Annotated in this window: 187 protein-coding genes and 1 pseudogene (2 of these 188 running past the window's edge); 96 read left to right on the top strand and 92 right to left on the bottom strand. The window is 56.3% G+C overall.

The genetic code is table 11. The annotated features are described in order from the left end of the window. Positions 1 to 291: the start of an alkaline phosphatase PafA gene (pafA, locus tag HMJ29_RS09115; RefSeq protein ID WP_171591184.1), read on the bottom strand. The gene continues 1,425 nt to the left of window position 1, outside the view; the window shows 291 of its 1,716 coding nt (coding positions 1-291); the start codon lies at positions 289 to 291; the stop codon falls past the left edge of the window. 179 nt (positions 292 to 470) lie between these two features. Here pafA and HMJ29_RS09110 point away from each other — a divergent pair, with 179 nt between their 5' ends. Next, positions 471 to 1,196: an HAD family hydrolase gene (locus HMJ29_RS09110; RefSeq protein ID WP_171591183.1), complete on the top strand. Its 726-nt coding sequence runs from the start codon at positions 471 to 473 to the stop codon at positions 1,194 to 1,196. Positions 1,197 to 1,377: 181 nt separating this feature from the next. Here HMJ29_RS09110 and atpG read toward each other — a convergent pair whose 3' ends face one another. The 8 genes and pseudogenes from atpG to HMJ29_RS09070 all read right to left on the bottom strand — a co-directional run bounded on the left by atpG (position 1,378) and on the right by HMJ29_RS09070 (position 7,322). Next, positions 1,378 to 2,268 (bottom strand): ATP synthase F1 subunit gamma, encoded by an 891-nt coding sequence (atpG, locus tag HMJ29_RS09105; RefSeq protein ID WP_171591182.1) that lies wholly within the window; start codon positions 2,266 to 2,268, stop codon positions 1,378 to 1,380. A gap of 96 nt (positions 2,269 to 2,364) precedes the next feature. Further along, positions 2,365 to 3,948, bottom strand: a complete 1,584-nt coding sequence (atpA, locus tag HMJ29_RS09100; RefSeq protein ID WP_171591181.1) for a F0F1 ATP synthase subunit alpha — start codon at positions 3,946 to 3,948, stop codon at positions 2,365 to 2,367. A gap of 5 nt (positions 3,949 to 3,953) precedes the next feature. Continuing rightward, positions 3,954 to 4,514, bottom strand: coding sequence for an ATP synthase F1 subunit delta (gene atpH, locus HMJ29_RS09095; RefSeq protein ID WP_171591180.1), 561 nt, complete (start codon positions 4,512 to 4,514; stop codon positions 3,954 to 3,956). A 149-nt stretch (positions 4,515 to 4,663) separates the two neighbouring features. After that, positions 4,664 to 5,098: pseudogene (gene atpF / locus HMJ29_RS09090) on the bottom strand (F0F1 ATP synthase subunit B); the annotation flags it as partial. A gap of 153 nt (positions 5,099 to 5,251) precedes the next feature. Next, positions 5,252 to 5,512, bottom strand: a complete 261-nt coding sequence (gene atpE, locus HMJ29_RS09085; protein WP_019946527.1) for an ATP synthase F0 subunit C — start codon at positions 5,510 to 5,512, stop codon at positions 5,252 to 5,254. 53 nt (positions 5,513 to 5,565) lie between these two features. After that, complete coding sequence (atpB, locus tag HMJ29_RS09080) at positions 5,566 to 6,621, bottom strand: F0F1 ATP synthase subunit A (protein WP_171591178.1); 1,056 nt, start codon at positions 6,619 to 6,621, stop codon at positions 5,566 to 5,568. A gap of 33 nt (positions 6,622 to 6,654) precedes the next feature. Beyond that, positions 6,655 to 7,062: a hypothetical protein gene (locus tag HMJ29_RS09075; protein ID WP_171591177.1), complete on the bottom strand. Its 408-nt coding sequence runs from the start codon at positions 7,060 to 7,062 to the stop codon at positions 6,655 to 6,657. Positions 7,063 to 7,070: 8 nt separating this feature from the next. After that, entirely contained in the window at positions 7,071 to 7,322 is a 252-nt protein-coding gene (locus HMJ29_RS09070; protein WP_171591176.1) for an AtpZ/AtpI family protein, read from the bottom strand. A gap of 242 nt (positions 7,323 to 7,564) precedes the next feature. Here HMJ29_RS09070 and porW point away from each other — a divergent pair, with 242 nt between their 5' ends. From porW to uvrC, 3 genes are all read left to right on the top strand, one after another. Next, a complete protein-coding gene (gene porW, locus HMJ29_RS20620; RefSeq protein WP_171591175.1) occupies positions 7,565 to 10,774 on the top strand; it encodes a type IX secretion system periplasmic lipoprotein PorW/SprE in 3,210 nt (1,069 codons plus the stop codon). 104 nt (positions 10,775 to 10,878) lie between these two features. Then, positions 10,879 to 13,221 carry a penicillin-binding protein 1A gene (locus HMJ29_RS09060; RefSeq protein ID WP_171591174.1) on the top strand — a complete coding sequence of 781 codons (2,343 nt, stop codon included), beginning with the start codon at positions 10,879 to 10,881 and terminating at the stop codon, positions 13,219 to 13,221. A gap of 151 nt (positions 13,222 to 13,372) precedes the next feature. Continuing rightward, positions 13,373 to 15,175 (top strand): excinuclease ABC subunit UvrC, encoded by a 1,803-nt coding sequence (gene uvrC / locus HMJ29_RS09055; RefSeq protein ID WP_171591173.1) that lies wholly within the window; start codon positions 13,373 to 13,375, stop codon positions 15,173 to 15,175. Between the two features lie 36 nt (positions 15,176 to 15,211). On the opposite strand, the gene HMJ29_RS09050 is transcribed toward uvrC, so the two are convergent. From HMJ29_RS09050 to lipB, 11 genes are all read right to left on the bottom strand, one after another. Further along, a protein-coding gene (locus HMJ29_RS09050; protein WP_244678896.1) for an IS3 family transposase occupies positions 15,212 to 16,524 on the bottom strand; the annotation gives its coding sequence in 2 pieces (ribosomal slippage) (positions 15,212 to 16,114 and positions 16,117 to 16,524; 1,311 coding nt in all). 102 nt (positions 16,525 to 16,626) lie between these two features. Next, positions 16,627 to 17,571 (bottom strand): type IX secretion system ring subunit PorN/GldN, encoded by a 945-nt coding sequence (gene porN, locus HMJ29_RS09045; RefSeq protein ID WP_171591172.1) that lies wholly within the window; start codon positions 17,569 to 17,571, stop codon positions 16,627 to 16,629. Positions 17,572 to 17,617: 46 nt separating this feature from the next. Then, the gene (gene porM, locus HMJ29_RS09040; protein ID WP_171591171.1) at positions 17,618 to 19,198 is read right to left on the bottom strand and encodes a type IX secretion system motor protein PorM/GldM; all 1,581 of its coding nucleotides are present in this window, start codon (positions 19,196 to 19,198) and stop codon (positions 17,618 to 17,620) included. Between the two features lie 59 nt (positions 19,199 to 19,257). Further along, positions 19,258 to 20,064 (bottom strand): type IX secretion system motor protein PorL/GldL, encoded by an 807-nt coding sequence (gene porL / locus HMJ29_RS09035; RefSeq protein WP_171591170.1) that lies wholly within the window; start codon positions 20,062 to 20,064, stop codon positions 19,258 to 19,260. A gap of 128 nt (positions 20,065 to 20,192) precedes the next feature. After that, positions 20,193 to 21,212: a T9SS ring complex lipoprotein PorK/GldK gene (gene porK, locus HMJ29_RS09030; protein WP_171591169.1), complete on the bottom strand. Its 1,020-nt coding sequence runs from the start codon at positions 21,210 to 21,212 to the stop codon at positions 20,193 to 20,195. Between the two features lie 239 nt (positions 21,213 to 21,451). Then, positions 21,452 to 22,444: a PorP/SprF family type IX secretion system membrane protein gene (locus HMJ29_RS09025; RefSeq protein ID WP_171591168.1), complete on the bottom strand. Its 993-nt coding sequence runs from the start codon at positions 22,442 to 22,444 to the stop codon at positions 21,452 to 21,454. Positions 22,445 to 22,582: 138 nt separating this feature from the next. Beyond that, positions 22,583 to 23,413 carry a uroporphyrinogen-III synthase gene (locus tag HMJ29_RS09020; RefSeq protein WP_171591167.1) on the bottom strand — a complete coding sequence of 277 codons (831 nt, stop codon included), beginning with the start codon at positions 23,411 to 23,413 and terminating at the stop codon, positions 22,583 to 22,585. Between the two features lie 78 nt (positions 23,414 to 23,491). After that, a complete protein-coding gene (locus tag HMJ29_RS09015) occupies positions 23,492 to 24,670 on the bottom strand; it encodes a DUF4271 domain-containing protein (RefSeq protein ID WP_171591166.1) in 1,179 nt (392 codons plus the stop codon). 23 nt (positions 24,671 to 24,693) lie between these two features. Further along, on the bottom strand, positions 24,694 to 25,761 hold the full coding sequence (locus HMJ29_RS09010) for an MraY family glycosyltransferase (protein ID WP_244678895.1): 1,068 nt from the start codon (positions 25,759 to 25,761) through the stop codon (positions 24,694 to 24,696). Positions 25,762 to 25,829: 68 nt separating this feature from the next. Further along, complete coding sequence (locus HMJ29_RS09005; protein WP_171591165.1) at positions 25,830 to 26,249, bottom strand: hypothetical protein; 420 nt, start codon at positions 26,247 to 26,249, stop codon at positions 25,830 to 25,832. Positions 26,250 to 26,258: 9 nt separating this feature from the next. Then, positions 26,259 to 27,053 (bottom strand): lipoyl(octanoyl) transferase LipB, encoded by a 795-nt coding sequence (gene lipB / locus HMJ29_RS09000; RefSeq protein WP_171591164.1) that lies wholly within the window; start codon positions 27,051 to 27,053, stop codon positions 26,259 to 26,261. Between the two features lie 391 nt (positions 27,054 to 27,444). On the opposite strand from lipB, the gene HMJ29_RS08995 reads away from it, so the two are divergent. Next, entirely contained in the window at positions 27,445 to 27,804 is a 360-nt protein-coding gene (locus HMJ29_RS08995; protein WP_171591163.1) for a YraN family protein, read from the top strand. A gap of 74 nt (positions 27,805 to 27,878) precedes the next feature. Here the strand turns inward: HMJ29_RS08995 and HMJ29_RS08990 are convergent, their stop codons facing one another. From HMJ29_RS08990 to HMJ29_RS08975, 4 genes are all read right to left on the bottom strand, one after another. Beyond that, positions 27,879 to 28,841 (bottom strand): toxin-antitoxin system YwqK family antitoxin, encoded by a 963-nt coding sequence (locus HMJ29_RS08990; protein WP_171591162.1) that lies wholly within the window; start codon positions 28,839 to 28,841, stop codon positions 27,879 to 27,881. An 82-nt stretch (positions 28,842 to 28,923) separates the two neighbouring features. Beyond that, positions 28,924 to 30,363, bottom strand: a complete 1,440-nt coding sequence (locus HMJ29_RS08985) for a hypothetical protein (protein WP_171591161.1) — start codon at positions 30,361 to 30,363, stop codon at positions 28,924 to 28,926. 141 nt (positions 30,364 to 30,504) lie between these two features. Then, positions 30,505 to 32,340, bottom strand: coding sequence for a molecular chaperone HtpG (gene htpG, locus HMJ29_RS08980; RefSeq protein ID WP_171591160.1), 1,836 nt, complete (start codon positions 32,338 to 32,340; stop codon positions 30,505 to 30,507). Between the two features lie 179 nt (positions 32,341 to 32,519). Further along, positions 32,520 to 32,846, bottom strand: a complete 327-nt coding sequence (locus tag HMJ29_RS08975) for a hypothetical protein (protein ID WP_171591159.1) — start codon at positions 32,844 to 32,846, stop codon at positions 32,520 to 32,522. 771 nt (positions 32,847 to 33,617) lie between these two features. On the opposite strand from HMJ29_RS08975, the gene HMJ29_RS08970 reads away from it, so the two are divergent. The 9 genes from HMJ29_RS08970 to HMJ29_RS08930 all read left to right on the top strand — a co-directional run bounded on the left by HMJ29_RS08970 (position 33,618) and on the right by HMJ29_RS08930 (position 43,684). Next, entirely contained in the window at positions 33,618 to 33,959 is a 342-nt protein-coding gene (locus HMJ29_RS08970; RefSeq protein ID WP_171591158.1) for a hypothetical protein, read from the top strand. A 149-nt stretch (positions 33,960 to 34,108) separates the two neighbouring features. Next, positions 34,109 to 36,517, top strand: coding sequence for a TonB-dependent receptor (locus tag HMJ29_RS08965; protein WP_171591157.1), 2,409 nt, complete (start codon positions 34,109 to 34,111; stop codon positions 36,515 to 36,517). A 45-nt stretch (positions 36,518 to 36,562) separates the two neighbouring features. Beyond that, positions 36,563 to 37,135 (top strand): hypothetical protein, encoded by a 573-nt coding sequence (locus tag HMJ29_RS08960; RefSeq protein ID WP_171591156.1) that lies wholly within the window; start codon positions 36,563 to 36,565, stop codon positions 37,133 to 37,135. Positions 37,136 to 37,325: 190 nt separating this feature from the next. After that, positions 37,326 to 39,773 carry a TonB-dependent receptor gene (locus HMJ29_RS08955; protein WP_171591155.1) on the top strand — a complete coding sequence of 816 codons (2,448 nt, stop codon included), beginning with the start codon at positions 37,326 to 37,328 and terminating at the stop codon, positions 39,771 to 39,773. Positions 39,774 to 39,967: 194 nt separating this feature from the next. After that, on the top strand, positions 39,968 to 40,921 hold the full coding sequence (locus HMJ29_RS08950; RefSeq protein ID WP_216634103.1) for a cation diffusion facilitator family transporter: 954 nt from the start codon (positions 39,968 to 39,970) through the stop codon (positions 40,919 to 40,921). 67 nt (positions 40,922 to 40,988) lie between these two features. Next, positions 40,989 to 42,254 (top strand): MFS transporter, encoded by a 1,266-nt coding sequence (locus HMJ29_RS08945; RefSeq protein WP_171591154.1) that lies wholly within the window; start codon positions 40,989 to 40,991, stop codon positions 42,252 to 42,254. A 68-nt stretch (positions 42,255 to 42,322) separates the two neighbouring features. Further along, the gene (locus HMJ29_RS08940; RefSeq protein ID WP_171591153.1) at positions 42,323 to 42,700 is read left to right on the top strand and encodes a hypothetical protein; all 378 of its coding nucleotides are present in this window, start codon (positions 42,323 to 42,325) and stop codon (positions 42,698 to 42,700) included. Between the two features lie 101 nt (positions 42,701 to 42,801). Next, positions 42,802 to 43,251: a DUF6526 family protein gene (locus tag HMJ29_RS08935; RefSeq protein ID WP_171591152.1), complete on the top strand. Its 450-nt coding sequence runs from the start codon at positions 42,802 to 42,804 to the stop codon at positions 43,249 to 43,251. A 130-nt stretch (positions 43,252 to 43,381) separates the two neighbouring features. Continuing rightward, entirely contained in the window at positions 43,382 to 43,684 is a 303-nt protein-coding gene (locus HMJ29_RS08930) for a DUF4286 family protein (protein ID WP_171591151.1), read from the top strand. Positions 43,685 to 43,925: 241 nt separating this feature from the next. On the opposite strand, the gene HMJ29_RS08925 is transcribed toward HMJ29_RS08930, so the two are convergent. The 11 genes from HMJ29_RS08925 to HMJ29_RS08875 form a co-directional block, all read right to left on the bottom strand. After that, positions 43,926 to 44,417 (bottom strand): GNAT family N-acetyltransferase, encoded by a 492-nt coding sequence (locus HMJ29_RS08925; RefSeq protein ID WP_171591150.1) that lies wholly within the window; start codon positions 44,415 to 44,417, stop codon positions 43,926 to 43,928. 124 nt (positions 44,418 to 44,541) lie between these two features. Next, a complete protein-coding gene (locus HMJ29_RS08920; RefSeq protein WP_171591149.1) occupies positions 44,542 to 44,775 on the bottom strand; it encodes a hypothetical protein in 234 nt (77 codons plus the stop codon). A gap of 138 nt (positions 44,776 to 44,913) precedes the next feature. Beyond that, on the bottom strand, positions 44,914 to 47,112 hold the full coding sequence (locus tag HMJ29_RS08915) for a prolyl oligopeptidase family serine peptidase (protein WP_171591148.1): 2,199 nt from the start codon (positions 47,110 to 47,112) through the stop codon (positions 44,914 to 44,916). A gap of 90 nt (positions 47,113 to 47,202) precedes the next feature. Further along, entirely contained in the window at positions 47,203 to 47,880 is a 678-nt protein-coding gene (locus HMJ29_RS08910; RefSeq protein WP_171591147.1) for a hypothetical protein, read from the bottom strand. Between the two features lie 241 nt (positions 47,881 to 48,121). After that, positions 48,122 to 49,582, bottom strand: a complete 1,461-nt coding sequence (locus tag HMJ29_RS08905) for a BAR domain-containing protein (RefSeq protein WP_171591146.1) — start codon at positions 49,580 to 49,582, stop codon at positions 48,122 to 48,124. Positions 49,583 to 49,816: 234 nt separating this feature from the next. Beyond that, positions 49,817 to 51,328, bottom strand: coding sequence for a hypothetical protein (locus tag HMJ29_RS08900; protein ID WP_171591145.1), 1,512 nt, complete (start codon positions 51,326 to 51,328; stop codon positions 49,817 to 49,819). A gap of 473 nt (positions 51,329 to 51,801) precedes the next feature. Beyond that, positions 51,802 to 55,269, bottom strand: coding sequence for an acetate and sugar kinases/Hsc70/actin family protein (locus tag HMJ29_RS08895; protein ID WP_171591144.1), 3,468 nt, complete (start codon positions 55,267 to 55,269; stop codon positions 51,802 to 51,804). 314 nt (positions 55,270 to 55,583) lie between these two features. Beyond that, on the bottom strand, positions 55,584 to 57,032 hold the full coding sequence (locus HMJ29_RS08890) for a hypothetical protein (RefSeq protein WP_171591143.1): 1,449 nt from the start codon (positions 57,030 to 57,032) through the stop codon (positions 55,584 to 55,586). Positions 57,033 to 57,213: 181 nt separating this feature from the next. Beyond that, a complete protein-coding gene (locus HMJ29_RS08885; RefSeq protein ID WP_171591142.1) occupies positions 57,214 to 57,606 on the bottom strand; it encodes a hypothetical protein in 393 nt (130 codons plus the stop codon). 177 nt (positions 57,607 to 57,783) lie between these two features. Continuing rightward, the gene (locus HMJ29_RS08880; RefSeq protein ID WP_171591141.1) at positions 57,784 to 59,139 is read right to left on the bottom strand and encodes a hypothetical protein; all 1,356 of its coding nucleotides are present in this window, start codon (positions 59,137 to 59,139) and stop codon (positions 57,784 to 57,786) included. A 244-nt stretch (positions 59,140 to 59,383) separates the two neighbouring features. Further along, positions 59,384 to 60,379, bottom strand: a complete 996-nt coding sequence (locus HMJ29_RS08875) for a sugar phosphate nucleotidyltransferase (RefSeq protein WP_171591140.1) — start codon at positions 60,377 to 60,379, stop codon at positions 59,384 to 59,386. Positions 60,380 to 60,587: 208 nt separating this feature from the next. Between HMJ29_RS08875 and HMJ29_RS08870 the strand changes: the two genes are divergently transcribed. The 3 genes from HMJ29_RS08870 to HMJ29_RS08860 all read left to right on the top strand — a co-directional run bounded on the left by HMJ29_RS08870 (position 60,588) and on the right by HMJ29_RS08860 (position 62,562). Continuing rightward, positions 60,588 to 61,166: a LemA family protein gene (locus HMJ29_RS08870; protein ID WP_171591139.1), complete on the top strand. Its 579-nt coding sequence runs from the start codon at positions 60,588 to 60,590 to the stop codon at positions 61,164 to 61,166. 98 nt (positions 61,167 to 61,264) lie between these two features. After that, entirely contained in the window at positions 61,265 to 61,720 is a 456-nt protein-coding gene (locus HMJ29_RS08865) for a TPM domain-containing protein (RefSeq protein WP_171591138.1), read from the top strand. Then, positions 61,717 to 62,562 carry a TPM domain-containing protein gene (locus HMJ29_RS08860; RefSeq protein ID WP_171591137.1) on the top strand — a complete coding sequence of 282 codons (846 nt, stop codon included), beginning with the start codon at positions 61,717 to 61,719 and terminating at the stop codon, positions 62,560 to 62,562. Before HMJ29_RS08865 ends, HMJ29_RS08860 begins: the two co-directional genes overlap by 4 nt. Before the next feature lie 140 nt (positions 62,563 to 62,702). On the opposite strand, the gene HMJ29_RS08855 is transcribed toward HMJ29_RS08860, so the two are convergent. Both HMJ29_RS08855 and HMJ29_RS08850 read right to left on the bottom strand, forming a co-directional pair. Next, the gene (locus HMJ29_RS08855) at positions 62,703 to 64,043 is read right to left on the bottom strand and encodes a sensor histidine kinase (protein ID WP_171591136.1); all 1,341 of its coding nucleotides are present in this window, start codon (positions 64,041 to 64,043) and stop codon (positions 62,703 to 62,705) included. Continuing rightward, the gene (locus tag HMJ29_RS08850; protein WP_171591135.1) at positions 64,033 to 65,412 is read right to left on the bottom strand and encodes a sigma-54-dependent transcriptional regulator; all 1,380 of its coding nucleotides are present in this window, start codon (positions 65,410 to 65,412) and stop codon (positions 64,033 to 64,035) included. Before HMJ29_RS08850 ends, HMJ29_RS08855 begins: the two co-directional genes overlap by 11 nt. A gap of 304 nt (positions 65,413 to 65,716) precedes the next feature. Between HMJ29_RS08850 and HMJ29_RS08845 the strand changes: the two genes are divergently transcribed. The 6 genes from HMJ29_RS08845 to HMJ29_RS08820 all read left to right on the top strand — a co-directional run bounded on the left by HMJ29_RS08845 (position 65,717) and on the right by HMJ29_RS08820 (position 75,287). After that, complete coding sequence (locus tag HMJ29_RS08845) at positions 65,717 to 66,976, top strand: efflux RND transporter periplasmic adaptor subunit (RefSeq protein WP_171591134.1); 1,260 nt, start codon at positions 65,717 to 65,719, stop codon at positions 66,974 to 66,976. A gap of 235 nt (positions 66,977 to 67,211) precedes the next feature. Beyond that, positions 67,212 to 67,889, top strand: coding sequence for an ABC transporter ATP-binding protein (locus tag HMJ29_RS08840; RefSeq protein ID WP_171591133.1), 678 nt, complete (start codon positions 67,212 to 67,214; stop codon positions 67,887 to 67,889). A 55-nt stretch (positions 67,890 to 67,944) separates the two neighbouring features. Beyond that, positions 67,945 to 70,302: an ABC transporter permease gene (locus tag HMJ29_RS08835; protein WP_171591132.1), complete on the top strand. Its 2,358-nt coding sequence runs from the start codon at positions 67,945 to 67,947 to the stop codon at positions 70,300 to 70,302. Positions 70,303 to 70,357: 55 nt separating this feature from the next. Then, positions 70,358 to 72,790 (top strand): ABC transporter permease, encoded by a 2,433-nt coding sequence (locus HMJ29_RS08830; protein ID WP_171591131.1) that lies wholly within the window; start codon positions 70,358 to 70,360, stop codon positions 72,788 to 72,790. Positions 72,791 to 73,973: 1,183 nt separating this feature from the next. Beyond that, positions 73,974 to 74,489, top strand: a complete 516-nt coding sequence (locus HMJ29_RS08825) for a hypothetical protein (RefSeq protein ID WP_171591130.1) — start codon at positions 73,974 to 73,976, stop codon at positions 74,487 to 74,489. A gap of 369 nt (positions 74,490 to 74,858) precedes the next feature. After that, positions 74,859 to 75,287 (top strand): hypothetical protein, encoded by a 429-nt coding sequence (locus HMJ29_RS08820; RefSeq protein ID WP_171591129.1) that lies wholly within the window; start codon positions 74,859 to 74,861, stop codon positions 75,285 to 75,287. 68 nt (positions 75,288 to 75,355) lie between these two features. Here HMJ29_RS08820 and HMJ29_RS08815 read toward each other — a convergent pair whose 3' ends face one another. Further along, positions 75,356 to 75,955, bottom strand: coding sequence for a 3'-5' exonuclease (locus HMJ29_RS08815; protein WP_171591128.1), 600 nt, complete (start codon positions 75,953 to 75,955; stop codon positions 75,356 to 75,358). 182 nt (positions 75,956 to 76,137) lie between these two features. Here HMJ29_RS08815 and polA point away from each other — a divergent pair, with 182 nt between their 5' ends. From polA to HMJ29_RS08800, 3 genes are all read left to right on the top strand, one after another. Then, on the top strand, positions 76,138 to 79,026 hold the full coding sequence (gene polA, locus HMJ29_RS08810) for a DNA polymerase I (protein WP_171591127.1): 2,889 nt from the start codon (positions 76,138 to 76,140) through the stop codon (positions 79,024 to 79,026). Between the two features lie 274 nt (positions 79,027 to 79,300). Next, on the top strand, positions 79,301 to 79,720 hold the full coding sequence (locus HMJ29_RS08805) for a DoxX family protein (protein ID WP_171591126.1): 420 nt from the start codon (positions 79,301 to 79,303) through the stop codon (positions 79,718 to 79,720). Positions 79,721 to 79,787: 67 nt separating this feature from the next. After that, complete coding sequence (locus HMJ29_RS08800) at positions 79,788 to 80,807, top strand: YpdA family putative bacillithiol disulfide reductase (protein WP_171591125.1); 1,020 nt, start codon at positions 79,788 to 79,790, stop codon at positions 80,805 to 80,807. Positions 80,808 to 80,887: 80 nt separating this feature from the next. On the opposite strand, the gene HMJ29_RS08795 is transcribed toward HMJ29_RS08800, so the two are convergent. From HMJ29_RS08795 to HMJ29_RS08785, 3 genes are all read right to left on the bottom strand, one after another. Continuing rightward, positions 80,888 to 82,342 (bottom strand): hypothetical protein, encoded by a 1,455-nt coding sequence (locus HMJ29_RS08795; protein ID WP_171591124.1) that lies wholly within the window; start codon positions 82,340 to 82,342, stop codon positions 80,888 to 80,890. Between the two features lie 21 nt (positions 82,343 to 82,363). Continuing rightward, positions 82,364 to 83,623 carry an OmpP1/FadL family transporter gene (locus HMJ29_RS08790; protein WP_171591123.1) on the bottom strand — a complete coding sequence of 420 codons (1,260 nt, stop codon included), beginning with the start codon at positions 83,621 to 83,623 and terminating at the stop codon, positions 82,364 to 82,366. A 275-nt stretch (positions 83,624 to 83,898) separates the two neighbouring features. Beyond that, positions 83,899 to 84,744, bottom strand: a complete 846-nt coding sequence (locus HMJ29_RS08785; protein WP_171591122.1) for a cyanophycinase — start codon at positions 84,742 to 84,744, stop codon at positions 83,899 to 83,901. Between the two features lie 304 nt (positions 84,745 to 85,048). Between HMJ29_RS08785 and mgtE the strand changes: the two genes are divergently transcribed. Continuing rightward, positions 85,049 to 86,434: a magnesium transporter gene (gene mgtE, locus HMJ29_RS08780; protein WP_171591121.1), complete on the top strand. Its 1,386-nt coding sequence runs from the start codon at positions 85,049 to 85,051 to the stop codon at positions 86,432 to 86,434. 524 nt (positions 86,435 to 86,958) lie between these two features. Next, positions 86,959 to 87,801, top strand: coding sequence for a beta-1,6-N-acetylglucosaminyltransferase (locus tag HMJ29_RS08775; protein ID WP_171591120.1), 843 nt, complete (start codon positions 86,959 to 86,961; stop codon positions 87,799 to 87,801). Between the two features lie 10 nt (positions 87,802 to 87,811). Here the strand turns inward: HMJ29_RS08775 and arfB are convergent, their stop codons facing one another. Both arfB and HMJ29_RS08765 read right to left on the bottom strand, forming a co-directional pair. Then, the gene (arfB, locus tag HMJ29_RS08770) at positions 87,812 to 88,219 is read right to left on the bottom strand and encodes an alternative ribosome rescue aminoacyl-tRNA hydrolase ArfB (protein WP_171591119.1); all 408 of its coding nucleotides are present in this window, start codon (positions 88,217 to 88,219) and stop codon (positions 87,812 to 87,814) included. Positions 88,220 to 88,275: 56 nt separating this feature from the next. Next, entirely contained in the window at positions 88,276 to 88,719 is a 444-nt protein-coding gene (locus tag HMJ29_RS08765) for a hypothetical protein (RefSeq protein ID WP_171591118.1), read from the bottom strand. Positions 88,720 to 88,946: 227 nt separating this feature from the next. Between HMJ29_RS08765 and HMJ29_RS08760 the strand changes: the two genes are divergently transcribed. Further along, a complete protein-coding gene (locus HMJ29_RS08760; RefSeq protein ID WP_171591117.1) occupies positions 88,947 to 91,004 on the top strand; it encodes a M13 family metallopeptidase in 2,058 nt (685 codons plus the stop codon). A gap of 267 nt (positions 91,005 to 91,271) precedes the next feature. Next, on the top strand, positions 91,272 to 91,988 hold the full coding sequence (locus HMJ29_RS08755; RefSeq protein WP_171591116.1) for a head GIN domain-containing protein: 717 nt from the start codon (positions 91,272 to 91,274) through the stop codon (positions 91,986 to 91,988). Between the two features lie 141 nt (positions 91,989 to 92,129). Here the strand turns inward: HMJ29_RS08755 and HMJ29_RS08750 are convergent, their stop codons facing one another. Continuing rightward, on the bottom strand, positions 92,130 to 92,702 hold the full coding sequence (locus HMJ29_RS08750) for a hypothetical protein (RefSeq protein WP_171591115.1): 573 nt from the start codon (positions 92,700 to 92,702) through the stop codon (positions 92,130 to 92,132). 159 nt (positions 92,703 to 92,861) lie between these two features. On the opposite strand from HMJ29_RS08750, the gene HMJ29_RS08745 reads away from it, so the two are divergent. Further along, positions 92,862 to 93,809: a 3-oxoacyl-ACP synthase III family protein gene (locus HMJ29_RS08745; RefSeq protein ID WP_171593291.1), complete on the top strand. Its 948-nt coding sequence runs from the start codon at positions 92,862 to 92,864 to the stop codon at positions 93,807 to 93,809. A gap of 159 nt (positions 93,810 to 93,968) precedes the next feature. Here HMJ29_RS08745 and HMJ29_RS08740 read toward each other — a convergent pair whose 3' ends face one another. Next, on the bottom strand, positions 93,969 to 96,086 hold the full coding sequence (locus HMJ29_RS08740) for a matrixin family metalloprotease (protein ID WP_171591114.1): 2,118 nt from the start codon (positions 96,084 to 96,086) through the stop codon (positions 93,969 to 93,971). Between the two features lie 198 nt (positions 96,087 to 96,284). Here HMJ29_RS08740 and HMJ29_RS08735 point away from each other — a divergent pair, with 198 nt between their 5' ends. After that, complete coding sequence (locus tag HMJ29_RS08735) at positions 96,285 to 96,962, top strand: DUF3575 domain-containing protein (protein ID WP_171591113.1); 678 nt, start codon at positions 96,285 to 96,287, stop codon at positions 96,960 to 96,962. A gap of 66 nt (positions 96,963 to 97,028) precedes the next feature. Here the strand turns inward: HMJ29_RS08735 and HMJ29_RS08730 are convergent, their stop codons facing one another. Next, complete coding sequence (locus tag HMJ29_RS08730) at positions 97,029 to 97,943, bottom strand: DUF72 domain-containing protein (protein ID WP_171591112.1); 915 nt, start codon at positions 97,941 to 97,943, stop codon at positions 97,029 to 97,031. A gap of 393 nt (positions 97,944 to 98,336) precedes the next feature. Here HMJ29_RS08730 and HMJ29_RS08725 point away from each other — a divergent pair, with 393 nt between their 5' ends. The 3 genes from HMJ29_RS08725 (at position 98,337) to HMJ29_RS08715 (ending at position 102,426) form a co-directional block, all read left to right on the top strand. Continuing rightward, a complete protein-coding gene (locus HMJ29_RS08725) occupies positions 98,337 to 99,158 on the top strand; it encodes a septal ring lytic transglycosylase RlpA family protein (RefSeq protein WP_171591111.1) in 822 nt (273 codons plus the stop codon). Positions 99,159 to 99,441: 283 nt separating this feature from the next. Further along, a complete protein-coding gene (locus HMJ29_RS08720) occupies positions 99,442 to 101,943 on the top strand; it encodes a penicillin acylase family protein (protein WP_171591110.1) in 2,502 nt (833 codons plus the stop codon). A gap of 105 nt (positions 101,944 to 102,048) precedes the next feature. Beyond that, the gene (locus HMJ29_RS08715; RefSeq protein WP_171591109.1) at positions 102,049 to 102,426 is read left to right on the top strand and encodes a hypothetical protein; all 378 of its coding nucleotides are present in this window, start codon (positions 102,049 to 102,051) and stop codon (positions 102,424 to 102,426) included. Positions 102,427 to 102,510: 84 nt separating this feature from the next. Here HMJ29_RS08715 and HMJ29_RS08710 read toward each other — a convergent pair whose 3' ends face one another. After that, positions 102,511 to 103,740 carry an alpha/beta hydrolase family protein gene (locus HMJ29_RS08710; protein WP_171591108.1) on the bottom strand — a complete coding sequence of 410 codons (1,230 nt, stop codon included), beginning with the start codon at positions 103,738 to 103,740 and terminating at the stop codon, positions 102,511 to 102,513. Positions 103,741 to 103,956: 216 nt separating this feature from the next. On the opposite strand from HMJ29_RS08710, the gene HMJ29_RS08705 reads away from it, so the two are divergent. The 5 genes from HMJ29_RS08705 (at position 103,957) to HMJ29_RS08685 (ending at position 111,544) form a co-directional block, all read left to right on the top strand. Next, a complete protein-coding gene (locus HMJ29_RS08705; RefSeq protein WP_171591107.1) occupies positions 103,957 to 104,388 on the top strand; it encodes a BlaI/MecI/CopY family transcriptional regulator in 432 nt (143 codons plus the stop codon). Beyond that, the gene (locus tag HMJ29_RS08700; RefSeq protein ID WP_171591106.1) at positions 104,345 to 105,772 is read left to right on the top strand and encodes a M56 family metallopeptidase; all 1,428 of its coding nucleotides are present in this window, start codon (positions 104,345 to 104,347) and stop codon (positions 105,770 to 105,772) included. Before HMJ29_RS08705 ends, HMJ29_RS08700 begins: the two co-directional genes overlap by 44 nt. A gap of 70 nt (positions 105,773 to 105,842) precedes the next feature. After that, entirely contained in the window at positions 105,843 to 106,475 is a 633-nt protein-coding gene (locus HMJ29_RS08695; RefSeq protein WP_171591105.1) for a DUF6624 domain-containing protein, read from the top strand. Between the two features lie 287 nt (positions 106,476 to 106,762). Next, a complete protein-coding gene (locus HMJ29_RS08690) occupies positions 106,763 to 107,800 on the top strand; it encodes a hypothetical protein (protein ID WP_171591104.1) in 1,038 nt (345 codons plus the stop codon). 279 nt (positions 107,801 to 108,079) lie between these two features. Next, positions 108,080 to 111,544, top strand: a complete 3,465-nt coding sequence (locus HMJ29_RS08685; RefSeq protein ID WP_171591103.1) for a PAS domain-containing protein — start codon at positions 108,080 to 108,082, stop codon at positions 111,542 to 111,544. Between the two features lie 61 nt (positions 111,545 to 111,605). Here HMJ29_RS08685 and HMJ29_RS08680 read toward each other — a convergent pair whose 3' ends face one another. Next, positions 111,606 to 113,177, bottom strand: a complete 1,572-nt coding sequence (locus HMJ29_RS08680; RefSeq protein WP_171591102.1) for a DHA2 family efflux MFS transporter permease subunit — start codon at positions 113,175 to 113,177, stop codon at positions 111,606 to 111,608. Between the two features lie 86 nt (positions 113,178 to 113,263). On the opposite strand from HMJ29_RS08680, the gene HMJ29_RS08675 reads away from it, so the two are divergent. Beyond that, positions 113,264 to 113,584: a four helix bundle protein gene (locus tag HMJ29_RS08675; RefSeq protein WP_244678889.1), complete on the top strand. Its 321-nt coding sequence runs from the start codon at positions 113,264 to 113,266 to the stop codon at positions 113,582 to 113,584. Positions 113,585 to 113,690: 106 nt separating this feature from the next. Here HMJ29_RS08675 and HMJ29_RS08670 read toward each other — a convergent pair whose 3' ends face one another. The 3 genes from HMJ29_RS08670 to HMJ29_RS08660 form a co-directional block, all read right to left on the bottom strand. Then, the gene (locus HMJ29_RS08670) at positions 113,691 to 114,797 is read right to left on the bottom strand and encodes an HlyD family secretion protein (protein WP_171591101.1); all 1,107 of its coding nucleotides are present in this window, start codon (positions 114,795 to 114,797) and stop codon (positions 113,691 to 113,693) included. A 73-nt stretch (positions 114,798 to 114,870) separates the two neighbouring features. Then, a complete protein-coding gene (locus tag HMJ29_RS08665) occupies positions 114,871 to 115,296 on the bottom strand; it encodes a universal stress protein (protein WP_171591100.1) in 426 nt (141 codons plus the stop codon). 111 nt (positions 115,297 to 115,407) lie between these two features. Then, a complete protein-coding gene (locus HMJ29_RS08660; RefSeq protein ID WP_171591099.1) occupies positions 115,408 to 116,733 on the bottom strand; it encodes a TolC family protein in 1,326 nt (441 codons plus the stop codon). A gap of 360 nt (positions 116,734 to 117,093) precedes the next feature. On the opposite strand from HMJ29_RS08660, the gene HMJ29_RS08655 reads away from it, so the two are divergent. The 10 genes from HMJ29_RS08655 to HMJ29_RS08615 all read left to right on the top strand — a co-directional run bounded on the left by HMJ29_RS08655 (position 117,094) and on the right by HMJ29_RS08615 (position 129,930). Then, a complete protein-coding gene (locus HMJ29_RS08655) occupies positions 117,094 to 119,196 on the top strand; it encodes a sigma-54-dependent Fis family transcriptional regulator (RefSeq protein ID WP_171591098.1) in 2,103 nt (700 codons plus the stop codon). A gap of 106 nt (positions 119,197 to 119,302) precedes the next feature. Further along, positions 119,303 to 119,425 carry a hypothetical protein gene (locus HMJ29_RS20615; protein ID WP_262490722.1) on the top strand — a complete coding sequence of 41 codons (123 nt, stop codon included), beginning with the start codon at positions 119,303 to 119,305 and terminating at the stop codon, positions 119,423 to 119,425. A 118-nt stretch (positions 119,426 to 119,543) separates the two neighbouring features. Further along, the gene (locus tag HMJ29_RS08650) at positions 119,544 to 120,854 is read left to right on the top strand and encodes an AAA family ATPase (RefSeq protein ID WP_171591097.1); all 1,311 of its coding nucleotides are present in this window, start codon (positions 119,544 to 119,546) and stop codon (positions 120,852 to 120,854) included. Between the two features lie 176 nt (positions 120,855 to 121,030). Next, positions 121,031 to 122,062 (top strand): 5-methylcytosine restriction system specificity protein McrC, encoded by a 1,032-nt coding sequence (locus tag HMJ29_RS08645; protein WP_171591096.1) that lies wholly within the window; start codon positions 121,031 to 121,033, stop codon positions 122,060 to 122,062. Positions 122,063 to 122,316: 254 nt separating this feature from the next. Then, positions 122,317 to 123,969 (top strand): TldD/PmbA family protein, encoded by a 1,653-nt coding sequence (locus tag HMJ29_RS08640; RefSeq protein ID WP_171591095.1) that lies wholly within the window; start codon positions 122,317 to 122,319, stop codon positions 123,967 to 123,969. Positions 123,970 to 124,108: 139 nt separating this feature from the next. Further along, complete coding sequence (locus HMJ29_RS08635) at positions 124,109 to 125,443, top strand: TldD/PmbA family protein (RefSeq protein ID WP_171591094.1); 1,335 nt, start codon at positions 124,109 to 124,111, stop codon at positions 125,441 to 125,443. A 135-nt stretch (positions 125,444 to 125,578) separates the two neighbouring features. After that, on the top strand, positions 125,579 to 125,851 hold the full coding sequence (locus tag HMJ29_RS08630; RefSeq protein WP_366671381.1) for a GIY-YIG nuclease family protein: 273 nt from the start codon (positions 125,579 to 125,581) through the stop codon (positions 125,849 to 125,851). A gap of 112 nt (positions 125,852 to 125,963) precedes the next feature. Beyond that, positions 125,964 to 127,616 (top strand): TldD/PmbA family protein, encoded by a 1,653-nt coding sequence (locus HMJ29_RS08625; RefSeq protein WP_171591092.1) that lies wholly within the window; start codon positions 125,964 to 125,966, stop codon positions 127,614 to 127,616. A 169-nt stretch (positions 127,617 to 127,785) separates the two neighbouring features. Further along, positions 127,786 to 129,111 carry a TldD/PmbA family protein gene (locus HMJ29_RS08620; RefSeq protein ID WP_171591091.1) on the top strand — a complete coding sequence of 442 codons (1,326 nt, stop codon included), beginning with the start codon at positions 127,786 to 127,788 and terminating at the stop codon, positions 129,109 to 129,111. 150 nt (positions 129,112 to 129,261) lie between these two features. Continuing rightward, positions 129,262 to 129,930: a hypothetical protein gene (locus tag HMJ29_RS08615; RefSeq protein ID WP_171591090.1), complete on the top strand. Its 669-nt coding sequence runs from the start codon at positions 129,262 to 129,264 to the stop codon at positions 129,928 to 129,930. A gap of 1 nt (position 129,931) precedes the next feature. On the opposite strand, the gene HMJ29_RS08610 is transcribed toward HMJ29_RS08615, so the two are convergent. After that, positions 129,932 to 130,528, bottom strand: a complete 597-nt coding sequence (locus HMJ29_RS08610) for a porin family protein (RefSeq protein ID WP_171591089.1) — start codon at positions 130,526 to 130,528, stop codon at positions 129,932 to 129,934. A 196-nt stretch (positions 130,529 to 130,724) separates the two neighbouring features. Between HMJ29_RS08610 and HMJ29_RS08605 the strand changes: the two genes are divergently transcribed. From HMJ29_RS08605 to HMJ29_RS08570, 8 genes are all read left to right on the top strand, one after another. Beyond that, positions 130,725 to 131,348: a DUF4159 domain-containing protein gene (locus HMJ29_RS08605; protein ID WP_135435741.1), complete on the top strand. Its 624-nt coding sequence runs from the start codon at positions 130,725 to 130,727 to the stop codon at positions 131,346 to 131,348. 40 nt (positions 131,349 to 131,388) lie between these two features. Then, the gene (locus HMJ29_RS08600) at positions 131,389 to 132,141 is read left to right on the top strand and encodes an outer membrane beta-barrel protein (RefSeq protein WP_171591088.1); all 753 of its coding nucleotides are present in this window, start codon (positions 131,389 to 131,391) and stop codon (positions 132,139 to 132,141) included. Between the two features lie 57 nt (positions 132,142 to 132,198). Beyond that, complete coding sequence (locus tag HMJ29_RS08595; RefSeq protein ID WP_171591087.1) at positions 132,199 to 133,176, top strand: AAA family ATPase; 978 nt, start codon at positions 132,199 to 132,201, stop codon at positions 133,174 to 133,176. 113 nt (positions 133,177 to 133,289) lie between these two features. Next, on the top strand, positions 133,290 to 134,168 hold the full coding sequence (locus tag HMJ29_RS08590) for a DUF58 domain-containing protein (RefSeq protein WP_171591086.1): 879 nt from the start codon (positions 133,290 to 133,292) through the stop codon (positions 134,166 to 134,168). Positions 134,169 to 134,234: 66 nt separating this feature from the next. Then, positions 134,235 to 135,362, top strand: coding sequence for a BatA domain-containing protein (locus HMJ29_RS08585; RefSeq protein WP_171591085.1), 1,128 nt, complete (start codon positions 134,235 to 134,237; stop codon positions 135,360 to 135,362). After that, positions 135,359 to 135,835: a hypothetical protein gene (locus tag HMJ29_RS08580; RefSeq protein WP_171591084.1), complete on the top strand. Its 477-nt coding sequence runs from the start codon at positions 135,359 to 135,361 to the stop codon at positions 135,833 to 135,835. The genes HMJ29_RS08585 and HMJ29_RS08580 overlap by 4 nt, the downstream gene beginning before the upstream one ends. Next, positions 135,832 to 138,129, top strand: a complete 2,298-nt coding sequence (locus tag HMJ29_RS08575; RefSeq protein WP_171591083.1) for a hypothetical protein — start codon at positions 135,832 to 135,834, stop codon at positions 138,127 to 138,129. Before HMJ29_RS08580 ends, HMJ29_RS08575 begins: the two co-directional genes overlap by 4 nt. A gap of 16 nt (positions 138,130 to 138,145) precedes the next feature. After that, positions 138,146 to 139,969 (top strand): hypothetical protein, encoded by a 1,824-nt coding sequence (locus HMJ29_RS08570; RefSeq protein WP_171591082.1) that lies wholly within the window; start codon positions 138,146 to 138,148, stop codon positions 139,967 to 139,969. A gap of 205 nt (positions 139,970 to 140,174) precedes the next feature. On the opposite strand, the gene HMJ29_RS08565 is transcribed toward HMJ29_RS08570, so the two are convergent. After that, a complete protein-coding gene (locus HMJ29_RS08565; RefSeq protein ID WP_171591081.1) occupies positions 140,175 to 140,423 on the bottom strand; it encodes a hypothetical protein in 249 nt (82 codons plus the stop codon). Positions 140,424 to 140,558: 135 nt separating this feature from the next. Between HMJ29_RS08565 and HMJ29_RS08560 the strand changes: the two genes are divergently transcribed. The 3 genes from HMJ29_RS08560 to HMJ29_RS08550 all read left to right on the top strand — a co-directional run bounded on the left by HMJ29_RS08560 (position 140,559) and on the right by HMJ29_RS08550 (position 142,949). Then, positions 140,559 to 141,143 (top strand): RNA polymerase sigma factor, encoded by a 585-nt coding sequence (locus HMJ29_RS08560; RefSeq protein ID WP_171591080.1) that lies wholly within the window; start codon positions 140,559 to 140,561, stop codon positions 141,141 to 141,143. Between the two features lie 118 nt (positions 141,144 to 141,261). Further along, entirely contained in the window at positions 141,262 to 142,437 is a 1,176-nt protein-coding gene (locus HMJ29_RS08555) for a S1 family peptidase (protein WP_171591079.1), read from the top strand. A gap of 242 nt (positions 142,438 to 142,679) precedes the next feature. Then, a complete protein-coding gene (locus tag HMJ29_RS08550; RefSeq protein WP_171591078.1) occupies positions 142,680 to 142,949 on the top strand; it encodes a hypothetical protein in 270 nt (89 codons plus the stop codon). Between the two features lie 88 nt (positions 142,950 to 143,037). On the opposite strand, the gene HMJ29_RS08545 is transcribed toward HMJ29_RS08550, so the two are convergent. The 4 genes from HMJ29_RS08545 to HMJ29_RS08530 all read right to left on the bottom strand — a co-directional run bounded on the left by HMJ29_RS08545 (position 143,038) and on the right by HMJ29_RS08530 (position 147,686). Further along, positions 143,038 to 143,703 (bottom strand): SOS response-associated peptidase, encoded by a 666-nt coding sequence (locus tag HMJ29_RS08545; protein WP_171591077.1) that lies wholly within the window; start codon positions 143,701 to 143,703, stop codon positions 143,038 to 143,040. Positions 143,704 to 143,845: 142 nt separating this feature from the next. Next, positions 143,846 to 145,420: an alpha,alpha-trehalase TreF gene (gene treF, locus HMJ29_RS08540; RefSeq protein ID WP_171591076.1), complete on the bottom strand. Its 1,575-nt coding sequence runs from the start codon at positions 145,418 to 145,420 to the stop codon at positions 143,846 to 143,848. A 163-nt stretch (positions 145,421 to 145,583) separates the two neighbouring features. Continuing rightward, a complete protein-coding gene (locus HMJ29_RS08535) occupies positions 145,584 to 146,681 on the bottom strand; it encodes a sensor histidine kinase (RefSeq protein ID WP_171591075.1) in 1,098 nt (365 codons plus the stop codon). A gap of 96 nt (positions 146,682 to 146,777) precedes the next feature. Continuing rightward, positions 146,778 to 147,686, bottom strand: coding sequence for a cation diffusion facilitator family transporter (locus HMJ29_RS08530; protein ID WP_171591074.1), 909 nt, complete (start codon positions 147,684 to 147,686; stop codon positions 146,778 to 146,780). Between the two features lie 388 nt (positions 147,687 to 148,074). Here HMJ29_RS08530 and HMJ29_RS08525 point away from each other — a divergent pair, with 388 nt between their 5' ends. After that, positions 148,075 to 149,016: an SMP-30/gluconolactonase/LRE family protein gene (locus tag HMJ29_RS08525; RefSeq protein ID WP_171591073.1), complete on the top strand. Its 942-nt coding sequence runs from the start codon at positions 148,075 to 148,077 to the stop codon at positions 149,014 to 149,016. A 6-nt stretch (positions 149,017 to 149,022) separates the two neighbouring features. Here HMJ29_RS08525 and HMJ29_RS08520 read toward each other — a convergent pair whose 3' ends face one another. Next, a complete protein-coding gene (locus tag HMJ29_RS08520; protein ID WP_171591072.1) occupies positions 149,023 to 149,430 on the bottom strand; it encodes a hypothetical protein in 408 nt (135 codons plus the stop codon). Positions 149,431 to 149,505: 75 nt separating this feature from the next. Then, a complete protein-coding gene (locus HMJ29_RS08515; protein ID WP_171591071.1) occupies positions 149,506 to 149,937 on the bottom strand; it encodes a hypothetical protein in 432 nt (143 codons plus the stop codon). Positions 149,938 to 150,135: 198 nt separating this feature from the next. Here HMJ29_RS08515 and HMJ29_RS08510 point away from each other — a divergent pair, with 198 nt between their 5' ends. Then, positions 150,136 to 150,768, top strand: coding sequence for a helix-turn-helix transcriptional regulator (locus tag HMJ29_RS08510; protein ID WP_171591070.1), 633 nt, complete (start codon positions 150,136 to 150,138; stop codon positions 150,766 to 150,768). A 323-nt stretch (positions 150,769 to 151,091) separates the two neighbouring features. Here the strand turns inward: HMJ29_RS08510 and HMJ29_RS08505 are convergent, their stop codons facing one another. Together HMJ29_RS08505 and HMJ29_RS08500 are read right to left on the bottom strand one after the other, a co-directional pair. Further along, positions 151,092 to 152,582 (bottom strand): M48 family metalloprotease, encoded by a 1,491-nt coding sequence (locus HMJ29_RS08505; protein WP_171591069.1) that lies wholly within the window; start codon positions 152,580 to 152,582, stop codon positions 151,092 to 151,094. A 180-nt stretch (positions 152,583 to 152,762) separates the two neighbouring features. Next, entirely contained in the window at positions 152,763 to 153,746 is a 984-nt protein-coding gene (locus HMJ29_RS08500; protein WP_171591068.1) for a GlxA family transcriptional regulator, read from the bottom strand. Between the two features lie 203 nt (positions 153,747 to 153,949). Here HMJ29_RS08500 and HMJ29_RS08495 point away from each other — a divergent pair, with 203 nt between their 5' ends. The 4 genes from HMJ29_RS08495 (at position 153,950) to HMJ29_RS08480 (ending at position 156,981) form a co-directional block, all read left to right on the top strand. Further along, positions 153,950 to 154,372, top strand: coding sequence for a VOC family protein (locus HMJ29_RS08495; RefSeq protein ID WP_171591067.1), 423 nt, complete (start codon positions 153,950 to 153,952; stop codon positions 154,370 to 154,372). 56 nt (positions 154,373 to 154,428) lie between these two features. Continuing rightward, entirely contained in the window at positions 154,429 to 154,830 is a 402-nt protein-coding gene (locus HMJ29_RS08490; RefSeq protein ID WP_171591066.1) for a DoxX family protein, read from the top strand. Positions 154,831 to 154,986: 156 nt separating this feature from the next. Then, complete coding sequence (locus tag HMJ29_RS08485; protein WP_171591065.1) at positions 154,987 to 155,205, top strand: hypothetical protein; 219 nt, start codon at positions 154,987 to 154,989, stop codon at positions 155,203 to 155,205. Positions 155,206 to 155,358: 153 nt separating this feature from the next. Beyond that, entirely contained in the window at positions 155,359 to 156,981 is a 1,623-nt protein-coding gene (locus tag HMJ29_RS08480; RefSeq protein ID WP_171591064.1) for a Na+/H+ antiporter, read from the top strand. Positions 156,982 to 156,994: 13 nt separating this feature from the next. Here the strand turns inward: HMJ29_RS08480 and HMJ29_RS08475 are convergent, their stop codons facing one another. Together HMJ29_RS08475 and ettA are read right to left on the bottom strand one after the other, a co-directional pair. Further along, positions 156,995 to 157,960, bottom strand: coding sequence for an HNH endonuclease (locus tag HMJ29_RS08475; RefSeq protein WP_171591063.1), 966 nt, complete (start codon positions 157,958 to 157,960; stop codon positions 156,995 to 156,997). A gap of 126 nt (positions 157,961 to 158,086) precedes the next feature. Continuing rightward, the gene (gene ettA, locus HMJ29_RS08470) at positions 158,087 to 159,754 is read right to left on the bottom strand and encodes an energy-dependent translational throttle protein EttA (RefSeq protein ID WP_171591062.1); all 1,668 of its coding nucleotides are present in this window, start codon (positions 159,752 to 159,754) and stop codon (positions 158,087 to 158,089) included. A gap of 420 nt (positions 159,755 to 160,174) precedes the next feature. On the opposite strand from ettA, the gene HMJ29_RS08465 reads away from it, so the two are divergent. From HMJ29_RS08465 to HMJ29_RS08455, 3 genes are all read left to right on the top strand, one after another. Further along, the gene (locus HMJ29_RS08465; RefSeq protein ID WP_171591061.1) at positions 160,175 to 161,479 is read left to right on the top strand and encodes a DUF349 domain-containing protein; all 1,305 of its coding nucleotides are present in this window, start codon (positions 160,175 to 160,177) and stop codon (positions 161,477 to 161,479) included. A gap of 140 nt (positions 161,480 to 161,619) precedes the next feature. After that, a complete protein-coding gene (locus HMJ29_RS08460; protein ID WP_019948259.1) occupies positions 161,620 to 161,841 on the top strand; it encodes a DUF2795 domain-containing protein in 222 nt (73 codons plus the stop codon). 77 nt (positions 161,842 to 161,918) lie between these two features. Beyond that, positions 161,919 to 162,668 carry an ABC transporter ATP-binding protein gene (locus HMJ29_RS08455; protein WP_171591060.1) on the top strand — a complete coding sequence of 250 codons (750 nt, stop codon included), beginning with the start codon at positions 161,919 to 161,921 and terminating at the stop codon, positions 162,666 to 162,668. Positions 162,669 to 162,902: 234 nt separating this feature from the next. Here HMJ29_RS08455 and HMJ29_RS08450 read toward each other — a convergent pair whose 3' ends face one another. The 3 genes from HMJ29_RS08450 to HMJ29_RS08440 all read right to left on the bottom strand — a co-directional run bounded on the left by HMJ29_RS08450 (position 162,903) and on the right by HMJ29_RS08440 (position 166,827). Beyond that, positions 162,903 to 164,078, bottom strand: coding sequence for a lycopene cyclase family protein (locus tag HMJ29_RS08450; RefSeq protein ID WP_171591059.1), 1,176 nt, complete (start codon positions 164,076 to 164,078; stop codon positions 162,903 to 162,905). Between the two features lie 330 nt (positions 164,079 to 164,408). Then, the gene (locus HMJ29_RS08445) at positions 164,409 to 165,272 is read right to left on the bottom strand and encodes an LOG family protein (protein ID WP_171591058.1); all 864 of its coding nucleotides are present in this window, start codon (positions 165,270 to 165,272) and stop codon (positions 164,409 to 164,411) included. 295 nt (positions 165,273 to 165,567) lie between these two features. Next, positions 165,568 to 166,827 carry an ABC transporter permease gene (locus HMJ29_RS08440; RefSeq protein ID WP_171591057.1) on the bottom strand — a complete coding sequence of 420 codons (1,260 nt, stop codon included), beginning with the start codon at positions 166,825 to 166,827 and terminating at the stop codon, positions 165,568 to 165,570. Positions 166,828 to 167,015: 188 nt separating this feature from the next. Here HMJ29_RS08440 and queA point away from each other — a divergent pair, with 188 nt between their 5' ends. Then, positions 167,016 to 168,065, top strand: coding sequence for a tRNA preQ1(34) S-adenosylmethionine ribosyltransferase-isomerase QueA (queA, locus tag HMJ29_RS08435; protein WP_135532359.1), 1,050 nt, complete (start codon positions 167,016 to 167,018; stop codon positions 168,063 to 168,065). Positions 168,066 to 168,156: 91 nt separating this feature from the next. Continuing rightward, complete coding sequence (locus tag HMJ29_RS08430; RefSeq protein ID WP_244678884.1) at positions 168,157 to 168,912, top strand: 2-C-methyl-D-erythritol 4-phosphate cytidylyltransferase; 756 nt, start codon at positions 168,157 to 168,159, stop codon at positions 168,910 to 168,912. Between the two features lie 119 nt (positions 168,913 to 169,031). Here HMJ29_RS08430 and HMJ29_RS08425 read toward each other — a convergent pair whose 3' ends face one another. Next, positions 169,032 to 169,880, bottom strand: a complete 849-nt coding sequence (locus HMJ29_RS08425) for a hypothetical protein (RefSeq protein WP_171591056.1) — start codon at positions 169,878 to 169,880, stop codon at positions 169,032 to 169,034. A gap of 179 nt (positions 169,881 to 170,059) precedes the next feature. On the opposite strand from HMJ29_RS08425, the gene HMJ29_RS08420 reads away from it, so the two are divergent. The 4 genes from HMJ29_RS08420 (at position 170,060) to HMJ29_RS08405 (ending at position 172,276) form a co-directional block, all read left to right on the top strand. Then, positions 170,060 to 170,635, top strand: coding sequence for a DUF4142 domain-containing protein (locus tag HMJ29_RS08420; RefSeq protein ID WP_171591055.1), 576 nt, complete (start codon positions 170,060 to 170,062; stop codon positions 170,633 to 170,635). Positions 170,636 to 170,670: 35 nt separating this feature from the next. Then, positions 170,671 to 170,895: a hypothetical protein gene (locus tag HMJ29_RS08415; RefSeq protein ID WP_171591054.1), complete on the top strand. Its 225-nt coding sequence runs from the start codon at positions 170,671 to 170,673 to the stop codon at positions 170,893 to 170,895. Positions 170,896 to 170,977: 82 nt separating this feature from the next. Next, the gene (locus tag HMJ29_RS08410; protein ID WP_171591053.1) at positions 170,978 to 171,580 is read left to right on the top strand and encodes a DUF4142 domain-containing protein; all 603 of its coding nucleotides are present in this window, start codon (positions 170,978 to 170,980) and stop codon (positions 171,578 to 171,580) included. A 48-nt stretch (positions 171,581 to 171,628) separates the two neighbouring features. Beyond that, on the top strand, positions 171,629 to 172,276 hold the full coding sequence (locus tag HMJ29_RS08405) for a DUF4142 domain-containing protein (RefSeq protein ID WP_171591052.1): 648 nt from the start codon (positions 171,629 to 171,631) through the stop codon (positions 172,274 to 172,276). 259 nt (positions 172,277 to 172,535) lie between these two features. On the opposite strand, the gene HMJ29_RS08400 is transcribed toward HMJ29_RS08405, so the two are convergent. Together HMJ29_RS08400 and uvrA are read right to left on the bottom strand one after the other, a co-directional pair. Then, entirely contained in the window at positions 172,536 to 172,940 is a 405-nt protein-coding gene (locus HMJ29_RS08400; RefSeq protein ID WP_171591051.1) for a hypothetical protein, read from the bottom strand. A 125-nt stretch (positions 172,941 to 173,065) separates the two neighbouring features. Beyond that, positions 173,066 to 175,930, bottom strand: coding sequence for an excinuclease ABC subunit UvrA (gene uvrA / locus HMJ29_RS08395; protein ID WP_171593289.1), 2,865 nt, complete (start codon positions 175,928 to 175,930; stop codon positions 173,066 to 173,068). Between the two features lie 590 nt (positions 175,931 to 176,520). Here uvrA and HMJ29_RS08390 point away from each other — a divergent pair. From HMJ29_RS08390 to HMJ29_RS08375, 4 genes are all read left to right on the top strand, one after another. Continuing rightward, positions 176,521 to 177,240 (top strand): hypothetical protein, encoded by a 720-nt coding sequence (locus HMJ29_RS08390; RefSeq protein WP_171591050.1) that lies wholly within the window; start codon positions 176,521 to 176,523, stop codon positions 177,238 to 177,240. Between the two features lie 171 nt (positions 177,241 to 177,411). Next, positions 177,412 to 178,584: an alginate O-acetyltransferase AlgX-related protein gene (locus HMJ29_RS08385; RefSeq protein WP_171591049.1), complete on the top strand. Its 1,173-nt coding sequence runs from the start codon at positions 177,412 to 177,414 to the stop codon at positions 178,582 to 178,584. A gap of 106 nt (positions 178,585 to 178,690) precedes the next feature. Next, positions 178,691 to 179,155, top strand: a complete 465-nt coding sequence (locus HMJ29_RS08380) for a hypothetical protein (protein ID WP_171591048.1) — start codon at positions 178,691 to 178,693, stop codon at positions 179,153 to 179,155. A 127-nt stretch (positions 179,156 to 179,282) separates the two neighbouring features. After that, a complete protein-coding gene (locus HMJ29_RS08375) occupies positions 179,283 to 180,704 on the top strand; it encodes an MBOAT family O-acyltransferase (protein ID WP_171591047.1) in 1,422 nt (473 codons plus the stop codon). Here the strand turns inward: HMJ29_RS08375 and HMJ29_RS08370 are convergent. Then, the gene (locus HMJ29_RS08370) at positions 180,701 to 182,335 is read right to left on the bottom strand and encodes an FAD-dependent oxidoreductase (RefSeq protein WP_171591046.1); all 1,635 of its coding nucleotides are present in this window, start codon (positions 182,333 to 182,335) and stop codon (positions 180,701 to 180,703) included. The genes HMJ29_RS08375 and HMJ29_RS08370 overlap by 4 nt on opposite strands. A gap of 117 nt (positions 182,336 to 182,452) precedes the next feature. Between HMJ29_RS08370 and HMJ29_RS08365 the strand changes: the two genes are divergently transcribed. Further along, complete coding sequence (locus HMJ29_RS08365) at positions 182,453 to 182,701, top strand: hypothetical protein (RefSeq protein ID WP_171591045.1); 249 nt, start codon at positions 182,453 to 182,455, stop codon at positions 182,699 to 182,701. Between the two features lie 58 nt (positions 182,702 to 182,759). Further along, positions 182,760 to 183,011, top strand: a complete 252-nt coding sequence (locus HMJ29_RS08360; RefSeq protein WP_135435790.1) for a hypothetical protein — start codon at positions 182,760 to 182,762, stop codon at positions 183,009 to 183,011. 224 nt (positions 183,012 to 183,235) lie between these two features. Here the strand turns inward: HMJ29_RS08360 and asnS are convergent, their stop codons facing one another. Further along, the gene (gene asnS / locus HMJ29_RS08355) at positions 183,236 to 184,642 is read right to left on the bottom strand and encodes an asparagine--tRNA ligase (protein WP_171591044.1); all 1,407 of its coding nucleotides are present in this window, start codon (positions 184,640 to 184,642) and stop codon (positions 183,236 to 183,238) included. Positions 184,643 to 184,945: 303 nt separating this feature from the next. Between asnS and rpoN the strand changes: the two genes are divergently transcribed. From rpoN to HMJ29_RS08340, 3 genes are all read left to right on the top strand, one after another. After that, entirely contained in the window at positions 184,946 to 186,529 is a 1,584-nt protein-coding gene (rpoN, locus tag HMJ29_RS08350) for an RNA polymerase factor sigma-54 (protein ID WP_171591043.1), read from the top strand. 187 nt (positions 186,530 to 186,716) lie between these two features. After that, a complete protein-coding gene (locus tag HMJ29_RS08345) occupies positions 186,717 to 187,346 on the top strand; it encodes a hypothetical protein (RefSeq protein ID WP_171591042.1) in 630 nt (209 codons plus the stop codon). 135 nt (positions 187,347 to 187,481) lie between these two features. Further along, positions 187,482 to 191,093 carry a PAS domain-containing hybrid sensor histidine kinase/response regulator gene (locus tag HMJ29_RS08340; RefSeq protein ID WP_171591041.1) on the top strand — a complete coding sequence of 1,204 codons (3,612 nt, stop codon included), beginning with the start codon at positions 187,482 to 187,484 and terminating at the stop codon, positions 191,091 to 191,093. 75 nt (positions 191,094 to 191,168) lie between these two features. Here HMJ29_RS08340 and HMJ29_RS08335 read toward each other — a convergent pair whose 3' ends face one another. Both HMJ29_RS08335 and HMJ29_RS08330 read right to left on the bottom strand, forming a co-directional pair. After that, on the bottom strand, positions 191,169 to 191,900 hold the full coding sequence (locus HMJ29_RS08335) for a LytR/AlgR family response regulator transcription factor (RefSeq protein WP_171591040.1): 732 nt from the start codon (positions 191,898 to 191,900) through the stop codon (positions 191,169 to 191,171). Between the two features lie 492 nt (positions 191,901 to 192,392). After that, positions 192,393 to 193,775: an FAD-dependent oxidoreductase gene (locus tag HMJ29_RS08330; protein ID WP_171591039.1), complete on the bottom strand. Its 1,383-nt coding sequence runs from the start codon at positions 193,773 to 193,775 to the stop codon at positions 192,393 to 192,395. Between the two features lie 787 nt (positions 193,776 to 194,562). Between HMJ29_RS08330 and HMJ29_RS08325 the strand changes: the two genes are divergently transcribed. Beyond that, positions 194,563 to 197,181 (top strand): TonB-dependent receptor, encoded by a 2,619-nt coding sequence (locus tag HMJ29_RS08325; RefSeq protein ID WP_171591038.1) that lies wholly within the window; start codon positions 194,563 to 194,565, stop codon positions 197,179 to 197,181. A gap of 101 nt (positions 197,182 to 197,282) precedes the next feature. On the opposite strand, the gene HMJ29_RS08320 is transcribed toward HMJ29_RS08325, so the two are convergent. The 5 genes from HMJ29_RS08320 to HMJ29_RS08300 form a co-directional block, all read right to left on the bottom strand. Beyond that, positions 197,283 to 197,879: an alpha-ketoglutarate-dependent dioxygenase AlkB family protein gene (locus tag HMJ29_RS08320; protein WP_171591037.1), complete on the bottom strand. Its 597-nt coding sequence runs from the start codon at positions 197,877 to 197,879 to the stop codon at positions 197,283 to 197,285. Between the two features lie 71 nt (positions 197,880 to 197,950). Continuing rightward, entirely contained in the window at positions 197,951 to 198,616 is a 666-nt protein-coding gene (locus HMJ29_RS08315; RefSeq protein WP_171591036.1) for a hypothetical protein, read from the bottom strand. A 223-nt stretch (positions 198,617 to 198,839) separates the two neighbouring features. Then, positions 198,840 to 200,135 (bottom strand): kynureninase, encoded by a 1,296-nt coding sequence (gene kynU / locus HMJ29_RS08310; protein WP_171591035.1) that lies wholly within the window; start codon positions 200,133 to 200,135, stop codon positions 198,840 to 198,842. A 35-nt stretch (positions 200,136 to 200,170) separates the two neighbouring features. After that, positions 200,171 to 201,202 carry an amidohydrolase family protein gene (locus tag HMJ29_RS08305; protein ID WP_244678880.1) on the bottom strand — a complete coding sequence of 344 codons (1,032 nt, stop codon included), beginning with the start codon at positions 201,200 to 201,202 and terminating at the stop codon, positions 200,171 to 200,173. A gap of 196 nt (positions 201,203 to 201,398) precedes the next feature. Next, the gene (locus HMJ29_RS08300) at positions 201,399 to 201,935 is read right to left on the bottom strand and encodes a 3-hydroxyanthranilate 3,4-dioxygenase (protein ID WP_171591034.1); all 537 of its coding nucleotides are present in this window, start codon (positions 201,933 to 201,935) and stop codon (positions 201,399 to 201,401) included. A gap of 156 nt (positions 201,936 to 202,091) precedes the next feature. Between HMJ29_RS08300 and HMJ29_RS08295 the strand changes: the two genes are divergently transcribed. Next, complete coding sequence (locus HMJ29_RS08295; protein ID WP_171591033.1) at positions 202,092 to 202,877, top strand: SDR family oxidoreductase; 786 nt, start codon at positions 202,092 to 202,094, stop codon at positions 202,875 to 202,877. 127 nt (positions 202,878 to 203,004) lie between these two features. Here the strand turns inward: HMJ29_RS08295 and HMJ29_RS08290 are convergent, their stop codons facing one another. The 4 genes from HMJ29_RS08290 to HMJ29_RS08275 are packed head-to-tail and all read right to left on the bottom strand — an operon-like array spanning position 203,005 to position 207,602. Further along, on the bottom strand, positions 203,005 to 203,547 hold the full coding sequence (locus tag HMJ29_RS08290) for a carbohydrate binding domain-containing protein (protein WP_171591032.1): 543 nt from the start codon (positions 203,545 to 203,547) through the stop codon (positions 203,005 to 203,007). A gap of 60 nt (positions 203,548 to 203,607) precedes the next feature. Further along, positions 203,608 to 205,008, bottom strand: a complete 1,401-nt coding sequence (locus HMJ29_RS08285) for a hypothetical protein (protein ID WP_171591031.1) — start codon at positions 205,006 to 205,008, stop codon at positions 203,608 to 203,610. 34 nt (positions 205,009 to 205,042) lie between these two features. Beyond that, positions 205,043 to 206,677, bottom strand: coding sequence for a hypothetical protein (locus tag HMJ29_RS08280; protein ID WP_171591030.1), 1,635 nt, complete (start codon positions 206,675 to 206,677; stop codon positions 205,043 to 205,045). Continuing rightward, positions 206,670 to 207,602, bottom strand: coding sequence for a glycosyltransferase family 2 protein (locus HMJ29_RS08275; RefSeq protein WP_171591029.1), 933 nt, complete (start codon positions 207,600 to 207,602; stop codon positions 206,670 to 206,672). The genes HMJ29_RS08280 and HMJ29_RS08275 overlap by 8 nt, the downstream gene beginning before the upstream one ends. Before the next feature lie 318 nt (positions 207,603 to 207,920). Between HMJ29_RS08275 and HMJ29_RS08270 the strand changes: the two genes are divergently transcribed. Both HMJ29_RS08270 and HMJ29_RS08265 read left to right on the top strand, forming a co-directional pair. Then, a complete protein-coding gene (locus HMJ29_RS08270; protein ID WP_171591028.1) occupies positions 207,921 to 208,877 on the top strand; it encodes a glycosyltransferase family 2 protein in 957 nt (318 codons plus the stop codon). Between the two features lie 49 nt (positions 208,878 to 208,926). Further along, positions 208,927 to 210,369 carry an aldehyde dehydrogenase gene (locus HMJ29_RS08265; protein ID WP_171591027.1) on the top strand — a complete coding sequence of 481 codons (1,443 nt, stop codon included), beginning with the start codon at positions 208,927 to 208,929 and terminating at the stop codon, positions 210,367 to 210,369. Positions 210,370 to 210,426: 57 nt separating this feature from the next. Here HMJ29_RS08265 and HMJ29_RS08260 read toward each other — a convergent pair whose 3' ends face one another. The 3 genes from HMJ29_RS08260 to HMJ29_RS08250 all read right to left on the bottom strand — a co-directional run bounded on the left by HMJ29_RS08260 (position 210,427) and on the right by HMJ29_RS08250 (position 215,208). Then, positions 210,427 to 212,313 carry a DUF6311 domain-containing protein gene (locus HMJ29_RS08260; RefSeq protein ID WP_171591026.1) on the bottom strand — a complete coding sequence of 629 codons (1,887 nt, stop codon included), beginning with the start codon at positions 212,311 to 212,313 and terminating at the stop codon, positions 210,427 to 210,429. Positions 212,314 to 212,323: 10 nt separating this feature from the next. Further along, positions 212,324 to 213,457 (bottom strand): PIG-L family deacetylase, encoded by a 1,134-nt coding sequence (locus HMJ29_RS08255; protein WP_171591025.1) that lies wholly within the window; start codon positions 213,455 to 213,457, stop codon positions 212,324 to 212,326. Positions 213,458 to 213,786: 329 nt separating this feature from the next. Continuing rightward, positions 213,787 to 215,208 (bottom strand): energy transducer TonB, encoded by a 1,422-nt coding sequence (locus tag HMJ29_RS08250; RefSeq protein WP_171591024.1) that lies wholly within the window; start codon positions 215,206 to 215,208, stop codon positions 213,787 to 213,789. Positions 215,209 to 215,637: 429 nt separating this feature from the next. Here HMJ29_RS08250 and HMJ29_RS08245 point away from each other — a divergent pair, with 429 nt between their 5' ends. Further along, a complete protein-coding gene (locus tag HMJ29_RS08245; protein ID WP_171591023.1) occupies positions 215,638 to 216,714 on the top strand; it encodes a hypothetical protein in 1,077 nt (358 codons plus the stop codon). 75 nt (positions 216,715 to 216,789) lie between these two features. Here HMJ29_RS08245 and HMJ29_RS08240 read toward each other — a convergent pair whose 3' ends face one another. Then, positions 216,790 to 218,304 carry a hypothetical protein gene (locus HMJ29_RS08240; protein ID WP_171591022.1) on the bottom strand — a complete coding sequence of 505 codons (1,515 nt, stop codon included), beginning with the start codon at positions 218,302 to 218,304 and terminating at the stop codon, positions 216,790 to 216,792. An 84-nt stretch (positions 218,305 to 218,388) separates the two neighbouring features. Further along, positions 218,389 to 219,651 (bottom strand): hypothetical protein, encoded by a 1,263-nt coding sequence (locus tag HMJ29_RS08235; RefSeq protein WP_171589548.1) that lies wholly within the window; start codon positions 219,649 to 219,651, stop codon positions 218,389 to 218,391. 186 nt (positions 219,652 to 219,837) lie between these two features. On the opposite strand from HMJ29_RS08235, the gene proS reads away from it, so the two are divergent. Further along, positions 219,838 to 221,313, top strand: coding sequence for a proline--tRNA ligase (gene proS, locus HMJ29_RS08230; RefSeq protein ID WP_171591021.1), 1,476 nt, complete (start codon positions 219,838 to 219,840; stop codon positions 221,311 to 221,313). Between the two features lie 71 nt (positions 221,314 to 221,384). Here the strand turns inward: proS and HMJ29_RS08225 are convergent, their stop codons facing one another. After that, the gene (locus HMJ29_RS08225; RefSeq protein WP_171591020.1) at positions 221,385 to 221,954 is read right to left on the bottom strand and encodes a DinB family protein; all 570 of its coding nucleotides are present in this window, start codon (positions 221,952 to 221,954) and stop codon (positions 221,385 to 221,387) included. A 74-nt stretch (positions 221,955 to 222,028) separates the two neighbouring features. After that, positions 222,029 to 222,619, bottom strand: coding sequence for a Crp/Fnr family transcriptional regulator (locus HMJ29_RS08220; RefSeq protein WP_171591019.1), 591 nt, complete (start codon positions 222,617 to 222,619; stop codon positions 222,029 to 222,031). 94 nt (positions 222,620 to 222,713) lie between these two features. Between HMJ29_RS08220 and HMJ29_RS08215 the strand changes: the two genes are divergently transcribed. Further along, on the top strand, positions 222,714 to 223,181 hold the full coding sequence (locus HMJ29_RS08215) for an NfeD family protein (RefSeq protein ID WP_171591018.1): 468 nt from the start codon (positions 222,714 to 222,716) through the stop codon (positions 223,179 to 223,181). A gap of 73 nt (positions 223,182 to 223,254) precedes the next feature. Continuing rightward, positions 223,255 to 224,256: a flotillin-like protein FloA gene (gene floA, locus HMJ29_RS08210; protein ID WP_171591017.1), complete on the top strand. Its 1,002-nt coding sequence runs from the start codon at positions 223,255 to 223,257 to the stop codon at positions 224,254 to 224,256. 121 nt (positions 224,257 to 224,377) lie between these two features. Here floA and HMJ29_RS08205 read toward each other — a convergent pair whose 3' ends face one another. Both HMJ29_RS08205 and HMJ29_RS08200 read right to left on the bottom strand, forming a co-directional pair. Beyond that, positions 224,378 to 226,420, bottom strand: a complete 2,043-nt coding sequence (locus HMJ29_RS08205; RefSeq protein WP_171591016.1) for an OmpA family protein — start codon at positions 226,418 to 226,420, stop codon at positions 224,378 to 224,380. Between the two features lie 423 nt (positions 226,421 to 226,843). After that, entirely contained in the window at positions 226,844 to 227,674 is an 831-nt protein-coding gene (locus HMJ29_RS08200; protein WP_171591015.1) for a hypothetical protein, read from the bottom strand. Between the two features lie 129 nt (positions 227,675 to 227,803). On the opposite strand from HMJ29_RS08200, the gene HMJ29_RS08195 reads away from it, so the two are divergent. Together HMJ29_RS08195 and chrA are read left to right on the top strand one after the other, a co-directional pair. Beyond that, a complete protein-coding gene (locus HMJ29_RS08195) occupies positions 227,804 to 228,781 on the top strand; it encodes an isopenicillin N synthase family dioxygenase (protein WP_171591014.1) in 978 nt (325 codons plus the stop codon). 172 nt (positions 228,782 to 228,953) lie between these two features. Then, positions 228,954 to 230,189: a chromate efflux transporter gene (gene chrA / locus HMJ29_RS08190; protein WP_171591013.1), complete on the top strand. Its 1,236-nt coding sequence runs from the start codon at positions 228,954 to 228,956 to the stop codon at positions 230,187 to 230,189. A 105-nt stretch (positions 230,190 to 230,294) separates the two neighbouring features. On the opposite strand, the gene rfbA is transcribed toward chrA, so the two are convergent. Then, positions 230,295 to 230,686, bottom strand: partial view of a glucose-1-phosphate thymidylyltransferase RfbA gene (rfbA, locus tag HMJ29_RS08185; RefSeq protein ID WP_171591012.1) — the 3' portion only. The gene runs 481 nt beyond the window's last position; 392 of the gene's 873 nt are visible here — the last part of the coding sequence; its start codon lies beyond the right edge, outside the window; it ends in the stop codon at positions 230,295 to 230,297.

Here is a 230,686-nt window from a genome sequence, read left to right as displayed (position 1 = left end):
AATGCCATGCACCGAGGGTGTTGTACCCGTGTAAATGCTGGCGTGCCCGGGCCCGGTATAGGTGGGCACGTAGTTATAATGGGCATTTTCATAGCTAAAGCCCTCACCAAGCAGGCGACGGAAGCCTCCATTGCCATACTTACTCCAGTAACGGTAGAGATAATCGTAGCGCATTTGGTCTACTACAATCCCTACTACCAATTTGGGGCGGTCGAGTGCTTTTGAGGCTTTCTGGGCGAAAGCGGGCAGAGCCAACGTGGCTGCCAGCAACAGGCTCAGGCGTTTTTTCAAAGGAAGGAAGAGTTAATCTCCGGAAGCAAACTGCCGGGTTAGAACAAGTGGCCGCAAAGATAGGCCCCATCAGCCGGACTAACCTCGTCTACAGCCGTATTCAACCCTGCCACGTACAGTAGCCATGTTGCTAGGCCACTTCTGGCTTCCCAAACTTTATACTTCGCCTCTACCCTGCTATGGCAGAATCTACTCCCTACGCCCTCATTTTCGACATGGACGGCGTCCTGATAAATAACACGTCCGTACAGGCCCGCGCCTTTCAACTCTTGTTCCGTGACCTAGGCCTCACTACCAATGCGCTGCAACTGCTGAAGCGTCTCAACGGCATGCCCGCCACCAAAATTCTGGAAACAGTATTTACCAATCCCGTTCCAAAGAAACAATTGGAAACCTACGCCAACCAGCGTGAATTTCTGTACCGCACTCTCTACTGGGAGAAGCGCCGGGCAATGCCCGGTCTCACGCAGTTCCTGCACGATGCCCGAGCCGCTGGCTTCAAAACAGGCCTAGGCACCGGTTCCGGCAACGACACCATCGGCTACATTATCGACCACCTTGACCTGCGCCGTTACTTTGATGTAGTGATAACCAAGGATGACGTAGACCACGGCAAACCGCACGCTGATACTTACACTGTCACGGCTCGTGAGCTAGGCATTCCGGCCGAGCGCTGCATCGTCTTTGAAGATGCTCTAATGGGTGAGCAAGCGGCCTACAAAGCCGGTATGCGCTGCATTGCTCTCAGCACCTCCATCAAGCCTGCCAAATTCCAGGCGCCTCTGAAGGTTATCAAAGACTTCACGCAAATTACTCCAGCGCAGGTCCTAAACCTGCTAGAGCAAAACCTACCCATTCCGAAACCCAGCAAACAACTAGCGAAGCGCGAGTACATGAAGATGTAACTCTAGCTAAAGCTGCTTCACAACCAGTGTACTCCGGACTCTCATCTCCTTTTTCATTCCGCGCATCAAGCGGCGTAGGGGGCCGGGGGTGAGGCGCCCACAAAATGACCTAGGCCATCTATCAGAAAACAGAAAGGCCCGATTCCAGACGGAATCGGGCCTTTCTGTTTTCAGGATATTCTTAGCGGCTGGCAGCCAGTGCTTCTGCGCCACCCACAATTTCGAGGATCTCGGTGGTGATGGCAGCCTGACGGGTACGGTTGTACGTCAGCTTGAGTTGCTTCAGCAGCTCACCAGCGTTTTCCGTGGCTTTCTCCATGGCCGTCATGCGGGCGCCGTGCTCCGAAGCGTTGCTTTCCAGCACAGCCTTGTACAGCTGCACCTTAATCGACTGCGGAATCAGGGTTTGCACGATTTCCTCTTTCGAGGGCTCGAAGATGTAGTCCACGTTTGAAGCAGCCGGTGCGTTGACGGGCAGCTCATTGGGCACCAGCGGCAGCAGCTGCTCGGCGCGTACGATCTGCGTAGCCACGTTCCGGAACTCATTGTAGACCATTACCACTTCATCGTACTGGCCTGTGCGGAAGCCTTCCATGGCCTGCTCGGCAGCTTCACGCACCGTATCAAACGACAGCTTGCCGAATACGTGCGTGTAGTTGCCTAGCAGCGGCAAACGCTTACCATAGTACTCATGTGCCTTGCGGCCAATAGCCAGCACCGTAACGTTTCCAGCCGCAGCCTGCGTAGCATAACGCTCCTGAATGGTAGCATTAACGCCTTTGAAGATGTTGCTGTTGAACGCACCGGCTAGGCCACGGTCTGAGGTAATGGCAATGATTAGAACGCGGTTTACGTCGCGGGCTACGCCGTATTCACTTACCACGTCATCGCCAGCCAGAGCCGTCAGGTTGCCCAGAATATTGTTGAGCCGTTGCGCGTAGGGGCGCAGGCGCAGGATGTTATCCTGAGCCCGACGCAGCTTGGCCGCGGCCACCATTTTCATGGCTTTCGTGATTTGCTGCGTGCTTTGCACCGACGTGATGCGGCTCCGGACTTCTTTTAAGCTTGCCATTTATCAAGTGTTGATTGTCAGTTGCTGATTGTTGATTGCTGGACGAGCTCTTCGAAAAGCTAAACATCCAACAATCAACAACCAACAATCAACCAGTTACTTAGAAGCGTATACTGCCGACAGGTCTTTGGCAACCTGACGGATGGCACCGGTAACGGTGTCGTCCAGCTTGCCAGCCTTCAGTGCCTGCAGCACCTCCGGGTGACGAGTATTCATTACCTGCACGAACTCCTTCTCGAACTCACGCACCTTATTTACAGGAACCTGGTCGAGCAGACCGTTGGTAGCAGCGTAGATTACGGCTACCTGATCCTCTACCTTCTGGGGCGAGAACTGGGGCTGCTTCAGGATTTCGAGGTTACGACGGCCGCGCTCAATGGTGAGCTTGGTCGAAGCGTCAAGGTCAGAGCCGAACTTGGCGAAGGCTTCCAGCTCACGGAACTGTGCCTGGTCAAGCTTCAGCGTACCCGATACCTTCTTCATTGACTTGATTTGCGCGTTACCACCTACGCGCGATACCGAGATACCTACGTTGATGGCGGGGCGGATACCCGAGTTGAAGAGGTTGGTCTCGAGGAAGATCTGGCCGTCCGTAATCGAAATTACGTTCGTAGGGATGTATGCCGAAACGTCACCCGCCTGGGTCTCGATGAGCGGCAGAGCCGTCAGCGAGCCACCACCTTTCACCAAGTGCTTGATGCTCTCGGGCAGGTCGTTCATGTCGCGAGCGATGGTGTCGGAAGCATTGATCTTCGCGGCACGCTCCAACAGGCGGCTGTGCAGGTAGAATACGTCGCCGGGGTACGCCTCACGTCCGGGAGGACGACGCAGCAACAGTGACACCTCACGGTAGGCCACTGCCTGCTTCGACAAGTCATCGTACACTACGAGGGCCGGACGACCGGTATCGCGGAAGAACTCACCAATGGCGGCACCCGTGAAGGGAGCAAAGAACTGCATCGGCGCAGGGTCAGAAGCCGAAGCCGACACTACTACTGTGTAGTCCATAGCACCGCCTTTAGTCAGGGCGTTTACTACCTGAGCAACGGTAGAAGCTTTCTGACCTACAGCTACGTAGATGCAGAAAACCGGCTCACCGCGGTCGAAGAACTCGCGCTGGTTCAGGATGGTGTCGATAGCTACCGTTGACTTACCCGTCTGACGGTCGCCGATGATCAGTTCGCGCTGGCCACGACCGATTGGAATCATGGCGTCGATAGCCTTGATACCCGTCTGCATGGGCTCGTTTACGGGCTGGCGGTAGATTACACCTGGGGCTTTACGCTCCAAGGGCATATCGTACAGCTCACCCTGGATTGGGCCACGACCATCGATGGGCTGGCCAAGTGTGTTTACCACGCGGCCCACAATGCCTTCACCAACTTTAATGGAAGCAATTTTATTGGTACGGCGTACCGTTGCGCCTTCCCGGATTTCAGAGTAGTCGCCGAGCATTACGGCACCTACGTTATCTTCTTCCAGGTTAAGCACGAGGGCCTGCAGACCATTTTCAAATTCGAGCAATTCCCCCGACTGGGCTTTGCCCAGACCGTAGATGCGGGCTACACCGTCACCTACCTGCAGAACCGTACCAACCTCTTCGAGTTCGGCTTCGGTTTTGAAGTTAGACAGCTGCTCCCGCAGAATGGCGGATACTTCATCCGGACGTACTTCTGCCATGACGCTTATAGTTGAGATTGGTAGGGGTTCTTCGAGAATTCGGTGCGCAGCTTGCGCAACCGGTAACTAACCGAGTCATCAATGAGCCGGTCGCCCACGCGCAGCACGAAGCCGCCGATAAGCGCTGGATCAATCTTCTCAGTTAGCGTGACTTGCTGTAGGCCAGTCTGCTGGCGAACCAGGTCAGACACCTGCAAGCGGGTAGTAGCGTTGAGCGGCGTAGCGGTAGTAACCTCGGCCAACTGCACGCCACGCAGCAGATTATATTGGGTCAGAAACTCAGCGCCGATATATTCCAGGGCGCTTTCGCGGTTTTTCTGCGTAATAATGGTGAAGAACTTCTCCGTGAGGTCCGACACCTTACCGCCGAACACGGCGCGCAGAATAGCCAGTTTCTTGTCGTGCTTGACGATGGGGTTACGCAACAGCAAGCGAAGGTCACGGTTCTCGCTCAACACCTGGTTGAACAGATCCATGTCCTGCTTTACTTGCTCCAGCGTACCCTGCTCCTCGGCCAAATCAAGCAACGATTTGGCATAGCGGGAGGCAACTCGTAGTTCAGACATTCTTGTAGGAGTTAGGAGCTAGGAGTTAGGAGCCAGAAGAAAAACCGCGTTGGGCTTACCTCTACTAGCTTCTAGCTCCCGACTTCTTAGTTCAGTTTTACTTCCTGCAGATACGAGTCCACGAGCTGCTGCTGAGCTGGCTGGTCGGCCAGTTCGCGGCGCAGGATGCGCTCAGCAATATCAATGGAGAGCTTGGCGGCGGTGCCTTTCACCTCAGCCAGCGCTGCGTTTTTCTCGTTCTGAATGGCTTCACGAGCTTGCTCAATCATGCGGGCACCTTCTTCGGTAGCCTTGGTTTTGGCTTGCTCGATGAGCTGAGTGGAAACGGCGGTGGCTTCTTTCAGAATCCGGTCGCGCTCCAAGCGAGCTTCGGCTAACAACTTCTCGTTGCCAGCTTTCAGTTCCTGCATTTCCAGCTTGGCTTGGTCAGCCATGCGCAGGGCGCCTTCGATGGAGCTTTCACGCTCTTTCAAAGAAGCTAAGATGGGTTTCCAGGCAAACGAGCGCAGCAAGAGCAGCACGATGCCGAAAATCACCACCTGCCAGAAAATCAGGCCTAATTCGGGATTTACTATAGGAGGCATGAGATAGATGTGAGTAGTGAGAACTATTACTCAAAGTGGTGGCTGAATACTATGGCCTAGGCCTATACTACTCAGTACCAGAAAGCCAAGGCAGCCCGCTGCGCCGTGCGCTGAAGCGACGCGCAGCGGGCTGCTCCTGTACTATCTCAATGCTTACAGATTGAACGAAATCAGCAAGCAAACTACTACTGCGAACAGAGCCAGACCTTCGATCAGAGCCGCTACGATTAGCATGGCAGTTTGGATTTTGCCTGAAGCTTCTGGCTGACGGCCAATGGCTTCCATAGCCTGACCACCGATACGACCGATGCCCAGACCGGCACCCAAAGCAACCAGACCAGCACCAATAGCAGCACCGAATACGGCCAGACCAGCGGAATTAGTAATGGCCTGCAACAACAGAGAAAGAAGCATAAAACAAAGGTTTGGGGAAGTGAAAAACGAAAAAATCAGGAGGGAAAAACTACTTAGTGAGCAGCGTGGGCATTATCAGCGCCTTCGCCACCACCCATCTGGTAATCAGCATCGTGGTGCTCTTCTACTGCGCCGCCGATGTACATGGCAGTCAGCAGCGTGAAGATGTAGGCCTGCAGGATGGCTACCAGCAGCTCCAGCATGTTGATGAACAGGCCGAAGGCAATAGATACTGGGCTAACTGCTACGCTCTTAAAGATGAAGATGAGCGAGATAAAGCTCAGGATTACAATGTGACCCGCCGTAATGTTGGCGAACAGACGAACCATCAGGGAGAATGGCTTTACAAAGATGCCGATGATCTCCACGGGAACCATGATCGGCAACAGGGCCTTCGGTACGCCAGGCGTGGCGAAGATGTGATGCCAGTAGTTTTTGTTGGAGCTAAACAGCGTTACCAGCAGCGTGATAACGGCCATTGTGAGCGTCACGGCAATGTTGCCAGTGAGGTTGGCAGCACCGGGCAGCAGGCCCATCAGGTTATTAAACCAGATGAAGAAGAACACCGTCAGCAGGTATGGCATGTAGCGCTCATACTTCGGGCCGATAGACTTTTTGGCTACCTCATCGCGGATGAACACGATAACAGGCTCAAAGAACGATTGGATACCGCGCGGAGCACCGGTACCACGCTTAGCATAACCACGGGCCACCGATGTGAATACCAACAGCAGAATGGCTGCGCTCAGCATCAGCGAGGCTACATTCTTAGTAATAGAGAAGTCGTACACCTTGCCGCCATCTTCGGCTTCCAGTTTTTCATGCTCCAGCTTTAGGCCATCGTATACCTTGCCTTCGGCTAGGTTGCGCGACGAGAATACGGACAGGCCTTTGCCAGGACGGAAGGCAATAACAGGCAGGTAAGTAGTGAAATGGTTGTTGTCGTTCGAGAACCAGTGCCACTCGTGCGAGTCACCAATGTGGTGCAGAATCATGTCGCCGGGACGGAACTCCTCCGTCTTGGCACCCTCCGCAGCAGCGGAGCCATGCTCTTGAGCAAAAACGGGAAGCGAAAGAATGCAAAAGAGAGCTATCAGTAAACGCTTCATTCAGTGGGATTTAGGGTTATCTTCACAAAAAACTCATTTTGTGGTTTCACCCGGTTTTGAAAACGGGCGCAAGTTACTCAGAACGCTCCAGACTTCAAACCCGGCAAAGAGAAAATACAAGACGAAGAAGCTCCCTAAGAATGCCCAACGGGCGTCGCCCTCCTTTCCACCTCCTTTAAAAAGGTACACTAATACCAATACCAGCGATAAAAGTAGTCGCACGACCATCGTGCCGAAGTAGGCTACTAAGAAATTATCGGGGTTAGCCTGCACGAGCTTTGCCGTCACTCGGTACGTTAAGAGGGTGAGTATAGCAAAGAAGGCAAACGTGTAGGGCGTAAACGGATGGATGATACGCGGGCCAAACTGGCTGTGCAGAGCATACAGCACGAAACCTATCAGCAGACAAAAAATCAGGTAAGAGCGGAAGAATGCTTTCACGGGCGAGGCTATTGATCTTTCGTGACTGAGCGTATCACATTATACAAGGCGGCAAACAGGCCTAACAGCATCAAGCCTACCGTAAACCAGGGTGTCTTGGTTTGGAAGTGCCCATCAAGCCAGTAGCCTGCCCAGGTGCTCAGGCCAATAGTGGCCAGCATTTGAATACCAATGCCAGAATACCGGGCAAAACTGCGAAGCCGGTCAGAAGAGGAATCTGCCTCAGTGGTTTTGCGGGAATTGGGAGGAGGTGTTGGCATGGTGGGGAGCTACCAAATGGGATGCAAAAGTACGAGGATGCGCGTAGGTAGTTGCCCATCCTTTATAAGCCACCTCCAGAACCAGAAAAAGCGGTAAATCTGCCGCTGGCAACGGTCAAGAATTAATGCCGTAATTTTACCCGTAGTGCCGCGTTACAGTAAAGAGTGCTTCTGTCCCGAACGATTCGGCGCAGCCAGCGCGTTTTCTGTCTGCTCTCCCTCCCGAGCCTTTAAGCTGCCTTGTGACTAACCCGACGACTTTTTCGCTTATCCGTCTTCTCTCGGCTCCGACTGCGGCCCTACTGCTGCTGGCGGGCGTGGTGAGCTGTTCCTCGGAGCGCCGCTCCTTGGTAGGCCACGCCTATGATAATGTAGTAGCTCGCGACAACGCCTATTTTCTGGCACGCGAAAAAATGCGTGCCTCTGAGGAGGCCTTATATAAGGCTCGGGTTAATGACTATAACCGAGTGCTGCCGCTTTTCCCTACCCTCGATGAGGCTACCGTGGGCCGTATTGCGGCAGATATGGAAGATATCATCAAGAAGTCGTCGTTGCCCATCCAGCACCGGCCGGGCTCCGACTGGACCGATGACAGCTATATATTAGTAGGCAAAGCGCGCTTCTATAAAGCCGAGTATGAAGACGCGGCCAAGACGTTTAAGTACGTAAACAGTACCAGCAACGACCCTAATGCCCGGCATGAGGCCCTGATATGGCTGATGCGCACTTTCCTGGCCACCAAAGAGCTAGAGAGTGCATCGGCCGTATCCGATATTCTGGATAAGGAACAAGGTACTCCTCTCAATGCGCGGGAGCTTTTTCTGACACGAGCCGAGTATTACCTGCTTACAGGAGACCAGCCCAAGGCTATTGCTCAACTGGAGCAAGCCATTCCGCTTATTACCCCCAAGAACGAGCAGTCGCGCACGCGCTATATTCTGGCGCAGCTTTACCAAGCCCAGGGTGACGACAAAAAGGCGTATGCTGAGCTAAACCAGATTCTGAAGAAAAACCCACCGTATGAGCTGGACTTTTTCAGTAAGCTCATGCTAGGCCAGGTATCTGACCTGAACCAGAACGACAAAGCCCGGCTAGATAAGTATTTCGCCAAGCTGCTCAAGGACACCAAGAACAAAGAGTACCAGGACAAGATCTATTACGAGATGGCGCGGCTGAACTACCGGCAGCAGCGCTACCCGGAGGCTCTGGCTCTACTGGAAAAATCGGCCCGCACTCCTACCCCTAGCCGTACGCAGAAGCCCTACACCTATTTGCTGGCGGGCCGCATCTACTACGAGAATCTACAGCGCTACCGCTTGGCAGCTGCGTATTATGACAGCACAGTACAAGCCTTGCCGAAAGAGGCGCCGGAGTACGCGGCCATCTCAGAGCGAGCCGCTACACTCAAGGGCTTTGCGCAGCAAATCAGCATTGTTGAAGCCCAGGATAGCTTACAAGCTTTAGCTCGGCTTGACACGGCCACGCTGCGTACCCGGTTAGTGGCCTACGCCCAGGCGGAGATTGACACGCGCCGCAAGGCCGAGGAAGCGCTGGCGGCACGGCAGGCCCGCGAAGCCCAGCGCGACCTGCAGACATCCACCGGCGTCAGCACTGCCCGCGATGGTCAGCCCAACATTGACCCCATGGCCTTTGCTGACATGAGTACGGGAGCCAAGTGGTACTTCGACAACCCCACGTCTCTGAGTACTGCCCGTGGCGAGTTTATCCGGAAGTGGGGCGACCGTCCGTTGCAGGATAACTGGCGTTTTGTATCGCAAGCCAGCAACTCACCCGTTACGCAGCGAGGAGGCAGCGTACCAGTATCTATTGCTGGGTTAGGCAATACCACTGTTAATGCCCCTGGTGTAGACCCGCAAACTACTTCTACTGAGGCGCCGGACCAGCTAACAGCTTTGTTAGCGGGCTACCGGCAAAACATCCCGCTCACCGAAGTTCAGATGCAGGCTTCTCAGGCGCAAGTGCAGGAGGCGCTTTATCAGTTGGGCGGTATCTATAATCAGCAGTTAAGAGAGCCCGTACCAGCCGTAGAGACATATGAGAAGCTGTTAACCCGTTTCCCGCAAGGGGCTCACACGGCCGAAACGCTGTACATTCTGTACCTGATTCATAAAGATCAGAACCAGACGGCTAAAGCTGAAGGATATGCCGAGCGTCTTCGCCAGAACTACCCTAACTCATCTTACGCCCGCTTGGTGGCAGATCCGGAATATCTGCGCCGCACTTCTATTGCCAATGCGCAGGTGGCCGTTCTAGTAGACTCTGCTTTCACCTTTTATAAGAAGCAAGAGTTTAAGAAGGCTTCAGCGGTACTGGTGCGTGCCAAAAAGCAATACCCTGAGAATGACCTGAACGATCGGGTAGCTTTCCTCAATACCTTGCTCGCCATCCGGACGCAGCCGCCGGCCACCGCCAAGGCCGCCGTGGAGCAATTTGCCAAGGACTATCCGGAAAGCTCCTTGGCGCCCCAAGCTGCTACACTCATCACAGTTTATAAAGATTACGAAGCAGGGAAAATTACAGGGGCGCTGGCCTCAATGGATAAACCTGTGGTTTCAGCTTTCAAGCCTGGCGAAGTAGAAAATCGCATGCGGATTTACTACGCCGAAAACGAGTCGCCGGCGCTGCCCATGGTGCCCAACTCGGCGGCTACTCCTTCTCCCGCGGTATCTACTCCATTAGCCACGCCTGGTAGTACACCAGCTAGCAGCCCTTCACGCCCTGGTGCCACCACACCCGGCAAAGCCGCTCCGGAAGTTCCAGCGGCTTCCGTACCTCCTACTCCGGAACCCATAATGCCGCCCGTAGAAGCTCCCGTTACCCCAGCCGCTCCGCCAGTTGACCCGGTTAAAGCGGCGCGCATGGCGGCAGCCCAAGCTCGGGCACGTGGTAAAAAAACGCCCGCCCCAGCTAAAACCCCGTACGCTTCTGGTTCTACTCCTCCGCTTCCGGCTCCAGTTGCCACTGATTCGGGTGCCACCTCTCCTCCTACCACCTCACCGGTTACTGCGCCCTCCTCTGCTACCCCGGTGCCGGCTCCTGCCGCTACCCCAGTCAAGCCCGCCACGCCTTACAAAGCAGATGTGGCGGCGGCGCACGTAGTTGCGTTAATTTTCCCGAAAGGAGCGGCTCCGCTGCAAGAATTACCTACTCAGCTGGGAGCTTACAATACCCGATACTTCAAGGCCAATAACCTGCAGGTAGCGCAACAGCCCTTGGGCGATGCTCAGGAAGTTGTGCTAGTACAAAGCCTGCCTGGTGCGAAAGTTGCTCAGAGTTATGCTACTAAGCTCAGAGGCCCCCAGTCGCCCTTGAGCAAATTGCGCGGCGCGGGTTACCAAACCCTTGTAATCAGTATTGATAACTTGCCGCTCCTCCTCCAAACCAAGGACCTGGAGGAGTACCAGCGTTTTTACCAACAGAATTACCGTTAGCCCTGATTTGAGGCGGTACCTGCCTGTGCTATAGTGGCCTAGAGCCCGACAGGCGGCTAGCACTCCGGGTCTGGGCCACGCATTCTTCACCACTTACTGCACCAATGGCTTACCCCGCCACTAAGAAAGCTAAACTAACTGCACGCAAGCCTAATTCTAGCGGCCGCTTCACGGGTATTACCCGCACCTTCTGGGTGTTATTTGGCGCCGGCATTGTAGGAGCAATTCTGTATGTACTGGCCGTTAGCGTCAACTTCCTGAATTTGTTTGGGCGCATGCCCAACCTCAAGACGCTGGAAAACCCCAAGAGCGAACTGGCGTCTGAAATATACTCGGCCGATGGGATACTGATGGGTAAGTACTTCCACGAAAATCGTACTCCCGCCGAATACGAGGAGCTCCCCCAGCACCTCATTGATGCCCTCATAGCCACTGAAGATGCCCGCTTTGAGGAACACTCCGGTATTGATTTGAAAGGACTAGGCCGCGCTGCCGTGGGTATTGCCACGTTCCGTAAAAGCGGTGGGGCATCTACTCTCACGCAGCAGGTTGCCAAAATGCTCTTCCGCACGCGGGAAGACCTGAACGACGGCGCCTTGAATGATGTGCCTGGCCTACGCATGATCATCATCAAAACGAAGGAATGGATCATGGCTGTGCGGCTGGAACGCAACTACACCAAGCGCGAGATTCTGCGGATGTACCTCAATACCGCTGAGTACGGCTCCAACGCCTTTGGTATCACAGTAGCCGCTAAAACCTTCTTTAATAAGAAACCTGCCAACTTAAAGCTGGAAGAAGCTGCGTTGCTGGTGGGCGTGGTAAACGGACCCTCCTGGTTCAACCCTGTGCGTAACCCCGAGCGCTCCAAGCGCCGGCGCGACTGGGTGCTGAGCCAGATGAACAAGTACCACTACATTGATGAGCCTACTTACCAAAAGGCCGTTGCTAGGCCTATTGCGCTAGACTATAAGGTAGAAAACCAGAACGAAGGTATTGCCCCCTATTTTCGGGTGGAGGTTAGCAAAGTGCTGAAAGCTTGGGCCAAGGAAACCGACCACGATCTGTATGCCGACGGCCTGAAAATTTACACCACCATCGACTCCCGCATGCAGAAGTATGCCGAAGGAGCTGTGGCCGAACACATGAAGCTTCAGCAGAAGTGGTTTGATCAACAATGGAAAGGCCAGCAGCCGTGGCGAGATGAAAACGGTAAAGTCATCCCAAACTTCCTCAATACCAGCATTCAGCGCACCGAGCGGTATAAGTCCTTGACTAACCGCTTCGAGGGCAACAAAGACTCCATCAAGTACTACCTGAACAAGAAGTACAAAATGAAGGTATTCACGTGGCAGGGTGGCGAGAAGGAAGTGCTTATGTCGCCGATGGACTCACTGGCCTACTACAAGCGGATTCTACACTCTGGCTTCATGGCCATGAACCCACTAAACGGACAGGTAAAAGCCTGGGTGGGCGGTATCAACTTTAAGTACATCAAGTACGACCACGTAAAGCAGGGCAAGCGCCAGCCGGGCTCTACGTTCAAGCCTTTCGTGTACGTGGCCGCTATCGACCAGGGCTACTCTCCCTGCTACCAACGCCCCGACGTAGCCACTACTTTTCCCGCGGAGCGAGGGCGCCCGGCTTACACTCCTAAAAATTTCGAGGGCAGCTATTCCGGTCGTTCCTTTACCCTGCGTCAGGCCTTGGCCCGCTCTATGAACTCTATCACGGCGTGGCTGGTCAAGAAGTTGGAGCCTGAAACTATTGTGAGCTATGCCAAGCGCCTAGGTATTACCTCTCCGATTGAAGCTGTACCAGCGGTAGGCTTTGGCTCTTCCGATGTGAGCATCTACGAGTTAGCGGGAGCTTATAGCACCTTCGTAAACAAAGGCGTTTGGACCTCCCCCATAATGGTCACCCGCATTGAGGACAAGAATGGTAACGTGTTGCGCGACTTCACGCCGCAAACACGGGAAGCCCTTAGTGAAGAAACTGCCTACCTGATGACGTATATGTTGCGGGGGGCTACCGAGGAGCAGGGGGGTACTTCCATCATTCTGAAGAATGGCTTCAAATTCCCGTATGAAATAGGAGCTAAAACCGGCACCACCAGTAACTACTCCGACGGCTGGTTTATGGGCCTGACTCCTGACCTAGTGTGTGGCATGTGGGTTGGTGGTGAAGACCGTAGTGTCCATTTCCGCACCGGGGCCTACGGCCAAGGCTCACGCCTAGCACTGCCCATCTACGGCTTATTTATGCGGAAGGTATACGCCGATAAAAGCATTGGCATTAACACTGGTCCGTTTCCTAAACCCGAAAAGCCCCTAAGCATAGAGATTGACTGCTCTCGCTACTACGGCGGCGCTCAGCGCGACACTATTCCGTACGACCAGAAGCTGAACCAAGTAGATTTAAACGATCTGCAGGACCAAGATATTTAATCTGTTTTTTGGGCGCTATTTGGAGGTGGCAGGTGTTTTTCACCTGCCACCTTTTTTATTATTATCTCTCATTTTTGCTTGCCTTACTGGCCTAGCCGAACAAAAGGCCCGCAACTGAGTACTCAGAAACAACCCTCCCGATTCAAGCATAATGGCTGCCAAAGACCATCTACAGGATCAAATCCGCCAGCTCCCCCACCGGCCCGGCGTGTACAAATACTTCGATGTCACCGATACCATCATTTACGTAGGTAAAGCCATTGACCTGCGCAAACGGGTGAGTAGCTATTTCACGAAGCAAGATCACAACAAGAAGACCCAACAGCTGGTCAAAAACATTCACCGGATTGAGTTCACCATTGTTGGCTCTGAGTCTGATGCTTTTTTACTGGAGAACAATCTAATCAAGCAGCATCAGCCGAAGTACAACATTCTGCTGAAGGACGGTAAAACCTATCCCTATCTGCTGCTGACAAACGAGCGTTTTCCTCGCCTCATCCCCACCCGAAACAAAAAGCCCGGCGACGGTCACTATTACGGTCCTTACGCCAACGTTACGGGCATGAATCTCCTGCTGGAGCTTATCAGGGCTCTTTATCCGTTGCGCACGTGTACGTATAACCTGTCACCGCAGAATGTGGAGGCGGGTAAGTTTAAGGTATGCCTAGAGTATCATCTGGGCAATTGTAAGGGCCCATGTGAAGGGCTGCAAGACGAGGAAACCTATAACCAGTACATTCAGCAGATTCGGCAGATCCTCAACGGCGACCTGCGCCTGCCCAAGCAATACTTCAAAGAGAAGATGATGCAGGCGGCACAGGAGCAGCAGTATGAGCAGGCTCACCAGTTCAAGCAAAAGCTTGATAAGCTTGACGAGTTTCAGGCCAAAAGCACCATCGTTAATGCCTCGCTCTCTAACATTGATGTGTTCAGTATCGCTTCAAATGAGAAGTCTGCTTTTATCAATTACCTCAAGGTAATGAACGGCAGCATTGTCCTTACCCAATCGGTGGAGGTACAAAAAAAGCTGGACGAACCGGATGAAGAGATTCTGACCTCCATGATCATGCAGATGCGGGAGGAGTTTGAGAGCCAGTCGAAGGAGATTTTGACCAACGTGGCTGTTCCAACGCTGCCATTGCCCTCCGTCACCGTGGCACAGCCTCAAATCGGCGACAAGCGCAAGCTCATGGAGCTTAGCCTTAAAAACGTGCTTTACCTGCGCAAGGAGAAGGAAAGCATGAACGACCGAAGCAAAGACCTGAATGAAGTTCGCATTATGGAAACCATCAAAAAGGATTTGCGTCTTACGGAGCTGCCTAAGCATATAGAGTGCTTTGACAACTCGAACTTCCAGGGCGACAATCCGGTGGCCGCTATGGTGTGTTTCCGCAATGCCAGGCCTAGCAAGAAGGACTACCGCCACTACCATATTAAAACGGTTATTGGCCCCAACGACTTCGACTCTATGTATGAAGTCGTTAGCCGGCGCTATCGGCGCTTAACGGATGAGGGCGCAAGCCTTCCCCAGCTGGTTATTGTAGATGGTGGCAAAGGCCAGTTAAGTATGGCCGTAAAGGCGTTGAAAGACTTAAACCTGTGGGGGCAGATTGCCGTGATTGGGATAGCTAAGCGTCTGGAAGAAATCTACGTGCCCAATGATCCATTACCGCTCTACATTGACAAAAAGAGCGAATCGCTCCGCTTGTTTCAGCGCATGCGTGATGAGGTGCACCGCTTTGGTATCACTTTTCACCGCAGCCGTCGTGATGCAGCTACCCTTAAAACTGAACTTACCGATGTAAAAGGCCTAGGCCCCATTACCGCTGATAAGTTGCTAACTAAGTTTAAGTCTGTGAAGAAGATTAGAGAGCTTACTGAGTCGGAATTGGTAGCAGAGGTGGGTAAAGCCAAGGCTCGCATCTTACTGGATTACTTCAGCCAGAGTGCGTAGATTTTGAAGCATAGGTTACTATGGTGTCCCGTCCGGCTAACTGTTGACAGGAATAAGGCAAGGGCCCCGCTCGGCTTTTCCGGCGGGGCTTTTCGCTTGCTGATGGACTTGATTAGGGGTTAAGTAGTTCAGAGCCAGGTGGGGTCTTTCCTCATTGTACAGGTGCACGGCCTGCCCGACCAGCAGGCGGGCCTGGGCCAGGTCGTCGGGCAGCACGAAGAGGAATTCGTCCTTGAGGATGCCGTTGACGCGTTCGGCCAGCGCGTTCTGGTAACAGTCGTAGCCGTCGGTCATCGAGCAGCGCAGCCCGGCGGCGCGCAGGGCATTCTGGTAGGCGTCGGAGCAGTACTGGCTGCCCCGGTCGGAGTGATGCAGACCGCCGCTGGCCGCCGGCCCGGCGGCGCGCACGGCCTGGGCCAGGGCGGCCAGACAGCCCGCCGTGTGCAGGCTGGCGTGCACGTGGTGGCCCACGATACGCCGCGAGAAGGCATCGGTGACCAGGCTCAAGTACACGGTGCCCTGCCGGGTGGGCAGGTAAGTGATGTCACTCACGTAGCGCTGGTTGGGCGCCGTAGGCGGGGGGGCGTCGTGGACCAGGTTGGGGTGGCAGCGGAAGCGGTGATGCGAGTCGGTGGTCTTGGTAAAGCTGCGTTTTTGGGGCACCAGCAGTTGATGCTGGCCGAGCAGGGTGAAGAGCGCATCGCGCCCGTAGCTCACGCCCTGCACGCGCAGTAGCGGAGCAATTTTATGGTAGAGCTTGCGCGTGCCCAACCGCGGCAGGCGGGTGCGTACGGCCCGCACCTGCGCCAGCACGGCGTTGGCTCGCTGAGCTTGCCGCGCTTGGCGCTGGCGGCGCTGATAGAGGCCCTGCCGGCTCACGCCATAGCACTGGCAGCTGCGCTGCACGCTTAGCTTTTTTTCGGCCCCCAGGCGGGAAACGGCCGCTGGAAAGACTTTTTTGGCAGGGCGATGCCATGGTCCTCCTCCACCACTTGCAGCATGGTGCGCAACAGCAGATTCAGGTCTGTGCTGTCCTTCAACTGCTTGTCAAACTGTTTTTTCTGCTCGCGCAGCTGCGTTTCCAGCTGTTTGATGCGCTGTTCGGGACTCAGTTCCACGGGGCGGGCAAGGCTGAGGAAGGTAGCGTCAGCCTGCTGAGAAGTTACGAAATGGCTGGCATAGCGCCGGCACCAGCTCAACACGGTGCTGCGGCCCTGGATACCATAGCGCCGCTGTGCCTGCTTGTAGCTCAGTTCGCCGCGGCCGACTTCGCCCACCACGGCCAACTTAAAGGGCAAACTGTAGTCGCGCTGACTACGCCGCACATGCGGCTCTTTCGGGTTTTGCATGACATTTCTGGGGAAAGTGTCAACACATACCCGGACGGGACATGGAAAACAAAAAGGCCCTCGCGGATAATCCGCGAGGGCCTTTTTAGTATCTCCTTAAGCTTAGAAGCTCCAGAGGTTGTACTCGTACTCAATTAGGTCTGCGGCAGCTTGCTGCGACGCCAGGATGCCTTCCCGTTCCCCACCGTAGATATCCGACAGACGGGCATCATTGGGGTTAGAAACCTTCACAATGTAAGAGTTGAACAACCACAGCTCGAAAGCATCTGCCAAGTTCTTGTGCTGAGCATCGTTCTGTGGATTAAACCAAATGGCTTTATCCGGATTGTTGCGGAACACCCTTACCAAGTCGCTGTACTTGAACGTACCGATAGGCTTCTCAATGCCCGATACGTTAGAGCTCAAAGTCGATGGAACCAGCAGCGTGATGCACTTGATATCATGATACATCCTCGACCGTTTCTTGTCGAAAATCATATCCTCCTTCAATTCCATCTGATAGATGTCCTTGGGGCGATACTCGTAGCTAGGGGCAGCAGCAGGTTTAGCTGGAGCAGCGGCCACAGTTTCATAAATGATCCGGCCTTTGCTATCCTTTAACGGCTTGCCATTAGCACCAAGCTTCGGGCGCTTGGTGGCGGCAGGCTTAGCACCCCAATCGTCGGCTCCAGTATCCTCTGTGAAACCAGCAGCCCTTTCCTCGTCGCTGAGGCCAGCGTTGGCTTCTGCATACGATACGTTAGAGGTAACTTCTTTAGAGGAGAAGGTCGACGTCAGTGAATCATTACGATAAGCCTGCAGCTCACCTCGCTTTACTGCGTCTAGGATTACCTTGCTAATTTCCCGGCCTTCAGAGAACATCGGTTTGTTCTGCTTCTCACGCAGGTCAATTGCACGCCAAATCGTTTTCCGGAACATGATATCCGAATTCGGAATTGGACGATACGAGCCATTGCTGCTCGCGGTGGTAGCTTGTTCCTGAGCCGAAGCTGCCACCGACAGCGCCAGGCTAGCCGTCAGAGCGGCGAAGGAGAGGAATTTATTCATACCAGGGTAATCAAAAAACGTAGCGGTTAGTTCAGATCAATAACGCTTAGAGCAGCGGAATATTGAACTGCTTAGAAACGTTTACTTGCTCCGTATTGCCTTGGAAGTTCATGCGCTGTACCTCTTTTACCTCGATGTACAGACGGTCACCTTCGCGGGCCGAGTTTACTACACTGCTCAGGTCAACGTTAGGACCGTTAACAGGGATAGTTGGAAGTGCAGGGCGACGACCACGCACCAGTGTCACTTCGTAACGCGTAACGCGGAAACGAGCATCATCTGGCAAGAAGGTAGAGAAGCCGGCATCAGCAACTGCGCGCAGCTGCATGTTGCGCACTGCGGTGATAGGAGTACCTTGCTTCTCGTTGGCCTCACGGCCACCTACGATGCACTTAATCTCAGGCTTAGGAATAGGACGAACTTCGAACGTCTGCGAACCGATGGGGTTACCACCGCTGCTAACGTTTAACGTTACCTGTTTGGCGTTAGGCACCAATGTAACCTCGCCTTTAGCTGAACCTTTGATGGTGCTAGCACCCGAAGCAGAGAAGCTAGGATCGTACTGAGCGCCGAGAGCAGGTACTTGTACGCTTAGCTTGTTACCGCACTTGAAATACAGAGCCTGCACAGATGCCGACTGAATCTGCATTACTGGCTTAGTAACCGTATAGTCTACTTTCTTGGTGAAGACGGTATCGCGTCCGTTCTGCTTGAAGCGGATAGTACCCGTCCAAGAGGCTTTGGCGTTGCCGCTAGCATCGAACGAACCAGGGCGAGCAGTGAATTCTACAATACCATGGCCGTTTTGATCAACACGCAGAGGAGAACCATTCAAAGTCATGCTTGGGTTGAGGCCCGAAGCAGAAGCCGTCAGAAACAATTCTGCTTTGTATTTCGTACCAGCAGCAACGGTGTTTGATTCAGCGCTGGCGAAAGCACCAATCTTATCGAATACGATTACACTGCCACCTACTTTTGCAGCCTGTGCAGCCAGAGCATCCGACTCGTACTTCAGTACCTCAGCTTCTTTCTGAGAAAGAACAGCTAGTGCTGCTACTACGGGGGTATTCTCGAAGTTCAGCTCAGCAAAGTTTTTGCTCTTCTGCTCAGGATCAGTCACCATTGCATCCTCACGAGCATCGAGTGCCAGTGGGCCAGCGTTAGGAACAAATTGCTTGATGTAAGAAGAGTATTTGTTTAGCTCTTCTTTCATCTTATATGCTTCGCCGTTACGGGTGCCACCAAGCATGGTGATGGCTACCTTGTCCTCGGCGCTCATATTCTTGAATTCGTTTTTACCCTTGTTCTCCGTAGCGGTTAGTAGTTTGCTACGTACCTCATCCAGATACGAAACCATTTGTTTCGTACGATCCCGGATTTCCTGGCTCTGTTTCAAAACAGCGAGGTCGCGAGGCTGATTGCGGTTTTTTTCAACCTGAGCCTGAATGCCCTTTACCGCCCCCTCATTCGCATTCGAAACTTTATTGTTAATAGAACCAAGGCTTTCGTCAAGGAACTTGAACTTCAGCAGAATCGCTGAGTTTACTTGAAGGGCCAGAAGAGCGGTGAGTACCAAGTACATCATCCCGATCATCTTCTGCCGTGGAGTCTCTTTACCTCCCGCCATCGTGTCTTACCTATCTATATGGGGTGAACTAAACCTGAAGTTGCTAAGGAAGACTAGTCTTAGCTGGTAGCGCGCATGGCGTTCAGCATGTTACCGTACACACGGTTGAGCGAGCTGAGGTTAGTAGTCAGGCTAGTAACTTCCTGCTTGAACTGCTCAGTTTCTTTACCGGCTTCAGTCAGGTTTTCCATAGCCTGCGACAAAGTGCCGTAGAACTTGTTCATGGACTTGAGGTGCGTGTTAGCATCCTGTAGCTCCATTTCGTACACTGCATTCAGAGCGCCCAGATTCTTGGTTACGTTCTGCACCTGCAGGTGGTACTCTTTAGCATAGCTGGTAGCGTCAGCCATGGCAGTCATTGCCTGAGCTGTTTTGCCGTAAGCTTCATTAATACGCTCCAACGACTGAGCCGCTGAGCGAACCTTCGTCGTGTACTCGTCAGTAGCGCTGGTGGCATCACCAAGCTGCGACAGCTGCTGAGTGGTAGTGCTCAGGCGGTTCAAGCCTTGGCCCAGCGAGTTGATAGCCTCAGGAGTTACGTTAGCATCTTTCAGCATATCATCCAGCTTACGGGTCAGGCCCGTGCCAGTGCCTTGCTCAACGAACTTGTTGCTGTTAGTAGAAGGGTCGTAACCTTCGCTCAGTTCGGGATATACCAGTGACCAATCAACTTCTTTGGCATTTGGCTGGAATGCGCTTAGGAAGAAGATCAGGGCTTCAGTACCCAGTCCCACCATCAGCATAACGTCAGCACCTTTCCAGTGCAGAATTTTAAACAATGCTCCGATGATTACGACTGCGGCCCCGATGCCATACACCTTGGGCATAACCACGTCATACATGAAGTTACCGCCTTTTGCTGCCATGTTAGTAAGAAATTAAAAAAGAGAAGTTGGTGAGTTGATGAGCTAAGAAGAAAGATGCAGAAGGTGTACGTAGGGAGTTCAGAGGAATGCGTAATGCAGTTTTAACGCTTAGGGCTAACTCGTGGCGCCTAGTTCAAGCTGCCATTGGAGCCCATGCCAATCTGAATCATGGCAGTGCGGAAACCGATGTAGGAACGGGCCGAATCCTGGTATTCGAAGTTGCGGGTACCCGTCTCCAAGAAGTAAGCAATGTCTTTCCACGAACCACCACGGACCACTTTGCGAGGCTCGTTATCGTCAGGGTTAGTGGGGTTCATATCCCATACCACGGGTACTGAGGCCTCCATGTAAGCATCATCGCACCACTCGGCCACGTTGCCCGACATGTCGTACAGGCCGAAGTCATTGGGGAAGAAGGCTCCTACTGGAGAGGTGTAAGCATAACCATCGGAAGCATAGTCGCCACGGCCTGGCTTGAAGTTAGCCAGCATGCAACCCTTCGAGTTGCGCAGGTAAGGACCACCCCATGGGTAAGTAGCGAGGTCACGGCCACCACGGGCAGCGTACTCCCATTCAGCCTCAGAGGGTAGACGGAAGTTAGGCGTGGGCGCTAGGCCAGCTTCTTCGTTGGCGGCGTTTTTGTGCTTGGTGCGCCAGTTGCAGAAGTACTTGGCAGCAAACCAATCAACACCTACTACTGGGTAGTCATCGAAGGCAGGGTGAGTGTAGTAGTACTCCATCAGCGGGTCACCCATGTGATAGGTGAAGTCGCGCACCCATACAGTGGTATCTGGATAGAGTTCAGTCATCACGTACTCTTCACCCAGCACATCAATCGAGTCCTGGCGAATAGCGTTCATAAACTGACGATATTCATTGTTAGTGATTTCGGTCTCGTCCATGTAAAAGCCGGCAATCGTTACCTGCTTATTCATGTTGACCATGGAGGCCGAAATGTCCTGGTCGGTCTGTCCCATGTGGAACGTGCCGCCTGGGCATGGAACCATACCGTAAGGAACCTCCTGTGGATTGAACTCCGGGCGGTCCTCAGCTCCGACTAGGTCGCCTTGCGGTCCTTTGCCAAAACCACAGCCTCCCAGCAAGAGCGTCGAGAACGCAACGAGAGGCAAAATGAGAAACTTGTTCATGTGAGGAAGAGAAAAAGACTTTTCAGGCGGCGATACCCAAAGATTACAATTTTGTGAGCCGGCAAATCTAGCTATTTGTACGTTCGTACGCAAGCCTTTTGCTCAATGCATTCCGAATGTTTTAAAACCGAAGCAAGCGGCGATTAAACGATGGAAGGCAAGGAGTTAGTACAGAGAAGCCAAAATTCATAGATAACACATACTCAGGGCGCCCCGTAGCCCTGTTTTAGCCTTTTAAATTAAAAGCTGTAGCGTGGGGTACGAATTGCCGGGCGAACCAACAGCCCTGGTTTGGGCAAGCGGTAAGACAGCAAAATCTCAAAGGAGCTCAGAGCACGCGCATCTGAGTTAAATGCAACTAAGTCGTAGGCCAGTCCCACACGCATTGCATTATCCTTAGCAAAACTTAGGCCAGCCATCCCGGTGAACGATTCATCGTACCGATACCCTATCCCACCCCAGAAACGCTCATTAAAAGTGGCACGAGCGCCAACCTCATACGAGTTGTTCTTAAACGCGAACTTGCTGTTGTCCCCAAACTTACCTGGCAGCACCATTTTCACCAACAAAGTGGGTGTTACAACAACGGAAGACGAGGCTTCAATATTGTAACCAGCAGTAAGATACGCATGATTTTCATTGATGTACTCTGCCGTCTTGCCTCCCACTACTTCACTGTTGAACTTATAGCCGGAGCGGAAGAGATTATTAAAGCTCAAACCTGCATACAGCTTATCTGATTCATACCAGGCTCCCACACCAGCATCAAACTTCTGATCAGAGCCTTCACGCGGGATTTTAACGTCTCCCTCGTCTATAAACCTGTAAGTGCCTTGGTATATATTATTAAATATAGCCTGCACACCTATTCCCAACCGGCCTTCTCCAACTTTTATGTGTTTGGAGTATGAGAGCTGCGCATTGGTAGTGGACAGCTGAGCTACTTTGTCGCGGTAGATACCAATGCCTAAGCCGCCCCCAATAGCAGCGACAGGCAACGAAGCAGTTAGTGAAGCAGTCTGGAGAGTACCGCCACTATCGAAGGTGGCATCGTAGCCATAATATTGTGACCGACCAATAGCTGTGATTTCTCCCTGCCCTTTTATTCCGGCATACGCCGGATTAAGATACATACCGTTAAAGCCATAATGGCTGAACTGGGGCTGTTGTTGGGCAACTGCAGTGCTTGCTGCAGATAATAATAAGAAAGCAGGAAGTAAAATCTTCTTCATAGAAGCGGCTGACTTCGCGTAAGTTACACAGGAATCAGGAAGTCGGGAGCTTCCAAATGTATACAAAAAACCTCTGTAACCAATCCTGGATAAAGATGAAACGGGAAAACCACCAAGGTAGTTCTCCCGCTCTCAGAATCAGGCGCTTTGCTTGCCGTTCTTGCTTTTTTCCTTGTTACTATCGGCCCCATGATGCAGCCGTATGTAGGCCTCAATAGCGCCGGTCATGGAGGGTGCATTGGGTTGGGGAGCCTCAATATCAAGCTCTAACCCTGCGTCAATGACTGCTTTAGCCGTAGTAGGGCCGAATGCGGCAATACGGGTACCATTTTGCTCGAAATCAGGGAAATTGATGAAGAGCGAGCTAATACCTGAGGGACTGAAGAAAGCAATGCAGTCGTACTTCACATCTGACAAGTCAGACAGGTCGCTGGCAACGGTACGATAAATAACAGCCTCCGTAAACTTGAAGCCATTTGCCCGCATAAACTCCGGGATATCATCCTTGCGAATGTCGGAGCAGGGATACAGGAACTTCTCGTTCTTATGCTTCTTGATGACCTCGAACAGATCAGCGGCCGTCCGCTGGCCTACAAATAGCTTGCGCTTGCGTAGCACAATATACTTCTGCAAGTAATTAGCCGTTTGCTCAGAGATGCAGAAATACTTCATCTCCGCTGGCATCTCAATCTTGGCTTCCTGGCAAGTGCGGAAGAAATGGTCTACGGCATTACGGCTCGTGAAAATGATAGCCGTATGCTCAAGAATGTTGACCTTTTCTTTGCGGAAGTCCTTGTAGGAGACCGGCTGCACCTCAATAAACTCACGAAAATCTACCTTGATGCCATACTTATCGGCAATAGCAAAGTAGGGAGAAACGTCGTTCGTGGGCTTGGGCTGGGTGACAAGAATGCTGGAGATACGCTTGGCATGACGGCCCGTCCCCGGTTTGTCGTTGCTTTCGGCCATAAGTAAAAAAGTAAGTCTAGGGCGATAAGTCGGCTTTGCGGCCATTACTATGCGGCACAGCCGACAGTAATGTGTTGTTCAGTAGGTAAAAACAATCAGCTTTAACAGAATGACCAAGGGTATCACTTCTGTGGCGCAAAGGTACGAAAACAAATGAAGATTTAGCAGCGACGCCTTCCTATGCAGAGTACGGGCAACCCGTAGTACGGTGCCTACCAACAGCAAGGAAACCACCCCGTTGGAAACCCACAAGACCGTTTCTGGTAGCCGCTGGTTGAGCCCGAGATACAGGAACATCACTAAGGGTAGAAACAGCCCCATAAACAAAATAGTGCGTACAAACTCTCGGTATTGTACCATTACCAGGTCTGTCACGTCAAAAATATACCCCATAAGCTCCAGAAATAGGTATTTGCCTATCACAAACCCCGCCACTAGAGCAGTATACAGCAGCACCCTCAACACAATTGCCGATTCGGGCACGTCAAATAACCGTCGTAGAATAACGATGCTCTGAATATTGGTATGAATGGCTACCAGAAGCAGGGCAAAGGATAAGGAAAAGAGTAGCACCAGACCCAGATTAAGCCAGGTTATAGTGGGCTTGGTTAAGAAGTCCTGCTCAACGGATGCTTTTCCCCAGAGCCCTTCTACCTGATAAATACGCGCGAAACCCGGTTGATATGTGGCCCGAATGCTACCGTAGGCCAGTCCGATTACCAAGAGGAAGCACAGGAATACCGTTTGGCCCTGGTGACCACGGGGCCGGGGCTGAGCTACAAGAGCAGCTCCCGAAGTCTTACCCTTGGGAGCAACGGGAGTGGCGGCTACGTTAGCAAACGAAGCGAGATTGGGAACGGCATCTTCCTGCCAAACGCATAGCAAGTGAGAACCGGCCGTGGAGCCTGCCGGAAGTAGCTGGGTTAGATCGACGGTATAAGAGGCAGGTGTGCGCGCGGTAAACACCAGCCGATTATCGATAAACAGGCTTAGGCCCTGACGAGCAGTGAAGCTAATAGGGAATGGCTTGCCAGGCCTGATAGTAAGCCATTGGTAATAAGCATGGGCTGGGGAATGGTAATCGGGGAGGTACAAAACCAGCCGGTTCCCTTCCGCATCATGAATAAGCCAGTCGGAGGTGAGGCCTGCGCGCGGAGCCACTGGTAGCGCCCGATATTCTGCCGCTGAAGTCAGCCGGACGGTGCCTAAAAGCAACCCAAGCAGTAGCAGCAGAGCATATACACCGGTGGAACGCACAACCATAATACGGTAAAAGTGGCCTAGGAAGCCACTCGTTGCTGGGCACTGCGGCTCTGGTATACCCCCAGCAGAAAGCTGAGCAACACAGAAAACACAACCAGCCCAACAATAAGCATTGTGTTGCCGAGGTAGGCGAAATTGATGACAAACAGAATCACCACCAAGTTAAGCGCTCCTAACAGCATAACTGTGCTGATTTGCTGGAAGCCCATAGCCAGGATGCGATGATGCACGTGGTTTTTGTCAGGAGAAAAAGGCGAGCGGCCCGCCATCATACGTACGATAAACACGCGCAACGTATCAAAAAGAGGCACGAACAGAATACCAACGGCCACAGAGGGTGCAGCAGAAGCAAACGGTTGCCCCACCTTCAGCCCCATCTCGATAAATTGAATGGTCAGGATGGAAACAATGAAGCCACACAGTAGAGAGCCCGTGTCGCCCATGAAAATACTGGCCTTGTGGAAGTTGTACCGCAGAAAGCCGAGCATTCCTCCTATCACACAAACCGAGACGAATACGTAGTTCTGAAAGTTAGGACCGCCGTACTCATAGAAGTAATACCCGAAGGTGCTCACAATTATAAGTACAATAGTACCCGCCAAACCATCGAGGCCATCAATGAGATTGATGGCGTTGGTAATCCCCACGATAACCAGGAAAGTAAAGGCGTAGCTGATGCCAACTGGCAACTCCTGTATTCCGAGAATGCCCTGGAAACTCGTGATGCGCACATCGGCCATAATCATGACGATGCCGGTAGCAAGCAGTTGGCCTACGAATTTCTTCGCGACGGAAATGGTCACCAGATCATCCTTAAGCCCCACAAAAAACAGCACAATGCAGCCAGCCAGCAGCTGTTGAATCCCGTGTGATAGATCGGCGAAGATGGTAAGAGCCGACATGAAGCCGGCAAACACTGCAACCCCACCAAGGCGAGGAGTCAGGGATTCATGGACGGTACGCACGTTAGGCGTATCGAGCATATTTTTCAGGTGGGCGATGTAAATAATGGACGGCACCGCAAACATCGATACCAGAAATGCCCAAAGAGAGGACAGGCCCAACTGAATTCCAAGGTGACTCATGGTGGTTCGACTCAAACAGAGACTACGCTTAGCCAGAACTTTCTGACTGAAGCAATGAAAATATAGGCCTAGCTATGCAACACTCCAGATCGGTTGAGCAGTGCTATATGAATTAGGTTATCGGCCACGATAGAATCAGGCACAAAAATGAATTTTTTGTCGAAGATATTTTTGTCGCGGTAATAGCTCACCCAGTACTGATTATTTAAGTGAAACAATGCGGGGTCAATGGGCTCAATGGGTACGGCCGTGTGCGGCTCCACTTCAAGCAGCACGTGCCGCAAGGTAGAGGTACGGATGGGGCTGCCATCGGCGGGGTCTAGGCCGTAGCCGTTGGAGCTGACGATGACATTGCTGATTGGGTACTCATTGTGGTTGAGCAGGTACACCAGCCAACCTGGTTGCCCTTCTTGCGTGGCAGCGGCGGCGTCTGGCACAATGGCAACAGAGACACCCTCTACCGGATCAAATGAAATATCTTTTTTCATGCTAAAAACTCAAGAGCGGAGCTCGGCGCCCAATAATCCGGCCAAATGTAGTAGCAAACGCTCCTGCACCTCCGCTACAGGTACTACCTGGCCTAGCTCCTGCTGCAAAGACGTGACTGCTTTATCGGTAATGCCACAAGGCACAATATGCCCGAAATACGACAGGTCGGTGTTGACGTTTAAGGCGAAGCCGTGCATGGTTACCCACCGGCTGCATTTTACTCCTAAAGCACAGATTTTGCGAGGGTTAGCAGCTCCCGCTTCAAAATCAAGCCATACGCCAGTAAGCCCATCAATGCGCCCGGCGCGGAGATTGTAGTCGGCTAGGGTCATGATAACGGCCTCCTCCAGCACCCGCAGGTAACGGTGGATATCGGTGAAGAAGTTATCCAGGTCGAGGATGGGATACCCTACCAGCTGGCCAGGTCCGTGATAAGTGATGTCGCCGCCACGGTTGATCCGGTGGAAGGTAGCGGCGTGGGCGGCCAGGCCAGTTTCATTCAGGAGAAGGTGCTCCGGCTTGCCGCTTTTGCCCAGAGTATATACATGCGGATGTTCACACAGCAACAGGTAATTGGGCGTTGGCTCAAAGGGCTGCGCCTGCTCTTGGGCAGTGCGGTTACGGGCTTTAATTGCCAGCGTATCAGCTAATAGCTGCTCCTGCAACTCCCAGGTAGGTACGTAGTCAACCAACCCCAACCGGCGAACCTGAATCTGCCGATTTTGCCCCGATAGCGCGGGCGCCACTGCTAAGGAAGCAGCTCCGGGGGGGCTGGGGGTTACGCAGGCTGAAAGAAAGTCCATGGGCAGGTTGGGTAAGCGACAGAAAAACAGATGACAAAAGCGGCCGAATGCTTATAAAAAGCAACAGCCATGGCCTTTACCATCAAGCAATTTAGCCATTTCACGCTAAGAAACTAAGCTGCATCAGCCAAGTAAAAATATTCCTGAAAAGCCTCAAGAATATCAGCATTACTCTCTTAGCAGGACCCATTTCCGGCGCCTAGTTATAGGCAGGAATAGACCTTGCTGAGTGAAAACGGACACCTTGCGCCTGTTCAGAAAACGCGCAAAGGTACCATTTTTAGCCCCAACCCCAATGAAGGAGTTACCTTTAGCGTGGGCTACCTACTTGTTTTGCTACAAGCCTACAGCGCTCAGAGCCATAGTATTCTACACGTATATTCAACTTAGCATGCCTATTACTGCCCATATGCTAGGCCAAGCTGGGGAAGACGCCGCACTGGAGTTCCTGCTGGCTCAGGGTTATGCGCTGGTACACCGCAACTACCGCTACTGCCGGGCCGAAGTGGACCTGATAGTGCGCCTGGGCCAGGAGCTACTGGTGTTTGCGGAGGTTAAAACCAGGACAACGGTACGCTACGGGTACCCTGAGGAATTTGTGACTCCTCGCAAACAGGAGCTGTTCCGGCGCGCAGCCGAGCAGGTACAGGAGCACCTCGCTTGGACCGGCGACATTCGGTTTGATATTCTAGCGATTACGCCCAGCAGCAGTGGCCTACAGGTTGCACACTTTGAAGATGCTTTCTATTAAGACGGCACTTTATTCACCCGAAAAAGGCGCATACCGTACGGCGTGCGCCTTTTTCGGGTGAATAAAGTGCCGTCTTACTTTTTCATGCCGGGGCGCGCAGTATCGCCTTCGCCGCGCTTATCTAGTTTATCTTTCTCGTAGATGAGCACACCATTGCGGTTGTATTCTTTTACCAGCACAGGCTCCGTTACTTCGGGGTCGTAGCCTGTTTCGCCGTACTGGTACTCGTAGCGTAGGCGGTTGCGAGCGTTCCGGAAGCCCCAGTAGCGGTTCCAGGTACCAATGCGTTTCCCGTTCTCAAACTGCCCATCCCACTCCAGCTGGCCGTTCTCATTGTAGCGCACATAATCGCCTTCCAGCTTTCCATTCACAAACGGTATTACCTCTTTTACCTGCTTTTGCGCCCCATCATAATAGGTCACGTTGGCGTCGCGTGGGAAACCCATCTCGTAGTGGGTTTTGGTGAGCAGAATGTTCTCCCGGTTAAAGGTTTCCCAGCGCAGATGCCTGGTTCCAATGGCGTAGTACCCGGTTTCCACTACTTTGCCTCCCTCCGTCTTTTTATAAGGGCCATGCAGCACCTTATACTGGTTGCCATCAATCTCTCCGGTAGCCTTGATAATCCGACGCTTCTTGGGGTCATAGACGTAGCGGGCCGGCGCATACGGATTGGGCTGCTGGAAGCTGCGCAGATAATAGAACGTTTCGATTCGTTGGTTTTTGCCCTTGCCACCTGACTTCACATAGCCCTTTTTAATCCGCTCACCCAGAAAGATATTTTTCTTCTTTTTGGGTTTGCGCTGCGCTGCCTTTTCTTTCTCCTTGGCGGCCCGCTCCTGCTCTTTGGTAAGCGTAGTGCGCTTGGCTATCAGTGAAGGAGCTGCAGTTGTGTCGGAGGTAGTGGTCAGCGAGTCTGTGCCCAAGGCTAGGCCACCAGCATTGGACTTACTATTGAAGGAAACTGTTTTTTTGGAGCATGCCGCTACCGAAAGGCCAAGGCCTATCAGCAAAAGCAAGTACAGACGGAACAGACGCATGAGATTAACGGACTGAATTCGCAGCATCGAACGTAAACATAGCCATATTTGGTGCCCTTCATGCCAATTCTACCGCGGCCGGCTAGGGGTTGGTCGGTTTCATTAGTTCGGCGTAGGTGATTTGCTGATAGCTCGTAGTGTCCTGGGCCGGAAAGGGGAAATAGCGCGGCGGTAACTGGGCATAGTCGAACACTCCCCAAGTGGCAATGAAGGACTGTGGTTTGCGCAGTGCCCACTCTTTTTCCTGCGGGTTAGGACTAACACAAATGGAGCGGGCCTGGTGGTTGCCTTCCAGTGAAGAAAGCAGCCAAAACTCATACGGAGTACCCCAGGCCATCATTACTGTATCCATCGGGATGCCCTGCTCAGGTATAATCAGCTTTCGATTAGGCAGATGCTCGCTGCGCTGCATTACGCGCCGTGCCCACGCAATACGGTTGGTGTAGGGGGAGTGCGCCAGGCCTATGCTTGTTACGCGCATTGCTACCACTAGTACCACGGCCGCCACCGCCCAACGGCCAGGAATACCCGGGAGCACGTCGAAGGCCAAAGGCACGGCCACAAATACAGTTAAGGGCAACAGCAGGTTTTCCATGTAAAACTGCTCCTCTTGTCCGCCGGGGTAGGAAGCTGTTACTAAAACAGCAAAGGCCAAAAACCCTCCTCCTGTTAGCAAGAGTTTCAGCCAGCTACGCTCCCAGCTGTAATACCCCATCACTGCCAGCAGCCCTACTACCAGCACGTAATAATCGTGCAGTAGCCAACCTATAAATCTGCGAAAAGAAACGGTGCTGAAGTAGTTAGGAAATAACGCCAACAGCTGCTCGTTCCGCTTCATGTTTTCAGTATCGTAAGCGGTATGAAAAACCTTGTTTTTGATGTACGTCAATACTAAAAAAGCCACTAGCAGCCAGATATGACTGATTCGGCCTTCTCTGTTACGGAGCACAAAGAAGGCACAGCAAAAGCTGAAGGGGATAAAAATGATAGGATGGAAAAAGCACACTGTTACCAGGCCTAGCACTAGTACTGGCGTGCCCCAGCTCGGTATTTTATCACTGAGCCAGCGTTGGTAAATAGCCAAAAAGAGCACCATAAAGGCTAGCCCCTGCTGTAGCTCCGACTGAGCCCAGTAGAAGGTGTGCGTAACCATAAGCGTGCTCAGCATCAGTACTACCGCAGCCCAGCGCTCTGCCCGGCAAACCCACACACAGAACGCAAACACAAACGCATACCACCCTACAAAAGCCAGCGAGTATAAAACAGCTACGCTCTGAAGCCCCAGGCCCATACGGCTGGCCACCAGCGGTACTAGCTGGGTAATGGCAGCCCCAAAGCGAAAGTTCTGGATAGTGAGGTTATTCTCCTGTAGAATAGTGAATAGGTGGAATGATAAATCGACGAAGGCGACCCGCTCTTTATAGAATAGCACCGCGAGTACTGCCAGGCCAATATATGTGGCTATACCAGTCCAGGTAATAGTTTTCCGCAGCCCTGCGGAATAGGATAAGCGCTCAATCATGTGAAAAAAACAATCAGGATGCCACTCTACGTGATGGCGGCCCAAGTTACTATTTTCCGTGTGCTGCCTTACAACGCAAAGGGCCCTGACTATAGTAGCCAGAGCCCTTGTACTGTTTTAAACTATTAAGACTTTTTTAGACTATTCAGCAGCCAGTAAATCAGCGCTACGCTTCACAAAGGCGGTTAACGCCTCTCCTTTCAGCATACCTTGCGCCAGCAGCGCGAGGTCGTAGGCTTGCCGGGCCAGCTTGCTGCCGGCTTCTCCTTCAGCTTTCAGCACGCGCTGGGCAATGGGATGGTTGGCGTTTACGCTCACCGTGTAGCTATCGGGCAGGTTGCCGAACATCTGCATGCCGCCGCCACCGCCAGTGCGCTGCATGTCTTTCATGCGGCGCATGAACTCAGGCAAGGTAATAATAACCGGCGCATCCTGAGGCGAGAGCGCCTCTACCTGCACGTGCATGTGCTCGTTGCTAATGGCGCCTTTGTAAAGCTCCTGCAGCTTGGTTTTGTCGTCGTCGCTGAGTACACTTTCCTGCTGCTCCTCTTTCTCGATGAGCTTGCCAACGGTGTCGGCATCAACGCGCTTAAAGGTGGTTTTCTCTAGCTTTTGCTCCAATTGGCCAATGAAGTGCGAGTCAAGCACAGCATCCAGTTTCAGCACGTCGTAGCCCCGGTCTTGAGCGGCTTGCACAAAAGCGTGCTGCGCCTCCGCGTCGGTGGTGTATAGTACTACCGTCTGGTCGTTCTTGTCTTTCTGGTTGGCCTGCACATGCTCCTGATACTCCGCCAGGGTGAAGTATTTGCCGGCTACGTTCTGTACCAGCGCAAAATCCTTGGCCTTCTCGTAGAACTTCTCGTCGGAGAGCATGCCATACTTCACGAACAGGCCGATATCGGACCATTTCTCCTCAAAGCCTGCGCGGTCTTTGCGGAACAACTCGGCCAGCTTGTCGGCTACCTTCTTGGTGATGTAGGTGTTAATTTTCTTTACGGCCGCATCAGCCTGCAAGAAGCTGCGCGACACGTTCAGCGGAATATCAGGCGAATCAATAACGCCGTGGAGCAGCATCAGGAACTCGGGCACTACGTCTTTCACCTCATCGGTGATAAACACCTGACGCGAGTACAGCTGGATTTTGTTGCGCTGGAACTGCAGCTCATCTTTTACCTTCGGGAAGTACAGGATACCCGTCAGGTTGAAGGGGTAGTCTACGTTGAGGTGAATCCAGAATAGGGGCTCATCCATCGACATTGGATACAGCTCATGGTAGAACTTCTTGTAATCCTCGTCGGTCAGCTCTGAGGGCTGCTTTGTCCAGATGGGCGCCGTTTGGTTGATTACTTCGCCCTCAAACTCAATTTCGATGGGCAGGAACTTGCAGTACTTGGTAAGGATGGTGCGCAAGCGGGCCGCTTCCAGAAACTCGTCCGAGTCTTCGGCTACGTGCAAGACTACATCAGTACCGCGGTCGGCTTTGTCAGCAGTTTCGAGCGTAAACTCCGTGCTACCGTCACAAGTCCAGTGAGCCGCCTCAGTACCCTCCTGGTAGCTCTTGGAGAAGATTTCTACCTCGCTGGCTACCATAAACGCCGAGTAGAAGCCCATACCAAACTTACCGATAATCTGGTCTTTAGTAGCGGCATCCTGCTCCTTGTACTTCTCTACAAACTCAGAAGCCCCGGAGAAAGCAATCTGGTTGATGTACTTCTTGATTTCTTCGCCCGTCATGCCCAGGCCGCGGTCGGAGATGGTAATGGTACGCGCCTCCTTGTCTACGCTCACCTTTACTTTCAGCTCACCTAGCTCGCCTTTAAACTCACCCAGCTGGCCTAGGCTCTTCAGCTTCTGTGTGGCGTCAACGGCATTGCTGACCAATTCCCGCAGGAAGATTTCGTGGTCAGAATACAGAAATTTCTTGATGATGGGGAAGATATTCTCGGTATGAATCGAGATGCTGCCTTTCTCTTGCATAGTGCGTTGGAAAAGAGGAGTTAAAAACAGGAATGCAGACGAAATGCCAGCCGGTAAACATACCAGCAAGCAAAAGCTCCGGCTTCAAACCATATTCCATTTCCACTGCGGCTGCCAGTTTGACAGCGCTTTTCTTTCCGTATTGTGCTCTTTCCGCCATCGTTTGCCAGGGCCGTGGCCTAGTGGCCTACCTCCCACAGCTCGCGCATAGCATTACGGTAAATGCGCTGTGCAGGAGGCAAGGCCGCTTGCCACTCATATTCTAAACTCTCAACCAGATGTGTAGTAGAGCGGGTCAGCCAATCAAGCGCCGCTGAGGAATCAGAAAAAAACTGAAACTTGATCTTGGCATAGCGTTGCCCTTCACTCAGGATATTCTCTATTACGAGCTGGTTGTGGAGACTAAGAGGTTGAATGAGCGCCAACTGCTCTACGCCCATAACCAAGAACTGCTCCAGCCACACGTCGCTGAGCCAGGCTTGTTCAGCCAGACCCAGTAGAGGCATAGTACTACTATCAACCAACCAATGTGTAATTTGATTATCTCGAGATATTACCAGAAGCTGTTCCAATGCTTGGCTAAAATCTGCAAAATTTAGTGCACCTCGCCATTCACACCGCAACAAGCGATACTGTGGAAAAATCTGCACAAACAAGGAATTAACTACGCACATCATAGCATTTGACCACTAAGTAGACCGACTAATCGGCTCAGTATAGTGACAAAACTACAATATTGATTTATTAGATCAATTCAATTATCTATCAATCTTCCAAACACTCATGTAATATTCACACATCTTCGCTCAGTACCAAGACCTAAGCAAGATTGCTGCTTGCTTTACTGGGCGCAGTGGCCTGTTTGCAATAGGTAGTACAGCGGAAACGCTACCCTTAACAGATACAGCTTGGGTTTCGTGAACAGCAGGGTTGGTTGCAGTCCTATTCGTCAGGCGGTAGCTGAAGTTTGCTGGGCGATATAAGAACGATTTTCGCGTAGTGCCACTCATACAAATAGCACCTCGGCATGATCTGGGTCGGATGATTTTGAGGAAGGGCGCAACATGGCGGCTAAGCGACGCAACAAATCAGCTGTGATGGTTTTCATAGTGGCTCTATTTACTGACGAGGAACAGCACAAAGGTCTGACAGCTATATTGTCTGCAGGTTGTCAGGGGGTTATGCTTTCGTGAATCAGCTGATGCTTTTTAATGCTGAACAGTAGGTTCACAAATATTTCCTCCTACATTTGTCGCTCAGCTGATACAATGTTGCAAATGCGTACCCTTCGGTCTCGTCTGGCTCTTGTGCTGCTCCTGTGCTTTGCGCGGGTGCTGCTGCCTGATGCGTGGGTACTGGCTTTGCACACCCACGAGCACACCACCGAGGAGCCTACGCAATCGGTGAAGTGGCCTAAGGGCAAAGCGCTGCTTTCGGCCAAGCACCAGCACTGTGATGTTGATCAGTTTTTCAAGGAAGCTTTCCAAACCCCAGAGCCGCTGGTCCTGCCGGTTGAGCTTTCCAGCTACTCTTCAGTAGCAGCAGCAAGTACGCTGCCCGCGGGCGTGGCCGCTTTCACCCCAACTACTGGCCTACGCGGCCCGCCTAGCCTAAGCTAAACTTGCAGTAGGCCACTTGTAGCCACGCCTGCCTCCTGAAGTGAGGCCTTAGTAGGCGTGCACCCTGTAGAGGAATTACGCCTTTCCCTTACCTCCCGTCGGGACTGCTACACTGGCCAGTTTAGTGTTGAGGCGTCTCCCCTTTCTGTATGCTTTTCCGTGTTCCGGGCGCTCCGGACCGGTTTAGGTGCGTGTGGCTGTTGCTCCTGCTGTGGAGCACGGCTACGGTAGCCCTAGGCCAGTCGGGTACCTGTGCCCTGTCGCTGAGCGGCCGCATTTCCGACCACGAGAGTCGGGGGTCGCTGGCCAGCGCGACGGTGGTGGTGCTGGAAACCCAGCAGGCCACCCAAACTGAGGCCGATGGCCATTACCATTTTGAGTTATGCCCTGGCACGTACCACGTGCAGGTATCCTTCGTGGGCTTTACCCCCGAAACTGCCGAGGTGCGCCTAGGGCCCGCCGTGGTGCGCGACTTTAAGCTGCACCCCGATGCTATCCTGTTGCAAGGCGCGACGGTAAACGGGCAGCACGTAGAGGCCCCTACCCTGCAAGCCACCGCCACGCTGAGCGAGCAGGCCCTGCAGCAAACGCGGGGGCAAACGCTGGGCGAAGCGCTGCAGAAAGTAACTGGTGTAACGGCTATCCAAACCGGTCCGAGCATCTTCAAGCCCATGATTCACGGGCTGCACTCCAACCGCGTAACCATTCTCAATAATGGCGTGCGGCAAGAAGGGCAGCAGTGGGGCCAGGAGCACGGACCAGAAATAGACCCGTTTATTGCCTCTAAACTTACCGTAGTGAAGGGCGCCGCCAGCGTCCGGTACGGCTCCGATGCCATTGGCGGCGTGGTGCTGGTGCAGCCCAAAGCCCTGCGCGACTCAGCGGGCACAGGCGGGGAGCTCAACCTGGTAGGTATGAGCAACAATGGCCTGGGCGCAGCTTCGGGCACCATAGAGGGAAACCTGGCCAAGCTGCCGGCCCTGAGCTGGCGGGTGCAGGGCACGGCCAAGCGCGCCGGCACTATGCGGGCGCCCGGCTACTACCTGAAAAACTCTGGTTTTGAGGAGTATGACTACTCCGGGGCCGTGGGCTGGCGCAAGGCCACCTATGGCCTGGAAGTGTTCTACAGCCAGTTCAGCACGAAGCTGGGCATTCTGCCGGCGGCACACGCGGAAAGTCCCTCCGACTTATCAGCCGCCATTGCCCGGCCTAGGCCACTGGAAACCACGAGTTTCAACTACTATATCAACCGAGCCTATCAGCAGGTAAGCCATGAGCTACTGAAGCTGACGGGCTTTGTAAAAACCGGCTCGGTGGGGCGCCTGACGGCTACTCTAGGCCAGCAGACGGACTTCCGCGACGAGTATGACCTGTACTCGGCCCGCAATGCGGAGCGGGCGGCGCTGAACCGGCCCGCGCTGAGCTACTCCAACCGCACCACCACGGGGGAGCTGGTCTGGGAGCACAAGCCCCTGGGCCACTTCACGGGTAGCGTGGGGCTGGCCGGCACCTACCAGCTCAACCGCTACGCCGATGGTACAAAGGGCTTTATCCCCTTCTACAACAACTACGTGGCAGGCGCCTTTGCCATTGAGCGCTGGCAGCAGGGCAAGTGGCAGCTGGAGGGTGGCCTACGCGCCGACTACCGCCACCTACAAACCCGCCGCGGCACCCGTAACGCCCAAGGCGTGTACTACGTGGACCGGCGCGAGTTCAGCTACGTGACACCTGCCGCCTCGCTGGACGCTATGTATGACCCAGCGGCTCACCTTACGCTTAGCCTGACCACCAGCCTCACCCAGCGGGCGCCTGCTCCCAACGAGCGGTTCAGTGATGGCGTGCACAACGCCCAATATGAGCTAGGCTACGACCTGGTACCGGGCAATGGGGCACTACGCCCCGAAACGGCCTACCACACGGCGCTAACGGCCAACTGGCACGATAACCCGCGTCTCAATGGGGAAGTGACGGTGTATCAGACCGCCATCAACGGCTTCATCTATCAGCAGCCCATTCTGCCGCCGGTCATCAACATCCGGGGCACGCTCATCAGCTGGCAGTACTACCAGACCAACGCTACCCTGCGCGGCCTCGATATAGGCCTAACCTACCGCCTGGCGCCCCAGTGGCAACTGGCGGGCAAAGCCTCCGTGGTGCGTGGCCGTGATACCAAGGCCGACCAGTGGCAGGTGTTTATGCCCGCCGACCGGGCGGAGCTCTCAGTGCGCTACGAGGCGCCCGATGGCAATGGCCGCCTCACCGGGCGCTATGTGAATCTGGGCGGCTATGCCGTAGCCCGCCAAACCCGCGTGCCCGACAACTACGCAGCCAAAGATTATGCCCTGCCGCCGGCTGGCTACGCCTTGCTAGGTCTGGAAACCGGAGCCACTGTGCACTGGGGACGTCTGCCACTGGAGGTGAGTGTGGCGGGCTCCAACCTGCTCAACCAGCGCTACCGCGACTACCTCAACCGCTACCGCTACTTCGCCAACGAAATGGGCCGCAACGTGACGCTTCGCGTGCGGGTGCCCCTGGAGTTTGGGCATAAGCGGCAGTAGCCCATCCTTTCAATTTCATCCATTTACCTTATTCCTTTCCTTTTCATGCAGAATCCTGTCTTCCTCCGCCCTACCTTCTTGGCCTTGCTGGCTTCGGCCACTGTTTTCTCGGCTTGTAAAAAAGATAACGAGGACCCGACGCCCGACGACGATAACGAGCAAATCACGACGGTAACCTATACTCTGACGCCTCAGGGTGGTGGCACGCCTCTCACTATTCAGTACCGCGATGCTGATGGCGACGGTGGGCAGCCTGGCGTTATCACGCCCGCCACGCTGGTGCTGGCGCCTAACACCACCTACACCGGCAGCCTAACCCTGCTCGACGAAACCAAAACCCCAGCGGAAAACACTACCGCTGAGATTTTGGAGAAGGGCGATGAGCACCTGTTCGTCTTTACCCCCAGCAACGTAAACCTGACCATCACGGCCACCGACAAGGACAAGAACAACCTCCCGATAGGCTTAGCCACTCAGGCCGTAACGGGCACCGCTAATGCTACCGGTACCACCGGCAGTCTGAAAGTGGTGCTGCGCCACCAGCCCGGTGCCAAGAACGGCACGGCCACTCCCGGCAGCACCGATGTGGAGGTAAACTTCCCCACGGTAGTACGCTAGGCCACTTGCTGTCAAATACTTAGAAGGAGCCAGCTGCAAACGGCTTCTTCACCCATTTTTCTCCCTGTTTGGTTGTGGAGAATTGTTGGGAAGGCACCGGCCATTGGTCGGTGCTTTCTTTGGTTTTGCGCCTTGGTGCAGCCTTCCTACCTCATCCTTCGTTCATTGGCTTCCGCGTAAATTGCCCTTCATGTCTCGATTTCTCCTCACAACCGGTTTTCTGCTGCTAACTGGCGGTGTACTTGCCCAAACTACTGCTCCTGCCCCTGGCCGTCTGGGGCGTACTTCTGCTGCGGCAGCACCGGTCAGAGGCCGGGTAACCGATGCCGCCTCCGGGGAAGCCCTACCAGGCGCCACCATCGTTTTTCCTGATCTGCGGCAGGCTACGTCGGCAGATGCCGACGGCAACTTTCAGTTTGCCAACCTGCCCAAGGGGCGGTTTCTAATGCAGGTGCGCTTTGTGGGCTTCACTACCGTGGCCCGCACCGTAGATACCAGCACCGGGCAGCCGCTGGAAGTAGCCCTTACGCCCGCCGAGACCGAGATTGGACAGGTGGTGGTAACGGGCGTGTCGGCCAGCACGGAAATGCGCCGCTCGCCCATCCCAACCAGCATCATCGACCAGACGCGCCTGCGCCAGACCGCCGCTACCAATGCCGTGGATGCCATTGCGCACACGCCGGGCCTCAACCAGATTACAACGGGGGCAGCCATCAGCAAGCCGGTTATTCGGGGCTTAAGCTCTAATCGCGTAATCACGCTCAACAACGGCGCCAAGCAGGAGGGCCAGCAGTGGGGCGATGAGCACGGCATCGAGATTGACGAGTTTAGCATTGACCGGGCGGAGGTAATCAAAGGCCCCGGCTCCTTGCTCTATGGCTCCGATGGCCTGGCTGGCGTCATTAACTTTCTGCCCGCCGACCCCGTGGAGGATGGACGCATCATTGGCTCGGTGGCCGCTAACTACCAGACCAATAACTACCAGCAGGGCTATTCCCTGATGAATGCCGGCAACCTCAACGGCTTCAACTGGCAGGTGCGCGGCTCGGGCAAAGTAGCCGCCGACTACCGCAACCGCTACGATGGCCGCGTCTACAACTCCGGCTTCCGGGAGCTGAACAGCAACGGCTACGTGGGCCTCAACAAAAGCTGGGGCTACTCCCACTTCACCTATAACAGCTTCAATCAGATCTTAGGCCTCATTGAGGGCGAGCGAGATTCTACCTCGGGCCGCTTTCTGCGCACTAACGGCTTCGGCGACACTGAAATAGTGACTGGCCGCGGCTTCTCGGGCTACGGCCTAGATGTGCCCCGCCAGCAGATCAACCACCTGCGCATCGGCACCGATAACAACTTCATACTGGGCCAGCACCGGCTAACGGTAAACGTGGGGTGGCAGCAGAACCTGCGCCGGGAGTTCGGCAACCCGCGTTATTACTACGAGCAGTCGTTGTTTTTTCAGTTGCGCACCGTGGACTATGCCGTGCGCTGGTTTCTGCCCGAAATGAAGGGCTGGAATACCACCTTGGGAGTGAGCGGCATGCAGCAGCAAAACCAGAACAAGGGCGTAGAATTCCTGATTCCGGCATATAAGCTGCTTGATGGGGGCCTGTTCGGTGTTACGAAGAAGTCGTTTGGCAAGCTGGATCTGAGTGGTGGCCTACGCTACGATATTCGCCACATCACCGCCGATGCCCTGTACCTGAACGAAGACGAGGAGCCAGTGCCCGCTGGCCAGGGTGAGGCTAAATTTACGGGCTTCAAGAGTACCTTCCGCAACGTGAGCGGCAGCGTGGGCGGGGCCTACAATATCAATGATAAGTGGCTGATTAAAGCTAACGTGGCCCGCGGTTTCCGGGCGCCAAATATTGCCGAGCTGGGCTCAAACGGCGTGCACGAAGGCACCACGCGCTACGAGGTAGGTGAGCCAAACCTCAAAGCCGAAACCAGCTTTCAGCTAGATGGGGGCGTGAGCTACACCGCCGACCACGTAAGCCTCTCGGTAGACGCCTTCCGCAACCGCATCAGCAACTACATTTTCCCGCGCCGCCTTGCTAACGCCGCCGGCGAAGACTCCATTGCCGTAACCGGCGACCGACTGTTCCGCTACGGGCAGGGCGATGCGCGGCTGGCGGGCGGCGAGGTGAGCATCGACCTGCACCCTCACCCCCTCGACTGGCTGCACTTCGAGAACTCCTTCTCTATGGTGCGGGCCATTCAGTTTGACCAGCCCGAGGGCCAGCAATACCTGCCCTTTATTCCCGCTGACCGGTTGCAGTCGGAGCTGCGGGTGAACTTCCGGAAAGTGGGTAATACGCGCCTACACAACCTGTACGCCCGCGGTGGCGTGGAGCACAACTTCACGCAAAACCGCATCTTCTCCGCCTTCGATACCGAAACCCGTACCCCTGGCTACACGCTGGTGAATGTGGGCGTGGGCACTGAAGTCACCAACAGCCAGGATAAAACGCTGTTTTCGCTGTATCTGGCGGTTAACAACCTGTTTGATGTGGCCTACCAGAACCACCTGAGCCGCCTGAAGTACACGGACGTAAACAACGCTACCGGCCGGGTGGGTGTATATAACATGGGCCGCACGTTAAGCGTGAAGCTGGTAGTACCGCTGAGCTTTAAATAGGCTTCGTAAAAACATACTGAACTGTCATGCTGAGCGCAGCCGAAGCATCTCTACCTCTGGCTAATTACCTGGCCTAGAACATCACCAACAAAGCGGTAGAGATGCTTCGACTCTGCTCAGCATGACGTTCCTTTCAGTTGTAGTCAGTTCAACCGAAAACCAACAACAACGCGCGCCTTCAACTGATTCGCTCTTTGAGTCGTATCACTACTATGGCCCACGACCACTCCGGACACGACCACGCGCATCACCACGGCCCGCCCGCCGATGGTAACTTTAGCCAAGCCTTTAAATGGGGGATTGTAATGAACCTCGTGTTTGTGGCGGGAGAAGTGGCAGGTGGCTTATGGGCCAACTCCGCCGCCCTGCTCTCTGATGCCGGCCACAACCTTTCTGATGTTCTGAGTTTAGCCCTGGCGTGGGCGGCCTCTTTGCTGGCTACGCGCCGGGCCACCGAACGTTATACCTATGGATATAAGGGAGCCACTATTCAGGCGGCACTGCTAAATGCGGCCCTGCTGTACCTGGCATTGGGCTTTATTCTGTGGGAAACCATTGACCACCTGCGTCACCCTGTTCCCGTGAATGGATCCTTGGTGATGCTGCTGGCGGGATTAGGCATTCTGGTGAATGGGTTTACGGCCTGGTTGTTCCGCCGTGGGCAGAAGGGCGACGTGAACGTGCGCGGGGCTTATCTGCACATGCTAACGGATATGCTGGTGTCAGTGGGCGTAGTGGTGGGTGGCGCGCTGGTGTACTTTACGGGGTGGCTTTGGCTTGACCCGGCCATTAGCTTTATTATTCTGGCGGTAGTGGGCATAAGCTCCTGGGGCCTGCTGCGCGAAACCGTGCAGCTCAGTCTGCAGGCTGCCCCCGAAAGTATTGATGTGGCTGAAGTACGGCAGTTCCTGCTCTCCCGCCCCGGCGTTACGCAGGTGCATGACCTGCACATCTGGCCTCTGAGCACCAGCGATACGGCCCTCACGGCCCACTTGGTGCGTCCGGGCGGTGAGAACGGCAACCTGTTCCTGCGCGACCTGCAGCACGACCTGCGGCATGAGTTCAACATCAGCCACTCCACGGTGCAGCTCGAGGATGCGCTGCCGCTGATGGGTGACCACGGCTGCTGCGACGAGCAGGTGGCCTAGCGAGCCGTAGCTGGAAGAGAAGAAGAAAATTGCGTAATCTGCGTTTCGCAATTCCTCTCTACGTTTCATGCAGCCTACCGCTCCTACCTCCCCTCCCAAAACTGCCCGCCTGTTTAGCGCCATTGTGGTAGTAGCCGCCCTCGGCTACTTCGTGGATATCTACGACCTGATTCTGTTCAGCATTGTGCGGGTGCAGAGCCTAAACACTCTTGGCATCACGGCTAAAGATGCCGTTACCAGCCAGGGCCTTTACCTCATCAACATGCAGATGGGCGGCATGCTGCTCGGAGGTATTCTGTGGGGTATTCTGGGTGACAAGCGCGGGCGACTTTCGGTGCTTTTTGGCTCCATCCTGATCTACTCACTAGCTAATATTGCCAATGGCTTTGTGCAGACCTTAGACCAGTACGTGTGGCTGCGCCTGATTGCTGGCATAGGCCTGGCAGGTGAGTTGGGTGCGGGTATCACGCTGGTATCAGAAACGCTATCGAAGGAAAAGCGTGGCTATGGTACCATGATTGTGGCTACTGTGGGCGTATCGGGCGCTATGCTGGCTTACTGGGTAGGTGAGCGGTTCGGCTGGCGCAATGCCTACTTTGTGGGAGGTGGCCTAGGCCTGGCCCTACTGGCCCTGCGGGTGGGCGTGTATGAGTCAGGGATGTTTGAGCAGGCCAAGAAGACCCAGGTAGAGCGCGGCAATTTTTTTGCCCTGTTTACTAATGGCCCACGACTGGTGCGCTACCTTAAGTGCCTCCTGATTGGGGTGCCGCTGTGGTTTGTGGTGGGCATTCTGATTACACTGGCTCCAGAGTTTGGCGAGGCGCTAGGCCTCACGGGCCCCGTAACGGCAGGCCTGGGCGTGTTCTGGAGCTATTTTGGGCTGGTGTTTGGTGATTTTATCAGCGGCAGCCTCAGCCAGCTGCTGCGGAGCCGTACTCGGGCACTGCAGCTGTTTCTGGCCTTCTGCGCTATTATGGTGGCCGTGTATTTGTTCGCTCTGCGCGGGGCTTCGCCTACGGCTTTTTACACTGTATGCTTCATACTAGGCGTTTCAGTGGGCTTCTGGGCGTTGTTCGTGACGGTGGCCGCTGAGCAGTTTGGCACCAACCTGCGGGCCACTGTGGCTACTACAGCCCCTAACTTTGCCCGCGGCTCAGTGGTGGCCCTAGTGCCCATTTTTAATGGAGTAGCCGTGGCCCTGGGTACCCCCGATGGCCCCAACCGCATTGCCAGCGGCGCTGTTGTAGGTGGCATCTCGTTGCTGATAGCTTTCTGGGCCGTAAGTACGCTGCCCGAAACCTTCGGTAAAGACCTCGACTACGTGGAAGAGTAGCCCCCAAGAACAAAGCTAAACTATTGTTTTTCAGACGTGTATGAGGAGGGAGTTTTTCCTCATCCTCCATGAAATGTTTCCTATTAGGCGCTGCCTTTGCCTTGGCAGCTCTCAGCAGTCATCCCCTTCAAGCACAAATAGTTGACTCTGCGCAGGTGCGCCGGCAACAACAGCAACAACGTACCGCCGATGCCAAGGCTGCGCTGGATGCGCAAAAGCAACAAAGTGCCTCTACGCGCAGTAGCGTAGACCAAAGCAAATCTCAGCTCAAGAACCAGGAAAACGCGATGCGCGAGCAGAAGCGGCAGCTGAAAGAGCAAAAAATGGAGCTTCGGCGCCAGCAGGATGCGGCGAAAGAGGCTCGGCGCCAGGAAAGCATTGCCAAGCAAGCAGTGCGCGCTGAAAAGCAAAAAGCTCGCGACGCAAAAAAAGCCGGTAACATGTAGGCCTGTTGTGCGCTCACCCTATTTACTTACCGAAAACTCCAGCCGCAAGCTGGAGTTTTTTCGTACCCTTTTCCAATCAGTTTTACTATACCCCAGCCCCCATGGCCAACCAGCCAACCAAAAATACGCCCATGCTGTATCCGTGGCACCACTTTGTGCTGCTGCCGGCCATGCTCATCCTCTCTATCTACAGCGTACGGCGCTACCTTGCCGTAGCCGGCGACGACTCTGAGGATTCCCGGCTGTGGTTTACCCTTATGGCCTTGGCAGTAGTGAGCTTTGGCGTACTGGTAATGCTACGCCAGCACTACGCCCTACAGCTCCAAGACCGGCTTATTCGGCTGGAGGTGCGCCAGCGCTACTTTGAAGTTACCGGCCAGAGCCTACGCCCCCTCGAAGAACAGCTCACGCTAAAACAGATTCTTTCCCTGCGCTTTGCCGGTGATGCTGAGCTGCCAGCCCTAGTGCAGGCGGCCATCCGGGAGAAGCTGGCTCCCAAGGATATTCAGGCCCGCATTCAGGAGTTTCACTTCGACCACCTACGAGTTTGAGCAGAAATACCCGGAATAGGTGGTTGAAACGGACATTTCATCGGCGAACTTTGTTTCTGCTTTTGTGCTTGTACGCACTACATCTGCTTTTTTACGGGCGACTTTCTGAGTTGCCACTTCACTCTGCCTCATGATTCTGTACAACGTCACCACCAGCCTCGACCCGGAAATTGCCGACCAGTGGGTGGCCTACATGCGCGAAACGCACATGCCGGATGTTATGGATACCGGCTTTTTTCTGAAAAGCCAACTATGCCGCCTGCTCAATGAAGAGGATGACGGCATCACGTACGCCGCTCAATACTACTGCGTAAGTTTAGAGCAACTAGAAGAGTACCAGCGCCTGGCCGCCCCAGCCCTGCGCGATGAAATTGAAAAGCACTTCGGCGGCCGCTACGCCTCTTTCCGCACCATGCTGGAAGTAGTTGACTAGCGGTGAGCTAGTGATTTAGTGCCTGCGTGATTCAGCTTTGTTGCCTAGGCCGGTCGTCATGGCGAAGACACAGGACGAAGCAATATTTCCTCGTCGCCAGTATTGCATCTGAAGAAACTCAAAAGCCCTTATTTCCCGTGTGGAAGTAAGGGCTTTCTGATAGGTCAACGCTCAACGAAGGGTAAGGAAGGATTGCTTCGTCCTGTGTCTTCGCTATGATGACCGGCCTAGGCAGCTTCCCTTACTCCTTTACCACTTCACACTCGTAGGCCTGCAGCTGCTCAATGGTCAGGTTGCCGTTGTGCCACTCGGGGTCGAGGTTGGCGCCTATTTTCTTGTAGAAGCCAATGGCGGGCTCGTTCCATTCCAGCACCTGCCACTTCATGCGGTTGGCGCCGGTGTGGCGAGCTTCGGCCACCACGGCATCGAAGAGGCGCTTACCGATGCCGGTGCCGCGCAGCTCTTCCGTTACTACCAGATCCTCGAGGTAGAGCATACGGCCCTTCCAGGTAGAGTAGCCTGTGTAGTAAAGCGCAATACCCTGGATTTTGCCTTCCTGCTCCGCTACAAAGAACTTAAAGATGGCATCGGGCCCGAAGCCGTCGCGCTGCATGTCTTCCAGCGTGTTCGTGACTTCATCAGGGGCACGCTCGTACACGGCCAGCTCCTGAATGAGGGCTAATACCTGGGGCAAATCGGCCTCCCGGCCGCGGCGGATGGTGATAGTTGACATAGGTACAAATGTAGTGGCCTAGGCCACTTTTCATACCTCAGCAGTAAGGATAGGCCCCCTGGAAAAGAAATGCCCCTCCGCTTACTAAGCAGAGGGGCACTAACCTATACAGCCAAGGCTGGAATTACATTACGGGCTGCATCTTTTTGATGTCTTCCGTCGCGTTAACCGCGTTGATTTCGCGCGTCGCAGGATTTTCAACTGCTGTTTTGCCACCCGTAGTATCAGGAGCGGCCGGAATGGGGGGCAGTGGCTGATCCACGATATCCTCATCCGACTTAATATCGGGGTTACTGCAAGATGTTACGGACAGCGTCATCGAGGCGGCCAGCAGACCGAACAGGAGCGTTTTTTTCATATCTGAAAGCAAAAGAACAGAGGCAATTACGGCAGTTGCGGCCGCGAAGATACGTTGAGAAATGTGAGTTTTACGTGTTGCTCCGCTAATGCAGCCAGAGTATTGGCCGTAATTCGCTCTGAGCCCCCGAAAAACCCGTTATTTCTTGTAGGGGTTTACCCCCATGTTCTGATAGGCAAAGGCCCAGACATCAGCCCACTCGTCAATTTGCAGCTTGGTGCTTTTGCCGGCCCCGTGGCCCGCATTCACATCCACCCGAATCAGCTGGGGCTTAGGGCCTGCATTGGCTGCCTGTAGGGCCGCCGCAAACTTGAAGGAGTGCGCCGGCACCACGCGGTCGTCGTGGTCGGCGGTGGTAATCAGGGTGGCCGGGTAGCTGGTGCCCGGCTTCAGGGTATGCAGAGGCGAGAATTTATAGAGGTTCTGGAACTGGTCGTAGTTATCAGAGGTGCCATACTCGGGGGCCCAGTTCCAGCCGATGGTGAACTTCTGGTAGCGCAGCATGTCCATTACGCCCACCGCCGGGAAGGCCACGCCACACAGGTCGGGGCGCTGGGTCATGGTGGCGCCCACCAGTAGGCCCCCGTTCGAGCCCCCGGCCATGGCCAGTTTCTCGGTGGTGGTGTAGCCCTGCACCTTGAGGTACTCAGCGGCGGCAATAAAGTCGTCGAATACGTTTTGCTTGTTGGGCGTCATGCCGGCTTTGTGCCAGGCCTCGCCGTACTCGCCGCCGCCCCGCAGGTTCGGAATGGCCAGGATGCCGCCGTTTTCCAGCCACAGCATACGGGCCACGCTGAAGCTTGGCGTCAGGGAGATGTTAAAGCCGCCGTAGGCGTAGAGGTAAGTGGGGTTCTTGCCGTCCAGCTTCAGGCCTTTTTTGTGCGTGATAAACATCGGGATCTTGGTGCCGTCCTTGCTGGAGTAGAACACCTGCGTGGTCACGTAGTCATCAGGCTTCACATCTACCGTCGGGGCCCGGAATACGGTGCTGGTATTTGTGGCCAGGTCATACTTATAGATGGTGGTGGGGTAGGTAAACGAGGTGAAGGCGTAGTACACTGTTTTGGAATTGCGCTTACCGCCGAAGCCCGAGGCCGTGCCAATAGCGGGCAGGGCCACATCGTGCTTAAACTCTCCTTTCTCAGTATATACCTTCACCAGGCTGCTGGCGTCTTTCAGGTAAGACGCTACCAGGTAGCCGCCCACCTGGTCTACGCCTTCTAGCTTATTCTCGGTCTGAGGCAGCACCTCTTTCCAGTTGGCCTCCTGGGGCTTCTTGGGGTCGATGAGCACGACGCGGTAACGGGGAGCCTTGTAATTGGTATGCACCAGCAGCTTCCCGCCCACGTTGCCCACTACCGAGTTGTTGTACTCGTAGCTGCTAATGAGAGGCGTGAAGGTGTTGGCCTGCTTGGGGTCAGTGAGGTCGCGCACCGAGAGGCGGTTACCGTCGGCTTTACCATCGGTGAGGTAGAGCACCAGAAAGCGCTCATCCTCGGTGGTGCCCACGGTGCGGAAGCCCAGGGCCATTTTGGGGTCCTCGTACACCAGCTTATCGGTGCTCTGAGGCTTGCCGAGCTGGTGGTAGTACACTTTGTGGTACTCGTTTTTGCCGGATAGCTGGTTCTGCCCGGCTTTGGGGGCATCGTAACGGCTGTAGAAGAAGCCGTCTTTGTACCAGGCCGCGCCCGATACTTTCACCCACTGCAGCTCATCGGTGAGGGGCTGCCGGGTTTTCAGGTCGAGCACCTTCATCTTCTGCCAGTCAGAGCCGCCGCCACTAGTGGCGTAGGCCAGGTAACGGTGGTCGTTGGAAAAGTAGGTACCGGCCAGGGCCGTGGTACCGTCGGCGGAGAACTTGTTGGGGTCCAGCAGCACGTCGGGCTGGCCCTCCTGTCCATCTTGCTGGGTATAGAGCACGGCCTGATTCTGAAGGCCATCGTTCTTGCTGAAGTAAAGCTGCTCACCCTCCTGCTGCGGAATGCCAAACCGCTCGTAATTCCAGATTTTAGTGAGCCGCTCCCGAATTTTATCCCGAAACTTTATTTGCTCGAGGTAACCAAACGTCACCTTGTTTTCGGCCTCAACCCACGCCTTAGTTTCGGGCGAGTCGAGGTCTTCGAGCCAGCGGTATGGGTCGGCCACAGTGGTGCCGAAGTAGTCGTCTTTATGGTCGACTTTCTTGGTTTGCGGGTATTGCACAGGAGAGGAAGTAGAAGTGGTAGCAGCACCAGCAGCTTTTGTAGCCGGCCCCGAAGATGCTGGTGCACTTGGCTGCGCCGAGCGACAGGAGGCCAGTGCTGCCAGCGCGAGTACAGGAATAGTAAGTTTTTGCATAGGTTAGGAATACGGGAGAAGTGCCGAAGTTAAACGAGAACTTCAGGAGATATAACAGGCCTAGGGGGCAAACAGGTTTGGCAACGCCCCTTATTGCATGCGCCCCACCTTCGGAATTACCTGAATCAGGAAGCGTTTGTTGTCGCCCTCGCGGCGGCCCTGGTAGCGGCCCGTACCGTAGAAGCCACTGCCGCCAATGATGAGCTCTATGCTGCGGTCCTGGCTGAAATTGATGCCATTCTGCCGCCAGAAGTTCAGCAGGTTCAGGGCGCGGCGGTAGCTGAGCTGGTAGGTGGTTTGCTCTTCAGCCGCATTGCGCGGGTCTCCTTGGGGGTAACGGGCGGCCATGCCCTCCACAATCACGAGGTAGCGCACGGGCTGGTCGGTCTTGATGCTTTTGAGGACTGAGCGCAAGGTGCGGCCGGCTTGCAGCAAGGCAGGCTTGTAGGCTTCTTGTATCTCGTCGCGGCCGGCTTTGAACTGCACGGGTACTAGTAACTCGTGCCGCTCATTAGTGGGGTCGTACTTAAAGTACTTACCCTCCAGCTTCTGCAGAGAGCGGCGGATTTTGGTTATCTGCTCCAGTTCAATGGCCTTGGCTTTCAGCTCTCCATTGGCCTGCTTCAGCTCTCCTTCCCGGTCCTTAAACAGCTTAAAGCTGTACACAAACAGCACCAGCATCACCACAAACAAAGACGTCATCAGGTCCACGTAGCTGGGCCAGAAGAAGTCGTTGCTTTGGCGTTTATTGGAAGTGGCGTTGTTCATGGAAGGTTATGTTGTAGATCCTCTTCGCTCATCAATATCAGTCCCCAAACCATCATCATCGGCCAAATAACTATCCAGAGAAAGATTAACAATCGGATTAATGATTTAAGCCAATGAGTTTGCTTAGGCTTAGCAATAAGAAAGAAGAACCCAGCAGCAACTGCTACTGCATAAAATAGTGCTACACTAACGTAGGAAAGAATGACTTGAGTGGGCATAGCAAACAACTTCACATTGTCCGCTACTGCGGCTGCACGCCCCCAAATAGCTTATCCATAAACCGCTGGAAACGGTTCTTGGAAGTAGTTTTTACCAGCACCGTATTCAGGTTGGAAAGCTCCGAGAGTAGCTTAGCCTGAATCTGGGAGTCCAGCTCTACTTTGCGCATCAGCTCGCGCTGGGTGGCGGATACGTCGCGGCTGAGGTCGGCTTGTTGCACGTTGAGGTTCTGGAAGGGCTCCAGCTGTTTCAGCAGTTTATCTAAGATGTTGTCGGCATTGAGCTTCTCGAAATACTGCTGCCATTTCTCGTAGGCCAGTTGAGCCTGCCGCTCATTGTAGGCCAGTCGCTGGGTCATCACGTCGGCCAGCGATACGCCGGCTTGGTCGATGTGCTGCTCGGCCCGGTCACGGAGGTTGCGCAGCTCTACTTGGTGCTTCTGGAAGAAATCCAGCATAAGCTGCACCGAGTTATTGTTGCCCCCGATGTACTGGCCTAGGTCGTTGATGCCCTTCTCAAAGCCGCGCAAACGGTCCAGAATACTGTTCACACTTTCCGCCGACTGGTAGCCCTTAGCCAGCATATCGTTGAGCTTCTGCTGGTAGCCGGTGAAGGCCGCAAACATCTCCGCCGATTCCCGCACTTTCTCAAATACGGCAATGTTGGCGGCGGCCATCTTATCGTAGCCAATAGTATCGAGCCGCTCTAGGAAGTCGCTCTGCACCCGAATGTTCTGGGTCACCTTATCCATCAAGGGGTTAAACAGCTCCACCTGGCCTACAAACTGCTGATTAAAGGCATCAAGCACCGACTTGAGGTTGGTGAGCGAGCTGGCCATGTCGGCGTGCAGCACCGGCAGCAGGCGGGCCTGCAAGAAGGTGTAATACTGGTTCTGCTTGCGGTCGAGCTGCTCCCGGGCCTGGCGCAGCACGCCATTGCCGAGCAGCGTCAGTAATAGGCCTACGAAAGAGCCCGTCATGGCAATAAGTACACCCGTGAGAAACGGCGTCAGGGCGTTCTCATCCGACACCCCGTTGCGGGCAATACCCACCAAACCCAAGATTACCCCCAGGAAGGTACCCAACAGGCCTAGATAAAGCGGCGTGGCTACGTTGGCCTGCACCGAGTTATCCAGCACCTCACTCTGCCGCTCCGAAATGTCTTTCAGAATGCCGAAGTCGGCGGCAGCGCCTTTGTTATGGCGCAGGTAATCGTTAGTATCGAGCAGGATTTCCTGAAACTCCGGGGAGGCGTTTTCGGCCTTGATAAGGTTGGAGGCGAAAGAATCGGGCGGAGCGTCGGCGGCGTAGTCGGGCAGGTCGCGGCCATCGGGTAGCACAATGCGGTGCTCTACGCGCAGGGCCTCTTTTGATGGATAAAGCTGGGCCAGACGCTGGGCATTGGTGCGCGTCCGCAGAAACGTGCGGATCTGCAGGCCCACTACCACGGCCACTACCAGCACTTCAAGAATAATTTCAAGCATAACGCTACGAAGCTACAGCTAAAAGCTAGTTCCCCCCTTGGAAAGGAGAGGCTAGGAGTGGTTGCCTAAAAGGCAGGAATTGAAACATCCCAAAACAACGTCATGCTGAGCTTGCCGAAGCATCTCTACCGAAGCTAATTATATAAAGTTAGCACTGCGGTAGAGATGCTTCGGCAAGCTCAGCATGACGTTGTTTACTATACTTTTTGCCTGACGTGTGAAACGGGTTTTCAGTTACTCAAACCGGATAGCAGCTTTCTGCTCAATCTGCCAGTTGCCTGCCACCTTGCGCAGTACACCTTCCTCTTCCGTCACAATGCGTGTAACGGAACTAGTGGGCTGCTGATATTTACAGGCTTCGCGCAATGAGTATTGTGCACTTTGGATGGCATACGCGTGCACCGCGGGGTTAGAGGTCACGCTGAACGTTGCCAGTTCCGGCCACTGCGGATCCAGATGAATCTCGTAGATGCTGTCGTGCTGAGGTTCGTCGCTGAGGTCGTACTCATTAAACGTACCGTTTACAGGCACCTTTACATAACGCGTTTGCTGCTGGGCAGCAGCCGGAGCCACGGGAGCTGACGCAGGAGCTGCGGGTGCAGCTGGCGTAGGTAACTGAACGGGCGGCACCAGACTCTCAAACTCGTCGCGCGGGGAAGCGGCGGGCGGTCCAGCGGGCACGGCGGGGGGCACGGCTGCTACCTCAGTCATGGGCACGGGGGCTGAGTATACTGGGGCCGCAGGCGCAACAGACTGAGGCTCTGCACGCGGTGCGGGAGCAGGAGCCGCGGGGGTAGGTTGTGCTGTTATCTTTTCCGGGGCTGAAGCTCTTGCACTACCAGGTGCCGCACCAGCCAACTGGCTCCGCATCTTTTTCATTTCTTCTTCCACACGCTGTTGCACCAACATCTCTACCTCACGTTGCTGAGCCGGAGTCAGGCGGTCGGCGGCAGCCGAGCTACCAAGTTTAGAGCCACCTGCCGGGGCATTCTGCAGCGCCAAGATCTCATCGCGGCGCTTATCAATGCGGGCCCCGAGCTCTTTCTGAAATCCATCAATATTGCGGCGTAATAAGTAGTAGAGCACTAAGCTCAGCAATGACATAATCAGCGCCAGTGGCCCGAAGAACTTGTTCATCAGGCTCTCTCCCGCTCCGCTGCTGGTAGTACTAGCAGTGTTAGAGGCCACACCAGCTTCTGCTAGGCCAGCATCCTGCGAGTCAGCAGCCAAGGTATTTTCAGCAGCAGTGGTAGTAGTATCCACCTGCTCGGTAGCCGTTTCCGCGGTGCTTAGGTCGCCGATGGGCGTGCCGTTTTGCACATAGTTGTTCAGGGCCGTTTCCAGCGTAGCCAGGCGCTGCATCCGGGCCGGATTAGCCCGGCGGGCAGGCGAAGCCTTCAGGCGGGTAATGATTTCCGTGGTCAGCTTCTGCAGCCTCGATGAGTTCGAACCGAGGCCCTTATACATCGTTCCCTTGCCTTCCAGGGGCTGGTACAGCGCGCTATACACCCGCTGACTATCGGCCTTGATGCTGGCTTCAAACGCATTCAGCGAGCTACCACACTGCAACTTGCTCTTGAGATTAGAGCGGCCATTGTCATCGTACACGTAGCGAGCCGTGGCACACCAGATCTGTACCTTCTGCTCATCCAGCGTGGGCTGGCCTAGCGGCGTTTGGGCACGGGCGCCTGCTGCTAAAAGCAGTAGGCCAGTAAGCAAAGAAGCAGCGCGACGGGAAAGAGTCATAGGGTGTTAGTTGGGTAGGGGGGCAGGTTAAGAAAGAAAGCTAGTTGGCATCACTCGTATCGATGCGTGAAGCTTACCAGAGTGTCACCATTTATTGTTTGAAGCTTTTGCTTAAAGGCTCGCCTATTAAATGGGCCGAATATATTTCGCCGCGCGACCTCCCTAGTTGCTCCAGGGACTATTTTGGCGATATAATATTCACTGTCTGTGCCCTTAAATATGATGCATCGTTCGTTAGCTCCAGCAGCACTCAGGGTCTCTGACAAGAGTGCATCAGCTAAGCCAAACTCTTGGTCATTAAAATAAAGATGAACATCCGTCATAGGTTCACCCCAAGAGCCTTTTAGGCCAGAAGCGTAGTAGTCTCCTATTAGCTGTTCCTCACCGTATTCATCCCCCCAGAAACAAGCAGATAAAGACAATAATAAGGGCAGTAATAGAAAACTACTATAACGCTTCATAGCCAAAGAGCCTTACGACTGCAACTCGCGGCTCAGGTTGTAGAGGGCCTGCTTCAACGGCAGGAAAAATAAGGTCTCCGGCAGCGTTTCATCGGAAGAAAGCTGACGCTGAAACTGGTGCAGGCCTAGACTTAAGCTATCCTCAATTTCACGCTGCAGAATGTCCTTCACGCGCTGACGGTCCACATCTACACCTACTTCGCGCAGGTAAGGCGCTACTTCGTCGCCTTCGAGCACGAGGGTGAGGTAGTTGCGCACGTTTTCCAGCACGGTGTCTTTCAGGGTAGCATCAACCTGGTTTAGCTTGAGGCGCTGCTGATTGAGCTCGGTGCCTTCTACAGCGCCGCTGTATTTCACCGGCTTGATGCTGTCGTAGTCCGATGTGTTGGTCTTCTCCTCAAAGAGCACACCGCCGTTAGTGGTGGCTTCCTTGGGGTTGTCGGCCAGAATAACCCGAAAGTTATGTGGTGGCTCGGTGCCGGTTACGGCCTGGAAGATGGCTTTCGTAATCTTTTCAATAGCCACCAAGGAGCTGCCACCGGCCAGCAGACGCAAGTAGAGGCTGCCTTTGCCGGAGAAGCAGAGGTAGCGCGGCGTTTTCAGGCCGAGGTGCTTCACTAGCTGCGCAGTGTGGTAGATGATGCTGGTGTAGTGCAGATAGAACAGCACTCGCAGCTGTCGGCCCTTGCCTAGGCCTAGCGCCTGGGTAAAGCGAAGCGCATCATCATACTTAAACAGCAAGCTCGTGACGTCGGCAGAGCCGAAATCGGTATTGCTGAGGGCAGCGCGCAGGTAGCCTTTGTACTCCTGGTTTTGCTCGGAGTCGGGCAGGCTTTCTACGTGACCTACGCCTAAGCGGAGCAGACCGTTTTGCTTAGGTGCTCCCTGCACGCGGGCATACCCGTCGCCCCACAGATCGTCGCCGGCAAAGCGGAACGAGGTGCTGTAGGCCGGCTTCTGGTCGGCGAAGAGCAGCAAGTCGGTGGTACCACCACCGATGTCGATGTTCACCACGTTTTCGTCGCGGTTGGGCACTACCTGGTTGGTGGCGGTGAGGTAGTAGTACGGTGCCACCGATTCGGTGAGGCAGATAGTAGGGCGGCGGGCCTTGAACACCTGCTGGAACGCCTCATCCCACACTTGCTGGAACTGGTTGCGCAGGAAGCCATCGAAGCTCAGCGGGGCAAACCATACCACGCGGGTATCTTCCAGAATACCACCGTGCAGCGCCGCCTTATGGCGGAGCAGCAACAGAATTTCCTTGAAGAAGGCCTCAATGCGCGACACGCCCTGGGGGTCCAGCTCCGCCGACCACTTCAGGTTGGTGATGAAGCGGTTCTGGGGTAGTTCGGCCGTGTTTTCAGTGTTGATGCTAAAGCCGATGTTAATGTTGCTGAGCACTTTGGCCGGCTCGTTGGCAAACGACGTCGTTTCGCACACGGCCGTCCGGATCGGAAACTCATATACCGAGCCGCCTTCACCCACGAACGAGGGTACAAACTCCCGGTTTTGCAGCGTGGCAATGTTGTCCCAGATCTGGCCCGCACCCGTGCGGTAGCGTTGCGCGGCTGATAAGCCGGCATCGGCCACCGGAGCATGTAGCCACTCCACCTGCACATCGGCTTCGCCAATGGTCAGCGGGCGGGGGTGCGCGGTGGGTGAATCGGCGTAAGCAATGTGGGTGTTCGTAGTACCAAAGTCCACCGCGAAGGTGAAGCGGCGGGTACCACGGTCCAGCTCGCGCCAGCGCGGCACGAACAGGCCGCGAGCCGGCTCAGCGCCAATGGTGGCGGGCGGGCAGGTCAGCTCAGCAAGGTCAAAGTGAGTGCCGGTAATTTCATAGTAGGTGCTGCCGGCAGTGGCCATGCTCTTCTGGGTGCGCTCGTAGCGAGTGGCGCGGCGAGCGGCGCCCTGGTCCGTAATCCGCTCCCCGTTCACGAAGAACTGCAGGTCGTAGCGGCGGTTGAGCATGGTAGGTGCGTTGTCGGCATCCACCAGCATTACCTTATAGAGGTCATTAAACTCGGGCTGGTAGCGCACCTTGTAGAACGGGAATACGCCCACGCCCACGGCAGCCTTCACAATGCGGCCCTTTTCTAGAATCTCGCGACCCTGGGCATCCTTCGGGTTCTGCGGATTGGTATAATAGCTGCGCTCGAAGGTGATGAAACGTCCCGCCTGCACCGGCACGCGCAGCTGCACACGCACGTGGCTGAGGTCGATGGTGAAGGTGAGCAACTCGGCCAGCTCATTCTCCGTGAAGTACTCGAAGAAGGCTTGCTTCAGCGGCAGCAGATACGGGAAACGTGCCCGGCCTTGCCCATCGGCGCCATACTGGAACGTGACTTTACCGGTGTGGAAACGCTGGGTGTTCAGCTCGTAGGGCAGTTCTACCAGTGAGTCCTCCAGTAAGTCGCCTACTGTGAGGTACGGGTACTTGAAGCCCTTACCGGGCAGTACGCGGCTTTCCAGCGCTACCTCATCATAGTACGGCACCGGCGTACGGTCGTCCCAGGGCTGGCCGTTGAGGTAGTTGGCGCCGGGCATCGTGAGGTTCGGGCGCAACACTAGTGGCCTAGGCCGGCCGGCAATGGCTTCGCGGGTCGGCTGGATGAACAGGTCGGAGCTGGTTACGGCCGACTGGTCGGCGCGGCCAGGCAGTGGCACGCCTTTCACGCTCACCAGGTTGCCGTGCACATCTACCAGCGCAGGGTAGCGGGCAGCAAACTGTTGCGCCGAACGGTCGCCCTGCATTTGAAGCTGGTTGATTTTGCTACGGTCGAGGCCCGCGTACACGCTGCCGGCAAACTCACGGCGCTGCAGTTGTGGGTAGGCCAGGAACAGCTCGTACACGAACTCCCGGAACTGCGGGTCGCGGTCTTCGAGCAGCACGGTTTGCTTGTCGAAGTAGTGGCCGCGGGCCTGTGGACGCTCCAGGTCCAGAGGCTTTACCTCGGGACCGGTGAAGAGGATGGTTAGCGGCGAGGTGCCACCCAGCAGGCGCGTGCCGCCCGCTAATTCCGGCGACTCATAGTACACCAAATACATGTCGGTGAAGTCGCGGAAGCGCTCATCCTGCATGTACAGCTGTAGGGTTTCGCCCAGCAGGCGCGTGCCCTCCTCCTGCCGCATCCGGCGGATTTCTGCCTCGGCGTTCCAGCGGCGCAGCGTGATTTTGCGGCCGGCTTGGGTGTAGAGGTGGTAGTTATAAAGCAGTTCCAGCAAGTCCCAGAAGTGCGTGGTCAGCTCGTGGTACACCGAGCCGGGGTTGCGCTGCCCTTCGCGGGCGAGGAAGTCGAAAGCCGTTTCAAACAGGTGCATCCGCGCAAAGGGCGTCGGGATGCTCACGGCCAGGTTGCGGGACTTGCCCCCGGCCGGGTCCGTAACGGTATTGATTTCGGTGCTCGTTACCGGCGCCGTTTTCTGCCAGCCCTGAACCTGCTGGGAGCCATTATTATGTAAGCGAAGGACTTTGGCCATGTGCTGCTGAAATCTGTTCTAGAAACTAGTACTAATTCCCCTCCTTAGAAAGGAGGGGTTAGGGGTGGTTGAGTGGCCTAGAGCGTTACCACTGGGGCGTCATGCTGAGCGCAGTCGAAGCATCTCTACCGCTTCGTAAAACGATTAGAGTTACCCTCGGTAGAGATGCTTCGGCAAGCTCAGCATGACGTTCCTTTTGGACGGCATACTGGCCTAGCAAAGCAACTAAACAACATCAGCAACGAGGTCAACCACCACAGCGTCGGCTAAAGCCGCCGCATCCCTTCCTCATCTGAGAAGGGGAGTTTTTGTTCTTACACCACCTTCACCTTCTCCTCAAACGCCTTATCGGTCACATCATAGAACAGCTCCAGCATCTTGCGGAAGCTGTCGGGCTCTTGGATGGACTTTTCGGTTTTGTTGAGGTTGTCGAGGAGGTAGTTGTGGCTGAGACCTTTGTTGAAGAAGTCGTTCCACTTCTTTTCCACGGGCTTGCCGAGGATCATGGCATTGAAGTCGTCGGTCTGCAGGTCGAAGGGACGGAAAGAACGACGGTTCTGGGCCAGCTCCTGCAGCCACTGATCTACGCCGGAGTCGGGGCTGTGCAGGAAGGTGTTCAGCTCCCGGAAGATGGGCTCATTGCGCATGGCGTAGTCCAGCTTCAGGTTATCGGCGTAGGGCGCCTTGTCGGTGGGCAGGTGCTGCTTGTGGTAGCGCGTGAAGTACAGGAACTGCGTGAGCTGCTTGGCAATGATTTCGCGCGACTCATCGGGCAGGTGGCTGAACTGAATTTCCGGCGCATCGGCCTGAAGGCCATACTCATGGAAGTGCGGGCCGCCGGTGCGCAACTCAGTGGGCGAGTAGCGCATGAAGTCCACTATGCTCAGAGCAGCCAGGAGTTCAATTACGTGCGCCTTATTCTTCTGCTGGGTACCGCCGGGCTGGTTCTCGTAAGGCGTATCGGGCGTGTCGGCGAGGTAATACAGCGCGTCGAGGCCTTGCAGGTTGTGCTCGTAGTAGCTGAGCGCCGCCTTGGTTTTCGTCAGGAAGTTGTTGGAGTCGATGACGGCGTTGTCTTCGCTCTGCAGGGCGAAGTAGGGCATCACCGTTACGGCACCAGTGGGTGCGTCGCGCAGGTAGCGGGCGTTGCTAAGGCGGGTGTTGGTGTCCTTCAGATTCTTGAGCATGAGCGGGAAACCCGCCGCACCCGTACCGCCGAAGATGCTCGACACGAAGAACACTCGGTCACCATCCTGGAAGTTATCGGCAAAAAACCGCATTTCGGGGCTTTCCACCAGTTTGTTCAGCACAATGCTGCCCACGTTCGGGGAGCCACGGAAGCCAATGGTCAACGGGCTTTCCAGGTTATCCTGGGTGAAGAGCAAATCCACGAGGCCCTTCGAGTCAACCGACAGGCCATCGTAGCTCAGGTACTGCCGGAAGCTTTGGTTGATACCGCCGAAATCGAAGATGAAGGTATCCTTCACCGAGCCGTTCACGTCCTGCGAAATGCCGCTCAGTGTGCTGATATCAGTTTTGAAGAAGCCTTCCTCGCGGGGGCCGAGGCGCTTGTATATCTGCTGATAGCTCTGCAGCAGCTGCACCGTGCGGTTCATGTCGCCGTTGTGCGCGTCGGGGTCGATGATGATGGGAACTACCCGGTCGCAGTTGGGCAGGTCAACGCCCGCGGCCAGCAGCATGGTGAGCGAGCGGATGACGCGGGAGCCCGTGCCGCCAATGCCGAATAAAAAGAGTTTAGCCATGGTGATGCTGAAGTTGAACGAAACTCCCCTCCTTAGCTAAGGAGGGGACGTTCAGCCGCAAGGCTGAACTGAGGTGGTTGGCTCGTTGCTGACGTTGTTTCGCCTGAACTTAAACCCGTTCTAGGCCAGTCAACCACCCCTAGCCCCTCCTCAGCTGAGGAGGGGAACTAGTTTTTTAGCTCTAAAAAGGCGTAGTACTCGCGTTGGTAGAGCCTTTGCGCAGAATCAGGGAGAAGATGAAGAACCAGAACAGGCCTAGGATGGCGTTCCAGGTAGCCAGCCAGTAGATGTAGCTATGGTCCGTAACCTGCTGGGCGTGGGCTTGGCTAATTGCCAAGCCGAAGGCAATCAGGGCATTTATCACCAGGAAAATGGCCCAATGACGGCCCTTGTTGAAGGTAGCCACGCCCAGCATCCGGTTGATGACATAGTAGAATATCACCACCAGCGCCAGCGAGATACCGATGTTCAGCAGGCCTATGTTAGGGAATATCACGTCGCGGTACACGGGCGTATCGGCGGGAGGCTGAGGGGCACCAATGAGTTCGTAAATGGAGCGGAATAGTGCTTTCATGGAAGGAAGTAGGGCCAACTAGCCGTTGGCAATTCGTTGAACGATGAGGGCGGAACGAAATTGTAAGCACGGCCCCGACTGAGTAGCCGAAGCATTCGGTTTCGTTAATGAACGAAAACCATTCCAATTGCGCTGAAAATGACACTCTGCTACAGCGCTGAGTTAGTCACCTAACTTCTACTCGGCTGGCTGTAAGGTCAATGGCACTTCGAAAATCGGCTTTTTTTCTGCGCCGCCTTGCGCCTCCAGCCCATCCAGGAGGGAGCTCAAGGCAAAGGTTTTGGGCGCGGGCGTAGCGTCGTTCTTGGTGGTCCACTGGGCTACCCAGGCGGGGCGCTGGTCCTGGAGGCGTAGCACGAGTGGCCTGGCAGCCTTGGGAGCCTTGGTTAGGCGCACTTTAGCGAAGTGGGTGTACTTGCTTTCCGGGCCGCTGCTGGCACGGTTCTGATCAGTGGCCGCAAACACGTCGAGCAGCTTGGCATCGGTGTCCACGCCTTGCAGCTTCAGGTTCTGCTTGAGGTAAGCCACATCGCGGTATTGGCTGGGCAGGCCTTGCAAGTTTAGGCCTACTACAAACTCAACAGGCTGCTGAGCCGAGGCTTCACTCACCGATATTACGCGGTAGGTATCGGCGTTGCGCTTGCTGGCGCCGGCGTCGCCGTAGTACCAGCTGCCTTTGTTCTGGAACTTGTTGAGCACCGAATACCCCGGCTGCGGATACGTGACGCCGAAGTGGGCTTGCTTAGCCGGCTGCTGCTCCAGCAAGGCCGCATCAAACTGCCGTACCGCGCTGGCGGGGCCTACTACCCAGATGTAGTAAGGAATTTCCGTGTCGCAGCAGTTGGTTTTCTTGCCCGAGGCTACTAAAGCCGGGTAATAGGTGCCGCGGAAATCAGAGGTATAGCCGTACACCGACACGGCCATATCTGACTTGGCTCCACTACGAGTGAGGGCGTCTGTAATGTCGGTTTTGATGTACGGAATGGCGCCCGCGTTTTTGGGCGAGTAAATGAAGTCCGAAATCAGGACGCTCACGGTGCCAGGCTGGTAGTAGTTCGTCATCAGCGTATCCAGCACCGAAGGAATGTCCGTACTCTTGGCGGGCTGCTGAATGCCGCTGCGCACGGTGCCAGAAATGGCTTGGTATGAATCCTTATAAGGCCGCTCTTTAATGCGGTAGAACAGCTTCTGGCGGGCGGCCGAGGTGCGGTTTACCTCCGAGAGGAACTGCGCCACATGCTGCTGAAACTTAGTATTCTCGCCACTGGCCCCGGTTTTGGGCATGAAGCCTTCCATGGAGCCTGATACTTCCAGGAACACGTTCACCGCCTGTAGGGGCTGCGTGGTAGCAGCCTCGGTTGCCGGCTCCGGCGTTCTGACTGGTACGGCGCCCGGTACTTCAGTCGGCGGTACGTCGGATGGGGTTTTGGTGGCGGTACCCTCCTCCGTTTTCATATCGGAGCGGGAGTAGCAGCCAGGTAAGAGCAGCAAAGACAGGCCTAGAGCAGGCAGCAGGCGGGAAAAGGAAGACATGTAGCGCATCGGGCTAAAGTAACGACAATCTGCCCTCACCGGATACATGTTGAAATGTTGATTTAGTGATTGAGTGACTTTGTGAAGTAAAAAAATACGTCATCCTAATGCAGGAAGGATCTTACCATTGTAGCACGAGGCGCTAGGCCAGTCGTACTTGCTTGATAAGATCCTTCCTGCGTCAAGATGACGTGCGGGGTAGGCCGCTTTTCACTTCGTCACTCTATCACCTCATCACGATAGCCTAGCTGTAATCTATTTCGGTGTTGTCGCCGATGTTGAGGCTGTGGCGGGTGCCTTTGAACAGCGCATCGGAACCAACGATGCAGTCGTGCATGACGGCGGAGCGCAACTCGGAGTAAGACCCAATGATGGAGTCGCTGAGGATGGTGTTCTTGACGATGGTACGGTCGCCAATGGCCACGTTGGGGCCGATGATGGAGTTACTGATCTGGCAATCCTTCCCGATGCTCACGGGCGGAATAATGATGGTATCCGGAAACTGCGGCACCTGGCCTAGGAACTCCGGCACGTTGAGCAGGCGGGCGTTGGCCTCCAGCAGGCTCTCCTTGCGGCCGCAGTCAAACCAGTTATCAACCGAAACCGTGGTCATGTCGGCGCCGTCCTGAATCATGAGCATGAGCGCATCGGTGAGCTGAAACTCGCCGTGGGTGCGCTGGTTCTGATCAATAATGCGCTCCAGAGCCGAGGCCAGCCAGTCGGGGTTAGCAATTTTATAGAGGCCTACGAGGGCGAAGTTCGACTTCGGGATGCGCGGCTTTTCAACCACTTTGGTTACGCGGCCATTGCTGGCCGTCTCTACCAGGCCAAACATAGACGGCGTTTTCACTTCCTTCACGGCCAGCACCGTGCCTTCGGTGCGCATTACAGCGGGCAGGTCCACGTCCACAATGGTATCACCGAGCAGAATCAGAATACCGTCGGCTTCGTGGCGAAACTGGTCACGGGCCAGCCACAGGGCGTGGGCAATGCCCTCGCGGGGCTCCTGCACCACAAACGAGCTGCGCAGCTGTGGATACTGCCGACGCACGTAGCTTTCAATTTTCTCGCCTAGGTAGCCGATGATGAACACAAACTCCTCCACCCCGGCACTCATAAGCCGATCAATGATGTGGCCCAGGATAGTATTGCCAGCCACGGGCACCAGCGATTTGGGCTGGGTGTGCGTATGCGGCCGCAGGCGCGACCCAATACCGGCAACAGGAATAACTGCTTTCATGAACAATGAGCGTGGCGTAAGCACGCAAAATAGTGAATTGAGGCGGGAGCGAGCCATAACACAACTGCTATGGCCTGAATCCGTACTTTGCAGCGCACCGGTTTACATCGGCCCAATGACTCCCGGCAGTAACCAGCTGACCCGACCCAGGGTTCAGCAATCCGCATTTTGCTTCTCCTTTTCCCAACTTCCTATCTCTTACCCAATCATGAAACGCTTTCTTCTCTACTTCGCGGGCCTGGTAATTCTGCTCTCGCAATCTTCGTGCGGCTACAACGGCATGGTTAGCCGCGACCAGGCCGTGAAAGCTCAGTGGGCCAACGTGCAAAGTGCTTACCAGCGCCGCTCCGACCTGATTCCGAACCTGGTGAACACCGTAAAAGGAGCCGCTAACTTCGAGAAATCGACCCTGACGGACGTTATCAATGCCCGCGCTAAGGCAACCAGCGTGCAGCTCAACGCCGACAACCTCACGCCCGAAAACCTCCGGCAGTTTCAGGAAGCTCAAAGCCAGGTGGGCGCGGGCCTGGGCCGTTTGCTGGCCGTATCTGAAAATTACCCGGAGCTGAAAGCCAACGCCAACTTTCAGGAGCTGCAAGCCCAGATTGAGGGCACTGAAAACCGCATTAACGTGGAGCGCAACAAGTTCAACACGGTTACCAACGACTACAACGGCTTCGTGAAATCCTTTCCCAACAACCTGTTTGCGGGTATGTTTGGCTTTAAAGAGAAACCATATTTCGAGGCTGACCCAGCTTCGCAGAAAGCTCCAACGGTGCAGTTTTAATTTGGCTTGTTAGGGTCTTGGGGGTGTAGCGTCTGGCTGGCCATAGAAAGTGCGAAACCAAGACTGTATGCCCCTAAGATCCCAAGACCCCAACAACCATGACCAACCCTCTTACCCCTGAGCAGGAGGCGGCCCTTGTGGCCGCCATCAAACAGGCCGAGACAGCCACCTCGGGTGAAATCCGGGTGCATCTGGAAGACACCTGCCCCACCCCCGAGCCACTTGATAGAGCCGCGCAGGTATTCGCCGATCTGGCCATGCACAAAACTGCGCAGCGTAATGGTGTGCTGTTTTACATGGCCTGGGAAAGCCGTCAGTTTGCCGTAATCGGCGACATCGGAATTAACTCCGTTGTGCCCGACGACTTCTGGGAAACCACCAAAGAAACTGTGCTGCACCTGTTCCGGTCTGAGCGCTACGTACACGGTCTGGAACAGGGCGTGCGCATGGTGGGCGAACAACTACGCCGGTACTTCCCCTACGACGCCGCCACCGACCAGAACGAACTCGACGACTCTATCTCGTTTGGCGACTCCAAGCCGCCGCGTGTATGACCAATATCCTCTCTCCCGCGCTCCGACGCTGGCTACTGTTACTAACGCTGTTACTGGCCTTTGTGCCTGCCTTGAGCCCCCTAGCCCTAGGCCAGGACGTACCGCCTCGGCCCAACCCGCCCCGCCTGGTTAATGACTTGGCCGGTATGTTGCGCCCCAACGAGGTGCAGCAGTTGGAGCAGAAGCTGGTGGCCTACAATGATTCTACGTCCTCGCAGATTGCGGTGGTTACCGTGCCCACACTGGGCGACTACGAAATTGCCGACTACGCCCAAAAGCTTTACGAAACCTGGGGTATTGGACAGAAGAACAACAATAATGGCGTGCTGATACTAGTAGCGCAGCAAGAACATCAGGTGCGCATTCAGCCGGGTTACGGCTTAGAAGGAGCAATACCTGATGCCTTAGCCAAGCGAATCATATCCAACACCATAGCACCCGCCTTCAAGGAGGAACGCTACTTCGATGGAATTGACCGCGCCACCGACCAACTCATTGCCTTGGCAAAAGGCGAGTATAAGGCTGACCCCAGCACCATGCCCCAGCGGCAACGCAGCCGCGACTCCAGCGGCTCGGGCTGGACGTTCTGGCTGATTATCGGCATGCTGGTGCTGTTCATCCTGCTCCGCAACCGGGGCGGCGGAAACGGGGGCCGCCGCAACCGCGGCTTCGGCGGCGGCATGATTCCGCCCATCATTTTCGGCGACTTCAGCGGCGGCCGCGGCGTATTTGGCGGTGGTGGCTTCGGCGGAGGTGGTGGTTTTGGGGGCGGCGGAGGCGGTGGCTTCGGTGGCTTCGGCGGCGGCAGCTCCGGCGGCGGCGGCGCCAGTGGCAGCTGGTAGGCCTGCTAGCCTAAGACTACACGCAACGGAAAGCCCCTAGACATCTGTTTCTAGGGGCTTTTTCGTGTCAGAACAATACGCTGTCTCTTAGGTCTGTTCATCGATGATACCCCGGAAATGACCTCTAGTGGAATTCTAAACTAAAGTTCTAAAACGAAGGCGGTGCCTTCTCCTAGCGTGGTATGCACTTTGATGCTGCCACCGTGCAGGTGCATAATCTGTTTGGCCAAACTAAGGCCAATGCCGGTGCCGCCGCTGCGGGTGGTAAAAAAGGGGATGAAGATACTCTCCAACACCTCCTCCGGTATGCCGGTGCCGTTATCGATTACTTCCAGCAGCACCCGGCCACTATCCTGATTCTGGGCTCGCAGAATAATGCGGGGGGAAAGCCGCTGGCGGAGGGCATACGCTGCGTTAAGCACAAGATTGATAAATACCTGCTCTAGCAGGCGCGCATCGGCCTGCACCTGCAGATCAGGCGGTGTTACGAGGGTTTGTAAGTCAATTCCGCCTTCTGCCAGTTGCGGGCCCATCAGCCGCCGCAGGTCATCGAACAACTCCTGCACGTACACGGTGGCAAGCACAGGCGCGCTGATAGTGCTGAAATCTCGATAGACCTGCGCAAATCGTAGTAGGCCTTCGCTACGGTTTTGGATGATACTAATGCCCTCCACGGCGTCAGCCAGCATAGGCTGGACTGCCGGTGCCTGCTCGCACTCGCGCGTTAGGTCGCGGCGGAGCGAGTCGGCTAGAGAGGCAATCGGAGCCACCGAATTCATGATTTCGTGGGTCATCACTCGCAGCAGCTTTTGCCAGGCTTCCGTCTCGTTTTCCTCCAGCGCGGTGCTCACGTTCTTGAAGGCCACAAGCGTGAATTCCCGGCTCTGCAGCCGGAAGCTGGTAGCCGAGAGCAGCAGCTGCATGGTTTTAGCCCCAACGCTGAGCTTAACGATGGTAGAAGCGCCCGGCTGCAGCCGCAGAATAGCGTCATAAAGCACCGGCAGGCGCTTTTGCAGCGTAGTCATACGCTTGAGGTAGGGTAACTCCAGCGTCCGTTTGAACGACTCATTAATGGACTCCACCTGGCCGTCGGCATCGTAGGCCACAATGCCCGTGTCGATGAGTTGTAATACGGTTTGCAGGTAAGTAAACTGCGCCTCGCGTTCAGCACTAAGCTGCCGGTAAGTGGCACTGAGCTCGTTAAAAGCCGCGTGCAGGGGCCGTAGGGCCCGGTTGGGGTGGGCTTCGTTGTAGTGCAGGGAGAAGTCGCGGTAGCGCACCGCCAGCAAAAAATCCGCCAGGGCCCGGGTGCCCCGGGTAACATGCTGGCCTAGCTCCCACACGCCTCCCGCCAGGAGCAAACCGGTCAGAGTCAGCAGGCCATAACTACTGTGCTCAAAAGCCCGCTCGGCCGCGTAAAGCAGGAGCAATAGCACGAAAAGCCGCAGCACAATACCGATTTCGAGCCGCTTAAAGGTCATGTTTTTCGAGGCGGCGGTACAGGGCCGTGCGGGTGAGGCCTAGCTCCTTGGCCGCTTTAGTGATGTTGCCGTGGTGCCGCTCAATCACGCGCAGAATCGTGCTTTTCTCGACTTCACTTAACTGCAACGGCCCCTCGTCTGACGCGGGCGATGCGGTAGTAGGAGCAGGGGCTTCCATCGCGGAGAAGTGGAAATCCTGCGGGTGCAGGGTGTCGCCTTCAGCCAGAATCACGGCCCGCTCTACGGTGTGCTGCAGCTCTCGCACATTGCCAGGCCAGCTATGCTGCCGCAGCTTCTGGAGGGTAGCCGGCGCAAATACAGGCGTAGGTTTGCGGTTGCGCGCGGCGTATAGGCCCGCAAAATGCCGGGCTAAAAGCAACACATCATCGCCCCGGTCCCGTAGGGGTGGCAGCGTAATCTCAACGGTGTTGAGGCGGTAGATGAGGTCTTTGCGGAAGGCGCGTTGGGCCGCTAGCTCGTAGAGCGGCGCGTTGGTGGCTGAAATGAGCCGGATATCAATGGGCTGGGGGGCGTTGCTGCCCAGCGGAATCACCTCGCGGTTTTGCAGGGCGGTGAGCAGCTTGGCCTGCTGCGCCAAGGAAATGTTGCCAATCTCATCCAGGAAGAGGGTGCCGCCCGAGGCGGCGGCAAACCGGCCCACCCGGTCCTCGCGAGCATCGGTGAAGGCCCCTTTTTTGTGTCCAAATAGTTCGCTTTCAAAAATACCTTCGCTCATGGCGGCCAAGTCGGCGGTGATGAAGGGCTGGGCGGCGCGGAACGACTTTTGGTGTAGGGCTTTGGCCACCAGCTCTTTGCCGGTGCCGTTTTCGCCTAGCAGCAGCACGTTTGCCTCGGTGGGCGCCACCTTCTCAACCTTGTGAAAGACCGCCTGCATGGCTTCCGATTCACCTAGTAGGGAGAACTCCGCCAGCGAGGCCGGGCGCCGGGTTGGGCTGGGGGTGGCGGCAGCTTTGCTGGTCTCCTTGGATTCGAGGGCCGCCGTAAGGGTTTCCAACAGCTGAGCGTTGTGCCAGGGCTTAACGAGGAAATCGGTGGCCCCGGCCTTAAGCGAGCGAACGGCCGTGTTGATTTCGCCGTGGGCGGTAATCATAATGACCGTGGCGGACGGGTCCTTCTCGCGAATGCGCCCAAGCCAGAAAAGCCCCTCGTTGCCGGTGCCGAGCGTGCTCTTGTAGTTCATGTCGAGGAAAATCGCGTCGAAATGCTGCTTACTCAGCAGGGAGAGTAGCAGTTCGGGGTTCTTTTCCGTCACTACCTCCTGCACCTCGGGCTTGAGCAGCATGCGCATGGCAAACAAGACATCCGTGTCATCATCAACCACCAAAACACGGGCTCTCTTTAAAATCATGAATACTACTAAAAAATACGTGAGGTCCGCAGCCACTACGGTGCGGAGCACCGAACCCAAGCCACAATTGTACTAGGTTCGAAAATACGCCTTTAAAGCTTCTAATGAAGGATTTGCGCCGTAGGCCACTGGCGGGGTGTATCGAAAGCGTACAGAGAGTGTATCAAAAGCGTACAGTTTTATTAGCTCTCAGCAAGGTTTATCATGCAATAAATTGATATACAAGTATTTATAAAATTGGCATTGTTCTGCATACGTGTTGGCAGGGACTTCTTCTTTAGGTCCCGCAAACGCTGCCCAGCTCATGGACGTCATCATTGAAAAGAAAACCTGGACCCCGGCGAGACTAATGCTGCTGGGTGCATTGGTGCTGGTAGTAGTAGCCGTAGCCGCCCTGTTGCTTACCTCGGCCGGACCCGCCAAGCTCACCATCGACCCCGACCGGGTGACCATGAGCACGGTCACGCGGGGGGCGTTTCAGGAGTTTGTGCCGGTAGATGGGCTAGTGATGCCCATTAAAACTATCTACCTAGACGCGCCCGAGGGCGGCACGGTGCAGCGCATTCTGGTGGAGGACGGGGCCACCCTGACGCCCGGTCAGCCCATCATTCAACTAGCTAACAGCGACCTGCAGCTGGAAATGGTGAACCGCGAAACGGCGGTGTTCGACCTGATGAATAACCTGCATAACACCCACAACCTGCTCCAGCAAAACCGCATTCAGCAGCTTAACCAGCAGGCCGAAATTGAAAATCAGCTCCGCGAGGCCAAACGCCTATATGAGCTGAACAAGAACCTCTATGAGTTGAAGGTCATTGCCCTTCAGGAGTATCGCCAGACCAAGAATGCCTATGACTACCAGCTGCGCCGCAAGCAGCTCAGTCGCCAGGCCCTGCGGCAGGATTCCCTGGCCATGCGGCAGCAAATCAACCAGATGCAGCAGTCAGTGAACCGCATGCAAAGCAACCTGGCCCTAATGCGCCGTAAGCTCGACGACCTCACCATTAAGGCGCCAGCAGCGGGCCGTCTCACCTCGCTTAGCGCCGAAATTGGGGAGCTGAAAACCCGAGGGCAGCGCATCGGTCAGCTCGACATGCTCACGGGCCTGAAGGTGCGCGCCACCCTCGATCAGTATTACATTTCGCGCATTTTTCCCGGCCAGAAGGGCGAGGTAACCGTGAACAATAAGACCTACGAGCTGAGTGTGAAGAAGATTTACACGCAGGTAACCCAGGGCGTGCAGGTAGACCTAGAGTTTACGGGCAGCGCGCCGCCGGACCTGCGCCGGGGCCAGACGGTGCCGGTCCGCCTGGCCCTGAGCGACCAAACCGTAGCCTTGCGCGTGCCCAAGGGCAGCTTCAACCAGAAAACCGGCGGCAATTGGATATTCAAATTGAGCGCCGATGGCACCAAAGCCTACAAAACGGAAATCCGTCTGGGCCGGCAAAACCCCGATTATTATGAAGTGCTCGACGGCCTGAAGCCGGGCGACCGGGTTATCACCTCCAGCTATGATGGCTACGAAAAAATGGGTGAGCTGGCGCTGAGCGCCAAGGCTCAGTAACCCGGCATAGAAGAACCTGCCGTGGAAGAAACATCCTGCGGAGCGCCGCCGAACCGGAGATTGGTGCCTACTGGCCTAGCTACCCCGAGTGGTGTGAGTGCGCTCGATTCGCTGCAACGAAGCGGTAGCCCTGGCCAGTTGCGCTCCGCGGGAAAGTTCTTTTCCTGAAAACCTACTCTCTGATTTTCTTCTCCTCTGCAAAAACCTCCCTCAGCATCCCGCACACAGCATTCCCATGATCAAGATCGAAAACCTCGAAAAGATTTACCGCACGGAAGAAGTGCAGACCAAGGCCCTGAACAACATTTCCTTGTCGGTGGGCGAGGGTGAGTTTGTGGCCATCATGGGGCCCAGCGGCTGCGGCAAGTCTACGCTGCTTAACATCCTGGGGCTGCTGGATGAGCCCGATGGTGGCAGCTTTGCTTTTGCCGGTACGGAAGTAGCCCACGCCCCGGAGCGCCGCCGCGCCGAGCTTCGCAAGAAGCACATCGGGTTTGTGTTTCAAAGCTTCAACCTGATTGAGGAGCTGACGGTGACCGAGAACGTGGAGCTGCCTCTCATCTACCTGGGCGTAGGGGCCGCTGAGCGCAAGGAAAAGGTAGCCAAGGTGCTGGAAAAGATGCAGATCATGCACCGCCGCAATCACTTTCCCCAGCAGCTTTCGGGCGGGCAGCAGCAGCGCGTGGCCGTGGCCCGCGCCGTGGTCAACGGCCCCCGCCTGATCCTGGCCGACGAACCCACCGGCAACCTCGATTCGAGCAATGGTAACGAGGTAATGGAGCTGCTTACCGAGCTAAATGAGGCGGGTACCACCATCGTTATGGTAACGCACTCAGAGCACGATGCCCGCTACGCCCACCGCGTAATTCGCCTGCTCGACGGGCAAGTGGTGCTGGAGAACGTGCACGCGTAGCGCCGCTCGTACGCCTCGGTTTTTCTGCTGCACTCCCTCCTACTTCGCCGCCCTCATGCTTCAGCACTCCCTCCTTCTGATTTACCGGAACTTCAAGCGGTTCAAAACAACCTTTTTTATCAATTTGGTTGGCTTGTCGGTGGGCCTGGCGGGGGCACTCATCATCTACCTGTGGGTGCACGATGAATGGAGCTTCGACCGGTACCACGCCACAAACGGGCGGCTGTTTCGGGTGCTGGAAAACCAGCGCACGGCCGAGGGCATCAACACCTATGGCACGGCGCCGCTGCTGGCCGAGGCACTGGCTGAGGAGATGCCCGAAATTCAGTACGCGGCTGCGGCCACCCCGCCCGATTTTTTCCCTGGGCTCACACTGGTGGCAAAGGGAAAAACCGTGCGGGCCGACGCAAAATTTGCCGGCAAAGACTTCTTCCGCATCTTCTCCTACAACCTGCAGCAGGGCGACGCCAGCCAGGTGCTGGCCAACAAAACCGCCGCGGTGCTCTCGCAGGAAATAGCGGCGGCGCTGTTCGGCACGGCGGCCAATGCCGTGGGCAAAACGGTAGAATGGCAACTGGCTGACCTCAAGCAAACTGTCGCCGTAACAGGCGTGTTCGGGCCTATTCCGGCCAATTCTACCGACCAGTTCGACGTGGTGCTCAGCTTCGATGCCTTTAAGGGCATCATGAAAATGGGGGAGTCAATTAAATGGGACCAGGATGGGCCGTTCAACACCTTCGTGGTGCTGCGCGAGGGCGCTGACGAAGCGCAGTTCCAAACCAAGATTGGCGGTCTGCTTCAGCGCAAGCTGGCCACGAACAAGGACCGGGCCCTGCTCATGCAGCCCTACGCTGATTTGTACCTCCACGGCGAGTACACCAACGGCGTACCGTTGGGCGGGCGGATTGAGTACGTGAAGCTTTTTTCGGCCATTGCGGTGTTTATTCTAGTCATTGCCGGCATCAATTTCATGAACCTGGCCACGGCCAAGGCCTCGCGCCGGCTAAAGGAAATTGGGGTGAAGAAAACGCTGGGCGCCGGCCGCTTCTCGCTGCTGGCGCACTACCTGACCGAATCGGTGCTCATGAGCTTCATCGCGCTGCTTATTGCGCTGGCGCTGGTAGAGTTGCTGCTGCCCCAGTTCAACGACATCACCGGCAAGCAACTTGCGCTGGTTTTTAAACCGCACTTGGTGTTTTCGGCGCTGGGAATTACGCTGATTACGGGGCTACTGGCAGGTAGTTACCCGGCCTTTTACCTCTCGGGGCTGCGGCCGGTGGAGGTGCTCAAAGGGCAACTCACCGGTTCGGCCGCCGACCTCTGGACGCGCAAAGGGCTAGTGGTTTTCCAGTTCATGCTCTCCGTGCTGTTCATCGTCTGCGTGTGGGTCATTCAGCGGCAGCTTGCCTTCGTCGAAAGCAAAGACCTGGGGTACAACCGCCGCGGTGTGGTGTCTTTTGAAGCGGCGGGCAAGGCGCAGCAGCAGCCCAAAGCGTTTCTGGCCGAGCTGAAGCGGCTGCCGGGCGTGGTAGATGCCTCCAGCATGTGGGGCTCGTTGGTGGGTACCTACGGCGCGGGGCGCCCGGTGGAATGGGAGGGCCGGAAGATTCTCGCCAACAACTTGGGCGTGAACTACGACATGCTCGAAACCCTAGGCATCACGCTGAAAGAAGGCCGCAGCTTTTCGCCTCAGTTCCGCACCGACAGCGCGCAAATTATCGTCAACGAAGCCTTGGTAACCAGCCTGGGTATACAAAACCCGGTGGGCCAGCTATTGGATAAACAACGGATTGTGGGCGTGGCGAGAAACTTTCACTACGAGTCGCTGCACGAGAAGGTGAAGCCCTTCATTTTTCGGCTGGAGCCGCTAACGGCCGGCACCATTCTGGTGCGGCTGGCACCGGGCCGGGAAAAGGAAACCATCGGCCGAGTCCAACAATTTTATGCCGCTTTCAACCCCGGCCAGACGCCTCTCACCTACCATTTTCTCGACGAAGACTATCAAGCCCAGTACGCTGCTGAGCGGCGCGTTGGGGCGCTGGCTCAGTACTTCGCCGGCCTAGCCATTCTTATTTCCTGCCTAGGCCTGTTCGGCCTAACGGCCTTCACGGCCGAGAAGCGCCGCAAGGAAATCGGCATCCGGAAGGTGCTCGGCGCCAGTGAGCTGAGCATCGTTTACCTGCTCTCCCGCGACCTAACTAAGCTGGTGGGGCTAGGGATTTTGCTGGCCCTGCCGCTGAGCTACCTAGTAGTGCGGCACTGGCTCGACAGCTTTGAGTACCGCATTACGCTACATGCGTGGTACTTCCTAGGCGCTGGCCTACTGGCCGTTACGGTGGCTTGGCTTACCATAAGTACTCAGGCCCTGCAGGCGGCCCGGCTTAACCCCACCCAAAGCTTACGCGACGAATAGCCACCAGCTGTTCTGCCATATCTCTGTTCGTTCCCTTTCTACTACTGGCTCGATCATGCTTAAGAACTACTTCCTCGTGGCCTACCGGAACCTCATCCGGCACAAAGGCTTCTCCTTCCTTAACATCGCCGGCCTGGCTCTAGGCCTAACGGCCTGCCTGCTCATTGGTCTGTTCGTGCACGACGAGCTGCAATTCGACAAGTTCGTGCCCCACGGGGAGCAGATTTACCGGGTCTACACCCAGCACACCAAGAGTGAGGCCTCCGAAATTCATAGCTCGGTGTCGCCCATGTTCGCTACCACGCTCAAGCAGGAGTTCCCCGAGGTGGAGCAAACTACGCGCATCCTGATGACCGGCACCAGCCTCAGCTTGTTGGAAGTGGGCGAGAAAAAGATTTACGTGGAGAACGGGCTTATCACGGATTCTACCTTCTTCAACATTTTCGAGTTGCCCTTCAAATACGGCTCGGCCGCGCATGCTCTGGATGCGCCCGAAGCAGTCGTGCTGGCTGAGGACGTGGCCAACAACTTCTTTGGGAATGTAAACCCGGTGGGCAAGGAGCTGAAGATCAATAAATCGAGCTTTCAGGTAACGGGTGTTCTGCGTGGGGGCCTATCCAAGTTTCACCTGAAAGCCAACTACCTGATTCCCATGGCCGCTGCCGAGCTGCCGGCGCAGCGGATGAAAAATTGGGGCTGGCAGCAGTTCTACACGTACGTAAAGCTGCGGCCCGGCACCAACGCCAAAGAAACCGAGGCCAAGCTGCAGGACTACCTCATGCAAAAGGTGCAGCCTACGCTCAGCGAAGACGACAAGATCACCTTTAAAACCTACTTGCAGCCTTTGCATACTGTGCACCTGTACTCTGCTGGCTTCAAGTACGACTCGGCTGTAACGGGCAACATTACTTACGTGAAAGCCCTGGGGTTTATTGCCGTATTTATCCTGCTGATTGCCGGATTCAACTTCGTGAACCTGGCTACGGCCAAATCTATGCAGCGGGCCAAGGAGGTGGGGATTCGCAAGACCATTGGCGCCAGCAAGCAGCAGTTGATGCTGCAGTTTCTGAGCGAGACGCTGCTACTCACGCTGGTAAGCGTGGTGCTGGCCACTGTACTCACCGCGCTGCTGCTGCCTTCCCTCAACTCTTTTACGGGCAAGAGTATGGAGTTCAACCTGCTCACCAACCCCGCTCTGCTAGCGCTGCTGGTTGTGCTGACGGTGGTGGTAGGCCTCTTGGCGGGTTTCTATCCGGCCCTGGTACTGTCTAGCTTCCAGCCGGTAAAAGTGCTGAAAAGCGCGGTCGTCACCGACGGCATTTTTGGGCGGGTGCAATGGCTCCGTCACGGGCTGATTGTGGTGCAGTTTGCCTTGTCGGTGTTCTTGATAGTGTGCGCTCTGGTGGTGTTCAAGCAGGTGTCTTATCTGCACAACAAAGACCTGGGGTTCAACCGCGACCAGATCATGTTCTTCCCCATGCGCGGCGACAACATGAACAAGCAGTATGAAGCGTTTAAAAACGAGCTTCAGCAAGTACCCGGCGTAGTGTCGGCGAGCATCGGCTACGGTTTCCCCGGCGACCAGGTGGCTGGCGACGGCATCATCGTACCCGGCAGCGGCGAGCGGAAAGAACATTCGGTCACCCAGCTCATGGTCGACTACGACTACCTCAGGACCCTAGGCCTACAGCTGGTTACGGGCCGCGACTTTACCAAGGAGCAGAGCACCGACAAAGACCACGCGTTTATTATCAATGAAACGGCGGTGAAAGAACTAGGCCTCGGTACGCCCCAGCAAGCCCTCGGCCGCAAGCTCGAGTGGAAGGTTTGGAACGACAAAAACCCCGATTCGCTGAAAGTAGGCCAGGTTATTGGCGTGGTGAAGGACTTCCACTACAAGAGCCTCTATGACCGGCTGGAACCGGCCGTGCTGCAGATCTTTCCCGACGCCTATTGGAAAGTAGCCGTGAAGATGAAGGGAAACAGCATTGGGAGCTCAGTTGACGGAGTAAAGCAGGTATGGGGCAAGTTCAGCCCCGAAAGCCCCATCGAATACCGGTTCCTGGACCAGAACTTCGACGACATGTATAAGGCCGAAGACAAGCTCAAGACCCTGCTCTGGATTTTCACGGGTGTGGCCATTTTCGTGGGCTGCCTCGGGCTGTTTGGCCTGGCTACTTACGCCGCCGAGCGTCGCAAAAAGGAAATCGGCATCCGGAAAGTCCTAGGAGCCAGTGTAGGCAACATTGTAAGCCTGCTGTCGAAGGAATTCCTGGTGTTGGTGCTGGTGGCGGCCCTCATTGCTTTCCCGGCAGCTTGGCTGGCCATGAGCCGGTGGCTGCAAGACTTTGCCTACCGCATTGATTTACCCCTGTGGGCTTTCGTAGCCGCAGGGCTGCTGGCCGCCGCCGTTGCCTTCCTGACCGTAGGGTACCAGGCCTTACGAGCTGCCACAGCTAACCCAGTCAACAACTTACGGTCAAACTAACTCGAGCTAGCAGTAGAGTTAACCACCTACTGCATTCTTTAGCGGGCCAAACACCCAACGTGTTTGGCGGCGGAAGTGGCTTGGGGCCGTGGCGGCGACTTCGGCGGCTTCTAGAGCGGCACCAGTAATAGCTGGAAGGCCTACAATACCACCTTAATTAAAAAAAAAGCCCCTGTATATATGTATTCAGGGGCTTTTCAATGCGTATTCGCCTACTTTTGCTTTGTAGCAAACATAACTGGACTTATCGGACTTTGGGGAAGTACGCTGAAGCTCCTATTCCAGCTTCTGGAAGCAATTTCCTGTCCAGACATAAAATGCAGGAGCTGGATAGACGGAGTTGACTAAATACGTGGCGTCCGCATCTTCTACATAATCCGTAATAAGCAGCCGACTTGTAAGGCGATACGACAGACCCTGTGCTGTTTCAGGGACATCATACACGCGTCCCGTTCGCTGATCCACCAGCACGGACTGTTGACACGTACTGCCACAGCCCCATGTAACTAGGCGGTAGTGACCCGCAAAATTCGCGGGCTGTTGCGCACCTTCCTTTATACGGGTGATGTGATGCTTTGCCGCCGGGTTAGTCCGAAAGTCAACTGGTAAAACTGGGCCTCGGAAGGACTTCGCAACAGGAAACTCGGTGAAAGTATGGCGGTAAGAGAAGGCCCTATAGACTGCAAATGAGCTCCGCCGTAGTGCCGTATCGCCTACCACGCTAATCGCTTCATTGTGGAAAAGAGTATCTAGACCACGCTGTACAGGCAGTGCTCGGTTGCCCGGCCGGAGAATAGTCGCATGATGCTGAGCAGGACCAAGTACCTCGTACTCGCTGTCTAGATAGAGCGTCACGTGGCGTGCTGGCATTCGCTTGCTACCACTCGCGGGTGGCAATGGGACAGTTGGGCCATTTTTAGGTTCGCACCCTGTGAGCCCACTCAATATGACCACGTACAATAAGGAAATCGTTCGGCTATCCATGAGTACCGATTTTGCTATTTTTTCAAGGATACAGGACGTGAAGTTCAATCTTTGTTTCTTGAAAAAGTTGCTTAACAAAATGTTAGTTATACCCCTTACCACGGAATAGCGACGGTTTTGGCTCTGCTGTTCATTGTCCAATCTTATGGTATTTTAGGTAGAATTACAGGTTTGATGTAGTTCCTCATCTCTCCAGAATATGCTCACTCGACTTCTTTATCTTCTGTCATTATTTGTTGGCGTGAGTGCTTGTAGGCAAGAGAAGCTAACTCGTTCGACCCGCATGGATGCATCCGCGGTTTTGAAGCACCCACAGGTTATCGCCGAGATACGTGCCTACATTCGGCGCAATCCGCACCCCCGGAAAGGACTTTACTACCTAGATGCCGTGCGCAAAGACGAGAATACGCACGTGAAACTCTCTTCGATGATTACAAAATCAGAAGTACACCTTTCACAGCCGTGGTGTGGTTTCATCAAGTTCGATCAGGAGTGGGTGCTGGTCAAAACAGACGACTGCCCCTTCCTCAAAAACATCGATTCGTTACTTGACCGGTATGCTGCTAGCCGAATCTATGATGATACTCGGAAACGCTACATTATCGATCCCCAAGGAGATACGCTTTTGGTTGTAGAGAACTTTTTTTACGACCCGGAAGTGGTTCGCATCGACCTCCACCGGGACACGGTCATGGCTATCCATCGTAATATGTAGTAAGAATGGGCAGGATTAGCATATCATGTAGAAAGGGGCATTTACGACAAAGTAAACAGCGGTTTCAATCCTTTATAAGGAATGATATGCGGCAGTTATCAGTCCTTATTCAATCACGAAATAACACAACGACAGCGCAGCATGCATATCCCATTGGCTCCTAGGTCTCTCAATGGTCACTCATCACGCTGGCTTGTATAGCCCCCAGAAGCCGGTTTCCTAAAACGGCCGTTAAGGCGCATCCTTCAACGGCCGTTTTAGGAAACATTCTCTAGCTTAACTGCACTGGTATCTCGCGCCGAAAAGTATAAGACGCGGGTAAATTTACGCTAACTAATTGCCTAACCGCACTCTTCTCCCCCTGCCACTATGGGCTGGCTCCGACGATTCTTTCGCTACCTCTTAGTGGAGCGTGGTAAACCACCTACGCCAGCGCAGCAATGCATCCAGTTTGTGCAAGAAAACTTACCAGTTGAGAACAGGGCGGAAGGCAAGATACTGGTCTACTACCTCGCTTCTGGAGCCTTAATGCGAGAACTCAAGGCCTATCTGCCTGACGCAAACCTGGAACATCTTACAGAGCGAGCCTACATTATGGCGTTTGGAGCCATTGATTCCGGAGGCCAGAAATACTTCTTCTACGAACATTGGTTTCACAACTACACTTTCGAGGCCAGTCCTTTATATGCCGTGGAAGAATGGCTCCCATTCAAACAGACTTTGATAGATATGGAAGCCGAGGAGCTGGTTAAGTATCCTGGTTTAGCGGCTAGAAAAGAAAGGAAGCTCCAGGAGTAACCTCATATCATAGTGCGAAGTACACGCCGCTACGGTTTCCACTACCTAATCGAACCGCTAGGCCTCTACTACTCCCGCGCCTGCTGGTACACGGGCAACTCATAGAACGGGCGCAATAGCTGCACTACATCCAGGGCATCAGCCAGGGCCTGGTGAGCCACGGTATCGTCCTCGAAGCCGGCGCGGGCCTTGCAGGTTTGCATGGTGGGCAGGCGGGTGTCTTTGCGCCAATTGAGGTAAAAAGCCGCGGGGTCGAGCATGGCGGGCTCAGCGCGTACCAACTGGCCATAACCCGGCAACTCTCGCAGAAAGCCCAGATCAAAGGAGGCAATGTTTTTGCCGGCCATCACTACGGCCACGCAATCGTGCTTGTCTAGCTTGAAGCCCTGGCCTAGCAGAAACTCTCGCAGCTGGGGCAGCAGTTCATCGGGCGTGCACAGCTCGGGGTTGGGCTCTTTGCGCGCCAGCTCCTGCAGCAAGCCCGCGTTCAGGGCCAGGGCGCCGGCCGTGCCCACATACTCGGGGTGGCGCACCACGCGCCGGAACTTGGGCAGCTCTGAGAGTGGCAGCAGCTTTTTGGTGTCTTCTACCACGGCCGCCAGCTCCAGAATCTGGTGGCGCTGGGGCTTGCCGCCGGTGGTTTCGAGGTCGAGGGAAATATAGCGCATCTAGGCCAGTACGCACAGGTAGCCGCGGGCGTTGGAACTGACCTGAACCTATGTTTTTACCACCATTCTACGTAGTGGCTTGTTGTTGTCTTCAGAAACCAGTGCTCCGATATTCCTCCGTAAGCTTCAATTGCCGCTGCTTACAATATCCCTCTTAGAGCTTGCCTCGTACCTTCGTGCATATGACGACTGAATCTGCCGCTGCCCGCCCCCATAAGCTTTTCCTGCTCGACGCTTTTGCCCTGATTTACCGCGCCCATTTTGCCTTCAGCAAGAATCCACGCGTAAACTCCAAGGGCCTGAACACCGGAGCCATTCTTGGGTTTACCAACACGCTGGTGGAGGTACTCCAGAAAGAAAAGCCTACTCACATTGGTGTAGCTTTCGATGCACAGAAAAAGACCTTCCGCCACGAGCAATTTGCCGACTACAAGGCTCAGCGCCAGGCCATGCCTGAGGATATTGGCCTAGCCATTCCGTACATCAAAAAAATCATCAAAGCCTTTAACATTCCCATTCTGATGGTAGATGGGTTTGAGGCCGATGATGTAATTGGCACCCTGGCCCAGCGGGCGGAGGCGCAGGGCTTTGGCGAGGTATTTATGATGACCCCCGACAAAGACTACTGCCAGCTCGTAACGGACTGCATCAAGATTTACCGGCCCGCCTTTATGGGCAATGCCGCTGAGGTGCTGGACGTGCAGCACGTGCTGCAGCGCTTTGAGGTAGAGCGCGTAGAGCAGGTAATTGACATTCTGGGCCTGCAGGGCGATGCCTCCGACAACATCCCGGGCATTCCGGGCATTGGCGAGAAAACGGCCAAGAAGCTGGTGCAGGAGTTTGGCTCGGTAGAAAACCTGATTGCCAACGTAGACCAGCTCAAAGGCAAGCTGCAGGAAAATGTGCGCAACTTTGCTGAGCAGGGCCTCATGAGCAAGGAGCTGGCCACCATTCACCTGACCGTACCTATTGAATTTCACGAGGAAAATCTACGCTTAGAAGAGCCTGATGCCGAGCAGCTGCGCCAGCTGTTTGATGAGCTGGAATTCCGGCAGCTAGCTGCTCGCGTGCTGGGCGGTGGCAGTCCTGCTGGCGTGAGCAGTACGGCTCCTCCTTCACGCGGCGCCCGGCGCCCCAAAGTGGCTGAAGGGCAGGGCAGCTTGTTTGGAGGCTCTTCTGATGCTGCCGTGGCTATTGGGGCGGAAGAAGGCATTACTGGCAGCTTCGGAGCCCCTGCCGGGCCCCGCCTCACGCTGGCCGACGTGCCGCACAACTATCACCTGATTGACACGCCCGAGCTGCGCAAATCCCTGCTGAAGTTTTTGCTGCAGCAAAAAGAAGTCAGCTTCGACACTGAAACTACTGGCCTAGACACCATGACGGCGCGCCTCGTAGGCCTGTCGTTCTGCTGGCTGCCCGGCGAGGCCTACTACGTGCCCGTACCCACCGACGACCAGAGCGCCGCCCAAGCCCTCGTGGATGAGTTCTGCCCCTTCTTTGAGGCGAAGGAGATTCTGAAAATCGGACAGAATATCAAGTATGACCTCACCATTCTCAAGCACTACAACGTGCAGGTGCACGGGCCGCTCTTTGATACCATGCTGGCCCACTACCTGCTGGAGCCCGACATGCGCCACAACATGGACGTGCTGGCCGAGACGTATCTGCACTACACGCCGGTGTCTATCATCTCCCTGATCGGCCCAAAAGGCAAGAACCAAAAAACTATGGCCGACCTGCCCCCGGCGGAGGTATCAGACTACGCCTGCGAAGACGCCGATGTAACGCTGCAGCTCAAGCACGTGTTTGAGCCCATGCTCAAGGAGGTGGGCCTTCTGGACCTGCTGAATGACGTGGAAAATCCACTGGTGCCCGTGCTGGCCGACATTGAGTACGAGGGCGTGAAGATTGACAGCAACGCCATGGGTGAGTACTCGGCGGAGCTGCAGGGCTACATTCAAGAGATTGAGCAGCAGATTTTCTCGGCGGCTGGCGAAGAGTTCAACATTGGCTCGCCGAAGCAGCTGGGCGAAGTACTCTTCGACCGCCTAGGCCTGGGTGGCGGTAAAATCAAGAAGACCAAAACCGGCCAGTACGCCACCGGCGAGGAAGTGCTCAGCACCCTGGCTGCCGACAACCCCATCGCGGGCCTGATTCTGGAACACCGCCAACTCACCAAGCTGCGCTCAACCTACGTAGAGGCGCTGCCCCAGCTGGTGTGTGAGCTCGATGGCCGCGTGCATACGTCCTTCAACCAGGCCGTAACCGCCACCGGCCGCCTCAGCAGCACCAACCCCAACCTTCAGAACATTCCTATCCGGACGGAGAAGGGCCGCGAGATTCGCAAAGCCTTCGTACCCCGCGACGACCAGCACGTGCTGCTGGCTGCCGACTACTCTCAGGTGGAGCTGCGCATCATGGCCGACTTCTCGGGCGATAAAACCATGATTGAAGCCTTCCGCCAGGGCCTCGATATTCATACTAGTACCGCCAGCAAGGTATTCCACGTGCCCCTGGATCAGGTGGATGGTGAAATGCGCCGCAAGGCCAAAACCGTAAACTTCGGTATCATCTACGGCATCTCGGCGTTTGGTCTGGCCCAGCGCATTGGCATCAGCCGCAAAGAGGCCACCGAGATTATTGACACCTACTTCCAGGAGTTTGCCTCAGTAAAGCAATTCATGGATGAAAGTATCAATAAGGCGCGCGAGCTGGAATATGCCACTACCCTGCTGGGCCGCCGCCGCTACCTGCGCGACATAAACTCTCGCAACGCCACCCTACGCGGCTACACGGAGCGCAACGCCATCAACGCCCCCATCCAAGGCACCGCCGCCGACATCATCAAGAAGGCTATGATTAACATTCATGAGTGGCTGATTGAGGAGAAGCTAGGCACCCGTATGATTTTGCAGGTGCACGACGAATTGGTGTTTGATGCTGTGCGGGAAGAGGTGGAGTACATTACGCCCAAAATCAAGGAGCTCATGACCCAGGCCCTGCTCCTGCCCCGCGGCGTACCGCTGGAAGTAGAAGTGGGCACCGGCAACAACTGGCTGCAGGCGCATTAGGCCACCGATACTACGCAGCACGCAACCGCCCGGCTTCTTACGCTACCAAGAAGCCGGGCGGTTATATGTGTGGGCAGCCTATTGAGAAGCCGTTTCATATAGGTAGTACGCCATTTATGGTGAACCGCTTAGAGAACTACTGTAGCCACGACCAAGGCACCCCGTGGCTGGTTGTATCCGGTTCAGAATTATCTGCGGTTGCTCTGAGCCAAAATATCTGGCGCTGCTACTTAGGCGTATACCCAACGGCTGAGCCAACCTTAGCGCCTTCTGTATGATAGAAAACACGCACACCACCACGCTCCAAAACGTAGCCCGCGGCCTGCTGGGCACTTTTATGGTAGTTGCCGGCACGGGGCACCTCACGTTTGCCCGGCAGGCGTTTCAGGCCCAGGTGCCCGATTTTGTACCGCTGGCCAAGGATACGGTAGTATTACAATCGGGAGTGGTAGAAATAGGCCTGGGCCTGGCGCTTTTATTCTGGAAGCCTCGGCGCGCTGAACTAGGCCTGGGGCTGGCAGTGTTCTATGCGCTGGTGTTTCCGGGCAACATCCATCAGTACACCCACCATATTTCCGCCTTCGGCCTCAATACCGACGCTAAGCGCTTAGGGCGGCTGTTCTTCCAACCGGTGCTCATGGCCTGGGCTTTATGGTCGACGGGTGCGCTGAGCGCGCTTAAACGCAAGGTGTAGCGCAGTAGTAGGTGCGCTGAGCGCAGCAAGTTTAAAACTCTCAGACTCTGAGTTGGTATTACAGCATATGACAACAGATTCTTCCTTCGACGTTGTAATAATTGGCGCGGGGCCAGTTGGGCTGGCGTGTGCCATTGAAGTGCAACGGCGTGGCTTCTCCGTAGTGGCCGTAGACAAAGGAGCCTTGGTAAACTCCATCATCGGCTACCCCACCAACATGGAGTTCTTCTCAACGCCGGAGCTCCTGGAGATTGGTGGCCACCCCTTCCCTACCAGCCACTACAAACCTCTGCGCGAAGATGGCCTCGATTATTACCGCCGCGTTGCGTTTGCCGAGAACATTCCGCTGCGCCTCTATGAGCGCGTAACTGGCCTGGAGGGTGGCCTGGGCCAGTATGAAGTGGTTACGGAGAAGGGCCGCATTGCTTGTCGCTACGTCATTATAGCTACGGGCTTTTATGATGTTCCGAACTACCTCAACGTACCCGGCGAGGACCAGCCCCACGTGAACCACTACTACAAAGAGCCATACGCCCACACCGGGCAGCATGTGGTGGTAGTGGGGGCCAAAAACTCTTCTGCCAAGGCCGCCCTGCAACTTTTGCGCGCCGGCGCCGATGTTACGATGGTAATTCGTGGGGCTGAAATCAGCCAGTCGGTGAAGTATTGGATTCGGCCTGATCTGCTAAACCGTATCAAGGAGGGCCGCATCAAAGCCCTTTTCAACACCACCATTCAGCGCATCACGCCGGAGGCCGTAGAAGTACAGACCCCTACTGGCCTAGAGTTGCTGCCTGCTGCCTACGTGTACGCCCTCACCGGCTACCACCCCGACTTCACGTTTCTGGCGGCGCTGGGCATCACCTGCGAACTGGACGCCGCCCAGACACCTACCCACAACGCTGAAACCTTAGAGACCAACCGCCCCGGCGTGTACCTCGCGGGCACTGTGTGCGGCGGCCTGAACACCAGCCGCTGGTTTATTGAGAATGGCCGCTACCACGCCCAGGTTATTGCCGCCCGCCTGGCCGGTGAGCAAGTACCGGATCTGCCGGAGGTATTGCAGCCGGTGCAGTTGAGTAAATAGCCGTATGCACTTGGCCTAGCAGCAATAAAAAAGGCCCTCCCCGAAACCGGGGAGGGCCTTTTTCTGACCTCAAAAGTCGGTTAGGGCAGCAATACGCCCCGGTATTGGTTGGGGTCGACTAGCTGGAGTGAGGAGCCATACTTGGCATTAATCACCTTAATCATCTCGTTGGCAATAGCAGCGTAGCCACGAGGCGTAGGATGTACCCCATCAAGCGAGAACAGGTTGCCGGAAATAAACGCGGCTGTATTCCGTACGCCGTTGGTAGCAAAGCCATTGTTGCTCACCGAGGTGAAGAAAACGTTAGCGTCGAAGATGGCCAGATTCTTCGCCAAAGCCTGCGTACGTAGTGCGTTGTTGAAGGCAGTGGTGGCAGTATTTACCTGGCCCTGCTCTACATCGTCAAGCACAAAAGCGCTCGGGAATGGGTTCTGAGCCGTTACACCCAGGGCCTGCAGCGTATCAATGCCGTAAGCTGCCAGGAAGAGGGGGAAACCAGCCGCTGGCTGACCCGACTGCGCGTACACAAAGCGCCATGGGCGCCCTGTGGGCCGGCCAATGAGGCTTACGAAGGGTGCGCCGGTGAGGGTAAACAGCTGGCGTCCGCCCGAGGCATCCCGGATATCGGTCGTAGCAATTTGCTTACGGTTAGTCGAGTTAGCCAAGCCAGCCGCAGCGCCCGTCTGAATAACGAGGCCGGGTACATTATTCGCTACCAATGTAGCCTTCAAGCGGGGGCCAACTGTAGTGAAGAAAGGAATACCCGTCACGTCCGGAATAGTAGACACTACACCTTTCGCGCCATTAGCGGTCAGCACGTTAATAATGCGCTGAGATTTCAGCGTGAACGTATCGGTGCGGGTAATAGTAGACGTGGTAGAAGCGCCACCCGAAGTAGCGAAGCCCAGCACGTCGTTGTTGCCAAGCCATGTGGTGAAGAACGTAGCTGTAGCAGCTTCAGCTTTTACCCGTTGGAAATAACTTACGTCACTTCCATCAGGTGTAATGCGCTCAAAATACGGATTGAACGTAGCTGCATTCAGCGGAGTGGTCTGAATATTACCAAACTTGGCTGTTTGTATATCTGCCAACCGAATACCAGGTACCCCCAAATTATTAATTGGACCTGTAAACTTGGTATATGGCGCCGATGCAGGTGAAGATGGAATACGACCGGCATTACCTGGTACAAAAGTGGTAATTGGCGAGCCGGTAGCATCAAAACCTGTGAGGCGCAGGAAGCCTGAGCCATTCTGCTGGTTGGCCTGGTTAAAGAGGGGCTGCACAAACTCGCCGCCGCCAGCCTGCTGGAACTGCTGCGCCAGAATGCTGGGGTACGAGTTCTGCTGACCCTCCAGGTACAGGCCATTGTCCATGAACCCCGCCGTTAGGGAGTTACCTACTGCGATATAGCGAGTAAAGTCGGCCGAGCCTTTATCAACCTTCGGAGCATCAATATCAGGCTGGCAACCTCCGAGCAGTAGTGCTCCTGCCGCCAGAAACGGGGTAGTATTTTTGAGGAATTTAGTGTTCATGAGAACGGAGAGCTTACAGAATTAGAAAGTGTAATTCAGGCCTATACCGGGCACCACGGCAACGGTCTTGTAGGTACCGGCTACGCGGTCCGTAGTGCCATTGTTAATCAGGTCGTTCTGCGTTTCCGTGCGCTTCTTCAGGTTCACGTACTGCGCGCTCAGGTCAACTCCGAAATGTTCACCAAATTTGTATGAAGCGCCGATAGTAGCCGTCCGACGGTCAGCATCGGGGGTTTCGGGCGTCACGAAACCGTCACGCACGGGCGAGTTGTCGTAAGCAGCGCCGGCGCGCACCGTCAGGCCGCTGGTCAGCTGGTACTGGCCCCCAATACGGAAGGTTAGGGCATCTTCGTAGTAGCGCTTAGAGCTGGAAGAGGTAGCACCGTTCACGGGCGCATCAAACGTGAAGTTGAGGGTCTCGTAAGCACTCCACTCAGTCCAGTTCACGTCGAAGCCCAGGGTCAGCTTCTCATTCGGCATCACCCCAATACCCACGCTGGCCGTAGCTGGCAGCGGCAGCGTAGCCCCAAACTTGGTAGCCTGGAAGCTGGCAGCAGCGGTATTCGACAGACCGGAGAAGGTCACGTCGCCGTTCTCTACTGTAGCGTTGATCTTCGAGCGGTAGTTCAGGCCCACGCTTAGCTTCTCCGAAGGCTTATACATTACGCCCACGTTGTAGCCAAATTTGGTCTTAGACTTGCCGTCAAGCTCAATGTGGCCGTACCCGCCGGAGGAGTTCTGCGCCGGAATATCACGCTGCAGGTTTACAGCGCCGTAGGCCAGTATCATAAGGCCCGCTCCTACGCTTACCTGATCCGTAATAGCATAGCTAACGGTAGGCTGCACATAGATTGATTTCAGGTCGATATCGGTGAGGGCAAAGCGTCCTTCCCACCCATCAGCGTACTTCAGCTGTGAGCCGAAGGGAGTGTATACCGCAACCCCTGCCCGGAACTTCCCTTCTGCCGGCCCAAAGCCCGCGTAGAGGTTAAACGGAGTGGAAGTAGTGTTTTGCAACTCTCGTTGCGCCCCACCAGCTTCAGCCCGGAATGCCTGACGCGCAATGGTAGCATTTACGCCTACCTGCACCCCACGGTCCTTCACCATAGCCAAGGCACCAGGGTTGTAGAACATAGCTGCCTGGTCGAGGGAGAGCCCCACACCTACACCGCCCATGCCGTTATTTTTCTGTCCGGCCAGTGTAACCTGGTAGCCACCCGCCGAGGCCGCCGTACCCGTGAGTAGCGCACCACCCACGAGGAGTAGAGATTTTAAAGTCATAAAATGGAATGAGTGAGAATTTTGGGGTTATGGCATTAAATGTAGGCAGAAAAAACATTCTGCTTAGTAGGCAAGCCGAGTAAATATTTATGCGGTGCAGCAACTCTCCGCAACCCAATCGGGCGCGGGCTACCTGACTTAGAGATAAATCTAGCTGCCAATTATACAAAAAGCCGTACCAAGCCCTTGGGCCCCTGTTTTTTAACGCCCGATAAATCCCTTATCCACTAAGCCGTCAGACTCCGGCGCATCTTGACTTCTGCGCGTAGCGTACCTTACTGAGGGGCTTCTTCTCGGCGGCTGACCGGCGCATTATCAGCCAGTACCTCGCGGGTTTTCAGGTTGAGGCGCTGCCCTGCCACAAGCAGGTTTACGCGCAGATTTTGCACGCTTATGGGCTCTCCGCGTCCAATTTGGCCCAGGTTGCTGCCTTTCGTGTGGCAGCCATCTATCATCACCACCACCCCATCCCCAAAAACTTCTACTTCCTGCCCACCCCGGATAATTACCCCGGTTTCTTCCGATAGGCCCAGGCCCAGGCACATAGAGTGCGCGGTTAAGGCGTGAGCCAGCCGCCCAAACCGGCCGCGTTCAATAAAGTGCTGGTCAATCAGAAGGCGAGGTAATAGGCCCAGGCCTGCCTTGGTCTCAATGCCTCCCTTGCGCACGGCCCGCCACCCGTAACCTTCCACCAACATACTATCAGGGAGGGCCGCGGCGCCGGCGCTGGTACCGGCTACAATAAAGGTGGCATCCTGCTGATACCGCTCACGCAGCACCTGCAGAAACTCCGTGTTGTGCAGAAAATCGGTGATGCGCTCCTGGTCGCCGCCGCTGAAAAATACCAAGCCTGCCCGGCGTATGCGGCGCAGGGCCGCGGGGGCATCGGCGCGGTAGTGCTCATTAATGGGTAAGTGCCGGGCGTTGCGGCAGCCCAAGTCGCGCAGAGCTTTCTCGTAAGCACCAGCTGCGCGCGAGGCGTCCCGGGAGGCCACCGTGATAATCTCAACGGGAGTATCAGAGGATGGGAGCAGGTCGCAGAGCAGCGCCAGCATGGCATCATCATCGCCGCCCCCAAGGGCAACGAGCGTACCAAGCGGCAAGACGGACGAGTGGGGCATAAGAATAGCGCGGCATGAGCGGGTGCCAAAAGTACGCACCCAGCCGACTCCTCAACTGCCTTGGGCAAAGGAAGGTTACGCCCACCCCGGGGGCTACCGGTCATCGAACTCCTATGGGAGCCGTTGCTGTTGTATTCTACCTGGCCTAGAGCTCGGCTATTATCGTACACTGCCTCAGGCCCGGAGCCGGATTTATTCTACCCGGCATTCTCCTAATCCGCCCCGGAAAGGCTACTTTTGCGCGCCGGTTCGGCTCTTGTCACCAATTCCCTCTGCCTAGCGAGACACACCCCCTCTTTTTTACATGAATCAGCACCCGACTCTCGAACACATTACGTCCCTGATTCAGGAGGGCGAGTTTTTTAAGCTCAAAGAACTCCTCAAAAATTTCGAACCGGCTGAGTTGGTCGAGCTGATTGAGGAGGAGGAGGAACGGGAGCAGCTGATTATTTTTCGGTTACTGCCGCTGAGCCTGGCCACTCAGGTATTCGAATACCTTGACCTCGACATCCAGAAGCACTTTCTGGCTAATCTCTCGCAGGATAAGATCTCGGACATTCTGAATGAGATGTCGCCCGACGACCGGACGGCGCTGTTGGAGTTCCTGCCCGATGATTTTGTAAAGGAGCTGATTCAGACCCTTTCTGAGCCAGAACGGCGCGTAACGCTGGAGTTGCTGGGCTACCCGGAGTACTCAGTCGGCCGCCTGATGACCCCCGACTACATTGCCATTCGGGAGAACTGGACGGTGCAGCAGGTGCTCGACTACATCCGGCGCCACGGGGGCCAGTCGGAAACGCTGAGCGTGCTTTACGTGACCGATGAGCGCGGCATTCTGATTGACGACATCGGAATTCGGGAGATTTTGCTGGCTGATCCGCAGAAGCGGGTGCGGGAGCTTATGGACAACCGCTACGTGTTTCTGAAGGCCATGCAGGACCAGGAGGAGGCTATTGAGGTCTTCCGTCGCAACGACCGGGTGGCCCTGCCCGTGGTGAATGACGAAGGCGTGCTGTTCGGCATCGTAACGATTGATGATATCCTCGATATCCGGGAAGAGGAAGACACCGAGGACATTCAGAAACTGGGTGGTTCAGAAGCGCTGGATGAGCCGTACCTAGATACGCCCATCTGGAAAATGGTGAAAAAACGGGCCGGCTGGCTCGTTATTCTGCTCCTGGGCGAGATGCTGACCACCTCGGCCATGCATCACTTTGAAGACGACCTGCAGAAGGCTGCCGTGTTGGGCCTGTTCATCCCGCTTATTATTTCAGCGGGCGGCAACGCGGGCTCCCAGGCCACTTCGCTCATCATCCGGGCCATGAGCCTAGGCGAGTTTACGCTCAGCGACTGGTGGATAGTCATGCGCCGGGAGATACTATCGGGTTTGGCGCTGGGAGGTATCCTGGGCGTGGTGGGCGCATTGCGCATTGTGCTGTGGGCCAACTTTATTGACCCTGGCTACTTCGGCCCCTACTGGCAGCTAATAGCGGTTACGGTTGGTTTCTCGCTGCTGGGCATTGTATTGTGGGGCGCCTTATCGGGCGCTATGCTCCCCATGCTGCTGCGGAAACTGGGCCTCGACCCGGCTACTTCGTCGGCTCCGTTTGTAGCAACCCTCGTTGACGTTACCGGCCTGATTATCTATTTCTCGGTGGCCACTTCCGTTCTGAGCGGTACCCTGCTGTAATACCCGTTACCATCAGGCGCATGGCAAACTGTTTTGGCCATTAGACCAAACAAGCGGAGGGCGTCTGCTTTCAGGATGCGCCATCATGGGTCACTTACACTTACTACCCAGGTGGGAGGCAACACTGTAAACCAGCTTACTGCCTACTTTATTGGAGTGCCGGCCTGATGTAGGCCGGCACTTTTTTGCTTGCTGACAATACACCGATAGCTTCGCTGCTGAGCGCCCTCTTCCTGCATATTATCGTCGGCACTAGAGCCGCCATATAGTACTGGCCACTAAGCACCTATCTATAAATATTTTCATGATACCTTTCAAAGTCCGCTCGCCGTGGGCCAGGGTAACGCTGTAACTCAATCCAAACTTCAACGTGGCTTTGCACCTATGCACCGCCCAGTTTTATCCCTTCACCAGTCATCAGCTAGTGGGCTTTGCTGGTCCGAAGGGCTTAACACGGAGCCTGGTTGCCTCATTCTAACTCGGCAAATGTGGCTTTTACCTTTTAAAGCTAACTCTCGATTTCAATGCGTATTGCCCATCTGATTACCGCTCATGCCAATCCCTCTCAGCTCCAGCGATTAATCGAGAGCCTTCAACATCCTGACGCTGATTTTTACCTCTGTATTGATGGTAAAGTAAGTCTTGAGCAATTTTTGCCGCTCACACGTTTGCCTCGTGTCACCTTGATCAGCCAGCGTATTCCTATTCATTGGGGAACGTATAGCATTGTGCAATCAACGTTGTTAGGGGTGCGCGAGATCCTCTTAACCCGGCAGCCTTATGACTACATTAATTTATTAAGTGGCAGTGATTACCCTCTAAAACCAACGGCTTCTATCCATGAGTATCTAGCAGCTCACCCCCGCACTGCGTTCATAAATCACCGTGCAATCTACACGCACTGGCCGGCTGCAGTGTACCGAATAGACCATTATGACTTAGGACATTACGCCATTCCATACAGAGAAACTTTTCAAGCCTTAATCAACCGAGCTCTGCCCAAGCGAACGTTGCCCAATAAGCTCGAGCCCTACGGTGGATCGGCATGGTTTACTATCCCACCTTTTTGTGCTCAGTATGTGCTGGAATACTTGGATAAACACCCAAGCGTACATCGTTTTTTTAAGTTTACGTGGGGCGCAGATGAGGTATTATTTCAGACGATTTTAGCTAACTCTCCTTTTCGAGAGTCAATGAATACTTCCGACCTACGTTACATTGATTGGTCAGAAGATGGTCCTAGCCCCAAGGTGTTGACTCTGGATGATGCCTTAGCGCTACAAACAACCGAGGCATTCTGGGCTCGCAAATTCCTGCCGGGCACTCCGGTGCTGGATTATCTAGATGAACTGCGCCAAGGAAAGTGACAAGTACAGCCTAAAAATCAACCCGGCCGCGGCTGGCTTTTTTGTCGCCGTGCTTTTTCTTGGATTCCAGCCGCTGGCGCACGGCACCTTTACTGGGCTTAGTGGCTTTGCGGGCTTTGGGTTTGTGCAGGGCTTTGCGCAGCGTGTCATGAAACTTCTGTAGGGCAATTTCCTTGTTGCGCAGTTGGCTGCGGTCTTCCTGGGCCGCAATTAGCAGCTCGCCTTCCGTGGTCAGCTTAGAGACCAGCTTTTGGAGCAGCACTTCCTTCTGCTCTTCGCTCAGCAGTTGCGAGGCCGGAATGTGAAAGCGTAGCTCTACCCGCGACTCTACTTTGTTCACGTTCTGGCCACCGGGGCCACTGCTGCGGCTGGTTTGAAAGTGTAGTTCCGGCAGAAAGGCATCAATGGGAGGAAGCATGAAACAGATTGCTACTTAACGTGGTTGGTGGTGCGCTGTGCGTGAGTTAGGCCCGTTCAGCATGCGAAATTCAGCATTTTCCAGAGGAGGCTGCCCAGTAGGCCAGTGCGCACCGTCCAAACCAGCGTCCGGATCCAGTTGGTGCGTACCAGGCCATCAATGGCCACGTAGTCGTAGCCTTGGGCGAGGCGGTTGTGAAAGGGCACTGAAATGAAGAAGGTGGCGGCCCAAATGAGTACCACCAAGCCCAACGCCCACCACACGCTCTGGCCTAGCGCCCGCCCCTGCCACGCCAGCCAGATAGCCAGCCCCAGCTCCAGCACCATGGGAGCTAGCACCACCCAGCTGATGCGGTTGGAATGCTGCTGATGAAACGCCGGAAACGTATCGCGGGCGGCTTGCGCAAAGCCCGGATACTGCACGAGCTGCACCGTCCAGATTACGCCGGTAAGATAGGTGGCCAGGGCAAAGTTGAGGAGTAACAGAAGCTTGAGCGGCATACAGGGTAAGGAGTTTTCAGGCTGAGCATTCAGGGCAGCAGGGCAGAGAGGAAGCGTTAGATATAACTTCTGGGCCACGCCGCTTCCTCTTTCTGGCGCTGCGCAGAATAAGAGTTCTGGACTGGCCTAGAGTAAGCAGCCCCAGCCCGGCAGTCTGCGTCCATAGGCCTACGCGAAATAGCCGGTTCCTGCTACATTCGTCGCACACATTTTGTCCTGTTTCTTTTATGCCTCTCCCTTCTTCTCTGCGGCCCTGGCTGCTGGCCGCGCCGATGCTCGGCCTGGTGTTCACGGCCTGCCAGCCCGGCGGCAAATCCGGTGCTGATCAGCCCGACTTACTCCAGGCTAACCTCGACACCACCGTGCGCCCCGGCGACGACTTCTTCACCTACGCCAATGGCGCCTGGCTGAAAACCCACCCCATCCCGGCTTCTGAAAGCTCCTGGGGTATTGGCAAGGAAGTGCAGAATGAGGTGTATGCCCGTTTGCGGGCCCTGAATGAGGAAGCTGCCAAAGCCAACGCCAAGGAGGGCTCAAACCAGCAGAAGATTGGAGACTTCTGGGCTTCCGGGCTCGACTCCGTTACCATCAACAAGCAGGGCATCACGCCGCTGCAGCCAGAGCTAGACCGCATTGCCGCTATCAAGTCGGTGGCCGATGTGCAGGCGGTAATTGCGCGCCATAAGATGCTGGGGGTAAACTCACTGATTGGCGGCTATGTAGGCCAAGACGCCAAGAACAGCGAGAAAATGGTCATGCACCTGTACCAGGCCGGCCTGGGCCTGCCTAACCGTGACTATTACTTCAACAAAGACACCCGCACCAGCAATATTCGCAAAGAGTACGTGCGCCACGTGGCGCGCATGCTGCAGCTACTAGGCCAGGACTCCGTGACGGCTCAGCGCCACAGCACCCAGATTATGCAGCTGGAAACGGCGCTGGCAGGCTCCTCGCGTAAGCTGGAGGCCCTCCGCGACCCATACGCCAACTACAACAAAATGGCTGTTGCGGGCCTCGACAAGCTCACGCCCGGCCTCAGTTGGAAACCCTGGCTGGCCCAGATGGAGCTCAGCAAAGCAGATACCGTAATTGTAGGCCAGCCCGAGTTCTACCAGAAAGCCGGACAGCTGCTGAAAACTACGCCTCTTGAGCAGTGGCAGGCGTACCTGCAGTGGCACTTAGTGAATAGCTTCGCCGGGCAGCTTAGCCGCCCCATCGATGATGAGCACTTCCGCTTTTACGGCACTATTCTGCAGGGCCAGAAAGAGCAGCGCCCCCGCTGGAAGCGCGTGCTGGATGAAGAAGAAGGCAGCATGGGCGAAATCCTGGGCCAGCTTTTCGTGAAAGAATACTTCACGCCTGAAACCAAGGAGCGCTACGCCGAGCTGACCAAAAACGTAGTAGCTGCCTTCCGCGAACATATTCAGGCCCTGGACTGGATGAGCGACTCCACCAAGCAAAAGGCGCTGGTGAAGCTGACCAAGATTACCCCCAAAGTAGGCTACCCCGACAAGTGGCGGGACTACTCTTCCCTGAAAATCACTCGCGACTCTTACCTGGCTAACGTAATGCGGGCCAATGAGTGGCAGTACCGCTACAACATCAATAAGCTGGGCAAACCCGTTGACCGCACTGAGTGGGAGATGACTCCCCAGACCTACAACGCTTACTACAACCCCAGCAACAACGAGATTGTGCTGCCGGCCGCCATATTCTCGGTACCTGGCCTAGCCGACAAAGACGCCGACGACGCCATCATCTACGGCTACGCGGGCGCCAGCACCATTGGCCACGAGCTTACTCACGGCTTCGATGACGAGGGCAGCCAGTTTGATGAAAAGGGCAACCTGCGCAACTGGTGGAGCAAGAAGGACCGGGCTGCCTTCCAGAAGCGCGTAAACGGCATTGTGCGCCAGTTTAACGGGTATACGGTACTTGACTCGCTGCACATCAACGGCAAAGCCACCGCCGGCGAGAACATTGCCGACCTAGGCGGCATCGTCATTGCCTTTGATGCTTTCAAGAAGACCGACCAGTACAAGAAGGGCGAGAAAATTGGTGGCCTCACGCCTACCCAGCGCTACTTCCTGGGCTATGCCTTGGGCTGGCAGAATCATCAGCGCGACGAAGTGCTAGCTCAGCGCATTCTCACTGATGTGCACTCGCCGGCGCAGTATCGCGTAAATGGCCCCTTTGCTGATGTGCCCGCCTTCTACGAGGCCTTCAACGTGCAGCCCGGCCAGAAGCTTTACCTGCCCGACTCGGCGCGGGTAAAGATCTGGTAAGCTGACCTGACAATTTTAAAAAAGCCTTCTCACTCACCTGAGAAGGCTTTTTTATTCTCCTCAACAACAAAGTACAGCCGCCATCAGGCCGCTGTTAGAAGGCACCAGAAAGCAGGTGGCCTAGGCCACTTACCTAGCCCAAAACTGACGGGGCTTCTGAGCTATATAGATCTATCAAATTTCTTTTGCCTGCCAAGGCAACGGTTATGATGCCAGCTTCATCTATCCTCCTGAAAATCATCTTCTATCATCTTTTCCCTGCTGCCCATGAAAACGCTTCGTATCCTCGTGCCTGCGCTGCTGCTTGTGTTGTTTGTGCTGCCCGGCTTCCGGTCGCGGCTGGCAGACACGCGCGAAACCCGCCAGGTAGGCGCATTTACTTCGCTAGTCTTAGCGGGCTCTCCTACCGTTATTCTGCGCCAGGGTAGCCCCCAGAAGGTAGAAGTGGAAGGCGACGCCGAAGACTTAAGCCACCTCGAAACAGCCGTGACCAATGACGGGCGCCTGCGCATCGGGTCCAAACGCACCAGCGGCAACTCATCATACCGCAACCGGGGCTCCATCAAGGTATACGTGACCATGCCCACCATCAAAGGGCTTATTGTAAGCGGCTCCGGTAACATTAGAGCCACTGAGGCAGTGAAGGCCGACAACCTCAACCTGACCGTGAGCGGCTCGGGCGGTATTGAGTTGGTAAGCCTGACGGCCGATAAAATCAACACGGCCGTTTCGGGCTCGGGCAATATTGACATTGCGGGCGTGGCTCCTACCCAAGACATTAGTGTGAGCGGCTCGGGCAATGTGAAAGCCAGCAAACTACGGAGCGAGGTCTGCCACGTTGCCATCAGCGGCTCGGGCAACTGCCGCCTTATGGCTACTAAGGGCCTAGATGCCAGCATTGTGGGTTCCGGCGACGTATACGTGATGGGCAGCCCTAAAATCAGCAGCTCCGTTATTGGCAGCGGCCGCATTCACCGCGAGTAAACCCACGGGGCTCACCCCCAACTAAGCCTGCCCAGTCTGATAGCACAGTAAAACCCACAACGCCCCGGCTGCCTAACAGTTGGGGCGTTGTGGGTTAAACATAACCGTATTATTCGCGGGGCAGGGCATGCAACAAGTGGCCTAGAAGTCAAACAACCCGCGGCGGGTGTTTGACTTGCTTTTGGTCTTCTCTTTCGACTTTGGCTTGTTTTTGTCGTTGCCAAAAATGCGGTTTATCAAGCTCGTATTCTTTTCCTTCACCAAAATGTAGCGCACCGAAAAGGCCGTGGGAAAACGGGCCCAATCATCGGAGCCAAACTCCACGCTCGGTTTAAAGTCCACGGAGAGTACGATAGGCGACAGAGCTATTTTGTATTCTGCTCCAACCAGCACATCGGCACCGCCAAAGGCGCCGGTGTCTTTGTGGTTGCCCACGTGGCCGCCGGCCCCAAAATAGTAGTTAAGGCTGGGGCCTAATATGCCAAAGTGCCGCTCCGCCAGTACTGTGGCTGAGACCTCCCGGGAGGAAACCAGACCGAGGCCCTCCAGCGTAGTTTTTTCAAAAATTTTCTGCTGAACAGTGAGCCCATATTGGCCACCTCCCACCCGAATACCAGCTGCCGTACGGTACTTCTGCGCCTGTGCCGCAGTGGTGACCAGTAGGCCCGTGCTTGCTGCTAGTACCGTGTGGCGTAGTGCCTTCCAAAACATCATAATCTTATAAGAGTCGTGGCCCAACTTGGCCTACCGCAGTCCGTTCAACGAAGATGCGGCGTGCAAAGTACGGGCCATCTGCTGAAAAGGCCATGCAAGTTGGAACTAGCGGCGTACCTTGCTTCGTATTTGCTTTGCCCTCATTCCCCCCACTACCGCGTGTACATTCATCAGGTGGCGGCTTACTTGCCCGCCGAAATCATCAATAACGAGCACTTTACCCGCCTCAACGGGTTGTCAAACGAGTGGATCACCGAGCGCACTGGCATTCGGGCACGTCGGAAAGCTGCCGCCGGAGAAAATACCAACACCATGGCCCTGGAGGCCACCCGCCGCGTACTGGCCGCGGCCCCTGCTTTTGCCGCCGCTGAAGTAGACTTGATTGTAGGTGCCACCTACACCCCCCACGATACTATCTACACGCTGGCCCACGCTGTGCAGCGGGAGCTGGATATTTCTGACATACCCGTAGTCAGCATTTCATCGGCCTGCTCGTCGTTGCTGAATGCTATTGAAATTGTAGAAGGCTACTTTGCGCTGGGCAAGGCTCGCCGCGCCCTGGTGGTAGTGAGTGAGCATAACACCGCTTACAACAATGAACTCGATACGATGGCCGGCCACCTCTGGGGCGACGGTGCTGCGGCCCTCTTACTTACCCCTGAGCGCCTAGCCCCCACTGACCTGGATGTGCGGACCGTAATAACTGGTGGCGCTGGCAACATTGGCAAAGCCGATGTATCGGTGACGCTGAAACCGGTAGAGAAAGGTATTGTAATGCCCTTCGGGAAGGATGTATTCATCAATGCTTGCCAGTACATGACGCGCGTAACGCAGCAGGTGCTGGAGCGCAATCAGCTCAGCGTTGATGACGTCCGCTACCTGATTCCACACCAGGCGAATCTGCGCATTACCAAGAACGTGCTGCAACAGCTAGGCCTCCCCGAAGACCGGGCAGTGTCTAACATTGAGGAGCTTGGCAATACGGGCTGCGCCGGCGCTGCCATTGCCCTCGCCGACACCTGGCCTAGCCTGCAGGAAGGCGAGTACATTGTCATCACGGTGTTTGGCGGAGGCTACTCTTATGGAGCCATGCTGCTGAAGCGCTAGCCCCCAAGCAAGCTAAAAAGAACAGCGCCTGAGCGCCCGCCTGCTTTTGGCGGGTGCTCAGGCGCTGTTCTGCTAAACGTGGTGCCCGTATTAACTATTCAAACACCCTAGGCCAGTTGCTGTAGGCCTAGGCTCTGCAGCCAGGTGCCTCCCATTGCTTTAAGGCAGGAACAGCAGTTTAGACTTGCCTTTTGGTCCGTTTGAGTCCGTCCAGCGGACCACATAAATCCCAGCTCGCAAGGAGGGCAACGTTACGGGCAGAATATTAAGCCCGGGCTGGTAGTTAAGTACTTTACCGCCCAAATAGCGGCCAGTAGCATCGTAATAGCGCAGCGTTAAAGAACCGGAGGTGGCACCCGCCTGATACTGAATCTGCACCAGGGTGCCGGCTCCTTCTACTGGGTTAGGGTAAAACTCCAGCCCTTTCACCGTGCTGGCATTGTCGGTGGCGGCCAGCGGCGCTACCGGGTCAAGAGAGTTATCAGGGCGGCGCACTCGTAAGCGGTAATAGCTGAGCCCTGGCAGCGGCTTTGGGTCAGTGAAGCGGTAGGCCCCGCCAGCTACCCCGGCGGCTACGGTGCCCAGGGGTTGCCAGCCGGCAGTGGTATCGGCCGGAGCCCGCTCCACCACAAACCCCGCCAGAAAGCACTCATCGCGGGTAGACCACTGCAATACGGTTCCTACGCCCGGCACAAACTCCACAAATTGCCCTGTTAAGGGCGCCGGTAGCATAGGGCTGCCACCGCACTCAGGGGTTACAAAGCTTCGGGTGCGCAGCACGTAGCGGCCGCCGGCTACATCGCTGGCGGCATTCAACGTCCGGCTTAGCTGCCCGCGCGCCACGGCGTAGTGCATTACCGCCCGGGGCAAAATCAAGTGCGACAACTGCTGAGCGTGGCCTAGCTCATGCAGCGCCACCGACTCAAAATCAACCTGCGAAGTGCTAGGGTTACCCGGGCCATACTGCCACGCGGTGGCATCATCAAACTGAGTATCTATTTCTTTAACGTAGAAACTCACACTTGTGCGGGCAGCGTCTCGGTAGCAACCAGTGTAATAACTGGTAGTGCGGCCCAGCACGTTGGCCGGCAGATCGGAGCCCGTATCAAAGCCCACCGAGTTTTCGCCATCGTCGGCTACTCCGCTTTTAGTGCGGGTGGTGCCTACCTCCCAGTTTACGCCGGTTTGACAACGCCAGCTAACCAGGGCCCGCTGCCAGGAGGCACTAGCGGCAGCGTTAGAGGCAAAGCCAGGGTCGAAGCGGAACGTGTAGCCGCCCCGGGTATTCTGATTCAGCTCCCCGGGCACAGAGCGCCCCTTAGAGGTCTTGTCCTGTGCATTGGTAGCCGCGTAAATAATAGTAACCGCTAATACACTAGCTACCTGCTGCTGATCAGTGGTGGTAACGCGCACGGTGCCAGTGCCCGCCGTATTACCGGTAGAGGTATAAGAAGGCACCAGTACCTGAATACGGTTATCGGTCCAGCTGACGTAGTCGGCATCCGTTATTTTCGTGTAGGAAGCGCCCCCATCGTCGGCGTTGCGAAACTCTACCGAGCCATTGCCGCGTGAGGCCCCAAACCCGGCCCCATCAATTGTTAAAATGGCACCAGTACCCGCCGTAATGGTGAGCGGCGAGAGAGTACTGATTACGGGGGCTAGCACCTTGGCGGCCGTAGGCGGCGCATTGCGGCGGCGCAGGGCCACCTCCAGAGCAGGGTTTGCCTGCACTTCTCGTGGCTGCGTGCCAGGCACCACCTGCTGGTAGAAATTCTCCTCTAGCGCGGGGTAGGTGCGGAAGGGCTCAGCGGCAGTAACTCCGTTTAGGTTATAGCGCACAAAGCCCTGCTGGCTGGCATACGCCGCCCAGGCTGGCCCTACCGAAGCCGTGCCCGGAAACGCAGCCGGTACCAGAAAAAATACCCCCTGCTCACCGGGCTCCAGGCTTAGGGTGTTAGTTAGCTCCTGCCGATCAAGGCCAACGGTACCGCCCTCTGTGATGAGGGTTAGCTCAGAGCTGGCGTTGCCTTTCAGCAGCTTAAACACCCGCACCCGGTTGGCAGTGAAAATACGCCCATTGGCCCCCCGGAAGCCCTGGCTTTCCAGCACCTCCCCCTCTACAATGAGCGGCACGATAGCGGCGCGCTTGGCAGGGTCGAGTTCCAGCAGGGAGCAGTGAATTTCGGGGCTTGCAACTGGCAAAACCTGAGCGGCTACCCGCGTAGCGCTCAGCAACAGAGAAAGAGTAGAGACTAAAGCAAAAGCCGATGCATTCATACAGTGTACAGGCCTCAGGTGCGGCGCAGGCTCAAGATACAGGATTTGCCCCGCCCTTGGATTTACCTTGCCGCCAAGCCCCCATATTTTATTCATGTCAACTGACTTGGCTTCCGAAATTTTTCCTGCGGGCTTGCCAACCTTCTGCTGGCATCTGCTCTCCTCCTCATAATTCGCCGCACTTATTTTTCGTATCCTATGCGTACTTTTTATTTGGTGTTAGCACTGTCTCTGGGGGCCAGTGCTCCAGCTTCCGTATTGGCTCAAACTACCCCTGCTCTGCCTATAACACCCACACAAACACCTCCTTCTAAAGTTGAAATCACAAAGAGTACCCTGTTCAAGCTCGGCACCGGACTTACCCGGGGCTTTGAGTGGGGCGGCTATTCTGGCTTGGCTGTACCCGTAGTACTGGGCGTAGAGCATCATTTGACTCCCGCCATCTCGTTGTATGGCAATCTGTTTGGTGGTCTGAATATTGGGCGCCGTAGTGACTATAATCAGTCGCTGCTGCGGACTATTGGTGCCGATGCTGGAGTGAGATATTACTACAATCAGGAAAAGCGAAAAGAAAAGGGTCGCGCTACCGGTCCGTTTGTCGGCAATTATTTCGCTCTACAGACCACCTCTTCCTTTTATTCAAACCACCCTCAAAATTCTTTGAACGAGGCTTACCGCTACCAGTATGATAATACTAGCCTGAGCCTATTATGGGGCGCGCAGCGACGCGTAGGCAAGCATGGGCTATTTGATGCCTACGTAGGCGCCGGCCTAGAAAACCCTCAGTTCATTTCGTATCGGAACGGTTACCCCGAGTACAAGCGCCAACTAGGTATAAAAGCCGCAATAGGAGTTAAAATCAGCTTAATTCCTTAAGCTACTTTCTCCTGGAACTCAAAGAGGCCTACACCTTAGCTAGCAGCGAGTGTAGGCCTCTTTGGTTTAGAACAAGCTCCCCTGCACTGGCTGCGGAATTACACGGGGTGGTGTTACCTGTAGGCCAGTCAGCTCATGCAGTCGGGCCAGGAAGTGCTGCGCCCAGAGCGGGGAATGCATAATATCTTTCTGGTGAATAAATATATAAGCGGTATGTAGGCCACCTTCCAGCCAGCTGGCAATGCGGGCGGCCCAGTCGTCGGCGCGGCGGAAGTCAGAGTCTACCAGGCCGTGGCCGTTGAGGCGCACAAAGGCAGTGGATGTGGTCAGGCGCATGTGCAGCACGTCGCGGCGGCCTGCCACATCACTTAGCACCAGCACTTTGCCCAAAGCCTCCAGCATAGCCGAAACTGAGGCTAGCAGCTCTTTATCGGCAAACCAAGCGGGGTGGCGCAACTCCACAGCCAGCGGCACAAAGTCGGGAAAGTCGAGAAGGTACCGCTCCAGGCGGCGTAAATGCTCGGGCCCGAACGTGGGGGGCAACTGCAAAAAGGCGTGGCCTAGCGTTTCACCCAAGCCCTCAATAGCTCGGCAGAACGATACAGTCAGGTCGTCGGCGTTGTAGAGGGCGCGGTCGTGGCTGATGCTCTGGGGCAACTTAGGGCAAAACCGAAATGTAGCCGGCACGGCCTCGCGCCATTTGCGTACCGTAGTAGCATCTGGAATGCGGTAGTGAGTAGTGTTGAGCTCAATGCCGTTGAACTGCCGGGCGTAGTGGTGCAGGTAGTCGGCATCTTTAATGCCCGCCGGGAAGTACGTGCCCAGCCAGGCCTTGTTAGTCCAGATGGGGCAGCCCACATATACTCGCGGTGGGGCAGGCTGGGCGGGCAGAGACCGAGCCAATACCCCGGCCGTTTCGGGGTGGTCGGGGGGCAGGCGGAAGTCTACGTAACGCAGGTCAGAAAGGCGGCCAAAATCCATACCCAAAGGTACGCTGAAACCTGCCGTTACTCTATCACGCTGCCTGTCCGCTACTTGCCTAAGTAAGTGCTAAGCTGAACCGTTAACTCTTATAAAAATTCCGAGACTTTTGCAACCTGCCTCTAGCTCCATTCTCCACTGTATCACCAAATTTTTTTTATTCGTTGATAGTCTAATTTTTCTGTCGCCCCGGAATAAGCCTAATAAGAATACAAAATCCGTCTTGGGGAAACACAATCAGCTATTTGGTGTAGCAACAATGAATTATTTAAATACAAGATTTCTTGAAAAAGGTAAATTTAATGAGTAGTGCCTGACCTTATACGAGTGTACTGAATGAGGTGGTTTGGTTGCTGCGCCTAGATTTGTCGGACTCACCAACCAAGAGAATAAATGAAGTTGACTACACGACTGCATGTCTCGGGCTTGATGATGGCCATGCTCCTCGTGCTGCTGACGGCCTTCTCGGCCGTAGCCCGTACGATGCGGGTAAGTGATGATGAAAAAGCCCCGGCCGCTTCGGCCAAAAAGGCCGCCGTACTACGGGGCCGCGCTTCCTGGTACGGAAAGGAACATCAGGGTCACCGCACCAGCAGCGGTGAGCGGTTTGACCGCAACAAGTACACTTGCGCCCACAAAACCCTGCCTTTCGGCACCCGCTTGCGCGTTACCAACCCCGAAACCGGCGAGGCAGTAGTAGTTCGCGTGTCAGACCGCGGCCCCTTCCGCCACCAGCGCATCCTGGACTTGTCTGAAGTAGCCGCCCGGCCCCTGGGTATTATCACGCACGGTGCCGTATCGGTAGTGGCGGAAGTAATGCCCGAGGACACCCCTCTCGGCCCTACTGAAGCGCCCGAGAACCTGAGCGTATTACTTAACGATACTACCACCGCCGAGGTAAGCGTGCATACCAACATTCAGGCCGGCGAAACCGAAGCCGCTGATGTTGCGCTGCTGGCCGAGCCCGCTGCTACGTACGTTATTCAGGCCGGCACCTTCGGCGACCTGCGCAACGCCCAGGCTCTGATGGAGAAAATTCAGCACCTAGAGCCTAAGCTGATAGTAACTGCGGTAGCCACCAACTCGCCCGCAGGCAAGCCACTCAATCGGGTGGTAGTGGGCCGTTTTGCCACGCAAGCCGACGCTGAACAAGCACGGCTCCGACTACAGCGCATTGGTATTGCCGGGCTGGTCCGGCAGGGTGAGAACCTGTAGGCCACTTCCAGGCAGAAGCTCCTCATAAATAAGCCGTTCCTTCATCAGGAACGGCTTGTTGCGTTTTGCGCAGGCTATCTAGGAACTCCTAAAAATATAGTAGACTTAGATGAGTACTTAAAGTGGTTCGGTCGAGGCTCTTTTAGCCTGCCCCTGGGCTTTCAGGAATATCCGGCCAAGGGCGGCGCTGCTACGGCGCCGTTTGAACAGCGGTAGAGCAGGGCAAATTACCGCACAATACAATGCATTTACTACCTTCCCAGCTCCTGCTATCTGGTAGTTTATGCTTCGTATTCTCAAGGCTGGCCTCGCGCTGCTCATTACGCTTACCCTTACTTGGGTTTTGAACACCAAACAGGGCGATGTGCCGCCCATTGGCAAGCTGCTGAGCCCCTACCGGGGCTTCTGGCAGAACGGGGAAACGGCTGAGGCAATTGAAAAGCCTCTCACCCTCAAGCTACCTGGCCTACACGCGCCAGTGCGGGTGCGCTTCGACGACCGGCGGGTGCCGCACATCTTCGCTGAGAACGAGCACGACCTGTACTACGCCCAGGGCTACCTCACGGCCCACGACCGGCTCTGGCAGATGGAGTTTATGACCCACGTGGCCGCCGGGCGCATCTCAGAAGTGGTGGGCCCGAAGGCGCTGGAGTACGATAGATTTCAGCGGCGAATGGGACTGGCCTACGGGGCCGAAAACTCCGTGCGCAGCATGCTGCAGGATTCTATTACGCGGGTGGTGCTGGAATCATACTCCGAAGGCGTGAATGCCTACATCAGCAGCCTCGCCCCCAAAGATTACCCCTTTGAATATAAGCTCCTGGATTATGCCCCCGAGCCCTGGCAGCCGCTAAAGTGTGCGTTGCTGCTGAAGCTGATGGCCTGGGACCTGAGCGGCCGCTCCGACGACCTGCGCCTAAGCAACATCCTGAGCAAGTACGGCCCCGCGGTAGTAAACGACCTGTTCCCCGACTACCCCAACCGTACCGACGCCATTGTACCCACCGGCTCGCCGCTGAACTTTAAGCCCCTGCCGGTGCCCGTAGTGCCCCCGTCGTTTCAGGCGGCGCTATCAGACAAGGTGCCGGCGCGGGAGCCGGATGCTGAGTTGGGCTCCAACAATTTTGCGGTGGCAGGCAGCCGTACGGCCTCGGGCCTGCCCATTCTGGCCAACGACCCGCACTTGCAGCTCAACCTGCCCAGCATCTGGTATCAGGTGCAAATGGTGGCGCCCGGCGTGAACGTGTATGGCGTAACCATACCGGGCGCGCCGGCCGTGATTATTGGCTTTAATGAGAACGTGGCCTGGGGCGTGACCAACGTGGGCGGCGACGTGCTCGACTGGTATCAACTCAAGTTCAAGGACAACACCATGCACGAGTACTGGCACGATGGTCGCTGGAAACCCATCCGGCGCGTGGTGGAGCGCATTGTGGTGCGCGGGCAGCCCGACCGCCTCGACACGGTGCTCTACACTCACCATGGCCCCATTGTGTACGACCGGGAAGAGAAGGTATTCAACAAGCAGACACCCATCCGGCACGCCATGCGCTGGACCGCCCACGATGGCGCCAACGAAGTACTGGCATTCTACCGCCTCAACCGTGCCCGCTCTTACCAAGACTACAGCGCGGCCCTGAAAACCTACGGCTCCCCGGCCCAGAACTTCATCTTCGCCAGCAACCAAAACGAGCTTGCCATTCGGCCCAATGGCCACTTTCCGCTGAAATGGCCAGATCAAGGCAAGTTTATTCTGGATGGGACTGATAAGGCCTACGACTGGCAGGGCTGGATTCCGATGGAGCAGAACCCGCACGTAGAGAACCCCGCGCGTGGCTTTGTGTCGTCGGCCAACCAGCCCTCAGCAGGCCTAGACTACCCCTACTACCTGGGCTGGGACTACGCCCCCTCTGACCGGGGCCACCGCATTAATGAGCGCCTGGCGAAGATGCATAAAGCTACCCCCGACAGCCTGCGACAACTCCAAAACGACAACCTGGGGGTAAATGCCCGCACAATGGTGCCCTGGATGCTGGAAACAATGGTGGGTACTAAGCTAACTGACGGGGCATATCCTTTTCCTGCGCCTACTTCCCCCGAAGGGGCGGCCATACTGGTGCTGGCTGATTGGGACTACGAGTATCGGTCTGATGCCGTGGCTGCGTCTGTTTTTGAGTTGTGGTACACTAACCTAGTTGACCGGCTGTGGCAAGATGATTTTGGAGCAAAGGCGACTGGCCTAGAAATGCGTTACCCATCGCAAGACCGTACCAATCGTTTGTTGCTAAGTCAATCTATGGGGGCCCGCTTTGGAACTGCTCCGGCCAGCCCCTGGATTGACGACCGCACTACTCCTAGGCGTGAGAACGCGCGTGAGTTGCTCGCGGCTTCTTTACACTTTGCGGTTGATTCTCTCACGCGCAAGTTTGGGCCGATAGGCCCTAAATGGGGTTGGGCCAACCAGAAGAGCACTGACATCAACCACTTAGCTAACCTGCCCGGATTTGGGCGTATGGATATTGACTGCCCTGGCAGCCGCGGCAGCGTGAATGCCACCGGCCCGCGCAACGGCCCCTCCTGGCGGATGGTGGTGGCGCTGGGGCCGCAGGTGAAGGCGTATGGTATCTTCCCCGGCGGGCAAAGCGGCAACCCTGCTTCGGCGTATTATGATGATATGATTGAGAAGTGGCGCCAAGGACAGCTGGACGAGCTGGTGTTCCTGCGCGCCGCCGATGAAAACCACCCACGGCTGCAGGCCGCCTGGCGAATGGAGTCTGCCCAGTAGCCAGATGCGGCATCTACCTACTTGTTGTTACCGCCCTACGGCGTCCACTCCTGATTTCGCAGGTTACTTTCTCGGAGTAACGGTGCTTCTTATCAACTTCTATCAATGAAATCCTCTGCTCTTCTTACGCTTCTGATGCTGATTGTTTGTGCGCTAGGCCAGTTACTGCTGCCATGGTGGTGCATTGTGCCCATCTGCTTTCTGCTGGCTGCCTGGCGCGGAGCTTCGGGTGGCCTAGCGTTCCTGGCGGGGCTGCTGGGGGCTGGCCTGAGCTGGTGGATTCCGGCGGTGTGGCTAAACATGCACGGCGTGGAACGGCTGGCGCAGCGGCTGGCTACTTTGCTGCCTCTGGGAGGCAATGCTGCGCTGCTGGTGCTACTATCCGGGCTGATTGCCGGCTTAGTGGGTGGCCTAGCGGCTTTAAGCGGCGCGTGGTTCCGGCAGGTCCGGGCGCCCAAGGCCACGCCTGTAGGTACGCGCTAACTCCACTGAAGTACTCAGCAACAAAAAAGCCGTTCCCGAGGCAGGAAACGGCTTTTTTGTTGCTGAGTACTGCCCTAAGCTAGTTTAGAACTGCGAGATGAAGGCGTAGGCCGACAACGTATAAGTAGCTACCGACGTGAAGTGGTTGCCGCCCTGAATGGGGCGCAGCTCTACCTGCTTGGCGCCCCGGGCCTGCATGGCCTTATAGGCATCCTGAGAGTTGAAGTAGGGCACGTAATCATCGGCGGTGCCGTGGAAGAGGGCCGTGGGCGCCTTGGGCTGCCAATCGTAAATGTCGTTGTCGCGGAAGGCAGCCAGAAGAGCCGGGTCAGAGTCCGTGAGCACGCTCTGGCGGAAAGCATCGGTGAACAGCTGCTTGGGCAGACTGGGTACGGAGCTGAACGGGTTAGCCTGCAACTGCGTAGCGTGAGGCTCTTTGAAATACGCTGATAGCGGGCGGTTGAGCTTGTATACGCGGTTGTATGTATCCAGCACCCACACGTAGGTGCTCAGGAAATTCAAGGGCTGGTCAGAACTAATAATGTACTTGGCAAAAGCCGTTTTATGGTAAGCTCCGGCCCCGGGGGCACTGGCCGTTACGGGCAGCACCGACGCATACTTTTCTTCCAGCAGCTTGTGCAGGGCCATGGTAGCATAACCACCCTCAGAGTACCCGAGCAGAAAGTTCTTCTCCAGCAGCTTCACGTTTTGCTGCTTACAGAACTCGCGGGTGGCACGCAGCATGTCGGCGGAGGCCGAAGCCAGCGAGGCCGCGTGCTCATATGGGTGCGGCAAATCTTTGGAGGCCCCGTAGCCGATGTAGTCGGGTGCCGACACCACGTAGCCGGTAGAGGCCAGCACCGACACCGCCGACCATAGCTCGCTGCTCTGGCTATAGTGTGAGGGGGCCCGGTCTTCATCATCGGGCCGAATGGTGCCGTGCTGGTAGCTGATAACCGGCACTGGCTGGGTTGTTACGGGCACCAGCACCGCCCCCGAGGCCGTAATACTGCGGCCATCAGTGTTCTGGGTGGTATAGGTGAGCCGGTACACTTTAATGGGCAAGCGGGCCAAAGCCCCTACCAGCGGTACATCTCCTACGCGGCTGGCTAGCGTGGCCTGGCTGTATTCCCCAATAAGGGTGCTGCCTACCAGTACGCTGGCCGGGGGAGTTACGGGTGGCGTTGGAGCGGCTGGGGCTGTGGTAGCATCGGGCGTGGGCGACTCGCTTTTGCAACCCGTAGATGCTGCCAGAAAAACAAAGAGCCACGCAAGCAGCGCGGCAGGTACGCGCACAGGGCGTTTACTGAACATAGGGGGCTTCACAAAGATATTTTTCGAGCTGAGTACTTCTATTATCCTCAACATCAGGCCCGGCAAATAATTCATCTGGCGCTGGTTCCATCTCCTTTTTTGCTTCCTGAAAAAAGCGTTGTAGCTGAGCTACCCAAGTTTGTTTTATGTTTAACTAAATTATTAGTTGCATAACGTATTAATTAGTTATACCTTGAGGTACTTCATTCACTTTCCATGTCACAGACCTTTCCTGAACTAACCCGCGCCGAGGAGCAGGTGATGCAGGTACTCTGGCGCCGCGGTCCTTCTTACGTGAAAGATGTACTGCCCGAGCTACCTGCCCCTACCCCAGCCTACAACACCGTTTCTACCATCATCCGCATTCTGGAGCAGAAAGGGTTTGTGGGCCATGAGGCCTTCGGGCGCACGCACCGCTACCACGCCCTGGTAGCCCAAGACGACTACCGGCGTTTCTCGCTGCGCAAGTTGCTAGGGGGCTACTTCGGGGGCTCCTTCTCCCGGCTCGTGTCCTTCTTCGCCAAGGAAGAAGACCTGGATGCCCAGCAGCTAGAAGAGCTGCTTCGTCATGCTCAACAGCACCCACCCGCAACCCCATCAGCCGATGACTCTCTCCCTCCCACTTCTGAACCTGGGCAGCCTGGTTAATTGGCTGTTGCTAAACACCATACTACTCGGGGCCTGCTGGCTGTTCTATAAGTTGCTGCTGCGCCAGGAGCGCTGCTTTCAGTTCAACCGGCGCTTCCTGCTGTACACTCCCTGGCTGGTGCTGGTGGTGCCGCTACTGCTGGGGGCAGCTGGCCCTTGGCTGGCAAGCTGGCGGCAAATATGGGCAACGGCCACACCTGGCGCCACGGGCTTGTTGACAGGTGGTGTGCTTCCCGGTATCACTATTCAGGCTACTGGCCCGCTCAGCACTGCTGCCGGGGGGTACTGGCTGGTACTGGTGTACGCAGCCGGAGTGCTGGCGCTGCTGGGCCACCGCGCCTGGCAACTCCTGCAGCTTTGGCGCCTGGCGCGCACCTGGCCCAGAGAAGCTGGCGCGGGCTACACCCTGGCCTACACGGGTGGGCGGCGCCCCGTTAGCTCTTTCGGCCGCCTTATTTTCTGGGACGAAACGCTGGCACTTTCCCCTGCTGAGGCCGCCCAAATCCTGCGCCATGAGGTAGCGCACGTGCAACAGCGGCACTCCCTGGAGCGGCTGAGCCTGGAGCTGGCGCGAGTACTGCTCTGGTTTAACCCCTTTGTGCACTTCTACCCAAAGGCGCTGGAGCTTACTCACGAGCTGCTGGCCGACGAGGCCGCGCTAGGCCAGTCGCCGACTACAGCAGCGGAAGCCTACACTACCCTGCTGGCCCGGTTGGCGCTGCGGCAGCTTCATCCTAACCTACCGCTGGCGCTATCCTTCACCCAATCTTTCACCCTTACCCGTATCCGTATGCTTACCTCATCATCTCCCGTTCGGCGCTGGAAGCAATGGCTGCTGGCCCCCTTAACCATAACACTAGTGCTGCTGGTAGCCTGTGAAAAATCAATGGAGCCTGCGGGGCCCACCTCACAAGCTTCTGCTTCTGCGGAGGATACCCCTCCGCCCCCACCCCCACCTTCTGCCCCCGAGGAAGCCCTCACTCCGCCCCCACCACCCCCGCCCGCTTACACCTATGTAGAGCAGATGCCCGAATACCAGGGCGGGCAGAGCCAGTTATTGGCTGATATAGGCAAAACCGTAGTTTATCCGGCTATTGCCAAAGCCGAGAAGCTGGAAGGGCGCGTATTCGTGCGCTTCATTGTAACCTCCAATGGCAGCATCCAGGCAGCTGAGGTCACTAAAGGAGTTGAGTACAACGTCACTTATCCGGGTGAAGGGGGGAAGCAGATGACTACAAAAATCATTACCCCGGCAGCGCAGGCCCTCAACGAATCAGCCCTGAATGCCGTGCGCAACCTGCCCGGCAAATGGGCCCCCGGCCGCCAAGACGGGAAAGCTGTTGATGTTATGTATACCGTGCCCATCACCTTCTCCTTGAAGTAACCCCCCGGCCAGTTTGGTACGCACCCAGACTGGCCTACGTACACTAACCGATAGTTTAGCCACCTCACTTATGAAACTACTTGCTTGCACAGGGGCCCTCTGGTGCTGGGCCACGATTACTGTTGCGGCCCAAACCACCCCCATTCTGTATCCTAAGCTCAGCAAAACGCTCGACAGCCTGGCCTATGTTGATCAGTGGCCCATGCAGCAACTCTTCAAGCAGCTGCCCGATAGTGCCGGCCGCAACTTGGTGCAGGTAGAGGCCGACAACTATGCGCGTCATCAGCCCCTACTCGAAAAAATTGTGCGCCAAGTGGGCTACCCCGGCTTCCGGCAGGTGGGCGAGAAAAGCGCCAATAACTTCTGGCTGCTGGTACAGCACGCCGATGCCCACCCAGCATTTCAACGCCAGGTTTTAGCGCTGATGCTCCCGGAGGTGAAAAGGAAGAATGCCAACCCCGTAAACTACGCATACCTCACCGACCGCGTGGCCATCAACTCCGGCCAGCTAGAAGAATACGGCACGCAGGTGGTGTACGAGGGGCCGGGCCTCGGTAAAGCCGTTCCTAAATCCTTGCGCGACCCGAAGAACGTGGACAAGCGCCGGGCCACCATTGGCATGGAGCCGCTGAAAAGCTACCTCGACAGGATGAACAGCACGCACGAGCAAATGAATAAGCCCAAAGCTGGCGCCCCCCTTTAACCACCATTATTGATCAGGCATTTCACGTTTCAGCTTATCCCCCCTATAGCTTCTTCTATCTGCCAGGCCAGTCGAGCACCTATATTTAGTTGCTAGTCATGAGTTTACCTGAAAGCAGCGCCGCCACTTGGGTAGTACCGGGTGGTGGCGCTATGCTAGTGGCCTAGCGGATTAAAAGCACATTAAAACCACTTCTTTCTGAGAGAAGCACTAGCACCGCATTCCGACTTTACCCAGAAAACCCTCTAACTTAGAGGCTCCATTCGCATTCAACCTGTTTCTCTTCAGTGTCTTATTTCCGGACCATCACCCGCCTGACGGCCCCCGCGCTGGCTTCTTTGGGCCTCGCCTTTACTCTCACTACCCTGCCTAGCTGTGGGTCGCGCTCTGGCACCGATGCTGAGAACCCCACGGCAGTAGCTGACACCACCAAGCCTGTGGTAGTGGATAGTGCGGCGTTGAAAATGGCTGCTATGCGCCGCGACTCGCTGAAGGCCGACTCTATTGTGCGGAAAAGCGGACAGCTGCCCGGCGCCATCTTGCCCGGCCACCGCATTATTGCTTTCTATGGCAACATCCGCTCGAAGGGCATGGGCATCTTGGGGCGTGAGCCCAAGGAGCAGATGTTCCGCAAGTTTGAAGGCGTGTTGAAAGAGTGGCAGGCCGCTGACCCTTCTATTCCGGTACAGCCTGCCCTGCACAACGTGACCATTACGGCCCAGGGTACCCCCGGCAAGGATGGCAAATGGCGCCTGATGAACTCCAAAGCCACTATTGAGGAGGTTATTTCCTGGGCCCGGGAGCATAAGTGCATCCTGTTTCTGGATGTGCAGCCAGGCCACAGCACGCTAGAGGCTGAGCTGCCGAAGCTGGAGCAATACCTGAAGCAGCCCGATATTCACCTGGGCATCGACCCTGAGTTTTCGCTGTCCACCATGCCCGGCGTGCGGCCCAATCAGCGCATTGGTACGCTGGATGCCAAGGACGTGAACTTCACCATCAACTTTCTGGCCCGCATTGTCAGCGAAAACCACCTGCCGCCCAAAGTGCTGACGGTGCACCGCTTCACCCGGAAGATGATTACCAACTACAAAAACATCAAGCTCGACCCCCGGGTGCAGGTAGTGATGCACATGGACGGTCACGGCGAGCCTACCCTCAAGAAGGACTCATACCACGACTACATTCAGACTGAGCCCGTGCAGTACACTGGTTTCAAGCTGTTCTATGAGTACGATGCCCGGCCTAAGCCCCACCACATCATGACGCCCAAAGAAGTGCTGACCGAGCTGACTCCTAAGCCGCTTTACATTCAATACCAGTAAGCTCCTGCGGCTTGCGCCTGAAGCCCCGCCCTTTCTGGGTGGGGCTTTTTGTTTGTCCGTAGGCCACCCTCTATCAGGCGGGCAGCCCGGCTTCATGCAAGCTTTACTCTACCCCGGTAATTTTACGCGCCAGATATATCTTGCCGGCCGCCCCTTTCCGGATGGCAGCCAGTTAGTATCTTTAATCAGTAGGAGAGGCACGTGCGGAGTAACAGGATACCAGCCGCTTATTCTCCGTTTGTCTCTGCCATGGCTTTTAGCGCTTCCCTATCTGATTATTTGCTTTTATTTCGGCACCTGCCCGGTAACCTGCTGCTGCTGACTCCCGATGCTGATTTCACTGTTGTGGATAGCTCGGAGGGGTACAGCACGGCGGCCCGTAAAAACCGGGAGCAACTGGTAGGGCGTCCTTTTTTTGAGGTCTGCGCTCCTGCTACCCCAGCCAGTCATCAGCGGCTGCAAGCCTCTCTCATGCACGTGCGGCAGCACCACCAAGAGCATACGGCCTCCGGCCTCCGGTATGATCTGACCTGCCCAGCAGAACCGGAAGGCGCCCCAGCAGTGCACTATTGGCAAGCTACCCACTACCTCATTCTGACGGAGGAGGGCACGCTGCGCTTTATTCTGCAGAAGACGGAAGACGTGACGGCTCAGTACCAGGCGGAGCAACCGGCCAAGACACATACCACTCTGCTAACAGACCAGGAGCGGGCCCACTTTCTGCTGGAGGCGTTGCCGGTAATGATGTGGTCTACCACCCCCGATGGCCTGACCGATTACCAGAACCCACGCTGGCTGCAGTTTACGGGGCGCCAGCCCGAGAAGCTAGAAGCCACCAGCTGGCTGGAAGACATTCACCCCGACGACCGAGTGCGGGCGCAGCAGGCCTGGAGGGAGGCCCAGGCAAACGGCCGCTTTTATGAGGTAGAGTACCGCCTGCGCCGCCACGATGGTCAGTACCGCTGGATACACAGCCAAGGAGTTGCGCAGCGGGATGCCAACGGCACCCTCTTGGCCTGGGTTGGCGTGGGGTTAGAGGTGCACGACCAGAAGCAGGTGCAGCAGCAGCTAGCGGCCAAAGACCGGCAGCTGCACCAGATTCTGCAGCAGATTCCGGCGCACGTTGCCACGCTTGAGGGGCCAGAGCACATCTATACCTTCCTGAATGAGCGGAGCAAGCAATTATTTGGCGGCACCGTGGAGCTGGGCGTCCCAGCCGCCAAAGCCCGGCCGGAGTTTATCAGCAATGGCTACCTGCATCTTATTGATAAGGTATACCGCACGGCGGAGCCTTTCCTGCTCACCGAGATGCCCATGGCCCAGCCGCCCGGCCCCGACGGGACCACGCCAACGCTTTATTTCGACGGGGCTTTCCAGCCTCTTACCAATGAAGAGGGCCAAACCCAGGGGATTCTGGTTTTCGGGCTTGATGTAACCGAGCGAGTACTGGCCCGGCAGCGCACAGCGGAGTTGATGGAGGAAATACGGCAGCAGGATGCGCAGTTCCGCACGTTGGTTGAGTCGCTCCCATTGTTCGTGTACATTGCCGATGCCGAGGGCAAGGTTGTGTATTTCAATCCGCAGCGCCACGCCTATACGGGTCAGGATTCTGCTGTGTATGATTGGGAAGCAGCCATCCACCCCAATGATTTAGAGCGCATCAGAGGGTTGTTTGCGGAAGGACGGAGGACTGGCTTACCCTGGTCGGGAGAGTTCAGGCTGCGCCGCCACGACGGGCAGTACCGCTGGCACCTCACCCATGCCGTGCCCCTGCGGCTCTCTACGGGCACCATCAGCCGCTGGTATGGCTCTACCACAGACATTCACGATGCCAAGATGTTTCAGCAGCAACTGGAAGCAAAAGACCAGGAGCTGCTGCAGATTCTGAGCCAGGTACCAGCTTATATTGCCACGGTTACTGGGCCCGACCACCGGTTTGTGTTTGCCACGCCCAATTACAACCGCCTTATGGGCGGGCGGGTGCGTTTAGGCCAGCCCGCCGCTGAGCTCCTGCCCGAAGTGGCCGCTCAGGGTTTTGTGGAACTGCTGGATACCGTGTACCGCACTCAAAAGCCCTATATAGGCCACGAGAACCGCATTGAGTTGCTGGACCCAGCTACGGGCGGCACTCAGGAGTATTATCTCAACTTCGTGTATCAGCCCCTGTATGGTGCTGAGGCGCAGGTGCAGGGCATATTGGCCTTTGGGGTAGATGTAACGGAGCAGGTATATGCCCGCCAGCGCGCTGAAGCACTAGCCACTGAGGTGCGCCGCAGCGATGAGCGCTTGCGCCGCATGACGGAGGCATTGCCCAATATTACCTTCATCAACGAGGCCTCGGGAGTAGGCCACTACGTGAGCCCCCAGTGGTACGCTTTTACTGGCCTACCGGAAGGATCCTCTATCAGTAACCACTGGCGGGAAATAGTACACCCCGATGACCTAACCCGAGTTAATGAAGAATACCGCCTAGCGCGGGAGCAGAAGCGTGGCTGGAGCTTTGAGGTGCGCTTCCGCCGCCACGACGGCCAATACTGCTGGTTCTTGAACCAAGCGCAGCCTGAATACGACGATCAGGGCAACATAGTGCGCTGGTACGGCTCCGACACCAACATAAACGCGCAAAAAGAGCTGACCGAAGCCCTGCAGCAGAGTGAGCAGTACTTCCGCTTCCTCTCGGAGAGTGTGCCACAGGTTATCTGGACGGCCGAGGCAGACGGGCAGGTAGACTACTTTAATGACCGCTTATTTGAGGTAACTGGCCTACGCCCCGCCGATTGCCTGGGCCGCTCTGCGTGGGCCGCAATTCTGCACCCCGATGATCAACAGCGCAGCCTGGAGGCATGGCAGACGGCCGCGCAGGCAGGCGCTGCCTATGAAAATGAGTACCGCTTCGTCTCCCGTACGGGTGGCTACCGCTGGTTTTTGGGCCGCGCCGAGCCCCTGCGCAACGAGCAGGGAGAAATTGTTCGGTGGTTTGGCTCCTGCACCGACATCGACGATGTAAAGCAAACGCAGCAGCTGCTGCATCGGCAGAACGCTCAGCTCACTCAGATCAATCAGGCCCTGGATAACTTCGTGTACACGGCCTCTCATGACCTGAAGCAGCCCATTACCAACATGGCCGGCATTTTTGAGGAGCTCAAGCGCACGGCCACCTTTCATGATGAAGCGGCGGGCCAGCTAGTAAGCATGTTTGAGGGGGCCTTGCAGCAAATCAATACCACTATTCATGACCTGTCGGCGGTAGTGCAGGTGCAGCGCCAGCACGAGCAGCTGCCAACGGAGGTAATTGAGCTGCTGCCGTTCACGCAGGAAATTCTGCACAGCCTGCAAGACCAGATAGACGAGCTCCACGCCCAGGTTACGCTGGATTTCGCCGCCGCCCCGCTGCTGCTTTTTGTGCGCCCCAACCTGCAGAGTATTCTCTTTAACCTGCTCAGCAACGCCCTGAAGTACGCCGCCCCCCAACGCCCCCCCCAGATAACGGTAACCAGCAGCTGGCCTGAGCCCAACCTGCTGCTGCTGATGGTGCAAGATAACGGCCTGGGTATTGACCTGGAACGCCATGAGCGGCAGCTGTTTCAGATGTTCAGGCGCTTCCACCACCACGTAAATGGCTCCGGCATGGGCCTGTATCTCGTAAACCGTATTGTGCAGCAGATGGGAGGCAGCCTGGAGGTGGAAAGCGAGGTAGACAAAGGCACCTTGTTTCGGCTGCTTCTGCCCACTCAGAAACCTTAAAGGCAAAAAGCCGCCAACCCAGTGGGCCGGCGGCTTTTTTATGTTACTACACCCCGTGCGGTTAGTGCGCGGCGTTCAGGTCTACCTTCTCGCCGGGCCGGGCACGCTTAATCAGGAAGATCAGCGGTACGCACAGCAGGAAGAAGGTCCCGATCATCAGGAAAGTCTGTGAGTAGGTAATCAGGGCCGTCTGCTTCATGAGCATGCCTTCCAGGGCGGCGTAGGCCTGGCGCTGGGCCTGCACTATGTCGGCGCCTTTGGCCATGAAGTTGGCAATCAGGCCCTGCATACGTTGCTGCGTTTCGGGGTCGTAGAGCGAAATATTAGGCAACAGGCCTACGCGGTTCTGCATGGTAGTGCGCTCCAGGTAGGTACCTACCAGAGCCACCCCAAACGAGCCGCCCAACTGACGGATCATGCCGGTGAGGCCTGCAGCTTGGCCGGCATCCTTGCCGCTCAACCCAGCCAACGACATGGTGGTAATGGGCAGGAACAGCAGAGCCAACCCGACGCCCCGCAGCATGAGGGGCCAAAAGAAGTCGCTCTCACCGGCAGTAGGCGAAATTTGCGTGCTCATCCAGTAGGAGAAGACGAAGAAGATGCCAAAGCCTACGGGCAGCATATACTTCTGTGATACCCCCGCCTGAATGGATTTACCCACAACCGGCATCATGAAGCCCGACATTAGCGCGCCCGGCAGTAGCAGATACCCCGTTTGCTCAGCGGTGAAGCCTAGAATCCGCTGACAGAAAATTGGGAATACGAACACGGAGGCAAACAGCCCGAAGCCTAGAATGAAGGAAAGGAACGAGCCCACCGCCAGGTTGCGGCTCTTGCCCAGCACCCGCAGGTCTACTACCGGCTGCTTGGCGGTTAGCTCGCGCCAGATAAAGCCTACCATACCAACAACGGTAAGGGCCGTAAACAGCAGAATGCTCTGGTCTTCGAACCAGTCGTTGCTTTCGCCCTGCTCCAGCACGTACTGCAACGAGCCCACCCCAAGTATCAGCAGGAAAATGCCCAGCCAGTCAATCTGTCCAAGTGGCCTTCGGATGGCATTTTTAATTCGCTCAGGGTCACGGATGAATAATATGGTGAAAATAGAGGCCATGACGCCCACTGGCACGTTCACGTAGAAAATCCAGGGCCAGTCGTAGTTGTCCACAATCCAGCCGCCCAGGGTGGGGCCAATGGTGGGGCCAATAATAACGCCCATGCCGAACAGGGCCTGGCCTAGGGCCAGCTGCTGGGGCGGGAAGGTATCAATGAGAATGGCTTGGGAAGTTGCCATAAGGGCACCACCGCCCACGCCCTGAATGAAGCGGAAGGCTACCAGCTCCCAGATGTTGGTGCTCTGGCCGCAAGCCATAGAGGCCAGCGTGAAGAGGATCACGGAGAACAGGTAATAATTCTTGCGACCGAATTGCTCGGCCAGGAAGCCCGTCATCGGAATCACGATAACGTTGGCAATGGCGTATGAGGCCACTACCCAGCTAACCTCCTGCTGCGTGGCCGAGAGGTTACCCATCATCTGGGTAAGGGCCACGTTTACAATGCTGGTATCAATGAGTTCCAGCAAGCAGCACATCACCACCGTAATGACGATGATCCACTTGGTAAATCCGGTTTCCATACGGTGAAGTTGTGAAGTTGTGAAGTGATGAAGTTGTCCGTTCTTGGTGCAACGGAGCTTTATCTCTCACATTACTTCTGTGTTATATGAATGAAGAGCTACCAACCAACCCCCTATCTTTCAATGAAGACATTAGGACACGGACAAAACAAGCTTTGCTTCGCGTTATCAGATTGTTTCAGCAGTTGCCCCGCACAGGTGAGGCGGATATCCTTGGAAAGCAGTTGTTACGGTCCGCCACATCGGTAGCGGCTAACTTTCGTGCGGCATGTAGGGGCCGTTCATCTGCTGAATGGTATGCTAAGCTGTGTATCTGTGTTGAAGAGGCGGATGCAACTCTCTTCTGGCTCGAACTAATCGGAGAGGCCAGTATTTTCCCGGCTAACAGGCCTAGAGATAGAATATAAAGAGATTGTATCCATCCTAGCTTCTATCCGGAAAAAGGCCAAAACCAAGCTATGAAAGGTGAAGCTAGCTGACATAGAAGTCACAACTTCACCTTTCGCAATTTCACTACTTGGTCGTCACTGTGGCGGTTACGCTCATACCGGCGCGCAGGGGGTGCTCAGGGTCCACTTTGTCGAGGACGATTTTCACGGGTACGCGCTGGGTTACTTTCACAAAGTTACCGGAAGCGTTATCGGGGGGCAGCAGGGCGAAACGGGCGCCCGTAGCAGCCGACAGCGACTCAATTTTGCCCGTGAATTCTTCATGAGGGTAAGCATCTACCTCCACGCTCACGGGCTGGCCTACGCGCATGTTTTCCAGCTGAGTCTCCTTGAAGTTAGCAATAACCCAAGTGCGGCCGCTGGCCACAATACCGAACAGTTGCTGGCCAGGGCCAACTACCTGGCCGGGCTGCACACCTTTCTTGCTTACCGTACCATCGGCCGGGGCCTTAATGGTGGTGTAGCTCAGCTGCAGCTGGGCGTTGTCGAGGTCGGCCTGGCGCTGCTTTACTACGGCCTCCGCCACGGCTACCTGCTGCTGGGCAGCCGTTACCTGCTGGCGTGCTACGGCTACCTGCTCCTGAGCCGTAGCCCGCTGAGCAGTAGTGGAGCGCAAGTTGGCTTGCACGGCGTCGTAGTCGCTCTGCGGAATAATGTCCTCCTTGCGCAGAAACTCGCTACGCTTCAGATCTTTCTGCAAACGGGCGCGGTTAGCATCACTCACGCCAATGCTGGCCTGGGCGGTGCGCACATTAGCCGAAGCCGTGCCTACGGCGGCGCGGGCAGCAACAACATTCGCCTGGGCGGCAGCCAAAGCGGCCTGGGCAGCATTCACGCGCTGCTGGTAGTCAGAGGGGTCAAGCACTACCAGTACGTCGCCCTTCTTCACCGGCATGTTGTCATCTACTTTCACCTCCAGTACGGGGCCACCAACGCGGGGCAGCACGGGGTACACGTCGCCTTCTACCTGAGCGTCATCGGTTTCTTCGTGCGTTTTGCCAAACTGGTAACGCTGCCAGCCGAAGTAGCCGCCAACAAGCAGTACCAGAGCCAGTACGATTAGTATAATGGGGCGCTTGGAGCGGCCTGCAGGTTGCTCGTCCAGTACTGGCTCGTAAGCCGCGGATTGAGTAGGCGCTACGGCCGAATCGTGTTGAACGGGGGTTGCCATATGGGTACTTGGTTGTTCGTTGTCGGTTGTTGAGGAGAGGCTGACCGAGTGGCCTAGGCCAGCCAACAAATACTTACGCCGATTGGCGGTATGCTTTGGGGCAGCCGGGCTTCACCAGCAGCGTCACGCATGAGGCGGTGCGCACTACGGTTTCGGCGGTGCTGCCCATTAAAAAGCGCGTCAGGCCCGTTTGGCCGTGCGCTCCAATAACAATGATGTCGGCTGGGTGGCGGCGCGCTTCTTCTACGATTTCCTGCGCCGCATTGCCGTACACAATTGCCGTAGTTACCTGAGCACCTGTAGCTAAGGCTGCTTCGCGGTGCTGGGCCAGCTGATGAGCAATTTCCATGTCATTCAGAGGTGCCGTAGGAGCCGCTGGTCCGGGCTCCAGCACGTGCAGTAGCCGCAACTCAGCCCCCGTACCCGCCGCCAAAGCCGCTGAGTAGGTCACCAGCGCCTCCGTTGCGGCAGAAAAATCAATCGGACACAGGATGGTCATGTCAGTTGGTGAAATTGTGAGAGGTGAAGTTGTGAAGAGTGTATAAGCAAAGGCCGTGAGCTATCCTGTGGGATCAGCCGTTCGCAACTTCACCTTTCACAACTCCACCGCTTACCAAATCTGCTCGCCGGTGGCGCGCTTGAGCTGGTACTGGCCTAGGGTGTAATTGTAGATAGCCTGCAAACGAGCCAGGCGAGCCTGCGCCAGCGAAGTCTCTGCATCGAGCACGTCGAGGTTGTTGCCTACGCCGTAGCGGTAGCGGGCTTGCGCCCGGGTGAGAGCATCACTGGCCTGGTTAATCTGCTGCAGTGCGTTATCGTAGCGGGCCGTGCTCGACTGGATGTTGTTGGCCGCCTGGCGCACATCGGCACGCACCTGCTCCTGGGTGTCCAGAATGCGGGCTTGGGCCCCCCGGATATTGGCAGCGGCTTCTACCCGTTGGTTTTTGTTGCGGTTACCATCGTAGATGGGCACCGAAAGCTGCACCACGCCCACTGAGTTCGGACGAATACGGTCGAGGTTAGGCAGGTAGCCGTTCTTGGCACCTAGCTGCCCCCCAATACCCAGCACGGGCATGTTACTGCGCTCAATCAGCTTTAAGTTCAGATTGGCAGTTTGCTCAGCGTCGCGGGCCAGCTTGATTTCGGGGCGGTTAGCCTCGGCAGTGGCCAGCGCAGCGTTTACATCAATGGCTTGCGGCTGATAGGCAAAGGCCCCACGCACGGGCACGTTTACATACTCGGGGCGGTGCAGCAGGCGAGCCAGCTGGGCTTGCTGGTTGTTGAGCTGGTTCTGCAAGTCAATCTTGGTGTTCTGAGCCTGCGTAATGCGCACCTGCGTGGTGGTCACGTCGAAGCGGGTACTAACGCCCCCTTCCACGCGCTTTTCCATCTCGCGCTGGTGCTGCTGCAGAGAAGCTATCTGGGCATCCTGCACCTTAATGCTCTCGCGCACAAACAGAATATTGTAGTACACCTGCACGGCCGAGTAGGCTAGGTCGCGGCGCGTCACGTTGATCTGGTCGGTAGCCGTCAGGCGGCGGCTTTCCGCCAGGTTGTAGGTAGCATCCTTCTTGCCGAAGTCTAGCAGGCCATACTGCAGCGTGATGTGGGCATCGTAGTTGTTGTTGGGAGCCAGCTGGAAAACCGGCGCATCGGGGCTGAGCTGCAGCTTCACCACGGGGTCGATGCGAGTATAGGTGGCGGTGCCTGATATCTGAGGCAAAAAGCCCCCGCGCGACTGGGTAACGCGGCTAGTGGCGGCGTTAACCTCCTCCTCCAACGACGTAATAGCTGGGTTGGCATCCAAGACCGAACGGATGGTACCGTCCAGCGACAAGGAATCAGAAATGATAGGCCCTTGCTGTGCGTGGGCCGCGCCGACGGTCAGGAGCCCTAAGGCTACCAGGGGGACGGCTAATGTTGGTCGGGAAAGCATACGGATGTACGACTTGGTAGTGCCCGCCTATTACCCAATCCTGTGCCAACCCATTAAAATCATTTTAATGTCTAATCAAATCGCCCATAACAGTCTCTATTGGCATAAAAACATTGTATAATACAATAGCCCAACTACAGGCTGGCAAGATGATTTTTCCTTATATTTGAGGAATGCCTGAAAATAAATCCTGATATTTAAGGAGTTTTGCATCCGCTGCTGTTATCTGGCTAGCGGTTGTTCTGTCAAAAACAGGTCCGCTCTTTCGGTTCTAAAAAATATTACTAGGCGTATACATCTTTTGGTGATTACCCGGCCGACGGCAGTCACTGGATTCACGCCCACTTCTCAGTGTTTGTTATGCCTGATCAGGACGACTCTTTACTCCTATACCTCAACGACGCTATTGCCACTACCCGCAATAAGGAGGACTTGTTTAGGAACGTGACCGAGAAATTGCGGCTGATTTTTCCTTTTGATGCCATTACCATTCTGTCGCTGGATATGGAGCACCAGTACCGGCGCGTGTTTCTGCGTGATTACCTCGGGGATGTCATCATCCCGGACATATCAAACCATAAATACCACCGTGCTGCAATTGAAAGGACGCCAATTGAAGGGTTTGTTCGTCAGACCCATATCCAGCATTACAATCTGGAACAGCTGCTGCAAGAATACGGTAGCTTTCAGCCCTTTCACGCGCTGCTGAACCAGGGTATGCGCTACCTCACGGTGGTGCCGCTGCGCACGGGTGGCCGCCTGATTGGGTTGCTTTCCTTGGTGGCTCGGCGCCAGCCAGACCTCTCAGAGCAGGATGCTGATTTGCTGGAGAAGATAGGAAGCCTGGTGGCCGTAGCCGTTACCAATGCGCTGGCCTTTGAGGATATTGCCCGCCGCGAGCAGGAAAAAACCATGCAGCTGGCCCTTAATAATGCGCTGCTTAGCATTAAAGAGCGAGGCGAGCTGTTTCGGGCTATTGCCACGGAAATCAACCAAGTGGTATCCTATGACTATTTCGGGGTGCGGATCCGTCAGCCCGATTCGCCGGTGCGGGCACTGGCAGAGTTCAGCAAGCAGCCAGACGGCTCCTTTCTCGCCCTGGATGAAAACCGTTTTGATGACCTGCCACAATCAGAGGCCAGCAAGCAGGCCGTTCTGGACCTTTTCTCCAAACCAGGAGTGTATGTAGGGGCTGATTTTGAGGCCCTGGCCCGCCGTTACGACATGCTGCGCTATATCCGTGAGCAGCGTGGCACGCAATCCATCCTCTGCGCGCCCCTTGACTCCGGCGACGAATCATCGGCGGTAGTTATTCTGGCTAGCTATCAGCCGCTTGCCTTCAGGGAAGAAACATTGCAACTGCTCCTAACCCTGGTGCCTCAGATCCGGCTGGCCATTCAGAACGTGCTAGCCTTCGAGCAAATTGACTTGCTCCGCACTCAGCTGGAGCGGGAGCGCACCTATCTCATCGACGAAATCAACACCACGGCCGCGGCCCGCCTCGATGACTTTGTGGGCGGCAGCGCCGTGATGCAGCAGGTATACACCCGGCTGGCCCAGGTAGCCCCCACCGATACCACCGTGCTGATTGAAGGTGAAACGGGTACCGGTAAGGAGCTGGTAGCCAGGGCCCTGCACAACCTGTCGCCCAGGGCCGAGCGGGCCCTGATTAAGCTAAACTGTGCTGCGCTGCCGGCTCAGCTCATTGAGAGCGAGCTGTTTGGCCACGAGAAGGGCGCCTTCACCGGGGCCCACGACCGGCGCATTGGCAAATTTGAGCTGGCTGATGGGGGCACCATTTTCCTGGATGAGGTGGGCGAACTGCCCTTGGATTTGCAGGCCAAGCTGCTGCGGGTGCTGCAGGAGAAGGAATTTGAACGCATTGGCGGGCGGCGCGTTATTTCCAGCAACGTGCGGGTTATTGCAGCCACCAACCGCGTGCTGGAGGAGGAGGTAGCGGCTGGTCGTTTCCGCGCCGACCTCTACTATCGCCTCAACGTGTTCCCTATTCGGCTGCCTGCCCTGCGTGAGCGGCCCGAGGATATTGAGCCGCTGATGCGCCACTTTCTGGAGCGCTTCACCAAGCAGATGGGCAAGCCTGTACGTGGCCTACGTGAGCGGGACCTGCGGGCCATGCAGCAATACGGCTGGCCCGGCAACGTGCGCGAGCTGGAGCACGTGCTGGAGCAGGCCGTAATTGTGAGCCAGGGCCCTTTCTTGGAATTTGCGGGCTTCTCGGCGGTAGCCCAGGCGGCGCAGGCACCTACGGCCACCCCAGAGGCTGGCGGACCCATCAAAACCCTGAAAGATCAGGAGCGCGACCACATATTAGCGGCCCTGCGCCGCACGGGCGGCCGGGTAAGTGGTCCTACCGGGGCCGCCGTGCTGCTCGATATCAACCCCAAAACCCTGGAGGCCCGCATGAAGAAGCTGGGCATTCAGCGCACCATCACGGCGGGGTGAGGCTGCTCTATACCAGCCCTGGCAGGCCCATAATATTAGGGCTTTTGCCGCCTTCCAAAAATCTCAGCCGTAGGCCATACTATTAACTCACGTAGCCTTACCTACTATGGCCCAGCCCACCACCACACCCCAGCATACTGACCCTGCCACCAAGAATCAGGAGAAAAAGAACGAGGAAACCATCAAGGATAAGCCTGATGGCAAAAAGAAGACCACCCAAAAAGGGTAAGCAATTTGCCCCCTGGTAAGCCCGGCCGCCCTACGCAGCCGGGCTTTTTAGTGGCCTAGCGCAGCAGAAGGGAGCTAAACGTAGCGCCAACAGTGTTTTGCCCGTACTTTAGATCCGGATGCCTGTTCTCGACTTCGACCCCACTCAACTCACCCGCGACCATGTGCTGCGTGCCTTGCGCCAGCTAGACCGTGAAGGGCAGCGCATGCCCCTCAGCACCGTCTACGACCTGGTGTATAAGGGCCGCCGCTACGCGCCGCGCACGGTAGCCCGCCTGGCCTGGCGGCTAGCCTGCCAAGAGCCCGAAGCGAACTGGCCGCTGGCGGCCGGTGCCCCCACCAACCGCGTACTGGAGCAGCTTGATTTTACGATTGCCACCAAGCGCCCCACCCTCGAAAACTCGGCGCTGGATGGCGACGTGGCGGCGCAGGAGGCCATGCAGGAGCTGTACCCACCCAAGGCTACGAAGCCAGCTCCGGCGGAAAAGGGGCCTACTCCGGCTCCGGAAGCCACGGCCCAGGAGCCCACGCTGGCCTACGCGCTGCCCGCTGCCGTACCCTACAGCCGCGAACAGGCACTACAGGAGCTGTTTATTACGGAGGATAAGCTTGAGGCTACCCTGGCCGCTTTAGACAGGCGGCGTAATCTGGTGCTGCAAGGCCCGCCGGGTACGGGCAAAACGTTCCTGGCCCGCCGCCTGGCCTGGCTGCAGCTGGGGGCTACGGATGCGCAGCGAGTCGAACTCGTGCAGTTTCATCCTAGCTACAGCTACGAGGACTTTGTGCAGGGTTTCCGGCCCGATGCGCAGGGCACTTTTCGGTTGCAGGAGGGCGTACTATTAAACTTCTGCCGCCGCGCCGCTCAGGAACCTGATCAGCCGTATTTTCTGCTGATTGATGAGCTGAATCGGGGCAACCTAAGCCGCATTTTCGGGGAGCTGCTCCTGCTGTTGGAAGCCGACAAGCGCGGCCCCGAACACGCCGTGCGCCTCCCCTACTTGCCCGCTGAGGCGCCTCGTTTCTACGTGCCAGCCAACGTGTTCTTCATTGGCACCATGAACCTGGCCGACCGCAGCCTGGCGCCACTTGATTACGCCCTGCGCCGCCGCTTCGCGTTTGTGGAGATGGAGCCAGAGTTTGGACCGGCGCTACAGGCGTTTTTAGCCCAGCAAGGCGTACCTCCTACCGTAGTGCATCGCCTCCTGACTCGCCTCACGGAGCTCAACCTAGCCATTGCCGATGACCCCGAATTGGGCCCAGACTTCCGCATCGGGCATAGCTATTTCTGCCAGCCCCCCACCAAGCCGGCCGAGGCCGAGCAGTGGCTTACATTAATTCTGGAACAGGAAATTGCGCCGCTACTGGATGACTACTGGCTTGATCAGCCCGCTAAAGCACTGGCCCATAAGAAAAAGCTGCTGAGGAAGTAAATGAATGGTCAATTTGCTCTGGCGGGAGCCCCTTCCCCTCGGGAGAAGGGCTTGAGTTACTATTACAACGTCCGCTAGAGATGCCGTTGTAGTACTAATCTAAGCCCCTCTGCCGAGGGGTGGGGCCCCCCGCCAGAGCAAACTATCTACTTCCCCGGTGCAGCTACTCTCCGCGCATGATTCCCATTCAAAATCTGTACTACCTGCTCTGCTATGCCTGGAACCGCTTGCCGGAGCAGGAGGAGCTACTGGCTACGGATGCCGACGCGTTTCACCGGCCGCTGGAGCTATTGGCGCATGTGTTGCTGCGGGGTACGCGCCGCCTGCTCCGGCAAGGGCTGGCAGTGGCCTACAGCACCCGCGAGGAGGAGCTGACGGAGATTAGAGGCCGGGTGCAGCTGGCGCCTACGGTGGCGCGCAACCTGCTGTCCCGGGGCCGGGCCGTCTGTGAGTTCGATGAGCTGGGGCCGGATACGCCTTTTATCCGTTTGCTACTAGGTACGCTAGGCCACCTCAGCCGCTCCCGCAGTTTGCCCGCCCCGTTGCGGCATGAGCTGCGCCTGGCGCAACGGCGTTTCCCGGCCAATATCCCCCCTGCTACCTTAACGGCTGAGAACCTGCGAGCAGTGCGCCGCCTGCGCCCCACTGGGGCCAGTGGCTTTCTGCTGAATGTGTGCGAGCTGGTATACCAAAGTGCCTTACCCGCCCCCGATGCCGAGGGTCCGGCCCGTTTCCGCGACTTCCGCCGCGATGAGGTGCTGATGGCGCGCCTGTTTGAGCAATTTGTGCGCAACTTCTACCGCCTGGAGCAGCGGCGGTTTCGGGTGCTTTCTGAAACCATTGCCTGGCAGGCGGAGGCACCGGATGAAGCGGCGCTAGGCCTCTTGCCGGCCATGATAACAGACACTACGCTGGAGGCCCCCGACCGCAAAATCATCCTCGACACCAAGTACTACACCGCCGCGCTGCGCACCCGCTATGATCAGCAGAAGCTGATTTCGCCCCACCTCTACCAGCTCTACGCTTACCTCCAGAACCAGCCTAAGCTACCCGAGCAGCAACTGGAAGGCATTTTATTGTACCCGGCAGCGGCACAAACTGTTGATGTGCGCTACACTCTCGGCGGCCACCCGGTGCGCATTGTAACTATTAATCTGGAGCAACCCTGGGAGCAGATTGCGGCCGATTTGCTGAGTTTGGTGAAGTAAAACCAGCCACTCCGGGCATGTGGTGCATCAAGCCAGAGACAAGAAATGCGGGAAGTGGCCAAGAGGATAACCTAGATTCCTCTCTTCAACTGGAATAGCAGAAGCCGTTTTACTGGTAATTTTTTCATCTTTTCGGCTACTTTTTTGAAAAAATGCAGCCCTGTAACGGCATTTGCGTCGTTTGGTTGCAATTGGCCGGGCTTCTGGCTAAACTTCACCACGCATATCCTCTCCATCACCAAAATATTACCCTCTTGAAACGACGCGACTTCGTAGGCCTGACCGGGCTGGCGACCGGGACTTTGTGGCTCCCTTCGCTGCCAGGCTTTGGCGAATCAATTCTAGTGGACCCGGCCCGCCTGCTCGAAACCGTAGACCCCGCCGTGAAAAAGCGGCTGGCTGATGCGGCGCTTAATGCAGCTAAATCTGCTGGCGCTACTTACGCCGATGTACGGATTGGGCGCTACCTCAACCAGAGCATCTTCACCCGCGAAAAGCAGGTACAAAACATTGCCAGCGGCGAAAGCTACGGTGCTGGCATCAGGGTTATTGCCAACGGCACCTGGGGTTTTGCCGCCACCAACATTGTCACGGAAGCCAGCTTGGCTAAAACGGCCCAGCTGGCCGTAGAAATTGCCAAGGCCAACTCCAAAGTGCAGAAAGAGAAGGTGCAGCTGGCCCCGCAAAAGGGCTACGGCGAAGTTTCCTGGAAAACTCCCATCCAGCGCAACGCCTTCGAAGTGCCAGTAAAGGAGAAAGTAGAACTGCTGCTGGCCGCCAACGCCAAAGCCCTCGACAATGGCGCCAACTTCGTAAACTCCAGCCTCTTTCAGGTAAACGAGCAGAAGTACTTTGCCAGCACCGATGGCTCCTATATCGATCAGGATGTACACCGCATCTGGCCTACGTTCAGCGTAACGGCCATTGACCGCACTACCGGCAAGTTCCGCTCGCGCGATGCCCTGAGCTCTCCCATGGGCCTGGGCTACGAGTACCTCACGCCCAAAGCCGCCGACAAAATTGCCGGTCCGCAGGGCACTGGCCTTATCGGCTACAAGCAGAGCTACGATATTCTGGAAGATGCCACTCTGGCCGCCCAGCAGGCTAAAGCCAAGCTCACTGCTAAAAGCGTAACGCCCGGTAAGTACGACCTGGTGCTCGACCCCAACCACCTGGGCCTGACCATCCACGAGTCGGTAGGCCACCCCTTGGAGCTCGACCGTGTGCTGGGTTACGAAGCCAACTACGCCGGTACCTCGTTCGCTACCATGGAGTGGAAGGCGAAGAACATTCCTTACGGCTCCAAATACGTGAACATTGTGGCCGATAAACTGCAGCCCGGCTCGCTGGGTGCGGTGGGCTACGACGATGAGGGCGTAAAAACCAAGGAGTGGGACCTGATTGAGCAGGGCAAGCTGGTAGACTACCAGAAAACGCGCGATCAGGCCCACATTGTGGGTCAGAAAGAATCCGATGGCTGCTCTTACGCCGACTCCTGGAGCACGGTGCAGTTCCAGCGCATGCCCAACGTGAGCCTGCGCCCCGGCAAGGAGAAAATGAGCGTTGATGATATGATTAAGGGCGTGGACAAGGGCATTTACATTGCCGGCCGCGGCTCTTTCTCCATTGACCAGCAGCGCTACAACTTCCAGTTTGGGGGCACCGTGTTCTACGCCATCGAGAAAGGCAAGATTGCGGGCCAGCTCGAAGACGTGGCCTACCAGGCCAACACCCAGGAGTTCTGGAACAGCTGCGCCGGCAGCTGCGACCAGTCGGACTACCGCTTGTTCGGCTCGTTCTTCGACGGCAAGGGTCAGCCTTCACAGGTTTCGGCCGTGAGCCATGGCTCCGCCACCACGCGCTTCAACGCCGTGAACGTGATTAACACGGCCCGTAAACTCAGCTAGGCCACTCCTGGCTGCCATTCCGAGCGAAAGCGAGGAACCTGGGTGACAAACCAGCATTACGCTGACCCAGATTCCTCCCTGCGGTCGGAATGACAGCTAGAACAGCATCTCTCCCCATCAGAAATCAGCACAATACGCAATGGCAATACTTTCCAAAGACGAATCTCAGGCCATCCTTAAGAAGGTTCTGAGCTTTAGCACCGCCGATGAGTGCGAAGCCACTCTAACTGGCTCAACGGGCGGCAACGTACGCTCGGCCCGCAACTCCATCAGCACCAGCGGCGGCATTGATAACGTAGCCCTGTCCGTGGAGGCCCGCTTCGGCAAGCGCAGTGGCGTGGCCACCTGCAATGAGTTTGACGACGCCACCCTGCGCCGCTGCGTGCAGCGCGCTGAGGAAATTGCCCGCCTCGCGCCCGAGAGCCCCGAATATATGCCCCTGCTCGGCCCCCAGAAATACCTGGAGTCGCCGCAGGCGTTTGCCAAGAGCACGGCCAACATCACGCCCGCTTACCGCGCTGAGCAGGTAGGCGCCAGCATGAAAATCTGCGACGAGAAAAAGCTGACCTCTGCGGCCTTCCTCAACGACTCGGCCGGATTTGTGGCCAAGCGCAACAACAAGGGCCTGGAGGCCTACCAGCAGCGCAGTGGCCTGGAGTTCAGCATCACGGTGCGCACGCCCGACGGCACCGGCTCCGGCTACGCCACCGCCGACTACAACGACGCCAGCAAGTTTGACGCGGCTCTGCTGACCCGCATTGCCGCCGATAAAGCGGCCGGCTCGCGCAATGCCAAGGCCCTGGAGCCCGGCAAGTACACCGTAATTCTGGAGCCCGCTGCCCTCGTTGCCAACACCGACGCGTCGCTGATGCAGGCTTTGATGAGTGCTCTTGACGCGCGCAACGCCGACGAAGGCCGCTCGTTTTTGAGCAAAAAGGGCGGTGGCAACCGTAAGGGCGAAAAGCTTTTCGATGAGCGCGTAACCATCTACTCCGACCCTACCAACCCGGAAATTGCGGACCTCACTTTCTCCGGCGACGGTCGGCCCCAGCAAAAGGTAACCTGGATTGAAAAGGGAGTAGTGAAAAACCTCTACTCTACGCGCTACTGGGCCCAAAAGAACAGCATTCCGGACCTACCCCGCCCCGGTGGTTGGATAATGGAAGGCGGCACCCAAAGCACCGCTGACCTTATCAAAGGCACTCAGCGCGGTATTCTGGTAACGCGCCTGTGGTATATCCGCCCCGTTGACCCGCAAACGTTGCTGTACACCGGCCTCACCCGCGACGGAACCTTCTACATCGAAAACGGCAAGATCAAGCATCCCGTGAAGAACTTCCGCTTCAACGAGTCGCCGATTATTATGCTTAACAACCTGGAAGCTATTGGTAAGCCGGTGCGCGTAGGCGGTAACCTGGTGCCCCCGCTCAAAATTCGGGACTTCACCTTCACCAGCCTTTCCGACGCCGTGTAAGTAGAATTGTCATTCCGAGCGCAGCGAGGAATCTGGGGGTTCCTTTTACTGCATGAGCCAGATCTTCACTGTGCTCGGATTGATAACCAGAGTTAAATCAATTTTATGCGCTATCATCATTACTATGTGTACCTCGTGACCAATCCTAAACGCACTACCTTATATATCGGCGTAACCAATGATCTGCAACGCCGCCTTGAGGAGCGCGCGGATAACGAAGGCCAACGCCAGACATTCGCCGGACGCTATTTCTGCAACCACTTTGTGCACTGGGAAGAGTTTGGTGATATCAATCAAGCTATTGCCCGTGAAAAAGAGTTGAAAGGCTGGAGACGCCAGAAGAAAGACGCGTTGATTGCCAGTACCAATCCTGATTGGCGAGACTTAACTAATGAAATAATGGCGTGATGTCATTCCATGCGAAATGAGGAATTTAAGTTAGCCCCTGGGCCATCTCCCAGGTTCCTCGCTTCGCTCGGAATGACAATTTACCCTTCCACACTTCCAAACCTGTACTCTTTTGAAAAGACGTGATTTTGTGGGCCTGACTGGCCTAGCGACCGGGGCGCTGTGGCTGCCTTCTATTCCGGGTTTCAGCGGAACGCTGGTTGATCCGGCCCAACTATTGGCCGACGGTGTGGATGTAGCCGTGAAGAAGCGCCTAGCCGATGCCGCGCTAAACGCTGCCAAAGCCGCTGGCGCCACTTATACCGATGTACGAATTGGGCGCTACCTCAACCAAGGCATTTTCACCCGCGAGAAGCAGGTGCAGAACATTGCCAGCACGGAGAGTTACGGCGCCGGTATTCGGGTAATTGCCAATGGTACCTGGGGCTTTGCCGCCACCAACATTGTCACGGAGGCCGGAATGGCCAAGGCCGCTCAGCTGGCCGTAGAAATTGCCAAAGCCAACTCCAAAGTACAGAAGGAGAAGGTGCAGCTGGCCCCGCAAAAGGGCTACGGCGAAGTTTCCTGGAAAGCGCCCATCAAGCAGAACGCCTTCGAGGTGCCGATTAAGGATAAAGTTGATTTGTTGCTAGCGGCCAATGCCAAGGCCCTCGATAACGGCGCGAGCTTCGTAAACTCGGTGCTGTTTCAGGTAAACGAGCAGAAGTACTTTGCCTCTACCGACGGTTCTTACATCGATCAGGACATTCACCGCATTTACCCCACGTTTGGCGTAACGGTGGTTGACCGTGCTTCGGGCAAGTTCCGCAGCCGGCAGTCGTTAAGCTCTCCCATGGGCTTGGGTTACGAGTACCTCACGCCCAAAGCCGAGGACAAAGTAGCAGGCCCCGCCGGCTCCGATGTTATTGGCTACAAGTACAGCTACGACATGCTGGAGGACGCTGCCCGCGCCGCCAAGCAAGCCAAGGAAAAGCTGACGGCCAAATCAGTAACGCCTGGCAAGTACGACCTCGTACTGGACCCGCACCACCTGGGCCTGACCATCCACGAGTCGGTAGGCCACCCCTTAGAGCTCGACCGCGTGCTGGGCTACGAGGCCAACTACGCCGGCACCTCCTTTGCCACGCTGGAGTGGAAGGCCAAAGGCCAGCCCTACGGCTCTAAGCAAGTAAATATTGTGGCCGATAAGCTGCAGCCCGGTTCACTGGGCGCCGTAGGCTACGACGACGAAGGTGTAAAGACCAAAGAGTGGAACCTGATTGAGCAGGGCAAGCTCGTGAACTACGAGAAGATCCGGGATCAGGCCCACATTGTGGGTCAGACGGAATCTGACGGGTGCTGCTACGCGCAGTCGTGGAGTGATGTGCAATTCCAGCGCATGCCCAACGTGAGCCTGAAGCCCAGCACCACCAAAATGAGTGTGGATGAGCTGGTAAAAGGCGTCGATAAAGGCATTTACATTGCTGGCAACGGTTCCTTTTCCATTGACCAGCAGCGCTACAACTCCCAGTTTGGTGGGCAGGTGTTCTACGCCATCGAGAAAGGCAAGATTACCGGCATGCTGGAGGATGTGGCCTACCAAACTAATACGCTGGAGTTCTGGAACAGCTGCGCCGGTAGCTGCGACCAGTCGGACTACCGGTTTGCGGGCTTCTTTAACGATGGCAAAGGCCAGCCTTCGCAAAGCTCGGCGGTAAGCCACGGCTCGGCCACTACGCGCTTCAACGCCGTGAACGTGATTAACACGGCCCGCAAACTCAGCTAGGCCACTACTCCATATAAAGAACCGTCATGCTGAGCGCAGCCGAAGCATCTCTACCGCTTCTCTAGGCCAGTAGTTAGCCAGAGGTAGAGATGCTTCGGCTGCGCTCAGCAGGACGGTCTGGAGTTAGACACTCTAGGCCACTCTCCCATTAGAAATCTGCCTTTCCTTTATGGCTATACTTTCCAAAGACGAAGCTCAAGCTATTCTTAAGAAGGTGCTGAGCTTCAGCACCGCCGATGAGTGCCAGGCCAACCTGAACGGGCGCACGGTGGGCAACATCCGCTACGCCCGCAACAACGTGAGCACGGCCGGCCTGTCCGACAATATCTCGATGGTGGTGGAGTCGCGGTTTGGTAAGCGCAGTGGCGTGGCTACCTGCAACCAGTTCGACGATGCCACCCTGCGCCGCTGCGTGCAGCGCGCCGAGGAAATTGCCCGCCTTGCGCCCGAAGACCCCGAGTATATGCCTATGCTGGGGCCACAGCAGTACCTCACGCCCGTAAGCTACGCCGCCAGCACCGCCGCCATCAAGCCCGACTTCCGGGCCCAGGTGGCCGCAGATAGCATTGCTCTGGCCGTTGACAAGCAACTTACGGCCGCCGGCTACCTCGAAGACGGGGCCTACTTTCAGGCCCTGCGCAACAGCAAAGGCCTGGAGGCCTACCAGCAAAGCACTGGCCTAGACTTCTCGGTAACGGTGCGCACGCCCGATGGCACTGGCTCCGGCTATGCTGTGGCCGATTTCACCGACGTATCGAAGTTCAACGCCAAAGCCCTGACCCAGATTGCGGTAGACAAGGCGGCCGGCTCGCGCAACGCCAAGGCCCTGGAGCCCGGCAAGTACACCGTGATTCTGGAACCTGCCGCCCTGGTTTCGGATGAGGGGTTGCTGAATAACCTGATTTACTCCTTCGGAGCACGAGAAGCCGATGAAGGTCGCTCCTTCCTTAGCAAAAAGGGCGGCGGCAACCGCAAGGGCGAAAAGCTGTTTGATTCGCGCATCAGCATCTATTCCGATCCGCTTAACGCCCAGGCTCCCAGCTCGGTATTTGATGGCGAAGGCCTGCCTGTGAAGCGCATGAACTGGGTGGAAAAGGGCGTGGTGAAGAATCTTTACTACTCCCGCTACTGGGCCCAGAAAAGCGGCGCCGAGCCTACGGCCTTTTCCGGCAACTTCATCATGGAGGGCGGTACCCAAAGTGTGCAGGACCTGATTAAGAGCACCGAGAAAGGCATTCTGGTGACGCGCCTGTGGTACATCCGCGACGTGGACCCGCAGACGCTGCTGTTCACTGGCCTGACCCGCGACGGAACGTTTTACATCGAGAACGGCAAGATCAAGTTCCCGGTGAAGAACTTCCGCTTCAATGAGAGCCCCGTGATTATGCTCAACAACATTGAGGCCATTGGGCGGCCCGTACGCCTGGGTGGCAACCTGGTACCTCCGCTCAAAATCCGGGACTTCACCTTCACCAGTCTTTCCGACGCCGTGTAAACAGAACTGTCATTCCGACTGCTGGGAGAATTATCACTCGCTTGGTGATGGTATCCCTTCTCTGCAGACTCGGAATGACAGTTATTTACGCACCGCGCAACAGTTGCAGGAGGTCTGGCACTGCTACTAGTTTATTATTAGTTACTCGTCGTGAATATTTTTCTGCAACGCACTTTGGGCCTTTGCTTTTGGCTAACGGCCACCTCTGCAGCCTATGCGCAGGAAATTCCTGTTTCCGCTGACACCACCCAAAATTTTAATGGCTACGCGCTTGGTAAGGTTTTAACACCTGAAGGCCGTACTGTGCGGGTGTATGTGCCAGTAAGCTGGGAGGGCTTTCATAAAGTCTTACCCTTTTATGATGTCCCACCCGATTCGCGCCCGCGTCCCGCTACAAAGTTCATTAGTGTTGATAAAGTAAAGCATATGCGGGTGCAAGGGCTTTACTCTGAAACCCTATATCTGAATGGCAAGAGTGAACGGGTATTGGCGCCCCGCCTGCTTGATGGCCCGGTAGAGCTTTTTACTCTCTCAGAAACTAATAGCATACCTATCCCAATTCCGATAGGGGGTGCAGCCATTGCCATGCTCCCTGGTGCTACCTACGTTAACAACCGCTGGTATCTGCGGCGCGAGGGGCAACCTTTAGTGCAGGTCAGCCGCGGCAAGTTCAAGGAGCAGCTGGTGGCCTATATGCATGATGCGCCGGACCTGGCAGCTAAAATCATAGCCGGCCACCCCGACTACCGGTACCAAGACATGATTCGTATTATTCAGGAGTACAATTCCTGGCTCACTACCACCTCTACTGCCCGCTAGGCTACTTCCCGAACTGCAGCGCCGCGTAGGCCTGTATCACGCGGTTTCTGAGGCGGGGGTCGTTGGTGCCGCTCAGGTTCCTGACGTCGTTGATGTCATTGACGCCCGCATTAAACCGGCCGCCTAACAACAAATTACCCAGCTTAAGGCCGCCACCAGCGCACAGGCTCAGGTCGCCACGCTTGTAGCTGCTGTAAGGCCCGTTACCCGAGGCAGACGTGCTAATCTGGCCATCTGCTTCCTGCCGTAGCAACACCCCAAACTGCGGCCCGGCTTCTACAAATATGGGCCCTACGGTAACCTTCGCCAGAACAGGTACATTCAGGTAATGCAGCTTGGCATCATAACTACTGAAATTGTCTTTAAAGGATGCCCCCTGCAGTGAATACAGTACCTCGGGCTGAATAGAAATGGGGCCTATTAGTTTGGCTTCATAGAAAACGCCGGCGTGGTAATAAGTCTTGTATTTGGTTGAAGTAGCGCCCAGATCCTGACCATCCAGCACGGCGGCGTTAATCCCGGCTTTTACTCCAAACTGCGCATGTGCCGCGGTAACAGCCAGCATGAATGCCAGAATGAGGAGCAAGGTGTGTTTCATAGCAGTAGGCAGGTAAAGAGTAGGAAAGGAAGATTTTTTTGGATCTAACGCAAAACTAGTGGGCGAGTGTATACTGTTTGGCTTCTCGCGAGAAGGATTTTTATCCTGCTGGCACCTGAAATTCAAGAGTTCCTTGCCTTCTTAAGCCACCTTAGGGTTTCGACCTGCGTCCTTGCCTGGTTACTACATCATTTCTGTGCCTGCTTCCTTCACTTTCGTGCGTCTGCAATACCACTCCGGCGACTGGGATGCCGTGGATGAGCGGATGCCCGCCAACCTGCTCCACTCCCTGGTGCAATACACCAAGGTACCGGTTAACCCTAAAGAGAAAGTAGTGGCGCTTGACTCGCCTGAGCTCTTCCGCTACCCGTTCTGCTACCTCTCGGGGCATCGGCTGGTGCAGTTTTCCGCCGCTGAACGCAAGAACTTTGAGCAGTACGTGCGGGGGGGAGGCTTTGTGTTTGTGGATGACTGCAACCACGACATCGACGGGCTATTTGCCCGCAGCTTTGAAGAGCAAATGCGTGTGTGCTTCGGCGCCTCCGCCCTGAAAAAGCTACCCAAAACTCACCCCATCTACTCGCAGTTTTTCAAGTTTCCGGAGGGCCCACCCAACACTGGCTTCGAGCTCAACGGCTGGGGCGACGACCTGGTGCACGATTACCTCAAAGGCATTGAAATCAACGGCCGCTTGGGCGTGCTCTACTCCAACAAAGACTACGGCTGCGAGTGGGACTACGACTTCCGCAATAAGCGCTTCCTGGCCGAAGACAACACCAAGTTTGGTGTGAATATCTTGCTCTATGCCCTAACGGCTTAATTATATATACTATTTCTACCACCTTCACTGGCCGCTTTATATGCGCAAACTTCTATCCATCAGCTCTTTGTTACTCTTCTGGCTACCACGGGCCACTACCGCGCAGGTGCACATACAGGTGGAGCCTCTTGGCCCATTAAAGCTCAGCTACGGTGTGCGCGTGGGTGGGCAACTTACTGGCATGACCGCCGCTGCCCCTGATTTTCGCGCTCTGGAAACGCGTAACAACTATTGGGGCGGCCAGGCTGGGCTGGTATTTGAGGCAGCCTTGGGGTGGCTGAGCTTGCAGCCAGCCATTGTTTTCACTCAGAAAGGCTACCGTGAAAAGCAAACCGGCACTATTGAACTGCAGGGAGTAACCTACAAAAACAACAGCCTCACCTATCTGCGGCTCAACTACTTAGTGGTGCCAGTAAATATGGTTGCTACAGTACATGGCGTGCAGCTGCTGGCTGGTCCATATCTCGGCGTAGGCCTGAGTGGGCACTACCATGACGAGTTCGATAAACCGATGCGCACTTCGGAATATTACCAAACCTATGCCGCCACCAGTTTCAAGAGGGATTCGGAGGTGACGTTTGGGAAGGTTGATCCGTATGCTGTCAATGCTTTTCGGCGGCTTGATGCGGGCTATCAGGTAGGCATCGGATACAAGCTTGGCTCTTGGCAGGCGCAAGCCACCTATAGCCACGGCGTTAAGAACGTCTATCCAAGCCCTTATATCGGCTATAATCCGCAATCCAAGAACCGGGGCTTCATGTTAGATGCCACGTATTTCTTTGCCAATAACTAGTCCAGCAGGTAGGGCTCTGCCAGCTTGGTTCTCTTTTCTCTTAACTGTTTCACTCCGTTGACCGAACAAGACGTAACTCGCCTCCTCCAGAAAATACCGCAGCTCAAACAGGAAATTGGGAAAGTCATTGTAGGCCAGCAGGAGGTGCTGGATGAAGTGCTGGTCGCGCTGCTGGCCGGTGGCCATGCGTTGCTGGAAGGAGTACCTGGCCTGGCTAAGACCCTGCTGGTACGCACCCTGGCCCAGGCCACTGACTTACCGTTCCGCCGCATTCAGTTCACGCCTGACCTGATGCCCACTGATATTTTGGGCACGGAGGTACTCGAGGAAGACCACGGCACCGGCCACCGCTCTTTCAAGTTCAACGAGGGGCCCATCTTCGCCAGCCTCGTGCTGGCTGACGAAATCAACCGGACACCGCCCAAAACGCAGGCGGCCCTGCTGGAGGCCATGCAGGAAGGCCACGTGACCTACGCCGGCCAGGAACACGCCCTGCCCAAGCCATTCTTTTTGCTGGCCACCCAAAACCCCATTGAGCAGTCGGGTACGTATCCGCTGCCCGAAGCCCAGCTCGACCGGTTCCTGCTCTACGTGCGCATTGGCTACCCCACGGAGCAGGAAGAACTGGCCGTATTGAGTGGTACCACCGGTGCCGTGCGAGCCGAAGTACGCCCCATTCTGAGCGGCGAAGATGTCCGGCAGCTGCAGTTACTCACGCGCCAGGTCAGCATCAGCCCGGAGCTGCTGAGCTTCGTGAACCGACTGGTGCGCGCCACTAGGCCGGCTACGTCGGAGGTGCCGTTTATTAAGGAGTATGGTCGATGGGGCGCAGGCCCCCGGGCCGGGCAAGCCCTGATTTTGTGCGCCAAAGCACGAGCCCTGTTACAGGGCCGGTTTGCTGCCACCCTGGAAGACCTGCGGGCCCTGGCCCCAGCCGTATTGCGCCACCGGGTGCTGTTGAACTTCAACGCCGAAGCTGAAAATCTAACTCCCGACGACGCCGTAGCAGCCTTGCTTGCGGCGGTAAAAGTGTGAACTGATGAACTACTGAGTTGACGCGCAGGCTGCGCGAGATGTGCTGCTTGCACCTCCAGGCCAGTCGAACCTAAAAACTCACCATCGCACAAGTTCACTACCTCGCCTTGTTTATGCTGACTCCTGAGTACTTACATGCGCTGCAGAATCTGTCGCTGGCGGCCCGCCAGGCGGCGGAGGGGTTGTTGCACGGCCACCATGTGAGCCGGCGCCGCGGGGCCGGCATGGAGTTCAGCCAGTACCGCCCCTACCAGCCCGGCGACGACCTGCGCCGCCTCGACTGGCGCCTGGCCGCCCGATCCGACCGCTACTACCTGCGCGAATCAGAGGTAGAAACCAGCCTGACGGTGCACTTGGTGCTGGATGCCACCGCCAGCATGAACCACCGCGACGACAATGGCTTGAGCAAGCTGGAGTATGCCCGCCTGCTGTGCGCCGCCTTGGCCTACGTAGCCACCCAGCAGGGCGACGCCGTGGCCCTAACCATACTGCACCCAAGTGGCCTACAGCACCTGCCGGCTCGCGCCGATGCCCGCCAACAGTCGCGCTTATATCACGCGCTGGAAAATGTGCAGGCCGCCGGTAAGTTTCCGGATGCGGCTACCCTGGCCCCCCTCACGGCACGAAGGCAGCCCGCTTTGCTTATCTGCGTGAGTGATTTGTATGAGGAGGCTGATGAAATTGGGCGGCTGCTCACGCGCCTGCGGGCAGCGGGTGGCGAGGTACTGCTCTTGCACGTGCTGGCCCGTAATGAAGTGGAGTTCACGTACCGCGGGGCCGTCACCTTTGAAGACCTGGAGACCGGCCAAACCCTGCAACTCGACGCCGACCAACAGCGCCAGGCGTGGCAGCAGCACTACCAGGAGTGGCTTCGCACTACGGCCTCACAAGCGCGCCGCCAGGGCTTCGACTATTACCAACTCTCCACTGCCGCGCCCCTCGACCAAGCCATGCGGGAATTTCTGCGCCTCCGGGCCAAAGTAGTCAGCTAAGCAGCCTTTTCCCATCTGCCCCCGACCTTCTCCTACCTACTGCCTTTCCTTCTAACGCTTTACAGCTTGCCCGCCTTCAACCTTCAGCACCCTACCGCCGGTTTACTCGCTCTGCTGAGCGTACTTGTGCCGGTGGCTATTTACCTCTGGAACCGGCGGCCGGGGCGGGTAGTACAGATAGGTAGCCTGCGCTGGTTGGAAACGGCTGCCAACCGCCGCCTGCGCAGTCTGAAGCCTGAGGGGTTACTTCTGCTGCTGGTACGGGCCGCTACTCTGGGCCTGTTGGCCCTGGCGCTGGCAGAACCGGGTTGGCTAGGCCAGGTACCCCCCCGGCGCGGCCAGATTCTGCTAAGCCCGGCCGCATCCGCCGAAGCGGTGAGCAGCCTCCGCCCCACCCTCGACTCTCTACTTCGCCAGGGCTACCAGCTGCGGGAGCTGCGCCCCGGCTTGCCGCTGGTTGCTCCTGACTCCCAGAACAGCAAATTAACCGGCCGCTCCGCTCCTGGCCCAGGCAGTGCTCAGGCCTCCGTAGGCCACTTAACCCCAGAAAATGTGTGGGCCCAAGTGCAGCAAGCCGCCGACTCTTTCCCTAACCGCCCCCTGGTGGTAGTAGCACCGCTTGCATTGCGCAATTTCCGGGGTACGCGGCCTATGTTGCCTGCCAGCGTTACCTGGCGCCCCACGCCCGCCACCCCCGACTCGGTGGTGCAGGTAGCCGCCGCCTGGCAGCCTCGCCCCGATAGCTTGCTGGTGCTACTGGCCCACAGCACCGAAACGGGCACCACATTTCGGCGGGTGCGCCTGGGGCGCCCAAGTGCTGGTTTGCTACCGCGCTTGCTGCCTGCCCCGAGTGAGGTAAGGTATGTAGCTGCCAATGCCCAGCCCGTTTTGCAGGTTACGGGGCCCGCGCAAACGGCCACTATTCCGGTGCAGACCACCCGCCCGCGCTTCTGGATCAGCGCTGATGCTCCGCACGCGGCCGAAGCCCGGGTATGGAAGGCCGCTCTGCGCGCCGCCGGCTCAGTTGCTCCCGTTACCCCCGAAATCATTCTGTCCTCTAGCCTTCCTACCTCCGCTGATTCAGTAGCGGGGTGTTCTGGCTGCAAAACGGCCCGGTACCAGCGCAGCTGCAACAGCGGGTGCGGCAGGGCCTGCGGCTATGGCAGGAAGCCCCGGCCCCCGGAACGCCCGTGAGCACCAGCCTCGCCATTGCCTCAGAATCGCCAGTACGTATCCTTCGTCACGACACGCTGCCCGTACCCCGCGCTGCCTGGGTGCTGTGGCACGATGCCCAAGGGAAGCCGTTGCTTTCTGCGCAGCAGCAAGGCAACGGGCAACGTTATTACTTACATACCCGCTTCACGCAACCGTGGAGTGAGCTGGCCGATTCTCCGGAGCTGCCGGCCCTGCTGTTACCTTACCTGTGGCCTACTCCCAGCGGCCCTGCCCTAACGGATATGCGCGTACTGGACCCCGCCCAGGCGCTGTTTCAACCAGCAATGGCCCGCAATTCAACCGCACCAGCCGCAGGTGCTGGTCTGGCCACTGATCGGGCTCCGGCACACTCGTACACGCCCTGGCTGGTTTTGGCAGCCGGAATGCTGTTTGGCCTGGAACGGTGGCTGGCCGCCCGCCGGAGTGCTCATTCTTCACCCGCCTCAGTATGAATACCGTAGCTACCTCCTCGGTTTCTGAAGCCCCAGCCTTGCTCCGCAACCTACGCCAAGGGTGGCTGCTGCGCCGCGCCCTGGCGCTCCTTCTGCCAGCGGTAATGAGTTTGCTGGTCTTGGGCGTACTGGTGGCCTACTGGCCTGGCCTCCGCTGGCCTGCTGGCGCGGGCATCTTGCTGCTTTTTGGCTGGCTGGTATGGCAACTATTCCGACTTTTTCAGACAGACCTTCCGGCCGTTACCCGCCACCTCGACCGCCGGTTTTTGGAACTGGAAGACAGTGCGGGCCTGCTCCTGCAACCAAGCTCAGAGCTTAACCTGCTGGCCGGCTTCCAGCAGCAGCGCGTAGCTGACCGCTTACAGGCACTGCGCACAACCACAGAAGGGCCCCTACTGCCCGTGGGTTTCCGGCGGCCGGCGTTGCTGGCAGCAGCCCTGGGGCTGGTGGCCGCTGGCCTGTGGTGGTACAGGCCAGCGGCCACCAGCGCCATTCCCGTGGCCGCCCCAGCTCTTCAACTGCATTTCGACGAAGCTCCCGCTGCCCCAGCTCAGCCAGCTCCTGCCCGGGTAGTTTCTACCCAGATTAAAATTACGCCCCCAGCCTATACGCGCAGGGCAGCCTATGCGGCAGCTCAGCCATCATTCCAGTGCCCGCAGGATAGCCGGGTGCGGTGGGAGGTGCGCGTGAGCCGGGCCGCAGACGCACCACCTGTGCTGGAACTCGGAACGCGGCGGGTGCCTATGCAAGCTGCTACGGGCCGGCCTACAGTGTTTTTTGCGGAGCTACCCGTGCCGGCCTCCGTGCTGTACCGCATCCGCTTCGCGGGTCGCCCGTCTGATGACTATGCCATTGAGGTGCAGCCGGATCAGGCCCCGGTGCTGCGCGTAGTGCGCCCCAAAGCCTATACGCTGGTGGAGTTTGGCCGCCCGCCACAGGTAGCCGTGGAGGTAGCCGCGCGTGATGACTACGGCCTGACTCGGGCCCGCTTAGTGGCTACCGTGGCACAGGGCCAGGGCGAGGCCGTAAAGTTCAAAGAGGTAGTTTCTGACCTCAGCGCCGCCCTGAAAGGGCAGCCAACTCAGGCCACGTTACGCCACCAGCTGCGGCTGCCCAACTTAGGCCTCACCTACGGCGACGAAGTGTACTTCTACGTGCAGGCTTGGGACAACCACCAGCACATGACCCGCACCGATACGTACCTGGTGCAGTGGGAAGACACCACCGTGCAGGAAAGCACCCTAGATGTATCAATGGGCGTGAAAAGCGCGCCAGCTTACTTCCGCAGCCAGCGCCAGATTATCATTGACACCGAAAAGCTCCTGGCTGAGCAGCCCCGCCTGTCGGCCGCCACGCTGCTGGAGCGCAGCAACGCCATTGGTTTCGACCAGAAGATTCTGCGCATGCGCTACGGTAAGTTTCTGGGCGAAGAGGCTGAGGGCAACATCGGTGCAACCGCCCACGCTCCCACGGCAGAGCCAGAGGAAGAACTTGGCCTGGGCTCAGTAGTAGCCGAGGACCACACGCCGCAAGAGAAGCCCGCCGCAGCCACCACCGAGGAACACCACGACCAGGACGGCCACGACCACGGTCATGCCCCCGCCAACCCCAACGCCACGGCCAGCGAAGCCCGCACGGCGGAACTGATGGAGCCCTACATGCACCGCCACGACGACTCAGAAACGGCCGATTTTCTGGAGCCCGCCGTGAAGGCTAAGCTGCAAGCAGTGCTCAGCCAGATGTGGGATGCCGAGCTCCGCCTCCGCACCGGACGCCCCAAAGAAGCCCTGCCGTATGAGTACCGCGCCTTGCGCCTACTCAAACAAGTGCAGCAGCAAACCCGCGCCTACGTAAAGAAAGCCGGCTTTACACCCCCACCCATGCCCGAGGCTACTACCCGCCTTACCGGAGACCTGGCCGGAGCCGAAGCCCCCCGCCGGCAACAACAGGCCGCCATTCCGCCCTCCTACCCCACCGTGCGGGCTGCCTTGCGTGTGCTTGGCCAGTTGCGCCTGGGTCAGCCGGCGGGTGCTGGTACGGCAGCTGCGCTTGACCAGGCAGGGTCTGAGCTGGCCCGGGCAGCCTTGCAGCAGCCTGGCCGTTACCTCGTAGCATTGCGGGCCCTGCGCGAAACCAGTGCGGCAGTGCGGGCCGGGCGCCCACTGCCCACGGCTGCGCTGCCTCTCGCGGAGCGGGGCCTGACGGACCTACTGCCCCTGGCGGCACCTACTCCTCAACGCACTGCCGGCACTACCCGGCTAGCCAGGCGCTATTTCCAGGAACTCGGCCAGTAAGCCTCCTATTTTTCGCATGACCTATTCGCTCCCTACTCCTTTGCTGCCGTTTTTGCTGGTGCTGATGCTGTGCGTATTACTGGCATTTGGCCTGAGTGTGGCAGCGTGGCGCCGAGTCAATCATTCACGCCGGGGCTGGCGGGTTGGGGCGGGCCTGCTGGCATCTGCGGGCCTGTGGTTGTTGGCCTTCCCACCCAGTCAGCCCTTGCGCTCCACTACCACCGAGGCCCTGTTGCTCACTGATGGCTACTCTCCTGACACTCTGCGTCAGTTGCTGCGCCAGTTAGGACCTGGCACTCATTTCTGGCGCTATGCCTCCCTTGCTGCCTCTCCTGACACTCCTACCTTAAGTAACCTGGCGGCCCTACGTCAGCGCTTGCCGGGCCTGCGGCGTTTGCACGTGCTGGGCCAGGGGCTGCCCGCCGCCGACCTCCCCGAGTTAAACACCGTGGGGCTGGTACGGCACTCAGGCGCTGCCCACACCGGCTTCCGGATGGCTAGCTGGGCACGTAGCACGCAGGTAGGCCAGCCTTGGGTGGTAGAGGGCTACCTCAATAACCACAATTCTGCGGCGCCCGTGTGGGTACGCTTACGGGCGGCAGGTGGCCTCCGCGACTCCGTTAAGCTGCCTAATGGTTGGGGTGCTTTTCGCCTGCAGTTCACCCCAAAAGCGGAGGGGCGCGCTGTGTATCAGCTTGATGCCCGCGCTGCTACAGCCAATGGCCTGCGCCTAGCACCCGAGCCGTTGCCGCTGGAGGTAGTACCTGCCCGCCCACTCCGGCTTCTGCTCCTGGCGGCAACTCCCTCCTTTGAGTTTCGCTTTCTGAAAGACCACCTGGCCCGGCAAGGGCACGCGGTAGCGCTGCGCGTAGGCGTGAGCCGGGGCCTCACGCAAACTGAGTTTCTAAACCAATCGGCAGCTGCTATTGGACAGCTTACTCCTGCCCTGCTTCACAAAACAGATGTACTTGTTGCTGATGCGGCCAGCCTGACGGCACTTTCCGGGACGGAGGCCGGTGCATTGCAAGCTGCGCTCCGCAACGGGCAAAGTGGCCTGATCCTGCTCACCGACCCCGCTGTCGCCCTGCCACGGGCCCTTCCTGCCCGCTCCGATTTTGTTCTGCAACTGCAGGCGGCCCGGGCAGCGCAAGAGCCCCAGGCCGTGTATTGGGCCGCGGCAGGTTCGGCTAAGGCTCTGGTGCCTGCTACGCTTCGCCCCGCGCCAGCGCTTCGGGTATTGGTTACTACTCAGGGGCGGCAACCCATTGCGGCTGCCCGCCGCATTGGCCTAGGCCAGGTGGTGGTAACTACCGTTACTGAAACCTTCCCATGGGTGCTACAGGGCCAGACTACCTCCTACGCTTCTTATTGGAGCCAGCTGCTCACGGCAGCAACGCCCCCCAATGCTCCGGCAGCCACCATTCGGCCCGAAAATTCTTGGCCTCGCCTCAATGCTCCCCTTACCATACGGGCCACGGCGCTGGCACCGGGCCCTATCACGGTTAAAGCCACGGCGGGCAAAGCTGTGCGCGTAGCCCTGCAGCAAGACGAGCAAATGCCTGACTGGGTCCGGGGCACGTTCTGGCCGGGCACCAGCGGTTGGCACCAGGCTTCCGGGCCACAGACTAGCTCGTGGTTTTATGTTTTCAGTAGCCAGCAGTGGCGAGGGCTCGAAGCTCAGCTTCGGCAGCAGGCGGCCACCCAATGGATTGCGCAGCACCAACCCGCTACCCTACCTGCGGTGGCCGCCACTACTGGGTCGGAACCCTGGTCGCGCTGGTGGGGATTTGGCTTGTTCGTATTGGGCAGCGGGTTGCTCTGGCTGGAAGAAAAGCTCTAGGCCACTTCTTTCTTACTTGGCCGCTTATGGTTTGCCAATCAGCTCCTTACTCTTCGCTGGTTGACTACAGGGGCAGTGGCCTTGTGACTGGAGTTGAACATTTTGGCTGGGCTCCTTGTCAACAAAGCAAAAAGCCCGAATTGCTACAGTCAGCAATTCGGGCTTTTTGTTGATAACTTAGCTAACTGGCCTACGCCAGCCACAATTACTTCTGCTCAGCAGTAGTGGTAGTGGTGGTGGTAGCTTCCGTAGTGGCAGGAGCCTCAGTGGTAGCAGGAGCAGCCATAGCAGTAGTGTCGGTGCTGGTAGCAGCAGCCGTGGTGTCCATGGTCGTAGACTCTACAGTGCTGGTTTCAGTAGCAGTAGTAGTTTCAGCAGTCTTGTTCTCGCCGCAAGAAGCGAGGGTAGCAGCGAATACAACGGCCAGAGCGGATACCTTCAGGAGGTTCTTCATTTTTGGTAGTAGGTTTGGAAAATTTAGTCCGAAAAACGCCCTTTATACCGTCATTACTGAATGGTAACCCAGCCGCAGAAAATATTTTTTCGGTGGGTTACCAACGGGGGGCTCATGTATTAATCAATGATGCGAATGGGTAAGGGACAACCTTCCTACACCGATGAGGAGTTTGTGGCGGCCATCCGCCACGGCGACGACCGGGCGCTGGCACAGCTCTACCGGCTGCATTTCCCCATGGTTTCTCATTATGTGCTGCAGAACAGCGGTACCGATGATGAAGCCCAGGATGTGTACCAGGAGGGCGTGATGGTATTCTATGAGAAGGTCCGCGATGGTTCTTTGGAACTCAGCTGCCAGATCAAAACCTACCTCTACGCTGTGTGCCGCCGCTTATGGCTCAAGCGGCTCACCGAGAAAACCCGCTTTGGCGGGCGCCTCGATGACCATGAGCCCTACCTCGAAACCGGTGCCGAAGCTGACCTGGAGTTGGCGGAGGAGCGCGACCGACGCTTTGCCACCATGGCCGAGGCGCTCGAGCGCATTGGAGAGCCTTGCCGCTCACTCTTGGAGGGCTTTTACCTGCTCGACAAGTCAATGCAACAGCTTACGGCGGAGTTTGGCTATACTAACGCCGACAACGCCAAGAATCAGAAATACAAATGCCTGGTGCGGCTCAAAAAGCTGTTTTTCAATCAATACCAGGAATTTGAAACCTAAGAACTAGGTTGTAAACAGTAGGGCCCCGTAGGCCACTTTGTGCTCCTTACGCTCACGTTATACACCTACTGTTCTTGCTGCATAGGATTACGCGGGACCACCCACCCGCCTTACCGAGATGAAAACCGAAGCTGATTATTACGCTTTATTTGATGCCTACCGCTCCGGAGAGCTGGCAGTGCCGCAGCGTGCCGACTTGGAGCGGCGCCTGGCCGCCGACCCCGATCTGGCCCAGCGCCTCAATGAGTACGAAACGCTGACTGGCACGCTCACGGCCTACGGTCAGCGCCTGGCGTTGCGGCGTAAGCTGAACGCTATTCAGGCAGATATGAACGCCGAAAAAGCGGTACGCCTTTCTTCTGAGGAGTTGCCCGCCCCTCACCTCTTCTCTACTCCTGAGGCCCCTCGCCCTGCATTGCGCATCTCTCGTACCGAGGAGAAGCTACGCCAGTTTTGGGGCTCTCACCGCGCTACCATGATGGTGGCCGCTTCCGTAGCTGTACTGGCGGTGTTTGCCACGCTGCTGGGTATGGAGTGGTGGAAGGCTCGTCAGCAGCCCTCTTTATACGGCTACGCCACGCTGCGCCGTGAGGTAGACCGCATTAAGCGCACCCAGCGCGTGATGAACAAGGCCATCAACCAGATTGGCACCCCCGCCACTCCCGCCGTTAACCAGGGCAAGTTCAGTGGCACTGGCTTCGCCTTAACCGCCGATGGCTACCTGGTTACCAGCTACCACGTTATTCAAGGGGCCGACTCGTTGCTGATTGAGAGCCGCGACCGGCAGCGCTTCCGGGCCGAGCCCGTTTTCACGGACGTAGCCCACGATCTGGCTATTCTGCAGATTAAGGACAAGTCGTTTAACGGTTTTGGCCGCCTGCCTTATTCCTTTAAGCGTGGCCAGTCAGAGCTAGGCGAGCGGGTATATACGCTTGGCTATCCGCGCGAAGACCTGGTGTTTAACGATGGCTCTTTGAGCGCCCGCTCTGGGTTTGAAGGTGATACGGGTTTCTATCAGATCAGCATTCCTGTGAACCCCGGTAACTCCGGCGGCCCCCTGCTCGATGATAGAGGAAACCTGATTGGTATTATCAGCGGCCGGCAGATGGATGTGCAAAGCGCTGCTTTCGCCACTAAATCGTCGTACCTGATGCGCTTGGTTGACTCGCTCAGCGCCGCCAAAACGGGGCAGGCCTACAACATGCCACGGGCCAACCAACTGGCCGGTAACTCTCGCCCTCAGCAGATCCGCAAGCTGCGCGACTATGTTTTTGTGGTGAAAGTATACGAATAGATCCACACCTCTCTCCCTATAGAAAAGGCCCGCTAGTATTGCTAACGGGCCTTTTTTTGTGGCTTATACCGGTGAAATATTCAGGCATCATTTTCTGAGCTTAGTGCCTGGCAGTGGCCTACTGGTGTGCGAATAGGCAAGTCAACTATATCAAAACAAAGCGGGTTTGCGTACACGTTTTCCGGTGGCATCACCATCCATATAAACTTCGACTTCATTCATTCGTCCTTTTACTCTCCGCTATGAGCACCCCAAGCACTCAACTGGAAAAAAACATTGAGAAAATCGTACCCGAAGACATCATCAACACGCTTCAGAGCGGTTACAAGGTGTTCAATGGCGACTCAGAACACCTGGAAGACTTCCTCAAGCACGGCGGACAGCTGTTGCGCAAAGCGTCGCAGCGCTTCACTACTACTCAGCTCATTATTGGTGTAGCCGTTATTGCCAGCATTGCTATTATTGCGGTTGCCAAAACTTCCGAGTCTGACTCAGAGCCTTCGTACGAATAACCTTGACGGTTTCCAGGCCATACAAAAGCCTCTTCTCACGTAGTGGGAAGAGGCTTTTACTTGTTTTGAGTGAAGGGAACGTGGCCTGTTACACAGGTGCCATTACCTCGGGGGAGTTATGGGCCGGGGAGTTGACCAAGGTGCTAATGGCGTAGGCCTGCATACCATCGGCGGGGTAAGGCTGGAGTAGCTGCTGGTGCTCTGCCGGGCCAGTAGTATCATCCAGCCACGCCAGTTCAGCGTCGCGGCCGGGTAAAATCACGGGCATCCGGTTATGAATGCTTGCCATCAGCTCGTTTGGCTCCGTGGTAACGATGGTGAAAGAAGGTACTACTTCTCCGGTTTGCCGATCCAGCCACTCATCCCAGAGGCCCGCAAAGGCAAAGGGCTGCTCGTCTTTCAGCAAAATCCGGTAGGGGGTTTTGCCGTGTGTGCTGGCCTGCCATTCATAAAAACTATCGGCCAGCACCAGCGCCCGTTTGCGTTGGAGCAGGGTCCGGAACGAGGGCTTTTCAGTTAAGGTTTCGGCGCGGGCGTTGATAGGCTTAGGCGCGGCTTTCAGGTCCTTTACCCAGCCGGGCACCAAGCCCCAACGGGCGAGCTGAATCCGGCCCGGATCGGTATTCAGAATGATAGGCAACGTTTGGGAGGGCGCTGCATTGTAGGTTGGGTCCGTAAGACCTGCCGCGAAAGCAGCGTCGAAACGGTCTTCGAGAATGCTGGGGGGAGGCGTGAGAGTATAACGACCGCACATGGCAGGAGTGAGTTATGTTTCTGCCTCTTACGTAATTTATGGGTGGCCAGACTATGTACTCATGCCCTCCTTGAGCGCTAACCGGCGCAGTAGTGCCTAGGCCACTCCAACCCACCTACTGGGGCGGCTGGTAGCGGGCAAACTAGCGCACCGCATCGGGGTACTCCTGCAGTAGGTTCAGCAGCACGCCATTGGTCCAGCCAAAGCCATCCTGCAGTGGATACTCCCCGCCCCCGCCTAATGCGTTGCTTTGCATGGCGTTATACTTCTCCATGAGCTTACCGGTTTGCTGAAACACGCGCTGGTTGAGACTTATCCAGCGGTGCGCCACAGTGCTGGCCAGCTCATTTTGCTTGTAGCGCCGCAGTCCCTGAATGGCCATCCACTGCAAGGGCGCCCAGGCATTGGGCGCATCCCACTGCTGCCCGGTAGTGGCTAGCGTAGTAACCAGTCCGCCCGGCTGCAAAAAGTCGCGGCGGAGGCCCTGGGCTACGTGCTTGGCCTGAGAGGGAGTAGCCAGGCCACTTTCCAGAGGGAACACCCCGGCCAGCGTCCGGACGGGAGAAGGCTTGCGCTGCTCCCAGTCATAATCTACAAACCACTTGGCTTGCTTATCCCAGCAGTAGCGCTGCAGGGCTTTACTGCGGGCGGCGGCTTTAGCCCGGAAGCTTTTGGCCGCGGCGGCGTCGCCGCGTATCTGACTACTGCGGGCCAGTGTTAGTTCCAGCTCATACAGCAGGCTATTTAAATCAACGGCCACCAGGCTGGTGGTACGGATGGACTCCAGACCGGCGCCTGGCACAAACCAGCGGCTGCTGAAGTCCCAGCCCGACGCCGCCGCGGCCCGCACATCCCGGTAGAACTGGGCCACCGGGCGGCTACCACGCTGCGCGGCCAGCACATCCTCCTGGTACGACTCTTCCCGCGGCTCGGCACTCTGGTCCCAGTAGCGGTTCAGCAACTCCCCGCCGGGCATGCGCACCACCGAGCGGTGGGCCTGGCCCGGAGCCAGTGAATCGGCGCCGGCCATCCAGAACTGGTACTCCCGCAGCAAAGGAGCATGGTAGCGGCTAAGCACAGTATCGCCCTGCTCAGAGGCCAGCAGCTCTACCATACGGCTGAAGAATGGGGGCTGTGAGCGAGTAAGGTAATAGGTGCGGTTACCGTTCGGAATAAAGCCGTACTGGTTAATTAAGAAGGCGAAATTATCGACCATACCCCGGATAAGAGCGGGGCGGTGGCTGACCTGCAGGCCCAGCATGGTGAAATACGAATCCCAGTAGTACACCTCCCGAAAGCGCCCCCCCGGCACCACATAGGGGCGCGGCAAGGGCAGCAGAGACGAATAAGGCGCTACGGAGTCGGTGGGTGGGCGCTGCAGCACCGTCCAGAGAGTATCGAGGTGGGCCCGAAGTCCCCGCTCAATGTTGGTGTGGTAGGCAGTTTCGGCGGAGGTAGGGAGCCGGAAGTAGGCCAGCACAAACCGGTTCAGGTCGAAGCCCGGGAGTTGGCGCTGCTCGTTGTAGGCCTGTAGTATTACGGCCGGCGTTTCGCGCGGAATAGCGTCAACAAAGGTTTTGTTGTCAGGAAATATCCGCTGCATCTGCACGGCCTCAAACAACCCCGGGAATAGCTGCCGGGGGGTGCGTAGCGCTGTATTTTGCGCAGATACAGTTAAGGCAAAGAGGCAGAGATAAGCAAGCAGAACTTTCTTCATACGGCGTATAATTAGGCGGCGGGGTTCTTCCGGCGCTATTCTACCTACGAATATTTACCCGGCAACGGTGGAGCACACCACCAAAGGGCATCCTTTACCGGGGGCAGCCGGCCGCGTACTACCACATGCCAGGCTGGCTCTAGGCCACTTATTGCATGGCTGGCTAGTCAGCTTCTTTGCGGGGGAGCGAGATAAAAAATGTGGAGCCCTGCTGCTCGGTGCTTTCCACCCAAATGCGGCCACCGTGCAGCTCCACAATGGCCTTGATGATGGACATACCCAAGCCATTGGTTTTTTCGCCGCGCAGGCCAGGGCGGCGAGCAGGTGTAAACCGCTCAAACAGTACGGGTTGCACGGCTGCCGGAATGCCAATACCCGTATCTATCACTTTGATAAGCACCTCCTCAGCGCTAGGCTGCAGTACTACGCTGATGCGCCCCCCGTCGGGGGTAAATTTGATGGAGTTGCTGAGCAGGTTGTTGATAACCTGCATGAACTTGTTCTTATCCAGTGAGTAGTACAGCTGCTCCGGGCCCTCGTAAATGAAGTGCTTGTTCAGGTCTTCTTGCGAAGACTGAAACTGCCCTATCAGCTGCTGCAGGTCGTGCGCCAGATTGGTGCGCTCAGGCTTCATCTGCACATTCACTGACTCCAGAAACTCCGTGTCCACGAAGTCCCGGATCATGTTAATGCTGTCCTGGCAGGTGGTCTGCATCACTGACAGCAGCTCGTTCACCGTGCTGTCGTTCAGGTCTTCCACCTTCTCACTTACAAACCCCGCCACCTGCTTGATCATGATAAAGGGTCCTGCCAGATCGTGCGAGAGAATTTCGAGAGTGGTGTTCTTTTTGGTGTTGAAACGGTCGGCGTTTTCAATGTACTCGCGGTTGCGGGTCACGTCTTGCACTGTGCCACTCAGGTAGGTACGGCCAGGGCCCTGCTCTACGCGCGCGGCCGTTACGCACACCCACTGAATAGGTCCATCTGGGTTTTCGGGGTCGAGGAGCCGGAGCTCCACATCTTCCACAAAACGCCCTTGCAGCAAGTGGCCTAGCCGGGTTTGAGCATAGCTCCGGTCATCGGGATGCAGGCGGGCCAGTATAGCAGGCAGGGCCTCCAGCAGATTTTCGGGCGCCACCCCCAACACCGTCTGCGCCGAAGCACTTGCGTATTCTATCCGCTTACCCTCTAGGTGATACACAAAATACAGCTGCTGACCACGCTCAGCTAGCGGACGGAATAAAGTGGCAAAATCAAGCATTACATTAAGTATATATTACGCTTAGCATACGGCCCAAAAAAGCCAGGCGTTACGAATCCGTTTGTGGCGCGCTCCAGTGAGGCAATATGCTCATGGCTATTCCATTACAGGTGGTTCTGGCGCAAGCATTACCTGGGCAGTGGGCTCAATAAACAGGTGCTGAACATCGGGGTACTGTTGCCGGATACTGCTCTGGAGTCGTTGCACTGCCTGGGTTAGCTCAGCAGTACGCAGCTGCGGCTCAAACTGCACGCGCAAGACTATCAGAATTTCATGTGGACTCAAGTACGATGACATAGGCGTGGCAGTATCCTGCACGGCTGCATCAGTGCGCGCCAGTTCGGTAATGCCTTGTAGCAGCGCCAGATCGGCGGGCTCGCCCAGCAGCAGGCTTTTATTTTCGCGGAGCAGCAAGCCAGCCACCACCAGCAGAATCACGCCAATGAGCAGGGAGGCTACGCCATCGAGGTAGGGGTTTTGCAGCTGGTGGCTCAGCAACACGCCCAGGAAAGCCACGAGCAGGCCTAGCAGGTCGGCTGCATCCTCAAACAGCACCACAAAAATGGAGGGGTCCTTGCTGCCATGGAAGGCCCGCCAAAACGACCTGCCTCCTCGCTGAGCGTTAAACGTGCGCCGGGCGACCAGAAAAGACGCTCCGTCAAAAAGGAATGCTACACCCAGCACTACGTAGTTCCAGAACGGCTCACCCATGGGCTCAGGATGGCGCAGGTGCTGAATTCCTTCATAGATAGAGATGCCGCCCCCAATGGCGAATATGCAGATGGCCACAATAAACGACCAGAAGTAGAGCTCCTTGCCGTAGCCAAAGGGCCGTTTGTCGGAGGCGGGCCGCTGGCTGCTGCGCAAACCCAGCAGGAGCAGCCACTCATTGGCGGTGTCTACCACGGAGTGAATGCCCTCGGCCAGCATAGCTGAGCTACCCGTAAAGCCTGCCGCCACAAACTTGATGATGGCAATAGCCAAGTTCGCGCCTAATGCCGCCATAATGGCAACTTTGGATGAGGGCTTCTCGCTTGCCGTAGTGGTTGGCTCCGTGCTCACTGATGAGTAAAGGCTGATTAAAGAGGGTAGTAACCTGGTGCCAACTAATACGGCCCCCCAGAATACAAGGCTACTACACACGGGCTTTTTCTTGCCGCAATCCAGTTCACCTCTCCCTCAGGCCACTACCTATGTGCACTCCCGTAAGATAGGCGCCGTGCTCCTGTGCTAAGCTATTAGATGGCAGCGCCCCGCCCGCCAGTTAAATACATTGTGCTCAAGCGCTTCTTGTATATGGCTGGCAGTACCGGGCCTACCGTATACAGGGCTTAATTAGCCAAAAGGCTTTATGTTGCAGGCCTACTGGCTCCTCGCGTTACTATCTCACTCTATGGAAACTGCTCAGTCTCTGTACCTCGCCCTCTTGGCCACGGGTTTGTTGGCCAGTGCTTTTCCGGCTGCCGTTATGGGGCAACAAGAGGCATCTACCAATGGCTCCGGTTCGGTGGTGGCCAACGGGGCACAGCTTACCCTGGTAGCCGAGCAGTTCAAGTTCACGGAGGGCCCCGCCGTAGATAAGGCCGGCAATGTATTTTTTACCGACCAGCCCAACGACAAGATCTGGAAATATAGCACCGACGGTAAGCTCTCCGTATTCCTGGATAAAGCCGGCCGCGCTAACGGCTTGTACTTTGATAAGCGTGGCAACCTGGTGGCCTGCGCCGATGAGCAGAACCAGTTGTGGTCTATCGACAAGCAGGGCCGGCCTACGGTGCTGCTAACGGAAGTGGCTGGGCACCGCCTCAATGGCCCCAACGACCTCTGGATTCATCCTAAAACCGAAGGCATTTACTTCACTGACCCTTATTACCAGCGCAACTACTGGACCCGCCAGGCCCCCGACCCAGCCCTCGGCGGCCAGAAGCTTTATTACCTGGCAGCTGGCGCTAAAACGGCCGTAGTTGCTGATGATCAGCTGCAGAAACCCAACGGTATTGTGGGCACGCCCAATGGGAAAGTGCTTTACGTGGCCGATATTGAGGCAAACAAAACGTACCAGTACCAGATTAGGCCTGACGGCACCCTGAGCAACCGGCAGGTTTTCGCGGGTCAGGGCTCTGATGGCATGACCCTCGACCAGGAAGGCAACGTGTACCTGACCGGTAAGGGCGTTACGGTATACAACGCGGCGGGCCAGCGGATTGAGCACATTGATGTGCCAGCGGAATGGACTGGCAACGTCTGCTTTGCCGGCCCCGACCGCAAAACGCTCTTCATCACAGCCTCGGAGGCGGTGTACGTGCTGCCCATGCGGGTGAAAGGCGTGCAGTAACTAGGCCTACTGGGCCAGTACTGGTTGCTTTTGCAACCAAAAATAGGCCGTAGCTACATCATCAAAGCTCATAACCACGGGGCGCTGAATCAGCTGCAGCGTGGCCTCCGTTGCCTGCCGGGCAGCAAAATCGCGGGGGTATATCCAGGCCACATACTGCAGGCCGGCCCGCATCATTTCCTCCAGCCACCACGCCCCCCACACCGATATTTGCACGGTGGTTTTGCTGATGCTGGAGTTATCGTTCAGGAGTTTATGGCAGGGCCACTGGCGCAGGCTATCCAGCAGCAGCATACAGCACCGCTGCGACGACTCCTGATCATGCTCACCCTTCCAATCTGCATACAGCCACTGATTGTCGGCATCATAGCTAATGGTGATTTCGGGCGTATCCAGCAGGGACCGTAACAGCATTGTGAGTGATTGAGTCGAAAATTCGGCCTCAAAGGTACAAGTCCTGCACGTATCAAGTGCTTACCCCATTGCCATTTACCCGACCTGCTTTGCCTGCTGACAAGCCGCCAGCCACTCCATGGCGTGGTGCTCATCCGTGAAGCGCTGCACGTGGTATGGCCGGCCATCAAAGTAGGTGAGCGGCGGCACGGAGGTATCCGCTTCTATTTCGGTGAGGTGGGCGGGGGCAAAGAGAAATGCCACGTATACAGAGTGGCCTAGCTGGGCCCCCACCGCCGGAAAGAAGGTTTCCATCATCCAGGGCGTGTTCTGCTGGTTGGCATTGTCGCGGCGGCGCGCATCTATAAGCCAAAACCGGCATTGCTGGGCCAGGGCTACTTCCAGGATTTGCCAGTAGCCTTGGTGTAACTCATCGGGGAGGGGCTGCCGCTGCCAACGCGCTACCAGAACACCCAGATCAGGCCGATGCGTAAGGCTCAGGAAGTCGGTAATTTCTGGGGAAGCCATAGGCCAGTAGTTAGGCAGTTAAAGCGAGAAGGTAAAGGTTTATAGATAATCTTTGTTATCCCCACCTGTAAAGTAATTATTTGTATAATAAATATTATTAAATTCATTTCAATATATCTGATCTACCGCCTACTGTCCCTTCTGGGCTAGCCTATTGTTACTGGTTCAGTGCTTGTTGCACATCTTTGCGCCTGTTATATGTATGCCTCTGCCAATGCGGCCCTCATTGTGGCTCAGCCAACCCTGCACCGCGCGGGAATAGTTACCCTTCTGCAAGAAGCCTGGCCGGCGGTGGGTATCACGCTCCACGCTGATGCGTCTGGGCTGCTACCCATCCTTTCTCAGCAGTTGTATGACCTGGTGGTGCTAGACTGTGCGGTACTAGCTGGCCCGGCCTGCCACTTTCTGGAACAGCTCCGCAAGGTCAGGAGCACGTTGCCGGTGTTGTTACTCACCAGCAACCGACTTTCCGCCGATGTACGCCAGTACTTAGAGACGCATCGTACTTCTGCCTGGTCTTGGCTCCCCTACCACGCGACCCCGGCTGCGGTGGCGGCTTTGTTTGCGGCTCATCTGCCAGCAGAGGCTCCTGAAAGAGCGCGGCCCAAGCCGGCGCCGCGCTTGCTGCCCCCAACTCCTTTTAGCCGGCGTGAGCTAGAAGTGCTGCGGCTGGTAGTGCAAGACCATTGCAACCAGGAAATTGCCAACCAACTGTGCCTGAGCGTACGCACGGTAGAAAGCCACCGCCGCGCGTTGCTGCAAAAAGCGGGCGCCAAAACGCTGGTAGGCCTAGCCGTGCGCGCCGTACAACATGGCTGGGTAATGGTGTAGGCACTGGCCACTCAGGGCAAATAAAAAGGCCACTGCCTGAGGCAGTGGCCTTTTCTTTCGTATTAGCGGGTAAACTTCATCCTTCCACCTACTCCGTTCGCCGCACACTAACACTTCGCGGTATGAGCCTTCCTTTCCATTAACCCTACTCGCGCTGTTTTTATTGAGTCAAAGGTAAGGCAGGGCTCAGGTGCTGTGCTGGCTTACTAGATCAGTGTGCCTAATTTCCGTGCCGTTGGTGGCTTTTACCCGGTAAATGACGTCTGGCTAGGCTACTGCACTTATCGCCTGGCCTCTACCAGACTGGCCTAGGCCAACCCAGGCTATTGTTCCACCACTTTTATCAGGCTACCGGCATTCACCTGCTCGTTAAGCTGCATACCGTTCAGGATAGCCATTTCCTCAAGTCGTGCTTCGGGCACACCGTTAGAGCGTAAGGCCTGGCTGAGGTTGCTGCGCAGCTTCAGGGTTTTCACTCGTACCCGCTCGGGCTTTCTATTCAGCTTATCGGGGTCAGTGAGTTGCCGGAAACCTTGGGCGGTGCTGCTGAACTGCGGGGCGTACGTGGCAAAGTCTTGCGGGCTGCTGGCGCCCAGTAGCACGTAGTTGGCGTTGCCGTAGCGAATAAAATGAATCAGGGTGCGGGCGCTTACCTGAGCGGCCTGTTGTTGTTGCTGTTGCTGCTGGGGTTGCTGCTGTTGCTGAGCTACCTGGTCGGCTACTACTGCCAAGGCAGGCAGCCCGTTAATGGTTATGGATTTCGACTCTACTACCTGCAGCTGATACTGCTTTATCATCTGTTGTGCAGCGGCTTCCAGGGTCTCACCGGGGGCCAGCGTGAGGATCATGAGGGCCTTACCATCTTGCGGAGCCATTTGCACTTGCTGCGGTGAGTTCTGAAATTTCCAGCTGGTGGGTACCGGGAACTGGAACTTCAACACGGGGTGATAAAACACGCCTTTCTCCAAAAAGCCCTGCTTTGGGTCTTCGCCGTACACAATACCGTCAATCATTTGCAGGTAAGAGTTGCGGTTTACCTGCAGGTTAGTGGCCGGCATTTTCTGCTGCCACTGGGTCGCCAACTGATGTACCGTGTTGTACCGGTCACCGGGGTCGGGGTGGGTAGAGAGGAAGGGGGGCAGCGCTTCGGCCGTACTCTTTTGCTGCTCCCGCTGCAGGGTCTGGAAAAAGTCGGCCATCTGGTGAGCATCATACCCTATTTTAGAAGAATACTCCACCCCCAGCTGATCAGCTTCCCGCTCATCATCGCGCCCAAATTTGAGGAACAACAGGCCTAGTCCTTGCTGGGCTTGCTCAGCATACTGCCCAAATTGCGGGGAGGCAATCATGCCCGCTATCAGGCCTACCTGCGCCAGTGTACTTTTCGTTTGCTGCTGAGCCGAGTGGCGGGCCGTAACGTGGCCTATCTCGTGGCCCAGCACACCGGCAAACTGCGCTTCATTGTTGAAGTGGGCCATAATGCCGCGCGTCAGGTAAATGTAGCCGCCCGGAATGGCAAAGGCGTTGATTACCGGCGAGTCTACCACCCGAAACTGATACGTAAGCCCAGGGCGGTGCGAAATGGCGCCCATCTGCTTGCCTTTTTCCTGTACAAAGCGCTGCAACGCCTCATTCTCATATAGCCCATACTGCGCTATTACCTGCGGATCAGCCTCTTTGCCCATGGCTAGCTCCTGCTCCTCTGATACCAAACTCACTTCACGCTTGCCACTGACGGGGTTGGTGGAACAACCGGAATGCAACAGCAATAGTGCTGTCCCCAGGCCGGAGACAGCTGAAACAAGACTTTTCATAGGGTTGGATATGTGAGTGGGAGAGCATAAGCCAGCTCAGCAGGGCCAGCATATGCTTAGCAACGCGACTCCAGCCCTTAGGTTTCGGCGGCTTGGTTACCCCAGAGTAGGATTCTTACCCTCTACTCCTTACTCACACGCCGCTTGCAGCTGCCCTCCTTCGAGGCCTCACCACTTGGCCTACCTTACCCCTACTGCCTCACGGTTGTACTTGCTGCGGTACTGCTTAGGCGAGAGGCCCGTCACGCGCTTAAATGTCATCCGGAAGGATTTAGGGTCGGTGTAGCCCACGTTATACATCACCTCGTTTACATTTTCCCGCGACGACTCCAGGCTGTTTTTGGCTACCTCCATCTTCACCCGCTGAATGTACTCAACCACGGAGTTAGAGGTGGCCTTCTTGAACCGGCGCTCCAGATTGCGCCGGCCCAGGGCTAGCATGGAAGCCAGCTGATCGACGGTGATTTTCTCCTGATAGTTAGCCTCAATGTAGGCCTGGGCTTTTTTGATGGGCTCGTCTTCGTGCTCCTTCTGTCCATTGAACACCACGAAGGCCGACTGACTAACCCGCTCAATGTCAATCTGGAACACCTTAGCACAGATCACGGCTATTTCCCGACTCGCATACTTCTCAATCAGATAGAGCACCAGGTTGAGGTAGGAGAAAGCCCCGCCGCTGGAGTAAATGCCGTGCTCGTCGGTAATGAGCTGGTCTTCGCGTAGTTCCACCTCCGGAAACATGCGCCGAAAATCATTGGCGGCAGCCCAATGCGTAGTGCACTGCCGACCAGTAAGTAGGCCAGTAGCCGCCAGCAGAAACGCACCCAGGCACAGGCTGGCTACCTCAGCCCCGCCCTGATACTGCTGCACAATCCAGGGCAAAAAGGCTTTGTTATTTTCCAGCGCCTGGTCCAGGTCACCGTCAATGGCCGGGATGATGACCAGATCCGTCTTGGCCACATGGGGTAGCAGCACATTGGTAGTTACCGTGTAGAGGCCGCCACATACGGCAGTGGTCTGGTGCAGGCCTACGAGCTGAATGCTAAAGAGGGCTGGCTTGCCCATGCGGCGCAGCAGGGCGTTTACCTCGGCAAAAACCAGGCGCGGCCCTTCGATGCTGCCCAGAATAGCTCCCTCAGGAACCAGGATGGATATTTGCTTCATAGTAAGGTGGGGTAGTTAGCCAAGTGTAGGAAAAGTGTCGCAATACGCCCTGAATTAGTCGCAATTGGCCCCGCAGCCAAGCGGCGCCAATTGCTAATTTTGCTAGCATCAAACAATTCAAGATAGACAATATTACTACATAAATTAGCATAAACAGAACACTATATTTGCGCCTCCTTCTTCACCCTCATCTCATACATTCCATGAACGCACTTGAACTCATTCCTTACCTCTCTTTCAATGGCACCTGCCGCGAGGCCATGACTTTTTATCAGCAATGCCTGGGTGGCGAGTTGATGATCCAGGCCTTTGAGGGTACCCCTGCCGCGGAGCACATGCCCGAAGAAGCCCGGCAGGGCGTGATGCACGCCATTTTGAAGAACGAGGCCTTTACGCTGATGGCCTCTGACGCGGGAATGCAGAAAATCACGCAGGGCAACACTATTTCCTTATCCATCAACTGCCACAGCGCCGAGCAAATCCAACAACTCTTCAGCCAAATGTCGGCGGGCGGCACCGTTACCATGGCCCTGGAAGACACGTTTTGGGGTGCCACTTTCGGCATGTTCACTGACCAGTTTGGCATTAACTGGATGCTCAACTACGACAAGGAGCCTCAGCCGTAGACTCCTCTTTTCCTTGTTCATTCACTTACCCCGAGGCTTTGCCCCTCCTGCACATCATGAAAAAGACTACCCTTTTGTACTGGCTTTCCACTGGCTTGCTGGTGGCTCTCATGACAATGTCGGGCCTCATGAATAGCATGAGTACGCCGGAGTCGGTGGCGGCTTTTGCGCACTTGGGTTACCCGGCCTACCTCTCACCCTTTCTGGGCGTAGCCAAATTACTGGGCGTTATAGCCCTGGTAGTGCCGGGCTTCCCGCGGCTCCGGGAATGGGCCTACGCGGGTTTTGTGTTTGACTTGGCCGGGGCTATGTATTCCAGCATTGCCGTAGGTGATTCTGCTGGTACGTGGCTGCCCATTAGCCTAGGCTTTCTCCTGATTGCTATATCCTACCGGCTCAACCAACGGCAGACGGAGGCCACTGCCTTCCCTGCGGCTGTAGCCGGTGTACCCGCTTAACCGTAGCGGGCCAAATGCTTACTCTAGCTTCTGGGCCTGTCTGGTGCGGGCCCCGCTGGTGCGCAGCAGACAGGCCCAGAAGCCAGCGCCGGCCAACGGTGCGCTTATATACTACATCCTATCAATTGTGCAAAGCCAGTTTAACCCGTCTGCATCATGGTAGAAGTTTTCAAAACCAACGTGAGGGCCCGGCGCCACGCCCGGCTGCTTCTGGCCCAGATTCATGCAAACTTTAGGGAGTACCGGGCCACCTTCGACCTGGAGGACTGCGACCAGATTCTGCGGGTTGAAAGCCGGCAGGCGGTTATTCAGCCCCTGGGTCTTATTCAGCTGCTACAAGAAGCGGGTTTTCAGGCGGAGGTATTGCCCGAGTAGGCCAGTACCCCCACCCGCCCGGCTCTTGCGGCCCTTACAACTCAGGCCCGGCCGCCGGTGCAAGTGCGGCAGTTAAGCGCGGCCAGCAGTAGCGTTTTCGTGTGGTAGCGGCTACCTTCCGGCCAGCACTTTGCTCTTAAGCTGCTTCTGCCGATGTCCGCTACTACTCTCCACGAGAACATTCTACTGGTTCTAGGCCTATTGTTTGCCATGCTGCTGCTCGTGATGCTGAGCCAGAAGCTGCGGATGTCGTACCCCATTTTTTTGGTGCTGGCCGGTCTGGCGCTCAGCTTCGTGCCCGGGCTGCCCCGCATCGTCATCGACCCCGACCTTATCTTCCTGATTTTCCTGCCGCCCCTGCTGTACCAAGCCGCCTGGGAAACATCGTGGCAGGATTTCTGGCGCTGGAAACGCCCCATTATGCTGCTGGCCTTTGGGCTGGTATTCTTTACCTCCACTATAGTGGCCTACATCTCCCGGGCCATGATTCCGGGGTTCACATTGCCGCTGGGGTTCCTGCTGGGCGGCATCATCTCCCCACCCGATGCCGTAGCGGCTACCTCCGTGCTTAAAGGCGTGAAAGTACCGCGCCGGGTTACCAGCATACTGGAAGGAGAAAGCCTTATTAATGATGCCAGCAGTCTGATTGTGTTTCGGTTTGCCTTGGCGGCCGTGTTATCGGGGGCCTTCTCGCTGCATCAGGCGGCCACTAGCTTTGTGCTGGTAAGCAGTATGGGGCTAGTGGTGGGACTGGTGGTGGCCTACGGGTTTTACCTGATTCATCGTTACTTCCCTACCACGCCCAGCATCAATACGGTGCTCACGTTTGTTGCGCCCTACGTGATGTACCTGCTGGCCGAGGAGTTTCACTTTTCGGGCGTATTGGCCGTGGTAAGCGGTGGCCTGCTCCTCTCCCATCTCTCCCACCGGGTATTTGATGCTAATACCCGTTTACAGGCCAATAGCGTGTGGGCGAGCGTGGGGTTTGTGCTCAATGGCCTAGTGTTTATTCTGATAGGCCTAGAGCTACCCGTGGCCGTAGAGGGCCTGGGCTCCTACTCGCTCCGCCAGGCCATTACCTATGGGCTCATTATCAGCGTGGTTATCATCCTGATTCGGTTGCTCTGGATGTACCCGGCGGCTTTCGTGCCGCGCTGGCTCAGCCATCACATTCGCACTCAGGAAACCAGCCCCGGCTGGCAGGGCCCCTTTGTTATTGGCTGGGCCGGTATGCGTGGGGTGGTCTCACTGGCTTCGGCGTTATCGGTGCCCCTGCTGCTCACAAATGGCCAAGCCTTTCCGCAGCGCAACCTTATTCTGTTTATCACCTTTGTCGTGATTCTCATTACACTGGTGTTCCAAGGCCTTACGCTGCCCACCATTATTCGCCTGCTGGGTATTTCTGAGGCCGAAGAGCGCATGCCCACCGATGCCCAGGAGGCCGGCATTCGGCTGCGGCTGCGCCAGGTGGCCCTCACCCACATGCACCAGCATTACGTGAGCGACATGCAGGAAAATGAGCTTATTAAAGCCCTACAGCAGCGTATGCAGGCCGAAGCTCAGCGCACCGGCAACCTGCTGGAAGCTCTGGACTACGACGACACAAAACGCCAGGCTCTGCAGCGCTACCACCAAGTGCTGCTCGATGTACTACGCGTGCAGCGGGAGGAGCTGTTTGTGCTGCGCCACGAGGATGTATTTGAGGAAGAAATGCTGCGCCACCAGGAAGCTCAGTTAGACCTAGACGAGGCCAAGATCAGCCATATGCCGCATTGAATTTTCTTATCCCTTAACAGGCCACCCGCTTTACGCGCAAGTTTTCCGGCCTAGGCCACCAAGCCGGCTTCGCGGGCAACTGCAGGCGCTGCCCCTCAAACTGCCGAATACCATGGGTGGCCCCGGCCACTTCCGCGAAGGCCGCGCTGCACCGCACGGTGTAGTCCTCGTCTATCCAGAACAACTGGCGGTCAAAGGCCCGGTGCAGGTTAGGGCACAGGGCCAGCCCATTGCCAATGGTATCATCGTGGCTGAGGGCCCAGGGCACAATGTGGCAGGCATCGAGCAGAGGGTTCAGAGCCGCCGTGCTTGTGCTCACCAGCTTCAGGCCTGATATGGCGCAGGTATGGTCGTAGGCCTCTAGCACCACGCGCTTAAACAGTCCGCTCCGCACGGCCGCATCCAGCTCATCGGTAGCAACGGCCCGGAGCGCATACGTGGCGGCAGGTTCCTCCAGCATCTGGCGACGCAGCTGTTGCACGGCCTCGGTGCCAGCGCGGGGCTGGTAACGGAAGCGCGTCTGCGGAAAGTAACGACGCAGTAGGGCCTGGCGCAGTTCCTCGCGGGCCACCGGCTCCTGCACCAGCGCCCACAATTCCGCATCTAAATAGGCGTGGGCCACTGTATCGCGCAGACTCCGTAGGCTCTTGACCGAGCGCGAAGCCGTCAGCAGCAGTTCCATGCCGGGCAGAGTGCGCAAGTGCCAAAACCCGTCGCCGGTGAGGTGGTAAAAGGGCAGCGAAAAGTCGTTAGCCCGAAACAGCGCCGAGGTGCTCAGGTCGCGGCAGAGACTGCGAAAAGCGGCCAGCAGCTCCGGGGTGATGTAGATTCGATTCTCCTGAATGTTACCGTCTTCAATACCATCGAGCACGGCTAGTAGCAGCGCGGGCTTATACGGCGCCTCACCATACTGGCGGCTGCGGGCCACGCGTAGGTGGGTGAAGCGATGGGAATAAGCGATATGAACAGGTTTGGACACGGAGAGCCTAGCAATATGACGATTTACTTATAAGACAATACGGAAGGCAAGAAGCGCAAAAAAAATCCCCACCTGCAAACTGGTGGGGATCTTCTATCGTAAGAAACAGAGCTTTTAACTTGTCACTTAGTTCAAGCTCCGGTATCGCACGCGCTTGGGCTCTACATCGCCGAGGCGCTTCTTCTTGGCTTCTTCGTAATCGGAGAAGTTGCCCTCGAACCACACGACCTGCGAGTCGCCCTCGAAGGCCAGGATGTGGGTGGCGAGGCGGTCCAGGAACCAGCGGTCGTGGCTGATGATAACGGCGCAACCGGCGAAGTTCTCCAGCGCATCTTCCAGGGCTCGGATGGCATTCACGTCCAGGTCGTTGGTGGGTTCGTCGAGCAGGAGCAGGTTAGCGCCCTGCTTGAGGGTAGTGGCCAGGTGCACGCGGTTCCGCTCACCACCCGACAGACTGCCTACTTTCTTCTCCTGGTCGCCGCCGCGGAAGTTGAAATTGCTCACAAAGGCGCGCGAGTTCACCTGCCGGCCGGCCAGCAACATGGTTTCGGTACCGCCCGAAATCGTCTCGAACACCGACTTGTTGGGCTCCAGGGTGTCGTGCTGCTGATCTACGTATGCCGTCTGCACCGTGGGGCCCACCACAAACGTACCCGCATCGGGCTCCAACTGCCCCGTAATGAGGCGGAACAGGGTGGTTTTACCGGCGCCGTTCGGGCCGATGATGCCTACAATGCCGCCCTGGGGCAGGTTGAAGGAAAGGTTCTCGAACAGGAGCTTGTCGCCAAAGGCCTTAGTTAGTCCTTCGGCCTCAATTACCTGAGCACCCAGGCGCGGACCGTCCGGAATGAACAGCTCCAGCTTCTGTTCTTTCTCCTTCGCGTCTTCGTTCACCATTTTATCGTAGCCAGCGAGGCGGGCCTTGCTCTTGGCTTGGCGCGCTTTCGGGGCCATGCGCACCCACTCCAGCTCGCGCTGCAGGGTTTTCTGGCGCTTACTCTCGGTCTTTTCCTCCTGAGCCAGGCGGTTCGACTTCTGCTCCAGCCATGAGGAGTAGTTGCCCTTCCACGGAATACCTTCGCCGCGGTCCAGCTCTAGAATCCAGCCGGCCACGTTGTCGAGGAAGTACCGGTCGTGGGTTACGGCAATTACGGTGCCTTTGTACTGCTGTAGGTGCTGCTCCAGCCACAGCACGCTTTCGGCGTCGAGGTGGTTGGTAGGTTCGTCGAGCAGCAGCACGTCGGGCTCTTGCAGCAGCAGGCGGCACAGGGCTACGCGGCGCTTCTCGCCGCCCGAGAGGTTGCCAATAATGGCATCCGGGGCGGGCGTGCGCAGGGCGTCCATGGCGCGCTCCAGCTTGCTATCGAGGTTCCAAGCATCAAGCTGGTCGAGGCGTTCCTGCACGGTGCCCTGGCGCTCCAGCAGCTTGTCAAAGTCAGCATCCTCGGCCCCGAAGGCCTCATTGATTTCGTCGAACTCCTTCAGTAGGGCTACGGTTTCGGCGGTGCCTTCCTGCACTACTTCCAGTACGGTTTTGGTAGGATCTAGCTGGGGCTCCTGCTCCAGGTAGCCCACCGAGTAGCCCGGCGACCATACCACGTCGCCCTGAATCTGCTTGTCTACGCCGGCAATAATCTTTAGCAGCGAAGACTTACCCGAGCCGTTAAGTCCTAGCACGCCGATTTTAGCGCCGTAGAAAAACGAGAGGTAGATGTTCTTGAGAACTTGCTTCTGGGGGGGGAAAATCTTGCTTACCCTCTCCATGGAGAAGATAATGGTGGGTTGGTCGCTCATAGTTTACTGGAGGAAGAAAGGGCAAATAATGACTGAGAAGGTGGCCTAGCAAGCAATGCCAAGGCCGGGAGCAGCAACTAAAAGTTGCGCGTACAAATTAGGTTTCTATTTTGCGGGTCGATTCCCTGCACCACGAGTCGGGCGGTGAGTCTACTTATTTAACCCGATATTGTATGTGTCCTGTGTTCTGAAAATAACCGCATTGACTTTCCGTGCGTAGCTCTTTGCACACGGAAACACCCAACTAGCTGGCAAGTGACGAGTGCCTGATTTTGTCGGGCAGGCCAAAGGTAGGCAGCCCGGATAAAGATTCCACGGTTTGCTTTCATCAAGGATTTGGCCCGTAACCCGTAAACTTGTACAGCTTTTTGGCCTGAATACCGACCTTTCCACCTATTCCGCTCCCCCGCTATTTTACTTATGGAACAACAAGACCACCTACTGGCCGAAGCCCGCCGTTATGGCTACATCGAGGGCGACCAGGTGTGGCTCCGCCCGCTGCTGGACCTGCCCGCCCGGCAGGTGGGTCAGGTCAAAGAGTCCGGCGACGCATCCCTGATCTACTTCGCTCAGCGCTTCGAGCTCTTCCGCAATAAGGTGGAAGACCTGCTCCAGAAAATTGAGGAATCGGAAAATAAAGGCTCTTTCCTGATGAAAGCCCTGCACCTTAAGGAGCAGGTAGGCAACTACGATGCCCTAGGGGATTTTGAAAGCCTGCACCGCCGCCTCACCGAAGCGGAAGAGTCCATCAAGGTTACCATTGTTCGCAACCGCGAGAAGAATCTGGCCACCAAAATTGGTCTGATTCAGGAAACCGAAGAGCTGGCCAACACCATTGACTGGCAGGCCGGCACCGAGAAAGTAAAAGACCTGCGCCAGGGCTGGATTAAAACCGGCCCTGTGGAAAAGCACCTCACCGACGAGCTGGAAACCCGTTTTCAGGCCGCCGTTGATAAGTTTTTTGCGAACAAGAAGGAGTTTCTGGCCGAGAAAAAGGCCATGGTCAACCGCGTGTATGACCGTTACAAGGAGCTCATCCACAAGTCGGAAGCCCTGCAAAACTCCAACGACTTTGAGGAAACCACCCGCAAGCTCAAGCAGTTGCAGCAAGACTGGAAGGAAGTAGGCGGCTCCTTGCCTCGCAAGCAAGCCAACGACCTCTGGACGCGGTTCCGAGCGGCGCACAACCATTTCTTTGAGCGCCTGAAGGTGCACATTGAAAGCAAGCGCACCGAGGGCCAGGGCACCTCCACCGACGATAACCTGAGCCGCAAACGGGCGTTGGTGGCCGAAGCACAGGCGTTGCTGAGCCAGCCCATGTCGCAGGCGGTGGCCCGCGCCAAGGAGCTGCAGGCGGCCTGGAAAAAGGTGGGCCCCGTACGCGGTGAGGAATCTGACCGGGTGTGGGAGCAGTTTATCCTAGCCTGTGATAAGGTATTTGAGATGAGTGCCCTGGAGCATTTTATCCGGAAGCGCCAGCCAGCTGGCCCAGAAGCTGGCTCGCCGGAGGAGCAGGTTACCATTCGGGTACAAGCCCTACGAGACTTCATCAAATACGACAAGCAGGAGCAGGAAGTGCTGGAAGAAAACCTGGGCAAGCTCAACGACTCGCCCGGAAACGAGGCCTTCCGGACTATGCTACAGGGTAAGATCAGAGCGTTTGAGCGGAAAATCCGCACGAAAAACGACTTGATTGAAATGTTGCGTCAGCGAGTTAGTAAGTAACTCAACCTTCGTTTGTATTTTACGTTGTCGTCAGCAAAAGCAACCCTAGGCCGGTAATGGTGTCATGCCCATTGCCTCGGCTAGATTTTTGCTGATGCCCCTCTACACTTTGCCAACCTTTTTTAGTAGCACACACGACTATGTACTGGACTCTGGAACTTGCTTCGTATCTGGAAGATGCACCCTGGCCTGCCACCAAGGACGAGCTTATTGATTACTCTATCCGCTCGGGTGCCCCGATGGAAGTAGTGGAAAACCTGCAGGCCCTGGAGGACGACGGTCAGCCCTACGAGAATATTGAAGAAGTTTGGCCGGATTATCCGACCAAAGAAGACTTCATGTTCAACGAAGACGAGTATTAATAGGAGAACTTAGAAGTGAGCGCCTAGAACTGAGCTTCTTTTCAGGTCACGAACAGGCCGTTAGAGTCTCAATTCTTATGGCTGATATCTCAGTTCTGCATATTGAACAATTGATTGCGGGGTATGGACAGCGTGTCCTGCTCCGCAATCTTTTTTTGGCCGTGCCTGAGCCTGCCTTTGTAGCTATTGTAGGCCACAATGGCTGCGGCAAAACCACTCTGTTTCGGGCGCTTACGGGGCGTATTCCGTATGAGGGCACCATTAGGGTGCTAGGCCAGGATCTGCGTACCGTGCGCCAGCCGGCCAACAGTGGCCTACTGGCCTATTTACCCCAGCGAGGCAGTGTAGAGTTTTCTATCTCGGTGCGGGAGTTGGTGGTCATGGGCCGGTTCCGCCACCACCGCTTCCTGAGTGCCTATTCTCCTACCGACTACGCTCTGGCCAATGCGGCGCTAACCCGCGTGGGCGCCGCTCACCTTGCCGCCCGCGACTTCACTCAACTCTCCGGCGGCGAGCAGCAACTGGTGTGGCTGGCCCAGCTCAGCCTGCAAGATGCCGCCCTGTACTTGCTCGATGAGCCCACGCAGCAGCTTGATGTGTACTACCGGCGCCGCGTATTTGATCTGCTCCAGTCCTGGGTGCAGGAGCAGCAAAAAACCGTTCTCTGCATCACTCACGACCTCGACAACCTGCTGGCTCTACCTGCTGGCGGTTACCTGCTCAACCTCTCCGCTCCCACCCCGCAGCTAGAGTCCCTAACCCCTGATACCGTCCGGGCCGCCCGTGAGTACCTGGAAAGTGAGGAAAGCTTATCGGTAATGAGGTAAGGAAGTAAGAGGGTGACGAGGTTATTAGGTGACTAAGTGCAGTGGAGCATAAAAAGTTAAACGGCTTCTTAAAGCTAGGCAGGAGCTTTACACATGTGAGCGAGTGGCCTAGCAACCAGTGCGTTCTATGCTGTAGGAAGGCCCTTGCTGTTGCATCAAAATGAGGTGCGGTAAAAGTGACAGTCTAGGCCACTTCCTTTCTTCACCTCGTCACTCCCTCACCTCATTACCTCATCACCGCTTCCCAGGCCGGCCTCTGATTACGTGCCAGATGGATTGCAGGAAGGGCCAGGGAGTAACGGAGTTCATCACCTGCAGATTCTCCAGCCAGGAAGTGCGCTCATCCAGAAAGTCAAAAATGCGTTCGGGAGGGTTGCGGCTGAATAGCTGCGCGAAGATGTCGCGGGTGTGCTCTCCGCAGCGCTGCATAATGTCGAGCAGCAGGGTATCGAAAAGATGGAACTGCCACTGGTCGCCGGTTGGGTGCTGGGGTGGCTGGCCAGTGCTGGCCAGTGCGGCCACCAACCGTGCCGAGTGGGCCTGAATACGCTTAAAGGCGTAACCTGTGCTGGGCTTGGCCCGCCCCGCACGAGTACCCAGGTGTATAACTCGCTCTCCGGCCGAGGCCGGGAACGGATGGTCGGTCATGGGAATAGCACCCACTTCTTCCGCCTTAATTCTGAAATTAGTTACACCCAGAGTGTCGCGCAGGTAGGTGCGCATGGCCTCTTCGTAGGCCTGTTTGGGTAGTAGCTCCGCCGAAAACAGGGTGTACTCTACCAGCGCCGTGCGTTTGCTGAAAGGCAACACGTACATAAACCGCGCCTCCTGGTATTGCGCGCCCCGGAAGTCCATAAACTCCGCCGTGGCCGGGTCAAACGCATCCACATCGGTTTCTACCTCCCACCCTACAAAGTGCTGCAACAGATACCGGTGCTTCTCAGGGCGGCGTTCCAGTTGCGGCGGGCGGCTATCAAAGCCGTAGTGGGCAGTAAACTCCCCGTTGGGGGTGGTGGCGCGCACGCCAGTACCCGGCAAGTCTTGCAGGTGGCCTACGGTGGTTTGCAGGAGCGTGAACTGTGGGCTGCTAGCCAAAGCGTTCCGCACAAACCGGTAAAAATCAAGCCCCCGGATCATCTTGTACCGGTGGCGCTTCAGCTCAAATATCTGTTCAAAATCAGGGCTTCGGAAAGCAATGTTGGCCCATTCGTAGGCCACTATCTCGTCGAACAGGCTTGGCTCATCGGCCCAGAACGACCAGGTACGGTCGTTGGTGTCTTTGGCCTCGGGCTCCAGCAGCAACACGCGCTTCTGGCGCAGCCGCGGCTCCTGGCTTATGTGGTAGGCCAGGCTGAGGCCAGCGGCCCCACCGCCCACAATCAGGTAGTCGAAATCAACGGATGCGGCCATGAGAAACAACGACCGAAAGGGCCGCCGCTGCAAGTTAAGACAGTACGCCAGACTTGGCTCACGGAACAGCTGGCGCGGAAAGAGCTTCGCAGTTGCTGGGCGAAGCGCCCGCCCAGCGTAACGCAAGAGCTACTTCGCAACTTTTCAGAGTGGCAGTTGTGGTGAGTACGGAAAGTGATGCTGTATAACTAGGGCAATAAGCCATTAGCAGCTGTGCTTTATACTCTACGAGCACTCACCCCTCATTTAGGAGCTTAAACGAAAAAGCCGCCGCTTCTCTGAAGAGAGAAAAGCGGCGGCTTTTTAGATGGCTAGGCTCAGCCAAACGGCTTAGAAGTTTGGCGAGAGCAGGTAACGGCTGTAGAACTCGTCGATAATTTTCACGGCGGCTTCTGCGTCATCTACAATCTGCACCAGCTCCATGTCTTCGGGCGAGATGTTGTGCTCTTCGTGCAGCATTACATCCTCAATCCACTTGAACAGGCCATTCCAATAGGCGGAGCCTACCAGCACAATGGGGAAACGACCAATTTTCTTGGTCTGAATCAGGGTAATTGCTTCAAATAGCTCATCCAGCGTGCCAAAGCCGCCGGGCATGCCAATGAAGCCCTGCGCGTACTTCACAAACATCACCTTACGCACAAAGAAGTAGTCGAAGTTGATGATTTTGTCAGGGTCGATGTAAATGTTATTGAACTGCTCGAAGGGCAGCTCAATGTTGAGGCCTACAGACCGGCCACCCTCCTTATGGGCACCTTTGTTACCGGCCTCCATAATACCAGGGCCACCGCCCGTGATAACGCCGTAACCGTGGCGCACCAGCTTAGCCGCAATTTCCTCGGCCATTTGGTAGTAAGGGTTCTCTGGCTTGGTACGAGCCGAGCCAAAGATGGACACGCAGGGTCCAATCTTGCTCATCTTCTCGAAGCCCTCCACAAACTCAGCCATTACTTTAAAGATCTGCCAGGAGTCGGCAATCTTTATCTCGTTCCAGTCCTTGTCAACAAAGGCTTGCCGAATGCGCTGCTCATCATCCACCTGCACGGTACGCTGGCCATGCGTTTGCTCACGGATATCACTAATGGTCTTAACCTTATTGTCGTTGATGTTGGGCTGCACGATGGTCTGGCCGCTGCCAGCATTCAGCACTTCATCGGCCACTTTAGTACGGCTGGTTTTTTTTAGCTTCGACATAGGAGCTACACGGGTAAAAAGGCACAGACAGCCGGCGACTGCACAAGCCGACGGCGGTGGGGATGGGCCTGCGCCAGGTAAAAAATTAGGAAAAAGGCAAAAAGAAGGCCGCCTCACGGAAGGAAGGCGACCAAAAGTAGCGACCGGCAAGTTAACAATTTGTTAACATTACGCTAGCCTGCATCATGAAATTGTTAGGTGACGGCTAGGCCAGTTCAGGTCATTTAACCCACCCATGGGCTGTGCCTTTGTATTCCGCAAACGCAGTTTCTATAACCGCGTAGCCAGCGCAAAGTTACTGCGCCCTGATGGCAATAACCGGATCGAGGTTTGATGCCAGTACGGCCGGAATAATGCCCGCCAGCACGCCAATAACCACCGATACGGTGAGACCGAGCGAGATATTACCGGGCGTCAGGAACAATGGTAGGCCTTCCTGCGGCACCAGGGTAATTAACCACACCAGCAGAATACCAGCCGCCCCGCCCAACAGGCACAGGAACACGGCCTCGAACAGAAACTGGAACAGGATGAAATAATTCTTAGCTCCTAATGACTTCTGAATGCCAATGATATTGGTGCGCTCCTTCACCGACACAAACATGATGTTGGCAATACCAAACCCGCCCACCAGCATGGCAAAGGAGCCAATAACAGCCCCCGCAATACCAATAACAGAAAAGAGCTTGGTAATAGCATTGGCCAGCATTTCAGGCCGGTTCAGGGCAAAGTTGTCTTCTTCCTGCGGCTTTAGGCCCCTGATGTTGCGCATCACGCCTTTCAGCTCGTACTCCAGGTCCAGCAAGCCCGGGTCGTCATCGGTGCCTTTGATGCCAATGCTGGGCGACACGCCGCCCTGGCCGTTAGCATTCAGGGCGAACATCTTGGTAAACATCCCAAAGGGAATCAGGCAGTTAGTATCGTTGCTGGGGGTATCCAGCAGCTTCTTGCCTTCCTTCTGCATTACGCCAATAATGACAAACTTCTGGCCGCGGGTTTTAAATTCCTTCCCCAGTGCCGAGCTGTTAGGGAACAGGCTCTCGGCTATTTCAGCGCCCACAATGGCCACGTTGCGGGCCGATTCAACCTCCTGAGGCGTGAAGTAGCGTCCTTCAGCAATAGGCACTTCCGACACCTTGTTAAACTCCAGGCTAACGCCTTGCAGGTTGCAGCCCTCCATACTATTGCTGCCTGCTTTAAACAGGTTGCCGCTGGTATTGGCGAAAATGGCTATGCCATTATTGTTGGGCCCCAGGCGGCGCTGCAACTCCCGAAACTCTCGCACCGTGGGTACGGGTCGGTTAAAATACTTCCACCAGGCAAAGTTAGACTCGAATACCCAAGGCCACTTGTTCACGTAAATTACCTTGTCGCCCACAAAATTCATACTCTGCCGGATGTTGGTTTCCAGCGAGTCGACGACCGTGAAAACGGCAATAATGGCAAAAATGCCCACCGTTACCCCGAGCAAGGACAGGATAGTGCGAAGCAAATTGGACTTGAGGGCTTGCCACGCGAAGCGGAAGCTTTCAAAGGTCAGGCGGAGTGCTTTCATGAGGGGCCGGGATGAGGCCGGAGTAGTAGCCGGAACCGTAAACGTATCAGTATAACCGATTAAGCAGTAGCTCAGTGGAGCGGGGCCTCACCTTTTCGGGCGAAAAGTAACGATTAATCCGGCTCGAATGACTACTTTTGCGGCTCAATTTTTTCATTAGGTTCCCCACCTATTGCCCTGTCTGGCCCATGAAACTGTCCGAGTTCAAATTTGACCTGCCTGAAAACTTACTGGCACAGCACCCGGCCAAAAACCGAGACGAATCTCGCCTGATGGTGTTGCACCGCGACAGCGGCAAGATTGAACACCGCGTATTCAAAGATATCATCGAGTACTTCGGCGAAGGCGATGTTTTCGTGGTAAACGACACGAAAGTATTCCCGGCCCGCCTGTATGGTAACAAAGAGAAAACCGGCGCCAAAATCGAGGTTTTCCTCCTGCGTGAGCTGAACAAAGAAATCCACTTGTGGGATGTGCTGGTTGACCCGGCCCGAAAAATTCGGGTAGGCAACAAGCTCTACTTCGGCGAAAGCGACATGGTAGCTGAAGTTATTGACAACACCACTTCGCGCGGCCGGACCATTAAATTCCTGTTTGATGGCTCTGATGAGGAGTTCTATAAGGCGCTGCACGACCTGGGCGAAACGCCCATTCCCAAGGAGTTCATCCCCCGCGAAACGGAAGCCGCCGACAAAGAGCGCTACCAGACTATTTATGCCAAGCATACAGGTGCCGTGGCCGCTCCTTCAGCGGGCCTGCACTTTACCCGCGAGGTAATGAAGCGCCTGGAAATCAAAGGAGTAGATGTGGTGCCGGTAACCCTGCACGTAGGTCTGGGCACCTTCCGCCCCGTAGATGTGGAAGACCTGACCAAGCACAAGATGGACTCGGAAAACTTTATCGTACCGGCAGACTCGGCGGCGGTAGTAAACCGGGCCCTGGACGCTAAGAAGCGCGTTTGCGCCATTGGCACTACCTCTATGCGCGCCATGGAGTCATCGGTATCAGCGCACTCCCGCCTGAAGCCCACGGAAGGCTGGACAGATAAGTTTATCTTCCCTCCGTATGACTTCAAAATCTCAAATGCGCTGCTCACCAACTTCCATACTCCGGAGAGCACGTTGATGATGATGGCCTCGGCTTTTGCTGGCCACGAACTCCTGATAGAGGCTTATCAGCTGGCTATCAAAGAGAAATACAAATTCTTCAGCTACGGCGACGCCATGCTGATTCTGTAAGGAATGCCGCAGTGGCCTAGCCTTAACCAGGCGTGGCTGCAGCAAAAACGCCGAATATCCTGTGGGTATTCGGCGTTTTGTATTTGCGGGCATGCGTACTTTACAGCTCTATCTATCCGCCGCCATGCCTGACTCGCCTGCTTCCCCCGGCCCTGCTTCTTCAGTAACTCCACGCTTTGCTATTCTGGTAGCCGGTGGCAGCGGTACCCGCATGGGGGCCGGGCGGCCCAAGCAGTTTCTGGAGTTGCTGGGTGAGCCCGTGTTACTGCATACTCTCCGGCGGTTCACAGAAGCCTCCCTGCGCGTGCAGGAATGCGTGGTGGTACTCCCCCCGGATCAGTTCGACAGCTGGCAGCAGCTCTGTGCTCAGCACCACGTAGCCATTGCGCACACCGTAGTAGCGGGCGGCCACTCCCGGTGGGCATCGGTACGTAACGGCCTTGCTCACTTGAAGAGCCATACAGCGGGTACAGTAGCGGTTCATGATGGGGTACGCCCCCTAGTGACGATTTCCGTTATTGAGGCCACATATGCCGCAGCAGAGGCCTATGGCGCCGCCGTGGCAGCCGTAGCCCCCAAAGACTCCGTGCGAAGCGTAAGCCAGCAGGGCTCCTTTGCCCTCGATCGTTCCCGCCTCCGGTTGGTGCAAACCCCGCAGTGCTTTGAGCTGCAGCTGCTACAACGGGCTTACCAGCTACCAGAGCTGACCACCTTCACCGATGATGCCAGCGTAGTAGAAGATCTGCACCCCATTCAGTTAGTGGCCGGCGACTATCGAAACCTGAAAATTACTACTCCAGAGGACTTAGTGCTTGCCGAGGCGCTACTCCAGGCTCCTTCGCACTAGGCCATATCCTGACTGCCTGCCTGCCCTAGGCCACTTCATAAACAAGCCCGCCAAGTGCGCCTGATTCTATCATGGAATCAGACACGCTTGGCGGGCTTATTATTTGTTTAAGCTAACAGCTACCGACCGCACCGAATAAGGTGAGTTTTGCCATTAATGGTGACGGAGGCGATATTATCGCAGGCCTGCGTGCCCGTGGGATCATAGTTAAGCAGGAGGGTCTGCTCCTTTGCGTTGATGAGGCGCACAGTGCCGGCTACAAACGTGCGGGCACAACCCAGCCGGAATTCCTTTATAAGTGGCTGCTCGATGGTAGCCGTGTAGCTGATGCCTTTGCGGTTGGTGCCGCTGGCCTGGCCGGTTACGGAGTAAGTATCATCAAGAATAGTGCGGGTAGCGCCGCCGGTCGTGCGAGTGTACTGGCGCTGCGATGACCAGGTGTGCGTGCCCGCGGTAGTGGTTACGCTGGCGTTCTGCACACTCAGCGCCCAAGAGCCATTGCCCAGATTGGTAATGGTACGCGTGCCGGTATGCAGATTATCGTTGCGGTAGTAGTCTACCAGTGAAATAGTAACGCTGGCCCCAGCCTGGCGATACGGGCCGGCGAATACAGCCACTACTTTGCCGCGGCGGGCTACTCCATTGGGACCTACACAGTTGGTAGGGCCAAAGTCGAGGGTGAGGGTGCGGGTAGCGGCGTTATAGGTCCGGGTGAAGCAGGAGCCGGCGAGGCGCACCAGATCTGAAGATTCTGTGGCCGGGCTGCTGGCTTCTGTAACATCAGCGGGCGAAGCTGCCTCCACAATATCCCCGAGCGCGGCATTCTCATCTTCTGCTACACTTTGGTCTTCCGCCGAAACGGTTGCGACCGAATCCGTTGGGTCGTTGCTTTTATCGCAGGAGGTGAAGGTTAGAAGGCTGCCTGCCAGCACTAGGCCAGTAAACAGCGAGAGGGTAGATCTTACCATGGGGAGCAAAGAGGTGAAGTGAGAGAGGTGAGAACGAATTTCGGGCCTTTGATTATAGCTAGTTAAGAAAGTTTAACCCACTATGGAACTTTTTTTGGAAACCCCTACCCCAACTCCAAACACAAGGGTGCGTATAGCCCAATTGCACTCTTCTTCCTACCCGGTAATTCATTGTCTATATGTCAGTTTCCCGCGTGTTGCTCCTGCTGCTCCTACCAGCCGCCTTTGCGTGCTCTTCCGGCGAAAGCAACAAAGACCCGGTAGCAGAAGCAAAGTTTCAGAATGAAAAGCGCATTGGCGATGAGGCAATTACCGAGAAGCAGTCGCGTGATGCTGAGTACGTGGTTAATTCAGCTAACCGCAACATGTTTGTGCGTGATGTGAGCCAGCTAGCGCAAACCAAGTCAGCATCGGCGGAGGTAAAAGCATTGGCTCAAAGCCTGGTAGCTGCTCACGCCGGCAGCCAGCAGAATCTGCAAACGCTGGCCGGGCAAAAAAGCATTGTACTCCCTACTGGCCTAGGCGGCGACTTGGCTACATCACTAGGCCAGGTAGCAGCCCTTAACGGCGCCTCCTTCGATCAGAAATACACTGACCTGCTGATTGATGTTCATAAAAAAGCAGTTGATGAAACCGATGATATGCGCGACGACGCCTACGACGGCGACATTCGGCAGTACGCCAACCAGCAGCTACCCGTGCTGAAACAGCATTTGGAAGCGGCGGAACAACTACAGGACAAACTCAAAAAATAATCCTCTCTCCTACTCCATTTACTTAACCAACCTATATGAAACTGCGCATTCTTTCCATTCTTTCTCTTTTTGCGGCTCTCACATTCAGCAGCTGCGGCAATGCCGAGCAACGCACCGACGGCACTGCCGGCACTGCCGTAACCAACATGGACTCAGCCGCCGCTGATGGCGGTGTGAAAGCCGATGCAGTTGTGATTGACAACAACGCTGGCCCTACCATAACCGCCGACGCTGACTCCGCCGAGGCCGCTGCCAAGTAGCTCTGACCCGACATACCCCCCACGGCCTGCTTAGGCCTTGGCTGTTTGCCCGCTTTCTACCACTCCCCTCAACTTTTTTTCCATGAAACGCACTCTTCTTTCCCTGGTCTGTTCTGCGGCACTTCTTGCCGGCACTACTGCGTGTAACTCTCAAGACTCAGTTAAACAGGCTGAGGAAACGAATGAGGCGAAGAACGAAACTGCCACTCCCAATTCGGAAATGGGTGACGTAACGGAAAACAGTAAAAACTTTGACTCGGAGTTTATGGCGAAAGCCGCCAGCGGTGGCATGCTGGAGGTACAGCTAGGCCAGGCGGTGGCCGCAAAAGCAACCACTGCCGAAGCCCGGGAATTTGCCAATAAGATGGTAGAAGACCACACCAAAGCAAATGCTGAACTCAAGGCTTTGGCGGCTAAGAAGAATATCACGCTCCCCACCACTCTCGGCGACGATCATCAGAAGGTGATGAAAGATGTTACGGAGGAGCAAGGGGTAGCCATGGATAAAGAATACCTGAAGGAGATGACCAAAGACCACCAAGAAGACGTGAATGAATTCACGGAAGCTTCAGTGAAGGCGTCTGACCCGGAGATTAAAGCATTTGCTGCCAAGCAGGTGCCCATACTACAGCACCACCTAGAAATGGCGCAAAAAATGAGCGCTGCCGTAGAGGCCCGGAAGTAAGCTGTTATTCCTTTTTTATTCCCCATCCAACCAACCTTCCTACAAACTATGAAACGCACTCTGCTAAGTATGGCCGTAGCTGCCCTTATGGCTACCACTGCCTGCTCCACCAACGACTCTACCACGGGCACTACGGATGCTACCTCGGCACCCGCTAATGATGCCATGGGCACCACCAACACCGATTCTGCGGGGGCTAATACCAACACCGCTATGCCTACCGATACTAGTATGGCTGGAGGCTCGACTATGGCAGACCCTAATGGCCCCACCGCTCCTCACGCTACCGATGCTGAGTTCATGAAGTCGGCGGCGGCCAGCGACCAAAACGAGATTCAGCTGAGCAAGCTGGCCCTAGAAAAAGGTGTGACGGGCATGGTGAAAGACCACGCCAACATGATGATTACGGACCACACCAAGTCAACGGCTGATCTGAAGACCATTGCCGAAAAGAAGAACGTGACCCTGCCGGCCGATATGGACGCCGAGCATAAGGCCATTGCCGCTGATATGCGCAAGCTCTCGGGTAAGGAATTCGAGACCAAGTACGTGCAGCAAATGAAGATGGACCACCAAAAGACGCTTAACACGTTGGCTGCTGCTCAGCAAATGACCAAAGACACAGAAGTGCAGGGCTTCATTGCTAAGGTTACACCCGTAGTTGAATCCCACCTGAAGATGTTCAGCAGCATGTAAGCATAGCCTTATAGCTGGTATCTACTGATACTACCTATCCTTGAAAAGCTGCTTCCTTCATTGGAGGCAGCTTTTTTTAATTTCTATGGCAAGAGCCAAGAATTCAGGTAGCAGTGTTTTAGGTACCGAATTCTTCCGTGGCTACCGTTCAAAAGCACCTACTGTTAACGTGCTTAGGATATTAAATGCGTATCGCCCAGCCCTTGGCTACCAATAGATTACCCAGCGAAGAGTTCCGCAACCGTTTGCGGGCACCAAGCTACTCAGCAGGTGCCGCTACCCATTGCACGGTATAGGTTTCGCAGGGTGAGGCAGAGAGGTTCATGCGGAACTCTTTCTGGCGCACGGCTTTTCCAACAAAGTCGCCCTGCAACACAAAACGTAGTAAGCCCCCGCTGGAAGCGTCTTGTACTACGCCTTGCACCTTCCCGTCTTGTATCTCGAAAATTTCCTGAGGCCCAATAGTACGCTTGGCCTGCTTGCCTGAGCAGTTCCAAAACCCATCAAACGTTAAGCTCGATAGATGTTTGCCATCGGCAGATACCTCAAAATTGATCTTGTTCTCCTGCTGTCCGATATTGGCAGTGCCAGTCCAATGGGTGCCTTTGGGAGGGGCAGTGAGTATTGCAACGGTCAGGAGGGCGGGAAAAAGCAGAACCTTCATAGTGGGAATGTTATAGAGCAAGCCCTTAACATACAAAAATCCTGTACACAGCGCAAAATATATTAAGATTGCGCTATGTACAGGATTCTAGTTTTCTAAACAGGGTCAGCTAGTTATATATTACTCTACGCTGCTTTTTCTGTCTTGCCAGCAGGCTCCGTGGCATACTTACTGGTGCGAAGCTCTTCGGCCAGGAAGCGGCTGGTATGCCCCTTGCCCGACTTGGCCACCTGCTCCGGTGTGCCTTGCGCCACAATGGTACCACCGCCCGCGCCACCTTCCGGCCCGATGTCGATGATGTGGTCGGCCACCTTAATCAGGTCGAGGTTATGCTCAATGATGAGCACTGTGTTGCCTTTGTCGGCAAGCTTCTGGAGCACGTCGGCGAGATGGTTGATGTCCTCGAAGTGTAGGCCAGTAGTGGGCTCGTCGAGAATGTAGAAGGTCTTGCCGGTGTCCTTCTTGCTGAGTTCGGTAGCCAGTTTCACGCGCTGGGCTTCGCCACCTGAGAGCGTGGTGGCCTGCTGGCCTAGCGTGAGGTAGCCGAGGCCTACTTCGTTCAGGGTCTGAATTTTGCGCAGGATGCGGGGCTGAAACTCAAAGAACTCCACGGCTTTCTCCACCGTCATGTCGAGCACGTCGGTGATGGACTTGCCTTTAAAGCGCACTTCCAGCGTTTCGCGGTTGTAGCGGCGGCCTTTGCAGGTTTCGCAGGGCACGTGCACATCGGGCAGGAAGTTCATCTCGATAGTGCGCATGCCGGCCCCCTCGCAGGTTTCGCAGCGCCCCCCCTTTACGTTGAACGAGAAACGGCCTGGTCCGTAGCCCCGAATCTTTGCTTCTGGCAACGAGGAGAACAGCTGGCGAATCTCGGTGAACACGCCGGTATACGTAGCCGGGTTGGAGCGCGGCGTACGGCCAATTGGCGACTGGTCTACTTCAATCACCTTATCAATAAATTCCAAGCCTTCAACCTTGTCGTAGGCCAGTGGCTCGCGCTTGGCGTTGAAGAAGTGCTGGTTCAGAATAGGGTACAGCGTATCGTGGATGAGCGACGATTTGCCCGAGCCTGATACGCCCGTTACGGCAATGAGCTTACCCAGCGGAAACTTGGCCGTGACGTTTTTGAGGTTGTGCCCTTTGGCACCCTTCAGCACTAGCTCGTTGCCTTCGCCGGTACGCTTTTTCTTGCGTAGCTCAATGTGTTTCTGCCCACTCAGGTACTGCGAAGTGAGGCTGCCCGAAGAGAAGATTTCGGTAGGTGAGCCTTCTGCCACAATATGGCCGCCGTGGATGCCGGCCCCGGGGCCAATGTCCAGCACGTGGTCGGCGTGCATGATCATGTCCTTGTCGTGCTCCACTACAATCACGGAGTTGCCCAGGTCGCGCAGGTGCTGCAGGGCCTTAATCAGGCGCTCATTGTCGCGCTGGTGTAGGCCAATGCTGGGCTCGTCCATAATGTAGAGCACTCCCACCAGCTGGGTACCGATTTGAGTAGCGAGGCGGATGCGCTGGCTTTCGCCGCCCGAGAGGGTGCGCACGGAGCGGTGCAGGTTCAGGTAGTCGAGGCCTACTTCCAGCAGAAAGCCAATGCGCTTGCGAATCTCCTTCAGCAGCTCGCGCGCAATCAGATTCTGGCGGTCCGTGAGGCGGTCCTCCAGGCCTTCAAACCAACCGGCCAGGTCGCTCAAATCCATCACCGAGAGCTCCCCAATGTGCTTATCGGCAATCTTGAAGTGCAACGACTCCTTTTTGAGGCGGTAGCCGTGGCACTCGGGGCACTCCTGGGCCTGGGTGTACTGCTGAATCCACTCCCGGATGTTCTCCGAGTCGGACTCCATCTGGCGCTGCAGGAAGGGAATGATGCCCTCGAACGGCTCGGTATAGTTTGGCTTTTTGGGGTCGGCGTCCTCGTCCTCAGGCACACCATAAAGCAGGCGTTGCACCAAGTCTTCGGGCAGCTTTTCGATGGGCGTGCTGAGGCTGGCCTTGTTCTTTTTCAGGATGAGGCCTAGCTGCTGGAAAATCCAGATGTCGCGGTACTCGCCCAAGGGCGCAATGCCGCCGCGGCTCACGCTCAGCTTCTTATCCGGCATCACCGAGTCTTCGGTGATTTCCTGCACCTCACCTAAGCCATTGCAAACGGGGCAAGCGCCGTAGGGTGAGTTGAAGGAAAAGGTGTTCGGCGCCGGGTCGTCGTAGGCGATGCCGGTGGTGGGGTCCATGAGGAAGCGCGAGAAGAACTGCGTCTTCTTAGCTTCGTTTTTCTCGTCGGGGGCCAGCACCAGCATGGTGCCTTTGCCGTGGGTGAGGGCATTCTGCGCCGAGCCCGACAGGCGGAACCGGTCCTCCTCCTTCACCACCAAGCGGTCAATCACAATCTCAATATCGTGGATCTTGTAGCGGTCCACCTGCATCTTGGGCGTAATGTCTAGCAGCTCGCCATCAACTCGCACCTTCGTGAAGCCCAGCTTGGCAATCTGCTGAAACAGCTCGCGGTAATGGCCCTTGCGGCCTTTTACTACCGGCGCCAGCACTACCAGCTTCTTGTCGTTATAATGCTTGAGAATGTAGTTGATGATCTGGTCGTCGCTCTGCCGGATCATCTTCTTGCCCGTAGCATAGCTGAACGCCTCGGCGGTGCGGGCGTAAAACAGGCGTAGGAAGTCGTAAATCTCGGTGATAGTGCCCACGGTGGAGCGGGGGTTGCGCGAGGTAGTTTTCTGCTCGATGCTGATAACCGGCGACAGACCCTCAATCTTATCCACATCGGGGCGCTCTAGGCCACCCATGAAGCTGCGAGCATAGGCCGAGAAAGTCTCCATATAGCGGCGCTGGCCCTCGGCGTAAATGGTATCGAAGGCCAACGACGACTTGCCCGAGCCTGAAATGCCAGTGAATACCACCAGCCGGCCGCGCGGAATCTTGATGGAAACGTTTTTGAGGTTGTGCTCCCGGGCACCGTATACTTCAATGAAGGGCGCCTCCATATCGGCGGCATGCTGGCCTAGCTGGCCCTGCACCAAGGATGGCAGCACGCCCGGCAGCGCAGTAGCCGCAGAGGCCACTATGGTTTCTGAAATCTGCTCAGATCGGGGCGTGGAGGCTATAGCTGCCTGCTGCGCACCTTTGGCAGTTGTTAGGTCGGGCTGGGGTGCCCCTTTCTTCGCCGCTTTTGGAGCTGGCGCAACGGCTTTGGAAGCAGCTGGTTTGGCCGGGCGGTCAGCTTTAGGAGCTACTTGGGTTTTAGAAGCAGCCGAAGTGGAAGAACTAGAAGCGGCAGTTGTTTTTTTGGCCATGCAACAGCGAAGCGGATAAGTCTGCAAAGGTACGCAAAACGCGCCCCGATGGCTACCCTCCCCTGCGTATTTGCCAAGCGCATTAGCGACTTCACATGCCTGTTTCAGCAACGGGCACAGCAGAGGATAGACGGCCTATAACAATGCAAGGAGCGAAAATGTCCCACCCGCTCAGAAGTTCTTCCGGGGGTTGCTAAAAACTTGAGGCAGCGGGTCACTTTTTTAAACTATGGTGCTGTTTTTGCGTCAGATAGATATCTCCCTTTTGTTCTTCTTTGCTCATGAAACTATTGCTTAAATCTGCTTTCCTGCTGGCGCTGGGCCTGCTGGTTTATACCGAGCCCGCTCAGGCTCAGGTGCAAATTCAGGTGGGTATCAACCAGCCGTACTGGGGCCCACCGGTGCCCCAGGGTGTGCAGTATTACTACATACCGGAAATTGACGGCTACTATGACCTGTACAGTCAGTCGTACCTGTTTTTTGACCCCGTGTACGGCGCTTGGGTAAGCTCCCCCGTATTGCCGCGCGCCTACGCCTCCTACGACCCACGCTTTTTCCACCCGGTGGTTATTCAGTATGTGGGCCGCCAGCCCTGGGGCTACCTGCGCGACCACCGCGCCTATTGCAACAATTGGGGCGTTTTACCGGGTCGCTACTATGGCGCCAACTGGCCGGGCCGAGGCTACTATGCAGTACCTCCCCGTGGGGGCTACTACGGCAACCGCCCTTACAACCAAGGTGGCTATGCCAGCGGCAACTACCACAACGACCGTGGCGGTTACTATGGTAATGGCCGCAACGATAACCGGGGCGGATACGACCGCAACGACAACCGAGGTGGTTATGACAACCGTGGCAACGATAACCGGGGCGGGTACGACCGCAACGACAATTGGGGTAATGGTAACCGGGGCAGTGGCTTCGACCGCAACGACAACCGCGGCAGCCAAGCCAGCCAGGGTGCTCCCAGCGGCGGCCGTGGCAGAGGCCGGGTGAATTAATACCTGGTTATTGTTGAACATGAAAGGCTCTTCTTCGGAAGGGCCTTTTTGTTTCACGCCAATGGGGTTGCCAGGTCTATTCTGCTCTCCCTCCAGAATAAGTAGCTACTTTTCGGTGGGTTTGCTGACTGGTACTTTCTATGATGTTTGTGGTTGTGTTCTGCTTGCGGCGTGGCTAATTTTTCTTTCCTGACGGGCAAGCGACGCGTATTGGGGGGCTTGCTGCTGTTGCTGCTGTTGCCCGCTATTCAGACGTGGCTCAACATCAAGATTTTCCGCACCAGTCCGCTGGCGGGTTACTCTGAACCTGCCCCCCGCCCCCCTCTTAGCTGGCAGAGCCTGCGCAACAACACCTACCAGCCGGCCCTGGAGCGCTACCTCACGGAGCACATTGGCTTTCATGATGCCTTGATTCGGCCGCGCAACCAGGTGGCCTACAGCTTGTTTAACCAAGCCCGGGCCCATGGTGTAGTAATGGGAAAGCGCAACACCCTGTTTGAGGAGGCCCCCATACTGGCTTACCTGGGCCGCGATACCGTGCCTGCGGCGGAAATACGGGCCAACGTGCAGCGGTTTCGGGTGGTGCAGGATACGCTGGCGCGACGTGGCAAGCTCCTGGTGTTCGTAATAGCCCCCAGCAAAGCGGCCATCTATCCCGAGCTTCTTCCGGCCGCCTACCAACAGCAACGGCCGCACCGCTCCAACTATGACCGCTACGCCACGAGCATGCGGGAAGCGGGCCTGAACGTGCTGGACTTCGGGGCGCTGTTTCGGCAGTGGAAAGACACCAGCTCTTACCCCCTGTTTGCGCGGGGCGGCATTCACTGGAGCGGCTATGGTCTCACGCTGGCCGCCGATACCCTCTTCCCTTACCTGGAGCAGCATACCCACCTCAATCTGCCCGACTTCCGGCGCACTGGCCTAGAAGTCACCACCTCCCCGCGCCACCCCGATGGTGACATGGTTAGGGCCCTCAACCTGCTTTGGGCCCCGCCCTCTTTCCCAATGGGCTACCCCATGGTGCAGTTTCAGCCGCTGCAGCCCGGGCAGCGCCGCCCCCGCCTGCTGGTAGTAGGAGACAGTTTTGTGTGGAATTTTATTGAGCAGTACCCTTACCTGGATTCACTGTTCGCGCCCGATTCGCGCTTCTGGTACTACAACCAGGTGGTGGTCTGGCGCAAGCAGCATGATCAGCTAACCGGCGAAACCAACGTAGCCCAGCTCGACCGCAAAGCCGAGCTACTGCGGTTTGACATTGTGTTGGTACTGTTCAATGAGCACAACCTGAAGGTGTTTGATCAAGGATTCAGCCAGGATGCTTTGCGGGCGTTTGGCGGGCATTAATGGCTCCAAGCACCTTTCCGGTAAGCCCGTGCGTAAGCGCTCTTGCCAGTTTGGCCCTGTTCTTGTCTTCTGCCTCTCCTCCTCCCAACCTTTTGCCCTTGCTCCTATGAAACTCCTCACCAAACTTACCCTGACTGGCCTACTAGGTGCGGCCTTGGCTACTGCTCCGGCCCAGGCCCAGGTAACTATCAACGTCAACCCACCCTCCTGGGGCCCCTCTACCCCGGCCGGCACGCAGTATTACTACATCCCCGAAACGCAGAGCTACTATGACCTGCGGGCCCAGCGCTACATTGTTCCTCAGAATGGGCAGTGGGTGCGCGTAGCCAATGTGCAAGGCTACGATCCGCGCAGCTTCCACCCGGTAGTGCTGGACTACCGCGGCTCACAGCCATGGGAGCAGTACAACCGTCACCGCGAGATTTACTTGCCCCCAGGCCAGGTGAAGCGCCTGCAAAGCGGCAAAGGCCTCCCTCCCGGCCAGGCTAAAAAGGTGTATGGTGGCAACCCCGGTAACTCGGGCCACCCCGGAAACAGTAATGGTAAAGGCCACGGTAAAGGCAAGCACTAAGCCTGGTTCCATTATGCAAAAAGCCGCCCCTCTTAGCACTGCTGAAAGGGGCGGCTTTTTTACGCTGGTATAGCTGGGGCTGGTGGGCCGCCCTGTATTTTCGCCGGGCCTTCCGTATCTGCGCCCCATGGTATTCAGTAGTTCGCTGTTTCTCTTCTATTTTCTGCCCGGTTTTCTGCTGCTGTACCTGCTGGCGCCTACTCGCCTCAAAAACGCAGTGGCGCTGGTGGCCAGCCTGTTGTTCTATGCCTGGGGTGGGCTCAACTTTCTGGCGCTGTTTCTGGCCTCGGTGGTGCTTAACTTCTCTCTTATCAGGCTAATGGATGCGGCAGTTGACTGGCAGAAGCGCATCTACCTGACAGTTAGCATCCTGCTCAATGTGGGCATGCTCTTTTACTTCAAATACGCCAACTTCTTTCTGGAGAACCTGAGCGAGGTAAAATCGGCGGTGGGTGGTGAGGCCCTGCACTGGCGGCAGGTGGTACTGCCCATTGGTATTTCCTTTTTCACCTTCGAGAAGCTTACTTACTCCATTGATGTATACCGAGGCGTAAATAAGCCCCTGCGCAGCTTCTGGGACTTCCTGCTCTACATTATGCTCTTCCCGAAGATGATTGCCGGGCCCATTGTGCGCTTCCAAGAAATTGCGGGGCAGCTGCAAGACCGCTCCGCCTTCGATACCGTGGATCAGAAACTGGCGGGCCTGTTCCGATTTGGTCTGGGCCTGGCCAAAAAAGTACTCATTGCCAATGCCCTAGGCCAGGAGGCCGACCGAATTTTCGGGCTGGCTCCCGCTGATGTTTCGGCGCCGCTGGCGTGGCTGGGTGCCGTGGCCTACACCTTCCAGATCTACTTCGACTTCTCCGGCTACTCCGATATGGCCATTGGCCTGGGCCGCCTCATGGGCTTCCAGTTTCCGGAGAACTTCAACAACCCCTATATCTCTCGTTCCATCACGGAGTTCTGGCAGCGCTGGCACATCACGCTCGGGCGCTGGATGCGCGACTACCTCTACATTCCGCTTGGGGGGAACCGCGTGAAGCCTGCCCGGCTCTACCTCAACCTCTGGACGGTGTTTCTGCTCTCGGGCTTCTGGCACGGCGCGGCCTGGAACTTCATTGCCTGGGGTGCCTACCACGGACTGTTCCTGATCCTCGACCGTCTGTTTCTGCTGCGCCTTTCGCGCCGGCTGGGCGTGCTGAGCATCGTGCCCACCTTCCTGATTACAATGGTGGGTTGGGTGCTCTTTCGGGCCGAAAGCTTAAGCGCGGCCCTAACCTTTATCGGCCGTATGTTCTCGGCAGAGTGGCCTAGGGTTCTACCCGACCTCTCCCGGGAGTTCTGGGCGACGCTAGGTTTAGCTAGTGTTTGTGCATTTATGGCAGCCTTGCCACCCGTAGAGCGCTGGGAGATGAACTGGCTGACGGCTGAACCAATGCCGCTACGGCGCGCCGTGGGGCTCGGCCTGCTCACGGCAGTATTACTGGTACTAAGCGCGAGCTACGTGATTAGTGGCTCATTCAACCCCTTCATTTACTTCCGCTTCTAAGCCCATGGCGCCACCTGCTCCAGCAGCTTGCTCCAGCTGATTTTCTTGCGGGCTGCGGTGGGGGTGGGCATGCGGTCCTGCTGGAGCAAGGCCTCAATACAGATCATGTCGTCGTCGCGGTTCATGGCGGCGGCGGCCACTATGCGGTTGTTGAGGGAGTAGAGGGCCAGGAAATCGAGGCGACGCACGTCGCCGTGAAAAATGATTTCGTCCCAGCCGCTGGCGTGGCCGGCGTAGCGCAAACTTTTGCCGTACTGCTGGGTCCAGAAAAAGGGCACGGCGGTAAATGCCTCCTGCCGGCCCAGCATGTTGCGGGCGGCGCAAGCGCCTTGCTGCTGCGCCATGCGCCAGTGCTCAATGCGGTGTTGGCCTAGGCCACCGGTTAGCGGGAACATGGCTACATCACCGGCGGCGTAGATGTGTTCGGCCGCGCACAAGTTAGCATCTACGCGTAGGCCACCATCCTTCTCCAGGTCCAGCACTTCCGCCAGAAAATCGGTGGCGGGCCGCACGCCTACGCCCAGCACTACTACATCGGCGGGGAGGCGCTGCCCCGACTCTAGCCGTACAGCCACTACCCGCCCGTTCTCACCCTCCAGCGCGGCTACGGCAGCTTCTGACTTGAAGCGTACGCCCTGGCGGCGGTGTAGATTTCGGAATGCCCGGCCAATTTTCGGCCCTAAGATTCGCTCAAATGGCTCGGCTTCCTGGGCTACTACGGTAACATGCCGTTGCTCATTCGTGAGGCTGGCGGCAGCTTCCATCCCAATAAAGCTTGCGCCAATGATAACGATACGCTGGGCACCGCTGGCGGCCTGGCGCAGGGCGGTGGCATCTTCGACGGTTCGTAGGGGCAGTACGCCCTCCAGTTCGCGCCCCGGCAATTTGGGCAGCAGATTGGGCTGGCTGCCGGGGGCCAGCAACAAGGCATCATACCGCAGTGTTTCCTGGCTGCTGAGCTGTAGCTCCTGCTTATGCTGGTTCAGGCCCGTGACGCGGGCCGGTTCTACCTCAATTTGGTGTTCAGCATAGAACTCGGGCTTGCGTAGCGGCAGCCCAGTTTTATCGGTTTTACCAGCCAAGAAACCCTTACTCAGTTTGGTACGGTCGTAGGGTGGCTCTTCTTGGCCCGTAACCAGTACTATGCGGCCCCCGAAACCCTCGGTGCGCAGGGTTTGCGCCGCAAACTGCCCGGCCGCTCCGCCACCTACCAGCACAAAAGTCCGCGTATCAGGTGCGGCGGCGTGCGGTGGTGGTGCCTCGCCGCCTACCAGGGCCGTGGGGGTTTTCTCCGGACTATCTGCTGAAGCCGCTGGCTTGCGTGGCACCTGCACCCACACTCTGCCATCCGCTACTCGCACGGGGTAGCTGGGCAACTTATCTAGGGCCGGTGGCTGGCACAAGTGCCCATCCGTCACCTGGAAACAGGCATGGTGCCAGGGGCACACCAGCTGGTCGTTTACAATACGCCCCTTTTCCAGCGGCGCCCCGTAGTGCGGACAGTGCGCCGCCAGCGCCAGGTATTGCCCTTGGCGGCGGATCAAGAGCACTTCGGTGTCCTGGGCCGTGAAGGTGCGCATGTCACCATCTTGTAGGGCGTCGGCGGGGGCCAAGTCAATTTCAGGAGGCATTGTTGGAACGGTTGAGGTTAGCGCAGTTTTGCCAACGCGCGGAAGCAAAACCGGGTTGTGCCCTCTCTGCGTAATTCTGTTTCCTACCTCTTATCCAGCTGACCTTTATTCTATTATATGCTCATGCCTCGCGCCTACACGCTTCCATATTCTGATTTGTCGGCGGAGCTGCAGCAGCTGTTACCTGCTGACCATTGCTGCGTGCTGGTTTACCGCATGCCGGGTACCTCCGCCGAGTTTAGTGTGCGCAGCAATGTGCTAGGCCTGTTACGCCGCGGTAAAGTTGACTTTCTGTGCTTAGAGGAAGGCTGGGAACTGCGACTCGATTGGCTAGTGGCCGTGAATGGGCACCGCCTGGCGGCCTAGGCCTGTCCTTGACCGCAACTTCTGCGTAAATACGTTTAACCACTTACTTTAACCTGCTATGTCTACGCCCGCCTACACGCCCATCAGCTGCTCCTTCTACGACGAGCTCGAAGCCCGCGCCACCACCGGCCAGCCCTGCACCCTCACCTACCGCACCGAGCCCGACACTCCACCCAGCACCTACCACGGCACCATCCAGGACCTGTTCATCAAAGACAAGGTAGAATACCTGCGCCTCGCCGACGGCTTTGAGCTGCGCCTAGATGCGCTGGTAGCTGTTGATGATAAGGAAATGCGGAATTACTGCTAGCCAACTTCTTTAAATAATGATTCACGTCATCTTCAGCGAAGCGGAGGGCCTTATTTGTCAAAAAAGACTGGCCTAGAATGTCTCGTTAATGCCTGACAAGATTCGTTGCTTTGACAGAGTGCTAGGCGTCAGATTATACTCAAATGGAAAACGGCAGCCCCACTGGGAGCTGCCGTTTTCTATACAAATTCGGTCAATCCGAAAAATCCGTCTAAATCCGTGGCTTAAAACTCCGCGCTTTTGGGGAAGCGGGGGAAGGGGATTACGTCGCGGATGTTGGCCATGCCGGTTACGAACAGGATGAGGCGCTCGAAGCCCAGACCGAAGCCGGAGTGGGGCGCGGTGCCGTACTTGCGCAGCTCTAGGTACCACCACAGATCATGCTCGGGCACGTTCATTTCGGCCATGCGCTGGGTGAGTTTCTCCAGGCTTTCCTCGCGCTCCGAGCCACCGATGATTTCGCCGATGCCCGGGAACAGCACGTCCATGGCGCGCACGGTTTTGCCGTCGTCGTTGAGCTTCATGTAGAAGGCCTTGATATCCTTGGGGTAGTTGGTCAGGATAACCGGCTTCTTGAAGTGCTTCTCTACTAGGTAGCGCTCATGCTCGCTCTGCAGGTCGGTGCCCCAATCCACGGGGAATTCGAACTTCTGCTTCGCAGTCTTCAGAATTTCTACCGCCTCGGTGTAGTTTAGGCGCTGGAACTCATTGTCCACCACAAACTGCAGGCGCGTGAGCAATTCCTTATCGTACTGCTCATTGAGGAACTTGAGGTCGTCCTGGCAGTTCTTGAGGGCGTAGCGCACCAGGTAGCGAAGGAAATCCTCAGCCAGGTCCATGTTGTCCTGCAGGTCGTTGAAGGCCACTTCGGGCTCAATCATCCAGAACTCCGCCAGGTGGCGGGCCGTGTTGGAGTTTTCAGCCCGGAACGTGGGGCCGAAGGTGTACACCTTGCCCAGCGCCATAGCCGCAATTTCGCCCTCAAGCTGCCCCGATACGGTCAGGTTGGTTTGCTTACCGAAGAAGTCCTGCTTGTAATCTACGCCGGTCTTGTCCTCCGTGAGAGGTGGGTTCTGGTCGGGCAGCGTGGTTACGCGGAACATCTGGCCGGCACCCTCAGCATCCGAGCCCGTGATAATGGGCGTATGCACGTAGTAGAAGCCGTGGTCGTTGAAGTACTGGTGTACCGCAAAGGCCATGGCGTGCCGTATGCGCAGCACCGCCCCGAAGGTGTTGGTGCGGGGGCGCAGGTGGGCAATTTCGCGCAGGAACTCCAGCGAGTGGCCTTTCTTCTGGAGCGGGTAGGTTTCCGTATCGGCCTTACCGTACACCGAAATCTCCGAGGCCTGAATCTCCACCGACTGCCCTTTGCCCTGCGAAGCCACCAGCTGACCGCGTACTTGCACGGCAGCACCATTTTCCACGCCGTCGGCCTTCAGCTTTTCCTCGGGGAACTGCTCGGCATTGGCTACCACCTGAATGGAATTAAAGCCGGAGCCGTCATTCACGGCGATAAACTGCACGTATTTGTTGCCGCGGCGGGTGCGTACCCAGCCGCGTACCAGCACTTCGCGGTCCAGCTCGGTGCTATGGAGCAAGTCCTGCACGCTGGATCTTCTAAGGTCGGACATCGGGACTCTGTGTTCTCAGGGTTAAAACTTTATTAAGAGCAAAGGTAAACGATTTGCAGGCCGAAAATTGCCCTTTCTTGCGTAGTCTGTACTTCGCCTATAGGGGCGGAGCGGCCTAGGCCACTGTTTGCACAGCTATTCATGCTAGCCTAGGCCACTCTAACCAACCTGAACAATATGTTGAGCGTAGGTCAAAACGGGAAGCTTGTCCCAACATTTTCGGCCCAACTCAAGTACAGAAAGGCCTATATTTGGCCACACCACCCCGTTTCCAAACCGGCGGGGCGTACGCGTTTTTAGAGTATGCAACGACTGGACATGAAGCAGCTTCTCTCGCAGAAGCTGTCACCCCAACAGATACAATTTATTAAGCTGCTGCAGATTCCGACGGCAGAGCTGGAAGCCCGCATCAAAGAAGAGCTGGAAGTAAACCCGGCCCTGGAGGAAGGCGACGACAACGAGGAGTACGAGGAGGAGGAGCGCTCCGATGACAGCGACGACGAGGACTACGACGACCCCGACTCGGAGTTTGATAACGACGATAACACGCTCGACGAGGACTTCCGCGACGAGCAGGGCGAAGAGCAGCCCGAGATAGAAATCCCAGTTAAGGATGAGGAGCCCACCGACACGAAGGAATCGTCTTCGGAAGAGGACCTCGACCTGAGCGACTACCTCAACGACGACGAAATAGCCGGCTACAAAATGCAGGGCGACGGCCCCGGCGAGGATGAGGACGACCGGGAAATGCCCCTGGCCGATACCAGCGGCTCGCTCATCGACAGCCTGCTGGACCAGTTGGGCTTCGCCAGCCTCGATGAAAAGCAGGAAGCCATCGGCCGCCAGCTCATCGGCTCCATCGACGGCGACGGCTACATCCGCCGCGACCTGTCGGCCATTGCCAACGACCTGGCTTTCTCGCAGAACATTGAGGCTACGGTGCCCGAGGTAGAGGCCGTGCTGCACGTGGTGCAGTCGTTTGACCCCGCCGGAATTGGTGCCCGCGACCTGCAGGAGTGCCTGCTGCTGCAACTAGAGCGCCGCCCGCAGGATGATATTACTGAGCACGCCGAGCGCATCCTAAACGAGACCTTCGACGAGTTTACCAAGAAGCACTACCAGCGCATTCAGCAGCGCCTTGACCTGGAAGACGAGGAAATTAAGGAAGCTATTGCCCTGATTCTGAAGCTCAACCCCAAGCCCGGCGGCACTGGCCCCGTAGGTATGGGCAAAGTGCAGTACATCATCCCCGACTTTATCCTAACCCACGACAACGGCCAGTTCAACCTGACGCTCAACTCCCGCAACGCTCCTGATTTGCGCGTGTCGCCGGCCTACACCGAGATGTTTCAGGCCTATGACAAGGCCTCGAAGAAGGACAAGAAGATGAAGGAGGCCGTGACCTTTGTAAAGCAGAAGCTTGACTCGGCCCGGTGGTTTATTGATGCCATTCGGCAGCGCCAGAATACCCTCCTGCGCACCATGGACTCCATTGTGCGCTACCAGCGCGACTTCTTCCAGGACGGCGACGAAAGCAAGCTGCGCCCCATGATCTTAAAGGATATTGCCACCGAAATTGGGATGGACATTTCCACGGTGAGCCGGGTCGCCAACTCAAAATCGGTGCAGACGGAGTTTGGCATTTACCCCCTGAAGTACTTCTTCTCCGAAGGCATTGCCACTGACTCGGGTGAGGACGCCAGCAGCCGCGAGGTGAAGCATATCCTGAAAGAAATCATCGAAGGCGAAAAGAAAGACCGCCCCCTCTCCGATGATAAGCTGGAGAAAATGCTTAACGCCCGTGGCTACAATATTGCCCGCCGCACGGTGGCTAAGTACCGCGAGCAGCTGAATATTCCGGTGGCCCGCCTCCGGAAAGAGCTCTAGGCCAGTATTACCAGGCCTGCTCTACTTCATAAGAAGTCAGAACCTCCTGCCGCATGTAACAGTGGCAGGAGGTTCTGTTTTAAAATTGGTTGGCTCATTCCTCGGCGGCCTAGGCCACTGGCTACAGCTGCGGAGGGGCTACCGCTGCTTTTACTATATCTTCGCTCTTCGCTTTTTCAGTTAAAGGGTGTCGCGTGGCCTAGCCGTGGCACTGTCAGTGGTGTTTCATCCGCTGCTGGTGCCGTCTTACTTGTACTATGTAGTTTGCTACCAGCTGCCCAGCGTGGTGCTGCGCCCACTATGGCCTGAGCGGTGGTTTGTACTGGGCACCGTGGTGCTGTTCACGTTTGTGCTGCCCACGCTTAGCTCAGTAGTGCTGCTACGCTTTAGGCTGCTTGATTCTCTGGAGATGAATGTACGCCGCCAGCGGGCCTGGCCGTTGCTGCTGGCTACCAGCAGCTTTGCTATGGCGGCCGTGCTGTTATGCCGCTCTCGGTTTTTTGATGCCCTGCTTGGGCAGATGATGGTAGGCATGACCCTGGCTGTGGGGCTCACGTTTCTTATTACGCTGCGCTGGAAAATATCGGCGCATGGTATGGGTATGGGTGGGGCGTTAGGCCTGTTTGCGCTGCTCTACCTGGGTGGCACAGCCGGCGACACGACTCTATGGTGGCTGGTAGGCACCGTGCTGGTGGCAGGGGCCGTGCTAAGTGCCCGTCTGGCACTAAATGCCCACACTGTGGCGCAAGTGTGGGCTGGCCTAGGCTTGGGGCTGGGGCTAGTGCTGGGCTTGGGCGCCGGACTGGCTGCTGGTTAAGCCCTTCTGAATACGTATCTTTCTGCTTGCACGGAGGCCGTCCTTTAATACTCATGCCCGAGGCAGGTTGTTCCTGCTACCAAGGCAATTATTGTATAAGAAATTAATCAGCCTGGCGGTAGAACTCTCACTACTATGCAACACCCACACAGCAGTCCGGATACTCTGGCTCTCACGGAGCAGCTAGAGCAAGAGCGACAGGCCCGGCGAACGGCAGAACAGCAGGTCCACGACTTAAAGCGGCAGCTTGCTGCTTCTCAGCGAGTAGCCCAGCGCATGACTAGTGGCATTGCTCGCTTTACCCAAAACCTGCGCATTGCGGTGCTGGCCGTGCGCCGTAACGGGTCAGTAGCCTTAGTCAACCAGGAGCTTTGTGAGGTGTTTGAGCTGGAACAGGATGCCACTGCGTTTCAGGATCAGGCCGTTCAGCCGCTGCTGGCGCAAATGGAAACCCGTTGCGCCGAGCCTGCCCAGGCCGCGGCCCGCCTGGCCGCGCTCCGCGCTGAGGGGCAACGGGCGCTGGGAGAAACCTTGCGGCTAGCCGATGGAAGTGTACTGGAGTTTGACTACATCCCTTTAAGCGGACAAGAGGAGCTTCTGCCAAATGGCTACCTGCTTTCCTTCCGCGACGTAACTCAGGCGCGGCGCACGGAGCAGTACATGAACTCCCTTTCCCGCATTCCGGGGCAAAACCCCAACCCCGTGTTGCGCCTGCACGCCGATGGGCACCTGCTGTATGCTAACCCCGCCGCCGATGAGATGCGGCGCGAATACCTCACGCCCTGGCAAGATCTGGAGTTTGCCTCCGCCCTGCGCAAGGCCGTGGCGCGAGCCCTCGTTGACAGCAGCTACACGCAGGAAGAGGTGGCATTTGCCGGCAAGTGCCACCAGCTGGCCATCGCCACGTTTGTGGAAGACCAGTATGTGAACCTTTACTTCACGGATATCTCGGAGCTGAAAGACGCCGAGCAGAAACTGGGGGAGCAGCGTGAGTTTTATGAAACCATTCTTAACAAGCTTCCCGCCGACGTAGCCGTGTTCGATGCCGACCACCGCTACCGTTTTGTGAACCCCGCCGCCATTCCGGACCCCGCGCTGCGGCACTGGATCATTGGGCACGACGATTTTGAGTACGCCGCTCACACGCAGCAGCCTGTTACTGTTGCTCAAAAGCGCCGCGCCCGTTTTCAGAAGGCTGTGCAGCAGCAGGGTGTACTAGCCTGGGAAGAAGCTTTATCAAATGAAAACGGCTTTAAATTAGCGCTGCGCCATATGCAGCCCGTTTTTGGGCCTGATAACGAGCTCAGGCTGGTCATTGGCTACGGCATTGACATCACTGACCGCCATGAGGCGGAGGAAGAATTGCGCCGCAGTGAGGCGCGCCTGCAGGAACAGCAGGAGTTTGTGCGGCAGGTAGTAGACACTACCTCCAGCATTATTTGGGTAGCCAGCGAAGACGGGACCATTCAGTTTGACAATCAGGCCTTCCGGGAGCTCCGAGCGGTGGGCAACCACCGCTCCGTAGACCGCAACGACCCCACCGACCCGGTGGCAGCCGAGGCCCGGCGGCACTATGGCATTATTGAGCAAGTGGTTCGCACCCAGGAGGAACTGGCCTACGAAAGCTCCTTCACCCAGATGGATGGTACGGTTAGATGGTTCCAAACCATAGTGCGCCCCCTGCACCGCGCCGATGGCAGCATAAACGTGCTGGGCGTGAGCACCGATATCACGGAAATGAAGGCGGCCCGCGGCACGTTGGAACGTAGCGCCAAGCAGTACCGCGACCTGATGCACTATTCGCAGGCCCTGATCTGTACGCATAACTTAAATGGAGAGGTGCTCTACGTAAACCCCGCGGCAGCTCAGCTGGTGGGGGTTACGCCGGAGTTGCTGGTAGGCCGCACTCTACATCAGGTATTGGCCCCGGAGCTGCACCGCCAACTGAACGAGTACCTGGAGCTAGTAGCCCAACAGCAGGAAGCCACCGGCCTCCTGACCTTACGGGGCCCTGACGGTCGGCCTCATCATCTCATCTACGATAACTACCGGGTAGATGAAGAAGGCGAAACGCCCTACGTAATTGCCTACGGCCAGGAAATTACGGAGCGCTTGCTGGCTGAGCAGGAACTCCGCCGGGCCAAGGAGGCCGCCGAAAACACGGCCATGGCCAAGGAAAACTTCCTGGCCAACATGAGCCACGAAATTCGGACGCCCATCAATGGCATTCTGGGCATGGCTGGCTTACTGGCCAAAACGCCGCTGAACCCGGTGCAACAGGAGCACCTGCGCATTTTGCGCAGCTCTGGCCGACACCTGCTCACGGTAATCAATGATGTGCTGGACGTAGCCAAGATTGAGTCAGGCAAGCTGGAGCTAGAGCAGGTACCGTTTGATATTGAGCAATCCATCAGGGAGGCCACGCAAACCTTAGCGTTCCGGGCTGAGGAAAAAGGCCTCGGTTTTGTGCTGGTGCTACCAGCGCTGGCCGATTCGGTGGTAATCGGTGACTCGGGCCGCATCAACCAAATTGTGCTTAACCTGCTCTCCAATGCGCTCAAGTTTACTACGCACGGCCGGGTAACGCTGGCAGCCCGCGTACTGGAAGACACGGCCACCACCTTGGGGCTGGAGTTTAGCGTACAGGATACCGGCATCGGGATTGCCCCGGAAAAGCTGGAAACCATTTTTGAAAGCTTCTCTCAAGCCTACGCTGATATCTCGCGGCGCTTTGGCGGCACGGGGCTGGGGCTAACCATCAGCCGCCGCCTGATTGAGCAGCTAGGCGGCCGCATGTGGGTAACCAGTGAGCTAGGCCAGGGCAGCACGTTCTACTTCTCCCTCACGCTACCCAAAGCAGGCCAGGCATTGCCGGCACCGGTACCGCTGGCTCCCTTAAATTACGCTAACCTCCGGGGCACCCGTATTTTACTCGTGGAAGACCACCCCGTAAACCAGCAATTGGTGCAACTGATTCTAGACAGTTGGGAGGTAGAAACCCATGTAGCTTCCGACGGCCTAGAAGCGCTGCAGCAGTTAGAGGCGCGCCTCTATGACGTGGTGCTCATGGACATACAAATGCCGGGCATGAGTGGCCTAGATGTAACCCACCGCCTGCGGCAGCACCCCGATCCGCTCCGGGCTAACTCACCCATCATTGCTCTAACAGCCAACGTGATGCGCACCGATGATGAAATCTATAGGAAGGCGGGGCTCGATTACCTTTCCAAGCCTTTTGAGGAGGACGACCTCTTCCGAAAAATAGAAGCCAATCTGCGCCCAGAGCGGGTAGCCGCACTAGAAGCCAAGCCCTTGCCTGCGGCCACTCCGGCAGTGGCAGCCTCACCGGCTTCGGCACAAGCCGGGCTCAGTAATTTACTTACAGAGTCTTCGCTATTTGATTTGAACCGATTGCGCGAAACTGCGCATGGCAGTACCATCTTTATGGATAAGATTCTGGCCTCTTTCCGGACGCATACTCCGCCGGCCATTGCCCGCCTGCGTGAAGCCGCCGCCGCCTCCGACTGGCTTAGTGTAGGGGAAGTAGTACACAAAATGCGCCCCTCCATTCAGCTACTCAACATCCATAGTGCTCAGCCCGATGTGGCACTTCTGGAACCGCTCTCCCGCCCCCTGCCAGAAGGCAGCACAATGCCTGAACCCAGCCAGCTGGCCCCCGCCGTAGCTCGCTTAACGGCGCTGCTGGAAGAAGTAGTGGAAACTCTGCCACTGGCGCTAACAACTTAGGCCAGTTAGCTGCTAGAAAGCAAAAGGCCCCACGCAGCTTGCGTGGGGCCTTTTGCTTTCTAGCAGCTAACTGGCCTAGATGCGGTTAAGCTTCCGGAAGAAAGCCTCCTGATATGACTTGCCGATTGGCACATGATGACCACCAGGCACTACTGCCGATCCATCTTCAATAGCCTCTATACGGCGCATATTCAAGATGTAAGAGCGGTGCACCCGCACAAAATGATCAAAGGGCAGGCGGGCATCCAAGGCCTTCATGGTGGTATACACAATGTATTTCTGCTTCTCCGTCACAATAATAACATAGTCCGACAAGGCTTCAATGTAGATAACCTCATCGAAGTTGATGCGCACCATCTTGTTATTGACCTTCACAAAGAGGTCGTTGTCGGGCGGAGCGGTGGGGGTAGCGGGTGCCGCCGCCACGGCTGCCGGCGCAGTGTGCTGCTGCAGGGCCCGCTGCACGGCCCGGCTGAAGCGGGCATAGTCGAAGGGCTTTACCAGGTAGTCGGTCACCCGCAGATCGAAGGCATCTACGGCAAAATCTTCATGGGCAGTGGTCAGGATAACAATGGGCGGATCGGGCAGTACCCGTAGCATATCTAGGCCACTTAACTGCGGCATCTGCACATCCAAGAATAGCACATCTACCCGATTACCGGCCCGGAAATAATTAAGCCCCTGCAAGGCATCATCCAGCGAAACCACCAAGTTGAGTGAGTCAGTCAGAGAGATGTAGTGCTCCAGCGTGAGCCGGTTAATCTCTTCATCATCAATGATGGCGCAAGTCAGGACGGGAGCAGCCATAGAATTTCGATCCAAAGCAGAAAAATCAGTGCGTATCGTCAGTTGTTAAGCTAGTGAAATAGGACATTCACACGGCAAAATTCACCGTTTAACCAGACGTTGTGTAACTAAATGTATACTAAACTATGATAGAAAATTGAACTAGCCAAGTTATGCCGGCGGGGTTGCACCACCCCGGAACCTGCCAGTAATAATAGCCATAAGCATTTTGCAAAAAAATGGCCTCTGCAAGCCGGCAGGGCACAAATCAATGTGCTTACACTCTTCCTGTGAGCTGATATTTTTCTCTGCTGACAGCAACATTCATACGTGTTACGCAACGGAGCTATCCGCCGGATCTGTCTTTACTGCAAATTATCCAGCTAGTGGCAACAGCCGCACTGAATAGAATTAAATCAAGTTGTTGTATTTAAGCCATTTGCCTGCTCATTACCAAGATCTTCCCCCCCTTTCAGGATCTAGGGCGGCGCGGCGTTCCGCCAGTGGCTCTTTCTACTCCCGATGAGCTAATTCCTGCGCAATTAGGGCTTGTACTTCAGGCAGCTCAAAGTCGGCTTCCGTTTGAATATGCGGCATAATGCGCTGCATAATGCGTTCCTGCGCCTGTCCATTAGCCCAAGCCTCAGCATAAGGCAGGTGTGAGAAGGTTACTTGCGAGTATAGCGGCAACCACTGTTGTGGGTACTGCGCCGAAATCTTGCTCTCAATCTTCTTTTGCAGCAAAAAGCGTGGGTCCGCAACCCGGTCGCGCATTTCCTCGAAGTTATACACGGCCAAGTCCGCCATGGCGTCGGCGTTGGGTTTGCGCTGCTGCTGAAACTCCTGAAAAATAGTCAGCCAATTGTCTCCGTGCCGGGTCATGAGCTCTTGCAGAATGGTGCAATCCTCAAAGCCGGCATTCATACCCTGCCCGTAGAAGGGCACAATGGCGTGGGAGGCATCCCCAAGCAGTAATACTTCATCAGCCACCGACCAGGGGTAGCACCGTACGGTTACCAGAGAGCTCGTGGGGTTTTCAAAGAACTCCTGCTCTAGTTCCGGCATCAGGGGTACGGCATCCGGGAATACTTCCTCAAAAAAGCCCCGCACCTGCGCTGGGGTTAGTAGCGTTTCAAAGGAGTTTGGGCCTTCGTAGGGGAAAAACAACGTGCAGTTAAATGAGCCATCCAGGTTGGGCAAGGCAATCATCATGTATTGCCCCCTGGGCCAGATATGCAGGGCATTTTTCTCAATAGCCCAACTGTTGTTGGGACCAGCGGCAATAGTAAGCTCCTTATACCCGTAGTTAAGGTACTGTTGGGAGTAGTTAAAGCGGTCGGTCTTCTGCATGGCGGCCCGTACTGAGGAGTACGCCCCATCCGTCCCGAATAAATGCCGGTAGGTGTGCACCTGGCTGTTGCCAGCGGCGGCGTCAAACATTTCTAGGGTGCGACTGCGCAGGTCTACGCGGCGGCATTGCTGATTGAAGAGTACCTCCACTCGGGGCTCCTGGTCTACTAAATCTAACAAGCGCTTATTGAGCCCTGCCCGTGAAACCGAGTAGATAGCCTGCTCGGCATGGCCGTAGGGCTGCATAGTTAGCTGCCCGCGCTGATCATGCATTACCCGGCGGTATAGCGGAATAGCTACCTCTCGCACGGCTTCCTCAACGCCAATGCCCTGTAATGCTCGCCAGCCCCGGTCAGAAAGCGCCAAGTTGATAGAGCGCCCTTCTAGGCTTTCACTACTTCTTGGATCGGGGCGCCGCTCAAACACCTGCACTGTGTGCCCATGCCGGGCCAGATACAGCGCTAACAACGACCCTACCAGGCCACCGCCAACTACAGTCATCGGTTCGTTATCAGTGTTGGGGGTAGCGAGAGTAGCTGCAGACATAAGTAAAGCGAAATAGAAGGCACCAGGTAAAGCCCCGGCGAAAGTAGAATATTCTCGCGGCTTCAGTTCAACGAGAAAACCCTACCCTTTGGCTAGCGACATTACAGGTTAATCGTAAAATACCGGGCTGCCAACACAACCTCTTTTTCTTTGAACTATTCAGAGAACAGCAGAGATACAACGAGTGCTATATGTTAGATAAAAACCATCAATTACTAGGGGTAATCCAAGGACCTGCTATCTACCGAGGCTTTCGTATAAAGCAAGAGGGATCACACAGTTTTGTATTTGATAAGTGCAAATACAAAACACCTCGATACTGCTTGGCTCGCGCAGGGAGCACGGTGCCACAGCAGGCCCATTTAGCTAATACTACTAAAACTCATTTATTGCTTGGTGAATACTGTATTGGCGAAGGGTACTGCCCGTTATTATACGGCGACCCAACCATCAGGTACTAACTCTAGCTTCCATAACCTGGCTATGCCGTGCTAACGCACGGCCTATTTTTTCATGTTAATTATATCTTTAATACAATTAAATAAAAAAATGTTAACCATTAGCTAATACGCCGTTACAGGTAGTTAATTCGCTGCCCATCCAATATATTTGTGCCCTTTTCTACCACACACACCATTGTCATAATTTTTGCAATTTTTCTAGTATGAGAAAACTCTACCATGTTCCAATACTTGGTTTTTCAATTTTCCTACTGAGCAGTACGTCAGCTTGGGCCCAAAATGCGGCTCAAATCAGCGGCACTATTCAGAATGCTGCTGGGGAGCCAATGCCGGGTGCTACCGTATTCATCCGGGGCACTTTTATTGGTACCAGCGCCGACCGGGACGGTCATTTTGCTCTGAAAGCTGATTTTGGTGACTCTCCGGTTACCCTGTCGGTTTCTTTTGTGGGTTTTGAGAGCCGGGAAGTGACCCTGGCCAAGCCCGACAATACTGTATTGGTACAGCTAAAGCTTAGCCCTACTCTTACCAATGAAGTAATTGCATCGGCTTCACGCGTGGAGGAAGGCATTCTGCAAGCTCCGGTTACCGTTGAAAAAGTCACTTCCCAGCAGATACTACGCATGCCCCCACCCGATGTGCAAATCGGGCTGAATCACTTTAAGGGTATTGACGTGAACAGCAGCAGCATGCTGATGAACTCGTTGAGCACCCGCGGTTTCAACTCGGCCAAATCAGAGCGTCTCATTCAGCTGAACGATTACTTTGATACGCAGTCGCCCTCGCTCAACGTCAACGCCGGCAACATCACCGGCCTGCCAGAGCTAGATATTGAGAGCATTGAAATTATCCACGGCCCTGCTTCGGCTCTGTATGGTGCCAACGCTTTTAACGGCGTACTGTTGCTTAACTCCAAAGACCCCTTCGTGAGTGAAGGCTTGAGCGCCCGCGTTCGGGGTGGCGAGCGGAGCTTTGTGGAAGGACAGCTGCGTTACGCCAAGAAGCTGACCGACAAGCTGGCTTTTAAAATTACGGGCGCTTATTTAACCGCTGATGACTGGTTGGCGTCTAACTACTCAGCTACCAGCACCACCATTGAGCGCGACAACAACCCAGAGGGCTCTAACCTGGGCTATGATGCCGTGAACCGCTATGGTGATATCAAAAACACCTTCAGCCCTGCCCAAAACCGCCCCGCTGCCGGTACCACTCCGGCCTACACCGTAAACCCAGAGCTGTACGGGAAGAGCGTATTTATGCCGGGCTTTGAGGAGAAGACGCTGGTTGGCAACGACGACAAGGCGAAATCCTGGAAGGTGCAGCCCTCCTTATCTTACCTGGTTACCAGCAGCATTAAGATGACTGTGGGGGCCAACATCAACCGCGGTACGGCCAGCTACCAGAGCTCTAGCCGCTACCGGCTTAAAAACCTGGGCACCAACCAGTACCACGGCGAAATAAAGGGTGAGCGGTGGTTCTTGCGGGGCCAATCTGTGCAAGACTTCGGTAACCAGAGCTATGATCTGGGTTTCCTGGGCTCTTTCATCCAGACCTCGGCAGTAGCCAACGGCACTACCACGCGCTACGTTGATCAGTATTTTGGTACCTATAACGGAGCATACACTGCCGCTCGCAATGCTGGTGCCAGCATAGAGCAGGCTCAGGCAGCCGCTAAAACCCGCGCTGATCAGGTACAACTGGACCCTAACAGTGAGCGTTTTCAGCTTTTGCGCAACCAGATTATTCAGGATGCTACTCCTGGCCGTGGTGCCCGCCTTAACCCCAGCTCCCTGCTGAATGAAGGTACCGCTCAGTACAACTTCAAATTTGGTCAGAACACCGACCTGATTGTTGGGGCTGCTTACCGCAAGTTCCGCCTCGGCTCAAACGGCAACATTTACTCCGACGACAACCAGCGCATTCAGAACCACGAAGTGGGTGGCTATGCGCAATTCACGAAGAAGTTCTTGAATGAGCGCTTGAAGCTGGCCTTGGCTGGCCGCGTAGATGCATTCAAAAACTTTGATGCAGCCTTCTCGCCCCGTGCTTCCGTGGTATACTCAGCCGGTGAGAAAAAGCAGCATAACTTCCGGGCCAGCTTTGGTCGGGCTTTCCGGTCTCCCACGCAGCTTGACCAGTACGTTCGTCTGGACGTAGGCCGGGCACTGCTACTGGGCAACGTTGGCAACGGATTTGAGGGTTACCGCCTGGTTAATGCCCAAGGCCAGCGCTTTGGTACTAGCGGCGCCGCCCTGAGTTCGTTTGAAACCACTGTGGCCCCGCTGCAGCTAGAGCGCCTGAGCACCTATGAGGCAGGCTACAAAGCGGCCCTCTCGGATAAGCTGGCCCTGGACGTTAACTACTATCAGAGCTACTACAACGACTTCATTGGTGCTACTACGTTCATCGGTAACACCGACGGCACACGGCCTACCATCGCCGATATTCAGGCCGGTACGCCCACTCAGTTTCAGTCGGGCGCTACGCGGGTGCTGCAGGTATGGACTAATGCTGCTCAGGAGGTACGCACGAAAGGCGGAGCTATTGGCGTGACTTACGCTGTTTCTCCGGCCCTCAACCTGGCGGCCAACTACTCGCTCAACATCCTTGACCGCAGCGCGGTACAGGATCAGGCCTTCCAAACGTACTTCAATACCCCTAAGCACAAGTATAACGTAGGAGCCAGCGGCACTGCCTTTAGCCACTTAAGCTACTCAGCAAACTACCGCTGGGCCCAGGGCCATGAGTATGGTATGCCTTTCGCTGTAGGCCAGTTGGCTGACTATAGCGCCGTTGATGCGTTTGTGGGCTACAACTTCCCCTCCCTGAACAGCACGCTGCAGGCAGGAGCCTCTAACCTGTTTAACGCCAACAACACTCAGGTTTATGGTGGCCCTAATATTGGCCGCCTCGTGTACGTGGGTGTTCAGGTTGATCTGAAATAACCCACTTACTCGGCTGCTGATTTACTGCGCAGCAATATAACGTGCCCTTATGGATGAGCGCTTTGCTTCATCTGTAAGGGCACGTTGTGTTGTAATACTTTCTAGCTCGTTACCCACCGGAACGTTAGGTTGAGGCGGGGCTCCTGCACGCGGGCAGTTTTGGGCAGGGAGTGCAGCCAATGCTGCTGGGTGAGGCCACGCATCACCAGTAAGCTGCCAGAAGTCAGCGCCAAGCTAAGGGGAGGGTGCGGGGTCAGGAGCGGGTTGCGGGGGCGCAGCCGAAAACTGCGCGTTGCGCCTAAGCTAACAGAGGCAATAACGGGCGTAGGCCCAAGCTCAGGTTCGTTGTCCGCATGCCAGCCCATGCTGTCTTGGCCGGTGCGGTAGAGATTTAACAGCACACTGTTGAATGCCGCTCCCGTCACGGCCTCTACGTGCCGGCGCAGCTGCTGCAGAGCAAGCGTCCAGGGCTGCGGGGTAAGTTGCAGGCCTGAGTAGCGGTAAGTAGCGCCGGCATCGCCGTGCCAAGCCGTCAGACGAGGCTGCAATACGTCCCTGCCAAACAGCCGAATGGCCTCATGCTGCCACGGAATAGTGGCCGTAAGCTCCGTCAGTAGCTCCGCTGCCTTAGGCAGCGGCAGAAATTCCGGATCCAGGAGCAGATCGGCGGCGGGCAGCGGAATGGGCGTGAGCGGCATGGCAAAAAGGAAAGGCCTGGAGCTTGTCAGGGAGACAAACTTCAGGCCTTTATGGTTGGATAATGTGCTGACTATTTCACGGGAATACCCATTTCTGTAAACTGCCGCATTAGTATGGGGGCCAGCAGTAGTAATAACAGCATGCTTACCGCCATACAAATGATAAAAGGTGCAAACCACCCCCGCCGCTGATACTGCTGCGCCCCAATGTAGCGCGGCCAGAACCATAGGTTGTAGGCCATGATGGGTGGCAAACTACCAAACTGCATCAGGAGTGGTGCCACTTGAGGCAGCGCTTTGATAAGAATGGCAAAGAGCACCAGGTAACCGACCAAAAACAAGATCAACCGAGTGGCAGCTCCTTTCCGGCCCAGAACCCGAAAGTTGAGGATCAGTAACACGGCCCCGGCAAACATTGAGAAAAGAACCGAGAAGAGCGTAATTGTGAGGGGCGAGTACAATGCTGGCCCTACTTCCTCAGGTAGTTCAGTAGCAGCCTTGTGCTGTTGGCTGGCCGCCAGGCGCTGCGCCTCTGCCGCTTGCTGCTGCGCCGCAATAGGCTCCAGCTCTGCACGTAAGGCGATAGGGTTGAACTCCTCTATGGGTAATTGCCGCTGCTCAGCCTCCAAGAGAGCTGCCAACACGGCATCCTCCCGGTACTCTGCGCGGTTACGCAGGTACAGCAGTAACTCGGCGTCGGTTTTGCGGCTCATTTTCGCCGCGTACTCTTCGGCCATGGTCAACACAAATAAGATCAACAATCAAAGAGAGGCCTAGCCCCCTCTCCCTTCCTACGCACAAGCGCCGAGAAAGCTGAATTTCTTTACTTTTTTCTGGAAAGGAAAAGATTCTACTTCTTAGATGGGATAGGAAGGAGCCACCGTTCAGTACCCTCCCCGGCAGCCGGAGAGAGTGGCCTAGCGGCTGGTCGCCCCCTTTGCCCCGCCATAAAGAGACGCCCTAGGCCTGTACGGGCTGCTGCCGGCTGGCCCACTCCGCCAGCACCTCACCCACCCGGTACACGTCCTCGAAGGTATTATAGAGCGGCACCGGGGCCAACCGAATAACGTTAGGCTCGCGCCAGTCGCCGATAACCCCTACTGCCATCAGGTGCTCAAATAGGTCGCGCCCGTTTTGGTGCACCAGCAAGGAGAGCTGACAGCCGCGCTGAGCGGGGTCAGCGGGGGTAATAATTTCCAGCTGCGACTTTGAGAGGCCCAGGCGGGTAATCAGAAACTCAAGGTAGCCGGTCAGCAGCTCGCTCTTGCGGCGTAGCGCCTCCATGCCCCCGGCGGCATCATGCAGGGCCAGTGCGGCCTGATGCACCGCCATGGTCAGAATAGCGCCGTTCGATAATTGCCAGCCGGCGGCGCCACGCATGGGCCGGAAGCCTTTGCGCATTTTAAAGCGTTCCGTTTCATCATAGCCCCACCAGCCTGCCAGGCGCAATAATTCAGGCTGATCGGCATAGCGCTCGTGCACAAAGGCTCCCGCTACTCCGCCGGGGCCTGAGTTGAGGTACTTATAGGTGCACCAGCAGGCAAAGTCTACGTCCCAGTCGTGGAGGTGCAGAGGAATGTTGCCGGCTGCGTGCGCCAGATCAAAGCCTACTTTGGCTCCCACGGCGTGGCCTGCCCGCGTGATGGCGGCCATATCATACACCTGCCCCGTGTAGTAGTTGATGCCGCCCATAATAACGGTGGCTAAAGACTCCCCGAGCTCCTCAATTTTGGCCAGAATGTCCTCGGTGCGCAGGGTGTGCTCACCGGGCCGGGGCGTGAGCTCCACAATGGCGTCGTCGGGCTGGCGGCCGTGCAGCTTTACTTGCGTTTCAAGGGCGTACTGGTCTGAAGGGAAAGCCCCTCCTTCCATCAGCACCTTGTACCGCGTGGCGGTGGGCTGGTAGAAGGAAACCAGCAGCAAGTGTAGGTTGGTAGTAAGGTTGTTCATCACCACTACCTCAACGGGCTTAGCGCCCACAATACGGGCCGATGGACCCGCCAACGACTCATGGAAGTTCATCCACGGCGAGTCGCCGCGAAAGTGCCCCTCTACGGCCAGGTTCTGCCAATTAGTGAACTGCTGCTCAGCGGCGGCGCGGGCGGTACGGGGCTGCAGGCCTAGCGAGTTACCGCAGAAGTACAGGCACTCCTGCCCATTGGGGCCAGGCGGAATATGGAATTGCTGGCGAAACTCGTGCAGGGGGTCCTGCGCATCCAACTGGCGGGCAAAGTCGAGGGTGGGTTCGAAGGTCATGGGTAGCAAAGATAGCCAAGCCCCGCACCTGGGCACTATTTTACCAACGCCATGATTTTGGCTAAGTGCTCCTGGCCCAGGCCTAGCCAGTCGAGCGCGTTTTGGCCCAGCATCTGAGCTTTCACCTCCTCGGTATACGGCATAGATCTAATCAGCTTACCGGGCTCTGACTCGCCCAACGGAAACGGATAATCAGTGCCCAGTGTGATTTTATCAGCCCCGAGCGTCTGCACTAAATAGTCGAGCATGCGCGGGTCGTGCACCAAAGAATCAACCCAGAACCGCCCCAGGTACTCCCGTGGGTTCACGGGGTTGTCAACGGCGCACAGGTCGGGGCGCACCTGAAAGCCGTGCTCAATCCGACCAATGGTGCTGGCGAAACTGCCTCCGCCGTGGGCCACAGCTACCCGCAGCCTGGGTAAGCGCTCCAGCACCCCGCCAAAGATGAGGGAACATAAAGCCAGGGTGCTTTCAGCGGGCATACCTACCAGCCACGGCAGCCAATACTTGGGCATCTTCTGCTGCGCCATCATGTCCCAGGGGTGAATAAACACGCATGCCCCAAGCTCCTCAGCGGCCTGAAACACTTCAAATAGCTCGGGGGCGTCTAGGTTCCAATCGTTGACGTGGGACCCGATTTGCACACCGGCCAGCCCCAGCTCTTTTACGCAGCGCTCTAACTCGCGCACGGCCAGGTCGGGGGCCTGCATGGGCAGCGTACCCAGCCCCACGAAGCGACTAGGGTAGCGGGCCACCACGCTGGCTACGTGGTCGTTGAGCATTCGGCTTAAGTCCAGCGCATCTAGGGGCCTAGCCCAGTAGCTGAACATAACGGGCACCGTGCTAAGCACCTGCACCTGCGCCCCAAACTGGTCATACTCCCGCAGGCGCACTTCGGGGTCCCAGCAGTTGTCCTGAATTTCGCGGAAGAACTTGTCGTCCTGCATCATGCGCGCGCAGCAGGGCCGGTGGTGCTCCAACCGCACAAAACCACCGTAGCCATACCGCTCCCGCAGGTCGGGCCAGGTTTTGGGCAGAATGTGGGTGTGAATATCAATGGTAAGCACGCGAAGAGGAAAGTACTGTCTGGATAGTGTTATTGATTCTGCGAAAGGCTACCTACCACACTTAGGCCCGGTGGAAAGCGCGAAATTTTGGTGCAGGAATGCACAAGGCACATTTAGCGTACAACGCTAGCCTCAGGCCACGAGCGTAGTCACTTCTTCTAGCATAAGCTATACTGCTAGGCCACTAAGTAATTACTTAGGGCGCCGGTACTACGGGTGCTGGTGGCTGCAGCACGGTACCGCACACCTGGCAGGTACGCTTGTGCTCATCTTGCCAGAAGCGGTTCATGATGGGCGGCAACTGCGCCACGATATCCGTGATTTCGGCAAACTCCTCGTAGAGCTTATTGCCGCAGTTTTCACAATACCACTGAAACCCATCCAGCTCCCCTGGGGTGCGGTAGCGCTCCAGTACCAGACCTACCGTACCGGCTGGCCTACGCGGAGAATGAGGCACCCCTCCGGGCAGCAGGAACATGCTACCCTGCTTAATTTCAATGTCAACGGGCTTTCCGTCTTCGATAATTTTTACTACGATATCACCTTCCAGCTGCAGAAAAAGCTCTTCTCCTTCATCTACGTGGTAATCTTTGCGGGCATTAGGGCCGCCTACTACCATTACAATAAAGTCCTTGTTGTCCTTGAATACCTGCTGGTTCCCGACGGGGGGCTTGAGCAAATGGCGGTGTTCTTCAATCCACTGTTGAAAGTTGAACGGACGAGCGACAGGCATAGGAGGCGTTTGTAAGAGTGAACAAGATGATGGCCTAGCTGGGCCTCAGAGCAAATAACGAAATTCCGGCGCAGCCGGGCACCGTATATCTTCACGAGCATTCTGCTGCTCAGGTAATACACCTCTATACCCTTCACTCCTCAACTTCACCCTCTGATGGATTTTCTTTCTCAACGAGCCCTGGTAGGCGGCAGCACGCAAGGCATAGGACGGGCAGTAGCCGAAGAGCTGGCGCGCCGTGGCGCTACGGTAACCCTACTGGCCCGCAACGAAACCACACTGCGCGAAGCTGCCGCAGCTCTCCCTACGCCCGCTGGCCAAGCCCACGACTATCTGGTAGCCGACTTCAGCCAGCCCAACCAACTCCAGGAGCAGCTACAGGCCTATCTGCAACGCCACCCTGAAGGCGTTGATATTCTGGTAAACAATACGGGTGGCCCAGCCGGCGGGCCTATTCTAGATGCTTCCATAGATGCCTTTCGGGCGGCCTTCGAGCAGCACCTGATCTGTAACCACCTGCTGGCTCAGGCAGTGGTGCCGGGTATGCAGCGCCGGGCCTACGGCCGAATTATTAACATCATTAGCACCTCCGTGAAGCAGCCTCTCCCTGGCCTAGGAGTGTCAAACACTATTCGGGCGGCGGTGGCCAACTGGGCCAAAACGCTGGCCAATGAGCTGGGCAGCCATGGTATCACGGTAAACAACGTACTACCTGGCGCCACCGTCACGCAACGCCATACCTCCCTGATCGAGAAAAAAACGGAGCAAACAGGCCAAAGCGTAGAAGAGGTGGAGGCCACTATGCTAAAGCTGATTCCGGCGGGACGGTTTGGGCAGGCCGCTGAAGTAGCCGCGGCAGTAGCCTTCCTGGCTTCCTCGGCGGCGGGCTACATTACCGGAATTAACGTGCCCGTTGATGGGGGCCGCACGGGCAATTTATAAGCTGGTTACCTACTTTTTTGTCGCAGTAGTAAGCAGATCTATATCTTCTCTAAAGACAGCACCAGCAGTAAGCCTCTTGAAAAAGGAGCATTACTGCTGGTGCTGTTATAAAGGAAACGGAAGAAGCTTATTCTTCAATGGTCAGCCGCACATCATCAACATATACGGGGTCAACGGCGGCAGCCCGCCACAGGAACAGCTTCAGGTTATGAGTTGGTGCTAAGGTTTCAGGCAGCTCCATTACTTTCTCTACCTGCACCCACTTATTATACTCTTTCACGGTTTCCATCTTTACCCCATCCCCGAAGACTTCTTTATAGCCCTGGTCTGGGTCAACGATCTGCACGCCCAGTATGGCTTTCGTGTTTTCACTGGGCAGGAACACCCAGGCACTGAGCTTAATCTTCTTGACTTTGCGGGGGCTCATCTGGCCTATTACCACGCTATAGGTCATGCTATACTCATGGGCCGGGTCCACGCGCATGGAGTACATACCGGAGTGTGCCCGCTCCCGGGTAAGCGTAGCCGGATCAATACCCCAGCCATACACTTCTTCGAAGCTGGTATCGGTTAGCACGTTGGGGCCTGATAGCCGCTGGTAGCTGCTGGTGCCATCAGATGAGCAGGCGGCTAAACCAGCCAGGGCCGTTACGAAGAGAAGTTTTTTCATATCGATAGTCCGAGAAATAGGCGGGCGAAAGTACCCACAATTGCGAAAAGCCAGCGGGAATTATAGCCTCGCCGAGGCCCGAACCCGGGCCAGCAGCTGCCGCGCTGCCAGTGGGGCATACTGTACCAGAAGTAGCATGGCTACAAACGGCACTACCCAGGCCACGCGGCTCTGCAGCCGATCAAGTACGTTGGCCAAGCCACCCGTTACAAAGGCATTGGCCACCACTCCTAGGCCTAGCACTACTACCGCCAGTACTGCGGCCGGAGCTACATAGCGGCGCAACCCAGTAAAAAGCAATGCGGCCAGCACCGCCAACGCGGCCAGTTGCCCCCCATAAGTACGCTCATTCAGCGTTTTAAACTCCAGCTGTCCCCGGTTCTGCATCGACGACATGTACTCCTTCAGCTCATAGTGCGTGAACTCCCCTACTTTCCAGAAGGGGTTGGTATTCTCGCGAAAGGGTGTGAGCCCATCACCGTGGCCTATGTGAGTGAGCTGGCGTAGGCCAGCCTGTATGGTTTCAGAAATCAGGTAAGGATAGTAGCGTGGCGAGGTAAGCACCCGCCTGATTATCTGGCCATACTCCTGCTGATTGGCCAATACGCCACCCGTTTGATACAGCGGGCTGTTGCCATCCCACATGAATGCAATAGCATCATTGGGTAGCTTATCCCGATAGGCACACAACCGGTACTGGTCGGCGGGGTCACAGTTGCGGCTCAGGAACTCATCCATCACGCCTGACTCTACCAGCCGGGCCATAAGAAAAGCCGTAGAAGCTCTGGAAATGGCAAAGCCCCCGCCCAGAGCAGCATGCAACGCCGGCAATACCAACCAGCCCGATAGCACTACGGCCGTAACAAGCAGCCACTGCCTGAACTGCACCACACCCCGCCGAAATACGCCCGTCAGCCCGGCGGCTACCCCAAAGCCAGCCACCACCAGCGTGAAGGTGAGCAAATTGGAGGAGTGCATGAGGGCCGATAACAGAGTGGTTAGCAACAGCGCCACCCGCTCCCACCGGCCCAGCGCCAGGCCTATGAGCAGCAGGCCCAGGGCAAGCACGCCAGCAGCCGTGAAAATATCGGGCATTAGTTGGCTGCAAAACCAGGAAACCCCGGTGAGCCAGGTTGTGAGGGCTACTAAGCCTATTTGTACGGCGCGGTTGTGGCCTAGCCGCGGCACCAGCAGTTGTACGTAGCGCAGCAGCAGCCAAGCCAGTAGCAGAGCCTGCGCAAAAATCACCAACCACAGTGAAAACTTCAGTGAGGTTAGGCGAACAAACAACCCGTAGGTAATGGGCCGATCCTCTGGCACCACCAGCCGCAGGGCACTGTCCAGGTACGTGCCCGAGTCGGAGGTGACGAGTGGGAAGCCGTTATACAACCCCGCGCTGCAGAGCACCAGCGCCGTAAGCAGCCACGTGAGCCAGCCGGAAAAACGGGAGAAAAACGACATAAGGAAGAGAGGATAACTGAATGGGCCGGCCGGCTTAACGGAGCTTAAATACGGACAACACCCGTCGTCCAAAGGCTTTCACCTGATGCACTTCCTTGTCCTGGAACTCGTAGTCTTTGGCATGGAACCGGTAAGTCGAGAGGTAATAATCGGCTTGGTTGATATCATCCACAAATACAATCCGGTCTTGCAGCGCGGGGGGCAGAATCAGCACGTTGAACGCTGCGGGACTAGGCATGGGCGCATTGAACGTAATCCGGGGCCGCTCATCGTGGGCCAACACATACTCCAGACCTTGGCGGTAGCTAACGCCCCAGTAGTCCATCTCGAAGCGGTGAGGTACATCTTTCCCCGCCAGAAGGTTAAAATACACGTTCTGTAGGGGGTGAGCCCGCACCATTTGCACTGCTATGCTTCCCATGCTTACCAGGGTCACTCCAGCCAGTAGCCTAGGCCAGTACTGCGCCCAACCAGCAGCCGGCCGCCAGTGCCACAGGCTCCAGGCTCCGCGCAACGCCAGCAGCAGAGCCGCCGGGTACAAGAAATAGAGCTGGCGCCAGCCATCGTATACAACTGATTTTAAAATCAATATAGCCAGCAAAGGCACCAGCCACAGGCCTAGAAACAGCACGTCTTGCATTTCCTGCTCAGTAGCCCAAAGCCGCAGCCCGCCCGCTCGCAGTCGTAGTATTATCTGGCGTATTACCACCACTAAGCCTAGCAGAAAGGGCACTACGTAGAGTAAGGGCGTAGTAATACCCATCCAGACGAAGGCATAATGCCAGGGCAGGCTGGTAGCAGCTCTCATTTTGCCGAAATACAGCACTTCGCCTCCCCAACGGAACACACTCATGTTGCGCCAAGCCAGCAGAAAATTATGGAGCGGCGCAGACCACAGGTAGGGCCAGAGCGCTACCACCAGCCCCGTTGTGAGTCCGCCGTACACCAGACTCACGACCAGGGCTTTACTGGCGCGCACCTCCCCGTATAACACCCGCACCAGCAGCAAGGCCAGTGTGGCGGCGGGCAGCAACACACCCATAATGCGCACATCAATGGTAACGGCGCAGGCTAGCGCGTGCCAGCCAGCCGTGCGCAGGCTCGGGCGCCGCAGCAGGCGCACGCCGGTGTTGGTGGCCACGGCAAATAAGGCCATGAACACGGCATCCTTGTCGTTGTAGAAGAAGTCAGCAAACAGGCGGGGGCTCAGTACCAGCCAGAGCGTGCCCAGCAGGCCCCACTTCCAGGAGCTAAAGCGCCGCCGCGCCAGCTGAAAGAAGGCCAAACACCCACCCCAGCACACTAAAAATGTGGCCAGGTGCCGGAATAAAAACCGCTCCCGAGTAGTCTCTAGCCGCAATAGGCGCTCCACGTAACACACCGGGGCTTCAAACATTACTCCGTAGTCTCGGTCGTAGTGCTCGGAGAGCGGTACGGTGTAGGGCCCAAAAGCTGGATCCCAGAGGGCCAAGTCAGGGTCAAAGCGCTGTAGCACGTGCTTCAGGCTGATCATGCCATTATCACGACTCTGGTTCTCATCAATTGATAGTCCGTAATCGGAATAAACCCAGAGGCCTAGCAGCAGCAGCAAGCTAAAAAACAGGCTTACGGGTAGCCACGGCCGCCGATCCAGCACGGCCGGCAGCCGCAGGTAGGCAATATCAGGCATCAAAGTAGGTTTGAACAAAGTAGAGCGGTCGGTTCTGGTTTTCGCGGTAAATCCGGAAAACGTACTCCCCCAGGATGCCCAGGAACAGTAGCTGAATACAGCCTACAAAGTAAATGCTCAGCTCCAGTGATGACCAGCCGAAGGGAGCCAGGCCCAGGGCCTTGCTTACCAGAACCCATACGCCCCCGGCCAGGCAAATTATCATCCCGAAGAGGCCTGTGTACAGGCACACTTTAATGGGCAGGTCGGAGAAAGAAAATACGGCGTCAAAGGCCAGAGCAATCAGGCGCTTGTACGACATCTTCGGCACCGTACCATCGTGGCGGGCCTGCCGGGCGTAGGGCACTGGCACCTGCCGATACCCGATAAAGGAGCGCAAGCCGGGTAAATAGCGGTTTTTCTCTTTCAAGGAAAGGAAAGCCTGCAACGCCCGCTGGTTCAGCATAGAGAAGTTGCCCACATTGTCGGTTTCCTTCAGGCGGGAAAAGTTGCGAAACACCCCGTGAAAGATCTTGATCAGCGTCTGCCGGGCCCAGCCTTCCGCGCGGTCGGTCCGGTGACCGTAAACAATGTCGTACTGATCATCTTTCAATAGCTCGTACATGCGGCCCAGAAGCTCCGGCGGGTCCTGCAGGTCACCATCCATCATGGCCACGTACTGGCCCTTGGCAGCAAACAACCCGGCCGTATAAGCGGCCTGGTGCCCAAAATTACGGGAGAGCACCAGCACTTTCAGCCGTGGGTCAGAGGCGCGCGCGGCCAGCAACAAGGCCAGCGTCTGGTCACGGGAGCCATCATCTACGCAGATAATCTCATAGTCATCCGTGATGCTGCGCACGGCATCTGTGGTGCGCTGCACCAGCGTTGCCACCAAGCCCTCCTCGTTGAAAACCGGAATAACAACGGAAAGCAGCGGGTTAGCCATAGAGGATAAACACTAGAGAAATATCAGTTTCTCACAAATGTAACAAGATGTTGGCAGCGCGAAAGCTGCCTTCAATCCTTACCCAGTGGCCTAGCCTACCCGCAATCAACCCAAGCCGAGTATCTTTCCCACTCGCTCGGCTCTTCCAATGTACGCCACCCCTGCTAGGCCTCTCATACCTTAGAGTATTAGCCGGCCAGGATTAGCCTACTGCTTCATCTGGCCGACTGAAAGCTTGTTTGGCTTGGTGTAGCCAGCCTGCTACTTTCGTTTGTCTTGGCCGCCCTGCGGCTTGTTTGTTGCCTGAATTCCCCGCTCGTGGATCTATCTGTCGTTATCCCTATTTACAACGAAGAAGCAAACATTGCCCTGCTGTATGAGCGGCTGAGAGCAGTGGTGGAGGGCATGGCCTTACCGGGTGGCTACGAGTTCATTTTTGTCAACGACGGCTCCCGCGACCAGTCCATGGCGCTGCTTCGACTACTGGCCAGCCGCGACGAACGAGTGCGTTACCTTGATTTTAGCCGGAATTTCGGGCACCAGATTGCCGTAACAGCTGGCCTAGACGGCGCCCAGGGTGCGGCAGTGGTTATCATTGATGCCGACTTGCAGGACCCGCCAGAGCTGATTCCGGAGCTATATCAGAAGCTGCACCAAGGCTACGAGGTGGTATATGCCAAGCGCCGCAGCCGCCGGGGCGAAAGCCGGGCTAAACAGCTCACCGCCAAGCTATTTTACCGCCTGCTGGCGCAAATCACGCACATCTCCATCCCCGTTGATACCGGCGACTTCCGCATTATCTCGCAGAAGGTAGTGGCGGCCCTGCGCCAAATGCCGGAACAGAATAAGTTTATCCGGGGTCAAATTTCCTGGATTGGCTACCGGCAGGCCTGCGTAGAGTATGACCGTACCGAGCGGGCCGGCGGGGCCACGGGCTACACCTACCGCAAAATGCTGGGCCTGGCTCTCGATGGCATTACCGCCTTCTCCGATGTACCGTTGCGGGTGGCCACCATCAGCGGTTTCACCGTTTCCGGGGTGGCGTTTTTAGTGATGCTGTACACTCTTTACGCGCGCTTTATCTCCCATGACTTTCAGCCGGGCTGGGCTTCCCTAATGATTAGCATTCTGTTCTTGGGCGGCGTGCAGCTGATTGCGGTAGGCGTTATTGGAGAGTACATTGCCCGGCTTTCCGCCAACGTGCGCCAACGGCCACTGTACATTGTATCTGAGACGAACATTGCGCCTCCACCCTCTCCAGAGGCCTCTGCGTAGTTCTTTTGGGGTGGGAGCAGTACCTTACTCCTCCACTCTCGCCTCTCCTATGCAGTACTTCCAGAACTATATCGATGGGCAGTTAATAGCGCCAGCCGCCGGGCAGTACCTGCCTGGCGTAGAGCCAGCTACCGGGCAAGTGTACGCCCAGGTTCCGGCCTCTGATGCTACCGATGTAGCCCAGGCAGTGCGGGCCGCAGAGCGGGCACTGCCCGCTTGGCGGAGCCGGCCTGCCGAGGAACGTGGCCGCCTGCTGGTGCGCATCTCAGAGCTGATTGAGCGAGACCTGGAGCGGCTGGCCCACGCCGAAAGCCAGGACAATGGCAAGCCCGTCAGTCTGGCTCGTTCCGTTGATATTCCTAGGGCAGCCAGCAACTTTGCCTTTTTTGGCACTGCTGCTCAGCACTTTGCTTCTGAAACCCATTACCAGGAAGGGGTAGCGCTGAACTACACGGTGCGCCATCCGCTGGGAGTGGTGGGCTGCATTTCCCCCTGGAACTTACCGCTTTATCTCTTTACCTGGAAAATTGCACCGGCCCTGGCAGCTGGCTGCTGCGTGGTAGCCAAACCCTCAGAAATTACACCCTACACCGCTTACCTGCTGAGTGAATTGTGCATGGAAGCAGGTTTACCACCTGGCGTGCTTAACATAGTGCATGGCACTGGCCCGGCAGTGGGGCAGGCAATAGTAGAACACCCCGGCATTAAGGCCATTAGCTTTACGGGCGGCACCAAAACCGGGGAGCACATTGCCCGCACCGCGGCTCCCATGTTCAAGAAGCTCTCATTAGAGCTAGGCGGCAAGAACCCTAACGTGGTATTTGCCGACTGCAACCTTACGGAAGCGGTGGCTACCAGCTTACGCAGCAGCTTCTCCAACCAGGGGCAGATTTGCCTCTGCGGCTCCCGCATTTTCATTGAGCGCCCCATTTACGCTGCTTTCCGGCAGGCTTTCCTGGATGGCGTGGCCTCATTAACCGTTGGCGACCCACTGGCCCCCGGTACCCGGCAGGGTGCTTTGGTCAGTAAGGCTCACCTGGAAAAAGTACTGGGCTACATTGCGCTAGCCCACCAGGAAGGTGGTCATTTGCTGGCCGGCGGAGAGCAAGTACACCTGCCAGGGCGTTGCGCCGAAGGATACTTCCTCCAGCCCACCGTATTTGAGGGCCTGGCCCCTAACTGCCGCGTCAATCAGGAAGAAATTTTTGGCCCAGTGGTTACGCTCACACCCTTTGATACGGAGGCCGAAGTAATTGAGTGGGCCAACAGCACCGAGTATGGCTTGGCCGCCACCATCTGGACCCAGGACCTTACCCGGGCTCACCGGGTAGCGCACGCCCTACACAGCGGTATTGTGTGGGTCAACACCTGGCTGCACCGTGACTTACGCACGCCTTTCGGCGGCATGAAAAACTCGGGGGTTGGGCGCGAGGGTGGCCTGGAGGCGCTCCGCTTTTTTACTGAGCCGCAGAACGTATGCATCAAGCTTTAGGCAGCGGTTGGCTTGATATTCTTCTATGCCTGGGCTTACCACAGGGTTACTACTGGCCTAGCGCACATCCCAGCGGTAGAGGCGCAGCTTGCCTGACTCTGCCAGCAGGGTGAGGTGCTGGTTAGCAGGGAAGGCAGCGCCGGCTTCAATGAGCTGCCGGGCATGTGGGTTTGTTTGGCGGCCAGCCAAATCATTGGAGCCATCATAATAGCTCTGATCATACAACACCAGTACTGGCTTGCCGTTGGCAACTAGCTGCTGGCGTAGTTCTGGGGCCGGGCCAGCAGGGTCAAAGAGAGTTCGTAGCAAGCTGGCATATTTTGGGGGCGTCCTTGATAATTTGGCGGCCATCAAGGGCAGGTTGGTACGAAGAGCCAACTGGTAGCTGCGGCGCGAGTGGGGGTCGTCGTCGTCCAGAGTGAGGTCCATGTTTTCGCTGCCCACGTGGTAGAAGGGCACGGGCAAAATGGCCTGATACTCTTCTGGCTTCAGTGAAAACGTCAGCGGATACAGATCAGACTGAAACATGGCGTTCGTCAGCGTATTCGGAACCAGGCTACGGCTATAAAACTTGAGCGTGTCGCGGGTATCCACGTAGGCCAGTAAGATGAGGCCGGCGGCCAGCACCCAGCGAATGGAGTACCGGTTGGTGCGCAACCAATAATCAAGCCCTACCAGCACAAACAGATTCACGAACCAGAAAAACGGCCAGCAAAAGCGTGCTACGGTCCGGAAGTGGGAGGCCGTATCCGTGAGCTTGTGCAAGTAAAAGAACGGACTCAGATAATTGGTGATATGATACTGTCCATCGAAGATGTCGTACACCGTCCCGACGGATCCGAACAGGCCTACGAGCGCTGCTACACCCAATAAGAATAAAAACTCCCACTCTGGTGTCTGCCCCCAAGTGGCCCACCAGCGCCTAGTAGCAGGCCGGGCAAACAACCAGGCCACCAGCAGGGCCACCAGGCCAAAGAGCGCAAAAGCGCCTAAATATGCCTGCGATTCTTGCGTGACGTAGGCCGTAGGCTCGATAATGAAGTGGGTAGTCTCGTAGGAATACTGCTGGAACAACGCCGATACCTGCAGCTTCCAGGCGGGATAGTTGAAGCCGGTGGGATCAGTAAGGCGCAGGGCGTAGTAACGGTCAACGGCCCGCACAATGAGTACACTCAGCACCAGCGGTAAGCCTGAAAGGGCCGCCCCCGCCAGTACCAGGCGGGGTTGCTTGCGCCAATGTGCCTTAGGCAATAGCCAGGCAGCAAAGAATGCTCCCGTGAGGAGGCCTAGCAGTGGCAGGTAGTACAGGTGCAGAAAAGAAATAAGCGTAAACGCCACTACCAGACCAGCCACGGTTTTGCCCAGGGGCAGCCCCGCCTGCTGCCGGTCATAAATGCGCAGCAAGCCCCAAATTCCGAGCAACACTACCCAGCTGTAGGAGAGGTTAAAGTGGCCCATTAGCAGCCGCCCCACCTGTGGGCTCAGCCACGGCAGCACAATGGCAAAGAAGAGCACCAACCCCCAGTAATGCAGCAGTCGGTGCAAGATCAGCACCAGGAGAGCCGTACTGGCCAGAAAACCCAACAAGAGTAGCCCGTGGTATATATCAAGCCCATAGGGTGTGATATCATGCACGTACTGCGACCACAGCCGGACGGCAGCAGCGAGCAGGGGGGTATTATCGGCGTAAAAAATATAGTCGCCGAAGGGATAGTTCATCATCCCGAACCAGGCAAATCCGGCGGCAGCTGGCTGCTGTATGTAGGCCTGAAAAGTAAAGTAGTTCTTCAGGCCGTCGTACCCCGTCACCAGCAAATGCTGGCCTGGCTCAGTAAGCAGGGGGCCTAGGGCTCTGAAAACCAACCCTATTTGAAGCAACAGAGCTGCCAGAAGCAGCCCCGTTCGAGAAGGACGGCGTAACCACGCCGGAAGCGAAAATGTCATTCTGGAAAACTCAGCGGATAATCTGCAGGCGGCATGTACGCCGCTCGTCGCCTACGCGCAGCTCTGCAATATAGAGGCCCGCCGCCGGAAAACTGTTGACATCCAGCCATTGCTCATGCCGCCCAGCCTGCTGCTGTTCTCCGTGTAGCATACGTACTATTTCACGACCTTGCACGTCTAGTATCCGCAGCCATACGGCTCCGGCCGCTGGCATCTGGTACGCCATCAGGCTAGAGCGGTCAAAGGGGTTAGGGTAGTTAGGCTCCAGGGTTAGGCTGGTATACGTTTTACCATCTCCCTGCCCACCCACTGTGCTGGGCACAACTCGCGGAATAGCAATAGAATCTCCCAACTGCTGGCCGCTTTTGTGGCGCACTTGCGAGTATTGGCGACCAATAAACTGTAAATGTGAAAACTCCCAACCCGAGGGCTGCCCATGACTGGTCATGGTTTCGCTGTAGGCCTGGTATACTGCCCGCTGATTAGCAGCCTGCTCAGGCTGCAGATTGATTGGACGCCGACGGCTATCATAGCCGACGTAGAGTAGCGTACGGCACTCTATTTTATTGGTGGCCGCCAGCGCTACTTCCCCTGCCATCCGATGGTCAGAGTGGTCACGGGGGTTATAACGCTCATCGGGCTGTGAGGCATGAACACTCACCTTCGCTTCACCCACCTCTTTCTTCAAAAGTCTTTGTACCGTCTGAATCAGATCATCCCAGGAAACATAGGACAGGCTGCCATCGAGAGGTGTTACGAAACGACCGTCCTTGAATAGCTGGCGCATGCTCTGATAGCCACCCCGGGCCTGGCCTTTGCCATCCAGGTTACCGTCGGGCAGGCGCAAAGAGTAGGCCACCGTATTCCTGTAGCGCTGCATAAGCACGGAGTGGCCTTTAACCGTTATTTTACAAGTAGTGGGCACCACATTCGACGCCGGCACCGAGAGGTTGGCTGCTTTCTGCACCGCCGCCTGAAAAGCGGCTTCGCGCCCCAGCCAGAAGGTATCGCCGGGCTCATTGGCCTGGCCACCGGTCAGGCAGATAAATATGGCTTTTCCACCGGCTCGCTGCACGTCAGCACAGGCATCGCTCCCCATAAACAGCTGCCAGTCGTCGGGGTGAGCCGTGATATATACGGCCACTGGAGGAGCATTATTTGTAGAAGAACCCGGTTGAGCCCAAGCCGCACAGGACCACACTAGGGCTAATCCAAACGTAAAAATCCGCAGTAAAGGTGATGTCATTCGGGTGTAATCGCGTGGTGGAGCAGCAGAACGCAGCCAAAGAGGAACAGAGGAATCGAAAATTAACTATTTCGAGGCTCATTTCTCACTCGGGCTGAGAGCTATCCGACGAAAGTTTTATTTCCCTCGGTAGCCGTACCTTTTCACTCGCTAATATACATTTTTATATCATTATAAAAAGAACATTTTATATTATTACTCTGCAAGAGGGCCATACTTGCGCCCGCCTAATTAAACGTGGCCAACGTAGCTTCCAGCTCACCGAGTGAAGTCTCTGCAAACTGCAACGAGTCAGGAGGAATGCTGGTACGGGCTTCTTGCCGGGCTACAAAAGGCGCTCCGTTCTCATAGCGCATCCCAAGTAGCACTATTTTGGCACGAGCCGGCGCAGCCAGAAACTGGTAGCCTCCGGTTTGCGGCATTCCGGCCAGCACTACCCTTCTCCCTGGCAGCACCATTCGCAGGGCAGTTTGCTCCGCCGCTGCAGGTACAGGCACGTAGTACGCCGTGGTGGCCCCGGTCCAAGCCTTGCCGGTAGCAATCCAGCCCAGGCGCCTCACCCACATACCGTTGGGCACCTTCGCAAATTCGGGCTCTGTGGGGTCTGAGGCGGCCAGCCCATGGGCTTCTACGGCTGAGCCAGCGCCTTGCTCAAAGGCAAACCGAATGGGGAGGGTGAGGCGAACTTTCACGGCTTGTCCTTCTTGCTTGCCTGGCTGCCAGCGGCCTGAGGTTTGCCGCAACACGCGCAGCACTTCCTCATCACAGCCGTCTCCTAGTCCTTTGATAATCCGGGGGTTGGCTACCCGGCCAGTTTCATCAACAACAAAAGAGGCAAATACTATCCCTTGGGTTTGGTGACTCATTGCCTGGCTGGGGTACCGAATAAGTTTGTTGATATCTTCGGGCCCGTCTCCGTACTGGGGCATCTGCTCAACGGAGCTATACACCTTTTCAGCGGCTGTGGCTGCCGCCTCAGCTGCCTTCCAGCGTAGTGGCGCGCTTGTGCCCACGGCATCTCCATAATATAGCTGCGGCTGCGGTGCGCTGGCCAGCTGCACCTGCATTTCCTGGCTAGTAGCCAAGGCTAGTTGCTGCCCGCCCGCCGTGGCACGCACCAGCACGGCCCCGGCCAGTTCCAACGGAGTGCCAGTCGTTGTCTCGGTTAGCAAATTAGAGAGCAGCAAGTCGGCAACAGAATAACACTCTTTTACCTCTACCCATACGGTACCGGTAGCCGGGCGCTGACGGGCATCGAGCAGCGCTTTGGCCGGAATTCGGATGATAGTACCCTCCCGCCCCTGCACTTCTGCCGGCCTAGAAGGATCAATCTGGAAGTATTCGCTGGCTTTCAGCGTTAGGTCCTGCAAGCGGGCTTCTACCGGAGGCGCTGCCATATTGAAGGAAGACGGCCGCACTACCCCGCGACGATACACCACCAGAGGCGCTTTTCGGTTCGTGAGCCGCTCCAGATGGTGCCAGTCGCGCCGCACGGGCGTCACAGCCACTGGCTCCACAACGGAATCCAGGGCTAGGGAGTCGGCTAGAGCGGGGCTGCGCTGCTCGGTACGCTTTGGCTGGTCCCGTTGGCATCCGAGGGTGGCAACTGCCAGTAAAGACAGCAAATAAAAGGGGCGGAGAGTAGGCATAACAAGGGCTATACGCTGTTAGGTAGGCGCTTATTTGGCTTAAAGGTTATGTTTTTCAGTAAACAACTGGTTAGCAACGTTAAAAAGAATACTACCATAGACCTAAACGGCATACTGCTATCCTTCCCTTTGTTCCTCGCTCTTCAGTTCAGGCTACGTCCAGAATTGTTGGCTGCCTATGCTAGGCCACTGGCTGTTGCCGCACGTGCAGGCCTTTCCATGAGCAGTCTTTCCGGGAGCCACACGCTATTTGTACTGAGCTATAGTAGCCGGCATGGAGCCAGGCCGGTATCAGGCCGAGGCTGACATCCGGTTGCAATAGTGCCAACTCAAGGAAGCCACAGCTTGGACAACAGCAAGTAAAATGTTGGCAGGGTTTAAACGTTAAGGAGGGCAGTGCAGGCGCGCTTACTATCCTCTGAGCCTGCTATGCACGCAAACGCAACCATTGTGGTGCTAGGCCACTCCTCCATCTACTTATATTATGGCTGCGCTACCAGTTGTGGTTTAGCCCACCAAATCTCCGACCTTTACGCCCATATGCGCTTTCCCCAGCCCCTTCTGCTCTTTTCGCTGCTAGGCCTAGCGGCCTGCCAGCCCGACCTGAACTCAGGGCCCCGCGTTGATTTTGTGGCTAGCAGTCGTTTTACCACGGGCAACCGGCGACTCACCACTCCCGGCGACACGGTAGCCACCCGTATATATGCTGAGGCCGAAAAGGACTCCCGACTGACGCGTATGCTCATTACGGCTGAGTACCAACCCGTACCCGAGGGCATTATTTACCCACAGGTAGGGTACGTAGAGGGCGACCAACCAACATTCAAGCTCACCTATTTAGATTCTACCTTTGAAACGGTTGCGCGCTTCACTACGGAGTTTGCCTTCCAGAGTGTGCAACCCACCCGTACTACCCCGGGCAAAGAGACGTGGGTGTATGAAGCTACTGATACCAACGGCAATACCGGTAAACGCAGCTTTTTTCTTCGGCTGGGCCGCACCGATTCTTTATACATCTATCATAGCTACCGGGTAGGCCTGCAAGCCCCTACCCCGGATAATGCAGCGCGGCGCAGCTATCTGGCACTGCGCTCAGGTTTAGCGTTGCCAAAATTCACGGTACGCACAGCCCCACAAAATACTGATGCGCAACAGCTTATTGATTTAGTGTACGTGCCAAACGTTACTACCGGACCAGGGCTGGCCACGCCTGCCAACTCCCGTGCCAAGCTGCCCGATAATCGTTGGCCCATTAAGCGCCAAACGCGTATCCGGCGCACCACACTCAACGAAACTACTTTCACTACCCTCACCACTACCACGCAGCTTACGGCCGCTTTCGCTGCGGGCACTCAGTTTACTGATTCTACTTACACAGGGGCGGTTACCAAAAACCAGGTTATTGCCTTTCGCACACCAGAGAATAAAACTGGCGCCATTCTTATAGAAGATATTATTGCCACCCCCACCCCCACGTTTATTCTGCAAGTGCGGGTCACGAAGTAAAACAGGCTAGGCCTCCATAGAAGAGCCACTTCCATTCTTGGAAGTGGCTCTTCTATGGAGGCCTAGCCTGTTTTACTAGAAATTAACGCCTACCGTAACCGACGTAACAAACCGGTCGCCTTTCACCCCTACCACTGGCTGACGCCCGCTGGCAAGCGTATAGGAGGAAGTGTAACTGTCGTCAGTGTTATAGACTCCGGCCAGATCTAGGTAGAAGTTGCGTTGGGCGAAGCCAACACCGGCAGTGTAAAAGTTCTGGGCTCTGTCGAAGGCAGTCGTCTTGAAAGGGTCGCCGTAGCGAGCATAACCCGCCCGGACGCGAAACACTTCAAAGCGCCCTTCAATGCCAGCGCGGTAATTGAAGGCTTTACCGTAGGTAGTAGAAATAGCCTCATTCTCTACGGAGAACACGCTGGCCCCATCACCATCAGCACCTGATAAGCGGGCTTGGTTGTAGTTAACGTACTCTACATCACCACTCAGGAAAGCATACTTCCCCAGCAAAAACACTGCCCCGCCAGTAGCCCTGAAGGGAGTGGTAAGTTGGTATGTATACTCCCCTGGCTGAGTGCTTTCAGAAGCGGAGGTAACACCCGCCCCAGCGTACGGCTCACTGCTGAAGTCAGACTGGATGGAAGCTCCATAGGTATCGGTGAGCTTGCTGAAGGTTGGGGTCTGCACCGAGAGGCCAAACCGCATATAATCAGCGGGCCGGTAAATTACTCCTAACCGGAAATTAACCCCTGTACCTCTGGTTTCCAGGGTATTGCGGCGCAGCAAGCTAGAGAAAGGCGTATTAGGGTCGTTGTCTGTTTCCCGGAAGTCGCGGGTTTCTTTGTAGCGGGTACTTACAATGCCCAAAGCGCCACCAATGTAAATTTTGTCGCGGAAGCTGGCGCCGTAGCCAAAATCAAACTGGGTCTGGCCGCCACTGGTTTCTATTGTTTCTTCCTGCTCAATGGCATTGGCCCGCCGAATGGTACCAAGCGAGTCGCCGCCGTTTAAGCGGCTCCGGTAGAAGTTGGTGAGGTATGCCCCGTAGGCCAGCCCATCAAGGGAAGTGTAAGCGTTGTCCTGGTACTCCTGATCAATGTCGTCGTAGCTAACCCGAGGCTCGCGTAACCGCTGAAACAAGGAACGGTCATCGGTAGTAGTGTTCCGATAATGGACGCGACTATTGAAGTCATTTAGGCGAGTAATCCCAAAGGCGAATGTGCCCGAGCGCCATTCCGAGGAGTTATCGTCATCGGGTAAGCGGTTGGTAAAGGCCACTCCCAGGTTGCTTAAGACCAGAGAAGAGCGCTGATCATTAATACTAGTAGAGCCTGCTTGCGCTTTGGTAGAAAGATTTCCAAAACCGGGCGTAATACTGGCATCTGACTTTACATAGAGGCCTAGGCCAGCGGGGTTGGATACCAGACTACCTAGGTTGGCGCCTACAGCAGAGGTTGCCCCGCCAATACCAAGTGCCCGGGCTGGGCCTCCAAATTGAACGCGGGAGTAGCGCAAGGCATCGGTCTCGTTTTGGGCAAAAGCGTGGCTGGCCAAGCCCAAAAAGGCCAGGCCTAAGCCATATTTCAAGTTTTTCATGGGGAAGGAAGAGAGTAGCCGGCCTAGGCGGCCAGCAGTTCAATCAGTAGCTGGATATAGCTAAATACGCAGGAGAGGCAAGGGTTATTGTACCCGACCCCGGCCGCGCGACCCGCCGCCACCGCCGCTGTTGCCACCGCCAAAGCTACCACCGTTATTGGAAGGCGAGTAGCTACGGGATGGCTCAGAATAGCTGCGCGTAGGCTGCTCAACTGAACGGGAAGGCTGCTGCCATGCCCGCTCCCGACGAGCGGGCTGATCTGCTGAGCCCGACGATTGCCCATCGCTCACCCAGCCACGGCCCCGGCGGGGCTGGCTGTAGTCGCTGGAGCTGGTAGCTGGCTGAGCACCTGGTTGGCCCGAAGCCTGCTCCAGTACCCGCCACCGGCGGCCGCCGCCATCAGGGTTGAGGTTTGGCTGTGAGGACAGCACCTGCCGTTGGTCGCCGGAAAGCGCCCGGCCCGAACGGTCTGGCCCGGTGTTTCCGGAAGCAGCGCCTTGCGCTGAGCCAGCAACGTCACTTTCTAAGCGGCCCCGGCCGCGGGTAGGCGTTGGGGATGATACCACGCCGGTGGAGCCGGTAGCAGGCGTTAGGATACCGTTTTGCTGTACTTGCCCCCGCACACCGTTGCTGGTAGCAGTGCTACCTGCTCGCGTGGCATTAATGGCGCCATCACGGCGCGGGCCATACACCACCCGGTTGCGGGGGTTATTATCGTAAGATCCTCGATTACCATAATAGCCAGAGCCCAAACCACCGTAGTAGTTACCGTAGCCACCTAGGCCACCGTAGTAGCCACCGTAGCCGTAACCGCCATAGCTATACACGTCGTAGGGGTTGTAGCCGAAGGGCCGGTACCAAGGCCGCCCTATGCTGATGCTGATGTAGCTGCCGCCACCCCAGAAGGGGGAATAGAACGGATCATAAAACGCCGAGCCGAACCGCGAGTAGGCACCTGGGTAGTAGGAGTACGCGGGGCCGCCATACCAGAAAGGATCAGTGTAGGCGAAATCATAATACCCCATGCCAAGGCCACGATAAGACGGCTGGTGGAATCGCCGCAACCGAGCCGCGTATCCATAGCCATCATCATAATACTCAGTGGAAGCGGTAGAAGAACCGTCGTTACCGTTATAGTCGGGGTTGGCCACGTCGCCAGGGTTGCTAGCATCCGTTTGACCCTGAGTATCTGTTGCTGATTGCATAGCAACGGGAGCAGTTACCCGATCCTTGGAAGAAAAATATACGCCGTCGCTCTCCGTAGTGGTGAGGGCCGACGTGCCGGCGCAGCCGCCCAAGGTAAGCAGGGCTATAGCGGGCAATACGGAGTGGATGGATTTTTTCATGGATGCTAGCGCGAAAAGAACGAATTGGAGGATTAAAAACTAATAGTGCCCGGCAATGATGGACTGGGGCCGGTCCACATCCTCCGGATTTAATAACGTAATTTAGCCCCGAAACGGTGCCTTTTCTTAGAGACAAATCTTATACCAGAAAAGGAACCTTTCTGCCTAATCAAAGATACTCCGAATATGAGCAAAAGTTTGCCGAAACGCAGTGAAGATTATTCACTGTGGTACAATGAGTTGGTGAAGCGTGCCGGCCTGGCCGAAAACTCGGCCGTACGGGGCTGTATGGTTATCAAACCGTACGGGTATGCCATCTGGGAAAAGATGCAACGCACCCTGGACGATATGTTCAAACGGACGGGCCACCAGAATGCCTATTTCCCGCTTTTTGTACCTAAAAGCCTGTTTGAAGCTGAGGAGAAAAATGCCGAAGGCTTTGCCAAGGAATGCGCAGTGGTAACCCACTACCGCCTGCAAACTGACCCCGATAACCCCGGCAAGCTACGCGTAGACCCCAATGCCAAGCTGGAAGAAGAGTTGGTAGTGCGTCCTACCTCGGAGGCCATCATCTGGAGCACTTACAAAAACTGGATTCAGAGCTACCGCGACCTGCCCCTGCTCATTAACCAGTGGGCCAACGTGGTGCGCTGGGAAATGCGTACCCGACTGTTTCTGCGCACCGCCGAGTTTTTGTGGCAGGAAGGGCATACTGCCCACGCCACCGCCGAAGAAGCCGTAGCTGAAACCCGCCAGATGCTGGAGGTATACGCGCAGTTTGCCGAGGAGTGGATGGGCCTGCCCGTGGTGAAAGGCGTAAAAACTGAGAATGAGCGCTTTGCCGGCGCCCTCGACACGTATTGCATTGAAGGCTTGATGCAGGACGGTAAGGCGCTGCAAGCAGGTACTTCGCACTTCCTGGGTCAGAATTTTGCCAAGGCCTTCGACGTACAATTCGCGACCAAAGAAGGTGGCCTGGAGCACGTATGGGGTACCAGCTGGGGCGTAAGCACGCGCCTGATGGGTGCCCTGGTAATGGCCCACTCCGATGATGAAGGTCTGGTGCTGCCGCCCAAGCTGGCGCCTATTCAGGTGGTAATTGTGCCCATTTATAAAACCGGCCAGCTTGATGAGCTGCTGGAGCGTATCCGGCCGATGCAAATGGGCCTGATTGAGCGTGGCATCTCAGTAAAAATTGATGACCGCGACACCGAGCGCCCCGGCTTTAAGTTTGCCGAGTGGGAGTTGAAAGGCGTACCTGTACGCATTGCCGTGGGTATGCGCGACCTAGACGGCGGCACCGTAGAAGTTGCCCGCCGCGACACCAAGGAGAAAATGAACCTGCCGCTAGCCGACATTGTGAACAGCGTAGATCAGCTGCTGCACGATATTCAGCGCAATATTTACCAGCGGGCCCTGCGCTTCCGGGAGGAGAACACCACCCGCGTGGATACCTACGAAGAGTTCAAGCAGGTTCTCGACAACAAGCCTGGCTTTGTGGTAGCCCACTGGGATGGCACTTCTGAAACCGAGGAGCGCATCAAGGAGGAAACCAAGGCCACTATCCGCTGCATTGCGCTTAACGAGCCCGATGAGGATGGTGTTTGCATTGTAACCGGTAAGCCCTCGAAGCGCCGTGTGTACTTTGCGCGGGCCTACTAGGCCTAGGCCACTACAACTCGTGTAAAAAGCCCCGCTGCCTGCTCGGTAGCGGGGCTTTTGTGCTAGAGGGGTTAAGCAGGTTGGCTTTCTTTTTGAGAGGCAGTGGCTGCCGCTCTTTCCGCTTGTTGCACGTGGCGCTGCATGTGCGCTACTACAAAGAGCAGCGCCTCCCCTACCCGTAGCTTCAGTAATCGAAAAAACTCTACGGGCACTGCCTTCTGGTTGAGGTTAGCCTGTGCCGCTTGGGGCAGCAACGCCCGAATTGCTGTTACTTGTGCCTGAAATTCCTGCACTACGGCCGGCGTCAGGTGGCTCTGGGCGGGGTTCATGCGGCCGAGTGTTTTTTGCGCCTTGCGGTTGTCAGGCCGTACCAGCTCATATGACTTACGGCCTAACCAGCTAAAGCCTACCTCCTCACCTGGCCCAGCGGAGGCCTTGGAGTGGCCTAGGGCCCGTTGCAGGGCGGGCAAGTAGTAGCGTCCGTAGCGGTTCAAATGCTCCAGGCATTCCAATACGCTCCAACTTTCGGGGCTGGACTTGTGGTTTAGCACTGCTTTGGGTAGCGGCAGTAGCTGCTGCACAGAAGCCTCAATAGTAGCTAGCCGGTGCTGAATATCAGCGAGAAAGGCAGTTGATTGCATAAGACAAACTAGGGACGTTGTACAGGGCAAACATCCGGAACCAGAATCCCCAAAACCTTGATGGTAATCAAGATTTAGCGCAGCCGGCTCAGCGTTTCGGGCGTCATGCGCAGGTAAGAGGCAATGTACTTTTTGGGCACCCGCTGAAACAGCGTAGGGCTGCGGGCTAGCAACCGTTGGTAGCGCTGGGCCGGATCTGGCAGCAGCAGATCTATTTCTCGCTCAATGCGGCCCACTAGGTTGCGCTCTAGCTCGGCACGCCAGAAGCGGGCGAAGTTGGTATTTTGCTCCACAAAAGCCAGAAAATCTGAACGGCTGATGCCCAGCAGCTCACTCCCGCGTAGCGCCTGAATACCGTACTCCGACGGCTGCCCGGTCACGAAGGAAGGAAAGGAGCAGAGCAGGCTGCTCTCATAGCCAAAGCCCACGCAGATTTCCTCGGGGCCCGCCGGAAAGTAGATGCGCAGTAGGCCAGTGTGTACAAAGTACAGATGGTGCTCTGCTTGCCCCGGCCGAATCAGGAATTCGCCTCGCGGCAAGCGCATGGCCTTCCGCCACTGCGCCACAAAGATTTCAACATCGGCGGGTGTTAGTTGCGGCACCTGGCCTAGCAGACTTTTAAGAGCCAGAAGTGCGGCAGATGGAGTGGCAGAAGTAGGCGACACGGAAGCAGAAGCGTAAAACCGACTGGAAAAGATAAGAAAGCCAAGCCATTACTGGGCTTCTGCGTATCTTTTCCTGACCAAACACTCTATTCCTATGGACTGGCTCACAATTGCGCTATTACTCCTTTTCGGGCTGCTGTTTCTGGCGGTCGAAGTCATTTTTATTCCTGGCACCACGGTAGTGGGCTTGGTAGGCTTTGGCCTGCTGATAGCGGGTATCTGGTTCAGCTACCGAGACTTGGGCACTAATACGGGCCACGTACTGCTAACTAGCTCGGCAGTGGTAGTAGGCCTCCTGGTGTACATGGGTCTTCGCCCGAAGAACCTCAACCGTATGGCGCTTACCAACGTCAACGATGCTCGTGTGCAGGATGTGCGTCACGCCGATGTGCTGCCCGGTACTCTGGGCCGCACCCTTTCTGCTTTGCGCCCTGCCGGCACCGTTCTCTTTGATGATGACCGCCGTGAAGTAACTACCCGTGGTGAGTTTGTAGCAGCCGGCTCCGAGGTGCGCGTGCTGGCTATCGAGCACAACCGTATAGTGGTAGAAAGGGTGGCCTAGGCAGTTCTTCACTTATTTTGTTGTTAGTTGCTGTCCAGTTCCGTCTTGTTTTCTTCCTCCGATGTTAGATAGTATGGATTTCCCGTTTTTCCCGATTGTCGTCGGTGGCATTGTGCTACTGGTGTTTCTGTACTTCTTCCCCATCAGCCTCTGGATTACGGCCCTATTCTCGGGAGTGCGGGTGAGCCTGTTTCAACTGGCGTTTATGCGGGTGCGCAAAGTGCCCCCATCCCTCATCGTCAACTCCATGATTACCTCCACCAAAGCTGGCCTAGAGCTCACTGCCAACGACCTGGAGACCCATTACCTGGCGGGTGGCAACATTCCTAGCGTTATCAAAGCCCTTATATCGGCTGATAAAGCCAACATTCCACTCAGCTTCAAGCAGGCTACCGCCATTGACCTGGCCGGCCGCGATGTGTTTGAGGCCGTAACTACCAGCGTAAACCCAAAAGTGATTAACACGCCCAATGTGGCTGCTGTAGCGCAAGATGGTATCCAGCTTATTGCCAAAGCCCGTATTACGGTGCGCGCTAACATTGCCCAGCTGGTGGGCGGTGCCGGCGAAGAAACCATTCTGGCCCGCGTAGGCGAGGGCATTGTAACCAGCATCGGCTCCTCGCACTCGCACAAGGAAGTGCTGGAAAACCCCGATAAGATTTCCAAGCTGGTGCTGAGCAAGGGCCTGGATGCCGGCACCGCCTTCGAAATCCTGTCTATTGATATTGCTGACATTGACATAGGAGAGAACATTGGCGCCAAGCTCCAGACCGATCAGGCCTCCGCCGATTTGCGCGTAGCCGAGGCGCGTGCCGAAGAGCGCCGGGCCATGGCCGTGGCCATGGAGCAGGAGAACCGCGCTAAAACGCAGGAAGCCAAAGCCCGCGTGGTGGATGCCGAGGCCGAAATTCCGAAAGCTATTGCGGAGGCTTTCCGCTCCGGCAACCTTGGCATTATGGACTACTATAAAATGCGCAACATTCAGTCAGATACAGACATGCGCGACTCTATTGCCAATCCCAGCGGCCAGAACAGCAGCACCAAGCCCGGCCGCGACGAGACCCGGTTGAGCTAGTGTACCTACTGTTTGTACCGCATAAGCCAACAAGAAAGCCCGACTCTACATGAGTCGGGCTTTCTTGTTGGCTTATGCGGTTGGGCAACCTGGCGTCAATAGTTAACGCTCGGCACCTCTCTTACTTCTTGGTGATGCGGAACTCCACGCGGCGGTTGAGACGGCGGGTTTCTTCCTGCTCGTTAGAAGCAATGGGCTTTTTATCTCCGAAACCTTCAGTGGTAATACGGCTGCTGCTGATGCCCTTGCTCACGATGTATTTCTTTACCTCGTTCACACGGTCTTGGCTTAGCTTCAGGTTTAGCGCGGGGTCGCCCTGATTGTCGGTGTGACCTTCAATCTTGATTTCTACCTGCGGATAGGCCTTTAGCGTTTTAACCAGGCGCTGCAGCTCCGGATAAGAAGTCTCGCGCAACACATATTTGCTCTGCGCAAAGAAGATGTTGTTCAGCTTGATAGTCTGGCCTACGGCGAAGGGCACCAGATACAGATCTTGGTTTACCTCCGAGTATTTCTGCCGGTCCGTCACGTCCAGGTTGTCTGACTCGGCCAAGTACTCTTTCGCTTCTGCCCGGTAGCCATAGTGCGCGCCAGAGGGCAACACAATAGTGTAGGAACCATCAACGGGGCTGGTTTCGGCTACGCCAATTTCCTCACCTGTAAGCAGGTTCTCGTAGAGGATGGTGGCTACAATAGGCTTCTTGGTAACTGCATCCAGTACTCGTCCTCTTACCAAGGTCACTACCTCCGGTCGGAAGCTAGGCGTAAGGTTAATGCGAAAGATATCCTTGGAGTTATCAATGCCCTTGCGCGCCGATACTAGGTAGGCCTCTTCACCCGCCGCCGATACCGTGTAATAGGCATCAAAGTCGGGAGAGTTTACCTTGGCTCCCAGGTTACGGGGGCGGGTCCAGTTCGTCCAGGTATCATCGAGACGCTTGCTGTAGAAGATGTCGCTCTTGCCATAGCCGCCCCATCCTTCTGAGGCGAAATACAAGGTCTTGCCATCAGCGGCCAGGAATGGCGCAAACTCCGGTTTTTTGGTGTTGATGTTGGGGCCAAGGTTGCGGGGCTTCGTCCAGCCAGCATTATCTTCCTTGCGGAAGCTCACGAATATATCCTGTTGCCCCTGCCCGTCCTTTCGGTCAACGGCCATTAAGAGCACTTTACCCGAGACGCCTAGGTAGTAATCAACGTTTTCGGGGTCATCGTTGTAGAAGTCATCAATAGTGACTTTCTCAGGCTGGCTCCACCCCGTTTTAGTGCGGCGCGACATGCTTATGCCCTTGGGGTCAAGCGTACCGTCGGGTTTATATACGTTGATCAGCAGGGCCGTATTGCCATCCGAGGAAATGGAGGCTAAGCCGTTGGGCCCCGGAGTGTTGATGGGGCTGCCGATGTTCTTTGCCTGGCTCCAGGTTTTCTTCTGGGCACTTTGCAGCGTTGAGTACCATACATCCTGAGCGTCTTTGGCCCCGCCCACATTCTGGGGGCTTTCCTGGCGGGCAAAGAATAAAGTGCGGCCATCGGGTGAAATTACCGGGTGGGTATCCACGTATTTGGTATTCACGTTGGGCCCCAGGTTCACCATGGCTGAGTCGAAGCTTACGGCATTCTTCTCGGCCTGGAATTCCTTTTTCACCATTACTTCGGCCACATCAGCAATACCAATGGCATCAAGCTGGTTCACCCCATTTACTGCCTTAGTATTCATGGAAACTACCGCGCCAATAGTACGGTAGGTACCCGGTGAAAAGGTAACCTGCAAAGCTCTGAATGCCTCCGGAATAGGTCCCGGGTTGGCATTTGCATACACCTGGTGTTTTTGACCGCGCGTATCTACCAGCTCAATTTTGGTAATGGAGCCAGGGTTAAAGTTCTCAACAATAGTTACCTGCTTGGCAACAAGTGACTTCGGAAATTTTACTTCGATAGACTCGTTGGCACCTTCCTTCCTAGGAATCCAGGCGTCGTTACTAACTTGTCCTAGCGGGAGGGCGTTGGGCTCACCAAGCACTTTTTCGGGGGAGAAGGCTTCTTTTCCTTCTGCCTTTTGCGACGAAACGGCCACCACTTTATTGGCCCAGACAGCGTGTTGGGCTTGCGTGATGCTATGTATCCCTACTACCAACCCTCCCGACAACAGTATTTTTCGGATGCTCATATGGTTAAGGGCAAAACATAAGGCTTTTGGCAAGTCATGTAATTTGGGGAGCTAGCCAATTAGAATCCTCTTAGACGTTCCGTAGGTTTGGTTAGTTGCAAATCTCTATGAAAGCGGCACAAAGGTACGGAGAGATATCCCACCGGTGTCAGTTAAGCTAGTTTTGGCCTAAAAAAGGTGTTTCACTAACCACGACACTAATCTAACCTATTCTATAAAAAAGTCAATTATTTATTGACTTATTCTCCTTTTTCTACTCTCCTGACATCACCTGATTTTTAGCACTGAGCTTAGACTACCAGTTTACTGCTATAAGTAGGCCATGCTTAATCCTAAGAGCAAACCATTACTAGCTGCCGCTTTTCTCCATAACGCACAGGCAGCCATTTGCTTGCATATACACGACTAAAATTTCAGGTTAGCTCAGGGCTGCAGTGTAAATGTGCGGGTTTCGGCGTTGAAAGGCCCCGGTATCTGGTTGCCTTTCTCATCAAGCAGCTCTAGTTTGATGGTGTTTTCACCAGGAGCTAGCCCCTCCATTATATAAGGCACCCACTGATCTAACACAAACTCCGTACCGTCGATGGTAGCTCGTACTTTGTTGCCATTGGGTGAGAGGGTGGTATTTACCAGATAAAAGTCTAGCATTACCCGCTTGGTATCCTTGCCCTTATACACGTCTTTCGGGCGGCTGTAGAACAAGTGAGGAGCCTGCAGATCAAAGTTTTGGGTGCTGTACACTCCTGGCCCTACGGTAAGTACTCGCAAATCGTAAGCCCCCCGGTGCTTCAGGCTCTCATGATAAGAGCGCGACAGAAAGGATAGCACCACGTGCTGCCCATCGGGAAGGGGCTTGCTGAACTCAGTGGTGTAGTGGGCCGTGTAGGGCTGGTTATCTACGATGTTATGAATGTGCTGGCCCTGCTGAGAATTGGCCAGATGCTCGGCATGAGGCCCACCCGTCATGCGGGTTAGCTGAAAGTTGGTCAGGTCGTAGTCGAAAGCTACCGGGCCGCTAGGTACCGCCGAGCCAGATGGGGGCGTTTTCAGCACTAGTTGCGCCTCCGCCATTTTAGGCGAGTCAGTGAGCGGAGTCAGCCGGATGCCGTTCTTCTCTATGAATCCTTCAGTGCTTAGGCTTGTTATAGCCTCACTGGCTGGTTCCACTTCAGTTTCCTGCACCCGCCGGGTAGTGTCGCAGGCAGCCAATGCTGCAACCAATAGGGCACTCAGTAAGTATGTAGTTGTTTTCATAGAGTTATTCAGGACGCTGAAGTGGCCTACAGCCAGAATACCGATGGCTTGGTAGCACCACAAAGACGCGTTTTTTAAGTACCTTGCGCCTTACGTAAGGTTCTCCAAAAAGTATATCGTTTCTCCCCCATGGAAGAAAAACTGCTGGAGGAAATTCCCTCCCTCGATCTGGCTGATTTTCGCTCCGGTGACCCGGAACGCAAAGCCCGCTTTGTTCAACAACTCGGTGAAGCCTACCAGAACATTGGCTTCATTGCACTCAAAAACCATGGTCTGAACGCTGAGCAGACCACTAAGCTTTACTCCGACGTGCAGTCGTTCTTCTCGCTGCCCGACGACGTGAAGCAGCAGTACGAAAAGCCCGAGCTAGCTGGCCAGCGTGGCTACGTTAGTAAAGGTAAGGAGCACGCCAAAGGCCGCAACACCGGCGACCTGAAGGAATTCTACCACGTAGGCCAGGAAGTAGACGACCCGAATGACCCCATCGGTGCCGAATACCCCGAAAACATCTGGCCCAAGGAAGTAAGCAGCTTTGCTGATACCTCCCTCACCACCTACAAAACGCTCGAGGCAGCGGGTAAGGATGTATTACGGGCTATTGCCCTGTACCTCAATTTGCCCGAAAGCTACTTCGATGACAAGGTGCGCAATGGCAACAGCATCCTGCGCCCTATCCACTACTACCCTATCGAAAACCCCGACAGCGTTCCGGCCGATGCCGTGCGTGCTGCCGAGCACGGCGACATCAACCTGATTACGCTGCTGATGGGTGCTTCTGCCGATGGCCTGCAGGTGCGGCGCCGCGACGGCAAGTGGATTCCTATTACTGCCCTCCCCGACCAGATTGTGGTAAACGTGGGCGACATGCTGCAGCGCCTCACTAATGGGGTGCTGAAGAGCACCATCCACCGCGTGGTGAACCCACCCCGCGAGAAGATGAATTCTTCCCGTTACAGCATCCCTTTCTTCATGCACCCTCGCTCTGAAATGAGCCTGGCGGCTCTGGAGAGCTGCGTAACACCCGAAAACCCGAAAAAGGAAGCCGATATTACTGCCGGCGAGTTCCTGAATGAGCGCCTCATAGAGCTGGGACTAAAGAAAAAATAGTCCCCTGGCCGTAGGTGCCCGCGCTTGAACTCATCGGAACCTTACGTATTCCCACTCGCGCACCTGCCCGTTCCCTTGTTTTCATGCCGGCCCCGGCTGCACCGCGCAGTCGGGGCCGGTTGTTTTTTTGGCTGGTTTCTGCTTCTTTGTCAAGCATCTACGCTGCGTTGCCTTGTTACCCCAAACCCCTTCTCCCGTCTCTGCTTCACCCCCGCTCCATCCACCGGAGCGGGTGAAGCGCGGGCGTAACCTGATTTTTCTGAAGGATGTGGCCGCGCTAGGCCTCACTGCCTTTGGTGGGCCCCAAGCCCACATGGCCATGATGCTGCGCCTGCTGGTAGATAAACGCCGTTACCTCACCGCCCCCGACCTGCTGGAGCTTACGGCTCTGTGTCAGATTTTGCCGGGGCCCACTTCCACGCAAACCATCACGGCCATTGGTTTCCGGCTGGGCGGGCCCAACCTGGCCTACCTCACGCTGCTGGTCTGGATGCTTCCGGCGGTGAGCTTTATGACTGCCGCGGGCCTGACCATCAGCTATCTTGACAAGGACCTGGTGGCCCGGCTCGTGCAGTTTGTGCAGCCCGTGGCCATTGGCTTTGTGGCCTACTCAGCCTATAAAATCTCCGAGAAGGTTATTCATACCAAAACCTCCGTGGGCATTATGGTGGTATCGGCACTGCTGGTATACCGCTTTCAGCTGCCATGGCTCATGCCTATTCTGTTGCTGGCGGGCGGGAGCCTCACCACCTTTCGCTACCGTAAAATGCCGCGGGAGCAAACTATTCCGCTTCAGATTGAGTGGTCGAACTTCCTGCTGTGGCTGGGGGTGTTTGTCAGTGCGGCTTTGCTGGGCTCCTACACCAAGCTTTTGCCAGTCAGACTTTTTGAGAATTTCTACCGCAACGGCAGCCTCGTATTTGGGGGTGGGCAGGTACTGGCGCCACTCTTCTATACTGAGTTTGTAGAATTCAAGCATTATTTGACCAATAAGGAGTTCCTATCTGGCCTAGGCCTAGTGCAAGCCATGCCGGGGCCTAACTTTTCCTTTGCCTCTTACATTGGGGCTTTAGCCATGCGCCAAACAGGGAGTGGTATGAGCGGGCAGTTGCTGGGGGCAATGGTGGGGGCAGCCGGTATCTTCATGCCAGGTACCTTGCTTATCTTCTTCCTGATTCGCTTCTGGGACCAGTTGAAGCGCTACCGGGTAATTAAGGCTTCCTTAGAGGGTATCAATGCCGTATCAGCAGGCTTGGTGTGTGCGGCTACTTTTCTGCTGTACCACCCCCTCCCCGAGACTCCGGTTAACTTAAGCCTTATTGTGGCTACCTTCTTGCTACTGCTTTGGGAGCGGGTTCCTTCCTACATTATTGTGGGTGCCGCACTACTGGCCGGTGTCATTTTTTAACTCTGGGTACAACCAGAAGCCGCCTTACTGGCCTAGCACAGAAATAATTTCTGTGCTAGGCCAGTAAGGCGGCTTCTGGAGGTTAATGCTCGCCTGAAACAGGCTTTACATCAACAGTTGCTCGGGCAGGCGCAGCAGGTAGTCGCCGTAACCGCTCTTGCGTAGAGGCTCGGCAATCTTGCGCAGCTGGTCAGCATCAATGAATCCTTGGCGGTAGGCCACTTCTTCAATAGAGCCCACCTTCAGGCCCTGGCGCTGCTCCAATACGCGCACAAATTCGCCGGCCTGCATCAGGCTCTCAAAGGTGCCGGTATCAAGCCAGGCAGTGCCCCGACCCAAAATACCTACTTTCAGCTTACCCCGACGCAGGTACTCCTGGTTAACGTCTGTAATCTCGTACTCGCCACGGGGGCTGGGCTTGAGGTTGCGGGCAATTTCGATTACCACGTTGTCGTAGAAGTACAAGCCAGGGACTGCGTAATTGCTCTTGGGCTGCT

The sequence above is a fragment of the Hymenobacter taeanensis genome (assembly GCF_013137895.1).
Taxonomy (GTDB): domain Bacteria; phylum Bacteroidota; class Bacteroidia; order Cytophagales; family Hymenobacteraceae; genus Hymenobacter; species Hymenobacter taeanensis.
Note: the sequence above shows the minus strand (reverse complement) of the source record. Positions and strands in the feature narration are given on the sequence as shown.

Bases quoted from the DNA above. Each gene is read 5' to 3' on its own strand.
- atpE (WP_019946527.1), bottom strand. From the start codon at position 5,512: ATGCTTCTTTCTCTGTTGTTGCAGGCCATTACTAATTCCGCTGGTCTG.
- HMJ29_RS08415 (WP_171591054.1), top strand. From the start codon at position 170,671: ATGAAACTGCGCATTCTTTCCATTCTTTCTCTTTTTGCGGCTCTCACA.
- HMJ29_RS08885 (WP_171591142.1), bottom strand. From the start codon at position 57,606: ATGAAAGCACTATTCCGCTCCATTTACGAACTCATTGGTGCCCCTCAG.
- HMJ29_RS08820 (WP_171591129.1), top strand. From the start codon at position 74,859: ATGGGCTGGCTCCGACGATTCTTTCGCTACCTCTTAGTGGAGCGTGGT.
- HMJ29_RS08490 (WP_171591066.1), top strand. From the start codon at position 154,429: ATGAAAAAGACTACCCTTTTGTACTGGCTTTCCACTGGCTTGCTGGTG.
- HMJ29_RS08910 (WP_171591147.1), bottom strand. From the start codon at position 47,880: ATGAACAACGCCACTTCCAATAAACGCCAAAGCAACGACTTCTTCTGG.
- queA (WP_135532359.1), top strand. From the start codon at position 167,016: ATGAAACTGTCCGAGTTCAAATTTGACCTGCCTGAAAACTTACTGGCA.
- HMJ29_RS08325 (WP_171591038.1), top strand. From the start codon at position 194,563: ATGCCGGGTGCTACCGTATTCATCCGGGGCACTTTTATTGGTACCAGC.
- HMJ29_RS08845 (WP_171591134.1), top strand. From the start codon at position 65,717: ATGGACGTCATCATTGAAAAGAAAACCTGGACCCCGGCGAGACTAATG.
- HMJ29_RS08790 (WP_171591123.1), bottom strand. From the start codon at position 83,623: ATGACTTTAAAATCTCTACTCCTCGTGGGTGGTGCGCTACTCACGGGT.
- HMJ29_RS08660 (WP_171591099.1), bottom strand. From the start codon at position 116,733: ATGCTTTCCCGACCAACATTAGCCGTCCCCCTGGTAGCCTTAGGGCTC.
- HMJ29_RS08260 (WP_171591026.1), bottom strand. From the start codon at position 212,313: ATGACATTTTCGCTTCCGGCGTGGTTACGCCGTCCTTCTCGAACGGGG.
- HMJ29_RS08545 (WP_171591077.1), bottom strand. From the start codon at position 143,703: ATGTGCGGTCGTTATACTCTCACGCCTCCCCCCAGCATTCTCGAAGAC.
- uvrA (WP_171593289.1), bottom strand. From the start codon at position 175,930: ATGGAGGCGCCCTTCATTGAAGTATACGGTGCCCGGGAGCACAACCTC.
- HMJ29_RS08380 (WP_171591048.1), top strand. From the start codon at position 178,691: ATGAAACTCCTCACCAAACTTACCCTGACTGGCCTACTAGGTGCGGCC.
- HMJ29_RS08840 (WP_171591133.1), top strand. From the start codon at position 67,212: ATGATCAAGATCGAAAACCTCGAAAAGATTTACCGCACGGAAGAAGTG.
- HMJ29_RS08785 (WP_171591122.1), bottom strand. From the start codon at position 84,744: ATGCCCCACTCGTCCGTCTTGCCGCTTGGTACGCTCGTTGCCCTTGGG.
- HMJ29_RS09010 (WP_244678895.1), bottom strand. From the start codon at position 25,761: ATGAGTCACCTTGGAATTCAGTTGGGCCTGTCCTCTCTTTGGGCATTT.
- HMJ29_RS08835 (WP_171591132.1), top strand. From the start codon at position 67,945: ATGCTTCAGCACTCCCTCCTTCTGATTTACCGGAACTTCAAGCGGTTC.
- HMJ29_RS08815 (WP_171591128.1), bottom strand. From the start codon at position 75,955: ATGCGCTATATTTCCCTCGACCTCGAAACCACCGGCGGCAAGCCCCAG.
- HMJ29_RS08740 (WP_171591114.1), bottom strand. From the start codon at position 96,086: ATGAATGCATCGGCTTTTGCTTTAGTCTCTACTCTTTCTCTGTTGCTG.
- HMJ29_RS08560 (WP_171591080.1), top strand. From the start codon at position 140,559: ATGGGTAAGGGACAACCTTCCTACACCGATGAGGAGTTTGTGGCGGCC.
- HMJ29_RS08365 (WP_171591045.1), top strand. From the start codon at position 182,453: ATGCTCATGCCTCGCGCCTACACGCTTCCATATTCTGATTTGTCGGCG.
- HMJ29_RS08375 (WP_171591047.1), top strand. From the start codon at position 179,283: ATGGTATTCAGTAGTTCGCTGTTTCTCTTCTATTTTCTGCCCGGTTTT.
- HMJ29_RS08905 (WP_171591146.1), bottom strand. From the start codon at position 49,582: ATGCTTGAAATTATTCTTGAAGTGCTGGTAGTGGCCGTGGTAGTGGGC.
- HMJ29_RS09005 (WP_171591165.1), bottom strand. From the start codon at position 26,249: ATGAAAAAAGATATTTCATTTGATCCGGTAGAGGGTGTCTCTGTTGCC.
- treF (WP_171591076.1), bottom strand. From the start codon at position 145,420: ATGAAGAAAGTTCTGCTTGCTTATCTCTGCCTCTTTGCCTTAACTGTA.
- HMJ29_RS08730 (WP_171591112.1), bottom strand. From the start codon at position 97,943: ATGGATTTTGGCCGCCTTTCTGACCTGCGTTACGTAGACTTCCGCCTG.
- HMJ29_RS08295 (WP_171591033.1), top strand. From the start codon at position 202,092: ATGGATTTTCTTTCTCAACGAGCCCTGGTAGGCGGCAGCACGCAAGGC.
- HMJ29_RS08900 (WP_171591145.1), bottom strand. From the start codon at position 51,328: ATGACTCTTTCCCGTCGCGCTGCTTCTTTGCTTACTGGCCTACTGCTT.
- HMJ29_RS08285 (WP_171591031.1), bottom strand. From the start codon at position 205,008: ATGTCGTTTTTCTCCCGTTTTTCCGGCTGGCTCACGTGGCTGCTTACG.
- HMJ29_RS09070 (WP_171591176.1), bottom strand. From the start codon at position 7,322: ATGCCAACACCTCCTCCCAATTCCCGCAAAACCACTGAGGCAGATTCC.
- HMJ29_RS08370 (WP_171591046.1), bottom strand. From the start codon at position 182,335: ATGCCTCCTGAAATTGACTTGGCCCCCGCCGACGCCCTACAAGATGGT.
- HMJ29_RS09025 (WP_171591168.1), bottom strand. From the start codon at position 22,444: ATGAAGAAGATTTTACTTCCTGCTTTCTTATTATTATCTGCAGCAAGC.
- HMJ29_RS08990 (WP_171591162.1), bottom strand. From the start codon at position 28,841: ATGCGTCTGTTCCGTCTGTACTTGCTTTTGCTGATAGGCCTTGGCCTT.
- HMJ29_RS08985 (WP_171591161.1), bottom strand. From the start codon at position 30,363: ATGATTGAGCGCTTATCCTATTCCGCAGGGCTGCGGAAAACTATTACC.
- HMJ29_RS08480 (WP_171591064.1), top strand. From the start codon at position 155,359: ATGTCCGCTACTACTCTCCACGAGAACATTCTACTGGTTCTAGGCCTA.
- HMJ29_RS08655 (WP_171591098.1), top strand. From the start codon at position 117,094: ATGCCTGATCAGGACGACTCTTTACTCCTATACCTCAACGACGCTATT.
- HMJ29_RS08725 (WP_171591111.1), top strand. From the start codon at position 98,337: ATGAAGTTGACTACACGACTGCATGTCTCGGGCTTGATGATGGCCATG.
- HMJ29_RS08870 (WP_171591139.1), top strand. From the start codon at position 60,588: ATGAAACGCTTTCTTCTCTACTTCGCGGGCCTGGTAATTCTGCTCTCG.
- HMJ29_RS08200 (WP_171591015.1), bottom strand. From the start codon at position 227,674: ATGAAAACAACTACATACTTACTGAGTGCCCTATTGGTTGCAGCATTG.
- HMJ29_RS09110 (WP_171591183.1), top strand. From the start codon at position 471: ATGGCAGAATCTACTCCCTACGCCCTCATTTTCGACATGGACGGCGTC.
- HMJ29_RS09060 (WP_171591174.1), top strand. From the start codon at position 10,879: ATGGCTTACCCCGCCACTAAGAAAGCTAAACTAACTGCACGCAAGCCT.
- floA (WP_171591017.1), top strand. From the start codon at position 223,255: ATGGATTTCCCGTTTTTCCCGATTGTCGTCGGTGGCATTGTGCTACTG.
- HMJ29_RS08650 (WP_171591097.1), top strand. From the start codon at position 119,544: ATGCCTGTTCTCGACTTCGACCCCACTCAACTCACCCGCGACCATGTG.
- HMJ29_RS08245 (WP_171591023.1), top strand. From the start codon at position 215,638: ATGCACGCAAACGCAACCATTGTGGTGCTAGGCCACTCCTCCATCTAC.
- HMJ29_RS08895 (WP_171591144.1), bottom strand. From the start codon at position 55,269: ATGGCCAAAGTCCTTCGCTTACATAATAATGGCTCCCAGCAGGTTCAG.
- HMJ29_RS08215 (WP_171591018.1), top strand. From the start codon at position 222,714: ATGGACTGGCTCACAATTGCGCTATTACTCCTTTTCGGGCTGCTGTTT.
- HMJ29_RS08460 (WP_019948259.1), top strand. From the start codon at position 161,620: ATGTACTGGACTCTGGAACTTGCTTCGTATCTGGAAGATGCACCCTGG.
- HMJ29_RS08875 (WP_171591140.1), bottom strand. From the start codon at position 60,379: ATGAAAGCAGTTATTCCTGTTGCCGGTATTGGGTCGCGCCTGCGGCCG.
- HMJ29_RS08550 (WP_171591078.1), top strand. From the start codon at position 142,680: ATGAGCACCCCAAGCACTCAACTGGAAAAAAACATTGAGAAAATCGTA.
- HMJ29_RS08775 (WP_171591120.1), top strand. From the start codon at position 86,959: ATGCGTATTGCCCATCTGATTACCGCTCATGCCAATCCCTCTCAGCTC.
- HMJ29_RS08205 (WP_171591016.1), bottom strand. From the start codon at position 226,420: ATGAGCATCCGAAAAATACTGTTGTCGGGAGGGTTGGTAGTAGGGATA.
- HMJ29_RS08565 (WP_171591081.1), bottom strand. From the start codon at position 140,423: ATGAAGAACCTCCTGAAGGTATCCGCTCTGGCCGTTGTATTCGCTGCT.
- porM (WP_171591171.1), bottom strand. From the start codon at position 19,198: ATGGCGGGAGGTAAAGAGACTCCACGGCAGAAGATGATCGGGATGATG.
- porK (WP_171591169.1), bottom strand. From the start codon at position 21,212: ATGAACAAGTTTCTCATTTTGCCTCTCGTTGCGTTCTCGACGCTCTTG.
- HMJ29_RS08955 (WP_171591155.1), top strand. From the start codon at position 37,326: ATGTCTCGATTTCTCCTCACAACCGGTTTTCTGCTGCTAACTGGCGGT.
- HMJ29_RS08880 (WP_171591141.1), bottom strand. From the start codon at position 59,139: ATGTCTTCCTTTTCCCGCCTGCTGCCTGCTCTAGGCCTGTCTTTGCTG.
- HMJ29_RS08500 (WP_171591068.1), bottom strand. From the start codon at position 153,746: ATGAAGCAAATATCCATCCTGGTTCCTGAGGGAGCTATTCTGGGCAGC.
- HMJ29_RS08390 (WP_171591050.1), top strand. From the start codon at position 176,521: ATGAAACTATTGCTTAAATCTGCTTTCCTGCTGGCGCTGGGCCTGCTG.
- HMJ29_RS08890 (WP_171591143.1), bottom strand. From the start codon at position 57,032: ATGGCTAAACTCTTTTTATTCGGCATTGGCGGCACGGGCTCCCGCGTC.
- lipB (WP_171591164.1), bottom strand. From the start codon at position 27,053: ATGGACTTTCTTTCAGCCTGCGTAACCCCCAGCCCCCCCGGAGCTGCT.
- HMJ29_RS08855 (WP_171591136.1), bottom strand. From the start codon at position 64,043: ATGACCTTTAAGCGGCTCGAAATCGGTATTGTGCTGCGGCTTTTCGTG.
- HMJ29_RS08265 (WP_171591027.1), top strand. From the start codon at position 208,927: ATGCAGTACTTCCAGAACTATATCGATGGGCAGTTAATAGCGCCAGCC.
- HMJ29_RS08330 (WP_171591039.1), bottom strand. From the start codon at position 193,775: ATGTCTGCAGCTACTCTCGCTACCCCCAACACTGATAACGAACCGATG.
- kynU (WP_171591035.1), bottom strand. From the start codon at position 200,135: ATGACCTTCGAACCCACCCTCGACTTTGCCCGCCAGTTGGATGCGCAG.
- HMJ29_RS08340 (WP_171591041.1), top strand. From the start codon at position 187,482: ATGCAACACCCACACAGCAGTCCGGATACTCTGGCTCTCACGGAGCAG.
- HMJ29_RS08600 (WP_171591088.1), top strand. From the start codon at position 131,389: ATGCGCAAACTTCTATCCATCAGCTCTTTGTTACTCTTCTGGCTACCA.
- HMJ29_RS08360 (WP_135435790.1), top strand. From the start codon at position 182,760: ATGTCTACGCCCGCCTACACGCCCATCAGCTGCTCCTTCTACGACGAG.
- HMJ29_RS08805 (WP_171591126.1), top strand. From the start codon at position 79,301: ATGATAGAAAACACGCACACCACCACGCTCCAAAACGTAGCCCGCGGC.
- HMJ29_RS08700 (WP_171591106.1), top strand. From the start codon at position 104,345: ATGACTCTCTCCCTCCCACTTCTGAACCTGGGCAGCCTGGTTAATTGG.
- HMJ29_RS08675 (WP_244678889.1), top strand. From the start codon at position 113,264: ATGAATGAAGAGCTACCAACCAACCCCCTATCTTTCAATGAAGACATT.
- HMJ29_RS08755 (WP_171591116.1), top strand. From the start codon at position 91,272: ATGAAAACGCTTCGTATCCTCGTGCCTGCGCTGCTGCTTGTGTTGTTT.
- HMJ29_RS08645 (WP_171591096.1), top strand. From the start codon at position 121,031: ATGATTCCCATTCAAAATCTGTACTACCTGCTCTGCTATGCCTGGAAC.
- asnS (WP_171591044.1), bottom strand. From the start codon at position 184,642: ATGTCCGACCTTAGAAGATCCAGCGTGCAGGACTTGCTCCATAGCACC.
- rpoN (WP_171591043.1), top strand. From the start codon at position 184,946: ATGCAACGACTGGACATGAAGCAGCTTCTCTCGCAGAAGCTGTCACCC.
- HMJ29_RS08765 (WP_171591118.1), bottom strand. From the start codon at position 88,719: ATGCCGCTCAAGCTTCTGTTACTCCTCAACTTTGCCCTGGCCACCTAT.
- HMJ29_RS08795 (WP_171591124.1), bottom strand. From the start codon at position 82,342: ATGAACACTAAATTCCTCAAAAATACTACCCCGTTTCTGGCGGCAGGA.
- HMJ29_RS08970 (WP_171591158.1), top strand. From the start codon at position 33,618: ATGCGTACCCTTCGGTCTCGTCTGGCTCTTGTGCTGCTCCTGTGCTTT.
- HMJ29_RS08315 (WP_171591036.1), bottom strand. From the start codon at position 198,616: ATGGCCGAAGAGTACGCGGCGAAAATGAGCCGCAAAACCGACGCCGAG.
- proS (WP_171591021.1), top strand. From the start codon at position 219,838: ATGAGCAAAAGTTTGCCGAAACGCAGTGAAGATTATTCACTGTGGTAC.
- HMJ29_RS08965 (WP_171591157.1), top strand. From the start codon at position 34,109: ATGCTTTTCCGTGTTCCGGGCGCTCCGGACCGGTTTAGGTGCGTGTGG.
- HMJ29_RS08440 (WP_171591057.1), bottom strand. From the start codon at position 166,827: ATGAAAGCACTCCGCCTGACCTTTGAAAGCTTCCGCTTCGCGTGGCAA.
- HMJ29_RS09020 (WP_171591167.1), bottom strand. From the start codon at position 23,413: ATGGCCGAAAGCAACGACAAACCGGGGACGGGCCGTCATGCCAAGCGT.
- mgtE (WP_171591121.1), top strand. From the start codon at position 85,049: ATGAATCAGCACCCGACTCTCGAACACATTACGTCCCTGATTCAGGAG.
- HMJ29_RS08760 (WP_171591117.1), top strand. From the start codon at position 88,947: ATGCCTCTCCCTTCTTCTCTGCGGCCCTGGCTGCTGGCCGCGCCGATG.
- HMJ29_RS08515 (WP_171591071.1), bottom strand. From the start codon at position 149,937: ATGGCTTCCCCAGAAATTACCGACTTCCTGAGCCTTACGCATCGGCCT.
- HMJ29_RS08720 (WP_171591110.1), top strand. From the start codon at position 99,442: ATGCTTCGTATTCTCAAGGCTGGCCTCGCGCTGCTCATTACGCTTACC.
- HMJ29_RS08705 (WP_171591107.1), top strand. From the start codon at position 103,957: ATGTCACAGACCTTTCCTGAACTAACCCGCGCCGAGGAGCAGGTGATG.
- HMJ29_RS08920 (WP_171591149.1), bottom strand. From the start codon at position 44,775: ATGAAAAAAACGCTCCTGTTCGGTCTGCTGGCCGCCTCGATGACGCTG.
- HMJ29_RS08555 (WP_171591079.1), top strand. From the start codon at position 141,262: ATGAAAACCGAAGCTGATTATTACGCTTTATTTGATGCCTACCGCTCC.
- htpG (WP_171591160.1), bottom strand. From the start codon at position 32,340: ATGCAAGAGAAAGGCAGCATCTCGATTCATACCGAGAATATCTTCCCC.
- HMJ29_RS08800 (WP_171591125.1), top strand. From the start codon at position 79,788: ATGACAACAGATTCTTCCTTCGACGTTGTAATAATTGGCGCGGGGCCA.
- HMJ29_RS08575 (WP_171591083.1), top strand. From the start codon at position 135,832: ATGAATACCGTAGCTACCTCCTCGGTTTCTGAAGCCCCAGCCTTGCTC.
- HMJ29_RS08525 (WP_171591073.1), top strand. From the start codon at position 148,075: ATGGAAACTGCTCAGTCTCTGTACCTCGCCCTCTTGGCCACGGGTTTG.
- HMJ29_RS08995 (WP_171591163.1), top strand. From the start codon at position 27,445: ATGCCTATTACTGCCCATATGCTAGGCCAAGCTGGGGAAGACGCCGCA.
- HMJ29_RS08935 (WP_171591152.1), top strand. From the start codon at position 42,802: ATGGCCAACCAGCCAACCAAAAATACGCCCATGCTGTATCCGTGGCAC.
- HMJ29_RS08250 (WP_171591024.1), bottom strand. From the start codon at position 215,208: ATGCCTACTCTCCGCCCCTTTTATTTGCTGTCTTTACTGGCAGTTGCC.
- HMJ29_RS08290 (WP_171591032.1), bottom strand. From the start codon at position 203,547: ATGAAAAAACTTCTCTTCGTAACGGCCCTGGCTGGTTTAGCCGCCTGC.
- HMJ29_RS20615 (WP_262490722.1), top strand. From the start codon at position 119,303: ATGGCCCAGCCCACCACCACACCCCAGCATACTGACCCTGCCACCAAG.
- HMJ29_RS08335 (WP_171591040.1), bottom strand. From the start codon at position 191,900: ATGGCTGCTCCCGTCCTGACTTGCGCCATCATTGATGATGAAGAGATT.
- HMJ29_RS08665 (WP_171591100.1), bottom strand. From the start codon at position 115,296: ATGACCATCCTGTGTCCGATTGATTTTTCTGCCGCAACGGAGGCGCTG.
- HMJ29_RS08405 (WP_171591052.1), top strand. From the start codon at position 171,629: ATGAAACGCACTCTGCTAAGTATGGCCGTAGCTGCCCTTATGGCTACC.
- atpB (WP_171591178.1), bottom strand. From the start codon at position 6,621: ATGAAGCGTTTACTGATAGCTCTCTTTTGCATTCTTTCGCTTCCCGTT.
- HMJ29_RS08860 (WP_171591137.1), top strand. From the start codon at position 61,717: ATGACCAATATCCTCTCTCCCGCGCTCCGACGCTGGCTACTGTTACTA.
- HMJ29_RS08400 (WP_171591051.1), bottom strand. From the start codon at position 172,940: ATGAAGGTTCTGCTTTTTCCCGCCCTCCTGACCGTTGCAATACTCACT.
- HMJ29_RS08455 (WP_171591060.1), top strand. From the start codon at position 161,919: ATGGCTGATATCTCAGTTCTGCATATTGAACAATTGATTGCGGGGTAT.
- HMJ29_RS08300 (WP_171591034.1), bottom strand. From the start codon at position 201,935: ATGCCTGTCGCTCGTCCGTTCAACTTTCAACAGTGGATTGAAGAACAC.
- HMJ29_RS08195 (WP_171591014.1), top strand. From the start codon at position 227,804: ATGGAAGAAAAACTGCTGGAGGAAATTCCCTCCCTCGATCTGGCTGAT.
- HMJ29_RS08410 (WP_171591053.1), top strand. From the start codon at position 170,978: ATGAAACGCACTCTTCTTTCCCTGGTCTGTTCTGCGGCACTTCTTGCC.
- HMJ29_RS08225 (WP_171591020.1), bottom strand. From the start codon at position 221,954: ATGCAATCAACTGCCTTTCTCGCTGATATTCAGCACCGGCTAGCTACT.
- HMJ29_RS08715 (WP_171591109.1), top strand. From the start codon at position 102,049: ATGAAATCCTCTGCTCTTCTTACGCTTCTGATGCTGATTGTTTGTGCG.
- HMJ29_RS08710 (WP_171591108.1), bottom strand. From the start codon at position 103,740: ATGTTCAGTAAACGCCCTGTGCGCGTACCTGCCGCGCTGCTTGCGTGG.
- HMJ29_RS08635 (WP_171591094.1), top strand. From the start codon at position 124,109: ATGGCAATACTTTCCAAAGACGAATCTCAGGCCATCCTTAAGAAGGTT.
- HMJ29_RS08610 (WP_171591089.1), bottom strand. From the start codon at position 130,528: ATGAAACACACCTTGCTCCTCATTCTGGCATTCATGCTGGCTGTTACC.
- HMJ29_RS08735 (WP_171591113.1), top strand. From the start codon at position 96,285: ATGCGTACTTTTTATTTGGTGTTAGCACTGTCTCTGGGGGCCAGTGCT.
- HMJ29_RS08945 (WP_171591154.1), top strand. From the start codon at position 40,989: ATGCAGCCTACCGCTCCTACCTCCCCTCCCAAAACTGCCCGCCTGTTT.
- ettA (WP_171591062.1), bottom strand. From the start codon at position 159,754: ATGAGCGACCAACCCACCATTATCTTCTCCATGGAGAGGGTAAGCAAG.
- atpH (WP_171591180.1), bottom strand. From the start codon at position 4,514: ATGTCTGAACTACGAGTTGCCTCCCGCTATGCCAAATCGTTGCTTGAT.
- HMJ29_RS08975 (WP_171591159.1), bottom strand. From the start codon at position 32,846: ATGCCTCTACTGGGTCTGGCTGAACAAGCCTGGCTCAGCGACGTGTGG.
- porL (WP_171591170.1), bottom strand. From the start codon at position 20,064: ATGGCAGCAAAAGGCGGTAACTTCATGTATGACGTGGTTATGCCCAAG.
- HMJ29_RS08450 (WP_171591059.1), bottom strand. From the start codon at position 164,078: ATGGCCGCATCCGTTGATTTCGACTACCTGATTGTGGGCGGTGGGGCC.
- atpG (WP_171591182.1), bottom strand. From the start codon at position 2,268: ATGGCAAGCTTAAAAGAAGTCCGGAGCCGCATCACGTCGGTGCAAAGC.
- arfB (WP_171591119.1), bottom strand. From the start codon at position 88,219: ATGCTTCCTCCCATTGATGCCTTTCTGCCGGAACTACACTTTCAAACC.
- HMJ29_RS08535 (WP_171591075.1), bottom strand. From the start codon at position 146,681: ATGCTTGATTTTGCCACTTTATTCCGTCCGCTAGCTGAGCGTGGTCAG.
- HMJ29_RS08520 (WP_171591072.1), bottom strand. From the start codon at position 149,430: ATGCTGTTACGGTCCCTGCTGGATACGCCCGAAATCACCATTAGCTAT.
- HMJ29_RS08505 (WP_171591069.1), bottom strand. From the start codon at position 152,582: ATGAAAAGTCTTGTTTCAGCTGTCTCCGGCCTGGGGACAGCACTATTG.
- HMJ29_RS08960 (WP_171591156.1), top strand. From the start codon at position 36,563: ATGCAGAATCCTGTCTTCCTCCGCCCTACCTTCTTGGCCTTGCTGGCT.
- HMJ29_RS08465 (WP_171591061.1), top strand. From the start codon at position 160,175: ATGGAACAACAAGACCACCTACTGGCCGAAGCCCGCCGTTATGGCTAC.
- HMJ29_RS08275 (WP_171591029.1), bottom strand. From the start codon at position 207,602: ATGGCTAACCCGCTGCTTTCCGTTGTTATTCCGGTTTTCAACGAGGAG.
- HMJ29_RS08830 (WP_171591131.1), top strand. From the start codon at position 70,358: ATGCTTAAGAACTACTTCCTCGTGGCCTACCGGAACCTCATCCGGCAC.
- HMJ29_RS08320 (WP_171591037.1), bottom strand. From the start codon at position 197,879: ATGCCGCTCACGCCCATTCCGCTGCCCGCCGCCGATCTGCTCCTGGAT.
- HMJ29_RS08825 (WP_171591130.1), top strand. From the start codon at position 73,974: ATGCTCACTCGACTTCTTTATCTTCTGTCATTATTTGTTGGCGTGAGT.
- HMJ29_RS08430 (WP_244678884.1), top strand. From the start codon at position 168,157: ATGCGTACTTTACAGCTCTATCTATCCGCCGCCATGCCTGACTCGCCT.
- HMJ29_RS08570 (WP_171591082.1), top strand. From the start codon at position 138,146: ATGACCTATTCGCTCCCTACTCCTTTGCTGCCGTTTTTGCTGGTGCTG.
- HMJ29_RS08865 (WP_171591138.1), top strand. From the start codon at position 61,265: ATGACCAACCCTCTTACCCCTGAGCAGGAGGCGGCCCTTGTGGCCGCC.
- HMJ29_RS08590 (WP_171591086.1), top strand. From the start codon at position 133,290: ATGCTGACTCCTGAGTACTTACATGCGCTGCAGAATCTGTCGCTGGCG.
- HMJ29_RS08445 (WP_171591058.1), bottom strand. From the start codon at position 165,272: ATGTCGAAGCTAAAAAAAACCAGCCGTACTAAAGTGGCCGATGAAGTG.
- HMJ29_RS08425 (WP_171591056.1), bottom strand. From the start codon at position 169,880: ATGGTAAGATCTACCCTCTCGCTGTTTACTGGCCTAGTGCTGGCAGGC.
- HMJ29_RS08695 (WP_171591105.1), top strand. From the start codon at position 105,843: ATGAAACTACTTGCTTGCACAGGGGCCCTCTGGTGCTGGGCCACGATT.
- HMJ29_RS08420 (WP_171591055.1), top strand. From the start codon at position 170,060: ATGTCAGTTTCCCGCGTGTTGCTCCTGCTGCTCCTACCAGCCGCCTTT.
- HMJ29_RS08510 (WP_171591070.1), top strand. From the start codon at position 150,136: ATGTATGCCTCTGCCAATGCGGCCCTCATTGTGGCTCAGCCAACCCTG.
- HMJ29_RS08235 (WP_171589548.1), bottom strand. From the start codon at position 219,651: ATGAAAAAATCCATCCACTCCGTATTGCCCGCTATAGCCCTGCTTACC.
- HMJ29_RS08925 (WP_171591150.1), bottom strand. From the start codon at position 44,417: ATGTCAACTATCACCATCCGCCGCGGCCGGGAGGCCGATTTGCCCCAG.
- HMJ29_RS08750 (WP_171591115.1), bottom strand. From the start codon at position 92,702: ATGATGTTTTGGAAGGCACTACGCCACACGGTACTAGCAGCAAGCACG.
- HMJ29_RS08485 (WP_171591065.1), top strand. From the start codon at position 154,987: ATGGTAGAAGTTTTCAAAACCAACGTGAGGGCCCGGCGCCACGCCCGG.
- HMJ29_RS08680 (WP_171591102.1), bottom strand. From the start codon at position 113,177: ATGGAAACCGGATTTACCAAGTGGATCATCGTCATTACGGTGGTGATG.
- HMJ29_RS08915 (WP_171591148.1), bottom strand. From the start codon at position 47,112: ATGCAAAAACTTACTATTCCTGTACTCGCGCTGGCAGCACTGGCCTCC.
- uvrC (WP_171591173.1), top strand. From the start codon at position 13,373: ATGGCTGCCAAAGACCATCTACAGGATCAAATCCGCCAGCTCCCCCAC.
- HMJ29_RS08240 (WP_171591022.1), bottom strand. From the start codon at position 218,304: ATGAAAAACTTGAAATATGGCTTAGGCCTGGCCTTTTTGGGCTTGGCC.
- HMJ29_RS08495 (WP_171591067.1), top strand. From the start codon at position 153,950: ATGAACGCACTTGAACTCATTCCTTACCTCTCTTTCAATGGCACCTGC.
- HMJ29_RS08670 (WP_171591101.1), bottom strand. From the start codon at position 114,797: ATGGCAACCCCCGTTCAACACGATTCGGCCGTAGCGCCTACTCAATCC.
- polA (WP_171591127.1), top strand. From the start codon at position 76,138: ATGACGACTGAATCTGCCGCTGCCCGCCCCCATAAGCTTTTCCTGCTC.
- HMJ29_RS08280 (WP_171591030.1), bottom strand. From the start codon at position 206,677: ATGCCTGATATTGCCTACCTGCGGCTGCCGGCCGTGCTGGATCGGCGG.
- HMJ29_RS08850 (WP_171591135.1), bottom strand. From the start codon at position 65,412: ATGATTTTAAAGAGAGCCCGTGTTTTGGTGGTTGATGATGACACGGAT.
- HMJ29_RS08930 (WP_171591151.1), top strand. From the start codon at position 43,382: ATGATTCTGTACAACGTCACCACCAGCCTCGACCCGGAAATTGCCGAC.
- HMJ29_RS08620 (WP_171591091.1), top strand. From the start codon at position 127,786: ATGGCTATACTTTCCAAAGACGAAGCTCAAGCTATTCTTAAGAAGGTG.
- HMJ29_RS08530 (WP_171591074.1), bottom strand. From the start codon at position 147,686: ATGGCGGCATTAGGCGCGAACTTGGCTATTGCCATCATCAAGTTTGTG.
- porN (WP_171591172.1), bottom strand. From the start codon at position 17,571: ATGAATAAATTCCTCTCCTTCGCCGCTCTGACGGCTAGCCTGGCGCTG.
- HMJ29_RS08940 (WP_171591153.1), top strand. From the start codon at position 42,323: ATGAAATGTTTCCTATTAGGCGCTGCCTTTGCCTTGGCAGCTCTCAGC.
- atpA (WP_171591181.1), bottom strand. From the start codon at position 3,948: ATGGCAGAAGTACGTCCGGATGAAGTATCCGCCATTCTGCGGGAGCAG.